The sequence below is a fragment of the Bacteroidota bacterium genome, from assembly GCA_016722565.1.
In the GTDB taxonomy this organism is placed as follows: domain Bacteria; phylum Bacteroidota; class Bacteroidia; order 2-12-FULL-35-15; family 2-12-FULL-35-15; genus 2-12-FULL-35-15.
Window position 1 is genome coordinate 461372 of record JADKIU010000007.1, and the last position, 217914, is coordinate 679285.

General features: G+C 36.3%; 198 protein-coding genes, 1 tRNA gene and 3 pseudogenes (1 of these 202 running past the window's edge). 95 read left to right on the top strand and 107 right to left on the bottom strand.

Annotated features, from left to right (window positions below; translation table 11 throughout):
* The 3 genes from IPP64_16860 to IPP64_16870 form a co-directional block, all read right to left on the bottom strand.
* On the bottom strand, positions 1-522 hold the 5' portion of the coding sequence (locus tag IPP64_16860; GenBank protein MBL0331033.1) for a TonB-dependent receptor. It extends 1710 nt beyond the left edge of the window; only the first 522 of its 2232 coding nucleotides appear in the window; it begins with the start codon at positions 520-522; the stop codon falls past the left edge of the window.
* An 86-nt stretch (positions 523-608) separates the two neighbouring features.
* Positions 609-1070 carry a hypothetical protein gene (locus IPP64_16865; GenBank protein MBL0331034.1) on the bottom strand — a complete coding sequence of 154 codons (462 nt, stop codon included), beginning with the start codon at positions 1068-1070 and terminating at the stop codon, positions 609-611.
* A gap of 51 nt (positions 1071-1121) precedes the next feature.
* Complete coding sequence (locus tag IPP64_16870) at positions 1122-1409, bottom strand: hypothetical protein (GenBank protein MBL0331035.1); 288 nt, start codon at positions 1407-1409, stop codon at positions 1122-1124.
* A 70-nt stretch (positions 1410-1479) separates the two neighbouring features.
* On the opposite strand from IPP64_16870, the gene IPP64_16875 reads away from it, so the two are divergent.
* The 4 genes from IPP64_16875 to IPP64_16890 all read left to right on the top strand — a co-directional run bounded on the left by IPP64_16875 (position 1480) and on the right by IPP64_16890 (position 6837).
* Positions 1480-2637: a cystathionine gamma-synthase gene (locus IPP64_16875; GenBank protein MBL0331036.1), complete on the top strand. Its 1158-nt coding sequence runs from the start codon at positions 1480-1482 to the stop codon at positions 2635-2637.
* 100 nt (positions 2638-2737) lie between these two features.
* Positions 2738-3481, top strand: coding sequence for an SDR family NAD(P)-dependent oxidoreductase (locus tag IPP64_16880; protein MBL0331037.1), 744 nt, complete (start codon positions 2738-2740; stop codon positions 3479-3481).
* 44 nt (positions 3482-3525) lie between these two features.
* The gene (locus IPP64_16885) at positions 3526-5619 is read left to right on the top strand and encodes a T9SS type A sorting domain-containing protein (GenBank protein MBL0331038.1); all 2094 of its coding nucleotides are present in this window, start codon (positions 3526-3528) and stop codon (positions 5617-5619) included.
* Between the two features lie 312 nt (positions 5620-5931).
* Complete coding sequence (locus IPP64_16890) at positions 5932-6837, top strand: pentapeptide repeat-containing protein (protein ID MBL0331039.1); 906 nt, start codon at positions 5932-5934, stop codon at positions 6835-6837.
* Between the two features lie 56 nt (positions 6838-6893).
* On the opposite strand, the gene IPP64_16895 is transcribed toward IPP64_16890, so the two are convergent.
* The 3 genes from IPP64_16895 to IPP64_16905 form a co-directional block, all read right to left on the bottom strand.
* Positions 6894-7340, bottom strand: a complete 447-nt coding sequence (locus IPP64_16895; GenBank protein MBL0331040.1) for a hypothetical protein — start codon at positions 7338-7340, stop codon at positions 6894-6896.
* 16 nt (positions 7341-7356) lie between these two features.
* A complete protein-coding gene (locus IPP64_16900; GenBank protein MBL0331041.1) occupies positions 7357-8253 on the bottom strand; it encodes a hypothetical protein in 897 nt (298 codons plus the stop codon).
* A 138-nt stretch (positions 8254-8391) separates the two neighbouring features.
* A complete protein-coding gene (locus IPP64_16905) occupies positions 8392-10323 on the bottom strand; it encodes a 1-deoxy-D-xylulose-5-phosphate synthase (GenBank protein MBL0331042.1) in 1932 nt (643 codons plus the stop codon).
* A gap of 123 nt (positions 10324-10446) precedes the next feature.
* On the opposite strand from IPP64_16905, the gene IPP64_16910 reads away from it, so the two are divergent.
* The gene (locus IPP64_16910) at positions 10447-11610 is read left to right on the top strand and encodes a DUF4421 family protein (GenBank protein ID MBL0331043.1); all 1164 of its coding nucleotides are present in this window, start codon (positions 10447-10449) and stop codon (positions 11608-11610) included.
* A gap of 191 nt (positions 11611-11801) precedes the next feature.
* Here the strand turns inward: IPP64_16910 and IPP64_16915 are convergent, their stop codons facing one another.
* The 8 genes from IPP64_16915 to IPP64_16950 all read right to left on the bottom strand — a co-directional run bounded on the left by IPP64_16915 (position 11802) and on the right by IPP64_16950 (position 21963).
* Positions 11802-12479 (bottom strand): ABC transporter ATP-binding protein, encoded by a 678-nt coding sequence (locus tag IPP64_16915; GenBank protein MBL0331044.1) that lies wholly within the window; start codon positions 12477-12479, stop codon positions 11802-11804.
* Positions 12480-13739: an ABC transporter permease gene (locus IPP64_16920; protein MBL0331045.1), complete on the bottom strand. Its 1260-nt coding sequence runs from the start codon at positions 13737-13739 to the stop codon at positions 12480-12482.
* A gap of 1 nt (position 13740) precedes the next feature.
* The gene (locus IPP64_16925) at positions 13741-14829 is read right to left on the bottom strand and encodes an efflux RND transporter periplasmic adaptor subunit (GenBank protein ID MBL0331046.1); all 1089 of its coding nucleotides are present in this window, start codon (positions 14827-14829) and stop codon (positions 13741-13743) included.
* Positions 14830-14832: 3 nt separating this feature from the next.
* Positions 14833-15237, bottom strand: coding sequence for a hypothetical protein (locus IPP64_16930; GenBank protein ID MBL0331047.1), 405 nt, complete (start codon positions 15235-15237; stop codon positions 14833-14835).
* Between the two features lie 48 nt (positions 15238-15285).
* Entirely contained in the window at positions 15286-18756 is a 3471-nt protein-coding gene (locus tag IPP64_16935; protein ID MBL0331048.1) for an efflux RND transporter permease subunit, read from the bottom strand.
* Positions 18757-18850: 94 nt separating this feature from the next.
* Positions 18851-19954, bottom strand: coding sequence for an efflux RND transporter periplasmic adaptor subunit (locus IPP64_16940; protein ID MBL0331049.1), 1104 nt, complete (start codon positions 19952-19954; stop codon positions 18851-18853).
* A gap of 36 nt (positions 19955-19990) precedes the next feature.
* Positions 19991-21337 carry a TolC family protein gene (locus IPP64_16945; GenBank protein MBL0331050.1) on the bottom strand — a complete coding sequence of 449 codons (1347 nt, stop codon included), beginning with the start codon at positions 21335-21337 and terminating at the stop codon, positions 19991-19993.
* An 11-nt stretch (positions 21338-21348) separates the two neighbouring features.
* On the bottom strand, positions 21349-21963 hold the full coding sequence (locus tag IPP64_16950; GenBank protein MBL0331051.1) for a TetR/AcrR family transcriptional regulator: 615 nt from the start codon (positions 21961-21963) through the stop codon (positions 21349-21351).
* A 259-nt stretch (positions 21964-22222) separates the two neighbouring features.
* On the opposite strand from IPP64_16950, the gene IPP64_16955 reads away from it, so the two are divergent.
* The 7 genes from IPP64_16955 to IPP64_16985 all read left to right on the top strand — a co-directional run bounded on the left by IPP64_16955 (position 22223) and on the right by IPP64_16985 (position 36452).
* Complete coding sequence (locus IPP64_16955) at positions 22223-24835, top strand: T9SS type A sorting domain-containing protein (protein MBL0331052.1); 2613 nt, start codon at positions 22223-22225, stop codon at positions 24833-24835.
* A gap of 10 nt (positions 24836-24845) precedes the next feature.
* On the top strand, positions 24846-27674 hold the full coding sequence (locus tag IPP64_16960; GenBank protein MBL0331053.1) for a T9SS type A sorting domain-containing protein: 2829 nt from the start codon (positions 24846-24848) through the stop codon (positions 27672-27674).
* Between the two features lie 96 nt (positions 27675-27770).
* Positions 27771-29204: an asparagine--tRNA ligase gene (gene asnS / locus IPP64_16965; GenBank protein MBL0331054.1), complete on the top strand. Its 1434-nt coding sequence runs from the start codon at positions 27771-27773 to the stop codon at positions 29202-29204.
* 109 nt (positions 29205-29313) lie between these two features.
* Positions 29314-32565 carry a SpoIIE family protein phosphatase gene (locus IPP64_16970; protein ID MBL0331055.1) on the top strand — a complete coding sequence of 1084 codons (3252 nt, stop codon included), beginning with the start codon at positions 29314-29316 and terminating at the stop codon, positions 32563-32565.
* A gap of 103 nt (positions 32566-32668) precedes the next feature.
* Positions 32669-34237: a T9SS type A sorting domain-containing protein gene (locus tag IPP64_16975; protein ID MBL0331056.1), complete on the top strand. Its 1569-nt coding sequence runs from the start codon at positions 32669-32671 to the stop codon at positions 34235-34237.
* Positions 34238-34372: 135 nt separating this feature from the next.
* Positions 34373-35833, top strand: coding sequence for an RNA polymerase factor sigma-54 (gene rpoN / locus IPP64_16980; GenBank protein MBL0331057.1), 1461 nt, complete (start codon positions 34373-34375; stop codon positions 35831-35833).
* A 205-nt stretch (positions 35834-36038) separates the two neighbouring features.
* On the top strand, positions 36039-36452 hold the full coding sequence (locus IPP64_16985; protein ID MBL0331058.1) for a hypothetical protein: 414 nt from the start codon (positions 36039-36041) through the stop codon (positions 36450-36452).
* On the opposite strand, the gene IPP64_16990 is transcribed toward IPP64_16985, so the two are convergent.
* Together IPP64_16990 and IPP64_16995 are read right to left on the bottom strand one after the other, a co-directional pair.
* Positions 36449-37147: a PorT family protein gene (locus tag IPP64_16990; GenBank protein ID MBL0331059.1), complete on the bottom strand. Its 699-nt coding sequence runs from the start codon at positions 37145-37147 to the stop codon at positions 36449-36451. The two genes, IPP64_16985 and IPP64_16990, sit on opposite strands and share 4 nt — an antisense overlap.
* Before the next feature lie 57 nt (positions 37148-37204).
* Complete coding sequence (locus IPP64_16995; protein MBL0331060.1) at positions 37205-37825, bottom strand: HAD family phosphatase; 621 nt, start codon at positions 37823-37825, stop codon at positions 37205-37207.
* Positions 37826-37947: 122 nt separating this feature from the next.
* Between IPP64_16995 and IPP64_17000 the strand changes: the two genes are divergently transcribed.
* Positions 37948-38024: transfer RNA gene (locus tag IPP64_17000), tRNA-Ile, on the top strand.
* Between the two features lie 27 nt (positions 38025-38051).
* Here IPP64_17000 and mce read toward each other — a convergent pair.
* Both mce and IPP64_17010 read right to left on the bottom strand, forming a co-directional pair.
* On the bottom strand, positions 38052-38453 hold the full coding sequence (gene mce / locus IPP64_17005) for a methylmalonyl-CoA epimerase (protein MBL0331061.1): 402 nt from the start codon (positions 38451-38453) through the stop codon (positions 38052-38054).
* 103 nt (positions 38454-38556) lie between these two features.
* A complete protein-coding gene (locus IPP64_17010; GenBank protein MBL0331062.1) occupies positions 38557-39360 on the bottom strand; it encodes a hypothetical protein in 804 nt (267 codons plus the stop codon).
* A 306-nt stretch (positions 39361-39666) separates the two neighbouring features.
* On the opposite strand from IPP64_17010, the gene IPP64_17015 reads away from it, so the two are divergent.
* The 3 genes from IPP64_17015 (at position 39667) to IPP64_17025 (ending at position 44195) form a co-directional block, all read left to right on the top strand.
* Positions 39667-41418: an ABC transporter substrate-binding protein gene (locus IPP64_17015; protein MBL0331063.1), complete on the top strand. Its 1752-nt coding sequence runs from the start codon at positions 39667-39669 to the stop codon at positions 41416-41418.
* A 76-nt stretch (positions 41419-41494) separates the two neighbouring features.
* On the top strand, positions 41495-43177 hold the full coding sequence (locus tag IPP64_17020; protein ID MBL0331064.1) for a mucoidy inhibitor MuiA family protein: 1683 nt from the start codon (positions 41495-41497) through the stop codon (positions 43175-43177).
* Positions 43178-43205: 28 nt separating this feature from the next.
* Positions 43206-44195, top strand: a complete 990-nt coding sequence (locus tag IPP64_17025) for a DnaJ domain-containing protein (protein ID MBL0331065.1) — start codon at positions 43206-43208, stop codon at positions 44193-44195.
* On the opposite strand, the gene IPP64_17030 is transcribed toward IPP64_17025, so the two are convergent.
* Positions 44196-44648, bottom strand: a complete 453-nt coding sequence (locus IPP64_17030; protein MBL0331066.1) for a hotdog fold thioesterase — start codon at positions 44646-44648, stop codon at positions 44196-44198.
* A gap of 313 nt (positions 44649-44961) precedes the next feature.
* Between IPP64_17030 and typA the strand changes: the two genes are divergently transcribed.
* The 4 genes from typA (at position 44962) to tnpA (ending at position 48907) form a co-directional block, all read left to right on the top strand.
* Positions 44962-46776, top strand: coding sequence for a translational GTPase TypA (typA, locus tag IPP64_17035; protein ID MBL0331067.1), 1815 nt, complete (start codon positions 44962-44964; stop codon positions 46774-46776).
* Between the two features lie 156 nt (positions 46777-46932).
* A complete protein-coding gene (locus IPP64_17040; GenBank protein ID MBL0331068.1) occupies positions 46933-47358 on the top strand; it encodes a hypothetical protein in 426 nt (141 codons plus the stop codon).
* A 21-nt stretch (positions 47359-47379) separates the two neighbouring features.
* On the top strand, positions 47380-48177 hold the full coding sequence (locus IPP64_17045) for a TSUP family transporter (protein ID MBL0331069.1): 798 nt from the start codon (positions 47380-47382) through the stop codon (positions 48175-48177).
* Positions 48178-48445: 268 nt separating this feature from the next.
* Positions 48446-48907 (top strand): IS200/IS605 family transposase, encoded by a 462-nt coding sequence (tnpA, locus tag IPP64_17050; GenBank protein ID MBL0331070.1) that lies wholly within the window; start codon positions 48446-48448, stop codon positions 48905-48907.
* Positions 48908-48938: 31 nt separating this feature from the next.
* Here the strand turns inward: tnpA and IPP64_17055 are convergent, their stop codons facing one another.
* On the bottom strand, positions 48939-49427 hold the full coding sequence (locus tag IPP64_17055) for an MFS transporter (GenBank protein ID MBL0331071.1): 489 nt from the start codon (positions 49425-49427) through the stop codon (positions 48939-48941).
* Positions 49361-49954, bottom strand: a complete 594-nt coding sequence (locus IPP64_17060; GenBank protein ID MBL0331072.1) for an MFS transporter — start codon at positions 49952-49954, stop codon at positions 49361-49363. Before IPP64_17060 ends, IPP64_17055 begins: the two co-directional genes overlap by 67 nt.
* A gap of 389 nt (positions 49955-50343) precedes the next feature.
* Between IPP64_17060 and IPP64_17065 the strand changes: the two genes are divergently transcribed.
* Positions 50344-52299 (top strand): gliding motility-associated C-terminal domain-containing protein, encoded by a 1956-nt coding sequence (locus IPP64_17065; protein ID MBL0331073.1) that lies wholly within the window; start codon positions 50344-50346, stop codon positions 52297-52299.
* A 131-nt stretch (positions 52300-52430) separates the two neighbouring features.
* Here IPP64_17065 and IPP64_17070 read toward each other — a convergent pair whose 3' ends face one another.
* Positions 52431-52949 (bottom strand): hypothetical protein, encoded by a 519-nt coding sequence (locus IPP64_17070; GenBank protein MBL0331074.1) that lies wholly within the window; start codon positions 52947-52949, stop codon positions 52431-52433.
* Between the two features lie 181 nt (positions 52950-53130).
* Between IPP64_17070 and IPP64_17075 the strand changes: the two genes are divergently transcribed.
* Complete coding sequence (locus IPP64_17075; GenBank protein ID MBL0331075.1) at positions 53131-54159, top strand: dipeptide epimerase; 1029 nt, start codon at positions 53131-53133, stop codon at positions 54157-54159.
* Between the two features lie 750 nt (positions 54160-54909).
* Here the strand turns inward: IPP64_17075 and IPP64_17080 are convergent.
* The 4 genes from IPP64_17080 to IPP64_17095 all read right to left on the bottom strand — a co-directional run bounded on the left by IPP64_17080 (position 54910) and on the right by IPP64_17095 (position 58155).
* Entirely contained in the window at positions 54910-56145 is a 1236-nt protein-coding gene (locus IPP64_17080) for an RsmB/NOP family class I SAM-dependent RNA methyltransferase (protein MBL0331076.1), read from the bottom strand.
* 199 nt (positions 56146-56344) lie between these two features.
* A complete protein-coding gene (locus IPP64_17085) occupies positions 56345-57352 on the bottom strand; it encodes a hypothetical protein (protein MBL0331077.1) in 1008 nt (335 codons plus the stop codon).
* A gap of 94 nt (positions 57353-57446) precedes the next feature.
* Positions 57447-57764: an antibiotic biosynthesis monooxygenase gene (locus IPP64_17090; protein MBL0331078.1), complete on the bottom strand. Its 318-nt coding sequence runs from the start codon at positions 57762-57764 to the stop codon at positions 57447-57449.
* A 1-nt stretch (position 57765) separates the two neighbouring features.
* Complete coding sequence (locus tag IPP64_17095; GenBank protein MBL0331079.1) at positions 57766-58155, bottom strand: cupin domain-containing protein; 390 nt, start codon at positions 58153-58155, stop codon at positions 57766-57768.
* Between the two features lie 87 nt (positions 58156-58242).
* On the opposite strand from IPP64_17095, the gene IPP64_17100 reads away from it, so the two are divergent.
* Positions 58243-59187, top strand: a complete 945-nt coding sequence (locus IPP64_17100) for a PorP/SprF family type IX secretion system membrane protein (protein MBL0331080.1) — start codon at positions 58243-58245, stop codon at positions 59185-59187.
* A 2-nt stretch (positions 59188-59189) separates the two neighbouring features.
* On the opposite strand, the gene IPP64_17105 is transcribed toward IPP64_17100, so the two are convergent.
* The 3 genes from IPP64_17105 to IPP64_17115 all read right to left on the bottom strand — a co-directional run bounded on the left by IPP64_17105 (position 59190) and on the right by IPP64_17115 (position 67602).
* Positions 59190-59597 carry a gliding motility-associated C-terminal domain-containing protein gene (locus tag IPP64_17105; protein MBL0331081.1) on the bottom strand — a complete coding sequence of 136 codons (408 nt, stop codon included), beginning with the start codon at positions 59595-59597 and terminating at the stop codon, positions 59190-59192.
* A gap of 112 nt (positions 59598-59709) precedes the next feature.
* Entirely contained in the window at positions 59710-66072 is a 6363-nt protein-coding gene (locus tag IPP64_17110) for a hypothetical protein (GenBank protein MBL0331082.1), read from the bottom strand.
* A 471-nt stretch (positions 66073-66543) separates the two neighbouring features.
* A complete protein-coding gene (locus IPP64_17115) occupies positions 66544-67602 on the bottom strand; it encodes an FAD-dependent oxidoreductase (protein MBL0331083.1) in 1059 nt (352 codons plus the stop codon).
* A 320-nt stretch (positions 67603-67922) separates the two neighbouring features.
* Between IPP64_17115 and IPP64_17120 the strand changes: the two genes are divergently transcribed.
* From IPP64_17120 to IPP64_17130, 3 genes and pseudogenes are all read left to right on the top strand, one after another.
* A complete protein-coding gene (locus IPP64_17120) occupies positions 67923-68354 on the top strand; it encodes an ATP-dependent zinc protease (protein MBL0331084.1) in 432 nt (143 codons plus the stop codon).
* A 103-nt stretch (positions 68355-68457) separates the two neighbouring features.
* Positions 68458-69344, top strand: a pseudogene (gene rimK / locus IPP64_17125) (30S ribosomal protein S6--L-glutamate ligase).
* Positions 69345-69566: 222 nt separating this feature from the next.
* Positions 69567-70523, top strand: coding sequence for a succinylglutamate desuccinylase/aspartoacylase family protein (locus IPP64_17130; GenBank protein MBL0331085.1), 957 nt, complete (start codon positions 69567-69569; stop codon positions 70521-70523).
* A gap of 7 nt (positions 70524-70530) precedes the next feature.
* Here IPP64_17130 and IPP64_17135 read toward each other — a convergent pair whose 3' ends face one another.
* From IPP64_17135 to IPP64_17150, 4 genes are read right to left on the bottom strand one after another with little or no spacing between them, the layout of a single operon-like run.
* Complete coding sequence (locus IPP64_17135; GenBank protein ID MBL0331086.1) at positions 70531-71181, bottom strand: response regulator transcription factor; 651 nt, start codon at positions 71179-71181, stop codon at positions 70531-70533.
* On the bottom strand, positions 71165-71965 hold the full coding sequence (locus tag IPP64_17140; protein ID MBL0331087.1) for a hypothetical protein: 801 nt from the start codon (positions 71963-71965) through the stop codon (positions 71165-71167). The genes IPP64_17135 and IPP64_17140 overlap by 17 nt, the downstream gene beginning before the upstream one ends.
* A complete protein-coding gene (locus IPP64_17145; GenBank protein MBL0331088.1) occupies positions 71962-72600 on the bottom strand; it encodes a hypothetical protein in 639 nt (212 codons plus the stop codon). Before IPP64_17145 ends, IPP64_17140 begins: the two co-directional genes overlap by 4 nt.
* Before the next feature lie 58 nt (positions 72601-72658).
* Positions 72659-72970 (bottom strand): hypothetical protein, encoded by a 312-nt coding sequence (locus IPP64_17150; GenBank protein MBL0331089.1) that lies wholly within the window; start codon positions 72968-72970, stop codon positions 72659-72661.
* Positions 72971-73229: 259 nt separating this feature from the next.
* Between IPP64_17150 and IPP64_17155 the strand changes: the two genes are divergently transcribed.
* From IPP64_17155 to IPP64_17270, 24 genes and pseudogenes are all read left to right on the top strand, one after another.
* Positions 73230-73427 (top strand): DUF3606 domain-containing protein, encoded by a 198-nt coding sequence (locus tag IPP64_17155; protein ID MBL0331090.1) that lies wholly within the window; start codon positions 73230-73232, stop codon positions 73425-73427.
* On the top strand, positions 73424-73762 hold the full coding sequence (locus IPP64_17160; GenBank protein MBL0331091.1) for an HNH endonuclease: 339 nt from the start codon (positions 73424-73426) through the stop codon (positions 73760-73762). The genes IPP64_17155 and IPP64_17160 overlap by 4 nt, the downstream gene beginning before the upstream one ends.
* Before the next feature lie 205 nt (positions 73763-73967).
* Positions 73968-75065, top strand: a complete 1098-nt coding sequence (locus tag IPP64_17165) for a hypothetical protein (GenBank protein ID MBL0331092.1) — start codon at positions 73968-73970, stop codon at positions 75063-75065.
* On the top strand, positions 75062-75286 hold the full coding sequence (locus IPP64_17170) for a hypothetical protein (protein ID MBL0331093.1): 225 nt from the start codon (positions 75062-75064) through the stop codon (positions 75284-75286). The genes IPP64_17165 and IPP64_17170 overlap by 4 nt, the downstream gene beginning before the upstream one ends.
* Before the next feature lie 787 nt (positions 75287-76073).
* Positions 76074-76643 carry a hypothetical protein gene (locus tag IPP64_17175; protein MBL0331094.1) on the top strand — a complete coding sequence of 190 codons (570 nt, stop codon included), beginning with the start codon at positions 76074-76076 and terminating at the stop codon, positions 76641-76643.
* 215 nt (positions 76644-76858) lie between these two features.
* The gene (locus IPP64_17180; protein ID MBL0331095.1) at positions 76859-77467 is read left to right on the top strand and encodes a hypothetical protein; all 609 of its coding nucleotides are present in this window, start codon (positions 76859-76861) and stop codon (positions 77465-77467) included.
* A 291-nt stretch (positions 77468-77758) separates the two neighbouring features.
* The gene (locus IPP64_17185; GenBank protein ID MBL0331096.1) at positions 77759-78988 is read left to right on the top strand and encodes a choice-of-anchor L domain-containing protein; all 1230 of its coding nucleotides are present in this window, start codon (positions 77759-77761) and stop codon (positions 78986-78988) included.
* 372 nt (positions 78989-79360) lie between these two features.
* Entirely contained in the window at positions 79361-80050 is a 690-nt protein-coding gene (locus IPP64_17190) for a hypothetical protein (protein MBL0331097.1), read from the top strand.
* A 147-nt stretch (positions 80051-80197) separates the two neighbouring features.
* Complete coding sequence (locus tag IPP64_17195; protein ID MBL0331098.1) at positions 80198-81034, top strand: alpha/beta hydrolase; 837 nt, start codon at positions 80198-80200, stop codon at positions 81032-81034.
* A gap of 94 nt (positions 81035-81128) precedes the next feature.
* Positions 81129-81467 carry a n-acetylglutamate synthase gene (locus IPP64_17200; GenBank protein ID MBL0331099.1) on the top strand — a complete coding sequence of 113 codons (339 nt, stop codon included), beginning with the start codon at positions 81129-81131 and terminating at the stop codon, positions 81465-81467.
* A gap of 219 nt (positions 81468-81686) precedes the next feature.
* Entirely contained in the window at positions 81687-82223 is a 537-nt protein-coding gene (locus tag IPP64_17205; protein ID MBL0331100.1) for a DUF2975 domain-containing protein, read from the top strand.
* A gap of 3 nt (positions 82224-82226) precedes the next feature.
* The gene (locus IPP64_17210) at positions 82227-82448 is read left to right on the top strand and encodes a helix-turn-helix transcriptional regulator (protein MBL0331101.1); all 222 of its coding nucleotides are present in this window, start codon (positions 82227-82229) and stop codon (positions 82446-82448) included.
* 35 nt (positions 82449-82483) lie between these two features.
* Positions 82484-82705, top strand: a pseudogene (locus tag IPP64_17215) (DUF1272 domain-containing protein).
* 408 nt (positions 82706-83113) lie between these two features.
* Positions 83114-83923 (top strand): helix-turn-helix domain-containing protein, encoded by an 810-nt coding sequence (locus IPP64_17220; GenBank protein ID MBL0331102.1) that lies wholly within the window; start codon positions 83114-83116, stop codon positions 83921-83923.
* Between the two features lie 226 nt (positions 83924-84149).
* The gene (locus IPP64_17225; GenBank protein MBL0331103.1) at positions 84150-88910 is read left to right on the top strand and encodes a T9SS type A sorting domain-containing protein; all 4761 of its coding nucleotides are present in this window, start codon (positions 84150-84152) and stop codon (positions 88908-88910) included.
* A gap of 26 nt (positions 88911-88936) precedes the next feature.
* The gene (locus tag IPP64_17230; protein ID MBL0331104.1) at positions 88937-89539 is read left to right on the top strand and encodes a hypothetical protein; all 603 of its coding nucleotides are present in this window, start codon (positions 88937-88939) and stop codon (positions 89537-89539) included.
* Positions 89540-89751: 212 nt separating this feature from the next.
* Positions 89752-90951 (top strand): hypothetical protein, encoded by a 1200-nt coding sequence (locus IPP64_17235; GenBank protein ID MBL0331105.1) that lies wholly within the window; start codon positions 89752-89754, stop codon positions 90949-90951.
* 146 nt (positions 90952-91097) lie between these two features.
* Positions 91098-92261 carry a hypothetical protein gene (locus IPP64_17240; protein MBL0331106.1) on the top strand — a complete coding sequence of 388 codons (1164 nt, stop codon included), beginning with the start codon at positions 91098-91100 and terminating at the stop codon, positions 92259-92261.
* A gap of 263 nt (positions 92262-92524) precedes the next feature.
* On the top strand, positions 92525-92815 hold the full coding sequence (locus IPP64_17245) for a DUF1272 domain-containing protein (protein MBL0331107.1): 291 nt from the start codon (positions 92525-92527) through the stop codon (positions 92813-92815).
* A 135-nt stretch (positions 92816-92950) separates the two neighbouring features.
* On the top strand, positions 92951-93736 hold the full coding sequence (locus IPP64_17250; GenBank protein MBL0331108.1) for a hypothetical protein: 786 nt from the start codon (positions 92951-92953) through the stop codon (positions 93734-93736).
* Positions 93737-93788: 52 nt separating this feature from the next.
* Complete coding sequence (locus IPP64_17255) at positions 93789-94988, top strand: M48 family metalloprotease (protein ID MBL0331109.1); 1200 nt, start codon at positions 93789-93791, stop codon at positions 94986-94988.
* A gap of 176 nt (positions 94989-95164) precedes the next feature.
* A complete protein-coding gene (locus IPP64_17260; protein MBL0331110.1) occupies positions 95165-95836 on the top strand; it encodes a hypothetical protein in 672 nt (223 codons plus the stop codon).
* Positions 95837-95915: 79 nt separating this feature from the next.
* On the top strand, positions 95916-96617 hold the full coding sequence (locus IPP64_17265) for an SGNH/GDSL hydrolase family protein (GenBank protein ID MBL0331111.1): 702 nt from the start codon (positions 95916-95918) through the stop codon (positions 96615-96617).
* A 142-nt stretch (positions 96618-96759) separates the two neighbouring features.
* Complete coding sequence (locus IPP64_17270) at positions 96760-97716, top strand: Fic family protein (protein MBL0331112.1); 957 nt, start codon at positions 96760-96762, stop codon at positions 97714-97716.
* 98 nt (positions 97717-97814) lie between these two features.
* On the opposite strand, the gene IPP64_17275 is transcribed toward IPP64_17270, so the two are convergent.
* From IPP64_17275 to IPP64_17300, 6 genes are all read right to left on the bottom strand, one after another.
* The gene (locus tag IPP64_17275) at positions 97815-98321 is read right to left on the bottom strand and encodes an acyl-CoA thioesterase (protein MBL0331113.1); all 507 of its coding nucleotides are present in this window, start codon (positions 98319-98321) and stop codon (positions 97815-97817) included.
* An 86-nt stretch (positions 98322-98407) separates the two neighbouring features.
* On the bottom strand, positions 98408-98998 hold the full coding sequence (locus tag IPP64_17280; protein ID MBL0331114.1) for a TetR/AcrR family transcriptional regulator: 591 nt from the start codon (positions 98996-98998) through the stop codon (positions 98408-98410).
* A gap of 138 nt (positions 98999-99136) precedes the next feature.
* Positions 99137-100069 carry a cation diffusion facilitator family transporter gene (locus tag IPP64_17285; GenBank protein MBL0331115.1) on the bottom strand — a complete coding sequence of 311 codons (933 nt, stop codon included), beginning with the start codon at positions 100067-100069 and terminating at the stop codon, positions 99137-99139.
* Between the two features lie 188 nt (positions 100070-100257).
* Positions 100258-100503 carry a hypothetical protein gene (locus tag IPP64_17290; GenBank protein ID MBL0331116.1) on the bottom strand — a complete coding sequence of 82 codons (246 nt, stop codon included), beginning with the start codon at positions 100501-100503 and terminating at the stop codon, positions 100258-100260.
* Positions 100504-100714: 211 nt separating this feature from the next.
* Entirely contained in the window at positions 100715-101902 is a 1188-nt protein-coding gene (kbl, locus tag IPP64_17295) for a glycine C-acetyltransferase (protein MBL0331117.1), read from the bottom strand.
* A 45-nt stretch (positions 101903-101947) separates the two neighbouring features.
* Complete coding sequence (locus IPP64_17300) at positions 101948-102463, bottom strand: SRPBCC family protein (GenBank protein MBL0331118.1); 516 nt, start codon at positions 102461-102463, stop codon at positions 101948-101950.
* Between the two features lie 182 nt (positions 102464-102645).
* Here IPP64_17300 and IPP64_17305 point away from each other — a divergent pair, with 182 nt between their 5' ends.
* The 5 genes from IPP64_17305 to selD all read left to right on the top strand — a co-directional run bounded on the left by IPP64_17305 (position 102646) and on the right by selD (position 109632).
* Complete coding sequence (locus IPP64_17305) at positions 102646-104529, top strand: T9SS type A sorting domain-containing protein (GenBank protein MBL0331119.1); 1884 nt, start codon at positions 102646-102648, stop codon at positions 104527-104529.
* A 150-nt stretch (positions 104530-104679) separates the two neighbouring features.
* Positions 104680-105852: a formate-dependent phosphoribosylglycinamide formyltransferase gene (gene purT / locus IPP64_17310; protein MBL0331120.1), complete on the top strand. Its 1173-nt coding sequence runs from the start codon at positions 104680-104682 to the stop codon at positions 105850-105852.
* Positions 105853-105944: 92 nt separating this feature from the next.
* Complete coding sequence (locus IPP64_17315; protein MBL0331121.1) at positions 105945-107444, top strand: peptide MFS transporter; 1500 nt, start codon at positions 105945-105947, stop codon at positions 107442-107444.
* 2 nt (positions 107445-107446) lie between these two features.
* On the top strand, positions 107447-108460 hold the full coding sequence (mnmH, locus tag IPP64_17320; protein ID MBL0331122.1) for a tRNA 2-selenouridine(34) synthase MnmH: 1014 nt from the start codon (positions 107447-107449) through the stop codon (positions 108458-108460).
* Positions 108461-108594: 134 nt separating this feature from the next.
* Positions 108595-109632 (top strand): selenide, water dikinase SelD, encoded by a 1038-nt coding sequence (gene selD / locus IPP64_17325; protein MBL0331123.1) that lies wholly within the window; start codon positions 108595-108597, stop codon positions 109630-109632.
* On the opposite strand, the gene IPP64_17330 is transcribed toward selD, so the two are convergent.
* The 5 genes from IPP64_17330 to IPP64_17350 all read right to left on the bottom strand — a co-directional run bounded on the left by IPP64_17330 (position 109624) and on the right by IPP64_17350 (position 113904).
* A complete protein-coding gene (locus tag IPP64_17330) occupies positions 109624-110802 on the bottom strand; it encodes a hypothetical protein (protein MBL0331124.1) in 1179 nt (392 codons plus the stop codon). The two genes, selD and IPP64_17330, sit on opposite strands and share 9 nt — an antisense overlap.
* A gap of 7 nt (positions 110803-110809) precedes the next feature.
* A complete protein-coding gene (locus tag IPP64_17335) occupies positions 110810-111244 on the bottom strand; it encodes a hypothetical protein (protein ID MBL0331125.1) in 435 nt (144 codons plus the stop codon).
* Positions 111244-112026, bottom strand: coding sequence for a hypothetical protein (locus tag IPP64_17340; protein MBL0331126.1), 783 nt, complete (start codon positions 112024-112026; stop codon positions 111244-111246). The genes IPP64_17335 and IPP64_17340 overlap by 1 nt, the downstream gene beginning before the upstream one ends.
* Before the next feature lie 103 nt (positions 112027-112129).
* Positions 112130-112675: an RNA polymerase sigma factor gene (locus IPP64_17345; protein MBL0331127.1), complete on the bottom strand. Its 546-nt coding sequence runs from the start codon at positions 112673-112675 to the stop codon at positions 112130-112132.
* A gap of 95 nt (positions 112676-112770) precedes the next feature.
* A complete protein-coding gene (locus IPP64_17350) occupies positions 112771-113904 on the bottom strand; it encodes an IscS subfamily cysteine desulfurase (protein ID MBL0331128.1) in 1134 nt (377 codons plus the stop codon).
* A 263-nt stretch (positions 113905-114167) separates the two neighbouring features.
* Here IPP64_17350 and IPP64_17355 point away from each other — a divergent pair, with 263 nt between their 5' ends.
* The 5 genes from IPP64_17355 (at position 114168) to IPP64_17375 (ending at position 117299) form a co-directional block, all read left to right on the top strand.
* Positions 114168-115382: a cysteine desulfurase gene (locus IPP64_17355; protein ID MBL0331129.1), complete on the top strand. Its 1215-nt coding sequence runs from the start codon at positions 114168-114170 to the stop codon at positions 115380-115382.
* A gap of 88 nt (positions 115383-115470) precedes the next feature.
* Positions 115471-115860: a four helix bundle protein gene (locus tag IPP64_17360; GenBank protein ID MBL0331130.1), complete on the top strand. Its 390-nt coding sequence runs from the start codon at positions 115471-115473 to the stop codon at positions 115858-115860.
* A gap of 35 nt (positions 115861-115895) precedes the next feature.
* Entirely contained in the window at positions 115896-116318 is a 423-nt protein-coding gene (locus tag IPP64_17365) for a SufE family protein (protein ID MBL0331131.1), read from the top strand.
* A 96-nt stretch (positions 116319-116414) separates the two neighbouring features.
* A complete protein-coding gene (locus IPP64_17370) occupies positions 116415-116744 on the top strand; it encodes a DUF59 domain-containing protein (protein MBL0331132.1) in 330 nt (109 codons plus the stop codon).
* 42 nt (positions 116745-116786) lie between these two features.
* Positions 116787-117299 carry a DUF2480 family protein gene (locus tag IPP64_17375; protein ID MBL0331133.1) on the top strand — a complete coding sequence of 171 codons (513 nt, stop codon included), beginning with the start codon at positions 116787-116789 and terminating at the stop codon, positions 117297-117299.
* A gap of 53 nt (positions 117300-117352) precedes the next feature.
* On the opposite strand, the gene IPP64_17380 is transcribed toward IPP64_17375, so the two are convergent.
* Both IPP64_17380 and cphA read right to left on the bottom strand, forming a co-directional pair.
* On the bottom strand, positions 117353-117907 hold the full coding sequence (locus IPP64_17380) for a hypothetical protein (protein MBL0331134.1): 555 nt from the start codon (positions 117905-117907) through the stop codon (positions 117353-117355).
* 36 nt (positions 117908-117943) lie between these two features.
* The gene (gene cphA, locus IPP64_17385) at positions 117944-120565 is read right to left on the bottom strand and encodes a cyanophycin synthetase (protein MBL0331135.1); all 2622 of its coding nucleotides are present in this window, start codon (positions 120563-120565) and stop codon (positions 117944-117946) included.
* 262 nt (positions 120566-120827) lie between these two features.
* Between cphA and IPP64_17390 the strand changes: the two genes are divergently transcribed.
* The 6 genes from IPP64_17390 to IPP64_17415 all read left to right on the top strand — a co-directional run bounded on the left by IPP64_17390 (position 120828) and on the right by IPP64_17415 (position 128492).
* A complete protein-coding gene (locus IPP64_17390) occupies positions 120828-121700 on the top strand; it encodes a cyanophycinase (GenBank protein ID MBL0331136.1) in 873 nt (290 codons plus the stop codon).
* 52 nt (positions 121701-121752) lie between these two features.
* Positions 121753-122595, top strand: a complete 843-nt coding sequence (locus IPP64_17395; protein ID MBL0331137.1) for an isoaspartyl peptidase/L-asparaginase — start codon at positions 121753-121755, stop codon at positions 122593-122595.
* Positions 122596-122681: 86 nt separating this feature from the next.
* Entirely contained in the window at positions 122682-124814 is a 2133-nt protein-coding gene (locus tag IPP64_17400) for a T9SS type A sorting domain-containing protein (protein MBL0331138.1), read from the top strand.
* Positions 124815-125059: 245 nt separating this feature from the next.
* On the top strand, positions 125060-125545 hold the full coding sequence (locus tag IPP64_17405; GenBank protein ID MBL0331139.1) for a T9SS type A sorting domain-containing protein: 486 nt from the start codon (positions 125060-125062) through the stop codon (positions 125543-125545).
* A 12-nt stretch (positions 125546-125557) separates the two neighbouring features.
* The gene (locus IPP64_17410; protein MBL0331140.1) at positions 125558-127477 is read left to right on the top strand and encodes a collagen-like protein; all 1920 of its coding nucleotides are present in this window, start codon (positions 125558-125560) and stop codon (positions 127475-127477) included.
* Between the two features lie 73 nt (positions 127478-127550).
* Positions 127551-128492 (top strand): M20/M25/M40 family metallo-hydrolase, encoded by a 942-nt coding sequence (locus tag IPP64_17415; GenBank protein ID MBL0331141.1) that lies wholly within the window; start codon positions 127551-127553, stop codon positions 128490-128492.
* Between the two features lie 53 nt (positions 128493-128545).
* On the opposite strand, the gene IPP64_17420 is transcribed toward IPP64_17415, so the two are convergent.
* The 4 genes from IPP64_17420 to IPP64_17435 all read right to left on the bottom strand — a co-directional run bounded on the left by IPP64_17420 (position 128546) and on the right by IPP64_17435 (position 138527).
* On the bottom strand, positions 128546-129010 hold the full coding sequence (locus tag IPP64_17420) for an SET domain-containing protein (GenBank protein ID MBL0331142.1): 465 nt from the start codon (positions 129008-129010) through the stop codon (positions 128546-128548).
* Positions 129011-129078: 68 nt separating this feature from the next.
* Entirely contained in the window at positions 129079-132414 is a 3336-nt protein-coding gene (locus tag IPP64_17425) for a T9SS type A sorting domain-containing protein (protein MBL0331143.1), read from the bottom strand.
* 436 nt (positions 132415-132850) lie between these two features.
* Entirely contained in the window at positions 132851-136267 is a 3417-nt protein-coding gene (locus IPP64_17430) for a proprotein convertase P-domain-containing protein (GenBank protein MBL0331144.1), read from the bottom strand.
* Positions 136268-136625: 358 nt separating this feature from the next.
* Positions 136626-138527: an amidophosphoribosyltransferase gene (locus tag IPP64_17435; protein ID MBL0331145.1), complete on the bottom strand. Its 1902-nt coding sequence runs from the start codon at positions 138525-138527 to the stop codon at positions 136626-136628.
* A 739-nt stretch (positions 138528-139266) separates the two neighbouring features.
* Here IPP64_17435 and IPP64_17440 point away from each other — a divergent pair.
* Positions 139267-140829, top strand: a complete 1563-nt coding sequence (locus tag IPP64_17440; GenBank protein MBL0331146.1) for a hypothetical protein — start codon at positions 139267-139269, stop codon at positions 140827-140829.
* Positions 140830-140873: 44 nt separating this feature from the next.
* On the opposite strand, the gene IPP64_17445 is transcribed toward IPP64_17440, so the two are convergent.
* The 12 genes from IPP64_17445 to IPP64_17500 form a co-directional block, all read right to left on the bottom strand.
* A complete protein-coding gene (locus IPP64_17445; protein ID MBL0331147.1) occupies positions 140874-141893 on the bottom strand; it encodes an amidohydrolase in 1020 nt (339 codons plus the stop codon).
* A 52-nt stretch (positions 141894-141945) separates the two neighbouring features.
* Positions 141946-142515 (bottom strand): guanylate kinase, encoded by a 570-nt coding sequence (gene gmk / locus IPP64_17450; GenBank protein ID MBL0331148.1) that lies wholly within the window; start codon positions 142513-142515, stop codon positions 141946-141948.
* Between the two features lie 5 nt (positions 142516-142520).
* The gene (locus IPP64_17455; protein MBL0331149.1) at positions 142521-143384 is read right to left on the bottom strand and encodes a YicC family protein; all 864 of its coding nucleotides are present in this window, start codon (positions 143382-143384) and stop codon (positions 142521-142523) included.
* A 313-nt stretch (positions 143385-143697) separates the two neighbouring features.
* On the bottom strand, positions 143698-144591 hold the full coding sequence (locus IPP64_17460; GenBank protein MBL0331150.1) for an EamA family transporter: 894 nt from the start codon (positions 144589-144591) through the stop codon (positions 143698-143700).
* Between the two features lie 83 nt (positions 144592-144674).
* Positions 144675-145025 (bottom strand): hypothetical protein, encoded by a 351-nt coding sequence (locus IPP64_17465; protein ID MBL0331151.1) that lies wholly within the window; start codon positions 145023-145025, stop codon positions 144675-144677.
* The gene (locus tag IPP64_17470; GenBank protein MBL0331152.1) at positions 145025-145486 is read right to left on the bottom strand and encodes a hypothetical protein; all 462 of its coding nucleotides are present in this window, start codon (positions 145484-145486) and stop codon (positions 145025-145027) included. Before IPP64_17470 ends, IPP64_17465 begins: the two co-directional genes overlap by 1 nt.
* A gap of 54 nt (positions 145487-145540) precedes the next feature.
* On the bottom strand, positions 145541-146974 hold the full coding sequence (gene pyk / locus IPP64_17475; GenBank protein ID MBL0331153.1) for a pyruvate kinase: 1434 nt from the start codon (positions 146972-146974) through the stop codon (positions 145541-145543).
* A 15-nt stretch (positions 146975-146989) separates the two neighbouring features.
* A complete protein-coding gene (locus IPP64_17480; GenBank protein ID MBL0331154.1) occupies positions 146990-147409 on the bottom strand; it encodes an IPExxxVDY family protein in 420 nt (139 codons plus the stop codon).
* Positions 147410-147485: 76 nt separating this feature from the next.
* On the bottom strand, positions 147486-148190 hold the full coding sequence (gene rnc / locus IPP64_17485; GenBank protein ID MBL0331155.1) for a ribonuclease III: 705 nt from the start codon (positions 148188-148190) through the stop codon (positions 147486-147488).
* A gap of 28 nt (positions 148191-148218) precedes the next feature.
* Positions 148219-149475 (bottom strand): beta-ketoacyl-ACP synthase II, encoded by a 1257-nt coding sequence (fabF, locus tag IPP64_17490; protein ID MBL0331156.1) that lies wholly within the window; start codon positions 149473-149475, stop codon positions 148219-148221.
* A gap of 21 nt (positions 149476-149496) precedes the next feature.
* Entirely contained in the window at positions 149497-149733 is a 237-nt protein-coding gene (locus tag IPP64_17495) for an acyl carrier protein (protein MBL0331157.1), read from the bottom strand.
* A gap of 74 nt (positions 149734-149807) precedes the next feature.
* On the bottom strand, positions 149808-150476 hold the full coding sequence (locus tag IPP64_17500) for a nitroreductase family protein (protein ID MBL0331158.1): 669 nt from the start codon (positions 150474-150476) through the stop codon (positions 149808-149810).
* A gap of 38 nt (positions 150477-150514) precedes the next feature.
* On the opposite strand from IPP64_17500, the gene purN reads away from it, so the two are divergent.
* From purN to rnhA, 3 genes are all read left to right on the top strand, one after another.
* The gene (purN, locus tag IPP64_17505) at positions 150515-151087 is read left to right on the top strand and encodes a phosphoribosylglycinamide formyltransferase (GenBank protein MBL0331159.1); all 573 of its coding nucleotides are present in this window, start codon (positions 150515-150517) and stop codon (positions 151085-151087) included.
* Positions 151088-151155: 68 nt separating this feature from the next.
* Positions 151156-151734, top strand: a complete 579-nt coding sequence (locus IPP64_17510; protein ID MBL0331160.1) for a MarC family protein — start codon at positions 151156-151158, stop codon at positions 151732-151734.
* Between the two features lies 1 nt (position 151735).
* A complete protein-coding gene (rnhA, locus tag IPP64_17515; GenBank protein ID MBL0331161.1) occupies positions 151736-152188 on the top strand; it encodes a ribonuclease HI in 453 nt (150 codons plus the stop codon).
* Between the two features lie 5 nt (positions 152189-152193).
* Here rnhA and IPP64_17520 read toward each other — a convergent pair whose 3' ends face one another.
* The 7 genes from IPP64_17520 to radA form a co-directional block, all read right to left on the bottom strand.
* The gene (locus tag IPP64_17520; protein MBL0331162.1) at positions 152194-153774 is read right to left on the bottom strand and encodes a tetratricopeptide repeat protein; all 1581 of its coding nucleotides are present in this window, start codon (positions 153772-153774) and stop codon (positions 152194-152196) included.
* A 10-nt stretch (positions 153775-153784) separates the two neighbouring features.
* The gene (locus IPP64_17525) at positions 153785-154573 is read right to left on the bottom strand and encodes an SDR family oxidoreductase (GenBank protein ID MBL0331163.1); all 789 of its coding nucleotides are present in this window, start codon (positions 154571-154573) and stop codon (positions 153785-153787) included.
* A gap of 67 nt (positions 154574-154640) precedes the next feature.
* A complete protein-coding gene (locus IPP64_17530) occupies positions 154641-155777 on the bottom strand; it encodes an NAD(P)/FAD-dependent oxidoreductase (protein ID MBL0331164.1) in 1137 nt (378 codons plus the stop codon).
* A 35-nt stretch (positions 155778-155812) separates the two neighbouring features.
* Entirely contained in the window at positions 155813-156517 is a 705-nt protein-coding gene (locus tag IPP64_17535) for a methyltransferase domain-containing protein (GenBank protein ID MBL0331165.1), read from the bottom strand.
* Entirely contained in the window at positions 156510-157592 is a 1083-nt protein-coding gene (locus IPP64_17540; GenBank protein MBL0331166.1) for a type III polyketide synthase, read from the bottom strand. The genes IPP64_17535 and IPP64_17540 overlap by 8 nt, the downstream gene beginning before the upstream one ends.
* Positions 157593-157670: 78 nt before the next feature.
* Positions 157671-158576 (bottom strand): UbiA prenyltransferase family protein, encoded by a 906-nt coding sequence (locus tag IPP64_17545; GenBank protein ID MBL0331167.1) that lies wholly within the window; start codon positions 158574-158576, stop codon positions 157671-157673.
* Between the two features lie 49 nt (positions 158577-158625).
* On the bottom strand, positions 158626-159999 hold the full coding sequence (gene radA / locus IPP64_17550; GenBank protein MBL0331168.1) for a DNA repair protein RadA: 1374 nt from the start codon (positions 159997-159999) through the stop codon (positions 158626-158628).
* Between the two features lie 166 nt (positions 160000-160165).
* Between radA and IPP64_17555 the strand changes: the two genes are divergently transcribed.
* Positions 160166-160813 carry a hypothetical protein gene (locus IPP64_17555; GenBank protein ID MBL0331169.1) on the top strand — a complete coding sequence of 216 codons (648 nt, stop codon included), beginning with the start codon at positions 160166-160168 and terminating at the stop codon, positions 160811-160813.
* Between the two features lie 23 nt (positions 160814-160836).
* Here the strand turns inward: IPP64_17555 and IPP64_17560 are convergent, their stop codons facing one another.
* The 4 genes from IPP64_17560 to IPP64_17575 all read right to left on the bottom strand — a co-directional run bounded on the left by IPP64_17560 (position 160837) and on the right by IPP64_17575 (position 163760).
* A complete protein-coding gene (locus IPP64_17560; protein ID MBL0331170.1) occupies positions 160837-161376 on the bottom strand; it encodes an adenylyltransferase/cytidyltransferase family protein in 540 nt (179 codons plus the stop codon).
* A 58-nt stretch (positions 161377-161434) separates the two neighbouring features.
* Complete coding sequence (locus tag IPP64_17565; protein ID MBL0331171.1) at positions 161435-162439, bottom strand: flippase-like domain-containing protein; 1005 nt, start codon at positions 162437-162439, stop codon at positions 161435-161437.
* A 16-nt stretch (positions 162440-162455) separates the two neighbouring features.
* Positions 162456-162806: an aspartate 1-decarboxylase gene (locus IPP64_17570; protein ID MBL0331172.1), complete on the bottom strand. Its 351-nt coding sequence runs from the start codon at positions 162804-162806 to the stop codon at positions 162456-162458.
* 66 nt (positions 162807-162872) lie between these two features.
* Positions 162873-163760: a pantoate--beta-alanine ligase gene (locus IPP64_17575; protein MBL0331173.1), complete on the bottom strand. Its 888-nt coding sequence runs from the start codon at positions 163758-163760 to the stop codon at positions 162873-162875.
* Positions 163761-163913: 153 nt separating this feature from the next.
* On the opposite strand from IPP64_17575, the gene IPP64_17580 reads away from it, so the two are divergent.
* The 5 genes from IPP64_17580 to IPP64_17600 all read left to right on the top strand — a co-directional run bounded on the left by IPP64_17580 (position 163914) and on the right by IPP64_17600 (position 169456).
* Positions 163914-164750 (top strand): glycogen/starch synthase, encoded by an 837-nt coding sequence (locus IPP64_17580; protein ID MBL0331174.1) that lies wholly within the window; start codon positions 163914-163916, stop codon positions 164748-164750.
* Between the two features lie 9 nt (positions 164751-164759).
* A complete protein-coding gene (locus tag IPP64_17585) occupies positions 164760-166163 on the top strand; it encodes a DUF4270 domain-containing protein (protein MBL0331175.1) in 1404 nt (467 codons plus the stop codon).
* A gap of 4 nt (positions 166164-166167) precedes the next feature.
* A complete protein-coding gene (glmS, locus tag IPP64_17590; protein ID MBL0331176.1) occupies positions 166168-168009 on the top strand; it encodes a glutamine--fructose-6-phosphate transaminase (isomerizing) in 1842 nt (613 codons plus the stop codon).
* Positions 168010-168076: 67 nt separating this feature from the next.
* A complete protein-coding gene (locus tag IPP64_17595) occupies positions 168077-168802 on the top strand; it encodes a sulfite exporter TauE/SafE family protein (protein MBL0331177.1) in 726 nt (241 codons plus the stop codon).
* Positions 168803-168811: 9 nt separating this feature from the next.
* Positions 168812-169456 carry a DUF1801 domain-containing protein gene (locus tag IPP64_17600; GenBank protein ID MBL0331178.1) on the top strand — a complete coding sequence of 215 codons (645 nt, stop codon included), beginning with the start codon at positions 168812-168814 and terminating at the stop codon, positions 169454-169456.
* A 69-nt stretch (positions 169457-169525) separates the two neighbouring features.
* Here IPP64_17600 and IPP64_17605 read toward each other — a convergent pair whose 3' ends face one another.
* The 3 genes from IPP64_17605 to IPP64_17615 all read right to left on the bottom strand — a co-directional run bounded on the left by IPP64_17605 (position 169526) and on the right by IPP64_17615 (position 173875).
* Positions 169526-170065, bottom strand: coding sequence for a 3-hydroxyanthranilate 3,4-dioxygenase (locus tag IPP64_17605; GenBank protein ID MBL0331179.1), 540 nt, complete (start codon positions 170063-170065; stop codon positions 169526-169528).
* A gap of 5 nt (positions 170066-170070) precedes the next feature.
* Complete coding sequence (locus tag IPP64_17610) at positions 170071-171483, bottom strand: T9SS type A sorting domain-containing protein (GenBank protein ID MBL0331180.1); 1413 nt, start codon at positions 171481-171483, stop codon at positions 170071-170073.
* 88 nt (positions 171484-171571) lie between these two features.
* Positions 171572-173875: a TonB-dependent receptor gene (locus IPP64_17615; GenBank protein MBL0331181.1), complete on the bottom strand. Its 2304-nt coding sequence runs from the start codon at positions 173873-173875 to the stop codon at positions 171572-171574.
* A 153-nt stretch (positions 173876-174028) separates the two neighbouring features.
* On the opposite strand from IPP64_17615, the gene dprA reads away from it, so the two are divergent.
* Positions 174029-175126 (top strand): DNA-protecting protein DprA, encoded by a 1098-nt coding sequence (gene dprA, locus IPP64_17620; protein ID MBL0331182.1) that lies wholly within the window; start codon positions 174029-174031, stop codon positions 175124-175126.
* 128 nt (positions 175127-175254) lie between these two features.
* On the opposite strand, the gene IPP64_17625 is transcribed toward dprA, so the two are convergent.
* The 4 genes from IPP64_17625 to IPP64_17640 all read right to left on the bottom strand — a co-directional run bounded on the left by IPP64_17625 (position 175255) and on the right by IPP64_17640 (position 177510).
* Entirely contained in the window at positions 175255-175923 is a 669-nt protein-coding gene (locus IPP64_17625; GenBank protein ID MBL0331183.1) for a hypothetical protein, read from the bottom strand.
* 71 nt (positions 175924-175994) lie between these two features.
* Positions 175995-176579 carry a DUF502 domain-containing protein gene (locus IPP64_17630; GenBank protein MBL0331184.1) on the bottom strand — a complete coding sequence of 195 codons (585 nt, stop codon included), beginning with the start codon at positions 176577-176579 and terminating at the stop codon, positions 175995-175997.
* 50 nt (positions 176580-176629) lie between these two features.
* Complete coding sequence (locus tag IPP64_17635; protein ID MBL0331185.1) at positions 176630-176989, bottom strand: MmcQ/YjbR family DNA-binding protein; 360 nt, start codon at positions 176987-176989, stop codon at positions 176630-176632.
* A 50-nt stretch (positions 176990-177039) separates the two neighbouring features.
* On the bottom strand, positions 177040-177510 hold the full coding sequence (locus IPP64_17640) for an Lrp/AsnC family transcriptional regulator (GenBank protein MBL0331186.1): 471 nt from the start codon (positions 177508-177510) through the stop codon (positions 177040-177042).
* Between the two features lie 83 nt (positions 177511-177593).
* On the opposite strand from IPP64_17640, the gene IPP64_17645 reads away from it, so the two are divergent.
* Positions 177594-179138: an acyl-CoA carboxylase subunit beta gene (locus IPP64_17645; GenBank protein ID MBL0331187.1), complete on the top strand. Its 1545-nt coding sequence runs from the start codon at positions 177594-177596 to the stop codon at positions 179136-179138.
* 131 nt (positions 179139-179269) lie between these two features.
* Positions 179270-179590 carry an endonuclease domain-containing protein gene (locus IPP64_17650; GenBank protein ID MBL0331188.1) on the top strand — a complete coding sequence of 107 codons (321 nt, stop codon included), beginning with the start codon at positions 179270-179272 and terminating at the stop codon, positions 179588-179590.
* Between the two features lie 39 nt (positions 179591-179629).
* Here IPP64_17650 and pgeF read toward each other — a convergent pair whose 3' ends face one another.
* Entirely contained in the window at positions 179630-180373 is a 744-nt protein-coding gene (pgeF, locus tag IPP64_17655; GenBank protein ID MBL0331189.1) for a peptidoglycan editing factor PgeF, read from the bottom strand.
* Positions 180374-180545: 172 nt separating this feature from the next.
* Here pgeF and purD point away from each other — a divergent pair, with 172 nt between their 5' ends.
* On the top strand, positions 180546-181832 hold the full coding sequence (gene purD / locus IPP64_17660; GenBank protein MBL0331190.1) for a phosphoribosylamine--glycine ligase: 1287 nt from the start codon (positions 180546-180548) through the stop codon (positions 181830-181832).
* A 71-nt stretch (positions 181833-181903) separates the two neighbouring features.
* Here the strand turns inward: purD and IPP64_17665 are convergent, their stop codons facing one another.
* The gene (locus tag IPP64_17665; protein ID MBL0331191.1) at positions 181904-182089 is read right to left on the bottom strand and encodes a hypothetical protein; all 186 of its coding nucleotides are present in this window, start codon (positions 182087-182089) and stop codon (positions 181904-181906) included.
* Between the two features lie 85 nt (positions 182090-182174).
* On the opposite strand from IPP64_17665, the gene IPP64_17670 reads away from it, so the two are divergent.
* The 3 genes from IPP64_17670 (at position 182175) to IPP64_17680 (ending at position 184559) form a co-directional block, all read left to right on the top strand.
* Positions 182175-183152: a hypothetical protein gene (locus tag IPP64_17670; GenBank protein MBL0331192.1), complete on the top strand. Its 978-nt coding sequence runs from the start codon at positions 182175-182177 to the stop codon at positions 183150-183152.
* 104 nt (positions 183153-183256) lie between these two features.
* Positions 183257-183952: a phosphoribosylformylglycinamidine synthase subunit PurQ gene (gene purQ, locus IPP64_17675; protein MBL0331193.1), complete on the top strand. Its 696-nt coding sequence runs from the start codon at positions 183257-183259 to the stop codon at positions 183950-183952.
* Positions 183953-184193: 241 nt separating this feature from the next.
* On the top strand, positions 184194-184559 hold the full coding sequence (locus tag IPP64_17680) for a hypothetical protein (GenBank protein ID MBL0331194.1): 366 nt from the start codon (positions 184194-184196) through the stop codon (positions 184557-184559).
* A gap of 69 nt (positions 184560-184628) precedes the next feature.
* On the opposite strand, the gene IPP64_17685 is transcribed toward IPP64_17680, so the two are convergent.
* The 3 genes from IPP64_17685 to IPP64_17695 all read right to left on the bottom strand — a co-directional run bounded on the left by IPP64_17685 (position 184629) and on the right by IPP64_17695 (position 186345).
* On the bottom strand, positions 184629-185204 hold the full coding sequence (locus IPP64_17685) for a nicotinate-nucleotide adenylyltransferase (protein ID MBL0331195.1): 576 nt from the start codon (positions 185202-185204) through the stop codon (positions 184629-184631).
* A 54-nt stretch (positions 185205-185258) separates the two neighbouring features.
* Positions 185259-185612 (bottom strand): TM2 domain-containing protein, encoded by a 354-nt coding sequence (locus IPP64_17690; GenBank protein ID MBL0331196.1) that lies wholly within the window; start codon positions 185610-185612, stop codon positions 185259-185261.
* Positions 185613-185739: 127 nt separating this feature from the next.
* Complete coding sequence (locus IPP64_17695; GenBank protein ID MBL0331197.1) at positions 185740-186345, bottom strand: superoxide dismutase; 606 nt, start codon at positions 186343-186345, stop codon at positions 185740-185742.
* A gap of 228 nt (positions 186346-186573) precedes the next feature.
* Here IPP64_17695 and IPP64_17700 point away from each other — a divergent pair, with 228 nt between their 5' ends.
* Entirely contained in the window at positions 186574-186789 is a 216-nt protein-coding gene (locus tag IPP64_17700; GenBank protein MBL0331198.1) for a hypothetical protein, read from the top strand.
* A 77-nt stretch (positions 186790-186866) separates the two neighbouring features.
* Here IPP64_17700 and IPP64_17705 read toward each other — a convergent pair whose 3' ends face one another.
* Positions 186867-188468, bottom strand: a complete 1602-nt coding sequence (locus tag IPP64_17705; protein ID MBL0331199.1) for a PDZ domain-containing protein — start codon at positions 188466-188468, stop codon at positions 186867-186869.
* Positions 188469-188481: 13 nt separating this feature from the next.
* A complete protein-coding gene (locus tag IPP64_17710; protein MBL0331200.1) occupies positions 188482-188952 on the bottom strand; it encodes a dCMP deaminase family protein in 471 nt (156 codons plus the stop codon).
* Positions 188953-189105: 153 nt separating this feature from the next.
* On the opposite strand from IPP64_17710, the gene ygiD reads away from it, so the two are divergent.
* Positions 189106-189993, top strand: a complete 888-nt coding sequence (gene ygiD / locus IPP64_17715) for a 4,5-DOPA dioxygenase extradiol (GenBank protein MBL0331201.1) — start codon at positions 189106-189108, stop codon at positions 189991-189993.
* Between the two features lie 4 nt (positions 189994-189997).
* On the opposite strand, the gene IPP64_17720 is transcribed toward ygiD, so the two are convergent.
* Together IPP64_17720 and IPP64_17725 are read right to left on the bottom strand one after the other, a co-directional pair.
* Positions 189998-190699, bottom strand: coding sequence for a response regulator transcription factor (locus IPP64_17720; protein ID MBL0331202.1), 702 nt, complete (start codon positions 190697-190699; stop codon positions 189998-190000).
* Positions 190692-191963, bottom strand: coding sequence for a HAMP domain-containing histidine kinase (locus tag IPP64_17725; GenBank protein MBL0331203.1), 1272 nt, complete (start codon positions 191961-191963; stop codon positions 190692-190694). The genes IPP64_17720 and IPP64_17725 overlap by 8 nt, the downstream gene beginning before the upstream one ends.
* Positions 191964-192099: 136 nt before the next feature.
* Between IPP64_17725 and IPP64_17730 the strand changes: the two genes are divergently transcribed.
* Together IPP64_17730 and IPP64_17735 are read left to right on the top strand one after the other, a co-directional pair.
* Positions 192100-192516: a hypothetical protein gene (locus tag IPP64_17730; protein ID MBL0331204.1), complete on the top strand. Its 417-nt coding sequence runs from the start codon at positions 192100-192102 to the stop codon at positions 192514-192516.
* Positions 192517-192542: 26 nt separating this feature from the next.
* A complete protein-coding gene (locus IPP64_17735) occupies positions 192543-193343 on the top strand; it encodes an energy transducer TonB (protein ID MBL0331205.1) in 801 nt (266 codons plus the stop codon).
* A gap of 49 nt (positions 193344-193392) precedes the next feature.
* Here IPP64_17735 and IPP64_17740 read toward each other — a convergent pair whose 3' ends face one another.
* Positions 193393-194091: a hypothetical protein gene (locus IPP64_17740; protein ID MBL0331206.1), complete on the bottom strand. Its 699-nt coding sequence runs from the start codon at positions 194089-194091 to the stop codon at positions 193393-193395.
* A 338-nt stretch (positions 194092-194429) separates the two neighbouring features.
* Between IPP64_17740 and IPP64_17745 the strand changes: the two genes are divergently transcribed.
* Both IPP64_17745 and IPP64_17750 read left to right on the top strand, forming a co-directional pair.
* A complete protein-coding gene (locus IPP64_17745) occupies positions 194430-195023 on the top strand; it encodes a Crp/Fnr family transcriptional regulator (protein MBL0331207.1) in 594 nt (197 codons plus the stop codon).
* Positions 195024-195025: 2 nt separating this feature from the next.
* Entirely contained in the window at positions 195026-196249 is a 1224-nt protein-coding gene (locus IPP64_17750) for a hypothetical protein (GenBank protein ID MBL0331208.1), read from the top strand.
* A 160-nt stretch (positions 196250-196409) separates the two neighbouring features.
* On the opposite strand, the gene IPP64_17755 is transcribed toward IPP64_17750, so the two are convergent.
* From IPP64_17755 to IPP64_17770, 4 genes and pseudogenes are all read right to left on the bottom strand, one after another.
* Positions 196410-197099, bottom strand: coding sequence for an anaerobic ribonucleoside-triphosphate reductase activating protein (locus IPP64_17755; GenBank protein ID MBL0331209.1), 690 nt, complete (start codon positions 197097-197099; stop codon positions 196410-196412).
* Positions 197080-197250, bottom strand: coding sequence for a hypothetical protein (locus tag IPP64_17760; GenBank protein MBL0331210.1), 171 nt, complete (start codon positions 197248-197250; stop codon positions 197080-197082). Before IPP64_17760 ends, IPP64_17755 begins: the two co-directional genes overlap by 20 nt.
* On the bottom strand, positions 197210-199354 hold the full coding sequence (locus tag IPP64_17765; protein ID MBL0331211.1) for a ribonucleoside triphosphate reductase: 2145 nt from the start codon (positions 199352-199354) through the stop codon (positions 197210-197212). The genes IPP64_17760 and IPP64_17765 overlap by 41 nt, the downstream gene beginning before the upstream one ends.
* Before the next feature lie 143 nt (positions 199355-199497).
* Positions 199498-199933, bottom strand: a pseudogene (locus IPP64_17770) (Rrf2 family transcriptional regulator).
* A gap of 164 nt (positions 199934-200097) precedes the next feature.
* Here IPP64_17770 and IPP64_17775 point away from each other — a divergent pair.
* Genes IPP64_17775 through IPP64_17785 form a run of 3 tightly spaced genes read left to right on the top strand, consistent with a single transcriptional unit; the run spans position 200098 to position 201786 of the window.
* Positions 200098-200871, top strand: coding sequence for a radical SAM protein (locus IPP64_17775; GenBank protein ID MBL0331212.1), 774 nt, complete (start codon positions 200098-200100; stop codon positions 200869-200871).
* Between the two features lie 14 nt (positions 200872-200885).
* On the top strand, positions 200886-201350 hold the full coding sequence (locus IPP64_17780; protein ID MBL0331213.1) for an acyl-CoA thioesterase: 465 nt from the start codon (positions 200886-200888) through the stop codon (positions 201348-201350).
* A 4-nt stretch (positions 201351-201354) separates the two neighbouring features.
* Positions 201355-201786 carry a hypothetical protein gene (locus tag IPP64_17785; GenBank protein MBL0331214.1) on the top strand — a complete coding sequence of 144 codons (432 nt, stop codon included), beginning with the start codon at positions 201355-201357 and terminating at the stop codon, positions 201784-201786.
* Between the two features lie 17 nt (positions 201787-201803).
* On the opposite strand, the gene IPP64_17790 is transcribed toward IPP64_17785, so the two are convergent.
* The 6 genes from IPP64_17790 to IPP64_17815 all read right to left on the bottom strand — a co-directional run bounded on the left by IPP64_17790 (position 201804) and on the right by IPP64_17815 (position 208115).
* Positions 201804-202982: a proline dehydrogenase family protein gene (locus IPP64_17790; GenBank protein MBL0331215.1), complete on the bottom strand. Its 1179-nt coding sequence runs from the start codon at positions 202980-202982 to the stop codon at positions 201804-201806.
* Between the two features lie 34 nt (positions 202983-203016).
* Positions 203017-203697, bottom strand: a complete 681-nt coding sequence (locus IPP64_17795; GenBank protein MBL0331216.1) for a cbb3-type cytochrome c oxidase subunit I — start codon at positions 203695-203697, stop codon at positions 203017-203019.
* Positions 203690-204319 (bottom strand): cbb3-type cytochrome c oxidase subunit I, encoded by a 630-nt coding sequence (locus IPP64_17800; GenBank protein ID MBL0331217.1) that lies wholly within the window; start codon positions 204317-204319, stop codon positions 203690-203692. Before IPP64_17800 ends, IPP64_17795 begins: the two co-directional genes overlap by 8 nt.
* A complete protein-coding gene (locus IPP64_17805) occupies positions 204306-204728 on the bottom strand; it encodes a cytochrome c (protein ID MBL0331218.1) in 423 nt (140 codons plus the stop codon). The genes IPP64_17800 and IPP64_17805 overlap by 14 nt, the downstream gene beginning before the upstream one ends.
* Before the next feature lie 105 nt (positions 204729-204833).
* On the bottom strand, positions 204834-206216 hold the full coding sequence (locus IPP64_17810; GenBank protein ID MBL0331219.1) for a tyrosine phenol-lyase: 1383 nt from the start codon (positions 206214-206216) through the stop codon (positions 204834-204836).
* Between the two features lie 93 nt (positions 206217-206309).
* Positions 206310-208115 (bottom strand): hypothetical protein, encoded by a 1806-nt coding sequence (locus IPP64_17815; GenBank protein ID MBL0331220.1) that lies wholly within the window; start codon positions 208113-208115, stop codon positions 206310-206312.
* Positions 208116-208263: 148 nt separating this feature from the next.
* Here IPP64_17815 and IPP64_17820 point away from each other — a divergent pair, with 148 nt between their 5' ends.
* From IPP64_17820 to ric, 3 genes are all read left to right on the top strand, one after another.
* Positions 208264-208836, top strand: coding sequence for a fasciclin domain-containing protein (locus IPP64_17820; protein ID MBL0331221.1), 573 nt, complete (start codon positions 208264-208266; stop codon positions 208834-208836).
* 157 nt (positions 208837-208993) lie between these two features.
* The gene (locus IPP64_17825) at positions 208994-209611 is read left to right on the top strand and encodes a thioredoxin family protein (protein ID MBL0331222.1); all 618 of its coding nucleotides are present in this window, start codon (positions 208994-208996) and stop codon (positions 209609-209611) included.
* A gap of 84 nt (positions 209612-209695) precedes the next feature.
* On the top strand, positions 209696-210640 hold the full coding sequence (gene ric / locus IPP64_17830) for an iron-sulfur cluster repair di-iron protein (GenBank protein MBL0331223.1): 945 nt from the start codon (positions 209696-209698) through the stop codon (positions 210638-210640).
* A 239-nt stretch (positions 210641-210879) separates the two neighbouring features.
* Here ric and IPP64_17835 read toward each other — a convergent pair whose 3' ends face one another.
* The 7 genes from IPP64_17835 to IPP64_17865 all read right to left on the bottom strand — a co-directional run bounded on the left by IPP64_17835 (position 210880) and on the right by IPP64_17865 (position 217543).
* Positions 210880-211245: a group III truncated hemoglobin gene (locus tag IPP64_17835; GenBank protein MBL0331224.1), complete on the bottom strand. Its 366-nt coding sequence runs from the start codon at positions 211243-211245 to the stop codon at positions 210880-210882.
* Between the two features lies 1 nt (position 211246).
* On the bottom strand, positions 211247-212014 hold the full coding sequence (locus IPP64_17840) for an ABC transporter permease subunit (protein MBL0331225.1): 768 nt from the start codon (positions 212012-212014) through the stop codon (positions 211247-211249).
* Complete coding sequence (locus IPP64_17845; GenBank protein MBL0331226.1) at positions 212007-212720, bottom strand: ABC transporter ATP-binding protein; 714 nt, start codon at positions 212718-212720, stop codon at positions 212007-212009. The genes IPP64_17840 and IPP64_17845 overlap by 8 nt, the downstream gene beginning before the upstream one ends.
* Positions 212717-213952: a nitrous oxide reductase family maturation protein NosD gene (locus IPP64_17850; protein MBL0331227.1), complete on the bottom strand. Its 1236-nt coding sequence runs from the start codon at positions 213950-213952 to the stop codon at positions 212717-212719. The genes IPP64_17845 and IPP64_17850 overlap by 4 nt, the downstream gene beginning before the upstream one ends.
* Positions 213952-214974, bottom strand: coding sequence for a nitrous oxide reductase accessory protein NosL (locus IPP64_17855; protein MBL0331228.1), 1023 nt, complete (start codon positions 214972-214974; stop codon positions 213952-213954). Before IPP64_17855 ends, IPP64_17850 begins: the two co-directional genes overlap by 1 nt.
* A 76-nt stretch (positions 214975-215050) precedes the next feature.
* Complete coding sequence (gene nosZ, locus IPP64_17860; GenBank protein MBL0331229.1) at positions 215051-217039, bottom strand: Sec-dependent nitrous-oxide reductase; 1989 nt, start codon at positions 217037-217039, stop codon at positions 215051-215053.
* 18 nt (positions 217040-217057) lie between these two features.
* A complete protein-coding gene (locus IPP64_17865; GenBank protein ID MBL0331230.1) occupies positions 217058-217543 on the bottom strand; it encodes a cytochrome c in 486 nt (161 codons plus the stop codon).
* Positions 217544-217914 lie beyond the last annotated feature (371 nt).

Genomic DNA, 217914 nt, shown 5'->3' on the forward strand with positions numbered 1-217914 from the left:
ATACACACCATCTAATCCGAGCATCTGGATCTTTTTTGCACCAGAAACAGCATCTGTAAAGGCTACATCTACCGATGCATTGGTGCTGAAACTTTCAGATAGATTACAGCAAGCCGCTTTCAGTAATTCTTTACCGGATATCACTTCAGTATTAATCGGGGTAAACAGTTTGTTTAAGGTGGTGCTTTGTTTTTCTGTGACTTCAACCGCTGTTAAATTCAGCGAATTTACCAATACAATATCTAGTGTTTGATTGGACACATCAAAAGTAATTGTATCGCTTTGATAACCCATCACACTTACAATTAACTTGGCAGGAATTGTATCCGGATATGCTAATTGAAACTTCCCATCCAAGTCGGTGGTGGTTCCGATTGTCGTCTTCAACCAGTAGACATTCGCTCCGGGTAGTGCTTCATTTTTTCCTTTATCATCTGTGCCCCTGACTTTGCCCGAAATTGTTTGGGCAGCAATGGTTTTCGCAAATAATAAAAGGATTATTAAATAGAATAATCGATTCATTTGATTTGTATTGTTTAAGTAAGATTTCTCCGCGTTGGTCGAAATGAGAATCATGCTCACAAGCACAATTACCTACTAAAACAAAATCAAATGGTAAGGGTAGAAATAAAATTCAAGAGTGTTCGCCCGTATAATGGCGGAGGTAAATCTGAAAATTGAAATGCTAATTTGCTTTCTGAAACTGTTGAAGAATCGGTTTCTGAAAAATAAAATAGGGATTGATAAATGAGAGGTTGTTCTACCGATTGTTTTTGTGAGTTTTGAAAATCTTTTAAATTGAATGTGTAATTATTAATATCACAACATTCTCCTTTTTTAATCACATCCAGTCCAGATAAAACAGGAAGTTCTTTTTCTTCATCACAACAATTGGTTGTTGCAGATGGAGCCATTGCCATCTTTGGAGAACAACAATCTTCAATCATCGCCAAGGAAACTTTTCCTTTTCCACTCTTTAAGCAGACCATTGAACTAATGGTAAAGCCTAAGCTGGAGAAAAGAAAAATTGCTGCTAAAAAAACAGCTGTTATTTTTTGGAATGTTTTCATTAGAATAGAACGAAGGTACAAAAATTGGATTGCATTAAAAATTAAAAAATGTTAAATCCTTTTCAAGCCCATTGTCTTATTAAAGATGTATTGAAAAAAGAGCGTTATAAAAACCATAATTAGTATACCACCGGTCATCTCCGCAAAATGAAACGCAAACGCGGCTGTGTCTGGCGCTCCCATCGTCAGAAAAGTGTTTATCATTCTAATGACTGTAATAAACAAAGGGATAAAAACCACCATCATACCGGAAATGATATACGTTAGGTAAATTCGTTTTGAATTTATTCGTTTGAATATCCAACTCACCAATAATGGCAAAAAAATCGCGTAAAGCATTGGGTAAAGTTCAACCAAAAAACTATAAAATCAAATATTTGTTACCTTTACACTTCAAATAAACAATCTTATGTCAGATACTACAAAATTAGGCTTTGGAACAAAAGCGATACATGCAGGACAAGAGCCTGATCCAACAACAGGAGCCATCATGACTCCCATATACCAAACATCCACGTATTGGCAGGAAAGTCCAGGTAACCACAAAGGATACGCTTATGCCCGTGGTAAAAACCCAACACGGACTGCTTTAGAAAAATGCTTGGCGGAATTAGAAGGAGCAAAACATGCATTGTGCTTTTCAAGCGGAATGGGTGCGATTGATGCGGTAATGAAATTGTTGCGTCCGGGGGATGAAGTGATTACAGGTGATGACTTATATGGTGGTAGCTATAGAATGTTTACGAAGGTGTTTGCACCATTTGGAATCAAGTTTCATTTCATCGATATGAAAGATGTGAATGTGATTAAAAAACACATCAATGCCAACACAAAAATGATTTGGTTGGAAACACCTACCAATCCAACGATGCAGATTATCGACATTGAAGCATGTGCGAAAATTGCAAAGGAAAATAAATTGATTTGTGCTGTTGACAATACGTTTGCCTCTCCTTATTTACAAAACCCATTGGCATTGGGAGCTGATATTGTGATGCATTCTGCAACAAAATATTTGGGTGGACATAGTGATGTGATTATGGGGGCATTGTGTGTTAGTGATGATAACTTATATACACAATTAGCATTTATACATAATAGTTGTGGGGCAACACCCGGACCAATGGATAGCTTTTTGGTTTTACGCGGGTTAAAAACATTGCACATCCGAATGGAGCGTCATTGTTTTAATGGAAGAAAAATTGCAGAATTTTTAAAAACACATCCTAAGATTGATAAGTTGTATTGGCCCGGATTTCCGGATAGCCAGAATCACGACATTGCCAAAAAGCAAATGAAAGATTTTGGTGGAATGATTTCATTCTCCTTAAAAGGAAATAAACAAGAAGATGCTTTTAAAATTGCATCCAGCATGAAGGTGTTTTCATTGGCAGAATCTTTAGGAGGCGTTGAGTCGTTGATTAATCATCCGGCAACAATGACCCATGCTTCTATTCCAAAAGAGGAGCGTGACAAAGCAGGAGTAGTAGAATCACTTTTAAGACTAAGTGTGGGAATTGAAAATGTAGAAGATTTGATTGCTGATTTAAAGCAGGCATTGGGATAACAGAATCATTTTCCGACTGATATTATAAAAAGCAAGAGCATAAAAACCTCTTGCTTTTTTTGTTTTATTTGGCTATCTTTATGATATACAAAATGTGAGAATGAACTATTATTACATAACCGGAACGAGCAGAGGAATTGGAAAAGCGTTTGCTGAACATTTATTGGAAAACCCATCAAACAGAGTGATTGGAATTTCTCGTCACAGAAGCATTGAGCACCAAAATTATAAGCACTCTTACTTAGATTTAACGGATGTAGGGGCGATATCGAAATTCAAATTTGATTTGCACGCAAATGCAAAAAAAGTATATCTGATAAACAACGCAGGGGTTTTGGGATTTATTAAGCCGGTAGGTAAATTGGATGCAGATACCATTATTAAAAATTATACGGTGAATTTAATTGCACCAACCGTTCTTACAAATGCTTTTATTGAATGTTATGATTCTACCGATGCTGAAAAAGTGATTCTGAACATCAGCTCCGGAGCCGGCAAAAATCCGATAGACGGATGGGCTGTTTATTGTTCCTCAAAAGCAGGAATTGACATGTTTAGCCGGGTGGTGGATGCAGAACAAAAAATCAGGGCAACAAAGCCCCAGGAGAGCATTCACAAAGGGTTTCACATCTTTTCGATTGCTCCGGGCGTAGTAAATACGACCATGCAAGATGAAATACGGGCAGCGCAGAAGGAAGACTTTAGCCGATTAGAAGACTTTATCGGTTATAAAGTCAATAATGAACTTTCGGAGCCTGAATTTGTTTCTAAAAAATATATTAATATATTAGCTAACATAAACAGTATTAAGGGTGTACTTTCATCCATCAAAGACTACGAATAAAAAATCATCCCCTCTCTAAACTATAATTTAAAATGCTATTAAAAATGAACACATTTACCAAACTTTTCGGAATCGCCCTTCTTTCGGTAATTTCAGCGAGCATCACGCGAGCACAAGATTTAAAACCTTGCAGCACATCCGAAATGATGGCGAAGTATTTTGAGGAACACCCTTCCTTAAAAGCGCAATATCTTGCTGACGAAAAAGCAGCCGAAGAAGCTGATTTTATTGCTTTTAAAAACGGCTACAAAGATGCTGACGGGCGTGCAATGCTTCCGATTTATACCATTCCCGTTGTTTTTCATATTCTTCATGAAGGTGGACCGGAAAACATTTCCGATGCACAAATTCATGACCAAATGCGTATTTTGAATGAAGATTATCGCAAATTAAATGCAGATATTTCTGCTGTAGTACCATCTTTTACAGCAATTGCAGCAGATTGCGAAATACAGTTTCGTTTAGCTCAAAAAGATCCATCTGGAAATTGCACCAATGGTATTGATCGCATTTTTTCATCTGAAACCAATGTAGGGGATGATGATTCAAAATTAAATCAATGGCCACGCAACAAATATTTAAACATTTGGGTTGTTAAAACCATTTCTAGCGGAGCAGCAGGATATGCGTATAAACCTGGTGCAACGGTGTTTGCTCCCGCAAATGATGGAATCGTAATCTTGTCAACTTATGTTGGAAGTATCGGATCCGGTTCACCCTTCCGCTCACGTGCATTAACACATGAAATCGGGCATTATTTAAACCTTGATCATACGTGGGGCGGAACCAATGACCCTGGTGTTGATTGCTCGGCAAGTGATGGAGTATCTGATACACCAACAACTATGGGTCATACAGCATGTCTATTGTCCGATGCGGTTTGTAATCCTCCGATTATTGAAAACGTACAAAATTATATGGAGTATGCTTATTGCAGCAATATGTTTACAGCCGGACAAAAAACAAAAATGCGTACCGCACTTACCAGCACAACTGCGTCCAGAAATAATTTATGGTCGCCAGGCAATTTAACTGCAACCGGCTTGAGTACACCTTCTGTCTTGTGTTTGGCTGACTTTCAATCAAATGATGTTTTAAATACTGTTTGTCAAGGGGATAGTTTAACATTCACCGACTTATCTTGGAATGGTGATCCAACAAGCTGGACATGGACTTTCCCAGGGGGAACACCATCCACTTCAACCGATTCGATGCCAACAATTACCTACAATACGCCAGGAGTGTATGATGTAACGCTAGTAGTAGCCAATGGATCAGGCTCCGTAAATGCTACTAAAACATCTTATGTAACAGTGTATCCAAATACAGCTACTTATTCGTCTACTTTTTATTCTGAAGGATTTGAAGGAGCTGCAGTACCGAATGTTGACTGGAATGTACGTAATGCAAATGCAGGATCTAATACTTGGACGCAAACCACTGCTGCGGCAGCCACCGGAACTAAATCAGTGCGCATTGTGAATTCAAGTACTTACGACACGCATATTGACGAATTGATTTCTCCGCCAATTGACATGACGGCCATTTCAGGAACGCCAACTTTAACCTATAAATTTGCACATGCGCAAAAAACGGCAACATCTGCTGATAAATTACAAATTTATGTGTCTGCTACTTGCGGACAAACATGGTCGTTGCGTCAAACAATGACTGGTGCTACACTTTCAACAGCTGGAGTTGTTGCAGGTTCATTTGTTCCTACAGCATCTCAATGGACAACAAAATCGTTAAGCTTAGCTTCTGTTGCTTCAGAACCAAGTTTATTTCTAATGTTTAAATTCACCAGCGATGCCGGAAATAATATTTATTTAGATGATATTAATATTATGGGTGCGGTTGGTGTTGACGAGTTAGCAAACAACTTGAACTTTAATGTATATCCAAATCCTGCTGAAGATAATACCATTATTACCTTCAACTTATTGGAAAGCAAACAAACCAACATCACGATTTATGATGTTGTAGGAAAAGAGGTAGCAACAGTTGTAAATGGAAACGTGAGTGCCGGTGAGCATCAATATTCGATTTCTGAAAACACAAAGTTGTCTGCCGGAGTATATTTCATCAAACTAACAGCAGATGGTGAAAGCTTCACAAAAAAATTAATTGTAAAATAGAGCTTCCAAAAATTCAGATTGTTTCTAAGTTTAGCAGAAACCTTCTGAGTAAGGTGAGTTCAAAACACCATTCTCTTTAAGTTTTAAAAATCCCTCTTCAGAATCTGTTGAGGGATTTTTTATAGAATGGCAGAAAAAAACAAGGTTTAATAAACCTTTCTTATAACTAACCAATAAAATAATATAAAAACAACTACTGGTTGTCAAAAAACAACTGAATGTAGGGCATTTACAACCACAAGTAGTTGTTTTTATTTGCAATACGCCTATGAGACAAAATAACTTTGCAGCATCTAAAAACAAAAAAATATGATGCTAAACTCAAAATCAATTGGCAATAAAATTGCCGAAGCAAGAAAGAAAATAAATCTTTCTCAAAGTGAACTTGCACAGCAAGTGTCAATCAGTCCTCAAGCAGTGGGCAAATGGGAACGTGGGGAGTCGATGCCCGACATTACGACCCTAAGCCGGCTTGCAGAAATTTTCGGAGTGGACCTAAACTATTTCTCGGATAGTTTTCAAACCAGCGCATCGCTTTTGTCGACAAGCGAAAAACAAAAGACGGATGTCGTTGAAACTTCTGATGCTCAGCCAAGAAAAAAATTTGATTGGAATTGGGATATGTCAAAAGGAAACTGGGCTGATGCTGACTTTTCGGGGCTAAAAAATTTAAAAGAAAAATTTAGCTCTTCCAATATGAAGAACTGCAACTTTTCGAATGCAGATTTATCGGGGCTTATTTTGGGAAACAACAACATTGAACTATGTAATTTTTCATCTTCAGACCTCCGCGACAGCAAAATTCAATCCTCCAATTTATTAAATAATCAGTTCACTAATTGTTCGTTTATTGACGCGGAATTTTTAAAAAATAATATTGAGAAATGTAATTTCTCTGAAGCAAACTTTTCCGGAGCAGAATTTTCCGGAGTAAATTTTGAAAGCAATATCATCAAAGACGTAGTATGGAAGTTTACTTCCTTTAAAAAAACAAACCTAAGCAATGTTGTTTTCGAAGGAAAATTTGAAGATTGTCATTTTGAACAGTGTGGATTTTACAAAGTAACTTTTCAAGATGCTACAATTCTGAATACTTTTTTTAAGTACAACGAAAAATTTAAACGCGTAGAGTTTATCAACTGTCTTGTAGATAAAATCACGTATGCATTTTTAAAAAACAACCAAGCGAATTTGTCAGGGGTGACAATTATAGAATGATGGGAATAAAAAAGTCCCGCTATTTCTGGCGGGACTTTCCATTTATCATCAATTTTCTATGCTTTTTTGAATCCTACCATTATAGAAACGCAACCGGAAGGAAGAACTGAACTGGTGGATTCGGATTCAGGAACCAAAACTTCCACAATGAATTGTTGCGTGTTTTTTACTTTAAAATCCCAAAAATCAGGATAATCATTTTTTCGACTATCGAAAACCACCTTTCGGTTGGTATCCATCACTCTGAAAGCAAGATCACCCAATTGAGGTTGTCCACAAACCAATATCCGGTAGTCTTGACCCGAATAAAAGGTGATGTTTAAGGAAGTTTTTTGCCCTGCACTCATGGTAGATGTATTTATCTGTCCACTTTGCTGAAAAGGCTGAATTTTAGGCATGCACTTTTTTTTTGTAAAAGCGCTACACTGGGCGTTGATAGCCGTAGATGTGAAGGTTAAGATGCCGATAGCAATCAAAACAATCAAGGAGTATCTCTGTTTCATCAAGGCATTTTACGCCTTATTGGATGATTTTGTTTCTAATTTCAGCACATTTATCTGAAATTAGCTTCAATTGAGCTGCATTTAGTTTAAAATCGCTACCATTCGAAATGGTAGAAACGTGATTTACGGAGTCTGTAGTCGCAATTGTTTCGTTCGCATTAGCAGGAATCACATCAAAAGCCTTTTTAAGATCGGTAAACTGAGCCAACAAGGCCGGAATTGCATCATTTTCAGACTTATAGCTCTCTAACAACGCAATAAGATTCTCCAAAGAAAGCTTTTGCTCCCCTATTCTGGTAACAACTCCATCATTTTTGGTAGTTGCAGCAATTTGAGTAGCAATGTACAATCCTTCAATCCAACCACCTGCTACAATTAATGCAGAAACGCCCGGCTGACCATTATCTTTCAAGTATGCATCCGCATTCCAATAGGAGTCGGAAATGATTGCTAATAAAGAGTCTCTATTTTGCATGTTTGCTTCAATCCGAGAGGTTGTTGTTTCGTCAAAAGCACCGCTAATGCCTAAACCACTTGCTAGTTTGTTTGTGCAACGCAAGTACAACATGGATTCTTGTGTTTGATCAAAGATGCTGGTAAAGCTTAAATCTGACCCATAAACTCCTAAATTCAATGCTTTGGCAGCTACCGTTTCATATTTCCCTGCATTTTCGATAGGGTTTAAAATTTTTGCATTGTATTTGGCACCGGCAGCCTTCAATAAGGTGGTGGTTTCAATTGGAGATGGTATAGAATAGAACACATTTTGCGCTTTCACATCCTTCACTTTGGTGGTAGCATTTGCTGTATCAACCGCTTCAGTTGAAGAGTCATCTGTTGAAGAACCACAAGCAATAAGAAGCATTGAGGCAGCAATAAATGTAGCGAATTGTGTTGTTTTTTGAATAGTCATCTCTTTAACGTTTTTTTAAATTTCCTCCAAATATAATACAATATCATCAGCAACAACAAGAGTTTTTATAACTTGTGGAAAAAATAAAAAAACCGCCAAAGCCTCAGCTAAAGCGGTTCAAATACCTTTTTAAAAAAATTATCCTACCATCGTGTTTTTCTTGAACCCGACCATTTCAACTGCTGTTTTTATGATGCTTTCAACATCATAACCGCACTCGGTATATAGTTCTTTTTGTTCGCCATGCTCAATGTATTTATCTGGAATGCCCAATCGTTTTACGCTTGCACTATAGTTATTATCAGCCATAAACTCCAAAACGGCACTTCCCATTCCGCCCATAATACAACCATCTTCAATCGTGATGACTTTTGTGTATTTTGAAAACACTTCGTGTAGGAGTTGCTCATCAATTGGTTTCACAAAGCGCATATCATAATGAGCTGCTTTAATGCCTTGTAATTCCAATGCTTTGCAAGCAGCAATCGCATTATTACCAATGTGTCCAATGGTTAAAAATGCTATGTCTTCACCTGTTTGAACTCTTCTTCCTTCACCTATCCTAACCTTTTGAAAAGGTGTTTTCCAATCAATCATGACACCGTTTCCACGTGGATAACGAATGGAGAAAGGAGCATTTGTTTCAGGAAGTTGAGCGGTATACATTAAATTACGCAATTCTTCTTCATTCATAGGTGCCGAAACAATCATATTCGGAATACAACGGAAAAATGCTAAATCATAAGCGCCATGGTGTGTCGGACCATCAGCACCGGCCAATCCTCCTCTATCCAAACAGAAAACTACATGCAATTTTTGCAAGGCAACATCGTGTATCACTTGATCGTAGGCACGTTGCATAAAAGAAGAGTAAATATTGCAAAAAGGAACCAATCCTTGTGTCGCCAACCCGGCTGAAAAAGTAACGGCATGTTGCTCTGCAATTCCTACATCAAAAGCTCTGTCGGGCATTGCTTTCATCATAATATTAAGTGAACAACCGCTCGGCATGGCCGGAGTAATTCCCATAATTTTCGAATTTTTCTCCGCCAGCTCAACAATGGTATACCCGAATACATCTTGGTATTTGGGTGGTTGTGGTTCCTTAGGTACGATTTTGATAATTTCTCCTGTATCCTTATTAAAGAGGCCCGGGGAGTGCCAAACTGTTTGATTTCCTTCTTCCGAAAACTTATATCCTTTCCCTTTTTGAGTGAGAATGTGTAAAATTTTAGGTCCGGGAATATCTTTTAAATCTTGCAATACTTTTGTCAAACGTTCCACATCATGCCCATCTACCGGTCCGAAATAACGGAACTTCAATGATTCAAACATATTACTTTGTTTCAGCAAGGAGGATTTGATTCCATTCTCAATTTTAGACGCAATTTCTTGAGCATTCGGTCCGAACTTACTGATTTTACCTAGCAAATTCCAGACTTCATCTTTCACTCGGTTATAGGTATGTGATGTAGTGATGTCCGTTAAATATTCTTTCAATGCCCCCACATTCGGGTCAATGCTCATGCAATTGTCATTTAAAACAACTAATAAATTGGAGTTGGTAATTCCGGCATGATTGAGTGCTTCAAAAGCTTGACCGGCTGTCATAGCGCCATCACCGATAACAGCAATGTGCTGACGTTGTTTCTCGCCTTTATAGGCAGAAGCCACCGCCATTCCCAACGCGCCTCCGATAGAAGTGGAAGAATGCCCGACACCAAATGTATCGTATTCACTTTCCGATCGTTTTGGAAAGCCACTAATTCCCTTATAAACCCGGTTGGTATGAAAAACCTTTCTGCGACCAGTCAAAATCTTATGTCCGTAGGCCTGATGCCCCACATCCCATACTAATTGATCATACGGAGTATTAAAAACGTAATGCAAAGCAACAGTAAGTTCCACAACACCTAAGCTGGCACCAAAGTGTCCGCCTTTTTGAGAAACAACATCAATGATGAACTGACGCAGCTCTTTGCTGAGCTCGGGAAGTTGTTCTTCTTTTAACTTTCTTAAATCTGCCGGATACTCAATTTGTTCCAGCAATTTACCTGCTTTAAATTCCATTCCTAATTGGGAGTACAATATATTCATACAAAGATAAAATAAATTACAATAGCATCGATTAACAATATATAGTGAGTAAAATCAGGGCAAAAACGCAATCCGGTAGAATTTGTTTGACGGAGCATGAATTTTTTAGAATATTTAACACATTGTTTTACTTTTGCAGTAAGAGCAACCGGATTCATGTTAAAAAAAAACGTCCTTTTCCTTTCATTCATTGCGATAACGTTCTTCAGTCATGCTGGCGAAGTAGACACGAATTATGTGCAACGGTTCAAAAATATTTTTGCTGTTAAAACATTCTTAGTCAACAATGGCTTTATCTACAATTTAACACCACGCAACAACAATTTGTTTACGGAGCAACAACTGAATGATGCCAAATTGTATTATTCGCCTCATATTCCAACTACGGCAGGCGTTTCTTTGAATATAAAAGGAATAGGATTTACCTATATTTTTAAATTCACCAACGATTATTTGGATACAACAGGGCGAGTAAAATCAGGGCATAAACAATTTCAGATGAATATCTACGGAACACGCTTTGGTTTTGAGGGATATTACATGGATTATCAACGATTCTATTTTCACTATAAGGGAGATGAAATATTAAATAAAAATTACAACAATGATATCCGTTCTTATAAAGTTGGAGCAAACGCGATATTTATTTTCAATGGAAAGAAATTCTCATACAATGCGGCTTTTAATCAAACGCAATTGCAGAAAAAAAGTGCAGGATCCGGAATTATGGTTCTCTCGTTGCGATTTGATGAATTAAAAAGTGGCGATTTAATTCCAGATAGTGTCAAAGCATTTTATGGCAATATTTCCAACTTACAAAGGAATCGAAACATTGCATTTTTTCTCCAGGGTGGTTATGCATTCAATTTAACAAAAAACAATTTTTATTTTTCGAATGCCTATATTGTTGGTGCCGGAATTCAGTCACAGATTTACAAATACCCAATAGGAAACCATTATAGAATTGCATTACCCTTGATTGGAAGAGCGAAAGCCAGCATGGGTTATAATGGGAAAGTGTTCTTCGGAGGTGTTTTTGCGAATGCAGATGTTACACAATCACAAATCAAAACATTACGAACGCAGCAGTTTCAATATTCTTATGGGGTATTTATTGGTTTAAGAGCAATTGAATTCACCAAAAACAAATCACAATTGCGTAAAGAAGCGAAAGAAAAGAAAATGGCAGAGGATGCAGCAAAAAAGAAATTAAAAGAAGAACAGAAAAAAGCGGCACGAGAAAAGAAGAAAAAGAAATAAAACCGCTATTTTTTTTCGGAGCGATCAGGAAGAAACAAGATTATAAATGTTGAAATAACTGGTAAAAGTATTCCAAGCAAGAACCAGACTTTCGGATTCCGTCCCATTCGTTTTGCAAAGCGAGAGGTAATGAGCGGGAGGCTCATCATAAAAAGTATTCCTAAACCTATAAAACCTGCAGCTCCCATTTGTTAAACAACCTCGCCATCACTTAAGGTAATGATCCGATCCGTTTTATTTGCAAAGTTCATATCGTGTGTTACCACAACGATGGATTGATTAAACTGTTCTTTCAGTTCTTTAAAAATTTCAAAAACATTCTGTGAGTTCTTCGAATCCAAATTTCCTGTTGGTTCATCCCCAAAAATAATTTTTGGATCATTAATTAAAGCTCTGGCAATAGCGACTCTTTGTTGTTGTCCTCCTGAAAGTTTATTCGCTTTTTTTAGTGCTTGGTCGCGCAAACCTAATAAATCCAATTTTTTATATGCCCGTTCTTTAATTTCTTCTTCACTGAATTTAGCAAGTTTATTGGCTGGCAGGCAAACATTTTCAAGAACGGTAAACTCCGGCAACAGATAATGAAATTGAAACACAAAACCGATTTTTTCATTCCGGATTTCTGCCAATTCATTTTTAGTTTTCAAACTTAGATCATCGCCATCAAAATAGATGTGTCCTGTATAATCAGTATCTAATGTGCTTAAAACATAAAGCAGAGTAGATTTTCCGCTGCCGGACGAACCAACGATGGAAACAAATTCCCCTTGATTAATCTGAACATTGATGTTTTTCAATGCTTGAAATTCAACCGGATCATGAAAGCTTTTGTTCAGATCTTTTGTTTTTATGATGGAAGTAGCGTTCATTTATTTCGATCGAATTATATCAATTGCATCCACTTTTGCGGCCTTACGTGCCGGAAGATATCCCGCCACAGCTGTTGTGATAAGTCCGAATACAAAAGCAAACAAATAAAAAGCCGGTGTTGAGTTAAAATGCAAATACTCCATCGACACAAATCCTTTGATGTCCATTCGAATGCCTCCAACTATTTTCTGCATTAAGAAACCTACCAGCAAACCCAACAAACCACCGCAAATTCCAATAACTAATGATTCCGTAAGAAAAATAATTTTTATATCTCTATCCTTGTAGCCAATCGCTTTCAGAATAGCGATATCAGGCATTTTCTCATAAATAATCATCATTAAAATATTAAATATTCCAAAACCGGATACCACTAAAATGGAGACTATAATTAAGTAAGTAACCATGTTTTGAATTTTAAAAACGCTAAATACGCTTGCATTTGCTTCTTTCCAATCAATGGTTCGAAATCCAAATTTCGTATGATACAATTTTGCCAACTCTTCGGAACGTTCAAAATCTTTCAATTTAATATTGATATCAGTAATGTACTCCCCATCCACCTGCAATAATTTTTGCGCATTGCGAATGTTAATGTAGGCTCTGCTTTTATCCACATCTGTTAATCCACTATGATTAATTCCCACAATCTTCATATCTAAATTTACACCCAAAGGGGAAACGACAGAAATGTTATCATTCAATTTGGCACCTAGTAAATCGGCAAGTCCGTCACCTAAAATAATTCCATTGGGGATTGTTTCTAATTTGGTAATATCCCCTTGCCTCATGTTTTTAGCAACATCAAACAAAATATTTTCTTTGATGATATCCACTCCTGAAACGCGTCCGGCTATTTGAGAAATCCCAACTTTAAAAATAGCCTGAGAGCCTAAAAACGGTGAAACCCCTGCAACACGAGGATCTTTTTCCAAAACAGAAATGATTTGATAACCATTTTTAATTTTTGTTTTTTCATCTTTTGGTTTTTGATTTTGAACGGCATTCCAATGGTGAGGATCCGGATTCATTTTATCTAAAATGCTCGCTCGATTCTTTTCTGCTTCATTATAGATTCGAATGTTCGCAGTAGTGTTTACGGTTTCCTGAATAAAAAAATCTTGAAAGCCGGACATTAATCCTGCTTGAAAAATAAAAATAGCGATTCCGAATGTTACACCTAACATCGCAACAATTGTTTGTCGCTTTTTAGAGAACAAATGAGTTAATGCAATTTTAAAAAGTGGATTCTTATTCATTTTAAGGCATTTCAATTTCCATTGTTTCATCAACCCCTTCAAGAATTTCCACAAACTCCAAGTCGGATACACCCTTCTTTATTGTTGTCAATTCTTTACTTCCTTTCTTTTTCACTTTAGTCCCTTCAACTAAAAATTCACGGGGGATGACCAATACATTTTTCTTTTCGGAGATGATGATGTTTGCCTCCACGGACATCCCGGAATATATTTGTGTGGTAGCATCCAATTGAATCGATGCCAATACTTTTGATGTTTTATTACTTTGATTGATACGCGGGTAGACCTCCACCACTTTGCCTTTAAACACAGCATCCTTATAAGCATCAATTGCAAAAACAATCTCCTGATTGATCTTAATTAATGAGATATCTGTTTCATCAACGCTTAGTTCAATCTCAAATCGCTCACCATCACCAATCTCCATGAGCATAATTTGAGTGTTGATTAGCTCTCCCTCTTTTGGAGCAATATCATACACCTTTCCATTGACTGCAGAAGTAATTGTATAATCATTTTTGTTGGATACTTGTGCTTCGTATTGCAACTGTGCATTTTCGAGCTCCACACGAATTTTATCTTTTGTATTAATGAACGAACTCAATGCTTTTAAATAGTTTTGTTTTGAAATATCAAACTGCGTTTTTGACTGATCGAGCTGTAATTTTGATGTGGCATTTTCCTTCATCAAAACCAAGAATCGGTTATAATTTACAGAATCCAATTCGTATTTTGATTTTGCAGAAGCGACATCTTGTTTCAATGCGGTGAGGTAAGCAGAATTTTGATTCGCATTATTCTGTGCCAATTGCAATAAGTTTTTAGCGGTATTTACATTCAATTCACTCACCTCACTTCGGATGGTCATTAATGCTTGTCCGATTTTTACTGAATCTCCCACTTCTACATGAATTTTTTCAATATATCCTGGTAACTTGCTGAATACTTTATAATCATTAATTGGAAATATTTTACCGGAAGCATACACGGCTTGCGTGAGGTCTTTCCGCGAAGGAATAGCTGTATCATCTTTGCTATTGCACGCTGCAATGACAATTGTTACAAATGCGATTAGGGTAAATTTTTTCATTTTTTATTTGTTTTCAATATTTAAAAATAATTTTTTGTGCACGCGTGTTAGTACGTTTTCGAATATCAGCCGAATGAATACATTCGCCTGAATTGACACCTTCTCTGTTATTTCCGTAGTACTTCCGTGTGGCACCAGCACAAATTCTAACTTTAACAAAACACCTTTTCTGACAACGGAGCTCATTGTTATTGTTTTGCTTTTTTCAAGAGCATCCAACCTCACTTTATAATTAAAACGAAAAGGAATAAACAGAACATTTATTTTTTCATAAAAGATATATTCATTTTCTCCAGCACTATCAATCTTATAAACTACAGGATGAACGCTAACAAAGTTAAGCATATCCGACAATTCATCATAAATGATGTTTGCAGGTTTAGATATATTATACCGAAGTGTCACCATTTTCTTTCGAAAAAAAAAGGCTCCACAAGATGTGAAGCCTTTCGATTATTAATAGTCTAAATTACCATATTCTAATTTTGTGCCTCTCACATAAAGAATAAATCGCATCAACAAAACAAAGAAGGGAACGTACATCAATGCAGCAGATAATCCCATGTATTTTAAAACGATTTCTGATTTACGTTTTAATCGCTCCGACATCAGGTACATAGCAGGAACCAAAAGTAATGTAAGGAAAGTTGCAAATGCTAAACCGAAAATCATCGTCCAAGCAAGCGGTCCCCAAAACACAACATTATCTCCACCAAAATATAACTGAGGGTTATTTGATGCAAATAAGGTTTCAAAATCCATATTTAAACCAACTGCTAAAGGAATCAAGCCTAATATTGCAGCTGTTGCAGTAAGAATTACGGGTGTCATACGTGTTCGTCCAGCTTCCACTGTAGCGTCCCACAAACTCATTCCTTGTCCTCGCGCCATTTCGGCAAATTCAATTAGCAAAATCCCATTACGAACAACAACACCACCCAATGCAATAATTCCGACACCAGTCATGACAATACTCATATCCATCTTAAATAAGGCCGTTCCAATTAACACACCTATGATACTAAACAAAATTTCAGATAAGATAATTAACGGTTTACCAACGGCATTAAATTGGAGTACCAAAATCAAGAGCATTAGCGCAATGGAATAAAGTAAAGCTGTTCCAAGAAATGCACCCGTTTCAGCTTGCTCTTCTTGTTGTCCGGTGAGCGCAACAGTAACTTTACCAACGGGAACATATTCGGCAAGCGCCTTTTTCACAACACCCACCACTTCGTTTTCATTAAATCCGGTAACAACATTAGATGACAATGAAATGACCCGCTTTTGCATTTTACGTTTAATTCCACCGTAGGTATTACTGTATTCTACAGTAGCAAATGAAGACAATGGAACACTTCTTAAAATACCACCCATGTTCATATCACGGAAAGTAATTTTTAAATTCCTCAATGCTTCAATATTGTTTCGTTGATCATACTTATATCGTAATTGAATTGGATACTGATCATTTTCATCTCTGAACTTACTTATTTCAGAACCAAAAACAGCATTTCTTATTTCCATCCCGATAGTTGCAGTACTAATTCCCTCACGATTTGCTCGTTCACGATCAATGTTAAATACAATTTCCGGTTTAATTGTTTCAAAATCGGATTTAATATTTACAACCCCTTCAATTTTTCGTTTATCCAAAAATCTTTTTAATTGAATTGAGTTTGAAACCAATTCATCAAAATTATCTCCGGTTATTTCGATATTTATTGGTTTAGAAACTGGAGGTCCCGCTTGTTCTTTTGAAACAGAGATTTCAGCTCCAGGAATATTCCAATTCATTTTTTGAAGTTCTTCCAAATATTTTGATGTCGATTGCCCATCTCGATCTTTGAAGTCAACAAATGAAATAGCAATTTTACCTCTGTTTGGATAATCACTTTGATCTTGATCCTGCGGATCTGTAGTTTGTTTTGTAACGTTAGTAATGATTGATTTTACAATTTTGTTAGAATCTCCTAATACTTGATTCACTTTACTTTCAGCAATTAGCATTGCTTTATTCGTCTGAATCGGATCTGTTCCAACAGGTAATTTCAAATAAACATAAACAAAGTTGGGATCTCCTTGCGGGAAGAAAACCACCTTTGGGCCACGTACAGTAAAAAAGATAAGTGAAAGCACAAATAATCCAAACACACCAATCAACGCTAATCCTGGGCGTTTCAAGAATCTTGTTAAAAATTTAACATAACGTGTTTGAAATGCTGGCCATGTTTTCGTCTGAAATTTTTCAAAAATTCCATACAACACAAATTTATTTAATAAATAAAAGCCGAGAATAAAGAAGGTTAAATTTCCGGTGGCATGATGTCCTTGCATATGAATAAATAGGGCAAGAACAACAAATCCAATAACAGTAAACGTAGTGTTTTTTGTCCATTTCTCTTTGTGATTTGCAATATGTGGCTTCATAAAGTCTACTGCAAAAACAGGATTAACGATGTAAGCAACTAGCAAGGAAGCGAGCAATGTAACAATCAGTGTAATGGGCAGGAAAAACATAAATTTACCGATGATTCCATTCCAGAATAAAAGCGGAACGAACGGAGCAAGAGTTGTTAATGTTCCGCTCAATACAGGCATGAACACTTCTCCGGCTGCCATCTTTGCTGCCGTTTTAATATCCACTTTCCCATTATCAAAAATCCGATGTGTATTTTCAATTACTACCACAGCATCATCTACAACAATTCCGAGTGCGAGTAAAAATGCGAACAATACAATCATGTTCATTGTATAACTGAAGTCGAATGCTCCTCCAATTGCCGGCATAGCCCAAAAAGCAATGAACATGGAGAGGGGAACTGATGCTGCAACAAACAATGCATTGGTAACGCCCATAAAGAACATTAAAATAAACGTTACCAAAATAAATCCAATAATAATGGTATTAATAAGGTCATGAAGCGTGCTTCTGGTTTTTTCCGATTGATCACCTGTAACGGTAACTTTCAGATCTGTAGGAAAGTCCTCTTTCTTCATTGTTTCCAACAGCGCAGTAATTTTATCAGAAGCATCAATTAAATTTTCTCCGGATCTTTTTACAATATTCAGAGTAATAACATTTTTACCTTCCAAACGGGCATAACTTTCTTGCTCTTTATTTCCATCAATAACATCCGCAATATCCTTTAAATAAAGTTTTGCTCCTGTTCCTGAGGTAACGATAATATTTTCAATTTCTGAAACAGATTTGAATTCTCCTTTGATAGAAATATTTCTTTTCATTCCATCCATCGGCACCAACCCACCAGAAAAATTCATGTTTTCATATTGAACTGCACGCTGAATGTCACCTAAAGACAAATTAGCAGATTGCATTTTATACATGTCAACATTCACTTGAATTTCTCGTTCCAAATCTCCAACCATAATTACTTTAGAAATCTCCTTCATCCCTTCAATCTTATCTTTAACACTCTCTGCATATAGCTTAAGTTTGTTCAGATCCATTTTTCCTGCCAGATTCACATACATAATTGGCAACTCTGAAAAGTTAACTTCCATCACATTTGGCTGACGTGTAAGATCTTTTGGAAGATCCATTGCTGCTTTATCAACAGCATCCTTTACCTTTTCCTTTACATCCGACACTTTCATGTTGGTATTAAACTCTACCATAATTACAGACACATCCTGTAATGAAGTGGAGTTCAACTTTTTCATCCCAGACAAGCCTTTCAATTGTTTTTCAATTGGTTTGGTAACAAGGTTCTCAATGTTCGTAGGAGAGTTTCCTAAGTAAACAGTATTAATATATATTGTTGGGACAACAATTTCTGGAAAGCTCTCTTTCGGAAGACTGTTGTAAGAAAAAAGTCCTGCAATCGTGATAAAAAATGTAAGTATGTAAATACTGATTTTATTATCAATCGCCCAACTGGATGGTTTAAATTCTTTAAATTTCATATTTCTATTTCTTTTGTCGTTTACCCATTTTGTGCAGAGAATTCAGCACCAACAAAGAGGAAAACAGGCTGTTAAATTTTATTTTAGGCAAGTTTTATTTTTTATAAATAATCGCATCGTCTTCATTAACGATATCATAACCTAGCGTAAGCAAAACATCTCCTTCTTTCAAACCAGAAACTACTTCAGCTTTTCCATTATATGTTTTTCCGATTTTCACCAATTGTTTCTTAGCTGTGTTTCCTTTTGCTAAATAAACAAACTCCTGATTGCTTTCATCTTTTTGTATGGTTCGAACAGGGATTAAAATTTCAGGTTCAGATGATTGATAGTCGTTAATGCTCAATTTAGCCACCATGTTTGGATGATACTCTTTTTTATTATCCAGCAATACTTCTACAGAAAAAGTTCTGCTTGCATTATTAATCGCACGCGATACAAAATCAACCTTTGTAACAATAGAATCGTTTGTGTCCGGAAAATGAATTACCACTTCATTTCCTTTTTTAATTTTAGACGCATACGTTTCTGCAACATCTGCTTTTACTTTTAGGTTCGAATAGTTAATCACACGGATAGCAGGATTCTTAGCAACGGCTTGTCCGAATTTAATGTCCACTGCATCTACCGTTCCATTGATTGGGGAAATAATTTTGGTCATGCGCAATTGTTCTTGCATTGCAGCCATCTTTTTTTCCATGCTTTCTTTATTTGTTTTTGCTTGAAGGTATTGTACTTCGGTTCCTATTTTCTGTTCCCAAAGATTTTTTTGTTTTTCAAAAATCTGATTTACTAAATCTGAATTTGTTTGCAAATCTGATATTTGTTGGTTAATCGCACGAGCATCCGTTTCAGCAAGCACCTGTCCAACACTCACCTCATCACCAGTTTTTACATTGATTTTAGTAATCGTACCTGGCATTTCAGTACTCAATGCAACATTTTGATCTGCATCCACACGCCCTTGAACATCAATATAGTTTTTAAACACTTCTGCTTTTAGTGTCATTACGGCAACAGCAATTCCATTTTTTGCTGAGTCTGCCCCAGTATTCAACTCCGCTTCCAGTGCAGCAATTTTTGCTTTAATGTCTACTTCCTGTTTTTTCAAATCTTCCAGTTGTGCTTTTTTATCTTCACCTGAACCACAAGCAATTAATAACAAAGTAAGGGTTGGTATCAATAATAATTTTTTCATCTTTTTAAAGTATTATATCGTGTTTAATGTTTTTAGTTATTTAAGATTTCCGTTTGCTTTATCAAAATCAATTTTTGCGACAAGTGCATCAAACAGTGCATTAAAGTAATTTGTTTGTGCTTCTTTCAAACTGGTTTCAGCAGTAATCATTTCCAAATTCGAACCAACGCCTTGCTCATATTTCAGTTTCGAAACGCGCACTACTTCTTCTGCGATGGCAATGTTCTTTTTCTGATTTTCTAAAGACATGGCTGCATTTTTCAAAATGGAAGTTGCAGATGCTAATTCGAGGTCAATTGATTTTTTAATAAAATCAACATTGTTTTCTGCTTTCAAAACAGAAAGTTTTGCTTGTTGATTTTTATAATGTCTCTGAAACCCAGTAAAAATTGGCAACGTTACTTTTGCCCCAATAACACCCGTTGGATACCATTGTTTGTCGGTATCAAAAATATCAAACTCATTTCGCTGAGCAGCGCCACTCACACTTCCATAAGCAAATGCAGTTGGCAAGTAAGAAAATCGTTGACGTTTCAAATCCAATTTTGCTAACTTATATTGTGAATCAAATAAACTGTACTCAACACGTTTCTCGTAATCAAATTTTTGGGTAACCGCATCAGATAGCACTTCTAATTTTACATCTGTTAGTTTATCTGTTAAAATAAGATTAGCGTAAATATCCATCCCCATTTGATATTTTAACAAATAGACACCCAATTGTAACAAGCGATCTACTTTTTCGCGCTCTGTCATTAAATTATTATAAGTAACAATCAGTCGGTCGTAATCCAACTTTTCAACAAAGCCATTATCAAGCAATGCTTTTGTGTCCTCCATTGTTTTTTTAATTCTAACAATCGTTGCGTCCATTAATTGCATGCGCTCCTGATTTACCAACACGGTATAATATGCTTTTGAAATGGTGGAAGCTGCTTCTATTTTTGTACGTTCCGTAGACTTTTTAGAAATTTCAACAAATGTTTTAGATGCTTTTACTCCTAAAAAATAATCTCCACTAAAGATTAACTGCGAGGCATCAATACCGGCTGTAGCATTGTATTTTGTTCCAAATTTCACAGCAGCAAATGTTCCCGGAGGGCCTCCAAAAAAATCAGCTGGGATAAGCGATGTGGGTAATTCAACGAAATTTCTTAAATCGAAACTCGAGGAAATTTGCGGCAAGCCCATTCCCATGATTTCGTTCACTTTTTGTTGAGCAATTTGTTCATCAATAATGGCATTTTTAACATCCTTTTGGTTTTCCAATGCATATTTAATGGATTGCTGTAATGAAAAAGAAAACGATGCACTGTCCTTCGTTTGAGCAAACGAATTCATTGTAAACAATGCCATTCCTAATATTATTACTATTTTTTTCATACGATATTGTTTTATTCTTCTTCGGTAAGTTGTTTATATTTATTAATCATTTTATGTCCTTTGAGTGTACAAATACCATGAAGAAAATGATCAATCATGGTTATTTGAACTTCCAGCATTTTAAATTTATCAGGTGGGAAAACATCTAGGTTTAGTCCCATCTCTACTTGTTCGATACGCATTCGAGCCAAAATTTTTGCATTTAAATCTGCCCGAACCAACCCTTCTTTGATGCCACGTTCTATTGAACTTTCCACCATTTTTGCCATACAATCATTTTTGAAATTTTTGAATTGTTTCCAGGCGTTGGGGTGGTACTTTTGTAAATCGTAAAAAATATTCGGATTTACTTTTGAAAACATTGCACCCATGTGTTTCATCATGTTAAACACCTCAACAATTACATTCTCTGATTCTTCCTGAATTTGTTTTAATTCACACTCATCTTCTTTAATTTTAACGCTCATTAATGTTTCTACTAATTCATTTTTGTCGCTAAAAAAAGTATAAATTGTTTTTTTGGATATCGCCAAATGTTTTGCAATATCATCCATTGTAACACTCTTAATACCATACTTAAAGAACAGCTCTTGTGCACCTAACAATATTCTGTCTTTTGTTTCCATTTTTCATTTTCTATTAAATCCGCGGCAAAACTATGGAAACATTTTTATTCCCAACGTTTCCATTGCATTATATTTTGTGAAAAATCGTAACAAATTGATTATCAGAATCAAAATCGGAAACTATTTTTAACAAAAATGTTTCCTGGAGCGCAGAGTTTCCCATTTTGTGTTCACCGTGCAGATGAGAATGTACACCTTTTTTATTTTTTACATTCGTTTAAAAGGCTTATTTTTAGCACGCAAAAAAAATGAAGTACACATGAAACAAACTACATTTCCCGGAAGAAAAATATTCATCCTTATTTTTCTTTTTATAAACTCCCTTTCATTTGCCCAAACATGGGAAATGGTTGACAATACAGGTTTCGGTTATAGTTCACTGCAAATAAGTGGATTAAAACCCTTTAAAGATCGTTTCTTTGCAGCCTGTGGTCATATAGGCACTCCCGGAGCTTTTATTTTCAGCTCTACCAGCGGTAACAGCGGAACATGGGGACAAGAGATGAACTATGCAACATTGATGAATGCAAATCAAATGAATACCTCTGTCCTCAACTCAACTACAGCAGCAGGAGGATGGTTACATGCCGGCACCAAGAACTATACTGATGGTCCTATCGTTTTAAAATCCTATGATGGTAGTGCATGGGATTCTTTGCCACACATACCATTTGTAAACCCGATTGGTAATTATTATGAAATATCAGCAATCACATATTTTACTTCCACAGGTGGTGACGACAGTATTCTCGTTGCTGTTAGAAATGGTACGGATGGTCCGGAAATCTGGAAAAATGATTATGCCGGAAGTGGGCCTTGGACAAACGTTTTAGATTTCGCTCCGGGAATGAGTACTGCCTTCACGGATATGGTTGTATTTAACAATAAAGTTTATGCTTGCACCGATGGAGCACTTATTTATGAATCTTCCGATGGAAACAACTGGGCGATGAATTTCCCCGCTGACACGGGCTTCAACGATATCGATAATAGTTCATTCACCGCAATGGAAGTTTTTCAAAATAAACTTTATGTATCTACATACAATACCACCGATGGTGCACAAATATGGAATACAGCCGATGGTATTACTTGGAATCCAATCATAACGGATGGATTTACAAATGGAGGCAATCTCTATGGTATCAATGACCTACTTGTTGCAAATGGAAAACTTTGGGTAAGTGCTTACAGCTGGATGTCAGGATTAGCTGCATTTGCTCCTCCTTCAGGCGAAACCAGAGGAGGCTCTGAATACACCTATGTTTATGCAACTTCGGATGGAACAACATTTATTAATTATAATAATGATGCCTTTGGAGGGACTAACAGAAGAGGTTATTTGGGATATTTTCAAAACTTTGTTTACCAAGGATCCAATAATTTCACTTGGAGTTGGGCTGAAGTATGGCGATTATGCCAAGCGCCAACACCAACCATCTCTCCTGCTTCAGGAGTGGCCTGCTTGGGCACACCAATTTGGGTAAATGATACTTTATACACCGCAGTTACAAATGATTGGTATGTGAATGATACCTTGCAATATTCCGGAACAGGTGGTTTTTATTTTACCCCAACTTTTTTAGGAACACAAACCATCAAATTAATTGAACGCAACGGAACTTGTGTAGATAGCACAACAACTACAATTACCGTTTATCCTATCCCGAACTCAAATCCGACTTCGAATCAACCGTATTGTTATGGAACAGAAGTCACACTTTTTGATACCATTTCAGGAGGAACAGGTCCTTATAGTGTACATTGGCACGATGAATTAGGCTTTAGTGCAACCGGTGTCTCAATTGTTGTGACAGCACTTACAAACTTTGATGTATATGCAACTGTTACCGATGCAAATGGTTGTGAGTCCAATGGTGTATTGTCAGGTTTTACAGTAACACCTAGCACTGATTTGTTCGGACATGTTAGTTATTCCGGAGGAAATGTAACCAGCGGAAACGCAGTTGCCTTTCGATTTAAATCCGGCTATTCGTATTTCGACACAATACAAGTTGCACCATTGAATGCCAGTGGCGATTATTTATTTACAGCATTAAACAGCGATAGTCTTTTAATCAAAGTATTTGCAGATACATTGGCGTATCCATTGCTTAATCCGACCTATTACGGAAACGAATGGGCTTGGGACTCTGCAACCGTTTTTATTCACGGTTGTAGTGTAAATGATACGGCAAACATTACGATGATTGAAGAGCTGGGCGTTGGATCCGGAATTGGTATGATTACGGGCACAATCATCGAAGGAGTTGGTTTCGGATCTTTAATGATGGCGAGTGGAGATGTGAGATTACCCGGAGAGCCTATTCCGGGGATTGATGTAAAACTTGGAAAAAATCCCGGTGGTGCGATGGTAACGAGTGGCTCGACAAATGGTTCCGGTGTGTACACATTTACCGGTGTTGATTTTAATACTGCTGGAGAATACTACACGGTGTATGTTGATATTCCTGGATTAGGAAGAGACTCCTCCTACTCTGTTACGGTGGATGCAACCAACAACCAATTTTACAATTTAGATTATTATGTGGATTCAACCACCATCTACATCGTTGGTTCAACAGTAGGAATAACAAATCCGGAAATGGCAGCTGAAAATAAATTTTCTGTTTTCCCAAACCCATCCAAAGGAACAGCCACCATTGAATATACTATAGAAAACGATTCGGATGTTCAACTTGAAATTTACAATGTGCTTGGTGTGAAAATTTCTTCTCTTGTAAATTCAACAAAAAAATCGGGAACCTATAAATACACCACATCGAATTTAAATTTAAGCAGTGGCATTTATTTTATATCCTTGCGTGCAAACAATAAAATCGGCACACAGCGATTAATCATTACTGAATAAATAGAACAACATGAATTACTCCAAAAGAAAAATTAGTTTTAAAATTGGATTCAGTGTAGCACTGATTCTTCTTTTTACATCGATAAAAATAATTGCACAACCACTCGCAGCGGATGCAGGTATTAATCAAACAATTTGTTCTGGCTCCAGCGCAACAATTGGTGGCTCGCCAACTGCAACTTTTGGGGCTGGTGGTTATACCTACTTCTGGTCACCTTCAACTGGCTTAAGCTCAACTACTGTTGCAAATCCAATCGCGTCACCTACAACAACAACAACCTACACCTTGCAAGTTACGGATGCATTATTGGCTGTAGCTACTGATGTAGTAACAATTACAGTTAACCCCCTTCCTGCTGTCGATGCCATACTAAGCACTTCTATTTGTAATGGGAATGCAACGTCAATTACTAGTTTCACAAGTACACCAGCTGGTGCAACATTTAATTGGACAAACTCTGATCCTTCAATTGGATTAGCAGCTAGCGGAACAGGTACAATACCCGCTTTTACTGCAACAAATACTGGATCAACCCCAGTAGTCGCTACTATTTCTGTAACAGCTACCTTAGCAGGTTGTAGCGGGCCTCCTTCGATTTATACAATTACTGTTAGACCAAGCCCTGTAGTTACTCCTTTGGTAAGTAGCGTGGTTTGTAACGGAGTAGTAAGACCTGCCACAAACTATACCAGCACTCCATCTGGAGCTACATTTATTTGGTCAAATACAAATACAGCAATTGGATTAGGCTCAGGGGGTAGTGGAAACACACCTTCCTATACTTCAACCAACACTGGTTCAACTTCAATAGGAGGTACAATATCTGTTACTGCAACATTAGCTGGTTGTACAGGTCCCACAATTAATTATTCTGCAACTGTAAAACCAACGCCAGTTGCAACTTCTACTCCTACAACTCAAACACGCTGTTCTGGTGTTGCTTCCAATTTTGTATTGAACAGCACAGTCGCAGGTACAAGTTATACCTGGACCGCTTTTGGATCTGGTGTATCCGGACATAGCGGAGGCAGTGGAACTGTTATTGCTCAAAGTGTAACAGCAACTACTGCAGGACCGGGAGGAGTAACCTATACAGTAACGCCAACAGCTGCAGGTTGTGTAGGAAGTAATATTACAACGAATCTAACTGTAAATCCGATACCGGTTGCAACAGCCACCACCTCTCCTTTAACAAGATGTTCCGGAGATACCGTTTCTTTTTCTGTGAGTGCAAATGTTCCCGGAACAACATTTACGTGGACTACCTTTGCAACCAATGTAACTGGAGCGGACGCTTCTGGAACAGGAACGTATGTGTTTGACACTTTAACAGCAACTACAGCAGCAGCAGGAACAATGGTTTATATTTTCACACCAGTTGCGGCAGGTTGTACAGGGAGTCAAGCTTTTCCTTTTGTTACTGTTAATCCCTATCCAAGTGCGACCTTTTCTTATGCGAGTCCGGCTTGCCAAAACACGCCAAATATTTTTCCATTATTCGGACCAGGAGCAAGCGCAGGAACATTTACAGTTTCACCAGCCGGTATTGTGATTAACCCTTCTACCGGAGAAATTGATTTAACACTCAGCACACCGGGCGGATACAGCATCACCAATACAATTGCTGCAGCAGGAGGTTGTCCTTCCACCAATTCAAATACCGGATTCACACTTAATCCTTATGTGGATCCTACCATTACGAATGTAAGCAATGTTTGCTCGAATGCTGCTCCGTTTAATCTTGTTGCGGCATCTACCGGTGGAACTTGGAGCGGAACAGGAATCACGAATAGTTTTACTGGAACGTTCGACCCTTCAATTGCGGGAATCGGAACACATACCATCACCTACCAATCTTCAGGTCCTTGCTTTTTCTTGTATACCGACACCACTGTAATTACAATTGCAGATGCTGATATCTATGGAAAAGTAACGTACAGTGGTGGTGATTTAAATAGTGGCACAAACACCGCAGTGCTTTTTAATTATTTAAGCGCTTATACCAGTTTTGATAGTATTCAAGTGAGCAGTATTGATGCAGCTGGCTATTGCCATTTCACCGCGATTCCACCGGGTGACTATTTAATTGAAGTGTTTGCAGATACCTTAGTTTATCCTTTAGCTGTTCCTACTTATTACGACAGTGAATATTTGTGGGATACCGCATTGGTTAAAACACATGGTTGTACAACGGATACTGCTGATGTATATGTAATTGAAGGAATTGTAACTGCCGGTCCTGGTATGCTGAGCGGACAAATCACCGAAGGCTTTGGTTTTGTTCGCTTACCAGGTGAACCCATCCCGGGGATTGATGTAAAACTTGGAAAAAATCCGGGTGGAGCATTGGTAACAAATACACAAACCGACCCTACCGGAAATTATGCTTTTAGTAATATTCCAATAAATCTACCGGGTGAATTTTACACGGTATATGTTGATATCCCTGGTTTACAAAGAGATTCGGCATACAATATAATTGTTACGGCAACCAATTTTGTATTCACACAATTGGATTATGAAGCAGATAGTGTATCTGTTTATCCATTATTTCCTTTAACAACAAGTATTGTAAGTGCAACCAACGAAAACCAATTTACTGTTTTTCCAAACCCGACAAAAAACAATACAACGATAGAATATACTTTAACAAAATCCGGCTTTGTTCAGTTAGAGGTGTTTGATGTTTTAGGGAAAAAACTGGAATCCCCAGTCAATACAGCGCAACAAGCCGGGAAACAACAAATCAATTTAAACAACCTTAATCCGGGTGTGTATTTTATTAAACTGAATATAAATAATCAATCACAAACAACACGTTTAGTGGTGGTAGATTAAAAGAACGACAAACAATCTAAAAGCCATCTTGAACATCGGGGTGGCTTTTTTTATTTTAGTACATTTGCACACCTATTTTAGGAAAAACAAAACATTATGGAAAGAACAAAAGTGAAAGCGCTGTTAGATTCAACAGCATACGGAACAGAAGTAAATTTAAAAGGTTGGGTGCGAACATTTCGTAACAATCAATTTATTGCCATCAATGACGGGTCTACAATTAATAATATTCAGGCCGTTGTTGACTTTACTTCAATGGATGAAGCATTACTAAAACGATTGACCACAGGAGCTGCTGTAAGTGTAACCGGTGAACTGATTGAATCGTTGGGAAAAGGTCAAAAAGTTGAGATTAAAGTCAAACAACTTGAAATTTTAGGAGACAGTGATGCAGAAAAATTTCCGTTGCAACCCAAAAAACATAGTCTGGAATTTTTAAGAGAAATTGCACATCTGCGATTCCGCACAAATACTTTTAATGCAGTTTTTAAAGTGCGTCACGCATTGGCGTTTGCCATTCATCAGTTTTTTAATGAGCGTGGATTTGTGTATATGCATACGCCCATCATCACCGCTTCCGATGCAGAAGGCGCGGGAGAAATGTTTCGCGTAACGACTTTGGATTTTGATAATACGCCCCGAACAGAAGACGGGAAAGTAGATTTTAAACAAGACTTTTTTGGAAAATCAACAAACCTAACGGTAAGCGGTCAATTAGAAGGAGAGCTTGCGGCAATGGCATTTGGTGACATTTATACATTCGGTCCTACGTTCCGTGCTGAAAATTCAAACACGACTCGACACCTTGCTGAGTTTTGGATGATTGAACCGGAAATGGCTTTTTACGAATTGAAAGACAATATGCAGTTGGCAGAAGATTTATTAAAATATGTTATCAAACATGCATTAGCAACTTGCTCTGAAGAAATTGATTTTTTAAAAAATCGATTGTTAGAGGAAGAAAAACAAAAACCGCAAGATGAGCGTTCTGAACTGGATTTAATCTCGAAATTAAATTTCTGTTTGGATAATAATTTTGAACGATTAACCTATACAGAAGCCATCGAAATTCTGAAAAATTCAACACCAAATAAAAAGAAAAAATTCAAATACCTTATTGAAAATTGGGGTGCTGATTTGCAAAGCGAGCATGAACGTTATCTGGTAGAAAAACATTTTAAGAAGCCGGTGATTTTAACTGATTACCCAAAAGACATCAAATCGTTTTATATGCGTCAAAATGATGATGGAAAAACGGTTGCTGCCATGGACATTTTGTTCCCAGGAATTGGTGAGATTATTGGAGGCTCACAACGTGAAGAACGATTGGATTTATTAGAAAAACGAATGGCAGAAATGCATGTTCCGGCTGATGAACTCTATTGGTATTTAGATACCCGCAGATTCGGAACAGCTCCACATGCCGGCTTCGGATTGGGCTTTGAACGATTAGTATTGTTCGTTACAGGAATGACAAATATCCGTGATGTAATTGCATTCCCACGTGCTCCAAAAACAGCAGAATTTTAATCAAAACGGGATCAAAATCTCTTAAGAAAAAACGTTCCAATAAAAAAGCCCCTGCAATCACGCAGGGGCTTTTTATTTTTTCCTATCTTTAATTCGAATAATAAACGGCTTGAAAAAACACTTCAAAATATTCTTCCCACTTTTCTTTTTGCTCATTGCAAACAACGTTGCTATTTCTCAAACATACGACTTTCACAATTTTAATGTCGAGCACGGTTTGGCGCAATCACAAGTTTTGTCGATGTGTCAAGATAAAAATGGAAACATTTGGTTTGGTACAAACAATGGTGGAGTAAGCAAATACGATGGTAACAAATTTGTGAATTATACCGAAAACGACAGCCTTGTTAACAATGTCGTTTTTTCGATTGCCGAAACAAAAAATGGAAACATGCTTTTCGGGACCAATGGAGGATTGAGCGTTTTGAATGGAAAAAAATGGCTCAACTTCACCGAAAAAAATGGATTAATACACAATCGTGTATATAAAGTTTTAGAAGACCGGGATGGCATAGTTTGGATTGGAACAGGTAAAGGTGTTTGTCAACTCATCAACAATAAAATTGTTCCATTTAATTCAGATACTCTCCTAAACAAAGCGCGCATTTTTGTTATTTATGCCGACAAAGCAAATAACATTTGGTTTGGTACCATTACAGATGGCGTTATCAAATACAATACTACTACTAAAAAATTTACTTATTACGGTAGTTCCAAAGGATTGCAAGATAATTTTGTGCGCTCTATCAATGAAGACTTACAAGGCAATGTATACATTGGAACCAACTCCGGAATCAATCGCATTACTACCGGAGGAGCACTTGAAAAAGTAAATATCCCAGGACAAGAAAATGTTGCGTTCACGTCCATCATTCCCGATTCAAAAAATAATTTATGGTTTGGAACAAGCGAAGGTATTTATAAATACAATGGATTTACGCATCGAAAATACACGAGTAAAAACGGACTGGCAAGCAATATATTGATGTGTGGATTACAGGACCGTGAAGAGAATTTTTGGTTTGGAACAGATGGATTTGGTGTTTCAAAATTTACCGGTGAAGCATTTGTTTCATATAGTTCAAAAGATAGTTTGCCAGGCGATTATATCAAATGTATTTTTCAAGATTCGCGAAAAAACATCTGGATGGGTGTAAAAGATTTTGGTGTAGTATGCTTGATAAATGGTAAAATAATCAATTACAAAGTAAACATTAAAGATATTCAACACTCATTAGCCGATAATGATGTTCAAGCGATCACAGAAGACAAACAAGGAAACATTTATTTCGGAACCAAATCCGGCTTAAGCGTTTTTGATGGAAAATCTTTTCACAACTATTCTAAAAATGATGGACTCCCAGAAAACAATATTCTATCCATTTACATCGATGCAAAAAACACCATTTGGATTGGAACAGCTTCCGGATTGTCCTATTTTAAAAACAATACGTTTACCACACTCGATTCAAAAAACACCAAAAATTTCGAGGTGAACCTTCCGGTATACAACATTTTTGTAGATCACAAGGATGCTTTTTGGCTGGCATCAGAAAATGGTGTGATTAAATACGATGGCAACTCATTTCAACGATTTAATAAATCAAACGGTTTTACAAACAAACGTGTCATCTCTATTTTACAAGACAAATCCGGATTGCTTTGGTTTGGAACAGACGAAGGAATTTTTAGTTACGATTATACCACCTTCAAAAACATCAGTATAAAAGATGGACTGGCTGCTAACAAGGTATACTTGATGTTACTTAATAAAGATTTCTTGTGGATAGGAACCAACAACGGAATCGACAAAATAAACCTCGAACTACTTCGAACAAACAATACACTCGACATCAAACACTACGGAAAAGAGGAAGGCTTGCAAGGTGTGGAATGTAATTTTAATTCACAAATGAAAGACGACCAAGGTAATCTTTGGTTCGGAACAATTAAAGGAGCCACTGTTTACAATCCTAATTTTGATAAAATCAATCATCAGGAAGCGTTAACACGCATTACCGGAATACGTTTGTTTTTTCAAAATGCTGATGACGACTTAACAAAATATTCAGAAGGCATCGACAATATTACAAACCTACCAAACACATTGGTTTTGCCTTATGATAAAAACCACATCACCTTCGATTTTATCGGTGTTTGTATCACCAACCCGAATAAAGTAAAATATCAATTCAAATTAGAAGGTGCAGATGAAGATTGGTTTCCTCCTACTTCCAAAACGGAAGCCACCTATTCTTCTTTGCCTGCTGGAGACTACACTTTTCATCTGAAAGCAATGAACAATGATGGATTGTGGAATGAAAAAGATGTGACCTTCAAATTCACGATTCTTCCTCCATGGTATCAAACCTGGTGGTTCTATACTATTGCGGTTATTATCATTTTCGCACTCATCTATTTATTCATCGTAGTGAGAACACGCAACCTTCAAAAAGCAAAAATTGAATTGGAGCAAGAAGTCCAATTACGAACATTCCAATTGCGACAAGAAAAAGAAAAAGTAGAAATCGTTAACAAAGAAGTAACAGAACAAAAAGCCATTATTGAAGCGAAGAATCATGATATTACGGATAGTATCAAATACGCAAAAAATATTCAGGAAGCATTGTTGCCACCATTGCAAAACTTACACAAAGAATTAAAAGATGCTTTTGTACTGTATTTACCAAAAGACATTGTGAGTGGTGATTTTTACTGGTTTGCAAAACGAAACAACAAACGATTTATCGCATCGGTAGATTGTACCGGCCACGGTGTTCCTGGAGCATTCATGAGTATTATCGGGAATACATTATTGAACGAGATTGTAACGGAAAAAAATATTACTTCTCCTGCAGAAATTTTGAATGAATTGCACATTGGAGTGAAAACATCCTTGAAACAAAGTGGCAATTCAGAAAATGAAAGACGAGATGGAATGGACATTGCACTCTGTTCCTTAAATGAAGAAGGAACAATTTTAGAGTATGCAGGAGCCAATCGACCGTTATGGATTTTTAGAAAAGGAAAATCTGGTGACGAATCCTTTGAAATGATTAAAGCGAATAAATTTCCGATTGGGGGCTTGGAAATGGACAACGAAATCAAACGCACATTTACTAATCATAGTATTCCTGTTGAAAAAGGAGATATCGTTTATATTTTTTCCGATGGATATGCTGATCAGTTTGGTGGTGCAAAAGGAAAAAAATTCATGGTAGGAAATATGCAAAAACTCATTTCCGACATTTATCAAAAGCCAATCAAAGAGCAAGAAGAACTACTTCATAAAAATTTCCTTGCCTGGAAAGGCGAAATCGAACAGGTGGATGACGTACTGGTTATCGGTTTCAGAATTTAATCCAATTTTATTTGCTTTTTTCCGTAATCTGTTATAAATTAGTCACTTAATCCTTTGTTTCATGAAACAACAATGGGTTGAATACTCACTTAAAACGAACTCCATGAAAAAATTTCTACTTGTATTTTCAGCAATACTAACTGCATCGATTGCGCAAGCACAAACCGATGCAAGCGTTATGTTATCAATTGATAATGCTGTGGTTCTACCCATTTCTTCTTCCTCTGCAGCCGACTACAGTTATATAGCTACGTTACCGTCCGGAGAAAATATCATTACGCATCAGATATCTGCCATTGGTGGTGAACGCCTTATTAATGTTAAAAAAATTAGTGCAACAGGAGGGGTATCTACCCTCTCGAATTTAATCATCCCTTCATCTTTCACTCTTGCAACGAATATGAAAGGTTTGTCATGTTCAGCCAGCGGGGCTTACACCTGCTTATTTGGGGATGTAAACGATTTGTTTATCGTAAAATTTAATTCAGCCGGAGCTGTTCTTTGGCAAAAACAATTAAATGTTCCATCAGTAGTGTCCATCTATTATAATCACTCTTTAAACGAAACCCCTTCAGGTGATTATTATGTTTCTGTTTCTGCATATGGCTTTATGGGAATTATTAAATTGGATGCCAATGGAAATGTGTTGTGGACTAAAAGATTAGCAGGCCCAAGAGACGATGGAAAATGTCCGGGCTTTTGTTCTGAAGTAACATTAAGTGGTGGATGTATTTCCACCTTGAAAGATGAGAACTTCGAAACAATTATCAATTTAGCACCGGATGGTTCATTGATTTGGTCTCGTTCCTATACGGATATGTCCTATCGCTGGACAAAATCCATCAAAAAGGATAATCTTGGTAATTTTTATATCCTAGGAACTTATGGAACTGGAGGAGCTACATTTGTTCAGAAGATAGACGCGAATGGAAATTTTATCTATGCAAAAAACCTTTCCGGAACGACTTCTTATCACGATGCGATTGTAACCAACTCAAATGAATTTATTCTATTATCAACAACACCATCTTACAAGTTAACAAAATTAGGCGCAACAGGTAATGTTACTTGGAGCAAAGGAATTGGTGCTGTTGTCAACGGAAATCCATTCTCTTATTCAACACTATTTTCCAAATCTCCAAGCGCAAACATCAGCTTTCATGCTTGGTTGAACGATACTTCTTCTATTGTATTCAAATTCTCAGGTGATCCAAATGAAATTTGCAACAACTATAATTTTCCAGTTGAAAACACAACAGATGATGCTCAAATTTTAGCTGCAGAATTAGATACGACTTGTAATGTTTCACCACTTGGTGTAAATGTTACCAACACTACTTTCAGTTCCAATACAACGGAATATTATCAATCAACAGATTTCTGCTTCTATATTGCGTCTGTGAACGAAACAACAACGCTTAATTTAAACATCTACCCAAATCCTGCAACTGATTTTGTAAACATAGAATTGGGTAATTTAAATACGGTTGATGTACAAAATGCGTTGTTGGTTGTTTACGACATGACCGGCAAGAAAGTATTTGAAAAACAATTGACCACTTCATCGATGGATCAAATTTCAACAGTTAATTATCCTGCAGGATTGTATACGATTATTATTTCGAATCCAACCAGCATTCTTGCAAAACAACGTGTGATTGTGCAGAAATAAAAAAACACCTTTCCTTTGTAATAAGCTCGAAATGAACACCCTTTCGAGCTTATTTTTTTATCCGTTCATTCCTCCCCCTTTCCTGGTTTTTTTGGCTGAATTTTTGTTAATTTTGTGGAAACGAGCAGAACGATTATGTTAAGGCAGATTCAGTCGCAAAAATTATTACAGAAATTATCCCCGCAACAAATTCAATTGATGAAATTGTTGCAGTTGCCTACTATCGCCCTCGAACAACGTATCAAAGAAGAAATGGAAATCAATCCTGCACTGGAAGAAGGTGTAGATACAGATGATGAGCCGAAAGATGAATTTGATAATGATGAGGAGTTTGATGATACCGCCAAAGATGACGACAATCAACGTGAAGATTTTAGTTTGAGCGACTACATGGATGACGATGAAGGTGCATCCTACAAAACCAAAGTAAACAATACCAGTCCGGATGAAGAACGCAAGGAAATTCCTTTTTCTGTAGGCGTTACTTTTCAAGATATGTTGGAAAGTCAGTTAGGGATGAAAGACCTGGATGACCGGGAATATCAGATTGCATTGCACCTCATCGGGAATTTAGACGATGATGGATATTTACGAAGAGAATTATCTTCGATTGTAGATGATATCGCCTTTTCACAAAACATTACCACAACCGAAGACGAATTAAATGAATTATTAAAAGTGATTCAGGATTTTGAACCTGCTGGAATAGGCGCCCGTGACTTACAAGAATGTTTATTGATTCAATTAAGAAAAATTGAAGTGCAAAGCATGATTGTCGAGCTCGCTACCGAAGTGGTAGAAAAACAAATGGATGAGTTTTCGAAAAAACATTACGATAAAATTTCGAAAAAGCTGGAGATTGATGATGACACTTTAAAAGAAGTTATTCAAGAAATTTTAAAGTTAAATCCTCGACCAGGAAACTCCATGGCAGATGGTCAAAAAAGCCATCAGCAGGTGATTGCCGATTTTATGATGGTGAATGAAGAGGGACAGTTGATTTTAACCTTGAACTCCCGTAACTCACCCGATTTAAAAGTAAGCAAGGAATATTCTCAAATGTTGGAAGAATATTCAAAATCAAAAGATAAGAGCAGCAAGGAAGCTTCCATGTTTGTAAAACAAAAGCTGGAAGGAGCAAAATGGTTTATCGATGCGATACAACAACGCAGTTATACCTTGTTGTATACCATGAATGCCATTATGGAATATCAAAAAGAATATTTTTTAACGGGTGATGAAACGCTTTTAAAACCAATGATTTTAAAGGACATTGCAGAAAAAGTAAACTTGGACATTTCTACGATTTCGCGTGTAGCAAACAGTAAATATGTTCAAACCCCTTTCGGAACATTTTTATTAAAATCGTTTTTTAGTGAGTCGCTTTCAACCGATAGCGGAGAAGAAGTTTCAACCCGTGAAGTAAAAAAGATTTTGGAAGATTGTATCGCGGCAGAAAATAAAAAGAAACCCTTAACCGATGATAAGCTCACCAAAATATTAAAGGAAAAGGGCTATAATATTGCCAGAAGAACCATCGCAAAATATCGTGAACAGCTGGATATTCCTGTTGCTCGACTAAGAAAGGAATTGTAATGGTGGATACAGAGGCGCGCTTCGCTAAAATTATTTCATATGTATTTCATCCTTTATTAATGCCAACTTACGGGTTTGCATTTATCTTTTTACAGAAAATTACATTTCCACATTTGTTCCTGCATTACTAAAATATATTATTCTGGGCGTTACCTTTTTATTTACGTTTTTACTCCCAACCGTCAACGCGTTGATATTATTGAAGATGAAGCGGATTCAAAGTTTGGAAATGGAAACCAATGAAGAACGAATTATTCCCTATAGCAGCACCGCCCTTTATTTTTTTGCATTGTTCTATCTATTTTACGATGCTGAATTTCCGAGTATTTTCAAAATTGTCATCTTAGGAGCGGGCATTTCTATTTTGCTCACGTTCCTTATTAATTTCAAGTGGAAGATCAGTGCGCATACCATTGGCATTGGAGGAATTGCAGGAGCCGCACTGGGCATCATTTATCGGGTTCAAATGGATATGAGCATTGCGTTCATTGCCATCGTTTTATTATCTGGAATTGTTGGGTATGCACGACTGAAACTCAATGCACACAGTCCTGCGCAAGTATATACAGGATTTGTTTTGGGATTTTTTATTGAATTGGGGTTGATGTTGTTTTATTAATACAACAACATCCCGACACCTATTGAGTAAGGAGTCATTCCTGGTTCGCCTCTTCCTTTTTTGAAAATTTCAGACAACGCATAAAACCCTTGCAAATTAAATTTGTTGTACCCGATTCTGAGCGTAATACCATAACGTAACGGATCGATGTTTTTGATTCGATACACTTTTATTTTCCCATCGGCATCCGCATATTTTGTATGCACATTGTAGGCATAACCGATTTTCCCGCCAATGGTCAATTTAAAACTTTTCTCTCCTCGTGTTCTTAACCTCAATTCAACAGGTATTTCGATGTAATTCATGGAAAACTTGTTGGTATTGTACTTTACAGTTAAAGGCACAAAGGAGGTATATTTTCCATCAATTGAATAGGTTAGTTGTCCGTTTGTATGCACATCATGTGTGCTGAATCCTGCTCCGACAGCAACACTAAACGGACCGTATCCAAAGGGGTAATCCCACATCAAATAGGCATTTCCACCTAACGAATATGGTTTTTGACTGATACCGGTTGGCCAGTTACGGTAGGAATCAAAACTAAAATCAACTACGATATGATCTTTCGGATCGGCAATTTTTTTGGGTGGTTTTTCGGTATCATCAGTTGTTTGAGCAATCACTGAACTACCAAAAAACAAGAAGAAGAAAAAGAAAGGAAAAAAGGAATTTACTTTTAGGGATATCAATTTCATCAGCTTATTGTTTCTACAAAAATAATCATTTTAAAATTGATTCGAAAACCATCTGTTTTAAAATAGATCCAGCACTGTTTGTTTTTTTACATCTAAGAAGTAAGTCTGAATACCCAAGGAATTGGCGCTTTCAATGTGTTGCGATGAATCATCGATAAAAAGGGTTTCATTCGCCTTGAGTCCATTTTGATTCAAAACAAATTGAAATATCTCCGCATCGGGTTTTCGCATGTTTATTTCATAGGAGAGATAGGTCTTTTCAAAATGCTGATTAAAATTAGGGACCTGAAATTTTTTCGTTAAATAATCATTAATAAAAAGCATATGAATTTCGTTGGTATTGCTTAGTAAAAAAGTCCGGTAGTTCTTTTTCACCTTCATCAACAAATCCAATCGCTGTAAGGGCAAATCCAGCAACATTGCATTCCAAGCAGTATCAATCTCTTCGTTGGTTGTTCCGGGTTTGCATTGTTTCTTCAGTTCGTCTCTAAATGATTGTGAAGAAATCAATCCTTTCTCATAAATATCAAATAATTTCTTTTGTTCTTTTTGAGAAAAATACGCTTCAAAATGAGGCAGTCCAATTTTTGAAAAGGCGTCTATCAATAGTGAATAATCGATATTGATGATAACACCACCCAAATCGAAGATGATGTTTTTTATGTTCTTTGATTGAATGTCCACAATTTAAAGGGAGTAGAGTTTTGTTAATTCGTTCTATTTATATAATTTCGCAATCCAATTTTTGCAGTAATGCAAAAGGGTTAATACAACCTAACTCTCCGCAGAGTATAAATGCCGGGCCTATAGCTCATTCGGTTAGAGCAACAGACTCATAATCTGTGGGTGCTTGGTTCGATTCCAAGTGGGCCCACCACTAAAAGTCCCGTATTTGCGGGACTTTTTACTTAATCTCCTGACACAATTCAATCAGTACACCATTAGTTCCTTTGGGGTGTAAAAAGCAAATCAGCTTGTTGTCTGCCCCTTTTTTGGGTTGTTCTGATAGTAATGTAAAGCCTTCCGACTGTAACCGTTTCATTTCTGCATGAATATCGGCCACTTCAAAGGCAATATGATGAATTCCTTCGCCTTTTTTCTCAATAAACTTGGCAATGGGGCTATTCTCATCGGTGGCTTCTAATAATTCGATTTTACTGTCTCCCAGTTGAAAAAAGGAGGTAGAAACCCCTTCACTTGCCACTTTTTCGAGCTTATAAGGCGTTTTTCCGAATAATTTAGTGAATAGGTCGTTGGATTGCTCAATGTTCTTTACGGCTATCCCAATATGCTCTATCTTTAACATTATCAATTATTTAGGTTAGTACAAAAAAATAATCCCGATCGTGGGACCGGGATTATTTTTTAAAATTTATCATTTCGAGTTGTTATCCAAGTGGACGAGCAACTTATTTTTTGATGAACTCGCCCATTTTGTTGTCGTAGTTCAAATAATATGCACCTTTGGGCAAATTAGAAGCGTCTACGGTAGAGGCAAATCCGCGTTTTACGATGTTCCCGAATTGGTCATAAATCTCAAACATGGTTTCAGTAGGTGTACTACCTGCGAAGAATCCGATTTCTTTGGACACTTTAGCCGGGCTGAATGTAATTTCAGGTGAAGTAGAGTTATAATCAACTGTTTTAGATAATTTCGGTTGTCCAGTATAGTCTACTTGTTTCACACGGTACTGGTTTTTACCGGAGTGAGGGGCAACTAAGAAAGAATAGTTATTTTGGTCAGGAGTACCATTTCCTTCAACTTCACCAACTTTCACCCATTTGTTCCAACGGAATTGCTCAATAATATAAGCTAATTTACCAGTTTCGCCTTTTGTTGACCATTTGAAAGTTAAATCAGAACCTACAGCCATTGAAACAATCTCAAATGTACTTTTCGGCTTTAACACCTCTGGATTTAACACTTTTGGTTTGCAATCGTCTTTATGCGTAATTTTCACCTCTACCTTATCTCCAATCTTCAATTGTAAGTTTCTAAAGTCAATTTCGAATGCACTTGATGCAATCTCATCTGTTGTAACGTTTCCGTTAACTCTAACTTCTTGTACACAAAAACCAACACCAGATCCAGCAAATGGATTTTGAATATAGAGATTCTTTCCTTGATAGTTTCCTTCCAGCACTATTACTCCTACAGCAAAAACCGAAGATGAAACAATTAAACTAAAAGCAGTAAACAGTATTTTTTTCATTGTACTTTTTTATGTAAAAAACAAGAACTCATAATAGGGGTTCCTTATTTTCGAACGCAATATTATAATCTTATTTAATAATTTCAAAATAAAAAATCATTAATTTTTCGAATTCATCGCAAATTTAAACAATTTTGTCATACACAATACATCTCTCGTAAACAAAATCAAATATTTTCCAAGATTGGGCAAAAATCGAGTTTTTTTGTATATTTACTTGCTTGTTTGTGAAAGATGCAGTAATCTTGCATTTAATTTTAACACCAAATACACGCGTTTTATCAATATATATAGTAATACAATCTTATGAAAAAATCCTTTTTAGTTATCCTCTCTGTAGCAGTTCTATTTAGTTCTTGCTCTAATTCTACCAGCGAAGGCGGGTCCGACAGAGTTGCAAAAGGCGACAAAGTTTATGGCGGAACGTTGCGAATCAATGAAACTGAACAATTTCAAACACTTTACCCTGCAGGGATCACGGATATCGGGTCAGCTCATATCGCTAACCAAATATACGAAGGATTAGTAAAATTTAATGCTAAAGACCTTTCCATTATCCCTAGTTTAGCGGAAAAATGGGATGTGGATGCAGCAGGAACAACTTACACCTTCCATTTAAAGAAAGGCGTGATGTTCCAAGATAACGAATGTTTCCCTGACGGAAAAGGCAGAGAAGTAAAGTCTTCTGACTTTAAATATGCTTTTGAATTATTATGTACAGACAACAAAGACAACTCCAACTTCGCAGCAACCTTCAAAGATCGCGTAGTAGGTGCAAACAAATTTTTTGAAGCAAGTAAAGGTAAGCCAAATGGTACTATTGACGGAATTAAAACTCCGGATGATTACACCATCTCTATTACTTTAACTTCTCCAAGCTCTTCTTTCTTATTTGCTTTGGCATCTCCTGTTACCAGCGTAATCGCAAAAGAAGCTTATGAAAAATATGGTGCTGATATGAAAGTTGGTACCGGTCCGTTTATGTTTGTTGAAAACGGAGCTACTGATAAAGCATTATTAAAACGTAACAACAACTACCACGGAACAGATTCATTGGGCAACCAATTACCTTTCTTGGATTCTGTTGTCATCAGCTTCTTACCAACCAAAAAACAAGAATTGGATAATTTCCAAAATGGTAACTTGGATATGGTTATCGGTCTTCCTTCTGAATCTATTAAAGACATGGTGGAAAGCCAAATTGCAGACTTTCAAAACAAGCCACCAAAATACGTTTTAGAGCGTTCTCCAGAAATGGCAAGTCAGTATTACGAGTTCAACATGACGAAAGAACCATTTAACAACATTAAAGTTCGTCAAGCATTCTCTTATGCAATCGACAGAAATAAAATTGTTGAAGATGTATTAAAAGGTGAAGCTTACGGTCCTGCTATTAATGGTATCTCTCCTCCTTCTTTTAAAGGATACGACATTACCAAAATCACTGGTTATGACTTTGATGCTGAAAAAGCAAAAAAATTATTAGCAGAAGCTGGATATCCTAATGGTAAAGGATTCCCGAAAGTGAAAATTGAATTGAACAGCGGTGGAGCAAAAAACACAAATGTTGTTTTGGAAATCCAAAAACAATTGATGGAAGTTTTAAATGTAAATGTTGACTTTGAAGTTGTTCCACAAAAACAAAAAATGGAAGATGCAAAATTTGCACGTGCTGAAATTTTCCGCGCAGCTTGGATTGCCGATTTCCCTAGCCCAGAAAACTTTTTGTGGATTCTTTATGGTGCTACTGTTCCTGCTGACATTGCTCAACCTTCTTATCCAAACACTCCTCGTTACAAAAACGAAGAATTTGATAAATTGTTTGACTCCGGAAAAGCTGCAAAAACACAAGAAGAAGGATATGCTGACTTATTGAAAGCTGAACAAATCATGATGAATGATGCTCCAATTATGATGTTGTGGTATGATGAAAATTACCGTCTGGTGAAATCTAACGTTCGTAATTTATTCTCTAACCCGATGCGTTACAGAGATTATTCTCAAGTATATTTAAAAGATGTTACTCCTGCTGCTCCTAAAGGCGAAGAGAAAAAATAAAATTTTAATTTCATTTAATAAAACCCTGACGAGTTGTTTATCAATGTCAGGGTTTTGTTTTTTAAAACAAATCGACATGAAAAAAATAAAATCACTTTTTGCACTGGTTATTGCGTTTTGTTTTACAACTGTATCACTTGCCCAAACGACTGAAACCACTCAAGACATTAGTGTTCCGGTGCAGTCGGTTATCATCTACCTCTATGGAGCAGAAGTTAGCCAAAGCAAAACAATCACACTGGCACCGGGTAGAAATAAAATTACATTTACCGGACTCTCACCAAAATTGGATTCAAAAAGTATCCAAGTAAGCGCCAGCGGAAATGTTGCGATCCTTGCTATTTCGGATGCAGTCAATTATATGTCCAACCAAAAAGAAAGCAACAGAATTAAACTACTAAAAGATTCTGTAACCATTTTATCAGATGGTATTAGTGCTGCCAACAATGATAAAGATGCATACATGACTGAAAAAAATATGCTTCTTAAAAATGAATCCATTGGTGGCCAGGATAAAGGTGTTGCCATTACAGAACTAAAACTTGCCGCTGATTTTTACCGTGCTCGAATCAAAGAAATCAATACAGAGATTTCAAAGCTGGATAAAAAGCGCAATACCCTTCAAGAATCATTAACAAAAATCAATCAGCAACTGAATGAGTTGAATGCAAAAAACAATCAACCCACTTCCGAAATTTCAGTATTGATTTCTTCATCCGCTAAAATTTCTTCTACCGTTGATTTAAAATATTTGGTAAGTGATGCAGGGTGGGCACCCAGCTACGACTTGCATGCAGAAGATATTAATTTGCCAATCGAATTAAAGTACCGTGCGAAAGTTTACAACAATACCGGTATTGATTGGAATGATGTAAAACTAAAATTGTCTACAGCCGACCCATCAAAAAGTGCTTCCAAACCCGAATTGCTTCCGTGGGATTTAACCTATGTTTCCGTTCAAAAAAACAGAAATGTTTACGCGAAACAAAAATCGGCAGCACCTGCTTATCAATCAGGAGAAGGCTATATGCAGAATTCTATTTCCAACAGCAACGAAATTTCGATTCAAAAAAGTATTCCAGCAAAACCCAATGTTCAATTTGTAGAAATTGAAATTGCCGAATTGAGTGCAGAGTTTGAAATCAAAACACCATATACGTTTCCATCCGATTCAAAACCGTATATCGTAGATGTAACTGAATATAAATTACCGGCTACATTCCAACATTTCAGTGCGCCCAAACTTGATCGTGATGCCTTTTTATTGGCGCGCATCACCGGCTGGGAAGATTTGGATTTAGTGGAAGGACCGGCTAACGTTTATTACGGTGGAACATTTGTCGGGCAATCCTATATCTATACCCGAAGTGCGGATGATACCTTAGATTTATCTTTAGGGCGCGACAATAAAGTATTGGTAACACGTAGCAAGGTAAAAGAATTCAATACAAAAAAATACATTGGCAATACCACCAAGGAAACATTTGCCTACGAGATGATGGTGAAAAATAATCGTAAAACACCCATACAAATTGAAGTAGAAGACCAATTACCAATTTCTACACAAAGTGATGTAACGGTGGATGCCATTGAAACAACAAAAGCAGAGTTCGATGCAAAAACAGGGAAGCTGGTATGGAAATATACACTACAACCTGGTGAAGTAAAAAAAATTGAGCTTTCTTTTTCTGTTAAGTATCCGAAAAATTCAAAAATAAATACACAGAAATTCAGAACGGTAAGCAGTCCGTCTTTTTAATTTTGTGCTGATTAGTTGCTAGAAAAAAATGGCAGAAAAGAATTATTATATTATTTTAGAAGTAAAGAGCACTGCTACTTTTGAAGAAATCAAAAGTGCGTATCGCTTGTTGGCGAAAAAATACCATCCGGATAAAAATATCGGCAATAAAGCTGCGGAAGAATATTTTAAAGAAATTCAACAAGCGTATGCGATTCTTTCCAATCCTGAAAAGCGAAAAAAATACGATTTAAAAGCTTCTTACACGAACCGCACACAGCCGCAACAACGACCAAGCTCGGGCGGACCGCAATACACCGGCAACGCTTATCAGTATGCCCAACAGCAAGCGCAGTATCAACAGCAACAAGCCTATGCACAAGCGCAGCGAAAAGCGGCAGCGAACAAACCGGAGAAAAAGGAAGAAAAGGAAACCTGGCAAATCTTGGTAAGTATTGGAATTGCACTCATCCTATTGTACTTTATCATTTCATATTCTACTGAAAAAACAACGGCTTCGTCCACTACTGTTCTTCAAAAAACAGAGCAACCAGCAGAGTCAGAAGCTCCTGCTGCTCCCTTTCCAATTAGTAACTATGATTCTCCGTTCACTACTTTTTTTGGTGAAGAGCGCTACGATGAAGGCAGTAAAAACAGTATCGCCTTTTTTAATGGAAGCAAGCTTGAAGCGATTGTTTGTTTGGTAGAAAAAAATGCTCCGAATAAAACCATCCGCAACTTATACATGAACAGTGAATCGGAAATAAAAATGGGAGAAGTACCTGATGGAGAATATTTTTTAAAAATCTATTTTGGCAACGATTGGAATGCAGAGCAAACATTCAGCAATATTAACGTAAAAGGGGGATTTAAAAACAACAATACCTTCATTCAGCTGAATGACGGGAAAGATGCGCTGGTGATGAAAAAGGAAAAAAGAGGTTCACTTGATTCGTATTCAACCTATGAGATAAAAATTCGGCCAGATGAAACAGAGCAAGCGAAAAAAATTACAGCCGAAGCCTTTTTTGCGAACTAACTATCCTTTCCCTAATACTTTCGCTTTTGAAACAACACTGCAGGTAAACCTACTGATACAGGTTAAGTCACCTGCATCGTTGTAAATTTTAATTTCCCAAATGTGATTCATCCCTTTGGCATGAATGGGTTTGCATATTCCGGTTACCATTCCACCGGTTACCGCTTTGATATGATTGGCATTGATTTCGATGCCGACTCCAATAAATAAATCGGGGTTCACCATTAAAAAAGAAGCAATACTTCCCAACGTTTCTGCCAAAGCAACCGATGCACCACCGTGTAGGAGTCCGAATGGCTGTTTTGTTCGCCCATCCACTGGCATGGTTCCTTTGATATAATCATCCCCGATTTCAGTAACCCGAATGTGCAAGGATTCAGCAACAGTATTGGCATTCATCCATTCGATGCTTTCCACTGTAGGGTTGGCATACCAAATTTTAGTGTTTTTCATTGTTTTATAGAACTAGATTTTCCCGAATTTCGCCACAGATTCACAAATTTTTTTGTGTAAAATTAGGTAAAAGGATTTATAAATAGTCGTTAATTTCTGTCCTCTGTTAACCTATTTGAAAGATAAGAAATCCCCTATAAATCAGTGAATCTGTGGCTATTTAGTACATATTTTCGACAAACATCAATTATATACGGTCGGCTTATGCTCAAATACGAATAAAATTGACTACTTTTGCACCCTTAAAATGAACTATTTACGAATAGTGAGAATCTGATTTGATTTGAAACATTCGTGCTTTAACACAAACAAAATGAAAAACATTAGAAACATTGCCATCATTGCCCATGTCGATCACGGAAAAACAACCCTGGTAGATAAAATTTTACACACAGGAAAATTGTTCCGCGAAAATCAGGAATCAGGAGAACTAATTCTTGATAACAACGATTTGGAACGCGAACGTGGTATTACCATTTTGGCAAAAAACGTTTCAGTACGATATAAAGGAACAAAAATCAACATCATTGATACTCCGGGCCATGCTGACTTTGGAGGAGAAGTAGAACGTGTATTGAACATGGCGGATGGTGTTGTTTTGTTAGTGGATGCATTTGAAGGTGCAATGCCTCAAACACGTTTCGTAACACAAAAAGCATTAGCACAAGGCAAGCGCGTAGTATTGGTAATCAACAAAGTGGATAAACCAAACTGTCGCCCAGACGAAGTACATGATCAAGTTTTTGATTTGTTCTTCAACTTAGATGCTACCGAAGAACAATTGGATTTCAAAACCGTTTACGGTTCGTCCAAACAAGGTTGGATGGGTCCGGATTGGAAAAATCCAACTTCCGACATTACTTATTTATTGGATACCATCATTGATTTCTTCCCGGAAGCTCCTCGTCAAGAAGGAACCTTGCAAATGCAAATCACTTCCTTGGATTATTCTTCTTTTGTTGGACGTATTGCAGTTGGAAGAGTATATTGTGGTTCAGTAAAAGAAAACATGCCAGTATCGTTAGTGAAAAGAGATGGCTCTATCATTAAATCTCGTATAAAAGAATTATTCATTTTCGAAGGTTTAGGAAAAGCAAAAACAACGGAATCAATTGAATCTGGAGAAATTGTTGCGATAACCGGAATTGATGGATTTGAAATTGGTGATACGATTGCTGATTTTGAAAATCCGGAAGGATTAACACCTATCGCGATTGATGAACCAACCATGAACATGTTGTTTTGTATTAACAACTCACCATTCTTTGGTAAGGAAGGAAAATTTGTAACATCACGTCACTTACGTGATCGTTTATTTAAAGAATTAGAAAAAAATCTTGCTTTACGTGTAGAAGAAACAAACTCTGCTGACTCTTATTTAGTATTTGGTCGTGGTATTCTTCACTTATCTGTTTTAATTGAAACAATGAGACGTGAAGGATATGAATTACAAGTTGGACAGCCACAGGTAATCATCAAAGAAATTGATGGTGTGAAATGTGAACCAATTGAATATTTAACGGTTGACGTTCCTGAAGAATCTGCAGGAAAAGTAATCGAGTATGTAAGTCAACGTAAAGGCGACATGTTATTAATGGAACCAAAAGGTGATTTACAACATTTGGAATTTGAAATTCCTTCACGTGGTATCATCGGATTGCGTAACAACATCTTAACTGCAACAGCAGGTGAGGCAATCATGGCACATCGTTTTAAAGCATTTGAACCATGGAAAGGTCCAATCCCTAGCCGTAACAACGGTGTTTTAATTTCAGGTGAATTGGGGACTGCAATTCCTTATTCTATCGATAAATTACAAGACAGAGGTAAATTCTTTGTTGATCCAGGTGAACCAATTTACACCGGACAAGTAATCGGAGAAAACAACCGTCAGGATGATATCGTTGTAAATATCACGAAGGAGAAAAAATTAAGTAATATGCGTGCATCTGGTACAGATGATAAAATGCGCATTGCTCCAAAAATTAATTTCTCTTTAGAGGAAGCAATGGAATACATTCAAATGGATGAGTATGTGGAAGTAACTCCGGGTTCTATCCGTATGCGTAAAGTTATTTTGGATGAAACCGAACGAAAGAGTCAAGAGAAAAAAATGGTTTCTCAATAAGCTCAACTAATTTAGAGAACGCCCTTACAGAAATGTTGGGGCGTTTTTGTTTTAAATGGTTTTGAGTATATTTGGTAAATGAGATTACTATTTTTACTGCCTCTGTTATTTATCTTTTCTAACTTGTCTTCACAGTCTCTGACGCAAACAGATCTGATGGATACGACAATCATCCAAGCACACAGTAATTCACAATCCATCCTGGTAATTCGAACCTCTGATTTTACACTTTACCTCAATAAAAAATATCTCATCCGATTAGTCAAACGCTCAAATGAAGCAGAAAAAAGAATTTTGATACGCACTTTGAGATCTTCTGATACTGTCACATTTGATTGCTTTGGCAGCTTTTCAGAAGATGTAATTTTCAAATGCTTAAACAAAGGGAAGTTCACCTGCGTTAGTAATAAGTCGGATATAGTATACAAGACAATTTTGAAAGTTGATAATTTCAGCTTAGTAAGCAAAGAGCTGAAAGCAAAAGACGGCAGTTGCAAGCGTCAATATCTTGAATATCTTCTTCCTGATAAAAAAACACATATTATCGGAAGAACTGCACATATCACTCCAAGGATATTATAAAGAAAAAGCAAAGTCTACTAAATGCATCTCTCCAACATCTTTCTCGACCACACTTCCATTGTAATTCTTTCGTTGATTGCACTCGCATTCATTGCAGGGTTTATCGATGCCATTGTAGGAGGTGGTGGATTGATTCAATTACCGGGTTTACTCATCAACATGCCCAACCAACCTTTGCTGACACTTTTCGGAACCAATAAAATTGCAGCACTTGCCGGGACATCCGTTGCAGCATATCAATATTCCAAACGAATCAAATTTGATTATAAACTGCTACTCATCATCTCCTTCTTTTCTTTCGTTGCTTCTTTCCTGGGAGCAAAAGCAGTTAGCTTCATAAAAGTAGAAACATTAAAACCCATCATTTTAGTCATTCTCATTTTAATTGCCATTTACACCTTCATTAAAAAAGATTTAGGATCGATTCAAACCAAACAGCTGACAAGAAACAAACAAATCATATTTGGCTCATTGATTGGAATAGTAGTAGGATTCTATGATGGTTTTTTCGGTCCGGGTACCGGAAGCTTTTTCGTTTTAGGATTTGTGGTGATTCTGGGATTTGAGTTTGTGAATGCATCTGCTTATTCTAAAATCATTAATTGCATCACTAATATTTCCGCGTTGATCGTATTTATTAAAAATGGAGACTATATTTTAGAGTTGGCGATTTTAATGTCGGCATTCAACATTATCGGGAGTGTGATTGGAAGTAAGATTGCACTCAAAAAAGGAAATGGGTTTGTGCGGATTGTCTTTCTGGTGATTGTATCCATTATGATTTTGAGATACGGGTATGATGTTTTTTTGAAAGAATAAAAGGCCGCATAGTACCGACATATCTTCCCTACGGGACTCAAAAAACACTTACTCCTTTCTTCTGCCGATAGGATGTCCCTACGGGACAATAATTACAATTGAAAATCTCTTTTCTGTCTGAATATTAAAGTCCATTTATCATATTGCTACAAATCATAGCAGTTCTTTTTAGTTTTATAAATTACTTTTGAAAAATCCCGTTAGGGATTAAATGTCGATAATAAGAATAAAATATAAACAAAATAAAGTCCCGTAGGGACGACATCGTATGCCAAACACCTATACCCAGATACACATTCAAGTTGTTTTCGCAGTTAAACACAGAGACTCTTGCATTAAAGATTCTTGGAAAAACGAATTATATAAATACATTACGGGTATTGTTCAAGGAAACAACCATAAAATGATTGCTATAAATGGTGTATCTGACCACATTCATGTTTTTATTGGCTTACGTCCAACGCAATCTATTTCAGAATTGATGCAAGACATAAAAGGAAGTTCTTCAAAGTGGATTAATGAAAAGAGGTTTGTTCATGGAAGATTTGAATGGCAGGAAGGTTATGGTGCCTTTTCTTATGGGAAATCACAAATTAAGGATGTTATTAAATACATAGAAAATCAGGAGCTACATCACCGCAAGAATACCTTTAGAGAAGAGTATCTTGATTTTCTTAAAAAATTCGAAGTAGACTATGATGAAAAATATATTTTCAGAGAATTGGTCTGATGTTTTTTCCCATAAGCAAACAAATAAACAATCACCTTCTCCCATCTCTTCGCTTCAACAACCAAAACCCAAAGGCGGTTAACAAACTCAATCCGATAAAAAAGTAGAACATTTTATCAAAACCGTATTTATCAGCAATGCCCAAACCTAATAGCGGGGCAAAGATATTTGCGAGTCCGTATGAAATGGAATACAAAGCAGAATATTGCCCTTGTCGTTCTTTTGCCGGTCGGGATAAAGAATAGTTCATCATAAATGGCATGGCCAGAATTTCGGACATGGTGATGAATAAGGTATAGATGACTGCCCAAATCAATATTCCATTTCCAAAATGTAAAATGGCAAATGAAACCGGCAAACACAATACTCCGGCAATGATAAATGCAAATATGTTTTTATTTTTTTCCAATGCGGCTACCAAGGGCATTTCAATCACCACCACCAGAAAACCATTTAATGCCATGAGCAGTCCGATTGTATCTTCATTGTATTTGCATACCTCAGCAAAATATTGTGGCATGCTGGCAAAGAGTTGAAAAAACAGATCCCAAAAAAAGCAACGAGCACAATAAAAATCAAATACTGCCAATCGCGGTAGGCAGATGTGGAGCGATCGTCTAACACCGCTGATTCACTTTTTTTACTTTCATCGGTGACTCTCGGGAGATAAATCCACAACATTGCTGCTGCTAAAAATCCGGAGCAGGCATCAATTACAAACAACCATTTGTATCCAAGATACAAGGCAACAAATCCTCCTGCAGCCGGTCCGATTGAAAATCCTAAGTTGATGGCCAAACGTACCAATGAAACGGAGCGGGTTCTGTTTTCGGGAGTACTATAGGCTGCAATTGCTTTTGAATTAGCCGGGCGAAAAATATCAGCAGCAAAAGCATAACAAAAAATAATCAACGAAATAGTAAAAGGTGTTGTAGCGACCAACAGCAATAAAAGGATCAATCCACTGATGATGAGTGAAAAAAACATGATGTCGAAAAAATTCTTTCGATCGGTTAACCATCCACCGGCATACGAAGCCCAACACACTTCCTATTCCATAAAAGCTCAACGCAATTCCAGCTTCAGAAATAGTAAAGTGTAAATCTTTGGTAAGGTATAGTGAGGTAAACAGCAAGACCATCGAACCACTTCTATTGACAAACATGGCAAGAGATAGAATCCAAATATTGCGCTGAATGTTAGCAAAAGAGCCAAGATATAAAGAGAGTAAACGGTTCATTTCGGGAGTAAAGGTATTTATTTTATTTCATTTTCGGAGTGTCATTGCGAGTGAAGTAATCAATCTACGAGCAAATGAAAGATTGTTTCGTGCCTTGCAATGACGCTCCGTAATTTGCATTTCATTCCTGTGCATGCAACCTTTTCAATCCTTTTTCAATCTATTAAGAGCATCGCTCTTAAAAACACAACGCTACATGAAAAAACTACTACTACTCTTTTCTTTTTCCTTGTTCATGACATCCACCTTTGCACAAGAAGATTGTGGAAATGGTGTTGACGATGATGGAGATGGATTAATTGACTGTGCGGATACCGTTACATGTTCCAGCAGCACCGTTCCAACAGGAACACTTTTTAATACAGCAACCAATGGTGTGGGTGGAACACTTCCGGGAGGAAGTAATGATGCGAATTGGCAAATTGCAACCGGCTCTATTGCCGGCCCCTATTTTCCTGCAATTGTGATGAGCAGTGTTCCCGGTAGTTATTATACAAGTCCGTGGCCGGATTGTGATTGGATTTCACATTCAGCAACAGGTACCCATTCGGTGAATACCGATTACTATTATAAAATTGAATTTTATCTTCCTTGTGTGAATGCATGTGGAAGTTCATTTTCAGATTCAGCAACCTTTTGTTTGAATATGGATTTTTTCACCGACAATTCGGTGGATGAAGTATACATTAATGGCGTTCCACAAACAGGATTACTTGCAGGTGTGCCTGCTGCTTCTCCTTATTTTAATGTTGGCTTCAGTGCTGCAGGAGGATTATCTTTTTCGTTGTGCAGTGGATGGCAACCGGGATTAAATATTTTGATTTTAAAAGTAAGTTCCGGTCCGGGCTTCGCAGGATTTCTTGCACAAAATAGCACCACTGCTCCACCAGTTGCGAACGATCCAACCATTCTTTCACCGTTTTCAAGTTTTACGGTTTGCGATTCAAGTGCATTAGTAAATTTTAATGCAGCATCCTCCGGAGGCGTTTGGAGTGCATCGTGCGGAACGTGTATCAATGCAACTACCGGAGTATTTAATCCTTCACTTGCCGGTCCGGGGACCTATACTATATTTTATAATCTAACTGTTCCTTGTCCGGCTATGGACACCTCCATCATACAAGTTTTAAGTTTGCCACCCGATGCAACCATCAATGCTGAGCCAGCACATTGTATCGATGATGCCGCCTTTAATTTAACTCCGGTAACCGCAGGAGGAGTTTGGAGTGGAACAGGAATTACGAATACAAGTGTGGGAACATTTGATCCGGCCGTTTCCGGAGCAGGAACATTTACAGTGACCCATATTTTTTCAGGAACCTGTGGTGATACGGCAGCACAAACGGTAACGATTAATGCATTACCGACACCCAACTTCACTGCCGATCAATTTACAGATTGCAAACCATTGTGTGTTCAGTTTAACGAATTAGCCGGAACAAGTTGTGCAAGTGTGATGTATGATTTCGGAGACGGGGATTCAGCGACTACGGCATCACCTAATCATTGTTTTTTAAACGCGGGTGTTTATTCAGTGAGTATTGAATGTACCGATGCAAATGGATGTGTAGGAACAACAACAGTTCCGAATATGATCACTGTTTTTGATTATCCGGTAGCCAATTTTACAATTGCGCCATCCAATGTTGTAGATCCAAACACAACGGTTGATTTTATAAATACCTCAACAGGAGGTACAAGTTATATTTGGGCGTTTGGAGATCCGGGGTCAGGAACAGCGAATGGATCTATTTTATTTTCTCCGAACCATTTGTATGAAAATGAGGGCAACTATTGTGTGGATTTGATTGTTCAAAATACAGGAGGCTGCAGCGACACGGCCAGATATTGTATCATTGTGGAAGGCGAAGGAACGATTTTTATACCGAATGTATTTACACCCAATGGCGATCTAACCAACGATTTATTTTTGGTGACCAGCTCACACATGAAAGAGATTGAGTACAGCATATATGATCGTTGGGGATTAAAAATGGCCGATTACAATGGATTAACTGGTGGCTGGAATGGAAAAGCAAAAAATGGAAAACCAGCACCCGATGGAACCTATTTTTATATTTTAAAAGCCACAACGAACAGAGGAAAAGAGATCAATGCAAAAGGATATTTGCAATTGTTATCAGAGAGATAACACTTGTCATCCCGACCAATCCCGATCCCGATAGCTATCGGGACTATCGGGACTATCGGGAGGAGGAATCTAAAACAAAAAAGCCTTACTTGAAATGCAAGTAAGGCTTTTTTAATAAGGTAATGTATAAATTATGCTTCCGGTTTAGGAGCATCTTTTGCTTTTAATGTTTTAGCAGATTCCACCATTGTTTCAGTTGCTTTTTCTCCAAACATATCTCCAGCTATATCTTTAACAATATAAGATACCGTTCCAGGTTTTACAATTGAATAGAAGTGAAATTCAGGAGCTGTTATTTCAGATTCCCAAAACAATAATGTAGGTTCATCTTTTAAATAACGCTTGAATTTGTTTACATCATTTCCAGAAATATCACTTTTCATCAAAGCAACATCCCCTTCACCTTCTTCAATCGAGATTTGAAAATCTTTCCCCACTTTAATTTCGGTAGCACCCCATGATTGTTCTACCATTTCCATTTTTCCTTTTGTAGAATCAGGAACCATGATTGAAAGTGCATTTCCATTAATTTTAAGCTCTACTTCCATCATTCCCGGGATAGCAACTGCAGTTTCTTCTGTTTTTGAACCACCGCAACTTGCTAAAAATAAAATAGCCGGACTCGCTAATAATAAGATTATCTTTTTCATTTTTAAAAGTTTGTTTGTTTAGTATACAAATATAGGATATATATATACGTGAGCAAATGGTTCTATTAACAAACAATTAACAGGTGAATTGTTCCCTCCTATAAAATTTAACCATCTAGAAACTTAAGGATGCAAATGGATGAATACAATATTCTAATTACATTCGTAGAAAATAATTCCATTGAAACTCTCCTACACACCCCATACCTTATATTTTAAGCGTCCGTTTAAAATTGCACACGGCACACGCACCTCCACTCCAATTGTTCTTGTGGAATTGGAACATGAAGGCGTGATTGGTTATGGGGAAGCAAGTATGCCTCCTTATTTGGGAGAATCACATGAAACGGTGCTTGCATTTTTAAAACGCTGCACTCCACTTATTGAAAACTGGAAGAACCCATTTGAAATAGAATCCTTACTTCAGGAAATTGATTTGGTGGCCCCTCATCAATGTGCAGCAAAAGCAAGTATTGATATTGCCTTACACGATTTAGTTGGGAAGCTGAAAAATAAACCTTGCTGGCAATTGTTGGGAGCCAATAAAGAGGATACACCCTTTACAACCTATACACTGGGAATTGACGAACCTGAAATTTTGAAACAGAAGATAGAAGATGGGACGTCCTATAAAATTTTAAAAGTAAAGCTGAACGGTGAAAAGGATAGAGCAAGTATTGAAACCATACGAAGCATTACCGATAAACCGATTGCGATAGATGTAAATCAAGGATGGAAAAAGAAAGAAGATGCGTTGGAGATGATCGAATGGTTAGCAGACAAGAATGTTTTGTTTGTTGAGCAAGCATTACCTAAAACCAACTGGGATGATGCACGATGGTTGTTTGAGAGAAGTCCGCTCCCCCTTTTTGCCGATGAGAGTATTCAGCGTTATGTAGATCTTGAGAAAGTAAAAGATTGCTATCACGGTGTCAATATTAAATTAATGAAATGTACAGGCATGCACGAGGCCAATCGAATCATTCAGCAAGCACGTGCGCTCCATTTAAAAGTATTGATTGGATGTATGAGTGAAACCTCTTGTGCAATTTCTGCTGCTGCACAATTAAGTCCGTTTGCCGACTATGCCGATTTAGATGGTGCATTGCTCATCAAAAACAATTTGTTTGATGGAATCACATTTACGGATGGGAAGATTACCTTGAATGATTCACCCGGTATTGGAATAACTCCAAAAGAGAATAAGTAGAATTTACGATAATCTGCACTTCGCAATCACTGTGACCAATTGAATAGTCCTGCTGAGTGGAGTTGATGTATTATAGTGTGTGTTGAGAGATGATGGAGAGGAGGGAAAGTAAAGAGCAAAAAAAAAGCCCCGAAGGGCTCTTTCTTACTTTTTCTTTTTAGCTGCTTTTTTTGCTGTTTTTTTAGCTGCTTTTTTTGGAGCTGCTTTTTTCTTAGCTGCTTTTTTCGCTGCTTTTTTTGGAGCAGCTTTTTTTGCTTTTTTTGCCATGGTTTTTTTGGTTATTAAATTATTTGATACGAAGTAAGAAAAATATTTAACACAAACGAAAAAATTATGGTTTATTTTATTAACATTAAATTGTTCATATTGTTAATATCCTCCTTCATCCTCTTTTCGATTTTGAAATTTTTAAATTGAAAAACTCAAATCAATTTTCAAAAAATTGTTTTTTATTTTTTTTGTTCACCTCTGCACTAATTGATTTTACAATATATTCAGAAGATTAAAAAAACACTGTTTGATTTTTTATTTTTTTATTTGCATTACAATTCATTCAAAAACATCAATCATTTTGAATCCATTTTGTCTCTAATTCACATCAAAAATAAATGAAATTATTTTTCATGATTTTTGAATTATTTTCTGAAAACGCTGTTTTTTTCTGTTTTTTCAAAAAATCGAATAAACTGTCAAAGAGCAAAATTAGTTGCAAAAACTAAAAATGAATTGTGTTTTTACACGCTTAAAAAATTATTTTACACGTTCTAACAACGCCATATAAAAACCATCGGCATGATATACTTCCGGAGAATAACGTTTTTCTCCAAGTAAGTTCCATTTATCACCCACTGTACTTAAAAACCATTTCACTTGATCTTCTCCTTCTGAAGGCAATATGCTACAAGTCGCATATACCATCTTCCCTCCCACTTTGGTGATGTCTGAAAAATTAGTAAGGATTTCACGTTGTAATGTTTTTACGCGCTCGATTTCATCCAACGTCAATTTCCATTTACTATCCGGATTTCGTCTTAATACACCTAATCCGGAACAAGGAACATCCAACAACAATCGATCTGCTGTATCTTTTAATCGTTTTACAACTTTCGAAGAATCGATTTCGCGTGTTTCAACAATACGAACATCTGCTCTTGCAGCCCGCTTTTTTAATTCCTCCAGTTTTCTTCCTTTTACATCCAAGGCAATAATGCGACCTTTGTTTTTCATCAACGATGCCAAATGCAATGTTTTTCCTCCTGCTCCGGCACAAGCATCCACCACCCGCATTCCCGGTTGTACATTTAAGAATTCGGAAACCATTTGAGAAGAGGCATCCTGCACTTCAAACAATCCTTTATGAAATGCTTCCGTTCGGAAAACATTTCGTTGAAACTTTAACTCAACAGCATCGGGCGACCAAGAAATCAATGTGCTGTCGGTAATATTTTCTGCTTCTAAAGTTGTTTGCAGTTCCTTCGGATTTGTTTTTAAAGAATTTGCTCTTAATACGGTTGTTGGTTTCTGGTTCAACGCACGAATCACTTTGTCCCAATCTTTACCAATCTCCTTTTCACCAATTTCATCCAACCAATCCGGAATGGATTCTCTAATTTTTCTGATTTTATGAAATTTCTCCAATTGGGAAACCACTTTCTTTTCACTTAATCCTTTAAAGTAATTGCTTTCGGGTAAATCATATCCGTCAAAAACCAAATAGGTTCCAAAGATCATCCACAAGTTTCGATCGGATAGTTTAGCAGCCGGTTCTAATCCAGCCGACACATATAATAATCGCCAGTTACGAACCATGTCGTAGGTTACATCGGAAACAAATCCGCGTTCGCGAACATCCCAATACTTATTCGCTTTCATTACTTTTTCGATCGCCTTATCCGCATATTCGTTTTTTTCGAAGATGTCTTTCAATGCAGAAAAAATTGCCTTAATATGAAAGGAGTGGTGTTTTAAATAAAATTCTTTAGCCATGGTGCAAATATACCATTAATCAGTAAGCACAAAACCCGAAAAATTAAACCACATAGATACATAGGTAAAAAAAGAGGTCATAAAAACACATAGCCCAAAATCGATTAATCGATTTTGGGCTATGTGTCACTGTAACATTCTTGCTTTTTTTCTTTTCTATGTATCTATGTGGTTAAAAAGTAATGAAGGTGAATCATTGTCACTTTTTTATTCTTGACCTAAACTCTTTACCGATTCCGATAAAGGTTTGGTGATTGAGTGGGAACTCAAAAAACACATGGAGCATACTTAATAAGAAGAGTGCATAAAACCCGATTTTATAGCTGAACGCATACAAGACAACCGACAAAACCCACAAGGCTATAATAATTGCCATGCGCTGTTTCGAAATTTCATTCCACTTAATCACGGTTGTTTTGGAAAACCAGTTTAAATAATGATAGGTATAGGCAAATGCAATAAATCGCATGATGGCTAACGCATTCGGAGCAGAATATAATGCATCATCGGAAGTGGACATTCTACCAAATCCAAATGCATCATATAATGTTGTGTTTAGGAGTTTAAAAAAAGAATACGCCTTCTTCCCGTATTCAGAAACCGGAATTCCAAAATTTTCGGGGATATATAAAAAGAACAGGAGTCCGCAGAACAGAAATATAAAAAAGGAAAGAATGCCGGAAGCGCTCCTCGACTTCAATGCTCCAAACAAAATAAATCCACCTGTAAAAAAGTAGACATGGATAATGGTCGGCAGCCAAATGGCAAACAATAAAAATGGGGTAGATGGGAATTGATTAAAACTAAAAATCAATGAAACCATAAATGCCAAAACCACAAATAAGAGTTTCAAAGCTGTTTTTTGAGTGTACAAGATTACCAAAGCATATACAAAACCGGAAAACAAGAAACTGGCAATAAATGAATTTACCTTCGAATGAGCATTAAACATCCCAATTGTTATGGCAATCACAATTAGTACAAACAGCCAAATATCACTTTTTGCTTTAATAAAGTAATTCTTTTTCTCCAACCAGGAAATTTCAGTGAGGTAATGCAAAGGACCTAACACAGCATACGAAAACAAAAACACTTCAAACGGTAAAATATAGGAAGCAACCAAACTAATGATCATCAACCCAATATTGATATAATTGATCCCATTGCTGGTGGTGAATCGAGAAAGAATGCCTGTTGAACTACTCATTCGTTATTTATATTATTAATCGTATCGATAATAAAGCCTTCGACTCCGCTCAGCCTGACGGTCGAATCGTCACACTGAGCGGAGTCGAAGTGCATTACTTATTAAACTCATAATCCCGTTCTACCAAACAAATTCTTGTTTTATAGTTTTGGTACCATTCTTTTCTTCCTTTTTCTTGCGCCATCAAATGTTCGGCATTCCTTTTCCAATTTCGAATGGCTTCCAAACTGCTCCAATAGGAAACGGTGATCCCTATTTCCTCCCTTGCCGATTCAATTCCCAAATATCCTTCTTGTTCTTTTGCCAATTCTAACATTCTATCAGCAGTATTTGAATAACCTTCTCTAACTTCTGTTACAATAGAAGTAAAAATAACGGCATAATAAGGAGGCTTCGGTGTGTTTGCTATCATGTTAATCGACAAAAATTCTATCCTTTCCATCAAAGTGTGGTGATTGCACCGACAATACTTTTACAGGAATGCTGGATGTTACTTTTAAAGCATGAGGTGTATTCATTGGAATAAAAATAATATCCCCTTTTTTAATGTGTAAGGTTTTATCACCCAATATCATTTCACCTTCACCGTCCAAGATATATACATTTTCGGTATGAGAAGCATGTTTATGCTTTTTTACTTCCTTTTTAATAAAAATAACAAAACTGCTGCTTAAGGAATCAGAGGCAATAGTTCTACTATATATATTGTCAAAATTCGAAGGTGCTTTTATCGTATCCAAGGATTGATTTTGCCCAAGAGCAAAAAGAGGAAAGATGAAGAATAGAAAGAATACGTTTTTCATTTGAAAATGTGAATAGACAAATATAATGAAAAAGTGACCGGTTGGAAGAATAGGATTTTCACAATAATAGAATTAACTTTGGTTCTGATGAAGAAGCTAGTCGTTTTTAGTTTTAGTCTTTTTAGTATTACAATGACATCTGCACAAGATGCCCACTTCTCCCAATACCTCAATTCAAAAACATATACCAATCCTGCTTTTGTTGGAACAGATAGCACGATGAACGTTGCACTCAATTATCGAGTTCAATGGCCGAAGACATCTTCTTATAAAAGCTCGATTTTTTCAGTAGATAAATATATTCGTGCGCTAAGAGGTGGAATCGGATTAAACTATGTTAATGATCGTCAATTAAATGATGCTTACATTAAAGCAAGGATTGAATTCAATTATGCACCGCATTTCGAACTGTTTAACCATAAACTGGTTCTTCAGCCTGGTATTCAAATTTCCTATTTTCAAAATACAATCGACTTCAGCAAACTAACATTTAGTGATATGATTGATGCCAGAAGAGGATTTGTTTATAATACAAATGAAGTTTACGGAGCATCGACCAAATCTGGAATAGACGTTTCAGCAGGATTACTAGTATATACGGATAGATATTTTGGAGGAGTTGCATTTCATCATATTACAGAACCGAATGAAGGAGTTGTTGGACCGAGTAAATTACCAATGAAAATTTCTGCTCACGTTGGTGCGAATTTATTATGTGGGAATGCCAACTCAAAAAACACTACCATTTCTCCTACTTTATTATATATGCGCCAACAAGATTTTCAGATGTTCCTTCCAGGATTAACTGCAAAATATAAATTTATTTCCTTAGGAGTAAGTTATAGAAACGAAGATGCTTTTATCGGAACCCTTGCATTTCAGAATCGTTTTTTAAGAGTAGGTTATTCGTACGACTATACAACTTCTAAATTAGGAAATGATAATACCGGAGGTTCGCATGAAATAGGATTAACCTGGTTTGTGAACTTCAAGAAAAAACGTGGGGCAATTAAAACCTTGCGATTGATTTGATATTACTTATACAATATCACAGATCCGGTATATTCATAATTTTCACCATTCAAATCACTCACAAATAATTGAAAGGTATACGTTCCCATTTGAACAATATGTCCTGCACCATTTACTTTTCCATTCCACATTTTATTCGGATCTGTTGTTTTATAAATTTCTTCTCCATATTTATTGTAAACAACAAAACGACCAAGAGTGTAATTTCCTATTGGTTTAAATGCATCATTTATTCCATCACCATTAGGAGTAAAGGCATTAGCAAGATAAACAGAGTATAACGTATCGCTAGATCGGTTCAATTTATACCAATGCTCATAAGTAATGTGTTCATCTGGATTGAATGGTTCTTCTTTTTTACAAGAAGCCAAAAGGAGAAGAATCGATATGAAAAAGAATACGTTTTTCATTTGAAAATGTGAATAGACAAATATAATGAAAAAGCGACTTGTCTTAAATCAATAAAACAAATCGCTTTTAAAACTAATTCTTTCCAACAACCTTCAACTCACAACCAACAACCTACTTCCCAACCTTCACTCGAATTCCTTCCGAGTTGCTCGAAAATTCCGGAGCATACATACATTGAATGGATGTGATTCCGTTTGAGAAATTACCATTGTGTGTGACTACCAATGGATATTCAAACACATAGGTTCCTTTCGGTAATCTGTCAAAGAAGAAATTGGTGGCTGCATCTCTCGTACTTTCATAATACCCCAATCCATCTTGCCATTTATAGGTAGAGATTACGTTGGTTGGTTCAAAACCGGAAGCACGCATATCTTTCATTTGAACATATTCCATATCTCGGTCCACACGCAACTCAATTCTTACTTTAATCTTATCTCCTACTTTCAACAATGTTTTTTCAGAAATCGGTTCGATGACCGGACCCGCATCTGTGTTTTTTTGTAAGAACAATTGTTTTTTCAAAACCAATGGTGTTTTGGATGGCGTGATTTTATCCAGTTGTTCAAAATATTGCCAGTACACTGCTCCCCAGCTTACACCTGCATCTTTTTTCACAACTGTTACTTCGCCCATGTTTGGTTTGATGTCGCCACCACTCCACGATGTTTTGAAATATCCGGTACCGGCTTCTTGTTTTACACCATCCATTTTTTTCGGGTCAATTTGCATATCCCCCATTGTGATTTCCACATTGCTTTCCGTTGCCAACCAATCTGTGCCTCTTAACAACAATGCATAAACTGCTTCGGTGGTTGCTTTGGTGGTTTTCCAATCTTGTGTTTGTTTTGATTTCAGCAACCATACTTTCATATCATCCACTGCTTTTTTATCGTTGTTGATTTCATCAAATGCTTCAATCAATAACGCTTGTGCTTCGATTGGTGCTTGGTACCAATAATAACCTCCGTAATTTTCTTTCCAATACATACCCATCTCTTCGCTGTTCAACGAATTTTCTTTGATGGATTTCAAAATCTCTTTCGGAGTTACTTTATCATCGTAACGGTTCAAGGCCAAAGCAATCATTCCTTGCATGTATCTTCCATTGTCCAACCAATATTTTTTAGCCTGACCTTTATAATAATCGAATGCCTTTTGGTTACGATTATCGATGGATACATCTTTGAAATAACTTCTAGCATATAAGTATTGTATCTGAGAATAGCTCAAATGGTTTTTATCGATATTGGCTTTATCGTATTTTAAAATCCATTCATAATCTTCACGGATGCGGTTATCCAAATAGCGGGCTCCATCTTTCACCATCTTCCAAACTTTCGCATCCTCACGAACATTTTTCACACCCAATTTATCCAAATGTCCCATGCCGGTAACAATGTGTTGGGTGATGTAACGATCATCGCGCATTCCTTCGAACCAAGGGAATCCACCGTTTGGCGTTTGCATCTTTTCTAATTTTTTCAATGCACGCGCCAACTCGTTGCCCATTTTGTTGAGGTCGAACAAGAGCGCCACACGTTTTTTACGTTCGCTTTCATCTTTTGCATCCAACACCCAAGGTGTTTCTTCCAACATCAACGATTTTAATTCTTGATTTTTTTCAAGATTAGATAAAAGTGCTTTTGAGTCCGGGGTATTTTTCCATGAATCAAATACTGCTTTTATTTTCGGTGATGAATTCGCAATATGCGATGCGATGCTGTTTGCATAAAAGCGAGAGAAGGTTTGTTCTGCACATTCGTATGGATATTCCATTAAGTATGGAAGTGCTTGCACAGCATACCAAGCTGGATTAGCCGTGAACTCCAACGTTACTTTATGATTGCGCAACGTAGTTGAACCATTGCTTTGGTTAATCAACTTTTCGAAGCGATACGTTTTTGTTTGGTTACCACGAATTGGCAACGGCATCGATTCGGTCACCAACATTCTGTTTGTTAAAACAGGCAATGCCATTTCTTCCCCATCCGTAAAGTTTCCTGCTTTTGCAACTACTTTATAAGTAATCGCACCCACACCTTCCGGAATGGAAATATTCCAAGTAACTACGGTACTTTTCCCTTTTGTTACTGTAAAATCTCTTTCACCGATGGTTGCAAATTGACCGTGCACAGCTTCAACCATTTTGGTAGAAATTTCTTTCATGGTTGTTGCATCGTATAAAAAGATATCTGCTTTTCCAGTTAAGTCGCCATCCGATAAATTTTGAATTTTGGCGCTGAATTCCATCTTATCATTTTCACGGAAAAAGCGAGGCGCGTTAGGAACCACCATTAATTCTTTTTGTGTGACCAATTCATTTTGAATGGTACCGAATTTTAAATCTTTGGTATGCGCAAAGCCCATCATTTTCCATTTGGTGAGTGCTTCGGGAATGGTGAATTTCACAATTACATTTCCATCTTTGTCGGTTTCCAAACTTGGATAGAAAAATGCGGTTTCAGCAAAATTGCTGCGCGCTGCAACCTTCGACATGTCTTCTCCGCCTTTGCCATCTCTGCGATTCATCGCCTCAGCAGTGCTTCCGGTAGAAGTGGTTGTTACATCACCAACCTGAGCAGCAAACCCACCTACGACAGACGGAGCCATTTTTCCACCACTTTCTTTTTTCGCGTCTTTATTTTTTCCGGACTCTTCCCGCTCCAACGATTTTTCTTCATTAGCGACTGCTACTTCACTCACTCCATTCGCTTCAACAACCACCGATTTAGTTGCATAACGTGCTCGGCTGCCTCTGTAATTTCCATCATCACTATCATAGTCGCTATAATAACCGTAATAGCCATTGCTGTATCCAAACCAATTGAGTTGATCGTAATATTTATACGCGCCATACGGATAGTTATTCCAATCAACACTGTATAATTGTGCATTCACCACTCCGAATCCATTGTTCAAATCCCAATACAAATTCGAATAGTAATTGTTGTAAATGTTGAAATACCAATTGTTCGGTTTAAAGGCATCCAAGGAAGCATCATATAGTGTTGCCATCATTTCGGCAGCTACCTTATCACCTTTTTTATCTTTGATTTTTATTTTCCACTCTTCATTTTGTCCCGGCAACAATTTATTTCTAAACGTTTCAAATTCGATGTCGAGTTCTTTATTGGTATATGGAACGGTAACAACACCATTTTGAGAATAGGTACGGTTGTTTTTAATAAACACATAATGGAAAGCAAAATTTCCACGGTGTTTTTCTTCCACCGGAATTTCAATTAATTTTTGTTCTTTATTGAGTGTGATGATTTCCTTTTTAACTATTTCACCTTTGTGTTCAATTTCATACAGCACTTTTACACCTTCTTCTTTTGAACCGATAATAAATTTTGCTTTTTCGCCCGGCTCCAGTGCATTGTTGCTAATCATGTTGAACCAATTAATTTCATTGCTTGGAACGGTTGATCCAGAAGTGGAATGAACGGTAAAATATTTTACATCTTTCACATCTTCACCGTAGGCATCTTTGCTATGCGCTTCCATCACATAAACACCTTGTTTCCAAGAAGAGAGGTTGGTGAGTTTTACCGAGTCGTTGGTCGTAACGGTTACCTTCACCGTTGAATTGGTGCTACGGTTCGAAATTTTCACTCCGTCTACAAACGTATCAACGGAGGTGTTGTTAAAGTTTTTCTCATATACTTTTTCTCCACGTTTCCATTTATACATATTGTTTTCATCTTTGTAAAAATCATTCGGAAAATCTTTTTCAAATTCTTCTTGGGTTAAAATGTATTTATCGGGTTGCGACCAAGCACGCGAGCGATAGGTTTTTTCGGGCTCAATTAATTTATAGATTTCCACTTTCCCTTGTGCCTTTTCAAACTGTCCGCTCATATTGGTAGAATATATGGCGAATGCTTTTTTATTTTCTTTTTCCAATAAATTCGGGATGCTTACATTTAAGTTCAATGCCGTATACGCAGCACTCACGTAGGTTTGTGAACTATGTGTTTCCCCGTTGATATCGGTTACATCTGCATAAATGGTATATGAATACGTTGGCTCATACGACTTCGGAATGCTTAAATCGGGGATGGCTTTGAAGTCGACAAAAAATGCACCGGTATCGTTGGAAGTGGTGACACCATTTGTAATTTCCATTTGTGCCGATTGTGGATAATAACCTCTCCACCAATACCACCAATATGGGAAGGATGCATTACGCACCACACGGTATTTCACTTCAGCACCATCGATGTTTGCACCGGAATATGCTTTTGCAATTCCATTCACCGATATTTTTTCATTCAAGCGATAGCTGCCTTTGATCGGGTTGAATTTTACTTCGAACTTCGGGCGTTTGTATTCTTCTACCGAAAAATAAACGGTGCCATATCCGTTCGCCAAACTCATTTGTCCGTTTAACACTCCATTCGGAGTGGTGAAGGTTCCGCTAAATGTTCCGTATTCGTTGGTCGTTAAATTTACATCCGCTACTTTCTGATAGTTCACATCATAAAACGTAACGGTTGTAGCGGTGTTCGGCATCAACTCGTTGGTTTCTCCATCGGTATTGATCATAATTCCTTTGAAGTAAACCGTTTGTCCCGGACGATAAATTCCTCGATCTAAAAAGAAAAAGGTTTTCGGATATTTTTGTTTCTCTCTATCGTAGCTTCGGTATTGATAAATGCCATTGTCGGTTTGCAAACGATCGGTTTCATTTACACCGGTTAATGGTGTTGGAGATTTATACGTAAAGTCGATGGTGAAATTTCTGTATTCGGTGGTTGCCGGAACATTAAAATAACCTAAGTCGTCAGACGTATATTTTTCAGACTTCACATATTCATATTTGCGGGTGGTATAATTGTATTTTTCATAATACAATTGTGCGGACACTCCTTTTAATGGAACACCGGTTTGGCGATTCATCATGTAAAAGTCATAACTGCCATTCGTCATTCTGCGGTTGATGTAACTGATGTTCGACATCCACGTTGCAGCATATGCAACCCCATTGTTTTTATAAGAAAAGGTTTTATCGGAACCGATTAAAATCACGTAGTGACCGAATGGCAATTCCGGAATTTTAATTTCTGTGGAATGCGATTGGTAATCGCCATCATCGGGTAATTGAACAGAAAATTCTTTTACAGAAGTCAGTTTTAAATATTGTTTGATGAGTTGTTCACCATAATAGCGTTCGATGGATTTATTGTATTTATCAATATCCATTTGTGCGATACGCACATATACTGTTTTTAAATTTTTATAGGTGATGAGCGCGCGGGAAGGAGCATTAGGAAGGTTTACTTTTTCGCTCATAAAGTCGACCGTATGTTCCACAATTCGTCCTTTTAAGGCTTGGCAATTTTGTGCACCATCGCTGGACGGGAATTTTTTAATGATTGCCTCACACAATTCCAAGGCTTGTTTTTTCATCCATTTATTTTCGTCCGATTGCAACGGGCTGTATTTATTTCCTTTTTCGAAATACACATTCGCAATTTCATAACTCACATCTGCGGAAGCAGGATCGGAGGTGAATTTATTTTCTAAACTTTGTAAGGCTTTAAAATACAGACTATCTTTTATTTCGGAAGTGGAATTTGTTTTTACAAATTTCAATCGTTTGATATCGATGTCGATGATGGCTCTTGGATCAGCATCCGTTGAATGAAAAGCAAGTAAGTCTTGCAAAATTTTAATCGCATAAAATTTAGAAGAAAGTGTGTCCTTGGTGGTGATGCCAACTTTTGCAAATTCATTAAAGTTCCAGAAATAACTTTCGGAGTTGATTTCAAATTTATAAGCCGGTCGGGTGATGTCTGGTTCTTCGTTCATATAAAAGTCAACCGCACGGTGTGCTAAGAAATCATAGAGTGTGGGACGAAATTTACGGGAGTTGGATTGTTTTACTAAAATTTCATCGTAGATATTTAATGGAGTACGTTTTAAACTATCGGTCGCTTCTAAGGAGGCTTGATAATTTTCAACCACTTTTGTAAAAATGGTTTTTAAGTCCCAGGTGGTGATGTCGTCATTATCAAAGTTGACGGTGGTGGTTCGGTTATAAAAGCGGTAGCGATTTTGTTGGTAGTATTGCCAATAGCTTTCGGCAATCATGGATTGCAATACCGGCTTTACGGGATACTTGGCTTCTTTGGCTTCTTCGTTTAATTTGTTGAGTGCTTTAATTAAGGAGTATTCCTCCATGTATTGTTCAAATTTCATTCGATGAATGATGGCTTTGACATATTGAGGAGCATTGTTTTCGGTTTTTGCTTTATCGTAAATGCCGTTCACTACTTCCAAGGCAGATTTGTTTAAGCCTTTGTTGGCGAGGGAATCTACTTTTTTCCATTCTTTGGCGTAGGTGCTTCCTTTGGGAAAAATCAACACCGATTTTTTGTTGTTTGTTTGGTAAGCCGTTACGGTTAAAGCTCCGGCAACACTTGCGATGGCAGCGATAGCGATTAGAATAATCTTCCTCAAGTTCATATCTGTAGTTTTTAAAATTTTAATGGTTTTATAACCTCACTCTTTATCCCTTTCCTAGGATTAGGAGAGGAAATTTAATGGTTCCACCATTAGATGCAAGTTAAAGCAAAATTCCATAAGGGAAAATGATTTTTGTGAGACTTTTGTGTTAAAACGTGAATTACGATGTCATCTCGACCGCTCCCGATCCCGATAGCTATCGGGAGGAGAGATCTTTAGTTTCCTCCGCTGCGGTCGGAAGGACAGAAACCTATAATTGTCATTCGGAAGGACAGAAACTGTAAAGTGTCATTCGCAAGGACAGACTCACGAAATGTCATTCGGAAGGACAGACACCGCTAGGTGTCATTCGGAAGGACAGACACCGCTAGGTGTCATCTCGACCAGCGTGGAGAGATCTTTAGTTTCCTCCGCTACGGCCGGAAGGACAACTGCTGCGAGAATAATTGCAGTTTTTATAGAAACAGGTTCCTACTTTTTAAACCTGGCAATATCCACTTCTTTGTCCAAGGGGAAGCCGGTTTCTAAAAAGTTCGAAAATTGGTTGGCAAAAAACGGGGCCAGCATTACTCCCTTGGTTCCCAGTCCGTTAAAGATCCCCAACTGCGGATGTTCAGGATGTAAACCAATCAAGGGTCTGCGGTCGCTCACCGTTGGACGAACTCCCGCCTGGTGATTCACCACCTCAAACGGTACTTTCAGTACTTTTTTCAATTTCTCTACCAAGTCGGACTTGCCTTTTTCCGTGGTGAGTTCCGATAAGTCGTTCCACTCGTAGGTAGCACCTACTTTATATAAGTCGTTCCCGATGGGTAAAATAAAAACAGCTTTGTTGAGCACAATCTTAAATGGAATAGCATGATCGTGTGTTAATTTAATGGTCAACGTTTCGCCTTTGGTGAGTTTGAATGGCAACCAACTAAAAAAGGGATTGTTCACTGCTTTATAGCCTTCACAAAAAATAAGTTTGTCGGCCGTGATTCCTTTATATGTTACCGAATTTTCCTGCAAAACAAGCTGAGTCGCATCAAATGCTTCTTCCATAAAAGCATCTTTTTTTAAGAGATGGGCTTTGCAGGCATTTAAAAATTGTACGGTATCTAAATTCCCTGCATGCATCACTTCGGAAATGCCCAACGGATTGTAAACAATGCCATTCAGGTCTTCGGTATAAATCGCTTCGTTCAGGTATTTCCCGATGGGTTCCGTTGTTTTTTTCAGCCACAATGCTTTTTCCTGCTCTTCAGCAAACGGTTTTAAGATGCGTTTTGAAAAATAAAATTCAGCGCCCAACTGCTTTTCCATCTCTGGATAAAATTCATCCATATAAGGAAGTAAGTCATCGGCCAACCAACTTTTTACCAATCGCTTAAATACAACGGGATTGTATAATCCTGCTGCAACACGGCTGGCGGTAGTGGCTGGAGCATCGTCTATCACGACTACCGAATGCCCTTTTTTTAGCAAGGTCATTGCTAAAACGCTGCCGGCTAAGCCTTGACCGATAAGTATGTAGTTTAGTTTTTTCATGTTGACCTCACCCCTTGCCCCTCTCCGAAGGAGAGGGGAACTGATTGGAGTGACGATTATAGTTTGTATTCTGTTTTATAATTGCATTGACCTAATCCCAACTACCACACCCCTTTCCCCTCTCCGAAGGAGAGGGGAACTGATTAGAGTGACGATTATAGTTTGTGTTCTGTTTTATAATTGCAATTGGAGCCACAACAAAATTAGTATTTAATCTTTGATTAAATCTTTTTATCTTGCATCCTTAACGACCTCACCTAACCCCTCTCCGAAGGAGAGGGGAATAGATTTGAGTTGCGAGAATAATGAGTATACACAAAATGGATAAAGTTAAATTAACAATCGGGAGAAGAGAATACATTGATTTTCCGGAACTGGGACTTTTTGGGATTACCGCAAAAGTAGATACCGGTGCGTATACCACTGCGTTGCATTGCCATGATATTCGTGAAGAAAATGGGGTTTTGTATTTTAAAGTATTGGATCCTTCGCACCCCGACTATAACGAAAAGGAACAAAAATTTACTTCCTATTCTCAAAAAGAAATTAAAAATTCGTTCGGGGAAATTGAGAAACGGTACATCATAAAAACAATCATCCGAATGGGTAAGAAACGCATAAAATCTGTAATTTCGTTAACCGACAGAGGGAACATGCGCTACCCCGTTTTGATTGGTAGAAAATTGTTGAAGAATAAATTTATTGTGGATGTGGGGTTGGTGTTTACGTTGAGTGGGATAGAACGCGGATAACGCTGAAAAAAAAGATGAAAGCGGATTTTTTATGTTCTTTAGGGTAGATATGATTTTATTGCCTTCGGCAATTTGGATTTTTAAAAAGCAAAATAGTTTATAAATGAAAATAGCAATTTTATCGCGCGGACCGAAACTTTACTCTACTCGTAGATTGGTGGAAGCTGCTGAACAACGCGGACACGAAGTGGTTGTACTCGACCATTTAAAATGTGTATTGGTGATCGAAAAAGGAAACCCGCATATTTTTTATAATGGCAAAGAAGTCACCGGCATCGATGCCATCATTCCGCGTATCGGAACTTCGGTTACCTTTTATGGTGCTGCCGTTGTCCGTCAGTTTGAACAGATGAAAGTTTTTTCTTCCGTAGAATCTCAAGCACTCGTGCGCTCCCGTGATAAATTACGCAGTTTACAACTTCTTGCGAAAGCAGGAATCGGAATGCCGAAAACAGCTTTCGCCTCTGCTCCGCGTAACATCGATAATGTATTGGAACAAGTAGGCGGTGCTCCCGTTGTTATTAAACTCTTAGAAGGGACACAAGGTATCGGTGTGATTTTGGCGGAAACTCATAAGTCTGCTAAATCGGTAATCGAATCTTTTCTAGCATTGAAAGCAAACATCCTCGTTCAAGAATTTATTAAGGAAGCAGGTGGTGCCGACATTCGTGCATTCATTGTGGATGGAAAAATTGTAGGCGCCATGAAACGTCAAGGTTTACCGGGCGAATTCAGAAGCAACTTACACCGTGGTGGTAGCGCCAACGTCATCGAACTTACAAAAGAAGAACGTGAAACGGCTATCAAAGCTGCAAAAAATTAGGACTCGCCATTGCGGGTGTCGACATGCTACAATCTTCCCGCGGACCCTTGGTGATGGAAGTAAATTCTTCTCCGGGACTGGAAGGCATTGAAGGTGCAACAGGTGTAGATATTGCCGGAAAAATTATTGAGTATGTAGAGCGAAATGAATTTAATCATGAACCATAGTGCGGATAACGAATAAAACGAAAATACGAATCTGTGTTGGATAAAATAGGAACGCAGATTTTTTATGATTTTCATGATTAAAAAAGATTTTTATTTTTTGTTCTTTAGTTTACCTGATAGACAAAATTATGATTGCACTAAAATCAAATCATAATTTATCATAATCCCGATAGCTATCGGGACTGCGTTCCATAACACAAAGCATAGCACTAGAAACATAAAATGACCTACTCCAACAAAGACATTCACATCAACGGCATGGACATCAAGCCCGGGCAAAATGCTCAGGTGAGTTTGAATTGGTATCAACTACCCACCAAAACTGTTATTGAAATTCCTGTTTATGTTTTTCGTTCGAAGAATCCCGGACCAACACTCTTGATTCTTGCCGGCATGCACGGTGATGAAATCAATGGGATTGAAATTGTCCGCAGACTCATCACACGTGACGATGTAAAAAAACCTTTGTGTGGAAGCATCATTGCCATTCCGGTGATCAATACCATTTCATTTTTATCCGGCTCCCGCGATTTGCCCGATGGCAGAGATTTAAACCGCTGCTTCCCCGGAACAAAAAATGGTTCGTTGGGCGGACGCATCGCCTACGATTTAATGAATGAAATTATTCCGCAAATAGATTTTGGTGTCGACTTTCATACCGGTGGTGCAAAAATTCACAACTACCCTCAGTTGCGTTGTGTGTTTAATAATAAAGTGAATCTGGATCTTGGAAAAAAATTCGCTCCGGCTCTCATCATCAACTCTCCTTTCCGCGACAATACACTTCGTAAAGAAGCTTCACGAAAAGGAAAATCCATTTTGGTTTTTGAAGGTGGTGAATCTTCCCGCTTCGATTATCTTTCTATCAACGAAGGCATGAACGGTTGCATCCGACTCATGCATCATTTAAAAATGGTGAAAACGGAAATCCCGAACAACCCAACTGTCTTGTTACACAAATCTACTTGGGTGCGTGCAAAATCATCGGGCTTGTTTCATACATCCAAAACCAATGGCGCACATATCCGCAAAGGAGAAATTGTCGGTTCTATCTCCGACCCGTATGGTGAACACGATGAGAAATTGGTTTCTCCTACTGACGGATACATTGTGGGAATCAACAACCAACCGGTGGTGAACCAGGGCGATGCCTTGATGCACATTGGCATTGAAGAATAATCCAATCTTACTTTAATAAATTATGTTTCATCGCATACATGATGATGCCGATGGAATTTTTTGCTTTTGTCTTTTGCAGAATCCGTTCTTTATGTCCTTCTACCGTGCGCACACTCACATCCAACTTATCTGCAATTTCTTTACTTGTTAATTCTTTACTGATCAAACGAATGATTTCTACTTCACGGTCTGTCAATACCACTTCCGCGAAAGTGGGACGAATCTTTTTACTTTCTACCAAGCCTTTTACCATTGCACGTGAAATCTGGTCGTTGAAATAATAATCGTTTTCCATCACGCCATAAATCGCATCCACTACAATTTCAATGTCTTGATTTTTTAATAAAAATCCATTCGCCCCTTTGCTAATCAAATGGTGAATGAATCCTTCTTCGTTGTGCATCGTCACAATAATAATTTTTGTGCCTTCGTATTTGTTTTGTAAACGCTCGGTGGTTTCAATGCCATCCATCACGGGCATTTGCAGGTCGAGGAGAATCACATCGACACGTTTCTTTTTTAATTGTTCGAGCAATTCTTCTCCGTTTGAAGCTTCGATGACCACTTCAAATTCAGGAAAATCTTTGATTAAAGCAATCATCCCTTTTCTAAAAAGTGCATGATCGTCTACTACGGCTATTCTAATCGATGGCGTCATTCAATGGAATTTCGATGGTTACTTTCGATTCGTTTTTACTTACGGTAATATATTGTACGGTGGCATTAATCATTTGCGCGCGACTTTGGATGCTGCGTAAGCCGATGCCTCCCACTCCTTCGGACAGTTGATTTACTTTTTCGGTACTGATGCCAATGCCGTTGTGTGCAATTTCGGTGGTATACACTTGTGCATTGCAACGCAAGGTAATTGAAATTTCAGATGCTTGTGCATGTTTGATAATGTTGTTCAACGATTCTTGCACAATGCGATACAATTGCAATTCTACTTTTTTCGAGAGCTGTGGAATTCCTTCTTGCGGATGAAAGTTAATGTCGATTAAGTTGGATGTTTTTATCTGACGGCATAATTCCAACAATCCTTTTTCGTAACCGAGTCGGATTAAAATGGGCGGCATCAAATCGCGGGCGATGCTGCGAATGTTTTCAATAGAAGATTCCAACAAGCCTTTGCTCTCTCCTACCAATTGTTTGGTGAGTTCTACATTGTCGGAGTTGCGTTCAATTCTATTTAAATACAAGTTGATCACATTCAATACCGAACCCACATCATCGTGAATGTCTTTTGCAATTTTTTCACGTTCCAGTTCGGCCACTTGGATACTCGCATCGGTTAATTTTTTTTGGTGAAGACTTTCTTTGTCTTTTAAAACGGCTCTGTTTTCAAACATTCGTTTTTGGTGAAGGAGCACAAAAAAAATAACGAAGAACACCAATATTAATATGGAGATGGTACCGATAACTAATAAGATGGCCGGGCTCATGCGTTTTTTGCTTTTATAAAACCAATACAAATTAACACATTGTAAATGACATTTAAAGGAGAATGTATTAACAGAAATAATAAATACGAATCGGCAGGCGGCAAGGATTTATCGGAAATGAATAATAAAATGTTGCCCGAAAAGTAAATTAAGATGCCCGAGTTAATCCAGAAAAACGGAAGTGACAAGACGTTTTCATAAATCAAATTGCGCAATAAATAGGCAAACGAGAGCAAGGACAATAAAATAAAAATGGAGGATTCGACCGTTACCGAAAAATTATCCAAACTGTGAAATCCGTTGATTTTATAATCGATGTATTCGACAATGTAAAACACCGGAAACAAGAGCAGCAAATAACCCACTTTAAAATACTGTTTGTAAAACAACATGTAGAACAAGGTGATGAGCGAAAACTCCGACAAGGTATACACATGAAACGTAATTAAGTTGGAGGTATCATCACTGGCGATGGCGAGGCCCAGAATTTCAACGGTGGTACCAATAAAGGTGAGCGCAAAAACAGGAAGCAAATAGGTTTTAATTTTTCGAATACAAAACAATCCAACCAGAAAAGGTACGATCGTAAATGCAATGGAGATATAAGAAAACCAATAAAGTTGTTCGTTGCTCATAAATAAAAAAAGACGACATAAATGTCGTCTTTAAAGATACTTCTTTTTTAAAACTTGCTTAGGAGTTCAAAGCATTGTTTGTGCCGCAATAAGGCGGACAAGGTTTGCTACGTTCAGCAAGTAAGCCGTTTACCAAATCATTTTCGTTGGCATCGGTACCTACAACAACCAAATGTTTGTTGCCTTTGGTGTCGAGGGCATAATACAAGCGAATACCAACGCATCCTGTTTGGTTTAAAATCGCCTCAATGGCTGCTTTACCAAAAAAGTGACCTTTGATAGATTGAGGGTTTGCAGCACGGTATGCTGCTGTCCACGCAGCCGCTTCTTGCAGACTGATCGTGTGATCTTCGTTTCCTGTGAAACTCATGATGTTAGGGGTTTAGGAGTAAATACTGTACTTATGTTTAGTAATTACAAGATAAGAAATTCATTAAAAACAAATGCCATTTAGTACCGACCTAAATTGATAACATCGTAATTGTCAAAGTGCTAACTCAAAAAGCAGATTTTTTATAGGGTATTTTTACCCTGTAAATGGGGTAAAAATACCCTAAGGCAAAATGGGGTATTTCTACGCTAAAACAGATGAAACGGACTTGTTAGCTTTACACCATTAACGACAGTGTATGAATAAGAATCTAAATAGCATTACCAAATTTTACAACGAGCGCATCGACATTTCCAAAAAGGAAGAGTTGCAACGCTGGAGCAAAGTGCTTTCCTGCAGGGAAGACGACTTGGTTCAAGCGGTGTTGTCGATTGGCAATTCCGTAAAAATGGTAGATACCTTCCTTTGTTTGAACCGCAAAAAACTAGATGCATGAGCAAAAAACGCATGGACGGAAAATTATTTACCCAAGACCTGATTGACAAGGTATGGGAAAAAGCTGACATTGTTTTTGGAGTAGATCCCAAGATTTTCCGGAAAGACAAATGCGGAGCATGGATCAAAAAAGACCAATATGGCAAGTCGCATGCAAACTCCACCATGGCTTGGGAGATTGACCATATCAAACCATTCAGCTGGGGCGGCACCGATGAACTTTCGAATTTACAAGCCTTGCAATACAACAACAACGAACAAAAAAACGATCAATATCCCTTTTGGTCCTGCACCGTAAAAAGTGTGGAACATACCAATCAATTTATCAATTCCTAAAAATTGAACTACTCTAAATTCAATTTTATTTTTTGATTGTATTTTTTTGAAGTAGATTTTATTGGGATGGATTGGTGTGGGGAAATGGGTATACTTGAGTCGGTGATTTAAATAAAAATATTGTTATAAATAAATTATAAATAACTTGTTGGACTTAGCCACAAGTTATGCCTCATGCCTAAAGACTATTTAATAGACAGAATATATGACAGCAGTAGCAGGGATTTTAAACAAACAAGGTGTAGCTATCGCAGCAGACAGTGCTGTAACAGTGAATGGAGTAAATCACAGGAAGGTATATAATTCTGCGAATAAGATATTTACTCTCTCCAAATATCATCCAGTAGGAATTGCGATATACAATAGCGCACAAATTATGGGCATTCCATGGGAAATATTGATAAAGGAATATAGAAAACAAATAGGTGACAAAAGTTTTCCAAAACTTTCAGATTATAAAGACAACTTCCTTAGTTGGTTAGAGGCAAATAATTATTTTATCGAAAAACAAAACAACACCTACATCTTTGTTGACTTTCTTTCTTTTGTTCAAGCAATTATAAACGAGCCACAATTTCAATCGGAATTGAGAAAAGGTGCTGATATTGAAACATTACTTAGTGACAAATTAAATAATTTTAGTCTTGAAATAATCAAATCGCCTTCAATCGATTCATTAAAAGGAATTAATGAACCTGATACAAAAAAACTCATTGCTTCACTAGTGCCTGAAATATTAGGAGCCCTTTCTAATAATTTTAATAGAAATTTCGATCAATCAAAACTTGAAAAGCCATTATTAGAATCGTATTTTAATTTTCTTAATCACGATTGGTTTATCCAATACACTGGCCTTATTTTCACAGGCTATGGAGAAACAGAAATTTTTCCCAGACTGATAACCATAAATGTTTCGCTTGTTATAGATGGAAAGCTCAGATTTATTGAAGACAAGAAAAAAGAAGTCGTAATATCTGATGCAAATAATGCTAGTATTAGACCTTTTGCACAAACAGACGTTATTGATACTGTTTTGCAGGGCATAAGCCCAGAACTTAAAGGACTTTCAACTAATGTTTTTGGCGATTTTATAAATCAGTTTATTCATGAAATAACTCAAATTCCTAGTATTCCTGCTGAATTGTTAGTATCCCTACAAGCAATAAATACACAACAATATGTTCAAAACTATCATCAGCAACTCGGCAATATCGTTAGCAAACGTTACGTTAAGCCATTGATGGGTGCTGTAGCTCAATTATCTAAAGAAGATCTTAAAAATATATTTAAATTTGTATCATGATAAATTCATTCAAGTTTACATTCCCAACATTTGACATTGACGAACCAAATGAAATTATTCTTGACGTTCCTTCAATAAATAATGTTGGCATTCAGACTTCAAAAAGTTCTGACGAAAAATTCGTAACCGCCTCGGTTAATGAAATTAGAGAAATGATTGTGACAGAAATGATTTCAAATGTAAAACAAGACCTCTCTAAACTCACTGGCACGAAAGCTTAACTGCAAGCAAGCGTAAGCGGGCTGACTCAATCGTCCTTCACGCAAGTTAAAGCGCGCATAAGGGCAAAATAAATTTCTTTTGCCCTCATTAATTTAGTTTTATTTCTTTAAATTACCTTTTATGAATATGAATACGTTGTGCTTACAAACATTTATAATAATTGCACATCACAAGTCATACAAAAATGTCAATAACAACTAACATACAAGAATACTCCCTGACACATATAAGACTGACAGGAAAAACACTTAAGTTGTTTTTCAAAAAAGCGAATAGCACCCAAACGGACAAAGTTTTAGAATTAAAAAATGTAGTTGCTTATACTGACAATCGAAAAGACGAAAAATCATTATACTTGACATTAGAGATTCTGCCGGTTCTTATGGAACTGACATGGCTATGCAACTCAAAAGGCCGGAAGTCCAAAGTTTCAAAGAAGTTTTCCTTTTCACAGATGCCCAATTAATTAACCATACATTTCATGCTTTAGCAGAAGAAATTGTTTGGCGGGACTTTGAAAATAATTTGCAAGACAATAATTATTAACGAAAGATACACAGCAGAACAAATTTGTGTGACGCACTCTTTTTAAATAAAAGCAAGGCTTAACAAATAAAGTTTTACTGTTGCAAAAACGCTACCCGTGTTAAACGATTATTAAACGTTTCTACCCGTTTCTACCCATTTATAAACGTTTCCACATGGATAAATGAAAGGATTGGTTTTACTAAATTATGTATACCTTGCAGGGCATAACGAGAAGTTAAATGCTACTTTTAGAGGACAATGACAGAAGAATATAAACGAAAACTTTTTCTAAATCGACAATTTGAAGCAAACACATTTCAAGTTGGTAAAGTTCGCCTCAACTCATCTATTCGTGACTTAGACCGCAATGAAATCATTGATGTATTTGTTGATCAGAAAGGATATGAAAATTTAAATTTTTCTGACCGAATTGAATCGTTGAAAACTACATCTGGGTGGGTACATTATGCATCAGGTGCATCCTTCAAAATTGACCAGGGTGTTGTTAGACAAATTAAACTGTCAACAAAATACCTTCAAGACAACAAAATCAACAAGGCAGATTTGTTAGGTATTTTTGGACAACCAGACACGGAACTCATAGACGACATTTGTTACTCAGCACTCGACTATAACATTGATGCACATATTCTCGTTTACCGAAAAAGGCAGATTTACGCATTCGTTGACCCACAGACTGAAATTTTAAAAGAACTGCATTTTGGAACGCTTGATGAAAAAATATATGGGAATAAAAATAAACCTAATTCTAACCTCACCCTAGCAAAAGCTAAGCGATCGTGGTGGCAGAAACTTTTCGGCAATTAATAAACACTTCTACCCGTTTCTACCCATTTATAAACGTTTCTACCCGTTTAAAAACGGCTAATATATTGAAGAACTTAATTTAAAATAAATTGCATAACTTGTCTGCTAGTAAGAGGTTCACTTATAATTTACAGGCAATGCAAGAAAGACCAATATTAATTATTATCGTTTTGACATTTTTGAGTTGTGGCACAGACACTCAAAACAAAACGACAATGAATGGCCCTGTAAATAACACTCCAATTGACAGTATACTCGCAGTCACAACCCCTACAAAACCAAGCGTTGACACAATTGTCTTAAAAGAAGCACATAACCAAGATGATCTTGTCGTGAATGAATATCTCCTTGACAAACTCAAACCAATTCGCGAAAACTTTAAACGAATAAACTCTACTGAAAAATGGACTTCCTCAGACACAATAGAATTGTGGGAATCATTGGAAGGCGGTGAAGCTGCATTCTATTACCTCAACAACAAATTAGAAAGAATAATAACTCGACATTTTGGCGAGACCTACCAACTCTTAACTGAGTATTACTTACTAAACGGGCAAGTTTCATTTGTTTTAGAAAAATCTTATAAATACAACAGACCATTGTTTTATGATTCGATTGCAATGAAGGAAAACAATGACAATCAGGTATGGGATTTTGACAAGTCTGAAATCATCGAAGACAGAAGCTATTTTTCAAATGGAAGGTTAATCCATCAAATCAGCAATCAAGATTGTGGATCACCTTTCACAGAAGACTATTTAGCAGAAGAACAAAAAAGAATAAAAGATTCTTTCGATAAATTAATGAAATTGAAGAAGAAATAAACAAATGAAAGAAAGCCATTTTTTCAATTGGTATTTGAACTCATAAATCACTTTGAGAACTTTTAGGCTCTTTTCTACCCATTTATAAACGTTTCTACTTAATTATAAACGAGTATACACAATTATAAACGGGTAATAAACGTTTCTACACGGATGCGCATTTAGGAGGAATAGAGAGAACGTATAGAAAGGGTGTTGAACGACAGATGCAGTGCGATTACAAGAAGATTGATTAAAAACGTATCCTTTTCAGAATTACTCATTATAGAAGAATCATCATCATTGCATACTATGAAAAAGATAGCAGTCCTTTTACTCTTAACCCTCTTTTGTAAAACAGGCATTAGTCAGATCAAATTTGACATTTCCAAAATAAGAAAAACAGATACCGAAAAGTTTGAAAAAGAGAATTTGTCGAATGTCATTTATTTAGACATGACATTTGGTGGTTCAGACTTTGTGAACACCAACACGTTTAAAAAGCTCGAAAATAAAATTATTAAAAAAGTACAATATGTTTATTCCGACTATCCCAAGGACTTCGACTATTCTGAATTAGTTTTTCAACGCTTTGCCTCTTTATATGTTGAGCTGCCGCAGGTTTTTAACAAGTCGTGGATTGAATGGGAGATTATAAAACAAACAAAATGTTCCAGCGCGTATGAAGCAAGTAGTCTGTTTCATGGGTTTGTCATCACATTTAAGGACGGAGCCGAACCGAACAAGCTGGTTGCAATTCCACCAGATATTCAAAAGAAATTAGACAAGATAACCTCCTCCGTTGAGTTTTTTGAAATTAAATCTACCGAAGATTTATCAAAATTTTTAGCGCCCAAAGAAATTAAAATCAGTGATATTAAATATCCGAATAAAACGGCCTCCATAAAATTGTTTAAACAAAAAGATGCGGGGGCATTGACCATTGTTGAAGGACTTTTTTTAACAACGGGAATTCCGCAAGGAGCTATTGGACCAAACAATTCCCCTTCCGTTAGCTCCGTCAATTATAACATCATTACCCCAGACAAAAATTTGTCGAGTTTAGTTGGCAATTCCTTATCGCTATTTGATGCAGCGATTATTGAATTCGATATACAGATTGATGCAGATTCATTAGTCTTTAAATATGCATTTGCATCGGAAGAGTATCCGGAGTATTTGCAATACAATGATGTTTTTGGGTTATTTATTTCGGGTCAAGGACTCAATAACAATCCCAAAGACACAACGTATAATTTGGCATCCCTTCCTGACGGGAAAACGCCAATTTCTGTTTCATCAATCAATCACTTGAAAAATAGCAACTATTATATTTCCAATGATTATAATTCCGACTTAAAAATATTTAAGACATGGCAATATGATGGTTTTACAAAGGTATTAACCGCCAAAATAAAAGTGAAGCCAAAGCATAAATATCATATCAAATTTGCCATAGCCGATTACGGTGACCCCTATTACGATTCCGCAATTTTCATTGATGCATTTGGAATCAAGACTCCCAAAACACCGTTGCATTAACATGTTGTTTTTGAATATCTAGGCTTGCTATCCGTTGCAACCGCTAATCGTGTATAAACGTTTCTACTTAATTATAAACGAGTAATAAACGCTTACACACAAGTAATAAACGTTTATACTTAATTATACACGAATAGAAACAGTTATACACGCTTATAAACGGGTAATAAACGTTTCTACACGGATAAGATTTTACGATTTTAAAAGAGAATTTTAGAAAATTGTGTTTAACTTGTAGTGAGGAGCGGCTGGAGATTTTGGTTATTAGCATGAAAAGTTGAAGACATAAAATCAAACTGGAGGTATAAAGTCATTTAGCAACTTTTAACACCAAAAGTTTTTAATTACATTTGTTTTATCGACAACTTTGATTTGAAAAACGCCAAACAACGCCAGAGTACAAACCTTACGTACAAATACAAAATGACATTGTATACGAGTTATAATATGGTTAAAAACTTTACAACAATAATTTTCATGGGGCTACTTACATTTTTTTTCAGTTGTACCAACAAAAACACTAAGGCTCAGGATACAGTTAATCTAGCTGAAATCACTTCACGCATAGATCCAGAAGAAGGTTGGAGCGACATTTTTTTAAAAATAACTTCTGACATCAAAACGGATACATCACATATTTATATTGCCAAAGGTCTTTATAAAGGAAAAACTGTGGGATTACAAATTGAAGTAAATTCAAAAATCCAAGCCGGAATCGTTGACGGAAGGCCAGACCCCAAATTTGGATTTATTGCAAATGCTGTTCGTCTTACAACAATTGGACAAGAGAGCGATGAACTGGTACAAGCTTTAGGAGAGCTTTATCAACAACCCGTAAAAAAAGGGTTTGCTAAACAAGCGATATCAGCAACAGCATTTTCACTCAATGAAATTGCTGTCGATCTTGATAAAAATGCATATTACAAACTGAAGCTATTCTTTGAAGAAGAAGGCTTGTATTCTGAAGTATTTCTGAACATTAATACCAACAAAAAGGAAATTGAAATACATGAAAAAGACGAAGGTTATAGAGAACCCCTAATAAAGGTATGGACAAAGTAAGTCAACAGACTGAAAAACTTCTTGAAACAAATTGATTTCCTAATATACCCACGTAGAAACGTTTCTACTTAATTATAAACGAGTAAAAACGATTATACACGATTAAGCGTTGAATATTTAAATGTAGAATAAATAGACTCCATTAAAATGACTAGATTTTTATTACTCGTATTTGGATTCATCGGTTTTTCCTTTCTGAGTTTACAAATAGACAAGAACAAGGAAACCTTTGTTGAAATAAAGGGTAAAAAGCAGTTTTACACAGCGAAAGGTGCTGGAGATCCAGTTGTGGTATTTATTACCGGACTTGGACCAACAATGGACGACTTTCAGAAGATACAAGCTCGTGTTTCCAAACATACAAAAACCATTTGCTACGACCGGGCAGGGATTGGAAAATCAGAATCCTTTGGGAACGAACGAAACCTTGAAAATATATGCAACGAATTAAACGAATTGATTGATAAAATTGGATTGAACAAACAATTCATATTAGTGGGACATTCCAGAGGCGGTTTGATAGCGCGGTATTTTGTAAGTAAATATCCGGAACGAGTTTGCGGATTGCTATTGATCGACCCCGCCATTCCTGAACTCAAATGGAAGAAAAGAGAATTGAGAACAGAAAAAGAAAAAATTGAATTTGATACGTTTTACAATTCATTTTGTTATGATAGCACAAACTACTCCGCTACGATAAGAAACGAATTCATACACTCTTTTACCACCGACTCTTCTTTTGTTTATGGAAAGGGATTTCCAACGAATATTCCAATCACGATTATTGGTTCCAATAAACTAACGGAAGCAAAATACAGTAAAGAGGAAACGACAATAAAAGTTGACTTTCTGAATAGCTATTTAAAAATAAATTCAGCAATAAAATTAATTCTTACCAGCAAGTCTGGACATTACATTTATGATACGGAACCCAAACTGGTAATCAATGAAATTTTAGCAATTGTCGATAATGTAAAAAACTAAGAGAAAGGGATATTCGGATTCTAGAAAATTGTGTTAAACTTGTAAGCAGCAAACAGTCCGTTCCCAACCAACAAACAACCCTAGCGTAAAAACAATGATCAATTACAATAACAAACAATTCAGACCAATTAGTAATACTGAAAATGGAGAAACCTCCAATGAAACTATTTTTTTGTATCAGCAAGTTGGTCGTATTTTATCGTCTGAATATTCGGGAGGTAAAATCATTCAAGGACATTTAATTGGAATTGTAGATGAAGCGGGAAACATTGATATGCGTTACCATCAAGTAAATGAAAAAGGAGAGCTAATGACGGGGATTTGCAAATCACGACCGGAAATATTGCCCAATGGGAAAATTAGATTGCATGAAACTTGGGAATGGACATCCGGTGATAAGTCCAAGGGAGAATCAATAATTGAAGAACAATAAAAGAAATTAGAAATGACGATTGAACTAAGGAAAATAGACGCGGCAGATTATAAAATTGTTCGTCATGAGCAACCTTTTGGAAAAACAGCGTTCCTGTTCAACTGAAATGGATCCTTCAAAATCGATACCCAATCAATAATTTATGATAAATAATACATTTTTATTGTTTATCAATAAATTATTAGTATGTTTGCAGCATCATTTAAAATTTTATTCACCATGTCTAAAACAAACAACTTCGTATTTATCGTCTTAAAGATTGTTACTTGGATGATCTTCGTTGGTTTATGTATTGAAGCCGGAGGACTAATCGTCAATTTCTTTTTTAGTTTGTACAAACCTGAATTTGTCCAAAACTTATATCAAAAACTGGATTTAAGCAGTATGTATGAACGCAGTCAATTCGCTTTTTACAGCATGTATAGTTTTATCCTGGTCATTGCACTTTTAAAAGCAGTCCTGTTTTATATCGTTGTTCGATTAATCAGTAACATTAATTTGGCAAAACCCTTCAATAGCTATTCTGCAAAACAGGTTTCGTTAATGAGTTATTATACTTTCTCTATCGGAATTTTGAGTTACATCGCCCGAGAAACGACACAGTACCTGCTAAACAGAGGTTATGCTATTGACAACTTAAATCAGTTTTGGGCAGACAGTCAAGCCTTTATTTTGATGGCAGCAGTCATTTATGTAATTGCAACAATTTTTTCTAAAGGTGTTGAAATTCAAAACGAAAACGACTTAACCGTATAAACGATGCCAATTATTGTAAATTTAGATGTGATGATGGCGAAACGGAAAATATCGCTGAATGAACTTTCGGAAAGAGTCGATTTAACCTTGTCCAATCTTTCCATCTTAAAGACAGGAAAAGCAAAAGCAATTCGTTTTAGCACTTTAGAAGCCATTTGTAAAGCATTGGACTGTCAACCAGCCGATATTTTAGAATTTGTGAACGACAAGAAAAAAAATCGTTAATGATAAGTAGCTGCTAAATTTCAATTCATACAACATTGCTTTAAATAATACCGATCTGCGAAAATTGTGCAAAGTTATTACCTAACGACAGTATCGAAGCAATGATTTGCACGTATGAATGTACGTTCTGCATCACCTGTGTGAACGATATTCTTAAACATGTTTGTCCGAATTGTGGTGGTGGTTTTGAAAAACGCCCTGCCCGTTTGAGTACTCTGTTGCAAAAAATTCCTGCATGTACAAAACCACATCACTAACCCATCGACAAAGAAGCCCTTCAAAATAAAATTTGAAAAAAAAAGCCATTGCATCCGAAAAAGGTAAAAATTTACTTCCGTTATTATTCGTGTATAAACGAGTAGAGACAGTGATACATGGATATTTTTGAGTGTCTATTATTTTTTTGTACGTTTGCAACGAAACCTATCTAACATACAGTCAATAGGTTTTAATTATTTCAAGATTATCTTGTATCCTATTTTGATAATCTCGTTATAGGAAAAACTTTATTTATAGTCTCTACTTCGAATAAGATAAAAAGGCGAATTGTATTTTAATTGTGCTGTTACTTTCGATTCCTATTTTTGGAAAAGTAAACAGAGGTATTCTTATTGGAGAAAATTCTAAAAGAATACGTAACAAAATCAACATAAAACAAAAAACTGATGTCAGAAAAAATCAACATTCCGCAAATCTCACAACAACGATTTATTGAATTATGGGAAGAAACAAGGACAGAAACGAATGAAGACGAACACAAAATTTATAAATTTTTCAAACCTTATATTGAAAGCATTCCGCGATTAACTTTAGGGGAATATTATTGGCAAATTTTTAGCAATTCACAGCCCTACCCTAAAATTCTAATGGCTGATGGTGCTGTAAATAAATTAACCCCCGTTGATGCAAAAGAGCTTGTGAATTCAAGCGTTGAAACATTTTTTTCATTTTATCATCCGGAAGATCTAACACATGTTCTTACATTTCTCTCAACAATCTTCCGAATAGTCATTGATGAAGAAAAAAGCAAAAGAAAAAATTACAATATCACAATCTATGCACGGATTCAAAATGGGAATGGGCAATATGTCTGGAATAGTATTCAATACCCTGCACTTTACTTTGATGCAAATGACAATTTTTTATATGGAATGGCGCTGTATACGAATATAAACCATTTGGTGAAAGACAATATTGAACCAATGATGACGGTACTTAACTCAACGGAAACAAACAATCAAAAACTGGTTCATTACTCGTTACACAATCTGGAAGGGAAACAAAATGAGTATCCAAACGTAAGCCCACGTGAAAGGGAAATTATTGCTTTGTTAAGCAGAGGCAAATCAAGTAAACAAATTGCCGATATTTTAAATCTATCAAAGAACACTGTTGATAATCACAGGCAACGTTTACTTAAAAAGTTTAATGTTCAGTCTTCCTCTGAATTAGTAACGAAAGCATTACTTTATTAAAATATAATTCGTTCCATTCGTTCATGCATCCTTAGCAGGTAATTTATTCCCTTTTACAGCCAACTGTTGGGTTGTTTCTTTTTTTATTTACCGAAGAAATATACATCCCACCTGAATTGATTGAACCACTCAATTAGTGATAAATCACTAATTTACAACGCACTATCATCACCTATCTTTGTTTGCAACTCAATTAAAACATAAATTGATTTTGCCAAAGATAGCTATGAAAAAAACACTACTTTTTATGCTGGTATCCTTACTGGCCTTCTCTGCTAAGAGTCAAATTGTTGCCGGAGATATTGCATTTATCGGATATAATGAAGATGCCCCGATTGATGGATTTTCAATCATTACCCTTACAACAATTCCGGGTAGTGCTGACATTTATTTTACAGATCAAGGAATAAATTCAGCTACTGCATGGAACGCAAACGGAGAAGATCATTGGCGCTTTACTGCTCCTGCCGCAGGAATTCCATGCGGTACAATCATTTCGTTTACAGAAAATGTAGCAGACGTTCTTACCATCACCGGAATATCGGGAGGTTCAATTGTGCATTTGCAAGGCACCGGTTTGTTTAATCTTTCCGCTGGGGATCAACTGATCGCCTACACCGTTACTACTCCCGGTGTACCTGTATCGCTTTCTGGTGCAACTTTTATTGCAGCAATCACAACTGATGATGGTAACGGAACTCCTACTTGCTTGGATGGCGTTACCGGATGGAGTTCATCGAGCGGCTGTATTGGTACAAGCGTAAGCCGAAGTCTTGTACCTCCCGGGCTTACAAACGGAGTGAACTGCGTCTCTATTTATCCAACAATTGGTACTGAATTAGATAATTCAAAATACAATGGAACGCTTACTGGAACATCCACTGCAATAAGAGCAGCAATAAATAATCGTGCTAATTGGATCGGAGACGATGTAACAAATTATAATATCAGTCCGGCCGGCTACCCAAGTCCAAGTATAATTTGTGGTTCACCTTGCCCAACCGTTTCTCCTACACTTGTTTCACAAACAAATATTTCTTGCAATGGAGGGAGCAATGGAGCAGCAACTGTATCTGCAGTTGGAGGAGCATCGTTCACCTATAATTGGGCACCCATTGGTGGTACAGCTGCTACTGCCACTGGATTATTTGCAGCAACCTATACATGCACCGTTACGAATGAATGTGGCAATACTGCAACACAATCCGTTACACTATCACAACCTGCTGCTTTAATTGCATCAGCTGCTTCACAAACAAATGTTTCTTGTTTTGGAGGAAGTAACGGTGCAGCTTCCGTTTCTGTGAGTGGTGGAACAACGGCATACACGTACAACTGGACACCGGGCAATCCAACCGGTGATGGAACCGTTTCTGTTACCGGATTAACTGCTGGTACATGGACGTGTACTGTTACCGATGCAAATTCGTGTACAGCAACGCGAACATTTAATATTACAGCACCTGCTGTTTTAGTTGCAACTGCTGCTTCACAAACAAATGTTTCTTGTTTTGGTGGAAGTAACGGTGCAGCTTCCGTTTCTGTGAGTGGTGGAACAACGGCATACTCTTACAACTGGACACCCGGCAACCCAACAGGTGATGGAACTGTTTCTGTTACCGGATTAACTGCTGGCACATGGACATGCACTGTTACCGATGCAAATTCGTGTACAGCAACACAAACTTTTAATATTACTGCACCTGCTGTTTTAGTTTCAACTGCTGCTTCACAAACAAATGTTTCTTGTTTTGGAGGAAGTAACGGTGCAGCTTCCGTTTCTGTGAGTGGCGGAACAACTGCATACTCTTACAACTGGACACCTGGCAACCCAACAGGTGATGGAACTGTTTCTGTTACCGGATTAACTGCTGGAACATGGACATGCACTGTTACCGATGCAAATTCGTGTACAGCAACACAAACTTTTAATATTACTGCACCTGCTGTTTTAGTTGCAACTGCTGCTTCACAAACAAATGTTTCTTGTTTTGGTGGAAGTAACGGTGCAGCTTCCGTTTCTGTGAGTGGCGGAACAACTGCATACTCTTACAACTGGACACCTGGCAACCCAACAGGTGATGGAACTGTTTCTGTTACCGGATTAACTGCTGGAACATGGACATGCACTGTTACCGATGCAAATTCGTGTACAGCAACACAAACTTTTAATATTACTGCACCTGCTGTTTTAGTTGCATCGGCTGCTTCACAAACAAACATTTCTTGTTTTGGAGGAAGTAACGGTGCAGCTTCCGTTTCTGTGAGTGGTGGAACAACCGCATACTCTTACAACTGGACACCCGGAAATCCTACTGGTGATGGAACCGTTTCTGTTACCGGATTAACTGCTGGTACATGGACATGTACTGTTACCGATGCAAATTCTTGTACTGCTGCGCAAACATTTAATATTACATCCCCATCGAGTATTTCGGTAACCACTTCTTCTCAAACAAATGTTTCTTGTTTTGGAGGAAGTAATGGTGCCGCTGCTATTAACACACCAACCGGAGGTGCAGGTGGTTACTCTTACAACTGGACACCCGGAAATCCTACAGGTGATGGAACTGTTTCGGTTACTGGATTAACTGCTGGAACATGGACGTGTACTGTTACCGATGCAAATTCGTGTACAGCAACACAAACTTTTAATATTACATCCCCATCGAGTATTTCGGTAACCACTTCTTCTCAAACAAATGTTTCTTGTTTTGGAGGAAGTAATGGTGCCGCTGCTATCAACACACCAACTGGAGGTGCAGGTGGTTACTCTTACAACTGGACACCCGGAAATCCTACTGGTGATGGAACTGTTTCGGTTACTGGATTAACTGCTGGTACATGGACATGCACTGTTACCGATGCAAATTCGTGTACAGCTACACAAACTTTTAATATTACGGCACCTGCTGTTTTAGTTGCATCAGCTTCTTCTCAAACAAATGTTTCTTGTTTTGGAGGAAGTAATGGTGCCGCTGCTATTAACACACCAACCGGAGGTGCAGGTGGTTACTCTTACAACTGGACACCCGGAAATCCAACAGGCGATGGAACTGTTTCTGTTACCGGATTAACTGCTGGAACATGGACATGTACAGTTACCGATGCAAATTCGTGTACTGCAACACAAACTTTTAATATTACTGCACCTGCTGCTTTAATTGCATCGGCTGCTTCACAAACAAACATTTCTTGTTTTGGAGGAAGTAATGGTGCAGCTTCCGTTTCGGTGAGTGGGGGAACAACTGCATACTCGTACAATTGGACACCCGGAAATCCTACAGGTGATGGAACTGTTTCTGTTACCGGATTAACTGCTGGAACATGGACGTGTACTGTTACCGATGCAAATTCTTGTACAGCAACGCAGACTTTTAATATTACTGCACCTGCCGTTTTAGTTGCAACTGCTGCTTCACAAACAAACATTTCTTGTTTCGGTGGAAGTAATGGTGCAGCTTCCGTTTCTGTGAGTGGTGGAACAACAACATACTCGTACAACTGGACACCCGGAAATCCTACAGGTGATGGAACTGTTTCGGTTACCGGATTAACTGCTGGAACATGGACATGTACTGTTACCGATGCAAATTCTTGTACTGCAACACAAACTTTTAATATTACTGCACCTGCTGTTTTAGTTGCATCGGCTGCTTCTCAAACAAATGTTTCTTGTTTTGGTGGAAGTAATGGTGCCGCTACTATCAACACACCAACCGGAGGTGCAGGTGGTTATACTTACAACTGGACACCCGGAAATCCTACAGGCGATGGAACTGTTTCTGTTACCGGATTAACTGCTGGTACATGGACATGTACTGTTACCGATGCAAATTCGTGTACAGCAACGCAAACTTTTAATATTACAGAACCTGCAGCTTTAATTGCATCGGCTGCTTCACAAACAAACATTTCTTGTTTTGGAGGAAGTAACGGTGCAGCTTCCGTTTCTGTGAGTGGTGGAACAACCGCATACTCTTACAACTGGACACCGGGCAACCCAACTGGTGATGGAACTGTTTCTGTTACCGGATTAACTGCTGGTACATGGACATGTACTATTACCGATGCAAATTCGTGTACAGCAACACAAACTTTTAATATTACAGAACCTGCAGCTTTAATTGCATCGGCTGCTTCACAAACAAACATTTCTTGTTTTGGAGGAAGTAACGGTGCAGCTTCCGTTTCTGTGAGTGGTGGAACAACCGCATACTCTTACAACTGGACACCCGGAAATCCAACAGGTGATGGAACTGTTTCTGTTACCGGATTAACTGCTGGCACATGGACATGTACTGTTACCGATGCAAATTCGTGTACAGCAACGCAAACTTTTAATATTACATCCCCATCAAGTATTACAGGGACACAAACGATAACAGTGTGTTCTGGTCAATCGATAACAATCGGTTCGAATACATATTCGGTAGCAGGTGTTTATACAGATGTATTAACTGCTATAAATGGTTGCGACAGTACAGTAACAACAAACCTGATTGTTAATAGTGTAACCGACATTACAACAACTACAACAGGAGCTACGATTATGGCGAACAATGCATCTGCCACTTACCAATGGCTAGATTGTAATAACAGTTTTGCTATACTACCGGGTGAAACATCACAGTCATTTTCTTCCCTTTCAAATGGTAGTTTTGCTGTTCAATTAACTCAAAGTGGATGTATCGATACGTCAACATGCGTTTTAATTACATCTGTTGGTTTAGCTAAAAACTCCTTTGCGAATAGTTTCACAGTTTTTCCGAATCCAACTACAGGGAAATTACGAATTGAATTCGAAAACAATCAGAAAGAATTGACACTTACTTTGTACTCAATCACTGGCAAATTGATAAAAGAGGAAATCGTTTCGAATCAAGCATTCACCAATTTTGAAATTGATGGATCTGCCGGCATTTACTTGCTTAAAATTACAAATTCGAATTTCGAAGAAGCACATCTTCGTATTATAAAAGAATAACGATAACAATTAACAACTTTTGAAAAATGAACTATTTATTCTTATTCCTATCATTCATTATCACAACCAGCTATACGTATGCACAAACTACTGGTGAGTATAAAACTGAATACAAAGAGTATATTGGACCAAGCGCTGACATCCTTCGCTACTGTTATGTTTGGGATACTAAGTCTGGCAATGCTGTTCGATATTACTTTACCGCAGAAAGAACATGGGTGAAAGGGAAATCCTTGTTACCAACTAATCCATTGAATGTGAAAGGCACTGATATTGGAGAAGTAATGTTGTGTACATCAGAATATCCCGACTCGAAAGGAATCATTAACAAAGTAGTTTATTATTATAGTACAAAAACAGGGAAAGTAGTACGGTATTATTTATCAGAAGCCGGGAAATGGGAGAAATCCACTGCTGAGCTCGATAATCCAATTGAATCCTCCCAAACTAAAGTTGGAGAACTGACCATGAATGCGATTGAATATTACAATGCGCAAGATGTTCAATTCAGAACATTGTTCTTTTGCAATACGATTACCGGAAAAACAGTACGCTATTATTTTAGCCATGAGCAAAAAAAGTGGTTAAAATCAGATGTTGCACTTCCCGACAATCCAACCAAACAATAACTTTCAGTCAAAAATTAAACGCGGATTAAATTGACATCAGTCTAACCAGTTATTTCCCACGGTTGAAAGTGTGATAATCAAACAAAAAAGGGAAAATAAGTCCAAGTAACAGCCGTTTGGCAATATGAATTTATTCAAAATACAATATACTGTTTTTAGGAATGCAGAAAGATAGAAATGAAGTACGATTCAAAATTTTTCAATTTAAAAAGGTGAAATTATTTTTTATTTTAATTGTGACGACATTCGGATTAACAATTAAATCTACCGCACAGAAATACGGACTATACTCAAACGACAGCCTGCTTCTTCAGTCGAACTACCTTCAGGAAACCATTAAATTAAATTTACATTTTCCAGAAACATATAATTTTTCAGCCGATTCCACCCATTATCCAATTACAATTATTTTTGATAGTCAGAATGAACAAACCTATTCACACATCCTTAATTCCTTTGACTTACTCACTAACGAAACACAAATTCCGGAAACAATTATAATTGGCATTCCCTTTAATTTTGAAAACAGATTATATCTAACATCTAATCATAAAAAAGAAAACGACTCATTAAGTGGAATCGAAAGAATGGAATTGTTCTTGTTCTCTGAACTCATTCCTAAACTTCAAAAGGAACACAAAGCAAATCGTTTCATAAGCATTATCGGTCATTCCAGAACCGGATATCTTGTAAATTATCTGTCGTTTAAAAGAGCAAAAGAAATTAATATTGCAATATCGTTAAGTGGTTTCTATTCAGAGCCTCCCCTATCGATAACTAAATTTTCGAATTTTTTATTGGACTCCACTAATTTCCCAAACAGGTTTTCCTATTATTGTTCAGTTGGAAATACGTTAGAAGAATCAACCTACTTAGAGGAATATCAAAAGTTACTGGTCAAAACGTCACCATCCAAATTACCAAAGAATTTGAAAATGCAAGGACGAGAAAATCAATACTCCAATCACATCACGAATTATTGGCTTTCGGTCCCCCCCATTTTAATCGATGCTTTTTCTGAGTATAATTCGATTCTGGACAATTGGTTTTATAACAGATTAAAGAAAGAAAAAATGAAAAATCCGGTCGAACTATTTAAAAGAGATTTGGAAATAGCGAGTGAGAAAATTGGTATGGAATTAAAACCAAGTTTGACACATATCTTTTCATTAGCAAGTCATTTTGGTTATCAAAACAAAGAATACAAAACAGCATTTGAATTTTTGGACTTAGGCCTTCGCTATTATCCATCTTACCTGGAATTCTATCAGGAAATCATTGAATACCATCGAAAACTAAACCAGCAAGAGAAAGTGAACTACTATAAACAAATTCTTTGCGACAAAACATTGTCAAATCCATTTATTAGTGAGTTTAAACGAAATGAATTGTTGGAGTACCTGGATGAATAATTGAGATTGTATTGGCAAGATTATTGCTAGTAGACAACGGTTTTGCAACAAATTTTCTAGAACCGGAAACAACACAGAACAACTGCATTTATTCTTGGTGGATTCTTGTATTGAATAAAAATTACTATAAAATAACATCTAAAATTATGAAACTAATTTACACACTCTCATTGCTATTCATGACCGTTCTATTGAATAGCCAAACTAACTCCTTGATAATAAATCCCGGCATTTCTTTGCCGAAAGACAGCGTTGAGCGTGAAAAGTTAATTCGTTCATTGAACGAATTTTTGAAAGCAGGACAAAAACCAAATGAGGAAAATAAATTTGTGTTCGAAGAAGAAAAAATTGAAACATTTATTTTGCTTGACGAAATTAATGGGATAGAAAAAAGCGAAACATTTAATATTAGTGATTTTTACAAACCTTATTTGACCAATATCATTTCTTTAAAAGAAAATCAATTTTTAATCTCCATTTCATACATTGGCGTGAATGAAAACAAAGCAATGTTAAGAGCCAGTTTTACGCTAATTGGTCATAAAACCGGAGATTCATACACATTTTCATCTTCCCTATTACGGAATACAGAAAACTGGAAAGTTGAAAAAGTAGGGAGTCATACTTTTCATTATCAAAACACAATTAATAAAAAGAATGTTTCTGAATATGGCAGATTGATCACCTTATACGATACAAAATTGAATGTTCCGAATCACCCAACTGATTATTATCTTACAAGCAACATTATTGAACTTCAAAAATTAATTGGGGTAGATTATAAATCCGACTACAATGGAATAGTCAATAGTATTTGGACCTCTTCCCTGGGAAATAGAAAATTAATTGTGTATGGAAATAACAATTCAAAATTTGATAGTTTTGATCCACATGATTTGTTTCATGACCGACTGAGTTTAATGATTCCAAGAAACAAAGTCAACAAACCTGTTGATGAAGGGTGCGCCTATCTATATGGTGGAAGCTGGGGACTAAGCTGGGAAGAAATTTTCCGAGCATTTAAGGAGCAAGTCGCTAGCAATAAAAAGATGGACTGGAAAGATGTAAAAGAGAATCCGATTTACTTTAAAACAAAAGAATTTAATAATTCGGCAGACTATATTGTGAATGCGCTATTGGTAAAAAAAATAGAACAAGAGAAAGGCTTTGCTGGTGTTTGGGAACTCCTGAATGTGGGACCCGTTGAAAAGGGGAATGAAAAATATTACCAAACGCTTGAAAAGCTAACAGGAATTACAAAAGCGAATTATAATGAAAAAGTTTGGGAACTAATTAATAAAGAAAAATAATAAATTAATACGCTTGGTGTTACGAATGACAAATCAAAGTTAGAACCAACTAACATGGAGGCATTTAAAATAAAATTTGAACAACAAATAGATCTAGAAATCAACAACAATTAAAAGCAAAAAATCAAAACCTATCATTTTGGGTGTATAAACCTGCAAATCCGGTTTCCACACCGCAAGATTTTTGAAAACAATCGAAAAGGGTTATAAAAAAGTTTTAACTTTCGTGAGAATGAATCGCTGAACTTAAAACAAAAGATTTAATGCTCCAACTAAAACCCATTTGCGAAAATTGTGCAAAGTTGTTACCGAACGACAGCACCGAAGCAATGATTTGTACCTATGAATGTACGTTCTGCACCACCTGTGTGAACGATATTCTTAAAAATGTTTGTCCGAATTGTGGTGGTGGTTTTGAAAAACGTCCTACCCGTCCGACTGCCCTTTTACATAAAAACCCTGCAAGCACAAAACCGCATCACCAGCCTATCAACAAAGAAGCGTTCCAACTAAAGCTTGATAAATACAAAGACATTGCACCTGAAAAAAGGTAAAATTTACCTGCGTTATTATTCGTGTATAAATGAGTAGAAACGTTTATACACGGATATGGATTTTTAATGTAACTTGTATACCGTTTAAAAAACACAACAATTAGAAACAACTACTAGATCCTATTCACATTCACCATGAAACAATTCCAACTCCTCTTCGCATCTTCCCTTTTCTGTATACTCACCAGTTGCTCCCATGAAAGATTGGAAGAAAAAGGATTTCCGGTGCGACCGGTTACTGACGAAACAGCTACCGAAACGCAAAACGGTTTAAACAAAGATTCTTTAAAATTTGAAACCCGCCCCAGTGGTGTTTTACTCACCGGCATTCCGAATGTTCGGTTAACCACCCTTTACAAAGTGAATATCAATAAAAGAGACAATTCCACCTTTATCGGCTCCAACAGTTTTCATTACCGTTACGAAGACGATGAAACCAACATCGGAAACAATTGGCACAACAATTTAATGCCGGGTATTGAAGCTGTTTATGGCTACAACCTGGTGAATGTTTCTCATTACGACATTCTTGAAAAAAAGCAAAAAACATTTTTTGAAAAACCCGTTTTAATCCGCACCCTCTATTTCCCTTCCTTCTCTTCGGATACATTAAATACCGTTCCGGTGAAAAGAGACTATTTCATTCTTTCGGTTTACAATGACGATACCAACAAAGATGGATACATCAACCTCAAAGATTTACGAAGAATGTATTTGTTCAACATTCATGGTGAAAAACAAAAAGCCTTGATTCCGGAAAACTATTCGGTGTTTCAATCGCAATACGATTCTGCCAACGACTTTATGTATGTCTACGCACAACTCGACAGCAACTATAACGGAAAACAAGAAGTTGGAGAACCCATTCATATTTTTTGGATTGACTTAAAAGATCCGACTAAAACCGGAAGACAGTATTAAGAAGATCTAGTATCAGAAAGTTTGCAGCTAATCAAATAAAAAAGAAGTACGAATGAAAAGTAAAGAAATCAAACTTTCTGCGGAGTTTAAATCTCAGGCTACAAAAGCAATTGTTGCTATCTGCATTTTTGTGTTCACCTATTTAACCATTTTACTGTTGGCAGTTGGATTTACCATCCTGTGCATCATGGGAGGAATTTACATCATTGCAGCCAAACCAATGATTCTGACCATTGCCCTGGGGATTGGACTTGCGAGTTTGGGTGTGTTGGTATTAATATTTTTACTGAAATTTATTTTCAAATCGCATACCGTTGACCGCTCCCATTTAATTGAAATCAATGAGCAACAAGAACCTAAATTATTTAGCATGATTCAGGAAATTGTAAAAGAAGTCGGCACCAGCTTCCCAAAAAAAGTATATTTATCAGCAGATGTCAATGCATCTGTATTTTATGATTCCAGTTTCTGGAGTATGTTTCTGCCGGTGAAAAAGAATTTACAAATCGGATTGGGATTGGTGAATACCATCACCAAAGAAGAGCTAAAAGCAATCCTCTCACATGAATTTGGTCATTTTTCTCAAAGAACCATGAAGGTGGGAAGCTTTGTCTACAATTTAAATCAAATCATTTTCAACATGCTATTTGATAACCAATCGTATACAAATCTCATTCAAACCTGGTCGGATGTAAGCGGTTACTTTTCAATATTTGTTGTAATTGCAGTGAAAATTAATGAAGGAATACAATGGATCTTAAAGAAACTCTATGAAGTGGTTAACAAAAGCTACATGGGACTTTCCAGAGAAATGGAATTTCATGCCGATGAGATTGCTGCGAGTGTGACCGGATATGAGCCACTTAAAAAATCGTTGTTGAGAATGACCTTGGCGGACAATTCGTTTAACAATGTATTAAACTATTACAATGAAAAGATTTCTAAAAATATAAAAAGTGAAAGCATTTATCAGGACCAAACCGCTGTGATGTATTTTCTTGCAGAAACGAATAGCTTTCCCATTGCAAATAGTCTTCCGGATATTTCTATTGAGGAACAAAGTAAATTTGATAAATCAAAATTGGTGATTAAAGACCAATGGGCATCCCATCCAACAGTAGAGGAACGAATAAAACGACTTGAACAAACAGGTAATATAAGCACCGTTCATTCCGACACACTTGCCAATGATGTATTTGTGGACATCGTTAAATTGCAGAAACAATTGACGAAAAAGTTTTTGAATCGGTAAAATACAAAGGTGTTGCAAACGCTATTTCCTCGGATAAGTTTATTGAAGATTATAAACAAGAGGCTTTATCCAATTCGTTTTCAAAAAAATACAATGGCTATTACGACATTAAGAATCCGGTTTCTTTAGATTTAGACAAAGAAGAATCGCTGGAGGCTACCATCAATTTTAACGACTTGTTTTCTGACGAAAAGGTGGATGTGGTGTATACGGCCTTTGCACTAAACAATGACATTGAAATGCTAAAAAGCATTTCTAACAATCAATATGTGGTGAAAACATTCGACTACGATGGAAAGCGTTACAAGAAAAAAAATGCTGCCGAACTTGCTGAAAAACTGAAAGAAGAACTAAACAGCACCAATGAAAAAATTAAAAATAACGACATCGATATTTTCCGTTATTTTAATGGAATAGAAAACATACAAAACAAACCGAAAGAACTAAAACGTTTTTATCAGGAATTGTTTGAATTTGATAAACAGTTTGACAAAAAACAGGAGATTTATACCACACTCACAGGCGCATTGCAATTTGTAAGTGTGGTCACTCCTTTTGAAGAAATAAGAAAGAACTTTTCTCATTTAAAGCCGATTGAAGAAAATTTAAAACAGGAGATCAAGCAATTGTTAGCCGACCCAATTTTTACAACCGAAATCAATGAAGATATAAAAGAACAGCTTGAAAAGTATATCGGAAAAACACGAACCTATTTTAATGGAACCCATTATTTAGATGAGAACCTGAATATCCTCTATTCCGGATTGCACAGCTATGCGTACTTGTTATCTAGAAAATACTTTTTATTAAAAAAGGCATTGTTGAACTATCAAGCAGAACTGGTATAAGATTTCGCAGATTTACCACCAACTTCTTAACCTTGGTTATACAATTCATAAAATAAAAAATCAAGCAACACACGTTTCAATGAAAATCGTATTCGTAGGAGACAGCATCACAAATGGAAAATTAGGTGCAAGCTTTGTTGACCTGATTTCGAAAGACAATCGTTACCATATCACCAATCTTGGGCATGACGGTGATACCTGGAATTTAATTTTCAATCGATTGCATTCGCATTTAAAAGTAGATCAATCGATGGACTGCATTGTTCTCCAAGGAGGATATAACGATTTGCTCTTGCCTTTCTTTCAGGAAAGAGGCGGGCTCTTTCAGCGGGCATACGATCAACAACTAAAAAAAGGATGTGCTCCTGTTTCAACAGAAGAATTTACAAAAATGTTGGAATCACATATTCGCAAAATCAAGGAAGTGTATCACGGTCGACTTATCCTCCTAACAATTGGTTGTGTTGGAGAAAAATTAGATTCAGAATTAAATGCAAAAAGAAATCACTTTAACGAATTGTTGATTCAAGTTGCAGAAAAGGAAAAGCTAACCTTGGTAAATACCCAAATTCCGTTTGATGCATTTTTAAGTACGTCACAACAATCTTCCTATTGCTTGGATAATATCTGGGCGATAACCATCTGGGATCGTCTGTTTAAAAAGTGGGATGCCCTCAGCAAAAAAAGAGGATTGCATCTGACAATCGATGGTGTGCATCTGAATACCAAAGGCGCAGCAATTTTTGCAGAAAGCATTGCTCGTGAATTGCATTTAAAATAAACTGCTATCCAGCTAAACTTCCATTGCGAAAGTAGAAGGGACAGAGAACCGATGTCAGGGTTTGACCATCACAAAATGCCAACATATGCTTTGATTCTTATTAAAAATGTATTACTTTTGATAGTATCAAATGATAGTATCAATGAAACCGCCTTATGATATTACCCCAAACATTCTATCCACCATCAGTTCCATTTCTCAAAAGTTGGGAGAAGTGAATGCTAATTATTTGAGTAAACAATCGCCTCAACTCCGAAAGCAAAACAGAATAAAAACAATTCATTCGAGTCTACAAATTGAAGGGAATATCTTAACGGAAGAACAAATAACCACCTTAATCGAAAACAAAAGAGTAGTTGGTCCCAAAAAAGATGTGAAAGAAGTTCTAAATGCAATAAGGGTATATGAGAAATTGCCTACCTATAATTGTTTATCAGAAAAACATTTCTTAAAAGCCCATCAACAATTAATGAACGGATTGATTGATGATTGTGGCAAATACAGAAAAAAAGGAGTTGGAATTGTTAAGGGCACAAAAGTGGAACACATCGCACCTTCTCATAAAAACGTGCCTTACCTGATGAAAAATTTATTTGATTATTTAAACAAATCTTCCGATTTGATATTAATTAAAAGTTGCGTATTTCATTATGAAATGGAATTTATTCATCCTTTTCTGGATGGAAATGGTCGTATGGGTCGATTATGGCAAACATTAATTTTAATGTCAGAATATCCCATTTTTGAGCTCTTGCCTTTTGAAACCTTGATTAGCCAAACGCAAGCTGCATATTATAAATCACTTGCAATGAGTGATAAATCAGGAAAGTCAACCTTCTTTATTGAATACATGCTGAACGTAATTAATGCATCGCTTGATTCATTGCTGACCTATAATAATCGCATTTTAAAGGACATTGATCGACTCGAATATTTTATCAGTTTGGGAAAGAAAAACTTTACCAGAAAAGATTACATGAATGTATTTAAAGATCTTTCTTCTGCCACCGCCAGTAGAGACTTAAAAAAAGGAGTTGAATTGCGACTTTTTAAGAGTGTTGGTGATAAGAACAAAACAACTTACTCGATAAAGCAATGATTGTCAAATAGGTTTGCTGTTTTACATTTTACAAAACGAAATGAGCGTATCCGTTGATACGCTCATAAAAATTCAGTAAACAAAACAGTCCTCCTGTTTTACTTTTTCAGCTCCTTAAATTGCGATACCAAGGTTTTTACACGTTCCGAAAAAAGTTCTTGATGACTGATGTCCGCATTCACAAGATCGGTTGCCCAATCCAATAGGTCGTCCGGATGTTGTTCTCTTCTACCCGTTTTTAAATGAATCGGAACAAAGGTGGTGCGCAGAACTGCCTTTAATTGATTTTGATGTTCATTCATCATCAAAATTTCTACATGCAATACATCTTTGTCGGCATGCATCAATGTAGATTGCACAGTTACTTGTTCGTTGTAAATAGCAGGACGCAGGTACGCGATTTCGTGACTGCCAATCACCCAGCCGAAATCATTTTTATAGTACTTATTAAAATCAAACTGATGTTGCAGAATCAAATGATCTTCTCGTGCATTGATTAAATAATCGAGGTACCTCGAATTGTTGAGATGCCCGAACATGTCGCAATCCGAAAAACGGATTTTATAGACAGAGGTAGGCGTTTTGGTAGGTGCTAGCGTTGTCATTGTTTTCTTTTTTTTAAAGGTTCATATAAAAGCAAGATGATTTATAACTAATTATACCGTTCGGTATATTTATACTCAAAAAATTTTTAGCGTTTCAAATCCTCAATTAATTTTTCCAAAAAGTCCATGGTCGTATTTAGGTCTGTATGTTTTCCGGTCACTTTTGCTTGCATCACGGCCCCTTCGATGAGCGACATCAAGATGGCTGCAAATTCGGAAGCATTGGTAGTCGCTTTGATTTCTTTATTTTGTATTCCAACCGTAATGTGTTTTTCGACTGATGTTTTCCACAACTTTAATGCGTTCACCGCTTTCTCTTTCAACAACGGATGGGTATCGTCCGCTTCTGTAGAGGTATTAAGAACGGGACATCCTGCTTTCAGGAATGGTAGTTTTAAAAAGTTGCGATACGTTTCGGGGTACACCAACAATTTATCAATGGAGCTGGTACGTGCTTCAATGGCGTGTCGGAGATAGCTTACCACTTTGCCGAAATTATAATCAAATGCAGCTAATGCTACTTCATCTTTGTTCTCAAAATTCCCATAGATGCTGCCTTTCGTTAAGCCCGTTGCCACCATTAAATCGTTCATCGATGTGCCGGCATAGCCTTTTGCATTAAAAACAGGTGCTGTTTTTTCGATGATAAATTGTTTGGTACGTTCGGCTTTCGACATCGTTTAATTGAAATGAATGCACAAATATAAATAAAATACCAATCGGTATATTAATTTAATGTATTTATTTTTAATCGTGCACAAGGGCTAACTACTCCGGTGATTAAAAAAGAAAGGGTAAAAATGGTTTAAATTCGATTACGCAGAAACTTGTTTCCACTCTTGCATATCGGGTTCCACAAAAATCCATTTTACTTCGGGAGTGGCGGTACGTATTTCTTCTTCCAGCTTATTGATAAGTTTACTTACTTCCAAAGCTGAAATGGTGGAATCGCATTTAATCTTCATACACATCATCACTTCACCCGGTCCTTGCTGAATGGTAACACAACGCAAGAGTTCAACCACTTCTTTGTGACGGTCAATAATTTTGTTTAACTCTTCCATGATGGTTTCGTTGGCACTTTCACCAATCAACAACGATTTTACTTCCACCGATAAAAAGATCGCCACCAAAATTAAAATAACACCAATGGCGATGGAACCGTATGCATCGTAACGACCATCACCTGTGACATAGGAAAGCAACATAGCTACAATTGCAAACACCAAACCGAATACTGCTGCAGAGTTTTCGCCAAACACGACCACCAAATCACTGTCTTTTGTATCGCGTAAATATTTGAAGAAGCTGTGCTTTCCTTTTCGTGCATTAATTTCTTTTATATTAGAAAACATGGCATACGATTCCAAAATAATTGAAAACACTAATACGCCAATCCCCCAAGAGATGTGTTCAATTGGTTCAGGATGTTGCAGTTTATGAACTCCTTCATATATGGAAAACATTCCACCAATGGAGAACAACAACATGGCTACCATGAACGACCAGAAATACACGGCTCGTCCGTAACCCAGCGGATGTTTCTCATTCGCCTCTTTTTGTCCTTGACGCACACCAATTAATAACAAAATCTGATTCGCACAATCGGAAAAAGAGTGGATAGCTTCCGCTAACATGGCTCCGGAGCGCGTCATAAAAGCAGCAAATGCCTTCGACAAAGCAATAAGTAGATTAATGACTAAACTCTGAATAATGTGAGAGGAGCTGTTTTCTGAATTGTGCGACATAGTCTGTTCTGATTTTCACAAAAGTAGAACTATTTTTCGATTCCGAGATTTCGTAGGAAAACAATAAAGAAGAAGTTGAAAGGGAGTTGAGAGCGGAACATAAAAAAAACAGGATGAGCGCTCTCCTGCTCATCCCGTTGATTCTGTCTTTAGATTACTAGTGGTACTAATTTTAAGACAACTCTAAACTATTCTATATCACAATTGATGCTGTAATCTCCCCAAAAATCTGTTCCTGAAGAAACGTTTTCATTACATCTGTCTTCTGCACGCTTACGACTGTCGTTATACGTGTATACCGAATAATTCTGTGTAGAAGTTCCTGTTCCTGTTGTATAGGTTTTTGAACATCTGCAGGTATAATCCTTTTTACACGACACCATACTGGTTCCAACAAATAAGAATGCTCCTGCTATTAAAATTGATTTTTTCATTGCTTTGTTTTTAATTGTGTTAATTTATTACGACACAAAGGTGCGTTCAAACAAAGGGAAATGTATTACATCACTTTTAGAATAAGTTACATAATTCACGGATTGGGAATAGCGTGTGGTTTCATCGGTAGCTTGGTGCAGAATGTCAATCAATAAAAAAGCCCTCCGCACACAGCGAAAGGCTTTTACAATAATTTCGGAAGTGAAAATATTATTTGATGACTCCCAATTCTTTTCCAACTTTTTCAAACGCAGCCAATGCTTTGTCCAAATGTTCTTTTTCATGTGCAGCAGATAGTTGCACGCGGATACGTGCTTTGTCTTTCGGAACAACCGGATAAAAGAATCCAATCACATAAATACCTTCATCCAATAATTTTGCAGCAAACTGTTGTGCCAATTTTGCATCGTACAACATAACAGGAACAATTGCAGAATCACCTTCTTTAATTTCCAATCCAACTTTTTTAATTCCTTGTTTAAAGTAGTTAACGTTTGCTTCTAATTTATCACGAAGTGTGGTTGTTTCATTCAACATGTCCAATACCGCAATGGAAGCGCCAACAATGTGAGGCGCTAACGAGTTACTAAACAAATATGGACGAGAACGCTGGCGCAACATTTCAATTACTTCTTTTTTCCCGGACGTAAATCCGCCCATGGCTCCACCCAATGCTTTTCCCAATGTTCCGGTAACAATGTCGACACGGTCCATAACATTTTTTAATTCGATGGTTCCTCTTCCTGTTTTACCGATAAAGCCGCTTGCATGACTTTCATCCACCATCACCATCGCATTGTATTTATCTGCCAAGTCACAAATTTTATCCAAGGGAGCAACAAAGCCATCCATGGAGAAAACGCCATCGGTAACAATTAATCGGAAGCGATTTTTTTGAGCAGCTTTCAATTGTTCTTCCAAATCTGCCATGTCGCAATTTTTATAACGATAACGTTGTGCTTTACACAAACGCACACCATCAATAATAGAAGCGTGGTTCAATTCATCGGAGATAATTGCATCTTCTTCACCCATCAACGGTTCGAATACACCACCATTTGCATCAAAACAAGCAGCATATAAAATAGTATCCTCTTGTCCGACAAATTTTGAAAGCTTTTGTTCCAGTTCTTTGTGAATGTCTTGTGTTCCGCAAATGAAACGCACACTACTCATTCCATATCCATGACGGTCCAAGGTTTTATGTGCGGCTTCAATTACTTTCGGATGTGACGACAATCCGAGATAATTATTGGCACAAAAGATAATCACATCTTTCCCATTTACTTTTACAACCGCTCCTTGCTCCGAAGTGATAACGCGTTCGCGCTTAAATAAACCTGAATCTTCAATGTTTTTCAACTCGGTTTGAAGGTACTCTTGAAATTTTCCGTACATAGTATAAGATGTTTGATGGATGATGTGAAATGTAAGATGTAATATTTATTTTTCTAAATTCTTTTTAACGTTTGTTAGTCCTTGATTAAAATCCTTCATCAATGTTCCTTTCATGAATGCAGAAATCACATTGAATGGACGAGGAGAATCACCCGACATGCCCCAAACAATTTTTGTTTGATTCGCATCTACAGCTGTTGTAATAAAATAGCCGGTATTGGTTGCTTTAAACGGTTTTTCAAAACGCAGTTCTGTATCAATGCGTTCACCTTCCACAATTTTTTTTAATTCTTGTGCCCCTTTACCTGCTTTTTTTCCTTCCCAAGCGGAAATAAAACCAACAGTGCCATCCGTCCCTGTATATTCTTGTTTCATATCAGGAGAATTAAGATTCCAAACACTCCAATGATTTTGATTTTTTAAATGTTTTAAATAATCAAACACTTCCGCTTTGCTTTTATTGACTACAATTTCTGCTTCATAAGTAAACGCGGTGGGCATCACTAAAGCAATGATTAAAAAAGCAATAATGATACTTAAAAGAATATAGACTGCTATCATAATAACTGTTTTTTAAATGGTTTCAAAACAAAAATATATAAAATTTTGTTTCTTTAGATATAAGAAGTCGAAATACCTATAAACATACAATTTCGGCTATCTATATACTGTTTTGGTCGAATTTAATATTGGCAGTATAACCTTCATTGACTATCTTTAGTACCATATAACTACTCCGCTTTATGAATTCACGATTTTGTGTCCTGTTTTTTTGTGCTGTATTTTGTTCTTTAACGTTAACCTCACAAACCGGTCCTGCAGGTGTAGGTACAAGCACCAACAATGTATTGTGGTTAAAAGCCAATGCCGGAACATCTACCACTACGGATGGTGCAGCAATTAGTTCTTGGAATGATCAATCCGGAAACGGAATCAATGTCTCCCAATCAACAGCCGTTCAGCGTCCTTTATACGAAGCAACCTTGATGAATGGAATGCCTGCCATTGAATTTGACAACAGCAGTGTAGCCGGGCAAAATGATTATTTAACTGCTCCTGACAATGCCATCCTAGACAATACAGCCGGTTATACGTTTTTTACCGTAAGCCGGATAAAAGCATTTGATGGGAACGCCAAAAGCATCATTTCAAAAAGAACCACCATCGATGTGGATGAAGCATTTATGCTGTTCTATTATACCACCAATTATTTTTATGCTGATATCGATGGATTGGGCAATCGGTTCAGCACCACTCCAACTACATTTTCAGCAAACACCAACTACATCATTGATGTGGTTTATGATGGATCATTAGCCGCTGCCAACCGCTCAAAAATATACGAAGGAGAAAATTTACGCAAAACGGCAACCGAATCCAGCGCAACTATTGGAGATAAACCATCAGCACTAGTGATTGGCGCAACACATTCGGCCGACAACAGACCTTTTAATGGTTACATGTCGGAAATTATCATGTACCGCAACACCTTAAATGATGCACAGCGCATCATCGTCAACAATTATTTATCTGCCAAATACGATATTGCATTAAGTACAAATAATAAGTATGTAGGTGACGATGCAGCAAATGGAGATTTTGATCGAGAGGTAGCAGGTGTGGGACAAGAAAGTTCAGGAAACAACTCTTCCTTTGCGGCCTCTGCTGCTGCCGGATTCAGCATCACAGTCAATTCGGGTTTAGACAATGGAGACTATATTCTTGCCGGACATGCCTCCGTTGCGAATGCACAAATTACTTCCGATGTTGGCGGGATGACAGGAACATTGAATGCCCGCTGGCAACGCATTTGGTATGTTGATGTAACCAATACGTCCACAGCCATCAATACAAACATCGAGTTTGACATGAGTGATGGAGGTGTTGGAACCGTTGTACTTGGTGCCACTTCGGATTATGTTTTACTTTACAGAGCAGGATTAACGGGCAGCTGGACAGAATTGGCAACAGCGAACGCGACACCCGGTGATCGTGTAAAATTTAATGGAATCAATTTAACCACCGATGGCTATTATACTGTTGGAACACATGATTATCCGGTGAGTCCATTACCGATGCAACTGTTAAACTTCAATGCCATTATGAATTCCGGCAAGGTGGATATAACTTGGTCTACAGCCAGCGAAACCAACAATGATTTTTTTACCGTTGAAAAATCAAAAGATGGAATCACCTTTGAACCGGTGATAACTGTTGATGGAGCCGGTAACAGCACCTCCATCATCGATTATGCCGATGTGGATTATTCTCCGTATACAGGCATTTCTTATTATCGTTTAAAACAAACGGATTTTAATGGTTCGTTTACCTACTCCGCAATTGTTCCGGTGAACTATAGTGTTGGTGATGGTGGCATGACGCTCTTCCCAAATCCTGCAACTGCCAACGAAGGATTTAATCTCAACATCAGTGGATTGGAAAATCAGGAAGTGCTGGTGGTGGTAAGAGACATTGCAGGAAGAGAATCGTTTTCAAAAGTGATATTAGTTACCGAAAACAATCAGCTGGTCGCAATCGACTCAGAGCAAACACTTGCAGCAGGAACCTATATAGTTGTAGCATCTTCCAACAACAAAATATACAGTCAGAAATTAATCGTCAAATAAGTTTAATATCCTTTGTTTTAAAAGAGAGAAATTGTTCATTCTATTTCTCTCTTTTTTTGTTTTTATAATCCAGCTATTCAATTAACTTTGAACAGCAAAACAGATGTAGAACACCTGTAAACGGATTAATAATAAAATAGATTTATCAAAATGAGTAAGAAAATAATGCTCTTAGGTTCAGGCGAACTCGGAAAAGAAGTTGTCATCGCACTTAAACGATTGGGACAATATGTGATTGCTGTTGACTCTTATAATGATGCACCAGCACAGCAAGTAGCCGATGAACGCGAAGTGATTAACATGTTGGATGGTGCAGAACTCGACAGAATTGTTGCTAAACACCAACCGGATTTAATCGTTCCGGAAATTGAAGCCATCCGTACCGAACGTTTTTACGATTATGAAAAACAAGGCATCACTGTTGTTCCCAGCGCGAAAGCGGCCAACTTCACCATGAACAGAAAAGCCATTCGTGATTTGGCAGCAAAAGAATTAAAATTAAAAACGGCCAAATATGAATATGCAAACAGTTTCGAAGAATTGGTTGCGGCAGTGAAAACTGTTGGTATACCTTGCGTTGTTAAACCATTGATGAGTTCATCGGGAAAAGGACAAAGCGTTATTAAAACCGAAGCCGATATTCAAAAAGCTTGGGACTATGCACAAGCAGGCAAGCGTGGCGATTACAGCGAAGTGATTGCTGAAGCATTTGTAAAATTTAATTCTGAAATTACGTTGTTAACCGTCACACAAAAAAACGGAAAGACATTGTTCTGCCCACCTATCGGTCATCGCCAAGAACGAGGCGACTATCAAGAAAGTTGGCAGCCGGCTGAAATAAAAGCAGAGCATTTAAAAGAAGCACAGCATATGGCGGAACAAGTCACAAAAGCATTAACAGGTTCGGGATTGTGGGGCGTAGAATTTTTTCTGGCAGATGATGGTGTTTATTTCTCCGAATTATCTCCTCGTCCGCACGATACCGGAATGGTAACTTTAGCAGGAACTCAAAATTTTTCAGAATTTGAATTGCATGCTCGTGCGATTTTAGGATTACCCATTTCTGAAATTACATTAGAACGAGTTGGTGCAAGTGCAGTAATTTTGGCTGACAAAGAAGGAACCAATCCAACATTCACAGGATTAGATAAAGCCATGAATCATCCACAAAGTGATATTCGTATTTTTGGAAAACCAATTACTCGTCCGTACAGAAGAATGGCTGTTGCATTAACGTATGATAAAGTTGGAAGTGATGTAAACAAAGTAAAAGAGCGTGCAATGGAAATTGCGAAACAGGTTACGGTTTCACCTCGTGACTAGCGACCTCACCCCTAACCCCTCTCTAGATGGAGAGGGGAACAGATTCGTCTTTGTAAATTAAAAATACTATCTTTCATAAAAAATAATACACCATGGAAAAAGAATTGACATTAGAACAAATTCAGGATTTCAAAGGAAAATATCCGAAACAATTATGGTTTTTGTTTTTGGTAGAAATGTGGGAACGTTTTTGTTTCTATGGAATGCGTGGTGTTTTAACCATCTTTATGGCTGATCAGATTTTAGGATTATCCTTGTCGGATAAAGATGCCAACCTGAAATACGGAGCCATTCAAGCCTTTGTGTATGCTTTTACATTTGTGGGAGGTATTTTTGCAGATAAATTTTTAGGATTTAAAAAATCACTTTTATTTGGAGGATTGGTGATGATTGTCGGAAACATCATCATTGCCATTTCACCACAAGAATTTTTCTACCTCGGCATTACCCTTTCCATTATCGGAACCGGATTTTTTAAACCGAATATCTCTTCCATGGTAGGCGAATTGTATAAAGAAGGAGATCCAAGACGCGATGCCGGATTCGGATTGTTTTACTCGGGTATCAACATCGGAGCTTTATTAGGCGGTGCTGTTTGTGTGTATTTAGGAACCAGTAAAGATTATGGCTGGAGTTATGCTTTTCTTTCTGCTGCAGTAGTAATGGTACTCGGATTAGTAACATTTTTATTTACCAGAAAATGGCTGGGACCTATTGGAAATTCTCCGTTGTTAAGCTTACCTGCTAACAAACGTATTACAAAAGAGGTGATTGTATATGTTGGTGCTTTGTTAAGCATTCCATTAATCTTCATCATGATTAAGAACACCGATTATACGGATTATTTTATGTACTCCATCGGACCACTTGCTTTTTTATATTTCATTTATGAAACCATCAAAGAAGGAGATTTAAAAGCACAAAAGAAATTAATTGCAGCGTTCATCTTTATTCTCTTTTCCATCATCTTCTGGGCGTTCTTCGAGCAAAGCGGTGGTTCATTGGCGCTTTTCGCACAAGATAATTTACACCACAATTTATTATTTTTTGAAATCAATCCGAACATCGTCAACAACACTTCCAACTCATTATTTGTAATCATCTTCAGTCCGATACTCGGATTAATCTGGTTGGCCTTGGCGAAAAAGAAAATCGAACCGAATACAGTGATTAAATTCGGAATCGGATTTTTATTTTTAGCAGCCGCATTTTATATTTTCTATTACACGCGATTCTTTGCAGATGAAACCGGAAAAACATCCTTGAATGCATTTACCATTGCCTACCTGGTGATTACGTTTGGTGAGCTTGCGCTGTCACCGATCGGTTTATCCATCATGACAAAACTTTCACCAAAAAGATTATCAGGAATGATGATGGGCTTTTGGTTTTTAGCAAGTGCATACGGACAATATGCTGCAGGTTTATTGGGAGCAGGAATGTCGAGTCCGGATGAAAATGCAAGCTTAAACACGAAACTGGAATTGTATACCGATGGCTACCAACTATTAGCAATTTATGCGTTGATAGCCGGAATTATATTAATCGCGATTTCACCATTGATTCGTAAATTGATGCAAGAGGTAAAATAATTTTGCCTACACCAATCCACATAGAAGAATTCACAAAACTTTCGGATACACATCCGATATTGGATGTACGCACGCCTGCCGAATTTGCTCAAGGGCATATTCCGGGAGCCATCAACCTTCCGATCTTCACAAATGAAGAACGGATTGTGATTGGAACATTGTATAAAAAAGAAGGCAAACAACCCGCCATCTTAAAAGGGTTAGAGCTTGTCGGTCCGAAATTACACTCCTTCGTTCAAGAAGCCATTAAGCTCAATAAAAACGGAACATTTCTCGTGCATTGCTGGCGTGGCGGAATGCGCAGCTCCAGCATGGCATGGTTCATAGAAACTTACGGATTTAAATGTTTGACATTAAAAGGTGGATATAAAAACTATCGCAAACAGATACTGGGAAGTTTTAATGAACAAAAAAACATTGTCGTACTCGGTGGAAAAACAGGAAGTGGAAAAACAATGATTCTTCATGCGTTGCAAAAACAAAATGAACAAATTATTGATCTCGAAAAAATTGCTCATCACAAAGGTTCATCATTTGGTTCATTAGGAGAAGAACCACAACCGTCACAAGAACAATTTGAAAATGAACTCGCTTTACATTTTTCAAAAACTGATGCTCAGAAAAAAGTGTGGGTAGAAAATGAAAGCAGAAGAATCGGCACCACCGTTATTCCACTAGGATTTTGGGAACAAATGAAAAATGCATTGGTTGTTTCTATTGACTTGCCCACAGAAGAACGTGTCAACTATCTGGTAAGTGAATACGGAAAGTTTAGTAAGGAAGAACTCATCACAGCAACCACACGTATTGGAAAAAAACTGGGTGGGCAACATGTAAAACGGGCTGTTCAGGCAATTGAAGAGGGTGATTTAAAAACTGCCTTTGAAATTTGTTTGGTGTATTATGATAAAACATATAGTTACGGAGAAGAGAATAGAGAAAAAGAAAAAATGATTCATTGTGAATTTGAGAAAATGGATGTAGAGTCTATCGCTAAAGCGATTATGAACATTTAACCGCAGAGAGCACAGAGGATACGCAGAGAAAAAAGGAGAAATTTATAGATTAAAACACACTATTAAAGTAATATTAACAAATAAAAAAACTCCGCGTGTCTCCCGTTTTCTCAGCGAACTCAGCGGTAAAACATATGGAAGAAATCAAATTAACACAGTATTCTCATGGTGCCGGATGCGGTTGCAAAATTGCACCTCATGTTTTAGAAGAAATTCTTAAATCAAATTTTGTTGCTCCATCCGACAAAAATTTAATTGTTGGAAACAGCTCCAAAGATGATGCAGCAGTGTATGCTATTGGAAACGGACAAGCCATCATCAGCACCACCGATTTTTTTATGCCGATTGTGGATGATGCAAGCGACTTTGGAAAAATTGCTTCTGCCAATGCCATAAGTGATGTATATGCTATGGGCGGCAAACCGCTTTTAGCAATCGCCATTTTAGGTTGGCCCATTAATAAACTATCGCCCGAACTGGCTCAAAAAGTAATTGACGGAGCGAGAATCGTTTGTGCGGAAGCCGGAATTACGCTTGCCGGTGGCCACAGCATTGACAGTCCGGAACCCATTTTCGGATTAGCCGTTACCGGTATCATCGATTTAAAAAATTTAAAGCAAAACAATACGGCTAAAGAAGGGGACTTGATTTACCTCACCAAAAAAATTGGCGTAGGCATTTTAACCACCGCTGAAAAAAAAGGTGTGTTAAAAGAAGAACACAAAGGCGTTGCAGCAAAACAAATGATGCAACTCAATAAACTAGGAGCACAACTGGGACCATTGGATTTTGTAACAGCCATGACGGATGTCACCGGCTTTGGGTTACTTGGCCATTTGATTGAAATGGCTGAGGGCGCAGGATTGAGTGCAGAAATAAATTATGCAGCAGTTCCTTTGATTGAAGACTTAAATTTTTATACCGCTCAAATGTGTGTTCCTGATAATAGTTTTAGAAACTGGAGTGGCTACGACCCGAAGGTTTCAGGCATCACCGGAGATTCGTTGCTGACACTCTGCGACCCACAAACGAACGGAGGTTTGTTAATTACCATCGATCCGAAACACAAAGATGAATTTGAAAAACGATTGGTTGAAGAAGGATTAGCAGCATTTGCACAACCGATTGGCAGGATGAAAGTAAAAGGAGAAAAAGTAATTTCCTTAATATAAATCCTGTGTTTCAATTAAATCCAATATTTCATCCGGATTTATTTTTTTGATTTTTTTAGGTACAGTTGGGATGTCTCCATTTCCTTTGTTTATACCATTATCTCCCGAATCAATTGTATTATTCAGGTCTTTGGCATCATACATCAAGCTATTGTTGTAAGTTGATTTTGTTTTACCAAAACGAAGTACCAAACCGAAATTGACAAAAATGCTTCCTTTAATTCTTTCAGAATAATAGTTTTTATAAGTAGCTGAATTATTTCTAACAAGAGTTGTCGAATAAAACTGAATTTGATTTCTGGTTGTGAAACCACCACTTACATAAAGGTTGAAAAAATTAGAGGGTTGAACATCCAAACGTAATCCTGATAAAAATTCATATCGCCCAAAATACAATTTATCGTTGTCTTCAATGCTGCCGATTTTCAGTGAATCGGTGTTTGCAAATGTATAGAGCCCACCTTGTGGTTTGGTGTATAAACTGGTACGCACATATTTACCAATCGGCACATTGAGTGTCATTCCGCGTGGAAACTGAATACTGAAATTTGTTTTATCCAATCGCCCGACACGGATTCCAACGTAAGGAAGTTGATAACGATTACCCCAAAGGAAGGAGCGTGTATATCCCACTCTAAAACTAAAATATTCGTTTGCAGTAAAATTATAAAGAAGGGTGGATGCCAAGCGGTAGGTTTTGGTGTATGCATATCCTCTGTCGCGCGTAACAAATGGTGATAACTCAACAAAGAAAATACTCTTCTTTCCATTACTGTAAAAACCTCTGCAACCAACTGAAAGCTTATTCAGGTTGTGTTTATCAATCCCTTCGAAATTGAGTTTCAAACTTGTAAAATTTCCTGTAAGCAATAAATTTAAGGTAGAAATTTTCGTACTGTCTTTGTTATAAATATCTCGTGTAACAATCGGGAAATTATACCCGATTGAAAACTGACTCACTTGGTAAGAACCAAGCAATTTGGAAACCTGATTAATGGTATCCAAATCTCTTTTTCCGGTTGAATAATAATCGAGGTAAAATGTTTTGTTGAAGTAATGCTTGGGAGGTTTTACCTTTTTTGTAGAATCGGTAGCAATAAATGCTGAAAGCTTTGTAGCAAAAAGTACAAAGCTTATCAGTAAAATTAGATATCGTTTATTCGGCTTCACAATTCTATCAGTTTTCTTTCACTATTTTGATTAATTCCTTTTTAAAATCTTCTTCTGCTCGTCTTACAGCGGAAACTTTTTTGACCGGTAGAATTTTTTTGAATTTATCGTAATATTCTTTGTAGAGTTCATACTCTTTCTGTTTTACGTTTAATTCAGCCGCCAAATACGCTTCTGCTTCTTTGTCGGTTGCAAAATCGTAATTTGTTTTGGCATTGTATTGCAAGCGGAATGTTTTGCGAACAGCATCCAGCTTATCGTTCATTTCATTGTATAAAGGCCAGAAAGCTTGGGATTCAGCAGCAGTAAAGCTTACCTTTTTAGAAATGAATGCAGCCCTCAATGCATCAATCTTATCCTTCTTATCACCTTGTGCAAAGGCGGTGTTGATGGCAAACACCAACAGGAGCGTAAAAAGGATATGTTTAAAAATCAATTTCATTATTTTTTATTCGAATTAAGAGAATCGTCAGCCGAAACTTCATCGGTAGTTAATTGTTGATCCAATAACGCTTCGTCCACCATTTCATATAAACTTTCATCATCAAAATCCTGAATGTTCTTATCATTTAAGATTTCATTCTTTTCTAAACACGCCAATGTCATGCAATCACCCTTTAAAACGGTAGTATCTTTTTGATTAAAATACCAGATTGCAGAAAGACCGACAATTAGAACCAAACTCGCAGCAATCGCCATTTGAGGTTTGAACAAGACAGAAATCAATTGTCGAACGACACCGGATTGCTGTTTAGTACTATGCATTTTTTCCTTTACATCTTCGGACTTCTCTTCAAAATAAGCAGGAGCCACTTTAAAAACATTTTTCTTTGGAATTGAAGAGAGTACTGAAAATTCTTTTAATTCCGATTCTAATTCCAATTTATCAACAACTTTCTTTTCTAAATTTTGAAAATAATTTTCAGGCAGGGACTTTAGAACTGGCTTTTTAGTAGTTGCCAATTCTGGAAAAGCTGATAGTTCGTATTTATATTCTATAGCATTGGCAAGCGTTTCGAAATAATTTTGCGGCACCGTAAACGTTGATTTTCGATTTTCAGAAAGTGTTTTATAGGCGGCTAATTCTTGTTCGTGTTCAATCTTGTTCATTACACGCGCAGAAAAAGAATCAAAATAACCTTTCGGAAGAGCAAACGAATTTTTCTTCTCCCATTGGGATAAGAAATTTTCTTCGTTTAGGTTATTGTAATTATTTTTACTCATCTTAAATTCTATTTATTAAGCAACACTTCTTCTATCTTCTTTGCCCCATAGGGACAAAGTATTCTATTTTATTTAGTCATCTGAATTCTTTCAACTTCACGTCCTAACGATTAAGCAACACTTCTTCAATCTTCTTTGCCGCAATGTGATACGATGATTTTAATGCTCCAACAGATGTTTCCAGAATTTCCGACATTTCCTCGTATGGTGTTTCATCGTAGTAACGCATATTAAAAACGATGCGTTGCTTTTCTGGTAATGTCAAAATTGCTTTTTGTAATTTCAACTGTATCTCATCTCCCTCAAAATACGTATCCGATGAAAGCGAATTACTTAAATGATACTCAATCGGATGAATGGACGTTACATTGCTGCGCTTTTGTCTTAAAAAAGAAATCGATTCGTTGGTTCCTATTCTAAATAACCAGGTATAAATTTTCGAATCGCCTTTAAATGTTTCCATTCCCTTCCATGCTTTTATAAATGTGTTTTGTAAAACATCATCTGCATCATCATGATCAATTACAATTTTTCGAATGTGCCAGTATAATCGTTCTTGATATTGTTTCATCATGAAATGAATGGACATATTTCGCGATTGCTCGTTCTGAAACATGGCTATTATTTCCTGATCTGTATACTGCTGCATCACCTGTATTTGTGGTTAGACGTAGTGAAAATGGTAAAGTTTAATCGGATTTGAATTTACTTCAAATAACTTGCAAAACACTGATAGACAAGACATTAAAAACAAACGGATTTAAATGTTTCGATTACTTCTTTGATTTCTGCCTCTGTGGTGTATTTCCCTAAACTAAAGCGAATAGAGGAATAGGAATCTTCATCACTCAAGCCCATCGCTTTTAAAACATGAGATGGTTCAGCAACTGCAGAATTACAGGCTGAGCCCATCGCAACCGCAATGGATGGAATTTGCTTTAGGATGGTTTCGGAGCGGATGCCACCAAAACAAATATTCGTAGTCGTGTACAACCGATTTTTTGTACTCCCATTGATAAAGGTATTCGGTCGTTCACATAACAATTGCTCCAGGCGTGTGCGCAATTTGGAGATCCGCACAGCATCATCCCACATTTCTTGTGCAGCAAGTTCGCAAGCTTTTCCTAAGCCAACAATTCCAGGTACATTTAATGTCCCTGAACGCAATCCACGTTCATGTCCTCCTCCATCAATTTGTGGAAACAAAGTAACTCGCGGATCCTTTCTACGAACATACAAGGCTCCAACACCTTTCGGTCCGTAAAATTTATGTGCACTCACACACATTATATCTACATGCTCTTCCTGCACATCAATTGTAATTTTACCAACTGCTTGTGTGGCGTCACAAAATAAGAAACTTTGATTAGCATGCACGAGATCTGCAATTTCTTTGATTGGCTGAATCACTCCTGTTTCGTTATTTGCATACATAACAGCAACAAGAATGGTTTCCGGAGTTAAGGCCTCTTTTAATTCTTGCAAATCAATCATTCCCTCTCTGTCCACATTCAAATAGGTAACTAATGCTCCCCTTTTTTCAAGCGCTTTGCAGGTATCCAACACCGCTTTGTGTTCTGTTTTTACGGTAATGATGTGTTTGCCCTTCGATTGATAATTTTCCCAAACACCTTTAATGGCCAAATTAATTCCTTCGGTTGAACCGGATGTAAAAACAATTTCCTGATCCAAACAATTTAGGAGATTGGCCACCTGCTGACGAGCAACTTTAACAGCTTCCTCCGCAATCCAACCAAACGCATGGGTGCGACTGGCTGCATTGCCGAAATTTTGGTTAAAATAGGGCAACATCACATCCAACACCCGTTGGTCGACAGGTGTTGTGGCATTGTAATCTAAATAAATGGGGGTTTTCACATGACAAAAATACACAATTGAACAACCTCATCCTAAATCCTTCTCCTTGAAAAAGGAGAAGGACTTTAACCGCTGCTAAAAAGGGACTTAGGTTTAATTTTAAAGGCAACTCACCTCAAAAAAGATTCCCATTCTAACTAGAATCACACGATAATAACTCCTTTAAAATACATTATTTTAGGGCAAAAGGCTCGCTATTTAGAATTATTCTTAACTTTGCAATCGTAAAAATGACTGTGCTAAAAGTCCAATCCAAATTGAATATTGACATCCATAAAATACGGGCAGATTTTCCGATACTTTCTCGCAAAGTAAATGGAAAACCGCTTATTTATTTCGACAATGGCGCTACGGCTCAAAAACCAAAATCGGTGATTGATGCAATTGATACGTATTATAAAAATCAAAATGCAAATATTCACCGTGGTGTTCATACGTTAAGTCAGGAAATTACTGTTGCTTATGAAAATGCTCGTTCTACCGTTCAAAAACATTTGAATGCAAAACATGCACATGAAATCATTTTCACCAGAGGCACAACCGATTCTATCAATTTAGTAGCAAGCTCATTCGGAAAAAAATTCATTTCCAAAGGAGATGAAATTTTAATATCTGCAATGGAGCATCACTCCAACATCCTTCCATGGCAGCAAGTATGCGAAGAAAAAGGTGCCATCCTTAAAGTGATTCCGATTAATGAAAATGGAGAATTAATCATTTCCGAATACAAGCGTTTATTAACAGACAAAACAAAGATTGTTGCTGTAACACATATCTCCAATACACTTGGAACCATTAATCCAATTGAAGAAATCATTGCATTGGCACATGTAAAAAACATTCCCGTATTGGTGGATGGTGCGCAAGCGGTTCCGCATACGGGTGTAGATGTTCAATTGTTGAGTGCAGATTTTTATGTGTTTAGCGGACATAAACTTTTCGGTCCGACCGGAGTTGGAATTCTTTACGGAAAAGAAAAATGGTTAAATGAATTACCACCATATCAAGTTGGAGGTGGCACCATTAAAACCGTTACGTTTGAAAAAACAGAGTATGCCGGTTTGCCTTTAAAGTTTGAAGCAGGAACGCCTCATATCGAAGGTGGAATTGGACTTGCTGCGGCAATTGATTATGTAAATGAAATTGGATTAGAAAATATTGCTGCTTACGAGCACGAATTATTAGTGTACGCCACCGAAGCACTTTTAAAAATTGAAGGCGTAAAAATTATTGGTACAGCAAAAGAAAAAGCAAGTGTGATTTCATTTGTTGTGGATGGTTTGCATCCATTTGATGTGGGAACCATTCTGGATCAATTAGGCATTGCTGTTCGCACCGGACATCATTGTACACAACCGTTAATGCAATTTTACAAGGTACCCGGAACATTAAGAGCATCGTTTGCTTTCTATAATACCAAAGAAGAGATTGATGTGTTTATTGAAGGATTAAAGAAAGCGATTAATATGCTGAAGTAATGGGAAAGTCCAACGTTTAAATGTCCAAAGTTGGAATGTTATAAACGAAAGAAGAATAGTAAAAGAAGTTGAACAGTTAAAAAGTATTATGGCAAAAATCAATAGCTTCGAAGATATTCAAGCTTGGCAAAAAGCACGTGAATTAAATAAGGAGATATACAAAGTTTCAAATGGTGGAGCATTTAGTAAAGATTATGGATTGAGAGACCAAATCAGAAGAGCTAGTGTTTCTATTGTTTCTAATATTGCAGAAGGGTTTGAAAGAAATGGCAGTAAAGAATTTAGACAGTTTTTATCAATTTCAAAAGGTTCGGCTGGAGAGGTAAGAGCACAATTGTATGTTGCTTATGATTTAGATTATATCACTAAAGAAGAATTTGAAAAATTAAATTCACTCGTGTTTGATACTAGTAGAATGATTAGTGGGTTTATAAATTATTTAAGAGACTCAGAATTAAAAGGTGCTAAGTTTAACTAAACTTTGGACATTTTAACTTTTAACTTTGGACTGTTATGACGATAGAAGAAATAGAAAACGAAATTATTGAAGAGTTTGAGATGTTCGAAGATTGGATGCAACGTTACGAGCATTTAATTGACTTAGGAAAATCGATGCCGATGATTGAGGAGAAGTATAAAACGGAGGACAAGCTCATCAAAGGTTGTCAAAGTCAAGTGTGGATGCATTCTGAACTAAAAGACGGCAAAGTTGTTTATACTGCAGACAGCGATGCGATCATCACCAAAGGAATGGTTGCTTTGATGATACGGGTGTTATCCAATCATACACCTCAAGAAATTATCGATGCCAAATTGGATTTTATAGAAAAAATAGGATTAACAAAACATCTTTCGCCCACCAGAAGCAATGGTTTGTTAAGCATGATTAAACAAATGAAGCTGGATGCTTTGGCTTATAAGAATAAGCTAGTTTAAAGTTAGAACGTTCAAAGTTCAAAGTTTGCTAATCGCAGAAAATGAATTTTGATCCTACAACTTTGGACTTTTAAACTTTAAACCTTGAACTGAAAAATGCCTGCAATTATAAATACATACAACACCGAACTAACGCAACGCGTAATCGACACGATTAAAACGTGCTACGATCCGGAAATCCCTGTTGATGTTTGGGAACTAGGTTTGATTTATGAAATCAACATCGATCAGGAAAATAATTTAGTTGTGAAAATGACATTGACCTCACCGAGTTGTCCGGTTGCTGAAACCTTACCTCCTGAAATAGAAGATAAACTAAGAGATGTAGAAGGAATCCGTTCTGCTAAAATTGAATTAACATTTGAACCGCCCTGGGAAAAAGAAATGATGAGTGAAGTTGCACAATTGGAGTTGGGTTTTATGTAATATACTTTGACTTAGGGAAAGTCGACTACTTGAAAAGAAATAATGAGTGAAGAAATTATAAATAAAGTTTCGCAAAGCGAACTCGTAACCATCGACCTGGAGGCGTTTTATCCTGAGGGCGAGCGGGTTTTGTTTGACATCAAAGATCATTTGTTTCAAGGATTGATTTTGCGTGAAAAAGACTTTCGGGAATTTATTAAAAACGAAGACTGGACTAAATACAAAGACAAATATGTTGCATTGATTTGTTCGGCAGATGCAATTGTTCCTACCTGGGCATATATGTTGTTGGCAACACAATTAGAACCGGTTGCGAAAAAAGTTGTCTTTGGTGATTTAGAAACCTTGGAAACAATTCTATACTCTGAAATTTTAAGCCAATTAAACATTGATCAATACAAAGATGCGCGTATTGTTATAAAAGGCTGTGGAGATTTACCTGTCCCGAAAGCAGCTTATGTTCAAATCACCAGCATGCTTCGTCCCGTTGCAAAAAGTATTATGTATGGCGAACCTTGCTCTACGGTGCCGTTGTATAAGAAAGCGAAGGAGTAAGCCACAGATTCACTGATTAAATTTTAAAAATAAAATTATCTCAGATTTTAATATTACTTAAGGTCTAAATTAAAGTCATTCCGTGAGGGAATTTCATCCAACACTTTCTGTAGTGTTTCTCTTGATGTCAAAAGAATTATTGCTGTTTCGATTGCAATAAGAGTTTTGTTATATTCTTCCATTCCACTCTTCGTGTCGAGATGCTCTTTATAGTCTGGATCCAAATGAGCATAAAACTTGTCTCGCACAGTTGTCATTTTTTTTATTTCAGCAGAGAGGTCTTCAAACATTTTTAAGCACTCTTGAATTTCTTTTTGTAAATCTGGTCTTTGGATTTTTAAAAGATTCAACAGAATGAAAATATTATCTTTATTATTGGTGGTGTTCTTTACTATTTTATATAATTCGATATGACAATCCTTAAAAGCAAGATATCGCAAATGGTAAAGCAGTTTATTGTTGTCTGCTATCTTTCTAACAGAAGTTTCGTAATCAAATCTGCCAGTATAAAAGTCGAAATCACCAGATGAAACCAAATAACACCAAGACTCCCAACTTCTTCTTGTATTTGAATAGTTTTTTAAAAGTCGCTCAATCTTTTCTTTCATTAACTAACCAAAATAAAAATCTGTGAATCTGTGGCATTACGCCTCCTCCTCTACTTCTTTATCCAAATGTTGTTGCACCACTTCAATCGCATTGGTAATTACATCACTTAAAGCAGTAATGAATGTTCCTTCTTTTGCAATGTTAATAGCGTGTTTGATGGCATCGGTTTCTTTCGGAATAATTTCGTAAGTCACCGCTTTATCAACCGATTTGATTCCATCAATAATTAAATTAATGATTTCCTCTTCTGTTCTTCCACGCAAATGTTTTTCTTGTCGGATGATGATGTGATCAAACATTCGTGCAGCAATTATTGCGCAATCCTTAATATCGGCATCTCTTCTATCGCCCACTCCTGCTATAATTCCAACTTTATGTGCCGATTTGATACTTTGTAAAAAATCTTCCACCCCTAAATATCCGGATGGATTGTGCGCAAAATCAATCATCACTTTAAATTTCTTAAAGTCGAAGATGTTCATTCGTCCCGGAGTTTGTGCGGCACTCGGAATAAATGTCGCCAACGATGTTTTAATGTCTTCCGTTTTGAATCCCCACAAATAATTCGCTAAAGTAGCAGCAAGCACATTCGCTATCATGAATTTTGCTTTTCCGTTTAAGGTCAATGGAACATGTGTTGCTTTTTCCACACGCATTTTCCAATCGCCTTTCTTGATGGTGATGTATCCGTTTTCGTAGATGGCTGCAATACCGCCTGTGCGACAATGATTCACAATCACATCGCAATGTTCGTTCATACTGAAGTACGCCACTTTGCAATCTAAATTTTTTGCAATCTCTACACAATTTACGTCTTCCGCATTTAACACCGCCCAACCATCTTTCTTCACACTGTTAACAACAACCGCTTTCACACGCGATAAATCTTTCAAATCGTGAATATCACTTATTCCTAAATGATCTTCTTGAATGTTCGTAATGATTCCAATGTCGCATCTGCTAAAGCCCAAACCGGAGCGGAGAATTCCACCACGTGCTGTTTCCAGAACTGCAAATTCAACGGTGGGATCTTTCAAGATAAATTCGGTACTCAACGGACCAGTGGTATCTCCTTTTTCCAACATGTGATTTTGCACATAAATTCCATCGGAAGTGGTGAAGCCTACCTTGTAGCCATTATTTTTTACGATGTGTGCGATCAAACGAGTAGTCGTTGTTTTTCCATTGGTACCAGTCACTGCAATAATTGGAATGCGTGAAGGTTTTCCTAACGGATACAACATATCGATTACCGGAGCAGCTACATTACGTGGCAATCCTTCGGATGGTGCCAAGTGCATTCTAAATCCAGGAGCAGCATTCACTTCTAAAATAACACCACCATTTTCTTTGAGTGATTGTGTTAGATTTTTTGCCATGATATCAATTCCGCAAACATCTAATCCGATGACACGTGAAATACGTTCTGCTAAAAATATATTCTCAGGATGCACCATGTCGGTTACATCAATGGATGTTCCACCCGTACTTAAATTCGCGGTTGATTTTAAATACACCACTTCTTTTGCAGGAGGAATACTTTCTAGTGTATAATTTTTCTTTTCCAACAAATCCATGGTATCTCTGTCGACTGCAATCTCCGTCAACACATTTTCATGTCCATATCCTCTGCGCGGATCTTTGTTTGTTTCATCAATCAACTGCTGAATGGTTTGTTTTCCATCACCAATCACATTGGCCGGAACGCGTTGCGCGGCAGCCACCAATTTATTGTCGATGACCAACATTCGAAAATCGAAGCCGGTTACAAAGCGTTCAACAATTACTTTTCTGGAATATTTTTGTGCGAACAACATTCCGGCAACAGCGTCTTCCCATTTATTTACATTGATAGAAACCCCTTTACCATGATTACCATCCAACGGTTTTAATACAATCGGATAACCGATGCGCTTGATAGTTGCTTCCAAATCTTCCTCATCCACACAAATATCTCCTTTGGCAACCGGAATGGAAGCCGCATCCAACATTTGTTTGGTTTGCTCTTTATTACAAGCAATGTCAACAGCAATGCTGCTGGTTTTACAGGTGATTGTTGCTTGAAAACGCATTTGGTTAACGCCATATCCCAGCTGAACAAGAGAATTTGTTCCCAAGCGAATCCAAGGAATATCGCGTGCAACAGCCTCATCCACAATACTTCCGGTGCTTGGCCCAAGACGAACATCTTCACGGATTTCACGCATCTTTTTTAAGTCGGCTTGTAAATCGTAAGGTTTATTATCTACCAAAGCCTGGGCGATGTTTACTGCAGATTCAGCAGCAAAAATTCCTACTTTTTCTTCAACATAACTAAAAACAACATTGTAAACTCCGGGAGTTTTGGTCTCGCGCGTTCTTCCATAACCTGTTTCCATTCCAGCCAACGATTGAGTCTCCAATGCAATGTGTTCAATTACATGTCCCATCCAAGTTCCACGTTCGATGCGTTGAAAGAATCCTCCTCTAACTTCTTCGGAACAGCGGTGTTCGATCATCGTTGGAAACATGGCTTCTAATCGTTCACGAAATCCAGGAATTTTGTTTGTTGGAAGCTGTTCTAAATCTTCCAAATCCAATCGCATTTGTATCAATTTCTTTCTGCTGACACTCCAAATATTCGGTCCGCGCAATGCTTGTACATTAAGTATTTTCATAAGTAACTATTTGTTTTTCTGTTTTGAGTAGCTTGAATGGCCTTATAGGGCACAAATCGATGTAAGATAAAAGGAAATTTTATGAAATCAAAGAAAATTCGTTTTTTAACCTCACCCCAACCCTCTTCTTGTTCAAGCAGAGGGGGTCAACAGAATAATACACAATAACCTTTTAATAACTAAAGGAATATTTCGAAAAATATATTGGTTTTAAAGTTATTTTTATACTGATAAAATAAGCATGTAATTTAAAAACAGATCGATGAATCCTAAAGGCAAACTAATCGTAATTGGGGGGGCTGTAGACAAAGGAAGTTTTACAGAAAAGAATTTCGACAAACAAGTTGAAAAAAATCTGAATTTTTTCGAAACCGGTATTTTAAAGCGTTTGCTTGTTGAATCCAGATTAAAAGAAAATTCTCAAATTGAGATCATTACAACGGCATCAAAAATTCCAAAAGAAGTTGGTCCGGAATACGCAAAAGCACTAGAATATTTAGGTGCAAAAAATGTAAATGTGCTGCACATTGAAACCCGCGATGAAGCGTTAAAAGAGGAGAACGCGAGTAGAATAGAAAAAGCAGATGTTGTTTTGTTTACCGGTGGTGATCAATTACGCTTAACGTCTATTTTAGGTGGAACGCCCATTCATGATTTGATTTTACATAAATATGTTAACGAAGATTTTATTTATGCAGGCACCTCCGCTGGCGCTGCTGCCGCTTCAAACAGCATGATTTATCAAGGCTCGAGCAGTGAAGCATTGTTAAAAGGTGAAGTAAAAATTACAAGCGGATTGGGATTAATTGATCATGTAATTATTGATACACACTTTGTACATAGAGGCAGAATCGGTCGTTTGTTTCAAGCTGTAGTTGGGAATCCACGTACCTTGGGAATTGGATTAGGTGAAGATACCGGACTATTAATTACAAATGGACATTCGTTAGAAGCCATTGGCTCCGGACTAATTATCCTGGTAGATGGACGTCATATTAAAGATACCAATCTGACACAAGTAGAAATGGGAACCCCAATTTCTATCAAGAATATGGTGGTACATGTAATGAGTAAATACGATCATTACGATTTGGCAAAACATGAAATGACGATACATATTGGGCAACACGCTTAAGGCACGTCCAAAGTTTAAAGTTTGAACGTTTAAAGTTGTAAAAGATAAAACAATGAAATTAATTATACACGGAGGATTTTTTAGTGAATCATCGCAAAGTTTAGAAACAAAAACTGCGAAACAAAATGCACTGAAACGTGTATTGACGAATTCGTATGACTATTTAAAAAAACATACCGCTCTTGAAACCATTGTTTATGCAGTAGAGCAATTAGAAGATGATGAATTGTTCAATGCCGGCATTGGCTCACAGATTCAGAGTGACGGAAAAATCCGCATGAGTGCATCCATGATGGATGGAAAAAGTGCAAAGTTCAGTGGTGTGATTAATATCGAAAATGTAAAAAACCCGATTCGTGTTGCTGAAAAATTATTCGGAACCGTTGATCGAGTTTTAGGAGGAGAAGGCGCAACAAATTTTGCCCGCTCCAATAAATTTGATTTTTTTAATCCTGAAATTCCACAACGCAGAAAAGAATACGAAGCGAAAGCCGGAATTAAATCGATGGGAACAGTGGGTTGTGTGGCATTAGATGCAAATGGAAACATTGCAGCTGCAACCTCTACCGGAGGAAAAGGATTTGAAGTTCCGGGACGAATTTCGGACTCAGCAACCACCGCAGGGAATTATGCAAATGAATTTTGTGGTGTGAGTTGCACCGGAATTGGAGAAGATATTGTAAGTGCATCGGTTGCAACAAAAATTGTTACACGTGTGAGTGATGGCTTTACAATTGAAAAAGCATTTGAAAAAACCTTTGCTGAATTAAAAGTATACGATGGGTTTGCCGGAGCGATTGCAATTGACAACAAAGGAACGATCTACCACTTAGATTCACATCCCAGTATGGTTTACGGTAGCTTTGACGGAAAAACGATGGACGTATTTCACTAAAAATCAAAGCATTAAACCGGACTTTTAGTGTTTTTTCAATATTTGTATTACCTTCGCAAAAAATTTAATCTGTAAAATCATTAAACATGAAAAAAATTACTCTGTCTTTTTTATGTGTTGTTGTTTTATTAATAAGCAACAACTCCATAAAAGCGCAAGCGCCAACACCTCCTCGTTTAATTTATGGTTCAAGCCCTTTTCAGGATTCTCTTTGGGGAATTGATTCCACTTTTTGGAATGTGGTTTTCAGAAACGGTCCATCCTTATCCGGATTTACGATTACTGGAATGAATGGTTTGGCATTTGACCCTACGACTTATGAAACCTACATCATCATGAAGGTTTCTGGAGTTAGTGGACGTGTTTTAGGAAAAATAGATCTAACAACGGGTGTTTGCACACAAGTAGGAAATTTAGGAGATAACTTTTCTTCCATCATCTTTGATAAGTTTGGTCAACTTTATGGTGCTACAGGTAATGGCGCAACCGTTCCCGAAACACTTTATAAAATTGACAAAACCACAGGCACGATAACGCTGATGTATGCCATGGGTAACGGTGCTGATGGAGAGGTTTTATGTTATAACCGTGCTGATGATTTTATTTATCACTGGTCAGGAAACAGTACAATGGTAATGGAGAAAATGGCAAGAACAGATGTCGCTTACACTCCTATTAACATTCCTGTTACAGGAACTACCGGAGGAGAAACTTTTGGTGCTATGTATTTAAATCCAAATTATTTCCTCATCTCCACTATCGCAAGCAGCTTTAATAGAGTGAACACCACAGGAACTTATGGTGGAACATTTGCCTCATTGCCTGATGATTTAAGAGGAACGATTATGCCTCCACAATTTACAACTACCACTACTACTTTTTGCGAAGGCACAACATTTTATGCAGATGCTGGAAGTTTACAATTATTTGATAGCGTAATTTATCACTGGGGCGATGGAACAAGCAACGCAGTTGGTGTTACAAATAGTGGATTAGATGGTGCTTCACATAATTATGCCGCAGGAACTTACACCTTAAATATTTTATTAGACAATGGAGTTGTTCGTGATACAATTAAATCTTATTCTATAACAGTAAACCCTAGTCCTGTTGTAACATTGTCTGGAACAACTTCTATTTGTTCCGGAGTTGCCAATACGCTTACTACCTCAGGAACAGGAACACTACAATGGTATCTGAATGGGGCAATATTGCCGGGAGAAACCACAAACACCTATACAACAAATATTGCCGGGGTATATAACCTTGTTGAAACAAATACTTTTGGCTGTGCCGATTCTGCAACAGTTGGATTAACATTAATCAACTTTACAAATCCAGTTGTAACTGCAAATGTAACAGCCGATACGATCTGTACAGGAGATACGATTACACTAAATGGTGGTGGTGCATTAACGTATGTTTGGAATAATTCAGCATTAGATAATGTTAGTTTTGCTTTAACGAGTTCTACCTTTTATACTGTTGTTGGAACGGATGTAAATGGTTGTATCAACTCCGATTCTATTTTAGTTACTGTAAACCCTTTGCCTACTGTTAGTATCTTGGGTACAACATCCATCTGCCTTGGAACCAGCACCACACTTTCCGGGAATGGTGCGAGTACATACATATGGACAGGTGGGCCTGCTACTGTTGGGTATACCGTTTCTCCAACAACTACTTCAACGTATACGGTAACTGGAACAGATGTAAATGGATGTGTAAATTCTTCTACTGCAACAGTTACCGTTAACACCGTTGACATTACGACAAGTACTGCCGGTGTTACAATTACTGCGAATGCAACAGCTTCATCTTACTTGTGGATTAACTGCCCTTCCGGAACTTCTACCGGAATAACTACACAAAGTTTCACACCAACTGCTAACGGTAGTTATGCTGTAGTAGTAACTACCGGCTCGTGTTCCGACACCTCCGCTTGCGTTGCAATCACAACTATTGGAATAAATGAATACAGTCTGTTTGATGCAATCCAAGTATACCCAAATCCAAATAATGGCAGCTTTTTCATTCAATCTTCCATTGAGGGTACTTATACAATTGTAAATGAATTAGGACAAATTTTGAAAACCGTTGTATTGAATTCAGACAACAACTATTCAATGAATATTAATGACTTAGCACCCGGAGTTTACATCGTTACGGGCATTAACAACAACTCTGTTGTTAACAAACGTGTGATTGTAACGAACTAAGGTCTATAAAATAAGCTCAAAAGAAAAGGGAATCATTACGATTCCCTTTTTTTATGGAAAGAACTCAAAAACAGAGAAAAAAAGATTGTAACACTGTCAATTAAGCCATAAAAATTAAATCCCCTTATAAATTATATGATTTACCTCAGTTTCTGTAAAATGTTCATTTTTTTACAGGTTGATTTGTCGAAGAAATTGAGTTTATCACTACTTTTCGTTAAGTAAAATAACTAAAACATAAACAAATGAATCAGAAAAAAACAAAACTATTGTTATTGTTTCTTGCTGGAATGGGTATCTCGGGCTTACAAGCTCAAGATGCTGCAACTGCATCCGGGGGGGATGCCAGTGGTGCAGGCGGAAGTGCCGCCTACTCTGTTGGTCAGGTTGCATACACCAGTATTGAAACTGCTTCTGGATCGGTTAACCAAGGTGTTCAGCAGCCTTACAAGGTTTCCGCGATCGGAATTAACACGAATCCTGACATTGATTTATTGATGTCGGTTTATCCAAATCCAACGGTGACACTTATTAATTTGAGTGTTCAAAACATGGATTTGAGCAATCTTTCATATCAATTGTATGATGTGCAAGGAAAGCTGTTGGTGAATCAAAAAATTACGACTGCAGTTACTTCTGTTTTAATGGAGGAGTATGCTACAGGTAATTATTTTTTGAAGGTTACCGATAAAAATGCTGAATTAAAGTCTTTCAAAATTATTAAAAACTAAAAACACTAAACGATGAAAAGAATTTTTACTCTAGCAGCTGCAATGCTGTTAACTGTGGGAATGTTTGCCCAAGCTCCTCAAAAGATGAGCTATCAAACAGTAATCAGAGATGCCTCCAATGCCTTAGTGGCAAGTGCTCCAGTAGGTATCCAAATTAGTATTTTACAAGGTTCTGCTACAGGAACTGCTGTGTTTGTAGAAACACATACCCCAACAACTAATGCTAACGGTTTAGCTAGCTTACAAATTGGTGGTGGTACTGCAGTAACAGGAACTATGGCTGGTATCGACTGGTCAGCTGGTCCTTACTTTATTAAAACAGAAACAGATCCATTAGGTGGAACTGCTTACACTATTTCTGGAACTACAGAATTAGTAAGTGTACCTTATGCATTATTTTCTGCAAACGGAACTCCGGGACCAATAGGTGCTACAGGAGCTACTGGTGCTGATGGTATTGCTGGTCCGGTTGGTCCTACAGGTGCTGATGGAGCTGTTGGTGCTACTGGTGCTGATGGTTTAGTTGGTCCTACAGGTGCTGATGGAATCGCTGGTCCAGTTGGTCCTACAGGAGCTGCTGGTGCTACTGGTGCTGATGGAATTGCTGGCCCGGTTGGTCCTACAGGATTAACTGGTGCTACAGGATTAACAGGAGCTGCTGGTGCAAATGGTGCTACTGGTGCTACTGGATTAACTGGTGCTGCTGGAGCAAATGGTGCTACTGGTGCTACTGGATTAACTGGTGCTGCTGGAGCTACAGGTTTAACTGGTGCTACAGGTTTAACTGGAGCTACTGGATTAACTGGAGCTACTGGATTAACTGGAGCTACTGGTCCTGGTACTTTAACTGGAACAACAAATTATGTTGTTAAGTTTACTGGTGCTACTGCTGGCGGTAACTCAACTATTCAAGATAACGGGACTTCTATTTCTATGGGGTTAACTACTCCTTCAATTATTTACCAAAATTATGTTTATCGTCAGCAATTAACTATTAATGGTGATGGACAATCTACAGTGTTCGGCTACCGTACACGTGACTCACAAAATGATGGTACTGGTTATTCACAAATACAAACAAATCGTGCAAGCTCTGGTTATAATTTCTGGGGTGATGTTTATACATTTGGTGATGCATCTTACAACTACAATGACTATTCACGTTGTGGAGGTAGTTTTGGTGCGGATGTAAATGGCGCATATTGGGGATCTTTGGGTTATAGATCATCTGGTTTATTAAACTATGGTGTTTATGGATCTGCTGCTTACGCTTCAGGTGCTGGTCGTTTAGCAACTGGAACTGCAACCGGAATCGGTTCTGGTTTCTATGGTGATTTAATGGGCGGCTGGGTTCGCGGTGATGTAATGGGTTTTGCTTCTCAAGGTTCATTATTTGCTTCTTACAATGTAGGTAATACTTACACAACTGGTTTCCACGCTGATTTAGTGAAAACAAATGGTTCTGTAACTCCTGCTTTCGCAGTTACTTCTACTTCTGTAAAAGTTTATGACGATGGAGCTGCAACATTATCTAGCGGAACAACTCGTGTTAACTTTACACCTGAGTTTGCTGCTTTAGTAAATGGTAAAGCAACTGTTACTGTTTCTCCAATGGGAAATTGCAACGGTTTATATATCGTTTCTATTGACGAAAAAGGATTTACTGTTGCTGAAATGAACAGCGGAACAAGCAATGTTGAGTTCTCTTACATTGCTATCGGAAAACGTGTTGATGCTTCTGAATCAACTGTTCCTGCAGTACTTACTACTTCAACATTCACAGAAAAAATGTCTGGAATGATGTTTAATGAAGGTAATACAAAACAATCTGGTTCTGCAATGTGGTGGAACGGTTCAAACTTGGAATTTTCAACTCCTCCATCTTTGACTCGTGAACAAAAAACTGCTTTGTTAGGTACTTCTAACAGATAATTAATAAATAATTTAGTACATTTATATCAGTCCTGTAAGGTTTCCTTACAGGACTGATTTTTTATATAAACCCATGCGAATCGTTTTCATCTTTTTTGTTTTTCTTTCTAATTCTATTCTCGCACAAAACAAAGCGATTGCTCCCTCCTGCTCGCAATCCTATTTTCAATATGTGATTGCAACCTTGGCGCATGATTCCATGGAAGGTCGTTTGCCTGGAACAGTTGGTGAAAAAAAATCTGCCGAATTTATCAACCAACAATTTTGTAAAGCAGGTGTAAAACCAATTCATAAAAAACAAAGCACTTTTCCTTTTACTTTTAAAAATGAAGATTCGACAGTTGTAGCCTCCGTTGGAAACATTGTAGCTAAAATAGATACCAAATCAGAATACTGCATTGTAATTTCTGCACACTACGACCATATTGGACATGGAGAACATCATTCCTTAGCTCCATTCTCAAACAATGCAATTCATAATGGTGCCGATGATAATGCGAGTGGTGTTGCAATGATGCTTGGATTGGCAAGTTGGTGTAAAGAAAATCAGAAAAAGTTGAATTACGATATTGTATTTGTTGCCTTTAGTGGTGAAGAGGATGGACTCTTCGGTGGCAGTTATTTTCTATCGCAAAATTTAATTGATACCTCAAAAATAATTTGCAATATCAATTATGATATGGTTGGACACCTCGACAAAAGCCGACCAATGATTGAAGTAGATGGGGCATTAGAGACCGAAGCGTGGAACATGCTGTTACCAAATGATACAACCAGTCAATTTATTGCCGAACGCTCTCGAATTCGTATCAAAGGCGGTGCCGATCACTGTGTGTTTATAGAGGCAAACATCCCTGCCATTTTGATTTCAACAGGAATTACAAGCTTTTATCATCGCCCTACTGATGATTTAGAAACCATCAACTTCCTTGGCATGGAAGCAATCGGCAACTACTCGATTGAATTGTTACTTCGCTTGAACAACAAAAAAGAGTTGCATCTTTTTTTAAAGTAAAAAAGAATTTCATGCACTGGTTATACAGTGTATTCAATTCAGAATTCAAACTTTTACTTGCTCAATTTATTTTTAAAGTTTTTCCAATACGATTTTCCATAGCTACAAAATATTTCTTCCCCCATTTTAATGGCTCTATCTGAAACGATACAAACAACATCGTTTTCATCCAAAGAAATGGTTGCGTTTTTTTTAAACTTTGTTTTTGTAAATCCTGTAGCATCGTTGGCATACTTTGCAAAACAATTCACATGCATGGCGTCCAGGATGCTTCCATCCAACATATTCATAAAATAAGCATCTTCCCCTCTGGTTGCTCTGCCCTTCGCTTCAAATGCACTAAGTATTTCTCCCTTAAACAACGAGATCACCTCATCTTTAAAAATTGGGATTGCAGTAAACAAGCCATTTCCGGCATTTTTTATTTGCGACTCCTGAATGTATAAGTAATCGGATTCATTCGCATCAATTTTATAATTGATGGTGTTGGAATACCTATTTTTAATTTCTCGTTTCATTTTCGCAGAAATAAAAAACCCTTCTCCGAAAGGGAGAAGGGTTCCTTTGATTTTAAAATTACCCTAAATTATTGGATAATCAATTTTTGAGTTTTTGAATCGGATCCTGTATTCAATTTGATGAAATACAAGCCTTTTGATAAACCTTCAACATTAATTTGTTTGTTGTATCCGGCATTCACATTTCTATCAAAAGAAGTAAACACTTCTTTTCCTTGAATATCGACAATACTAATTCTTAATTCAGAAAAATTAGCGTTGTTGATTGTAACATTAAATGCACCATTCGTTGGATTTGGATAGATAGAAACACTTCCTTCAGCAATTTCATCAATTCCAATACCAGTAATTACAATCGTATTTGTAACTGTATCTACTCCACATGCATTTGAAACAATCAATTGAACGAGATAGGCTCCATTCGCAGTGTATGTATGGATAGGATTTGCAACTGTGGAAGTCGGACTTCCATCACCAAAATCCCAAACACTTGTAGTTGTTCCAGAAGTAGTATTTGTAAACGTAATCACATTGGCAACATTAAAATAGGTATACGATGCCACTGGAACGCTATCGACTACTATTGTTTGAACGGTTGAATCACATGCGCTTAGCATATATGTAATTGTATGTGTTCCAACTCCTGCAGCAGATGGGCTGAAAGTTGAACCGGTAACACCAGCACCACTAAACACGCCACCTGCTTGAACAGGGACTAATGTAATGCTTGAATCTACAGTACAATATGTAGGAGCTAATGTTGTAAAAGAAGCATTTGCAGCACCAAGATCGGTTAAGATAATGGTTGTGCTTCCACCCGGAGTCGAATACGCATCCAATTGAACATAATAGGTTGCTCCCGGAGTTAAACAATTAACCGGATCAATCAAAGAAGAATAGTTAACACCACCATGAAGTGCATAATCCGCATCATCATCATTTGCTGCAACAAGTGTTGCTCCGCCATTTAAAATGGTGTCGCATGTAAGTGCACTCCATATTGCTAATTGCGTATCAAAACCCGGAGATTGAATTTTTACTCTTCCAGATGCTGGAGCAACAAATGTAAACCACAAGGTGTTCGTGATATTGCTATTACACCATCCTGTTTGCTCTTGACAACCAATTGCAGGAGGAGCTGGCTCACCAATTTCAACTGTTCCTACTGATGTTTGAAAAGGACCATTTGTTCCAAAAGTTAAAGGAAGTGCTCCACAAACATTATCATAGGTAACTGTTGTTGTAAAACTATAAGGACCAGCCAATGTACTTTCGCCATCTCCTGTTCCAGAACAGTCTTGCGATACATACACTTCATAAACTGTTCCTTGATTTAAGCCTGTGATTGGATAAGGAGAGGTTAAAACCGTATCCGCTGTTCCTGTACCGGCAGCAAATCCTGTTGTATCATATTCAATAATGTAAGGACCTGTACAAGTTGGACATGACCATGTAATGATTGCAGAATCAGGGCCAACGTTTGTAACGGTTACACCAAATGGTTGCGGACAAGCAGGAGGTGTACAATTTGTTGCGAAGGTTGTAAATACTGAATCTTCAGCAAGAAGCGATCCATCTGAAAATTGAGCGACAGATACATTAAATGGATTGAACAATTCAAATGAACATTCACTCGGATAGGATCCTCTGTTCCAAGAAAGAGTTGTGGTTGCACCATCACACAATGGAACGAGTATAGAATCTGTTAATGGCCCACCAGGTAAAGTTACATTTTGAACCAATACTCCGTTTTGTCGGATGTCAATACTTGCTCCGTTCCAACTATCATATAAATCTGATAATACAAAAACATAATTACACGTTGCGCCACCACAGATGGTATTAAAATCGTATGGTCCGGTCCATGCACTATTCACACCTCCACCGCAATCAGCACGCACATAATATTGGTAGGCAGTTAAGGAAGTTAATCCTGTAACGTTGTATGAATTTACAACTGTTGAATCCGAAGGAATTGTTGAACCCGTAGGAGCAGTTAATGGAGCTAAACCATAATATACATCCCAATTTGTTTCCGTTCCTCCAGCTGTCCAAGCCAAATTAGCAGAATTGGTTGTAGAACCGGAAGCGGTTAATGTATTCGGTTGAATACATGCAGGAGCAGGTGTAATGTTAATGCTGTAATCTTCTGTTTCACCGTATCCATAAGTTCCACAAGGAGTTGGACTTCCTTCAACACCTACAATTCTCATCCCTGTAACACCTAAAGTTGCTGTTAAAGGAACAGTAAATGTACCTGTTTCAATGTGTGGTCCGTTTGTAAGCGTTGCAGCGGCATAAACTTCTTCACCCGGATCTGCAAATGAACCATTTTGATTAAAATCGATATAGATACCAAAGCTATTATCATAAGGCCCACCGCAAGTAATCATTTCTAATGAAAATGGGACAATCGTTGATTGCGCGAAATTAACTGGGGGAAGTGCAGTATAATTCGAATACAAGTTTAAAACTGAACCAGCACCACCAGTAGTAGAACACGTAGAAGAGTTATTTAAAGCACCAACTGTTACATTTCCAACTTCAGTATCGCCAGTTTGCGTTGCACCAGAAGCACAGTAGCAAGAAAAGAACGGACTCATTGCTACGGAAATAGCATTTGATGTATCACTCAAACCACTTGCAGTACAAGTTACAATACATTGATAAAAAGTAGCTGCAGTTTGTGAAACAGAAGCAGTTGCAGTTGTTGCACCAGCAATGTTTACATAAGGAACAATTCCATCTGGTGATGATTGCCATTGAAAGGTAAGACCTCCAGCGATGCTATAACCTGCTAATGCAAGATTAAAATTTGCACCACTACATGCAGTTGTTGGAGCAGAAGCTGTTCCTGCAACAGGAGTTCCTGTGCAAGGCAACGCATAATCAACAATTAGTTGTGGTTGGTTTGCAGTGATGGAATTATTATACCCAGCAAATGTATAAACGTTGGTACTTCCTCTGATAACACCATAGGTAATTTGTCCGGTTCCAAGAGCCGTATTTAAATTTGTAATTCCGGCAGGAATAAGTGGCATCAAAAAGGTGTTGGGTAATGAAGAAAATGCCCAGCTTCCTCCTGCTGCACCGGGAGAAGAATTAAGTGCTGTATAAAAGCCTGCACCGGGTGTTGCTGCATCCAATGTTGTAGATGTAATTTTGTTGACTGTACTTCCGCTGCTTGCAGAAGGTGCAATCGCAACGAATTTAATGGTTGCCCCCGTAACAGTTGCACCAACAGGAATAGATGTTAAATCAAATTTGATATATCCTCTATCACAAGAGGAACAAATGTTTGTTAAATCTCCTGGTGTAGAGACATCCGCTGCAGTTGTCGTTCCTGACAAAACAGCATTAAGTGTAATTGTTTGAGCAGATACTTTAAATATGCTCACAAGCATAAAACATGACAATAGTAAAACTGTCCGCATTTTAAATTTGTACTTTTCTTTCATTTTGTTGAGATTAAGTAAGTAATATTTTTTTACAACATGGCAAGCCCTTCGATTTAAAACACAGGGTTTTAAACTACATTTTCATTTTATGATAGCCTAATGAAAACCAGCAAATTAAGTAAACACATCCGGGAGTAGATATGAATGTAATAACTTAGCCAAGAAGTAATCGAGTACAAAGGTAAATCTAAAGAATCAAACCATCGCAAATAAATACAATAATTCGATAGAATGACATTATTGGTCGACTATTTGCCACTATTCGGGGGTTTTTTATTACAATTATAAAGTTTCATTCGGAAGTGAGTGATGATTGTAAAAAACAGAACAAAAAAAAGCCTTACACGTTCGTGCAAGGCTTTTAAATTTATTCTATTTCAACTTATTGAACAATCAATTTTTGAACTTTCACATCAGAACCAGTACTTAATCGAATGAAGTAAACTCCTTTTGCTACTTTGTCTAAATTAATTTGTTTATTGAAAGTACCATTTACATTTTTATCTACAGAAGTAAATACTTCTTTCCCCTGAACATCAAAAATAGTAATCAATAAGGCGTCAACGTTTACATTGTTGATCGCGATGTTAAATGAACCTATTGTAGGGTTTGGATAAACAGCTACTTCAGAAGAAGATAAGTTTTCTTCGATTCCTGTACAATCTTGAACAGTGATGCTGTTAGATGCTGCATTTGAACAAGCGTTCGCATCTGTTACTGTATACGTGATTGGGAATGTACCAACACCAGCAGTAGTCGGGTTAAATGTGGTACCAGTTACAGCAGTACCAGAATAAACACCACCAGCAGGAGAACCACCGGTTAATGTTACAGAAGTAAGTTGTAAACAAACAGGAGCAGTGAATGGTGACATCGATACAGAAGGCAATGCATTTACCATTACATAAACAGAATCAGAATTTTTACATCCGTTAACATCTGTTCCAATAACTGTGTATCCAGTTGATACAGTAGCTGCGAATGCAACTGCATTTGTAGCTCCGTTATCCCAAGTGTAGGATGTTGCACCACCACCGGTTAATGTAATCATAGAACCAGAACAAACGGTATCGTTATTAACCGAAGCTGTTACAGTAGGTAAAGGATTAACTACAATTGTTGTAGAAGCTGTGTTCATACAACCATTTGCATCTGTTCCAATTACAGTGTACGTAGTTGTATCTGTTGGAGCAAACATTACTCCATCAACAACTGAATTATCCCAAGCGTAAGAAACTGCACCACCACCAGTTACGTTCACTGAATCACCAATACAAATTGAAGAAACAGAAGCTGTAGCTGTAACGGTAGGTAAAGCATTTACTGTTAAAGTAACAGAAGCAGTATTTGTACAACCGTTACCATCTGTTCCAACAACGTTATAAGTTGTAGTTGCAGTTGTGGAAGCGAATGCTACACCATCTACTGCTGAGTTATCCCATGCATAAGATGTTGCACCACCACCTGTTAAAGTTACCATATCACCAGCACAAAGTGTAGATGAAGAAGCAGCACCTGTTACGGTTGGTAAAGTATTTACTGTTACTGTAGTTGAAGCTGTGTTCACACAACCATTTGCATCAGTTCCAGTTACGTTATACGTTAAAGTTGAAGCAGGAGTAAAAGCCACACCATCTACTACTGAGTTATCCCAAACATAAGATGTTGCACCACCACCTGTTAAAGTTACAGAGCCACCAGCACAAACTGCAGCAGCAGTTGAAGAAGCAGTTACAGTTGGTAAAGCATTAACCGTTAAGATAACTGAAGCAACGTTTGTACAGCCGTTACCATCTGTTCCAACAACGTTGTATGCAGTAGTTGACGTTGAAGAAGCAAAAGCGACACCATCTACTACTGAATTATCCCAAACATAAGATGTTGCACCACCTCCTGTTAAAGTTACCATATCTCCATCACAAAGTGGAGATGCAGAAGCAGAACCTGTTACAGTTGGCAAAGCATTTACTGTTAACATAAGTGAAGTTGCATTTGTACAACCATTTAAGTCGGTACCAACAACGCTATATATTGTAGTTGCAGTAGAAGAAGCGAATGCTACTCCATCAACAACACCGTTGTCCCAAGCGTATGAAGCAGCGCCACCACCAGTTAATGTAACCATATCACCAGCACAAAGTGTAGATGCTGTAGCAGAAGCTGTTACTGTTGGTAAAGCATTCACGATTAGTGTTCTTCCTACCGCAGCAGAGTCAACACAGCCGCTTAAATTTGTTTTCGTCATATTGTAAACTCCTGCTATGGTTGCTACATAGGTATTTGTAGTTGCACTTGGAATAATTGCACCATTATAATACCATTGACTTGTACCACCGGAAGTACCTGTTAATGTAACAGAAGACCCTGAACAAACTGAAGTAGGACCAGAAATAGCAACAACAGGCAAAGGATTAATTGTAATTGCAATTGTCATGATACTATCGCAACCTGAAAAATTTGGAATTGTATCCATACGAGTTCCGCTAGTTGTATAGGTTTCATCGCCACTGGGAACAGTATAAGTAGCACAAGAAGCTACAGAAAAAGAGCTTGTTGTGTTAGAACAACAAATAGCTGTTTTAATCGCTAGGGCCCATGAAACCAAAGTTCCTGAATCTCCTCCAATATCATCAGAAACAGTAAGCGTCCATGTTCCATTTGGATTTTCGCCAATAAAAGCGGCCAATGCTTCTTCAGGAACTAAAGGATTCGCTGTTGTTAAGTTTACATACGCTTGATCAGTAACCAAGCCGTTATTTGTGGTATATGCCAAAACACCAAGCGGGTTGGCATCATCATCCCAATTTGTTCCATTAAAAACATTGTCGTTTCCTGCAGCATTGTCTGTAGTAATTGTAACAACAGTTCCTGAAGGGGAAGTAATCGTGATATCTAAATCTGAACTAAACGTATGCGTAATAAATGTCCCTAAATCAAGATCCATTAAGTACGTTGGAAGCCCAGATACTGAAATGGTTGAGGTAGTAACAGCATTGTCTGCTAAAACCGTTGGAGTTGTATTTGTAAAAACAACAGGTGCAGTAATGGTTGGTGTATTGGATAAGGTTGTCAAGTTCAATGACCATGAATTACAAGTACCAGCATCACCTGATAAATCATCACTAATCGTTAACGTCCAAATTCCATTTGGATTTTCACCAATGAATGCACCAAAATGTTCTTCTGGCACTAAAGGAGTTGCTACAACAAGGTTGGTGTAGGCATGATCTGTAACCAAACCATTGTTAGTCGTGTATGGAACAGCACCTAAAGGATTGGCATCATCATCCCAAACAGTTCCATTAAAAATGTTGTCGTTTCCAGCGGCATTATCCGTTGAAATTGTTACAACTGTTCCTGCTGGTGAAGTAAGGGTAATATCCATATCTGCACCAAAGGAGTGCGTAATAAAAGTAGTAAGATCCAAATCAAACAAATAGGAACCAAGACCAGTAACATTTAACGTGGTGGTAACCACAGCAACGTCAGCAATACTTGTTGGTGTAGATTGTGTAAACACAGTTGAGGTTCCTGTACAACCAACCGGAGCGGATGGTGCAGAAGAAACCGTGCTTGCGCCAGCAGCTCTAAGAGGTGTTGAATTGTCAGTTTTCGACTGACTCATCTCCTCTAAAAAAGCATCCAAATTAAAATTGGGGTTGTTCTTGTTTGCCGCAATTTTTTGCTGAACTTCTTTGTCAGCCAACAACACTTTTCTAGAATTATTCGCTGTTTTCACTTGTGCGTTCAGCGTCATCATTAAAGAAAGTGATAAAATTAGAGTAAAGGTTTTTTTCATCTTTGTTTTTTTTCGTTTTATACTTATAAATACTCGAAAATCAGATTGCAAAAATAGTGCTTTTTGAACCAAGAAAGACGCTATTTAACGACCAATTAATTAACATATCGATGAAAAGGAGTAATTTATAGGTAAGCACCACCAAATAGTCGCAATTAAATGATAATCAACAATTTAGATGGTCAAAATAGACCATCTCATCAAAAAAGATTGGGCCTTAATCGGTTAATTTGTTCGGTTATTGTGGACAACCTCTGAGATACCCTTCTAAAATGAATAGAATGGTTGAATTGAAAAGATAATAGATGTGTGGAAATAGTGGAATAAAAACAAGTGGCATTATAAAAAAGTACAGCTTTTAATAGGCTCTCACATTTTTGCCTTCCATATAATTAATAAATGATTTGTTCACCACTTTGTTACCTCCGGCCGTAGGATAATTTCCTGTAAAATACCAATCACCTGTATGATCGGGAATAGCATTGTGCAACCCTTCTATGGATTGATAAATGATGTCCACTTCGGCATTGATCGTATCCGGGCGCAGTAACTGAGCAATTTTCGTAGAGATTTGTTCTGCAGTAAACGGGGCATAAATTTCTTTCACCACATTCACAATTTGTTCTTTGGGAAGGTCTTCTTGTGCTTTTGCCTTTTCATACAATTCATCCAACAAATTGTCCTTGAAATTGTCTTTCAATAATTGCACAGCAGCTTGAAACGCAATAAAATCGCCTAGCTTCGCCATATCAATCCCGTAACAATCTGGATAACGAATTTGAGGTGCAGAAGAAACAACCACAATTTTTTTTGGTCCTAAGCGATCTAATATCTTTAAAATGCTTTGTTTTAAGGTTGTACCACGGACAATGGAATCGTCCACAATTACCAAGTTATCCACTCCTTCTTTAATTACACCGTAGGTTGTATCGTAAACATGCGCAACCATGTCGTCACGCTGTGAATCGTTGGTAATGAAGGTACGTAACTTCGCGTCTTTAATGGCGATTTTATGCACGCGCGGGCGAATCGAAAGTATTTCACTCAATTCGGGATCACGCACAGCGCTTCCCATTTGTAAAATTTTATGGCGTTTAATCGTATTTGCATAATGATGTAATCCTTCGATTAATCCACCAAAAGCAACTTCTGCGGTGTTTGGAATGTAAGAGAATACCGTATTTTTTAAATCATAATCAACGGACTTTAAAACAGAAGGTGTTAATTGGCTTCCTAATTTTTGTCTTTCTTGATAAATATCGGCATCACTTCCACGAGAAAAATAAATGCGTTCGAACGAACACGATGTTTTTTCTAATGGCTCAATAATTTCTTTTGATTTGAATGTCCCATCTTTTTTGATGATCAACGCATTTCCGGGAGCCAATTCTTTTACTTGTTCAATCGGAACATTAAAGGCTGTTTGAATCACCGGACGTTCGGAGGTAACCACCACAATTTCATCATCAGAATAATAAAATACCGGACGAATTCCACTTGGGTCACGCAACACAAATGCATCTCCATGTCCGAATAAACCGGCCATTGCATAACCGCCATCCCACTTTTTACTTGCATCTTTTAAGATGGTTTGCACATCTAAATTTTCTGCAATCAAGGCAGAAATTTCAGCATTTGAATGTCCTTCCTTTTTATATTTTTGAAACAATCGTTCATTTTCTTCATCCAAAAAGTGTCCAATTTTCTCCATCACAGTAACGGTGTCGGCCTTTTCTTTTGGGTGTTGCCCTAATTCTACCAATTGATCAAACAATTCATCCACATTGGTTAAATTAAAATTCCCTGCAACAACTAAATTTCGGGTCATCCAATTATTCTGACGTAAAAAAGGGTGACAATTTTCGATGCTGTTTCCACCGAATGTTCCGTAGCGGAGATGTCCTAAAAACAATTCACCGGTATACGGCAAATTTTTCTTCAGCCATTTTGCATCTAATAATTTATCTGGATTTTTTTTGTTAATGTCTTCGAAGCGGGAATTGATTTTTCCAAAAATTTCTTTTATGGCTCCGCTGCCAACTGCACGGGTTCTGCTAATGTACTTTGTACCGGGAACGACATCAAATTTTATGTTTGCAACTCCAGCTCCGTCTTGCCCGCGATTGTGTTGCTTTTCCATTAGTAAGTATAGTTTATTCACACCGTATAATGGTGTACCATACTTTTTGATGTAATAATCCAGTGGTTTGAGCAATCGAATCATTGCTATTCCACATTCATGTTTTATTGCATCACTCATAAATTTGGGGTTTTAAAAAGATGTCCTACAAATTTACGATTTTATTTCATTGGTTTTCTGAGATTAGACGGAAAAGGCATTTTAATGGACTAATAGAAAAATTAAGCCCACAATGGTAACGCAAAAGGGTTGTCACAGATTTATTGATTAAAAAAAAGAAAATTTAAGCTGATTATTGCCAAGGCAATTCAGATTCTAGCCTTTTTAATCTGCCAAAATTAATACACAACAAATAATCTGTGAATCTGTGGCTAAAACCTCTCATGTCCCAGACAAAAGACAAAAAAAATAAATCCCGAAGAGCTTGTCTGAACTTCGGGATTTGGATAAAACTAAACATGAAACACTGTTGTGCTACTCCTTCACAACGACAAGCTTTTTGTAATATAATGTAGTCGGGAGACTATCAATTAATATTACAAAGCAAATATAGATTGGTTTCAGTCCTAAAGCAAACAAAAAGTCCGGCAAAATAAGATTTCGAAGCGATATTTTAACACATTTTCATGCCACAAATAAGTACTTAATTTTTTTCAAACATCTGTTTTTATTGGGCTTTACGACAAATCGAGTAAAAGTATTATGCATACATATCATTAAGTTTTCGAAGGCTATTTTGGGAGGCGAAATTGATTGTTTTAAAAGGGGTTGAATTTGAGTGGAAAATGAAAAAAATTTAGATTTTCTCCTTTCAAATGATATATTTGTATATCCCCATTCAATTAATGTTAGAATAAGTATGTCATCAGCAAACCATTTGCATCAACTCATCAAATCTTTATCAGCCCCTGAAAAAGGCTACATAAAGAAACATGCGATGTTGCACGTAATCGGGGGACAAAACAAATACATCAAAATTTTTGATGCGATTGACAAGCAGAAGGTATACGATGAAAAGGAGATTATCCGCAAATTTAAAGGCGAACCGACACTCAACAATTTTGCTGTTGCAAAAAACTACCTGTTTAAATTCATTTTAAAATCACTGGAATCATACAACAACAATGTAAAAAGTGAATTGCGTAGCTCCTTAAATCAAATTGAAATTTTATACAATAAAAATCTTCCTGCTGTTGCTAAAAAAATAATTCTAAAAGCAAAAGCAACAGCGCTTGAACATGAGCTTTATGAGTTTATGGAATCGTTGATTGATTGGGAAATTATTTTGTTGGTGGAAGAAGCCACTCCTGAAAATTATTTGGAGCTGGTTAATAAATATTTTGACGAATTATACGAGTCCATCGAAAAAAAGAAAATCATTATCGGCTACAAACATCTGTACCAGAAATTGCGCGCAAAAGCTTTGTATACCGGCCTTGCCAGAAACGATGAAGATGTATTAGAATTTCAGAAAATTGCTAGCGAAGACAGCACCAATGGCAATCATTTGCTTAACACATTCAATGCTCAGTATTTCCGAAATTTAATGCAAGCGAATTTTTTATTTACCATCAATGAGCAAGAAAAAGCAAATGAAATTTTAAGAAAAACCGTGGACTTGCTCGACAAGAACAAACACATGGTTGATCTCAAACCATTTACCTATATCGGTTTATTAAGAAACAAGGCTGTTAATGAACTTTCGTTAATGCTCTACTCCGATTTATTCAACACCTTAGAGCGCATGGATCGTTTTGTAGAACAATATGGTCAGCTCAACAGAAATTATGAACTGTTAACAGAGAACTTAAAACTGTTTGTATATATTCCAACCGGTCAATTCGACAAAGCATTAGAAATTGCGAAAAAGGTAGAAATAATATATACACAACTCCCTCAAACAAAAACATTGCAAAAAGAAAAGCAACTGCATCATTATGCATTGGCTTATATCTATATTGGTTTAGGTGAATACAAACTTGCTAACCAAAACATCAACTTGTTATTACACAATACAGATTTAGATTTCAGAAGTGATTTGTTTTGCTTCGCTCACATTTTAAGTTTGATTATCTACTTTGAAATGGATGATGCAGAAATGATGGAAAAACGAATTCGTGCAACGTATCGTTTGTTGATGAAACGAAATAAATTGTACAATTTCGAAAAACAAATCATTGCATTCTTTAAAAATTCGCAAAACAAAGTGCGCAATTCGGTAGAACTAACCGCTGATTTTGTTGATTTAAAAAACAATATTGAAACATTAACCACAAACAAAGTAGAAAAAAATGCCTTAAACTTGTTTGATTTGATTTCCTGGTTGGAGAGCAAAATTGAAAAGAAAAGTTTTATGGAAATAAAACAGAAAAAGTTCGATCAGTTAATGTCAAATGAAGCGAGCAGTGCGCATATGCATTGATTGATGTGTTGATTACTGATTTTTTGATGTGACGATTGAACTACCTAAAGAAACTTCTCCTTCTTCAAATTTAGCCATTGCAAAGCTGCTCCGTTTAGAAGTAATTCTTTTACATCGCGTTCGTAAGGCATTTCTTTGATGAGTTTCCCTGGTTCTAATTCTCCTAGAGGAAAAGGGTAATCGGTTCCTAGTGCTACTTTATCCGCACCAAACATCCCAACCACATAATCCAACATTTGATCATCGTGCACCAAACTATCTATCCAAAATTTTCCTAAATATTCACGCGGATTCACATTGTTGTCGACTGCCACTAAATCGGGGCGACAATTAAAACCATGTTCGATTCTTCCGATGGTGGCAGGGAATGAACCGCCACCGTGAGCAAAGGCTACTCTTAAGTTTGGTAGGCGCTCGAAAATTCCTCCAAAGATCATGGAACATATTGCTAACGATGTTTCTGCGGGCATTCCAACCAACCAAGGTAGCCAATACTTTTGCATCTTGTCTTGTCCCATCATGTCCCAAGGATGCACAAACAACGCCATATCCAATTTTTCACAGGCTTCAAAAACAGGAAACAAATTGGCATCATTCAAATTCCAATCGTTCACATGTGAACCAATTTGAACTCCTGCTAATCCAATTTCTTTACAACGCTTTAATTCTTGTATCGCTAGCTCAGGTGATTGTAATGGAATGGTGCCTAATCCTACAAAGCGTTTTGGGAAACGTTTGACAATATCTGCAATATGGTCGTTAAGAAATACAGAAAGCTCTAAGCAATCTTGTGGTTTGGCCCAATAGCTAAACATCACAGGAACGGTAGAAAGCACCTGTACATCCACATGATGATGATCGCACTCGGTCATGCGTTTTTCAGCGCTCCAGCAATTATCTTCTATCTCCCTGAAAAATTTCCCATCATCCAAAATCATATTTGCGCAACAAGGTTTGTGGTGTTGCAATTGAACAAATCCTCCGTAACCGAATTTTTCTTTCCAGTTTGGAATGTTTTCCGGAAGGATGTGTGTGTGAATATCTATTGTAAGGATTTTTGCCATATGTTTAACCGCAGAGGGCGCTAAGCAGACGCTGAGATCGCGGAGATCTTTTTTATTCTTTTCCTAAAAACGTTGCAACTACTTTTTCTGCTTCCTCAAATGCGTGTTCCAACGTATCGTTTAAAATTATTTTATCAAATTGATTGGCTGTTTGTAATTCCACTTCTGCTTTACCAATTCTTCTGGCAATACTTTCGGGAGTTTCTGTTTCACGCATTTTCAAGCGTGTTTCCAGATGCTGAATACTTGGTGGCATCACAAAAATAGCGAGCGCTTGATCACCAAATTGTTTTTTAAGATTCAGTCCACCCACCACATCCATATCAAAAATAATGTGATGCCCTTTGTTCCAGATGCGTTCAATCTCTGCGTTTAATGTCCCGTAGAAATTATCTTTGTATACTTCTTCCCATTCTACAAACTCTTCATTCTCTATTTTCTTTTTAAACTCATCAACCGAAATAAAATAATAATCCACTCCATGTGTCTCATCTTTTCGCATTGGTCGGCTGCATGCCGAAACCGAAAACTCCAACTTGGGAATTTTCTTGAGCAAGTGTTGTACAATGGTTGTTTTGCCTGCTCCGGAAGGGGCTGAAAATATGATGAGTTTACCTTTCATTCAAACTATAAAACATTTAAAAGTTGTTCTTTTATTTTTTCCAATTCATCTTTCATCTGTACTACTAGCTTCTGCACCGAAGCATCGTTTGCTTTTGAACCAATGGTATTGATTTCTCTTCCGATTTCTTGAGAGATAAATCCAAGCTTTCTGCCACTGCCAGGTTCTTTCATCGTATTTAAAAAATAATCGATATGGGTTTTTAAACGCAATTTTTCTTCAGTAATGTCTAACTTTTCAATGTAATAAACCAATTCCTGTTCAAAACGATTTTGATCAATTTTTTCTTTTTCAATGACTTCGGAAAGGCTGTTTTTAATTCGTGTTCGAATATTCTCTACACGGAAAGCATCCATCTTTACAACTTCCGCCAACAAGGTGTCAATTAATCCGATGCGTGTGTTAAATTCATTTGCCAATGTTTTTCCTTCATCACCTCTGAATTTTTGGAATGCATCTATTGCTTTATCAACCGTTGCTTTTATCTGTTTCCATTCTGCTTCATCCAATTCCACCACTTCACGTTCTGCTTTCATCACATCCGGCATTTTCACAACCAGTGCCAACAAATTCGGTGTTACTTCATCCAATTCATCGGATAAAGCTTTTAATTCTTTGTAATACGTTTTTGCTAATGTTTTATTAATCGCTACAGGTAATGAATCTTGAGTGGCTTCGGTAAAAATGGTAATGTCTACTTTTCCGCGCTCAATTTGCTTGGAAATCTCCGCACGAAGCTCCAACTCCTTTTCTTTATACAAATAAGGGAGACGTAAATTTAAGTCCAGTTGTTTGCTATTCAGAGAGCGCACTTCAACTGTTACTTTTTTACCCGGTATTTCGGCAGTTGCTTTCCCGAATCCGGTCATTGATTTCATTTGCATAGCATTGTATTATATGAATAACAAATGTAGTGTTTTTTTGAGTTTTTACTATGGTGATTCGCGTTTTTTAAACACATAGGCACATAGTTTTATATGTTGCTCAAAACATCAACCAACGATACTAAATAATGATTGCTCAATTATTAATAAATATCAACGTTTTGTTTGCTATTCATAGATGAAGCAAGCTTCATTCACAATAGAGATCCTCTATGTTAAAAATTTATTTTTCTATGAAAATAACAGAGAACGGGAATAACAAAAAGCTATGTTTCTATGTGGTTATATTTTGAGGATGCTAATTGGATTTTTTAAACGGCATGCTAACAAGGTAAACACCAAAGACAATCAACACGGCTGCAGTAATTTTTCTTAAATCAAGCGTGTCATTTCGATAGATAAAAATAGCGAACAACGTTGCAAGGAAAGGTTGGAGATAAATGTAAATACTAACAATAGAAGGACTCAATGCTCTTAGTGCATAGGTATTTAATACGTATGCAAAAAACGTGGTAGCCAGCACAACAAATAGAATGTCGTACCAAATTACAGGAGGTAATGACTCCCATTTCACTGCTGTAAATTCTTTAAATCCAAAAGGAAGTACGTATAAAAAACCAAACAAAAACACCCACTTTACAATTGTAAAGGTATTATACTTGCTCATTAATGGTTTTACTAAAACCAAATACAAGGCCCAAGAAATAGAATTAACAAGTATCATTAAATCCCCTGAAATGGTTTCTGAACCGAAGGAAAATGCTTTGTTGAATAACAACAGCAGCAAAGCCCCTGCAATACCCAAACCGATTCCGAATAACTTATTGACTGAAACTCGTTCTTTTAAAACAGCTGCTGCAATTAACAAAACCACAATTGGATTTGAAATCATGATAATGGATGCATTGATTGGCGTGGTGATACTCAAACCTTTCAAAAACAAAAGTTGATTACAGGCAACACCAAAAACCGCTAACAGTGCGAAGCGAGGAAGATCTTTTTTATCAATTTTTTCTTTGATAAATAATGCACTTACCAGCCAAAATAAAATCAATGCTCCACCCACTCGCATTAATACAAAGGCGAATGGCTGAACATGCACTGGCATTACTTCTTTAGCAATGGAATAATTGGCTCCGTAAATTAAATTTACAGTAATTAATGCGAGGTGTGCTTGAAGGATCTTACTCATAACCTCTCCCCCTGCCCCTCTCCTTGCAATAGGAGAGGGGAGTTGATTGCGCTAAAAATATGTCTGTTGTTTTTCATCAGGCACTATAATTCAGCTTTTGCTGCAGCAACGTTATTTTTTGAATTCCCGACAAATATTTTGTCTTTTATAATAATTACGGGGCGTTTTAAAAACGTGTATTCTTCCAGAATGTATTTTTTGTAATCATCTTCTGTAAGTTTCTTTTTATCCAATCCCAAGGCACGATATTTTAATGCTACTCTGCTGAACAAGGCTTCGTAACTCCCTGCCATCTTTTTCATTTCTGTCAATTGAGCTGCAGTGATTTTCTCCGTTTTAATATCTTGAAATTTGAATTTTTTATTGTGCAGACCGAGCTCCGTAATGATTCGAGAACAAGTTGAGCAAGTGCTTAGGTAATAAATCTTCTTCATTATTTTTTAATTAATGCTTTGTATTCCTCTTTCGTCCAGTTTGTTTTTGTAAAAATGATCACAGTTGCGAATGGATTGGAATTAAAAACTTCCATTTGAGTTTTGCGTTTTCTTTTTGAATAATAGATGGATGGGCCATCTTTTACCCAACCATAATAACGTTCATTAACAAATTCCTGAATATGTTTCTCTGCACATGAATCACAGCAATATACATACTGAGAGATGATACATGTCCCCAAAGAATCAAATTGAAATTCACAATCAATTTTTTCATATCCGGAGACTGCTATTTTAAGCACACCTGCTGAATCCTTTGTTTCATAAGAATACTTTGGGTTGTTCTTAGCGAGATATTTAAAATGATCTCCGATCAGCTCTTTATTCAAATCCAGAAGACTATCATAAGTTGCGCACGAACTCAGAAAGCACAGTGTTATAAAGAACAGAATTGGTTTCATGTGAGCTTTTTTAAAGAACAGATTCGTAGTTTCGCTTCCGTTCGCTATCCTTACCTATTCTACCGCACTCAACTTAATCATATTTGATTTCCCTTTTTCGCTCAATGGAATACTTGCGATATTGATTACCAAATCATTTGTTTTCACCATTCCGCTTTTCTTCAAAATAAATTTGATATCGGCAATGGTATGATCGGTACTGATGTTTTTATCGTAGTAGAAACCTTGTACTCCCCACACCAAACTTAATGTTGTAAGAATATCGTAGTTATCGGTAAAGACAAATATTTTTGCTTTCGGTCGGTTACTGGATAATTTAAATGCAGTATATCCAGAATGTGTCATCGTAACAATGGCGGCAGCACCCGTGCGTTGTGCCATTTTAGCGGCAGTAAAACAGATGGAGTTTGTTAAGAAACGATCGTCACGCAAATCTACTTCGGGTGCTTCAAAATCTCTATCATAAATGTGTGACTCTTTTTCAACATGTTCAATAATTTTCGCCATGGCCTCTACTACTTTCGCAGGATGATTTCCAACAGAGGTTTCGCCACTTAACATAACTGCATCAGCACCATCCATAACACTATTCGCCACATCGTTTACCTCAGCACGCGAAGGGCTGATGTTGGTAATCATGCTCTCCATCATTTGAGTAGCAATAATAACCGGTTTGGAAGCTTCCAAACATTTACGAACCAACATTTTTTGAATTACGGGAACCTCTTGCATCGGAACTTCAACACCCAAATCACCGCGAGCTACCATCAATGCATCCGTTTCTTTAATGATATTATCAATATCAAAAATAGCTTCCGGTTTTTCAATTTTTGCGACAACACGTGTTCTTACGTTGTGATCAAAATTTTGAATCAAATGTTTTAATTCAATGATATCGGCTGCCGAACGGACAAAGGATAATCCAACCCAATCCACTTTATGTGTCAATGCAAAATCTAAATCTTTTAAATCTTTTTCGGTTAAGCAAGGCAATGAAATTTTTGTGTTTGGAAGATTCACTCCTTTTTTAGATGATAGTGTTCCACCATGTCCAACTACCGCTTTCACTTCATCTTTTCCATTCGTTGAAACAACAGTCAACAAGAGTTTCCCATCATCGATCAAAATGTTTTCTCCCACTTTCACGTCCTTTGGAAACTGAGGATACGTGATGTATAATTTTTCAGCAGTACCAATGCATTCAATGGTTGTAATAATTACCTCTTTCCCGGCAACCAATTCAACGCCATTGTTTTCAACCACACCGATACGCAATTTCGGGCCTTGCAAATCGGCAAGAATTGCTGTGTGCTTTCCTAATTTTTTGTTGATTGCTCGAATGGTTTCAATCTGTTCCAATACTTTATCGTATGCGCCATGCGAAAAATTAATTCGACAAACATCAGCTCCTGCATTAATCATTCCCTCAATCACTTCAGCAGATGAAGATGCAGGCCCAAGTGTTGCAACAATTTTTGTTCTTTTCATAAGTTATGCTATTGATTATAATATTAAATTCTGTTTTGATTTGAGTGCATTTACATCCACTCTGAAAGCGGTTTGCACCAAATTGCTTTCTTTAATTTGTTTGACCATGTCCATTACTTTTTCATCGTCTATTTCACCACGGATGATAAAAAAATAATCCACTTGTTTTTGTTCTGGAATAAGTAATCCTTTTTCGCTTCTGTTGGCAATGATAAAATATTCAACAAATTCATCCGGTTGCTCAAAACTGAACAGCGAAAAGTGGGATGGCTCATCTTGTTTTTTATCTTTTATCTCCAACGCATCTGTTTTAGTTAAATTTAAACCCAACTGATTGTTGAGTGCCCAACAAATGCGATAATCTTTCTCATGTGATGAAATACCAATCAACACAAAATCGTAATCATATTCTATTTCAAGAGTATATTTTCCCAAAACGTTTTTTTAAAACTATTGTAAATTTATGAATCTAATTGAAGAATTCCTGTAAATCAGAATTATTTTTACGTCATCAAATTCCTAAAACAGTACATGCATGTTCTGAAACCAGTTGTTCTGCTCGCTTTTTAGAAAAATGTTGTGCTTTTCCAATTGCCTCCGAATCAATCACCAATTGAATGCAATATTGTTTATCATCAGAAGATGCCCCATCAACAACTGTTTCAAAGCGAAATTCTTTTTTCTCTTTTTGCGCCCATTCAATCAATTTACTCTTAAAGTCAACTTCCTTCGTTTCCACTTCATCCATATCGATGTGCACGTTTACGATTCGGGTAAGAATAAACTTTTGTGCAAACGTATATCCTTTATCCAGATATATCGCTCCAATTAAGGCTTCATAGGCATCGCCATTGATGGAACTCGACTTATTATTCTGACGATCGTTATTTACTTCCAAAAATTTATTCAACCCCAACTTCATGGCGAGTTGATTGTGTTGTTGTCGGCTCACCATTTTTGACCTCATCTTTGTTAAAAATCCTTCGTCTTTAAACGGAAATTTTTTAAACAAATAATCTGCTACGACTGTCCCAATAACCGAATCACCAAGGAATTCAAGTCGTTCGTTACTATCTCTAACTCCCTTTTTAATTACTTGCGCTGCGGAGCTATGTCTGAATGCTAATTTATATAACGTAATATTGGTTGGATAAAAACCCAAAATATTATGAAGGGATTCATGTAATTTTTTGTCGGGAGAAAAATAAACCCTAATTGATTTTGTAAATTTTGGCAAGAGAGAATTAAGCTGTGTATTTCTTAACAATTACGGAAGCATTGTGTCCACCGAATCCGAAGGTGTTACTAAGAGCAGCACGCACAACACGCTTTTGAGCGGTGTTAAACGTCAGATTCAATTTATTATCCAACGCAGGATCATCATTAAAGTGATTAATGGTTGGAGGAACAATATCGTTTTGACAAGCCAATACACAAGCAATAGCCTCAATGGATCCGGCAGCACCTAATAAATGTCCGGTCATTGATTTTGTAGAGCTGATGTTTAATTTATATGCATGTTCACCAAATACACCAAGTATTGCTTTTGTTTCAGCAACATCACCTAATGGTGTAGATGTTCCGTGAACATTTACATAGTCAATGTCTTCGGGTTTCATTTCTGCATCTTGAAGTGCATTGCGCATTACATTCAATGCTCCCAATCCTTCCGGATGAGGCGCAGTAATGTGGTTTGCATCGGCAGTCATTCCACCACCTACAACTTCGGCATAAATTTTAGCCCCACGTTTTAAAGCATGTTCTAATTCTTCCAGAATTAAACACCCTGCACCTTCGCCTAATACAAAACCATCACGGTCTACATCAAACGGACGAGAAGCTGTTTCCGGAGAATCGTTTCTGGTAGAAAGTGCGTGCATGGCATTAAATCCGCCAATACCTGCTTCACATACTGCTGCTTCGGAACCACCGGTGACAATAATATCTGCTTTCCCTAACTTAATATAGGTTGCAGCATCAATAAGTGCATTGGTAGAAGAAGCGCAAGCAGAAACGGTAGTAAAGTTCGGACCACGCATTCCAAAGCGGATAGAGATGTGTCCGGAACAAATATCTGCGATCATTTTAGGAATGAAGAAAGGATTGAAACGCGGTGTTCCATCTCCTTTTGCATACCCAAAACATTCGTCTTGAAAAGTTTGTAACCCTCCGATACCAGAACCCCAAATCACACCAGCTCTATCTTTATCAAATGCATTTTCTCCATCTAATCCGGCATCTTTAACAGCCTGAATAGCGGAACACAATCCATATTGAGAAAACGGGTCGATTTTGCGAGCTTCCTTACGGTCGAGGTAATCTTCAGGATTAAATCCTTTTACTTCGCAAGCAAATTGAGTTTTGAATTTTGAAGCATCAAAACGAGTAATAGGAGCAGCACCGCTCACACCCTTCAGCAAATTGTTCCAGAAATCTGAAACATTATTACCGATTGGAGTGATTGCGCCAAGTCCTGTTACTACTACTCGTCTAATCTTCATTAAATAAATCTTTTGGGAGAATTATTTTGCGTTTGCTTCAATGTAAGCAATTGCATCACCCACAGTACCAATCTTTTCAGCTTGATCATCAGGGATAGCGATGTTGAATTCTTTTTCAAATTCCATGATTAATTCCACAGTATCCAATGAATCTGCTCCTAAATCATTTGTAAAGCTTGCTGTTGGTGTTACTTCTTTTTCGTCTACACCTAATTTATCAACGATGATAGCTTTTACTTTTGTTGCAATGTCTGACATTTTTTTAAATGTTTTTGGGTTAATTTTGGGTGCAAAGATATAGTTATATGCATAATTACAAAAAAATATACGAATTATTCATAAAAAACATGCATTTGTTCTAATGTTTTTCGCTTTAAATCAGGCACTTGCGTGTTATTTGCGAGGTATCCGACCGGAATGAGCAAAAAAGGGCGCTCATTTTCAGGTCTGTCGAGTAATTTACATAAAAAATTCATCGGACTTGGCGTGTGGGTAAGGGCTACAAGCCCGGCATGATGAATGGCGGTTAACAAAAAACCAGCTGCAAGTCCAACAGATTCGGTTACATAATAATTATTTTTTTTCTGCTCATTCTCTATTTCATACACTCTTTTGAACACAATTATGAGTGCAGGAGCTGTTTCCAAAAATGGTTTTTCCCAATTTGTTCCCAAAGGTGCCAAATCATCCAACCATTCATCCGTCATTCGACCATGATAACTTTCGTATTCTTCCTTTTCTGCCGCCAAACGAATTTGTTTTTTTAAATCCGGGTTCGTAACCACACAAAATGTCCAAGGTTGTTTGTGTGCCCCTGAAGGCGCAGTAGATGCGGTTAAAATAAGGTTTTCAAGAACTTCTTTCGGAATCGGTTGACTAGAAAAATCACGCACGGTTCTACGCTGATCCATCCATTGATAAAAAGCTTTGCTCTTTGCTATCATTTCCGGTTCAGGGTAGGATTCCCTTGTATAACGTATATAAGGATATGTTTTTTCCATTTTAAATCTGCTTTTTGTAAAAATAGTACTTTTGTAGCATGATTAAAAATGTAGCCATTTTTGCTTCGGGCGAAGGAACCAATGCACAAACAATTATTGATTATTTCAAATCTTCCAAAGATGTAAAAATTGCATTGGTGGTTTCCAACAAATCCACTGCTAATGTTTTGAATCGTGCAACGAATAATAACATCCCTACTTTATTGATTGATAAACATTCGTTTTTTGAAACAAACGAAGTGGTTGATTTTTTAAAAAAGACAAACATTGATTTAATTGTATTGGCTGGATTTTTATGGATGATTCCAAAAAATTTGATTGTCGCCTTTCCAAATAAAATTGTAAATATTCATCCTTCGCTTTTACCAAAATTCGGTGGAAAAGGAATGTACGGAATGCATGTGCATGAAGCAGTGATTGCTGCGAAAGAAAAAGAAAGCGGCATCTCCATTCACTTTGTAAACGAACAGTACGATGAAGGAAAAATAATTTCACAACACAAATGTGATATACAAGAATATGATTGTGCTGAAGATTTAGCAAAAAAAATTCATGAACTTGAATACGAGCATTTCCCGAAAACAATTGAAAATTTATTACTAGTAAAATAGGTTAAATAAGTTACTTTAGGCACAACCTAATTTAACCCAATTAACTGTTAATCTTAACTAACTTAACTATGCACTTCGACTTTAAACAAATAGCAACACTCAGCATGATTTTATTTGCTGTAATTGACGTAATTGGTTCACTTCCTGTTTTACTCGACTTACAAGGCAAAGTAGGGAAAATACAATCCGAAAAGGTAACGGTCGTTTCAGGCATCATCATGATTGTGTTTATGTTTGTTGGTGAACAAATATTAAATCTGATTGGAATTGATGTAAGTTCGTTCGCCATTGCAGGCTCGTTTATCATTTTCTTTTTAGCCTTGGAAATGATTCTCGGTGTAAAATTTTACAAAGATGATACTGCTGCAACGGCATCTATCGTTCCCATTGCATTTCCATTAATTGCCGGCACAGGAACATTAACCACCTTGCTTTCACTTCGTGCGGAATATTACATTGAAAATATTTTAGTAGCAATCATTATAAATTTAATCTTTGTTTACATCGTACTGCGAAACACATACAGACTGGAAAGGTTATTGGGCCCGGGCGGTATTAATATTTTGAGAAAAGTATTTGGAATTATTCTATTGGCCATTGCTGTGAAGTTGTTTACAACACATGCAGGATTAATCATGCACAAGTAATATGATAAAAATATATACAGATGGTGCTTCTCGCGGGAATCCTGGTCCGGGTGGATACGGAGTTGTGATGATTGCCGGCACTCATCGTAAAGAAATTTCGGAAGGATTTAAATTAACGACTAACAACCGCATGGAATTGCTAAGTGTAATTGTTGCTTTAGAATCCTTAAAAAAGGATGGGACTTCCGTTACAGTATATTCCGATTCAAAATATGTGGTGGACTCTGTTGAATTAAAATGGGTATTTGGTTGGGAGAAAAAAAATTTCAAAGACAAAAAGAATCCTGATTTATGGAAACGCTTTTTAAAAATCTACAGGAAACACATTGTGAAATTTGTGTGGGTAAAAGGACATGCATCTAACGTTGAAAATAACCGTTGTGATGAATTAGCTGTGGAAGCTGCTTTGGGCGGACACTTGAAAGTGGATCATGGATATGAAAGTGAAAAATAATACCGCTATTTTTTCAGCTCTTTCATTTTTTTATCGATATACTTTTCTGTAGGCAATAAACTTTGCTGTATACGCTTAGCATAACGAATACTATCCAGGATTTCTTTTTGTTTTTCCTCAATCATCTGCTTTTGCAATTGCGTTTCTTGCTCTTTGAGTTCAATGACCTTTTTTTGTTTTTGTGTTACCTTAAATCTATTAAAAATAAATACGGCAAAAACAATCACCAAAATTAAACCGCTGTATAATGCAAAACGTTGAGTTCGTTCTTGTTTAAATTTAACCTGGTTTAATTTTCGTTCATCTGCAACAATCAAACTATCCGCAGTTTGTTTTTTATCAAAATCATACTGCATTTGCTGCTGAACAGATTTTCTTGTATTTTCCTCGTTATACAAACTGTCTCTAAATTCCACAAACAGTTTATAATTTTGATATGCTGCTTGCCAATTTCCCTGCGCACTGTCTACTCTTGACAAACCATTGTAACTGAGTTTAAGGCTTGCCATGTCTCCTATTTTTTTTGACGTTGTTAACCCTTGTTCAAAATACTTTTTTGATTCTCCAAATTTTTTCGTGTCGAAATTAATTTCGCCAAGGTTATTATATGAAACAGCCATTCCTTGAATATCACCAATTTCTTTTCGGATACTTAAACCTTTTAAATTATTCTCATTCGCTTCAGCATATTTCTTCTGATACAAATAAATATTCCCGATATTACTATATGCAGTAGCGATTCCCTTCTTATCGCCCATTTCATAAACTAATTTTAATGCAAGTGTGTAGTTTTTTAATGCCGCAACATAATTCAATTGATCAGAATAAACATTCCCGATATTATTATATGAATTTGCGATTCCATGTTTATCGTCCAGTTCTAAAGTCAATTTCAATGATAAAAAATTATTTTTCAGGGATTCCGTATAATTTTTCTGTTCAGAATAAACTGCAGCAATATTATTGTATGCATCTGCCATCCCACGTTTATTTCCAAGTTCTTCATGGATTTTGAGGGCACTAAAAAAATTCTTTAACGCTTCAGGAAAATTTCCCTGGTAATAAAAAACAAGTCCAATATTATTATATCCTGCCGAAACACCTTTTTTATCGCCCAACTCCTTTCTCAACTTTAATCCACTCAAATAATTTTTTAGTGCGGCAGGAAAATCACCTTGTTGGTGATACAGGATTCCAATATTATGGTAAGAAGAAGCAACACCTTTTTTATCATTTAGGTCTTGATTCATTTTAAGGGCATTTAATGCCATTTTTAAGGCTGATTCATAGTTCCCTTGATCGCCAAATGCATTTGAAAGACTGTTTAAGGATTTTGCAATCCCTTTTTGCCAACCAAGCTTTTTTGCAAGTGTATGTGCTTCTTGGGCGTACACCATTTCTTTATCATAGTCGCCAGAATAATAACACTCAAAACTTAATTCATTTAAAACATTTACTTTGTTGGTATCTTCCTTTACAGATTTTAATACCTTCAACAGAGAATCGGTTTTGTTTCCTTCAGCATGAAGAGATGTCTCCACCAGAAACAAAATGAGTAGAATAGTATTTTTAAAGGCTCTTTTCAAGATTCAATCATTACAAACTCCCCGTTCTTCCGCCATCCACCGGAACATTTATCCCAGTGATATAAGAAGCAGCTGGTGAAGCTAAAAATGCAACAGCGTTTGCCACTTCAGAAGGTTCGGCAAAACGCCCCAATGGAATTTCACTTTCCATTTCGTTTTTGATTTCGTTTAACGACTCTCCTGTATTTTTTGATTTGTTTTCAATAATTGCACTTAGTCGTCCGGTAAGTGTTGCGCCTGGAAGTACATTATTTACAGTGATTCCGTAAGATGCTACTTCATTGGCTAAGGTCTTGCTCCAATTCGCAACAGCGGCACGGATGGTATTTGAAACACCTAAATTTTTCAATGGAATTTTTACCGAGGTACTGATGATGTTGATGACACGACCATATTTTGCTTCTTTCATTCCACCCAATAATGCCTGTACTAAAATATGATTACACACCAAATGATTGTTGAACGCTTGTAAAAACTCGTCCACCTTTGCATTTTGGATAAGTCCGCTTGGAGGACCACCTGTATTGTTTACCAAAATATGAATCGCTCCATTGGTAGCAACATAACTTTCCAATTTCTCTTTTAACTGATTCGATTGTTGAAAGTCCGCCACTAAGAAATTATGTTTTTGCCCTTTCGAAACATCTAAATCTTTCATTGCTGTTTTTAAGGATTCCTCATTACGAGCAACCAACACAATATTTGCACCTAACAATGCCAATTCCATTGCAGACGCTTTTCCTATACCTTGTGTACTTCCGCACACCATCGCTGTTTTTCCTGATAAGTCTAAATTCATAGTGTAAAAATAACATTTTTTTTCTTAGCGCTCTCTGAGCCTTTTAAGCATGTCCAGCGGTTAGATTTTAGAATGGTTTTCCGTGAGTCGATTTCACAACCATGTTTCTTAGAAACGGAAATGTTTTTAAAACAGATATCGCGAAATTTGTCATGGTGGTGTTTTTCAAAAGCTTTTGTAAAAATTCAGAAAAGACAACTCTGTTTTTAAACTGTTTTTTCCAGAAGTGCTGATAGTTTTTTTCCAATTCAGCACGTGTACTTTTTTTATTAAAATAGTCCACTAACAATTGATTCATATAAAACGAGCTCCGCATGGCCATACTCATACCATTTCCACTTAAGGGAGCAATGTTTCCGGCAGTATCGCCTAGCATTAAAATGTGATTTTCAACTGCATTTTTATACCCAATTTTAATTTGCGAAATAGCCAAAGGTTCTTCAAATAAAAATTTTGATTTAGAAAAGTATCCCTTTAAGAATGGATTTTTAAACAGCACAGCTTCCTCCATGCTTTTGATATCCCCATTGTGCTTTTTCAAATTTTCAGAATCGGTTAAATAACACAAGCAATAACGACTTCCTTCGATCTTAGAAAGACCACAATAGCCGTTTTCAAAATTGTGTAGTTCAATTAAATCGTTTGGGAAGTCAATGTTGATATGGTATTTAATGCCTACGTAATTCTTTCCCGACTTTTCTTCTTTTGTAAATTCCCGACTGAGTTTGGTGTCGAGGTTGCTTTTTTTGCCCCAAGCACCAACACAGATATCTGAAATAAAACTTCCTTTTGTGGAGTCGATTGTAAATTTTTCGTTTTCAAATTTTACATCATTTACTCTACAATCATCTAACAGAAGAACGCCTTTGGCTTTTGCAATTTCAGCCAATTTAGAATCCAACAAATATCTACTGATTCCAAAGCCTCCTAAATCTAATTGATGTTTTAATAATTTTCCGGAAGGAGAGGAAACGTGTAATTGCGTTATTTTTGGTAGATTCAATTCCGTTAAATTCAATCCCAATCGTTCCAAAAAACCCCACGATTCCATGGAAATGTATTCACCGCAAACTTTATGAAAAGGATATTTGTTTTTTTCGAATAATACACAAGAATAACCGGCATCGGCCAGTTGAATAGCAAGTGTTAAGCCTGCCAGACCGCCACCGATAATAGATACTTTATTTGAGTTGGTGATTTGCATTTTTACCACTAAGACACTAAGAACATTAAGTTACACTAAGATTTTCTATTTAGAACTAAATACCGGAACGCCCATTTCCATTTTATACTACAACCAACAACCTCCGCCTTAATCAACAATTGATTCAACTCTTCTTTTCTAAAGCCTCTCAATACGGATAATGGCGCATCGTTTTTTACCAAGGTGGAACCATTCAACAAGCGTGTTAAAAATTTGATACTGTAATAAGCAAACCAATGACGTTGTAAATCGTTGATGATAAATCCAGCTTTGGCGTATTGATTCATGTATTGAAATAGTTCTACCAATTCCTCATCTTTTAAGTGATGACAAAACAAGGAGCAATGAACAATATCAATGGTTGTATTTGATTTTAGATATTCGCGGTAATCGCTCACAACTCCGGTAATCTCAGGAAAGGCGTTGCATTCCGTTTCCATAAATCGAATGGCATCTGCATTCATATCTACACCAATCAATTCAACTTTATGCTGATTTTTTTTTGCCCATTCTGCAATTTTCTTCATTGCATCTCCACCTCCACAACCAATATCAACAATACGATATGTTTTGTTTTTATCCTTTACCAATTTTTTGATTCCGGAAAGTGTAATTGCATGTCCGCCCAACAAACGATTCACAACATCTAATTCGCGAAGATTTTTAAATAGCAATTCTTTCGGGATGTTGGGAGCATCCAATAATTCAAGTTCGTAAGAGCGATGAGAAAATTTACTCATAAGCGAAGAAAGCGGTTTCGATACTTAATCCGGGGCCAAAGCCAATTGAGAAAATCGTTTCACCGGTTTTCATTTCTTTTAAAAGTTCGTTTAAGACAAAGAGAATGGTGGGAGACGACATGTTACCGAATTCGTCCAAAATTTTATACGATGCATTTGTGTCCGAATCTGATAATTGCAATTTATCTTTAATGACATCTACAATTCTCTTTCCTCCGGGATGAATTGCCCATTTGGAAATTGAATCCGGTTGTATGTTTAATTTTTTTGTTGCATTCAGCACAATTGCATTCACCTCATCACCAATTATCTCCGGAATTTTAGCATCCAAAATCATTTCAAAATTTACGGGAGTGATGTTCCAACCCATCAAGTCTTTTCCTTTATTTAAAAGCAATGAATAAAAACCGGTTATGTTTAATCCTCGGTTCACATCATCTGCAGAAGTGAGCACAACTGCTGCTGCACCATCACCAAAAATGGTGTTCGATAATAAATTATCGTGATTGTTTTTCGGTTGAAAATGCAACGTACACAATTCTACACTCACAATAAGTACTTTTGCTTGGGCATCCGATTTCAAAATTAAATCAGCAATTTTCAGGGCATGAAAAGCGGCATTACAGCCTAAGAAATTTACACCGGTATGAAAAATATCGTTGGGTAAATTTAATTCTTCCATCAGCACAGCATCCAATCCGGGTGCATAGAGGCCGGTACAAGAAACAGTAATAAGGTGGGTGACTCCAAACGTTTCAACAGTTGTATCTAATTTTGTAAATGCATCCTTCACGGCTGCAAGTGCCAGCGGAATGGCTCTTTCTTTAAAAACACTCAGCCTATTTTCAACATTTGCTGTTGATGGTGTTCCATTAAAAAAGATATGTTGCTGATTTGTTTTATCAAAATCAGGGAGTACTGAATAACGAGCACTAATGCCACTGTTATTAAACAATACATTGAGTTTTCGTGACGTCACTTCATTCCCGTATGCTGCTTGCATAAATTCCAATATCGCTGGTTGTGCTGTGCGATGCTGCGGTACTGCTGTTCCTATGGATATAATTTTACTCATCTTTTCCTTTCTGTCGATTTGTGCGGAGCCGACTACTTCCTTATTCTTTCGTTGTTAAGCCTACTTGTTCCCATCTGACTAAAACCAATGAAAATTCTGATTCAATAGTAATGCTATGAAATAAATATTCATGCAGGTAGAAGCCATCAGATTCATACTCATCGTGTTTTCAAAATTGGCATGCGTAGCATCTTTTCTCACCTTGTTAAACCAAAAAAGCAAACGCAACACCACCGGCAACATCAATGTCAAAAACAAAAATAAAGCGGTGAGTTGTTCTTTTTTATCGAAATAATAAAAGAGCAAACCCGTTGCAAGTCCGAACATCAGGGATGAAAACACAAAGGTTCCCAAATATCCCAACTTATAACTGATGGTTGTTACGCCATCTTTTTTATCTGCATCGTGCTGGTAAATTTGTGTGAGCGGATAAACACTTCCAATAAACAAACTGGCAACAGCCATACAAATTACGTTATTGAGTGTAAAATAGTTTTCGAATGAGAATTCGGTGACAGCTGACGACACCATTAAATACGTAAAGGCTCCTTGAAAAAGAAAAACCGTTAAAAAACCAATTACCGCATATTTTTTCAATCGCAACTTCCGATAGCTGTAGGCACGTGATATCAATACATATAATAGAACCAAGACAGAAAAGTTTATCGAGACGGATAATGCAAACAAAACGCCTAGGCCATCCAATAACAAAGTTGCATAAAATAAATTTTCGGTTACTTTGGGCGGATGTTTTAATCCTCCGATACTCGTTTCATCTTTATCCTGATAACTGTTATAACCATTACTGGAAGGATAAATAAAAACGTGTAGAATAATAAATGCAATGATTGTGTTTTTTAAACTATAGGTATCGCTTTGACTTAATGCAAAAAGAAAAACAGGCATCAAATGATAAGAAAAAGGCAACCGCAAATGTTTAACGGTGTTTTTATCAAACCAGGATATGATGTTTATGTTTGGCATACATACAAAGGTAGGGAATTAATGTATGTACATATAATTTGATTGGATTTTAACCAAACAACAAACTAAACACCTCTTCTATCTTACCCACCATGGTAATTTTGATGTGGTAGTTTTTTAAATCGAGTCCTTTTTTGTTGTATTTGGAAATAAAGATGTGTTCGAAACCCAGTTTTTCTGCTTCTGAAATTCGTTGATCGATTCGATTAACAGGGCGAATTTCTCCACTCAAACCTACTTCACCAGCGAAACACACTTTCGGAGAAATAGGCATATCTTCATTGCTCGAAAGCACAGCACAAACCAATGCCAAATCAATTCCCGGATCTTCCACTTTTATTCCTCCAGCAATATTCAAGAAAACATCTTTCACACCCAATCGAAAGCCGCAACGTTTTTCTAAAACAGCCAGTAACATCGACAATCTTCTCAAATCAAAACCGGTAGACGAACGCTGAGGAGTTCCGTATGCAGCGCTACTTACCAATGCTTGCGTTTCAATCAACATCGGGCGCATGCCTTCCATGGTTGCAGCAATGGCAACTCCACTTACTAATTCTTCTCTTGCGGTAATTAATATTTCGGAGGGATTGCTTACTTCACGCAATCCACTTCCTTGCATTTCATAAATTCCTAATTCGTTGGTAGAACCAAAACGATTTTTTGCTGTTCGCAATAATCTGTAAACATGGTTTCTATCTCCTTCAAATTGCAAAACCGTATCCACCATGTGTTCCAACACTTTCGGTCCTGCTAAGCTTCCATCTTTTGTAATGTGCCCGATTAAAAAAACAGGAGTGCCGCTTTCTTTGGCATAACGCAAAAGCTCCGCAGTACATTCACGTATTTGCGAAACACTTCCCGGTGAAGATTCAATATGTGCTGAGTGTAATGTTTGAATGGAATCAATAATCACAAAATTCGGCTCCAGTTGTTCTATTTGCTTAAAAATATTTTGTGTGGAGGTTTCTGTTAAGATGTAGCAATTGGGGTTTTGCATCCCGATGCGCTCGGCACGCATACGAATTTGTTGTTCGCTTTCTTCGCCAGAAACATAAAGCACTTTTAAGTTCTTCATATTAATCGCTACTTGCAACATCAACGTAGACTTTCCAATTCCCGGTTCACCACCAAACAAGGTTAACGAACCCGGAACCAATCCACCACCAAGAACACGAGAGAGTTCTTTATCATACAATTCGATGCGGTGATGTTGTTCTAAATTTATTTCGGTTACAAGTTGTGGTTTAGAAGCTCTTTGCGAACTGGTGCTTGCGATACCCGGAGTTTTAGCCTCATCGCCTTTTGAAACAACTTCTTCTACATAGGTATTCCATTCATTACATGAAGGACACTTGCCAATCCACTTTGCGGATTGAGTACCACAATTTTGACAAAAGAAGGATGTTTTTGTTTTCGCCATTTTATTCAAAGCGAAAGTAGAAATTCTTCTGCTAAAAAAAGCGTTTGTTGATAAACAAAATCAATAAGGGCATCCGTACTGGTACGGATAAAAAAATACCTACAGGTACGCATTTCGTCATCTCATTTATTCGCTGACTTTTGTAGCAAATTCAAGAAGAACAATTATGAAAAAACGATGTCTCTTTTTTGCTGTGATGATTTTCTTAGCAGGGAATACATTTGCACAATCTTTTAAATTCGGAACCATTGCAGCGGATGCCGGCTTGGGATTTGGAATCTATGGAATACGTGCGTATTCCCCAGTTAACTTGCAAGAACATTCCGGAATTGGTTTTGTTGGAACATTTCCTTGCGTTAATGCCGAATTTGGTGTTGCCCGCTTTTTAGGAGCCGGTGTTCGTTACAGGAGAGGTACTTATGGAAGATCTGGAGATAATAAATTACGAGGCTCCGACTTTTTAGTCCGGGTGAACTTTCATGTTGCCAATAAAAACGACAAGTTTGATTTACCAATTGGAGTTGGTTTCGGAACCAGTAGTTTCGGAGGCGACATTGATGACACTCAATTTATAAGAGCAAAAGGAACGATGTTAAACATTCATGTTTCTCCACACTTCTACTTTGGTAAATATATTGGAATGCATTTGAGTGTGGGATACAACAAACACATGCTGAATAACAACATTCAACTAAAAGACAGTTCAGGAAAATTATGGACGGATGCAGATGGCGCAACCTGGAATATGGATGGTGTATATTTCGAATTCGGAATTTCAGGCAGATTTCATCTCTTTAATAAGGACAAAGAATAGACATTCAAAATAAAAGCTTCGGGTTACGAAGCTTTTATTTTTTGTTCTATTGCGGTGGTTGAAAATCCTTCTAAAAATTCAATCGTCTTTACAACTCCATTGTTTGCTTTCACACGTTCGGAACCCACAATGTATTTTTTACTGTCTTTGTTTGTTTCGTTTGCATCATAATCTGCTCCTTTCACTAACACTTCGGGTTTTACAAAATCTATTAAATCGGACGGAGTATCTTCATCAAAAATAATTACTCCGCTTACAAAATGTAATGATGCTAAAATTAAGGCACGCGTTTGTTCATCCTGTAACGGACGGGAGTTGCTTTTCCCTAAACGTTTAACGGATGCATCACTATTTATTCCCACAATTAATCGCCCACCCAAGTCACTTGCCTTCGCCAAATAATCAACATGGCCGCGATGAAGGATGTCAAAACAACCATTCGTAAATACGATTTTATCTCCTTTAAATCGCCAAACGATTAATGGTTTTAAAAGTGTTTCGCGGGTAAATATTTTTGATTGAATAATTTCCAGTGCCGGAAGTTTATGATTGTATGGAACCATTTTTAAGTAATTAGGTGATTAAGTAACTAGGTAACTAAGTGGGGTAAAAATAAGAATTTTATTCCTCTTGCTTTGTTGTTTTATTGAGCACTGCCAACAAAATTAATGACAGGAATCCAACAGACATGATGAGCACAAATTGGGATGTCCAAACGGCCCATGCAAAAGCAAAAGCGGAAGCATAGGAAATGACGTAAATGGAAGTAAGAATTTGAATCACGATGAGTTGATACGCTCCCGTTCCGCCCGGAACAGCGATAACACCTAAGCTGCCAAACACAACAATTACAACCGCCACCATTACAGGCAAGTGTGCTGTTTCAGGAAAAGCAAAGAAACAAACATATACTTGCATCACATACATAACCCAAATGAGGATGGTGTGGACGATGAACCAAATTGGTTTTTCAACATTCTTAATGCTAATCAATCCATCCCATAATCCTTTCACAAAACCTTTGGCTTTTCCGGAAATAAGGGATTGAATTTTTTTGCGGAAATAAAACAATCCGATTGCACCCACAACAAGAACAATTCCGGCAATGATTACAAAGGTTTGTTTTTGCATCAAGGCATTAAATTTTTCTGCCACGGTGTTAAAGATAAGGTCATTTGCAATTCCGGAAATACGCTCAAATTCCATTCCCAGTGCTGCAAAAAAGATCAGTATCAAACAAACCACATCCAATGCGCGTTCGGAAATAACCGTTCCGAATCCTGCAGTAAAAGGAACCTTTTCATATTTGGTCATCAAGCCACAACGCGACACTTCACCCAAACGAGGCAAAGCAAAGTTGGCAAGATATCCAACCATTACCGAAAAAAATGTATTGGAAGTTTTGGGAGAATAACCCAGCGGCTTTAGAAGTAGTTTCCAGCGCAGTGCTCTGAAATAATGACTCAGTCCACTAATGATGACCGAAAGAAAAATCCAGAAATAATTGGCGTTGTTTAATGAGGTTTTGATATTCGCAAATTCTTCATCGGTTGTTTTGCGCAATGCCAGCCATATTAATCCAACTCCCAATCCTAAAAAGAACAGGAATTTTAATATGTTGAGCATTTGTTTTTTCAAAATACTATCTTAAAGAATTTGTTTTTGAATCCGGGAAAACAACGGTAGGCTTATGCGTTTTAGCAACTTCAAAGTCCATAGAAGCATACGAAACAATAATGATTTCGTGACCAACCTTTACTTTTAAAGAGGCAGGGCCATTCAAACAAATTACTCCTGAACCACGATCTCCTTTGATAACGTAGGTAGTAAATCGTTCTCCGTTGTTGTAATTAAAGATATCCACCTTTTCATTTTCGATCAGGTTGGCTGCATCCATCAGGTTTTCGTCAATCGTCACCGAACCGATGTAATCTAAGTCGGCTTGTGTAACGCTAACGCGATGTATTTTTGATTTTAAAACTTCTATTTGCATATCGGAAGCAAAACTAAATAAATAAATTTGATTGTCAGGTAGGTTTTTAGACGGAAGGGGGAATTATTAGTATAAAACGACATTATCGATCAAACGCACCGCCCCAAGTTTAACTGCGATACAAACAACTGCACTTTTGCTGTGGTTAAAATCTGCGATGGGTTGTAAAGTATCGGCATCGGAAATTTCGATGTACTCCAAGAAGACAGAAGGAACCGTCTTAATATGATCTTCTGCCCACGTTTTTAACTCCGTTGTTGATTTTGACAAGTAGTCGTTTTGTATTTGGAAAAGCGTTTGAGAAATCACAGCGGCCAATTCCCTTTCCTGTTTTGTCAATCGTTCATTTCGGGAGCTCATGGCCAAACCATTGGGTTCGCGCAAAATGGGGCATGCGATAATTTGAATAGGCATTCCCAGCTGTTGAACCATGCTTCTGATAATCGCCAGCTGCTGGAAATCTTTTTGTCCGAAATAGGCCTTATTCGGTTCAACAATCCGAAAGAGTTTGCTCACTACCTGAGCCACGCCATTAAAATGTCCGGGACGCTGCGCCCCTTCCATTACTTTTTCCAAATCGCCAAAATCAACCATTTTGCCTTGTGTCCAACTTTTATCCTCTATTTTCTGACGTTTGAGCTCCAATTCTGCATGCGTATACATTTCTTTTACTTCTGGAGCGAAGACAATATCGCACCCTGCTTTTTCAAGTAACTGGCAATCAGCATCTAAGGTTCTGGGGTATTTATCTAAATCAGATAAGTCATTGAATTGGGTGGGATTCACAAAAATACTACACACCACCACATCACAATCAACTTTGGCACTGTTTACGAGGGAAATATGACCGGCATGGAGGGCACCCATAGTCGGAACAAAACCAATTGTTTTTTTTTGGTTTCGTATACTATTTAAGTGATTTTGAAGTTGTTCTATTGAATTAAAAATAATCATTCGGCTAAAAAGTGTTAATAAGCAGCAAAATCAACATTAATCGCCCTGTTTTTCCGACAAAACAGGCCAAATCTAATATTAATACTTTGAAATATCGGAAATTTTTACTTACTTTTGTATACTTTTTTGAAAACCTAACCTTAATTCGATCTTATGAAGAAGAAAGCTAGAGTTCTTTTTGTATCGCAAGAAGTTACCCCGTATTTAGATGAAACACCTATGAGTGTTATCGGACGAAAATTACCACAAGGAATACAAGAACGAGGCAAAGAAATCAGATTATTCATGCCAAAATTCGGAATCATTAATGAAAGAAGAAATCAGCTACACGAAGTAATTCGTTTATCAGGAATGAATCTGATTATTGATAACAACGATCACCCGCTTATTATTAAAGTTGCTTCCATTCAAGCAGCACGCATGCAAGTTTATTTTATTGATAATCAAGAGTATTTTGAGCGTAAACACATTTTAACAGATAAAAAAGGCGAGCATTTTGCCGACAATGACGAACGTGCCATTTTCTTTTGCCGCGGTGTTATTGAAACTGTTCAAAAATTAGGCTGGTCGCCTGATGTGGTTCACCTTCACGGATGGATGACAAGTTTAACAGCCCTTTATTTGAAAAAATCATTTAAAGACAACCCTTTGTTTGCAGAAACAAAAATTGTGTATTCGGTTTATGATGATGAGTTTACAACTCCACTTCATAAAGATTTCGCAAAAAAAGTATTGCACGAAGGAATTGAAAAAGGAGATGTGGAACATTATAAAAACCCTACCTTTGTAAACGTAAGTAAAGCTGCTATCGATTTAGCTGATGGTATCATTAAAGGAAGTGCAAAAATTAATTCGGATGTAGAAAAATACATCAAAAAATCGGGCAAACCTTATTTGGATTTTGTTACCGGTGATAACAACGAATACATTGATGCTTACTCTGATTTTTATGATGCAGTGTTAGAGGAAGTGGCAGAAATGGTTGACTAATTATTTTTTATGAAAATACAGAACAGCATACCTCAAATTTTGTCTCGAGCAATCGGGACAAAATTTTTTTTTATACTACCGCTTTGCTTAAGCATTAGCCTTACTTCCTGTGATGAAACCAGTGTTGTTGGATTAGATGTGCAACCGGAAAATGATTTATTGAATGTGGGGTATCAAGATACCACCACCGTTTTTACACGGACATTTGATGGCGATTCATTAAATACGGATGAATCACTTATTTCGTCAGGAGTAGGACTCATCGGAAAATACATTGATCCCGTTTATGGAACTGCTACCGCTTCCATGTATACACAAGTGCGCTTACCAAGCAACATTCTATCAACCACTTTTGGAACAGCTCCTGTTTGTGATTCAATTGTTTTGTCGTTGGTTTACGATGGACCTGTTTATGGTAAAAAAGATAGAAAACCACAAACATTAAATGTTTATCAACTTTCGGAAAGTGTGGTTTCTTCTACAATTTATTATTCTAACGCAACACTTTCTAAATTCCCAACAGATTTAACAGCAACAGATGGTTATGTTTTTGAACCTCGCCCACTCGACAGTGTTACGTTTCTTGGTGATACCTATAAACCGCAACTGCGTGTTCCATTGGACAATGCATTCGGACAATTGCTCTTAAACAATCAATCTACCGGAAACCTGGCAAACAATACTGCTTTCCAAAGTTTTTTTAAAGGATTGTATTTAACAACGGAAAACACAACTACCTTATCATCACCTGACGAAGGAAATATCATGCACTTTAGAATGGGTGAATCAAAAATTACGATGTATTACCACAATAGTAATGCAACCAACAATGATTCATTGGCCTTTGATTTCAGCTTAGGAAGTGTTGCTCGTTTCAATCATTTTGAACACAACTATTCTGCAGGCGGAGTGAATGCTGATTTAGTCAATCAAATTGGAACATCCGGAGCAGCACAAAACGCTACTGTGTTTGTACAAGGAATGTCGGGTGCAAAAACAAAAATTACGTTCCCGTATTTAATGAACTGGGTGAACAATGGAATGATTGGTATCAACAAGGCAGAATTGGTTATCAGTGTCGACACCAGCTTATCTACTTACATGCTAGATACCTTTGCCGCTCCTGCTGCCTTGGTATTATTCGGAATAAATGATGACGGAACAACGTATGCGATTCCGGATGCGTTTGAAGGCTCTTCTTATTTTGGAGGAACACTCAACTCCGGAACCGTTCAATATCGATTTAACATTGCGCGTTACATCCAACAAATTTTGGATGGCGACAGAAACAATAATGGATTATACATCCTCACGTCAAATGGTGCAAACCTTGCCAACAGAGCTGTATTGTGCGGAGGAAGTTCGACTTCGCGTCCAATGAAATTAAATATTACTTACACAAAACTACATTAACAAGATGTGTGGAATCGTTGCATATATCGGAGAAAAACAAGCGTATCCTTTTTTAATTAAAGGATTACAACGTCTTGAATATAGAGGATACGACAGTGCCGGAGTGGCGATGTTGGAAAATGGAAACCTCAACGTTTATAAATGTAAAGGAAAAGTGGTGGACCTCCACAACTTTATCGGAGAACAAAATAAAGGTGGCAACATTGGCATTGGCCACACCCGTTGGGCAACCCATGGTGTGCCGAACGATGTGAACGCGCATCCGCATTATTCCGCTTCCAAAAATATGGTGATGATTCACAACGGAATCATTGAAAATTATGGTCCGTTAAAAGCCGAACTCATCAAACGTGGACATGTATTTTTAAGTGATACCGATACCGAAGTATTGATTCATTTAATTGAAGACATTCAAGAAAAAGAAAATGTTCGTTTGGGTGAAGCAGTTCGTATTGCATTAAACCAAGTGGTTGGAGCGTATGCGATTGTGATCCTTTCAAAAAATAATCCCGATGAATTGTTTGCTGCAAAAAAAGGCAGCCCGATGGTTATCGGTATCGGTGAAAACGAATTTTACATTGCATCCGATGCAACACCTATTGTGGAGTATACCAAAAATGTGGTGTATCTGGAAGATGAAGAAATCGCTTTTATCGAACGAGGCAAAGAATTAAAAATCAAAACGATTAAGAACAAAGCAAAAACGCCATACGTCCAAGAATTAGAATTGCAATTGGAAGCTTTGGAAAAAGGTGGTTACGACCATTTTATGTTGAAAGAGATTTACGAACAACCACGTTCAATTAAAGACAGTATGCGTGGTCGATTGAGCTCGGAAAAAGGTGTGGTAAATTTGGGTGGAATTACCGAGTATGAACAAAAATTTTTAAATGCAAAACGCATCATCATCATTGCCTGCGGTACATCGTGGCATGCAGGATTGGTTGCAGAATATTTATTTGAAGATTTAGCACGCATCCCAGTTGAAGTAGAATATGCTTCGGAATTCCGTTACCGCAATCCGATTGTTTATGAAGACGATGTGGTGATTGCCATTTCACAATCCGGAGAAACAGCGGATACATTAGCAGCGATAGAATTAGCAAAATCAAAAGGAGCAACTATCATTGGAGTATGTAATGTTGTTGGATCATCCATTGCACGCGCAACACATGCTGGCTCTTACACACATGCCGGACCGGAAATTGGTGTGGCATCCACAAAAGCATTTACTGCTCAAGTAACCGTATTAACATTAATGGCGTTGCGTATTGCGTATCGCAAAGGAAATATTTCCAACTCTCGTTTTCATACGTTGATTAGTGAATTGGAAGCTGTTCCTGCAAAAATAGAACGTGTATTACAAACCAACGATAAGATAAAATACATTGCCGACATTTATAAAAATGTTAGCAACGCATTATACCTTGGTCGTGGATACACCTTCCCTGTTGCTTTAGAAGGAGCATTGAAACTAAAAGAAATTTCGTACATCCATGCAGAAGGCTATCCTGCTGCAGAAATGAAGCACGGACCAATTGCTTTGATTGATGAAGAGATGCCAGTTTTTGTGATTGCAACCAAAGGAACATCTTACGAAAAAGTAGTAAGCAACATTCAGGAAGTAAAAGCACGTAAAGGAAAAATTATTGCAATTGTTACCGAAGGAGATACACAAGTAAAAGAGATGGCTGATTACACTATTGAAATTCCGGAGACGGATGAAATTTTGGTGCCATTGGTTTCTGTTGTGCCATTGCAATTACTTTCCTATCATATTGCTGTAATGCGCGGTTGCAACGTGGATCAACCACGAAACTTAGCTAAATCGGTAACTGTTGAATAAGCTCTAAAACAAAACAATAAAATGCTTCACCTTGTGTGAAGCATTTTTTTTACACGCATACAATTCAATGATTGAAAATCTCCCGCTCTTTATCTTCCTCGTTCTCCTTGCAGAAATTGTTGGTACAATTGGAGGATTCGGCTCTTCCTTATTCTTTGTTCCGATTGCTACTTATTTTTTAGATTTTCATTCGGTGCTTGGTATCACCGCATTGTTTCATGTTTCCAGCAATCTCTCCAAAATTATTTTTTTCAGAAAAGGATTTGATAAAAAGCTAATTTTCTCAATTGGAATTCCGGCTGTCGTTTTTGTAATCGTTGGCGCCTACCTCAGCAAATTAATTGATACTACTATTTTAGAATTTTCGCTGGCCATCTTTTTAATTGTAGTAAGTTTAGTTTTTCTCATTTTCAAAAATCTTGAATTAAAACCAACACTTCCCAATGCTATTGGTGGAGGAGTGATTTCAGGGTTTGTTGCCGGACTATTGGGAACCGGTGGCGCCATCAGAGGTTTAACCTTAGCTGCTTATAATTTAAAGATGGAAGTATTTATTGCTACATCCGCTATCATTGATTTGGCAATCGATTCCAGCAGAAGTGTCGTTTACTTTTTTAACGGATATATGCGAAAAGATTTACTTTATCTGATTCCGATTTTACTGGTGGCAAGTATTATCGGAACCTATATTGGTAAAAAAATTCTGACTAAAATTTCAGAAATTCAGTTTAAATACATTGTGCTTTTATTAATTTTGGCTACAGGAATTATTACTCTTGTGAAGGCATTTTAAATTTACACAATGAAAAAAATAAACAGTATTGATCAGCACATTGCTCAGTTTCCAAAGGAAACACAACAGTTGTTAGAACTCTTGCGCATGACCATTCGTCAAGCGGCACCAACAGCTGAAGAAGTCATCAGCTACAGCATGCCTGCATTCAAACAAAACGGAGTATTGGTATGGTTTACCGGTTATAAAAATCACATTGGTTTTTATCCTTCTTCTTCACCCATTGAAATTTTTAAAGAGCAACTCACAAAATATAAAACGTCAAAGGGTGCTATTCAATTTTCATTGGATAAGCCATTGCCTTTGCCACTTATAACTAAAATTGTAAAATTCAGAATAAAACAAGATTCAGAAAAAGCGGTCGCAAAAAAGAATGTAAAAAAATGTTCGAAAGGACATACGTTTACAAAAACGAGTGCTTGTCCTACTTGTCCCATTTGTGAACAAAAACGAAAACCAAAGGAAGGGTTTCTTTCTTACTTCGCGGCTCCTGCAAGAAGAGCTTTAGAAAACAAAGGAATAAAAACGGTGAAGCAGCTTTCTAAGTTTACACAAGCTGAAATGATGGCATTGCATGGAATTGGTCCTTCCAGTTTGCCAATCTTTCAAAAGGCATTAAAAAGTGAAGGACTCACATTTAAAAAGAAAGCCTAACCACTTCCAATAAAAAAACCAGCGATTGATTTTGTCAATCGCTGGTTTTTTGTTTTAAAACTTTTTTTGTTAATGCGCGTTTTCCTGTTTTGCTGCAACAGGTGGTTCCATCACAGCACCACATTTTTTGCATGTACGCAAATCGATGCTTCCATAAAAGTGAGCAAACGTTTCTTGAAACTGCGTCATAATATTTGTCAGCTTAAATTTTTTCACAAACAACGGTTCGTTGCACTTTTCACAAAACCACATCAACCCATCTTCTTCACCTTCTCTGCGTTTGCGTTCAATCACCAATCCAACAGTATTTGCAGGACGGCCGGGGTTGTGCGGAACGCGAGGCGGCAACAAAAATATTTCACCTTCTTTAATCGGGACATCTACCGCTTTTCCATTTTCCTGAACTTTCACAGTTACATCACCTTCCAACTGGTAGAAGAATTCTTCGCTCTCATTGTAATGATAATCTTTACGGGCGTTGGGGCCACCAACCACCATGATAATAAATTCGGTATCCTCATATACAACTTTGTTGTTTACAGGAGGTTTTAAAAGATGACGATTGTCGTCAATCCATTTTTTGAAATTAAAAGGGCGTGTGATCATAATTAACTTTATTTTTCTATAATAATTTTTTGAACGGTTCGATTTTGATTCTTTTTGCTTTTTGCCGAAATAAAATAAACACCAGCTGCGAAATTTGAAATGGATATTTTAGTGTTTTCAATACTTGTTTTTAGAGTTTCGCCCAAGATATTAAAAACTGTTATCTCATAGTCATCCATATCCTCCCCTTCAATTAAAATTGTTATTTCATCCCTTGCAGGAACTGGAAAAATATTCAATTTGGGTTTTTGAATTTCGCTTTCATTAACTCCGACATTGCAATTCGCTATTTCACAACCTGCGCTATCTACCTTAATAAGCCACGAATCTTGAGTTGATAAATAAGTGGTACCAGTCATAACAAATCCATTATCTGTAGTCAATTTTAAATCAAAAAGATCATTGTAAATACTCCCTTTATAGTAGGTTCGCATCCATTTTTCATTTCCCGAACTATCTACTTTTATTAATATGCCTTGAGGGCTACCACTTGATACTACACCAGAGCAGACCACACTACCATCACTCAATATTATAGGGACAGCAAAAAGCTGTTGATCACCTATTCCGCCATAGGTTTGCTCCCAGATTGTAGCTCCTGTTTTTGTTAACTTAGTAATATAGGCCTGGTACGATAATCCTGTAACAAATTTTGATCCTACTAAAACATAAGTACTATCAGCAAATTGTTGAATAAATCCCTGGCCTGCTGAACCAGCAATAGTTCTCTCCCATTGAAAATTACCGTCTTCATCTGTCTTAACAATGTACATTTGACCTGATTGATGCCCTGTCAATAAATATCCATTATCTAATGTTTTAATTCCGCTGTATGCTTCTTCTTGTGCACTCGTTCCAAAAGTTTTTTGCCATTGAAACCCACCCAAACTATCAGTTTTAACCATGTAAAAGTCAGACTGGCCACTACCATAACTGGTAGTAGCCCCTATAAGCACGAAACCACTATCAGCTGATTGTATTGTTATGTTAGCTACATCCAAACCACTCCCACCATACATTTTCATCCAAAGAGTGTCAGCACTGTTATTTAATTTAACTAGCAGAGCATTACCGCTGTCTGTTGAATCAAGAAGATTAATTATTGTTCCACCAAAGGCAATTTTATTATCATTTGTTCTAATCAATGAATTTGAATAGCCTGTATAATATGCAAACTGATTTTGAGGAAAACTTTTGGTCCATATCGTATCTCCAGAATAATCTGTTTTAACAAAACTCATAGCCCTATAACTTGTTGTTATTTCTTGACCAAGAACCAAATAACCAACCGAGTCATCTAATACAGACGTTGAACCATGAGCTATTCCACCTATTTCATACGAATTATTGAAATAAGTTTGAGCAATGGATTTACAAGCAAATAAATATAAGGCTAACGCTAATTTAAACCAGAATTTCATTATTTCGATATGATTATCTTTTGCTTTTCAACAATTCCCTGTTCTGTTTTTAAAACATATAAATATATCCCGCTATTAATTTTTTTATTTAAAATTTAACAGTTAGTTGCAATACAAATACTCTTGGAGGTTGTATATCCATTGGTCGTCCCATCACTTCACGGTTGAACATGTTGTTGACGATGAAGGAAATTTTTGTTGTTTTCATCAGTTGATACGACAAACGATAATCAAAAATATAATCGCCTTGGTCGTGTGCTGCACGGTATTCTTTCATCCCTGGAAAGAATACCACAAAATACGAATCGATATTTTCCATAAAACTATTCGCACGCACACTTAAGCCAGTACTTACTTTTTTATACCCCAACTCTACATCTCCTTTTCCGGAATGTTTAAAACGGTATTTCAACAAATTATTTTTTGTGGTGTTAAATGCTGAATCGCGCGCCAAATCAAAATTGGTTTGTATGGCATCAATGTAGGTATACCCCAACAAAACTGCGACATCTATCGGTCCGATTTTCCCTGCACCCATCATTGAAACGTCAATTCCTTTGATGCGTGTGTTTCCAATATTTTTAGATTGAAAACCTAATCCGTACGTTGGAGGAACCGATGGACCATATTGACCAAATGTAAATTCCATCATGTTATTGTATTCAGTCCAAAAGGCAGCCACATCCAAATATCCTTGCCATTCACCCAAACGCAAACCTTGTTTTATACCAATCTCGCTGCTCCATCCACTTTCCGGCTTTAAGCTATCATTCGGATAAATATCCAATCCGCTGGCACTTGTTTTAATGTATCGCTCTGCAACAGACGGGAATCTGAAACCTTGACCGAAAGAGGCTCTCACGTAGGTCGCTTTAAACAAATGGTAATTGGCTCCTGCACGAAAAACCGGCTTTACTTTCGATTGTTTTGCAATCGGTTTCGATCTATCCATCAGCAAATACACATCTTCTTTTGTTTCTACCGAATCGGTTTTAAAATATTCACCTCGGGCACCAACAGAAACGGTCAGCTTTTTCCACTTCTTATCCAACTGCGTGAACAAAGAGGTATTTGTGCTAAAGTGTGTGCCATAAAGCGGACCGGAATGTACTTCATTGTAATTGTACACAGCGCCCATGGTCCAGGTTAATCCCTTTTCAAATCGTTTTTGAAATTGATATTCTGTATAATAAACATCTGCGGTTGATTCCTGATCGGTATTATTTTTATTCACAGTACGGAAAAATCGTCCACGCAATGTATGGCGTGCATTGTTTTTAGTAAAGTAGGTCATGTAGGGATCAATGTTGGTGCGATAGGTGGTGTAATGACTTAAATCACCACCTGCAGGGCGATATGCTCCGGAATCAGCATTTTCCCAAACTAAAAACAAACCGCCTTTTGTACGAATAGTATTGGCATTTACACCGACCTGTAATCCTTGCAATTTCCCTTTAAAGCGGTAGCGCAAATTGGTGTTGGCACGATAACGCTGTTCGGTTTCCAAATAACGGTATCCATCATCATCGTATAAATTTCCACCCAATACAATATCGAATTGTTTTATTTTTTGTGCATGGTAAAAATTGATTCCACTATAAGTCGGTTGTGTATCGCCCCACCACCAAGCTAAAGAATCTCGTCTAGGACGATCGTAAACACCACCATAGAAATGTATTTTTGTTTCCGGTTCATTTTTAGCGTATGCGGTTCTGAAATTAATAACACCATTCATTGCAGACGATCCGAATAAAGCAGAAGAAGCACCTTTGATGACTTCAATCTGTTCGCAATTTTCTACGGGTAAAAATGTCCACTTCACATCACCGGCATCTGCAGTAAGCATGGGCATTTCATCTACCATCACCAAAACACGACTTCCCGCTCCGTAACTAAAGCCACTTCCACCTCGGATATTCGCTTGTCCATCAATCACATTTACACCCGGCACCTGATCAACAGCATTTTCGATGGATTGAATGCTTTTGTTTTCAATCAAGGAAGGTTTTAATACTTCCATTGAAACGGTAACTTCGTTTAAATTTTGTTCGAATTTTCCGGCAGAAACGACTACGATTCCCAATTGTTTCGAATCACTTTCCAAAACAATGTTATTGATAACCGTATCGTTGGCTTTCAATTCAATCGTTACAATTTGAATCTTAAATTCCAACGATTTGTATTCTATTTTATGTTTTCCTTCGGTGGTTTTGAAAAAGTAATTTCCGTTGATGTCAGTAACCGTTCCAGTGGTATCATCTACGACAACTGCAGCTCCCACAAGTGTTTCCTTACTTTTGGAATCGGAAATTTTACCTTTTAAATAGGCATCTTGAGCAAACAAAGACGCAGAAATACTAATAAAAAAAAGCGGAGTAAGTATTTTTTTCATTCTCAATGTATTCGTTTCTATAATGCTAAATTTTGTAGCAATTGCCTGTGAATTCAACTATAAAGTAGAACTCACATTTATAATTTAATAAATTTGTTCTGAAGGAGTTCTTATGGAACAAATAAGTATAGTGCAAGATACAAATTATAAATTATGGATGAAAATTTGAAATATAAAATTGCAATCAGTCTGATTCCACATATTGGCGACATGAGAGCAAAACGTCTTATTTCATATTGCGGGAGTGCGGAAGCAGTATTTACAGAGAAAAAATCGGCCTTAGAAAAAATACCAGGAATAGGAGACGCTTTTGCCAAAGCCGTTATTAATCAAAAGGTATTTAAACGTGCGGAAGAAGAAATAAAATTCATTCAAAAAAACAATATTACTCCGTTATTTTATCTCGACAAGGAATATCCGAAACGTTTAACACATTGTGAAGATAGTCCGGTGATGCTCTATTTTAAAGGAAAAGCAAATTTAAACACCGAAAAAGTCATCAGCATCATCGGTACACGCGAAGCAACCGATTATGGAAAACAGTTATGTGAAAAACTGGTTGCAGATTTAGCACCTTTTCATCCAATTATTGTAAGTGGCTTGGCGTATGGGATCGACATTTATGCGCACAAAGCAGCGATGGAGCATAACTTAACAACAGTTTGTGGTTTGGGGCATGGGTTGGATAAAATTTATCCCGCGGTGCACAAATCGTTTGCTGAAGAGATGTTGGAGAATGGTGGTTGGCTAAGCGACTTTACAAGCGGAGTAGTTCCAGACCGAGAAAATTTTCCGAGAAGAAATCGAATTGTGGCAGGCATGGCGGATGCAACAATTGTGGTTGAATCAAAAGCTGTTGGTGGCTCGTTGATAACCGCAGATATTGCCAACAGTTATAACCGCGATGTATTTGCTTTTCCTGGACGTGTGAATGATGATTGCTCGGCAGGTTGCAACAATTTAATCAAACAAAATAAAGCGGCATTGATTCAATCCGCGGCAGATGTTATTTACATTATGGGATGGGAGCAGCAAACAAAAAAAGCGCCTGTTCAAAAACAATTGTTTGTAGAATTAAAACCGGAAGAAGAAATTTTAGTGAATGTAATTAAAGGAAAAGACAGTATCAATGTGGATGACATTTGTTTGTTTGCAAAAATGCCGATGAGTAAAGTGTCATCTTTATTACTTACACTTGAGTTTTCAGGGATTGTGAGGTCGTTGCCGGGAAAAATGTATCGGTTGAATTAGATTTCACTTTATAAGAAACATCGAAATCAATCCCCCTAACCCCCTTTTCAAAGGGGGAATAAAAAACTCCCGTTACTTTCGAAACGGGAGCTTTTTTTTAATTTTTCAATCTTACAATTTTTAATCGTTTATTCAACCGATTTTAATTGTTTATCGATTTCGCCAACCACTTTTTTCTGTGCTTCAATCTCACCTTTTTTCTTGTCTTGATCCGCCTTATTTTTTACGATATCATCCTCTGCTTTTTTGATTTTCTTTTTATAATCTTCGATATCATCTTCTAAGTTTTTCTTTTCTTTTTCTAACGACTTTTGCTCGTCTTCAAAGTTCGATTGAATCTTTTGAGCATCTTTCAATTTGCTTTCAATGGCGTCTTTCGTAGCTTTTACGGCAAACTCTTTCACAATTTCTTCTGCTACTTTGTATTGATCTTTATGATCGCCAGAATTTAAAAATGCACCACCTAAATCAAATGCCACTACAAAAGTAATTTCCGGATCACCTTTTTTTCCAATTGCTTTCCCATAAATATCGATGGTATTGTTTCCCATTTCTTTAATGGTTGCATGGTCAACAAAAATAGCTCCGTCTTTGGATGAACGTTTACCATCGTACTTTTTCATATACGAACGAAATGCATCTTCTGCATCCGATGGATTGATTCCATAAAGGGTAACGGTCAATGCGTTGTGACTTCCACCACCAATATTTTCGCTAGATTGTTTAACTTTTATTTTTTGTGCTGAGGCTGAAAATGCAAGTGCAACTGCAAAAGCCAATGTAAATACCTTCTTCATATCTTATAGTTTTTCGATTTGAATCTACAAGATACAATAATCCTTCCAAAAATAAAAGTTATAGAAGGGAATTATTTTTGATCGTCATCGATATCCGTCACTCCACCCGAAACAATGAATTTCATGACTTCTGCCGAAGAAGCATCTACAGGGGTAATGTGATCCACAGGAACAATCAAGAGGTTTCCTGAAAACGAGTAGGATAAAGGAACATAAACAGCCATCGTTCCTTTTGAAATGTTTAATTCACTCAAATCTTCCTGCGTAATAAATCCCAATTGCTGAATATTATTTTCTTTGTTGATTGTTACCAGTACCGGTTTGTTAAATCGTTTTTTGCTGCCTACAAATGCTGATAAAAAATCTTTGATGGATGAATAGACTGTTTTTACTACAGGTGTATGCTCCAATGCATGATCAAACATTGAAAAAAGCGGTCGTAAAATAATGGAAGAGCCCAATAATCCCATTAAGAAAATCAGCAATAACGTTATTGCAATCACAATAAATGGATCAAAAAACGGACTCACAATTGTTCCGAACAAATGAACAAATGAGCCAATAATGGAAATGATTTTATAAAACACATAGCCTGTAATCGCAACAGGAACAGTGATGATTAATCCTTGAACGAAATAAATTAAAACCTTTTTCATTTGAATGCTTAAATTGTGGAGCAAAAATACTCAATTAAAAGGGGAATCAATTATTTCATCGAAGCTAATTTTTTCTGTTCAATCTTAGGTAATCCGGAAACAACCAGATTATAGGAATCGGTTATCCATTCCTGCAAAAATTTATTGCTTGCTGTTCCATCAACGATAATGGTGTTCCAATGCTTTTTATTCATATGGTAACCGGGAAGCACACAGGAGTAGTGGTCTCTCAGTTCAATTGCTTTTTCGGGATCACATTTTACGTTAAATTGAAGTGGGTTCGAATCAAAGCCGGTGAGTAAAAAGGCTTTCCCCATCACTTTAAAAACAAGGGTGTCGGGACCAAAAGGTAAGGTTTCCTCAACGCCTTTTTTCGACATACAATAATCTCTGAGTTCTTCTAGGTTCATTTATTTCTCCTTTCCTTCGACTCCGCTCAGGATGACGGAGTGGGTGATACTTAGTAGTTAAGCGGCAGTACTTTGGAATCTTTGACTTTTGAAAGAATCATCATGGTTTGCATTTGTCCGATTTCCTCCATTTTGCTAAGACGATTACTAATCAACATTTCAAAATCACGGATATCCTTCAACATCACAATCAAAATATAATCTGCACTACCTGTAACCTGATAACATTCCATAATCTCCGGAATCTTGTTGATTTCCTTTTTAAAATTGGCAATTGCGTTTTCGATTTGGCGGGTGAGTGTAATTTGGATAATCGCCTTTATTCCAACGCCTAAGGCTTCTTCGTTCACTTTGGTATAATAACCTTTGATGAGCTTTGCTTGCTCTAGTTTTTTAACGCGTTCCAAGGTTGGAGCCGGTGAAAGCCCTATCTCTGCCGACAATTGCAAATTGGTAATCTTTGCATTTTCCTGAAGGATTTTGAGGATTTTTAAATCTATTTTATCGAGATGATGGCTCATGGAATCGGTTATTTCTCCAAAGTTAAAAAAATAAAAAAGAACCTATAATTTTTGCTACTTTTGGTACTCTTATTAAAACAAACATGAAGAATAAAATTATCGATTTAGAAAAAAAGATAGCCGAAGCACAATTGGGTGGTGGCGCAAAACGTATCGAATCACAACATAAAAAAGGCAAGTTAACAGCCCGTGAGCGACTTCATTTTTTAATGGACGAAGGCAAGTTTGAAGAAATTGGAATGCTGGTAACACACCGTTCTACGGAGTTTGGCTTGGAACGCGAAAAATATTTGGGCGATGGTGTTATTACAGGTTATGGAAAAATAAACGGTCGATTAACCTACGTTTTTTCTCAAGATTTTACGGTTTTCGGAGGTTCATTATCCGAAACACATGCCGAAAAAATTTGCAAAATCATGGATTTGGCGATGCAAAACGGAGCACCGGTTATCGGCTTAAACGATAGTGGTGGCGCTCGTATTCAAGAAGGCGTTGTTTCGTTGGGTGGTTATGCCGATATCTTTTACAGAAATACTTTAGCATCCGGAGTTGTTCCACAACTTTCCGCCATCATGGGACCTTGTGCCGGTGGAGCGGTTTATTCTCCGGCCATCACCGACTTTATCATGATGGTAGAAAACACTTCCTACATGTTTGTAACCGGTCCGAACGTAGTAAAAACCGTTACCCACGAAGAAGTAACATCCGAAGAATTGGGTGGCGCATCTACACATTCTACAAAATCAGGAGTAACACATTTTTCTTGTGCGAATGAAATTGAATGTATCAATAACATCAAAGCATTGTTGAGTTACATGCCTCAAAACTGTGAAGATGATGCACCAAGTGTTGCTTATGAAAGCAATGGCAATGAAAAGCGTCACGACTTAAATAACATCATTCCTGAAAATCCAAATCAACCTTACGATATGCGTGATGTGATTAATGGCGTGATTGATACCGATTCATTTTTAGAGGTACATAAAAACTATGCAGAAAACATTGTAGTAGGTTTTGCACGATTAGGTGGAAAAAGCATTGGAATTGTAGCCAACCAACCTGCATTTTTAGCAGGAGTTTTGGACATCAACTCTTCCACCAAAGCAGCGCGCTTTGTGCGTTTTTGTGATAGCTTCAATATTCCTTTATTAGTATTTGAAGATGTTCCAGGATTCTTGCCAGGAACGGATCAAGAGTGGCATGGTATCATCACGAACGGAGCAAAATTATTGTATGCATTCTGCGAAGCAACCGTTCCACGCGTAACTGTCATCACCAGAAAAGCATACGGTGGAGCTTACGATGTAATGAATAGCAAGCACATTGGTGCCGACATGAATTATGCTTGGCCATCTGCTGAAATTGCTGTAATGGGCGCAAAAGGTGCCGCAGAAATTATTTTCAAAAACGAAATTGCTGCGGCAAAAAATCCTGCAGAAAAATTAGCAGAGAAAGAAAAAGAATACATCGAACATTTTGCAAATCCTTACCGTGCTGCTGAACGAGGTTATGTAGATGAAGTGATTAAACCGGAGGATACTCGTGAAAAATTAATAAAAGCATTTGATATGCTAAAAAATAAAGTGGCTAAGTTGCCGAAGAAGAAACACGGGAATATTCCTTTGTAGACCTCACCCTAAATCCCTCTCCTTGTTCAAGGAGAGGGACTTTTTAATTCTGCTACTACTTGCAGAATTATCCAATTTAACCTTCATCGAAAAAGAAAACTTCACTGATGGACGTTCACAATAAAAGATCTATGCTTGACATAAGACGAATTCTTCGAGTTAATTCTACTTCCGCAGAAGAAATCTTGTGGGAAGAAATTCGCAACAAAAAATTAAACGGATTAAAATTTAAACGACAACATAGTATCGGCAATTATGTGGTAGATTTCTATTGTGCATCCAAAAGATTGATTATCGAATTAGATGGTGAAGTTCACAATACTGAAGAACAAAAAGAAAAAGATCAACACAGAGATCAAAATTTGAAGGAAATGAATTTTAAAATCCTAAGAATATCCAATTCCCAGGTATTAAATGATATAGAAACAGTTAAACGTTTACTTTTATCATAATTGCGGAGCCACACCCCTCTCCTTGAACAAGGAGAGGGGCTAGGGGTGAGGTCTCACCCCAATCACCGCCATCATTCTACCAGTAACACCTTTTTCTTTCCGATGAGAGAAAAAGGTGTTGTTGTTTTCTACCGTACAATAGTCAGATATTTCAATATTATTTCCCTCTACTCCAAAATCAAGCAATTGTTGTTGATTTGCTTTTTTGAGATCCACAAACCATTTTTGTTTTTGTTCGTCAAAACGTTTCAATGAAGATTCAAAATTTTCTGCCACCTCATCACCTACTTCAAAATTTTCATACGAGATACATGCACCAATAAATGCTTTGCAATCTTTTCCTTCCGTTCCGTAATTCTCTTTCATTAATTGTAAAACGTTGGAAACAATTTTTCCAACAGTTCCTCGCCATCCTGCATGTATCGCAGCAACGGCATCGTTTTTTTCATCGTGAATTAATATGGGTGTACAATCAGCAATAGAAACCGCTAAAAAAATATTGGGTTTGTTGGTGATTTGTGCATCGTACTTTTCGTTGGTTACCGGTTCATTTACAACCAATACTTCGTTGCCATGTACTTGATAACATCTGGAAACTTGCTTTACGTCAATTCCAAGTTTCCCAAAAAATAATTCTCTGTTCTTCCATACCGTCTGTTCATTGTCATTGACCGACAAGCCTAAATTCATTGAATCAAAAGGTGGAACACTCCATCCACCCAGACGGGTACTTTGCGCTGCAATTACTTTGGAAGAATCAAATATTTTTGGAAAAAGAATCATTTTGCAAAGATAATCCAAAAGATCTCACGCCTAGCCACTCTCCTTGTTTTCCGAAGGAGTCGTTCGAACATGGAGAATGGAAGTGCTGCGAAATAATATCTTAGTATGACTTCGTGGCCTTCGTGCCTTAGTGGTGAAAAATTTCGTTTCTTTGCATCAAAATAATTACCCAATGAACATTTTAATTTTAGGATCCGGTGGCCGCGAACATGCATTTGCATGGAAATTAGCACAGAGTAAAAAACTAAGCAAATTATACATTGCTCCAGGAAATGCAGGAACTTCCAGTGTAGGAACAAATGTTGCAATTGCCGTGACAGATTTTGAAGGCATCAAAAAATTTGTTTTGGAGAATGCCATCAACATGGTTGTTGTTGGTCCGGAAGACCCATTGGTAAAAGGTATTTATGATTATTTTCAAGCAGATCCCCAATTAAAAAATGTTGCAGTAATCGGTCCGCAAAAAGCGGGAGCAGAATTGGAAGGCAGTAAGGATTTTTCGAAAAAATTTATGATTCGCCATGGCATCCCAACCGCACGATACGAGACATTTACGAAAGATACATTAGCAGAAGGATTAAAATTTTTAGAGACACTTCAACCTCCATATGTTTTAAAAGCGGATGGATTGGCTGCTGGGAAAGGTGTTGTGATTCCAACAACCTTAGAAGATGCAAAAAAAGAATTGACCGAAATGTTAGCCAATGCGAAGTTTGGTGCGGCATCTGCAAAAGTAGTGATTGAAGAATTTTTAAAAGGTATTGAGCTTTCTGTTTTTGTTTTAACAGATGGAAACTCTTATAAAATATTACCTGCTGCAAAAGATTACAAAAGAATTGGTGAAGGCGACAAAGGATTAAACACGGGCGGAATGGGCGCCATTTCTCCCGTTCCATTTGCAGATGAAGCATTTATTAAAAAGGTAGAAGACCGTGTAATTATTCCAACCATCGATGGATTAAAAAAGGAAGGCATTGTTTACAAAGGATTTATTTTTATTGGATTGATGAATGATAGTGGTGACCCGAAAGTGATTGAGTACAATGTTCGCATGGGCGATCCGGAAACCGAATCTGTGATTCCAAGAATCAAATCTGATTTGTTGGATTTGTTTGAAGGTGTTGCCAACGGAAACTTAAATGAAAAAACGTTCGAAGTGGATAGTCGTTTTGCTACAACAGTAATGATGGTTGCAGGTGGCTATCCGGAGGAATACGCAAAAGGAGATGTAATGACAGGATTTGAATTGGTAGAAGGAAGTATCGCCTTTCATGCAGGAACAAAACAAGATGGGAATAACGTTGTTACAAATGGTGGGCGTGTAATTGCAATTACATCTTATGGGAACACTATGAACGAAGCATTAAAAAAATCGTTTGCGAATGCCGAACGTATTCAATACAAAGGAAAGTATTATAGAAGAGATATTGGAAAAGATTTGGAAGTGTATTATAAATAAAGAACGTTTAAACAAAAAAATCCCCAATCCGAATAATCAGATTGGGGATTTTTAGTTGAATGCATATTCGTTTATTTTAACGTTCCTTTTTCTTTCGCTTCTCTGTTAAAGTTTGCTTGCATACGCATCCAAACCAAAAGCAAGCTTACGATAATTATCCAAAAAAATAAGTTGGGTCCGTTTCCTAATGCTTCCATAAATTGGAATGTCCATTGAAAAAAACTACCTAATCCGTTGAAAATATCTGTCCAAGTCATAATCGTAATGTTTATTTTATGGTCTCAAATGTACAAATTTTATTTAAAATCAATAATTTTTTAAGCTAATTTTAGCAACTGAAATATGTTTATACGGTTTTTTAAATCCAACAATGCTTCTGCATTACTCTTTTTGCCCCTGATTGCTATTATTATCTGGGTGTTTGGGTATATAAACCCTAACGCTCCTCTTCCGGTAAAGCACGCCATGCCCCTGTACGATTTAATTGCAGGGATTTTTACTACAATTCCTTGGTTATCCACAACAATCGGGCTTTTATTAATTATCGGGGAGGCGTTTTTACTCAATTTTATTGTGAACGAAAATGAGGTTTTGGAGAAACAAAACTATTTACCGGCCCTCTTTTACATTGTTTTTATGAGTAATAATGATGCAATGTTGATGTTGCATCCGCTGCTGTTCGGGAATCTATTCATTTTATTTGCTTTGCACCGGTTATTAAGCTCTTACCGCAAAGACAAAGCCTTTTCTGAGTCGTTTGATGCCGGTTTATTGATTTCCATCGCTTCCTTGTTTTACTTTCCTTTTGTCGTTTTTTTACCCTTATTAGGTGTTGCACTCATCCTCTTACGCCCTTTTAACTGGAGAGAATGGATCATTTCCTTTTTTGGGGCGGTAATTCCCTATTTGTTTGTCCTCACGGTTTATTTTTGGAATGATACACTGGAATATTTGTTTTATGACAAGATGTTTTACCAGTTTATTCGAGAAAAACCGGTGTTGGATTTCCCCAAAACCTTTTATTTCATGATTGGCATTGGCTGGGTGATCGTTTTCTTTGCCATTGTTAAAATCATTCTAGGCGTAGGAATTGGTTCCCAACGCACAAAAAAGTCTGTTATCCTGTTTGTTTGGTTTTTGTTCTTTTCCGCTTTCTCCATTTTATTGGCTCCGGAAATCTCCACCAAATACTTTTCAGCACTGGCCATCCCTTCCGCTATATTTTGTGCCAACTACTTTACTCATATTAAAAAGGAATGGTGGGCCGAATTTTTATTCTTATTGCTGCTTTCTTCCTTGTTTGTGAATTTGATCTTATAGATTTTTTTAACAATCTATCAAGAAGGAATATTTGAGCTTATTTTATTTCTAACTTTACGCCTCTCCCGATAACGATCGGGATTAATCGTTTTAAAAAATATAGTATGAGCAAATTTGGAGTTGTTATTTTCCCGGGGTCAAACTGTGATCAAGACATGATTTATGTTTTAAGAGACATCATGGGGCAGGATGTGGTTGAGTTGTGGCACAAAGATACCGATTTGAAGGGCTGTGATTTTATAGTGCTGCCGGGAGGGTTTTCGTATGGCGATTACCTTCGTTCCGGAGCGATTGCGCGTTTTTCACCAATCATGGAAAAAGTGATTGAGTTTGCCAACAAAGGTGGATATGTGCTGGGTGTTTGTAATGGATTCCAAATTTTATGTGAAGCCGGATTGGTTCCGGGAGCCTTATTACACAATAACGAACGAAAGTTTATCTGCAAAAACGTATTTATAAAAGCAGAAAACAATTCTACTTTAATTACATCCGAAGTTCCGCTTGAAAAAGCGCTTAAAATACCTATTGCTCATGGTGAAGGGAAGTATTATGCGGATGCTGACACCATCAAACAGTTAAATGCAAACGGACAAATTATTTTCCGCTATTGCGATGAAAATGGAAATGTAACGGATGCTTCTAATCCAAATGGGGCAACAGAAAACATTGCTGGTGTTTGTAATGCTGGTAAAAATGTGTTTGGAATGATGCCTCACCCTGAAAGAGCAACCGATGGTGAATTAAGCAACATTGATGGACGTTGGATTTTTGACTCTATCCTAAGCTTAGTTAAAAACTAATTTTATTATCTGTCATTTTTAGTCATTTTCTCTCATTTTCATCAATTTTTGGTGATTTTTGGCGAAATATACCCTCATTTTATCATTTTTTGCCTCGTTTTCACCCCTCCACTTTTAAACAATTAATGAACAATCGGGCTTCACGCTGTTCATATTTTGGTCTTTATTTTCGACTAAGAAAGACTTAACTTTATGTTGGTTATTAAAACAATTATTTAAATCAATTTAAAAATTTTTTGCCATGAGTTTTATGAACGAAGCGACTCCTACCGTTACAGTGAAGAAAAAAAACATTTCTACATTGATTGAATATTGCATTGAAAACAAAATCGACTTTACCGTGAAGTCAAAATCAAATGATGATTTCGACATTGAGTTCATTGTAACAAATACACCAAAAGCTATTGCATTGGGTATGTGTTTAAAGGAACTTAAACTGGAGTTAAACGGACTTAGTGTAACATCTGTTGCTAGTATCAAAGCGAACAAAAAAGTGTTGTCACCTAAGGAAACCGGCTTAACAATCGGAAATGGTATTGTTGCTGAAGGCGAAACAGAAATGGCCTTTGAAGATGCATTAAAATTCGATTTGGGAGCTTCGAACTAGGAGCTGTAATTAAAATTTTTAGATGCGAATGCCTCTGCAGAAATGCAGGGGCATTTTTATGGCACTTACTTATTTTTCGTAAAAATGCATCTCTCGCATGTATTCCCACACAGCAGGAGCAACGAAATAGCGAACATCTTTTTTGTCTTTTATCGCCTTTCGGATAGAGGTGGATGAAATCTCCATTAAGGGAGCATCAATCATTTTTACTCGTTTATGATTAAACAACTCTGAGCCTTTAATATTCGGACGCGGATACACATACAATTCGTAGTGTTTTAAAATTTCTTCGTAATTTTTCCATTTGTGAAACCCTTCCAGATTGTCGCTTCCCATGATCAATGCAAAATCATTGTTCGGATACTTCTCTTTTAAATGTGCTAATGTATTGATGGTATAAGAAGGTTGGGGCAATTTAAATTCGATATTACTCGCTTTCATTTTATTATTATCCCCAATGGCAAGGGTCACCATCTGCAAGCGATGCGTTTCCGGGAGGAGTGAATTCTTTTCTTTGAGTGGGTTGTGTGGAGAAACCACAAACCAGATACGATCCAGGTCGGAATTTGCCAACATATAATTCGCAATCACCATGTGTCCAACATGGATGGGATTAAAGGAACCGAAGAATAAACCGACTTTCATGATTACGAATCTAAACTACAAAAACTTTTAACTTTCAAACTTTGGACGTTGAACTTATTTCAACCACATAAAAATGTTGGGATTGTTTTCGTACTGCTCAATGTCTTTGCTAAATGTAATTACAAAAAAATCAATCAGCGGAAGCACTCCAAAACAGCCTCCAAATGTTGCCACATAAACAACGGGCACCCATGGTTTTGTTCCCAACATCACTCTGTGAGCGCCCATAAATCCTAAAGGGAAAGGGAAAGCAAAAAAGGCAGAAATGAGTTTTTTTTTGTTTTGTTCCTTGCTCGAATTCTTTTTTACGATCGAATCTGCAACCGCTTTATCGATTTGTAAAATAAGTGTGTCAGCTGATTCAACGATGTAAATCGTAGACAACTCCCTTTCCGTTTTATGTTCCATGGCTTTTGCTGAAAAGCAAAAGCAAAAAACAAACGAAATAATGAAACTTATTTTTTTAGTATCCAAAACGTTTAAGAAATAAAAAAGGGGATGCTTTAACGCATCCCCTTTAAAATTTAGATTTTAATTATTTTGCTGCTGCAAAGCGCTTAGCAACTTCTGCCCAATTCACAACATTCCAAAAAGCTGCGATATAATCCGGGCGTTTGTTTTGATATTTTAAGTAGTATGCATGTTCCCACACATCCATTCCTAAAATCGGTGTTCCTTTTACTTCCGCAATATCCATCAAAGGATTATCTTGATTTGGAGTTGAACAAACCGCTAATTTTCCATCTTTTACAATCAACCATGCCCAACCTGAACCGAAACGAGTTGCTCCTGCAGTCGCAAATTGCGTTTTAAAGTCAGCAAACGAACCAAAAGCACTGGTAATTGCTGCTGCCAAGTCGCCTGTAGGTTCACCACCGGCATTTGGACCCATTACTGTCCAAAAAAGGGAGTGATTATAGTGTCCACCACCATTGTTACGAACCGGCATCGGGTATTTCGAAATGTTTTTGCAGATTTCTTCGATACTCAATTTTTCTGTTTCAGAACCTGCAATCGCTGCATTTAAGTTCGTTACATAGGCTTGATGATGTTTTGAATGATGAATCTCCATCGTTTGAGCATCAATATGAGGCTCTAATGCTGTGTAGGCATACGGTAATTTAGGTAATTCGAAAGCCATAGTTTATATTTTTAAGGGTTAATTATTGTTTAATTGAGTTGCAAAGATAGGTCTTTTTACACCGTTTTTAGTCAAAAGGTGAGAAAGAATCGTTGTTTTTTAGGGTTCTTAACAATGCTTTGTTTAAATAATTGTGTTTTAGATAGCTATAAGATTTTGTGCGTATGGATTTTTAGCTACCTTTGCGCCCAGATACTAGTATTAATCAAAAAACAAAACAAAAACAAAATGAAAAAATTATTTTCTTTATTGTTCGTAGCAGGTGCATTAAGCATCGTTTCTTGCGGACCGTCTGCAGAAGAAGCTGCTAAAATGGAAGCTGAAGCAAAAGCTAAAATGGATTCTTTGTTCAACGCTGCTAGCGCTGCTGTTGAAACAGCTCCTGACACTACAGCTACTGCTACTCCTGATTCTGCTGCTACAACAACTGAAGCTGCTCACTAATCAGTGATTACAAAATAAAAACGCCTCTCAAACAATGTTTGAGAGGCGTTTTTATTTATCCATCTTTTGGAAACGCGTTACTTCATTAACTCAATTGCTTTTTTCAGCACATTGTCTTGTGTTTGAATCACCTGATAATAACCTTCACCATTAAAAATATTACGAGCAATCAAAGCTTTTAACTGGTTCTTCAAAATGTTTTGAGAAATCGCAATTTCCTTATTATTCCGTTTAATTTTATTCTTTTCAGCATAGGCAATAAACTCCTCCAAAATTGCCGGAGTAACAACAAACGACTTATTAAAATTTTCTACCGTTTTGTAGGATTTTAACTTTGTGCGTTCTCTATCTGCATATTCAAATGCAAAGTCGTTGGCTGTACCGGTAAAAAACACTTCCGTTAAATAAAGTGATCGTCCTGCTGTATCCAGTCCAACAAATACATCCGGAATAATTCCGCCTCCGCCATAAACAATCTTACCTGCAGGGGTTGTAAATTTTATCGAGTCGGTAATTTTAATGCTATCTGCATTTTCCAACTCCCCATTTGCATACCGATTATTCTCTTCTTCGTAATATGCTTCCACACCATCTGCATACGATTTTTGAATACTTCTACCGGTTGGAGTATAATAACGGGCAATGGTTAATCGGATGGCTGAACTATCAGAAAATTCACTTTGTTCCTGCACCAATCCTTTTCCAAACGAACGTCTGCCAATAATGGTTGCGCGGTCATTATCTTGTAAAGCGCCCGCTAAAATTTCACTGGCCGATGCCGAGCCATCATCAATCAACACCATTAATTTTCCGTTTTCAAATTCACCTCTTCGTGTTGCTTTGTAATCCTTTCTTGGGCGCGCTTTACCGATGGTGTAAACAATTTCTTTTCCTTCACTCAATAATTCATCGGCAATGTCAACCGCTGAATTCAAGAATCCACCGCCATTCCCACGCAAATCAATAATCAATTGTTGCATTCCTTGCCCACGCAATTTTTCAAACGCTTGCATGTATTCATCATAAGTGGTAGCTCCAAATCGACTAATCTTTATATATCCTGTTTTCGGATTCACCATGTAGGACACGTCTATGCTATGTATTGGAATTGTTCCACGCGTAATTACAAAATCAAGTAACCCGCGTTTTCCTCTGCGCATCATACTTACTTTTACTTTTGTACCACCTTTGCCTTTTAAGTTTTCCATCACCTGTTTGTTGGTGATTTTAATACCAGCCACTACTTTCCCATCCACCTTAATAATTTTGTCGCCTGCTTGTACGCCAACCAATTCGGACGGGCCACCGGGAATGGCCGCAATAACACGAATGGTATCCTCCACTATATTAAATTCAACACCTATCCCTTCAAAATTTCCTAACAAAGGTTCGTTGCTGGCAATCAGTTCTTCTGCTGTGATGTAACTGGAATGTGGATCTAAATTCGCTAAGAGAGAAACAATTGTTTTATCAACTAAGTCCTTGGTTTTAATGGTATCCACATATTGCTCTTCTACATACTTCAATATCTGGTCAATTTTACTGTACGCTCCATTTCCGTCAACAGAAATGGTTCCGGGAGTTGTTCTAAGATTGAATGTGCTTCCGATAAAAATTCCCAGAATGAGCACTAATGCAAAAACAATGGGAAGATATATGTAAAATTTAGGACGATTCATTTTAAGTGGGCAATTAAACTGTAGGCAATTTTTTTGAGTAACGCACAACTTCTACTCCAAATTTTTGAAGGAAATCAACGCCTTCATCGCTTTTTAATCCTTTAAAATCAGCATAAGAATTTAAGTAATAAACTTTTTTGATCCCCATCGTATAAATCACACGAGCACACGAAATGCAAGGTGAAAGCGTAACATAAAGCGTACATCCCTCAATCGACACTTTATTTTTAGAGGCATATAAGATGGCATTTTGTTCGGCATGTAATGCTAAGGAGCAGCTGCCTTTACTATCGCGCGGACAACCGTCTTTTTCAAAATCAATATCACAATTGTGCGTGCCTGCAGGAGGACCATTGTAGCCTAAAGAAACAATACGTGTGTCTTTTGTGAGCACAGCACCAACTTGCGCCTTTACACAATGGGAACGCTTGGCAAGATTTTCTGCCAACTCCATATAAATTTCATCAAAACTTGGTTTGCTCATAAATGCCTTAAATAGGAATGCGAATTTACGAAATATTAAAGGAATTGCATCGATTAATAAAATTATGATTTTTAGATTTGTCGTTTTTGTGTTGAATATTCCCAAACAATTTGAAGTACATAATTGTTATCTTTACAATACAATCCGAATGCGATGAAACGATCCGACTTTTTAAAGCTCCTTGCCTTATCACCCTTATCTCTTGCTGCTATGAAATTAAAAGAACTGGATACCTTAACGAGTAACTTATCTGTAACAGAAAAAATGCCTGTTTTGTTTTTAGGACATGGCAGTCCGATGAATGCCATTGAAGAAAATGAATTTGTAACCGGCTTTAGAAACATCGGAAAAGATATTCCCAAACCCAAGGCCATTCTCGTTGTTTCGGCTCACTGGGAAACAAAAGGGACGTTTGTTACCGCCATGGAAAAACCACGAACCATTCATGATTTCGGAGGGTTTCCCCAAGCGTTATTTGATGTGCAATATCCCGCGCCAGGAAGTCCGCATTATGCAAATGAAACAAAAGCGACCATAAAAAAGACAGCTGTAGGACTGGATGATAAATGGGGATTGGATCATGGAACCTGGTCGGTTGTGAAACATTTATACCCGAAAGCTGATGTGCCTGTGCTACAACTGAGCATTGATTATACACAAGGAGCACAATACCATTACGACTTAGCAAAAGAACTCGCCTCTCTGCGGAACAAAGGTGTGTTGATTGTTGGCAGTGGCAACATGGTACACAACTTAGGAATGATTGCCTGGGATAAATTAAATGAAACGAATTATGGTTATGATTGGGCAATCGAAGCCAGTGAAAAAATGAAAAAATTTATTTTGTCAGATGACCACAAACCACTGATCAATTTTAAATCGCAAGGAAAAGCATTTGATTTATCGATACCAAGTCCGGAACATTATTTACCACTCATCTATGCTCTGGCATTAAAAGAAAAGAATGAAAAAATTTCATTGTTTAATGATAAAGCAGTTGCTGGTTCTTTAACGATGACCTCCCTTAAGATTGACGCATAAAAAATTAGTTTGAAGGGACATTAAAGATAAATCCTACACCAAAAACATTTTCAATGGTAATGTCCGAATCGTCTTTTAAATATTTACGAATTTTAGTGATGAACACATCTAAACTTCTGCCTAAAAAATAATCGTTTTCACCCCATAATGCTTTCAGGAGTTCTTCACGTTTGATGACAACATTCCGATGATTGGATAAATAGTATAGAATTTCACTTTCTTTTTCAGTAATTCGTTTTGTGCTTTCACCCATCTTTAAGGATTGATTCGGATAATCAAATCTGAATTTTCCGAGTGAAATTATTTCTACGCTTTTGTCACGTTTATTTTCAGGAGTCCTTCGAATAACCGCTTTTATTTTCCACAGAAGTTCTTCCTCATCAAACGGTTTGGTGATATAATCATCGGCACCTAAATCATATCCTTTTAATTTATCTTCTTTTAATGATTTTGCAGTGATAAAAATAATGGGCACGTTTTTATCTATTAATCGGATTGCTTTTGCTAAAGAAAAACCATCCATCTTCGGCATCATCACATCCAACAAACATAAATCAAAAGATTGATTTTGAAATGCCTTTAATGCTAACTCGCCATCTTTACAAAGCTTCAAGTCAAACCCTTCTGTTTCCAGATAATCCACCAAAAGAATTCCCAGATTCAGATCGTCTTCGGCAAGTAATATGTTTAGTTGGGTTTTAGGCATAAGGAATCAAGATGTTAAATGTTGTGCCTTTATCGCTTTGAAGTTCGATGGTTCCACCATGCAATTCAACAATTGTTTTTACGTACGCTAATCCCAATCCAAATCCTTTTACATCATGTACATCTCCGGTAGGCACTCTAAAATATTTCTCGAACACTTTCTTTTGATATTCTTTTTCAATCCCGATGCCTTTATCAGCAACCACAACAACCAAATTATTATTTCTATTAAACGTTTCAATAGTCAACTCCGGTTTTCCCGAAGAATATTTGATGGCATTGTCTATCAAATTAGAAAAGGCATTGGCAAGATGTGATTTATCGCCCATTATCACAAAATTATTAGCATTCAGTTTCAATTGAATTTGCCCATGTTTGTTTTCAATCTGTATCGTCATCGATTTTATACAATCCTGTAGCAGCTGATGCACATCCAATTCTGTTTTTTGCAATGGTATTTCACCCTTTTCAAGTGCCGTCATGCTTAACACTTGCTCCACTTGAAGCCTCAACTTTTCATTTTCCTCCAATATAATTGCTGAGTAGTGTTTTATTTTATCTTCTTCCTTAATGGTTGAATCTTTCACAATCATTTTACCGGCTAACGCAATATTAGTTAATGGTGTTTTAAACTCATGCGTCATATTGTTTAAAAATTCGGTGGTATGTTCTGATATTTTTTTCTCTTTCAAAAGCGATCGAATCGTCCGCCAAAACAAAACCAGCACAACAATTATCAATAAAAGAGAGGTGATGAATAATACACCCATTTCAGCAATAATAAATTGTTTCTTTTCAGGAAAAATAAGTTTCAATTCAAATCCGTTTTTATTTACAGCATCTTGTAGTCCAATCTCACCGCAAGCAGGTTGCTCCAAAGAAGAGGATGTGTATGTGGAAGTATTCCCTGCACCAAGAGGTATCCGCCCCGATTTAATAACTTCAAAAGAATAGTCTACATGAAAACCATAAAATTTCATCGCATGCTGTAGCAAAGAATCTATTTTTCGAATTTCTTTTCCTGGCAGTGTTGCAACATAGCCGGAAGTGTTTATCGTTTCCGAAGAGGCTTCAATCGTTTGACACATTTGCTGATCCGAATAAAGAGCATCTGTTGTTTTTGCAAGCACCAGCTCCGCTTTTTCGTTAAAAAGCTCTTCTTTTATTTTTGCAGTTTGAAAAATCCAATTCACTTGAATCACCAATACGCTTAACAAAGCGATGGAAGCAATGGCAATAAATATATTGGTTCGATTGAACATCATTTGGATATTCAAAATTAACCATTTTATATGGCATTGAACATACATTAACAAGTCATTAACAACCCAATAACGAGTTAGTAACAAGGTCGCTTTTCATTCACCACTACATTTGTTGTATCTCTTTAAAACTCACATTATGAAGCAAACATTCCTCGGTTTAATTTTTATACCCATTTTAGTGTTTACCTCTTGTCACACAACAAAAAAAGCAGCGATAACCACACCTGTCTCATCACCAAATACTACGTCATCCGCTCCCCCTTTTCCGTTATCCCAACCGGTGGATGGAAGTCCGGCTCCCGGGGATGACGCGTTGGCTGCCATTCAAAAACAATATTCAGATGCTACGTTAGAACAACTAAAAGAAGGACATGCAATTTTTACAACAGGTGCTTGTATCAATTGTCATGGTGTTTCTAACATTCATCAATATGAGCAAGCACAATGGAAAAGCATTCTTGAAGATATGACGCAAAGAGCCTATTTATCAAATACACAAAAAGATGCTGTTACTAAATATGTATTGGCAATAAAAGCAATGCCATCGAAATAAAAACTACTTTTATAAAAAACAACGTTATGAAAAATAAAATCGTTTTTTCGCTATTACTTTTAATCGTGATCAATGGGATTTCTCAACCTTCCAAATTTGAGTATTTCGGCAGACTTAATCCATCTGTAAAAAAAGATAAATTGAATGATGCCAAATTTGTTACAGACCTTTCGCCTGTGTTGTGGCACCTACTGATTTTGCCTAACAAGGATCGTGTTGAACTGGACGAACAAAGAAAATTAAATTATCCGCTGGGCTTTTTTGCATATCCTCAAGGTGGTTATAATACAATTGTAGATTATGTTTCGGTTGAAATTTCTACGACACACAATGGTGTTGTTGTAACATCCACAGGGGCAAAAGAAGCGCTAACAACCGAACAAAAAAACAACATCAAGAGTGCTGACCTGGGAAGTGATATCAATGTTGTTATTCGGTTCAAATACAAGAAGCAATTAAGTAATACAATTGTGGCCAACAAGTTAATAGAAGGCAATTTGAATATCACCGTGGTACCAGCATCAGAAGCGGAATTTCCGGGTGGCAATAAGCAGTTGACAAATTATCTGAATGAAAATATTTTTGAAAAAGTTTCTGAGAAAAAAGCGTTCCGAAATCTCCCACAAGCAGTTGTAAAGTTTAGTGTTGATGAACACGGCAAAGTGATGAATGTAAAGATGTCACGTTCGTCAATGGATGCAACAACAGATTTACAAATTATAAATGCGATTAACAAAATGCCGAATTGGAAACCGGCAAAAAATTCAAACGGCAAAAATGTTGCACAGGAATTTCAAATTCCATTTGGGATGTCAGGAGGGTGTTAAAATAATTAATAAATCTAATTCTAAAGTGAAATTCGTCTTACCTTTTTCTTCAACAGATCATCAATAGCCGGCTCTGTCCATTTTTTTCTTTTGGAGCACGATGAATACACGGGAGAACAAGACTTTCAGGATGGTCAACCGCCAACTTCCATAAATGACCAAGTCCTAAGCTGATAGGTTGTGCATTAGAGTTAGGCAGATAATGCAAATCAAAAAATTGTTCATTTAAAAACGATTCAAATCCTTCATTAGCTCCACCATATATTTTTTTGAGTTCATCACGTATTTCGGGAACAAGCACTTTTTGTTTCGCTTGTGCATTTGGCACTATTTCACTTGACTCGCCATCATACGTGCATAAAAAAGTATCGGTTGGTACCGGAGATCGATCTACATGAAAAGAGTAAACATCTCTTGGAAAAAACGGATAGGTATCATCTCTCTCATAACACTTGATCAAATTGAGGATTGGAGAAGCGCCATGAGCTTTCAACATCTTTAAGTCATTTAAAAGAATTTCGCGAGCAAGTTGTCCTTGTTCACTCAATTGAAGTTCAAAAAGTTCATCCTGATCAATTACTGCTATATTTTCTTTTAGTTCGATCTTATTCGCAATCTCCGAAAAATTACCTTGTAGTTTGCGGGTCCAGCAAATAGCATTCACTTCTCCCTGAAACGGTGTGGAAATAAGTTCATGAAAACTACTAACACATTGAATTTGATTCGAAGTTTCAGAAAACGCTATCATACTGTTTACTTGTTTGAATGAAGTTCGATGACTGTAATAAGTGATGCTGACTATTGAATTATCAAAAAAAAGCCGCTGAAAAATTCAGCGGCTTTCTGTACCCAAACAGTTGCACTTATCGAACTTTTTAACTGATTTTGAAAGGATTAAAAGTTACATGGGTTCATATATAATAGAAGCTAAGATTTCAATTCGTTTTTCGAGACACTAAAGTGGTTTTATGCTTAATAAGTAATAAATTTAATGATTATAATCATACTTTTAACTAATAGTAAAACGTAAATTTGTGATGCTGTTCCTTTATTTTTATTACTTTTAAGGAAATAAGAAATCTGTTTATGCAAATTGACGCTGATATATTAATAACATGGGGGGCTATAGCTAAAAAATTCAAAAAGGGTGATTTTATTTTTCATGAAGGAGATCACCCTAGGTATTATTATCAAATAATTGAAGGAACCGTTAAAATGTTTAATGCCAATTTAGACGGAAAAGAATTTACCCAATCAGAATTTAAAACTGGACGCAGTTTTGGTGAGCCACCCATTTTCATTGATGAAAACTACCCTTCTTCAGCTGTTGCTTGTCAGGACTCAATTGTTTTGAAATTATCAAAAGAGAAATTTTTAGAAATTTTAGATGAATATCCTGTGTATCAAAAACAAATGATTATTCTTTTTGCTAAGCGAATATATAGTAAAGCTACAACCGCCAGAGAAATTATAAACAATACGCCTGAGTCAAGAATAATAGGGTTTCTGAATGATTTTAAAAAGAAAAACAATCGAGAAAGTGAGAAGGTTGAAATCCCTTATACTCGCCAAGAGATTGCTAATTATACTGGATTAAGAGTAGAAACGGTTATTAGGACTTTAACAAAAATGAAAACTAAAAAAATAGTTCAGATAGTTGAACGCAAACTCATATATTGATTATGTCTTTTAATATTAAATTCTGGTTAAAAATATCGCTTATTAATTTGTTAATTGTAGCTAGCCTTGGTGTTTTAATGAGGTATAAAATCGGGTTTGATTTTCCATATTTCAGTCAAAAAAACATACAACACGCGCATTCTCATTTCGCTTTTTCTGGCTGGATTACACATTCCTTATATATATTAATGATTCACTTTGTATTGAAAAAATTACCCCTATTAAATACTAAAAATTATAAACGAATTATCATTGCAAATTTAATATGCTCGTACGGTATGTTGTTTTCTTTTTCATATCAAGGCTATAGTACTTTATCAATCATTTTTTCTACAATTACAATAATTATTGCTTGCTTATTTACATTTTTCTATTTTAAAGATTTAGAAAATGTTGATGATTCTAACCCTTCTAAACCTTGGTTTAAAGCAGCTTTATTATTTAATATTATTTCATCAGTTGGAACCTTTTATTTAGCATACATGATGGCTTCCAGAAATTTTAATGAACACTGGTATTTAGCCTCTGTATATTTTTACCTACATTTTCAATACAACGGATTTTTTATTTTTTCTTGTTTGGGTTTGTTTTTTAGTGAGACCACAAAAATACTACCTCAATTTAAATATGATAAAGTATATTTTAAACTATCTTATATGTCATTTATCCCTGCCTATTTTCTATCAACATTGTGGGCAAAATTACCTAATTGGCTATATGTTATTGTTGTAATTGCAGCTTTTATACAAGTATTTTTATGGATAAAGATTATCAAGGCGATAAAAACATCACTCAAGTTGAGTGGTACAACATTAAATAAATTTCAGATTTACTTATTTCTATTTGTAGGCATTGCGTTTACAGTTAAACTAATGTTACAATTAGGCTCAACAATTCCTGCTGTAAGCGATCTTGCATTTGGATTTAGACCAATCGTTATTGCGTATTTGCATTTAGTTTTATTAGCAGTAATTTCTGTATTCATTCTATCATTTCTATATACTTTTAAATTAATATTAGTTAATAAACTAACCACTATAGCATTTAGCGTATTTGTTATAGGGATATTTTTAAATGAATTAGTTTTAGGTGTTCAGGGAGTGGCTGCTTTCAGCTATATAGTTGTGAAATATGTAAATGAAACTCTTTTTGGAGTATCATTATTACTTTTCTCAGGTACGATATTAATGGTGCTTTCTCAAAGAAAACAATCATCAGAAATATAACAAATGACATCGTACTATTTAATGAAAACACTTAAAATATAAAACTTAAGTTCATCAAAAAATTTCGTCCACATTATGCTGACGATTTGCATACTTCATTAGTTAGATAAACGTGATTATAATCATAAGATAATCTTTATTCTGTCATTATCCAGATAAACTAATTTCTTAAGACAACTGATAATTTTGTATTAAGAGAAGTGAAGTTAATAGGATTTAGTTCCGAGTTTTCTATTCCTGATAATGTATCTGTATCATTCATAAATTTTTGAATATAGTAAGTCCCTCTATAATCAAACTTCTCCAAAACTTCTATCATTTTTTGAATATCCTTTTGAGCCAAAAGAGATGAGTGAATTGTAGTTCTTACCTCAAAGGGAACATTACTATTAATTAATAATTTAAGGCTATAGATAAACTTAGAATACAAGTTAGAGTTTGTTATAAATTTAAACATCTCTGTTGGCGCCTTAAAATCAAGTGCGACATAGTCAATTAATTTTTCTCGTATTAAACAATCTAATATGAGGGGGGCTGTTCCATTTGTATCGATTTTAACTAATAACCCCATCTTTTTTATCTCCGTTATGAGGTTAATACAACCTTTATGAAGGGTGCATTCCCCTCCACTCAAAACTACACCATCCAATAAATTAATTCTAGTTTTTAAAAAATTTAAAGCCTCATGAAATGACAACTTTCCTTTACCTAATACTATATCTGGATTATAACAATATAAACATCTCATATTACAGCCTGCAAACCATAAAATGCAGGCTGTTTTATGAGGGTAATCCAACAGAGTAAATGGAGTGATGTTGTAAATTGGCTTAGCGACATCTACTCTCATTAAATTGTAATCGTTGTTTATGTTCACCTTTTTTCCCAATATTAAAACTTTCTACAGGTCTATGATAACCCATTACTCGTGTATAAACGAGGCATTTTGTTCGCTGCAAATTATGACTTTGCAACAATTGATTGTTTTTGTGTGTTTTCATGTTTAATATGATTAAGCTTTAATTTTTCTAATAAAATTTCATCGCATTCTGGACAATATTCATGCTCCCCTGATAAATATCCATGAGTGGGACAAATACTAAATACTGGAGTGATTGTAATATATGGTAATCTAAAATTTGAAAGAACTTTTTTTACTAAGTTTCTACAAGCCTCCGCTGAGCTTAATTTTTCTCTCATATATAAATGTAAAACTGTACCTCCAGTATATTTGCATTGTAATTCATCTTGTAAAAGCAATGCTTCAAAAGGATCGTCTGTGTGATCCACAGGAATTTGGGAGCTATTTGTATAGTAAATGTTTTCTTCGGTACCAGATTGAATAATATTTGGAAATCTTTTCTTATCTTCTTTTGCAAAACGATACGTTGTACCTTCTGCAGGAGTAGCTTCTAAGTTGTATAAGTTTCCAGTTTCTTCCTGATAAAGCTTCATCTTTTCACGAATATATTCTAATATTTGACCGGCAAATTCAATCCCTGTTTCAGTAGTAATATTATCTTTTTCACCCGTAAAGTTCAATATCATTTCATTGATTCCATTTACTCCAATTGTAGAGAAATGATTTCTAAAATGACTTAAATACCTTTTAGTGTATGGATATAGCCCTCTATCATACATATCTTGAATAAAAACACGTTTCTTTTCTAGTGTAGATTTTGAGATTTCAAGCAAAAAATCTAAGCGCTCATATAAAGCTTTTATATTTCCTTTATATAAATAACCTAAACGAGCCATATTAATTGTAACAACACCAATACTTCCTGTCATCTCAGCACTTCCAAACAATCCGTTGCCTCTCTTTAATAGTTCTCTTAAATCAAGTTGTAATCTGCAACACATGCTTCTTACAGCATTTGGTTTATAAGCCTTCTCGTTTTCAATTTTATTCCCATTATCATCTAAGACATATTGGCTACCAATAAAATTTTGGAAATATGAAGAACCAATCTTTGCTGTATTTTCAAATAATAAGTCTGTATTTTCGCCATACCAGTCAAAATCTTCAGTAATATTTACAGTAGGAATTGGAAAAGTGAAAGGTTGTCCCTGAGAATCACCTTCTGTCATTACAGTATAGTAGGCCTTATTTATCATATTCATCTCCGTTTGAAAATGCTCATATCTCATGTCAATTAGATCACCAACTCCTCTTTCTCTTGCAAGTTCAATAAGTGTAATGTCATTTATTGTTTTAAAAAGATGATTATCATTTCTTGTAGGGATCTGTTCTTTTAAATCAGAAGGAACTACCCAATCTAACGTGATGTTAGTAAAAGGCGATTGCCCCCAACGTGCTGGAACATTGAGGTTGTAGATGAAACTACGAATAGCCTTCAATACTTCCTCAAAAGATAATTTATCCTTAAATACATAAGGAGCTAAGTATGTATCAAATGAACTAAAGGCTTGAGCACCTGCCCATTCACTTTGAAGTATTCCTAAGAAATTGGCCATTTGTCCTAGTGCTTCTCTAAAATGAGAAGGAGCCTTGCTCTCAACTCTTCCTCGGACACCATTAAATCCATCATTCAATAATGCTCTTAAACTCCAACCAGCGCAATATCCAGTTAAACAATCTAAATCATGAATGTGAATGTCTCCATTACGATGTGTTACTCCCTCTTCAGGAGAATATACTTTATCAAGCCAATAGTTAGCAATAATTTTTCCCGCAACATTATTTACTAAACCAGCATTTGAATAAGCCGTATTGGCATTAGCATTAATTCTCCAATCTGTCTGTCCTATATACTCTTCAATGGTTTGAGTACTATTAATATATGTAGTAGTAGTATCTATATTATTAGTTAATTCTCTTTGTAATTTTCTAGTATGTCGATATAACATAAACGATCTCATAACATCGAAGTACTTTCTAGCAAATAGCTTTTTTTCAATAATATCCTGAATCTCTTCAACGCTCCATGTGTCTTTAGAAATAAGTTCAAGGATGACTTCTTCAAAAATTCCCTCTTCAAACTTTTCATTTACACTTTGAAATCCTTTTGAAATTGCATCCTTAATTTTAAAACAATCTAATGGTTTGTATTCACCAGTTCTTTTAATTACATATTTTTCCATTATATTTATTTTAGAGTAACTATTCATGTGTTTTTAGACAATATCATTCCACCCTATGTACTTAGGTTTTAAAATTAAATAATTAAATTTGATTGCGTAGTTTAAGAGTTAAACCCTAACAGTAATTACTTCTTAAAGTATATTTAGTTTTTTAAATAGCTTAATCCTTCTAATACGCTATTAGACATTCCAGCTAGTGTTGTTTTTTCTAGCATTTCTAATATATCTTTTTTAATATGTTTATACTTATTATGAACTGGGCAAGGACTTATTTCCGAGCATTTGCTCAATCCCAAAACACATTTCTCTTCGTGCAATGAACCATCAATCGCAATCACAATTTCAATTAATTTAACTTTATTAATCCTTTTTTAAGTCTGCTTCAAATCCACCTGCTGATCCTTTTACTGAATTAATAATGTTCTTTTTGACAAGGGTTTGTAAAATTTTTGCAGTAAACGCTTCAGGGGAACCTATTTCTTTAGAAATCCCTTTTAAACTTGTCCTGTTTCCATTAATAGATTGTTCCGCAACATATATAGCTGCCTTTATACCATATTCACAAGCTTTCGAAAAAATCATAATTCATTTTTATTTAAGCAAAAATATATTTTTAAAAAACATATCGGACAAACATGTCCGAATAGTTATAAACAAATTATTGTCAATAATAATAAAACCTAAAACCTAAAAAATGATTTAGCTCATATTGAAAGGCATAAAAAATAATTAATATTACATATATGTCAGTATTGTACAATAATATCGTATTTGGTCCAATAGTAAGCAGACGTTTTGGAAGTTCACTCGGCATTAACTTATTGCCTTTACAAAATAAAGTTTGTAATTTTAATTGTATATACTGTGAATGCGGTTGGACTGACTTAAAATCAAATAAAATCAAATATTTAGGGTCAAGTGAAATAATTACTGCAATAGAAAATCGTTTTAAGGTACTTAAAAAGGAAAAAATACATATTGACAGTATTACTTTTGCAGGAAACGGTGAGCCTACAATGCATCCTAAATTTTCAGAAATAATAGACGCTGTTATTCAGCTTAGAGATATTTATCTACCAAAAATAAAGATAACCGTTTTATCAAATTCAACACTTTTAGGGAACAAGTCAGTTTTTGAAAGTTTAAAAAAAATAGACTTACGGGTTATGAAATTGGATGCTGGTAACACTGATATGCTAAAAAAAATTGACAAGCCTCTTTCCTCCAAAACGATAGAATGGTATATAGAAAAATTAAAAGAATTAAATGGTGAATTAATTATTCAAACAATCTTTTTAAAAGGTTATTGTGATGGAGTATATGTTGATAATACTACAACTGATGAGCTATCTTCATGGCTTAATGCGATAAAAGAAATTAATCCAAAATCTGTTATGATTTATACTATTGATAGAGAAACCCCTGCTGATAAACTTGAAAAAATTTCAGCTAAAACATTGAATTCGATTTGTGATCAAGTTTTAGCAAATGGAATAAATGCCAATGTTTATACTTAAATAACTAATTAATAATGAAAAAGATTAAAACATCAAAAAATTCAGAAACAATAATGACAGAGATTGTTTGCCCAAATGATACAAATCCGATGGGAATTCTTCAAGGGGGAAGACTAGTTCAATGGATGGATATTGCATCTGCAATTTGTGCTCAAAATCATGCTGAACATATTTGCGTTACAGCATCAATCGACAGTGTTAAATTTAAGAAACCTGCAAAGATTGGCGACATCATTACTATTAAAGCTAAAATGACACGATCATTTAATTCTTCTATGGAAATATTTGTACAAGCTTGGGCAAAGAAAATACTTAGTCAAAAAGCCTATTTAATAAATGAAGCATACTTTACGTTTGTAGCACTTGATGACAATGCAAATCCAGCTATTGTGCCAGGAATAAAACCAAATTCTGAAATTGAGAAAAAAGAGTATTTAAATGCTTTAAAAAGAAAAAACAGCCGCTTACAAAACAACTAGCATTATGAATCCAATTCCTGATAAATTAGCAGCATTTTTACAAGAAAATAAAATTTCTACTGTTTGCTTTATTGACTACGAAAACAATCCGTATTGCATTAATTGTTTTTACTCATTTGACGAAGAGTCTCTTATTCTAGTATTTAAGTCAGCAGTTGGCACTACTCATCAAAAACTAACAAAACCAATGGCATGTATTTCAGGAACTATATTGCCAAATGTGATTGACACATTAAAATTAAAAGGAATCCAATTCACTGGAAAAATAATTGAAAATGAAGAAATTGATAAGTTACAACTAAATTTAAAATATGTAAAAAAGTACCCCATGAGCCTTGCGGTAATGGGTTATGTGTGGGCTGTAAGATTAGATTTTTTAAAATTTACAGATAACACGTTAGGATTCGGAAACAAAACAATCTGGACTAGTAAATAAAACTCACGTTAAATAATTTATAGATTATCTCTTCGTTCTATTTCTTTCTTCAATCGCATAACTTCATCAATTATTTGCCCATCAATAGAAGAATTTTCTTCTGATCTTCTAATTAAATACGGGATAGCTTTTTTCACTTCTCCATAAGGCAAATATTTAGAGGAATTATATCCATTTATACTTAGATTAAACGTTAGGTTATCGCTCATTCCGTATAATTGCGAAAATCTAATTTTTGAATAGTGATTAGTAATATTATACTTATGAATGCAATTAATAGCATGTATTGTGCTATCATTGTTATGTGTAGCAATACATGAATCAACTTTTTTAAACTCACGTAAACATATTTCTACAGCTTGGTTAAAAGAATCATCTGTTTCTTTTTTTGTATCAAATACAGGAGAACCTTTCCCCTCTTTTATAGCCTTCTCTTTTTCTTTTTCAACATAAGCACCTCTTACTAATTTAATTCCAGGAACATAATTCTTTCGCTCAGCATCTTTAATTAAAGCACCTAGGTATTGTATTCTATCCTTAAGGTACATTTGAAGAGTATTAAATACAACAGCAAAATCTTTGTTATATTTTTCCATCATCATTTCTGTAATTTTATCAAAAAGATCCTGCATGCATCTATCTTCAGCATCAATAAAAAGAATTACTTTTGAGTCATGTGCTGTTTTACAGATTAAATCGATTCGATTTATTAATCTATCAAATCTCGGTAATAAGATTAAATCATTAACAAATTCAATCCCATTACAATAAGTTAGAAACTTAGGATTTTCTAATCCTGAAATTTTTACACTTATATAATTACCAGGACATTCCTTGCCCAACCTAATAATATTAGAAACAATTATTTTAGCATTACTATCAAAAGATTCATCATTATTTTCTCCTTCAGAGACATAATCCAATACAGATTTTACCTTAAATTTTTCTAAATAGTGAATTTTTATAAATGTTGTATCTATGTCATCCCCTGCACAAAATACGTTAAAAACTGTTTTTTTTATTAGAAACTTAAATGGCAAATTATATTTTAGAACACCTTTCGTAAAAAAAATTAATAGTTTAACTATTTTTTGTTTTTGAAGTAAACAAAAAACAAAATAGGTGAACTTTATTTCTTTATTTGATTTATAACTGTATGCAGTTTTTAAATCTTCTAAGTCTATACTATTTTTCATAATAAATAGATAAATGGGAATAAATCAATTCACTTTATGTTTTTTTTGCAGTATTAATTAAGATAATAGCGAAAGAACTTAAGGCTATCAATAATCCCAAGCCAGCAAAAGCAAATACAATAAAATCGGGCCTTAAGGATTCCATCATTTTAGAATAACTTTCTTGATGATTGCTTAATTGCCAAATCCCTTTTTGTATTCCAGCGCCATTTAGTGATAACCAAAATACTAACAAACTGATTTGTAATAACCAGAACAGATAATTTAAATATTTAGACTTATCCTTTTTATTAAAAAACTCGAAGCATGCAGCTAATAATATCATAGTATTTATCCCTATGGTAGTACCCATTGCATGTGCGACTGTTACATGTGTACCGTGTGTGTAAATATTTATTGCTGGTATCGACATCAGTATGGCCTGGCCCATATTAAGGAAAACCCATATATCTGCAGCCATAATAAATCGATAAGGGAAGTAATGATAATTTTTCTGAATGGCATTAATACTAGCTCGCCAATCATAAATGATTTTAATAAAAAATACCCATTCCGTCATACTAACTATATATCCGATATATCTAATATAGTTTTCTGTAGGGAGAGTGTAAATATGATGCCCCCAATTAAACATTAGATTAAATAGTCCTAGAAAATACATAGCAAAAGCAAACTTATTGGTCCCAGTGTTTTTACTATTAGATATTTTATCCATTAAAAAAAACGCAGTACCATATAAAATCTGATTCGGAACCAACCAAAGACCCATTTACTTTCCATTGAATTGTCATGTCAGTAATAAAATGTTCTCTGAAATATGGAAATATCCATAAATAATTTTCTGAAAAAGTAAATAGAAAAAACAAAACTCCCGTGAGCCACATCCAAATATACACAGGCCAGTCTTTTACTTTTTTTACTAACGAATAAAAATTTACTAGAAATAAAATCCACGCAATTGCTATTGGTAAAGCCCAAATAGGATTAAATTCCCAATATTCTCTACCACCAAAATCTTTATTAAAATATGAAGTCACAATACCAATAATTGCAAAAATCCACAATATCCATTGAATAAGTGCAATTTTGTATGTTCTAGCTTCTGTTATATATTGCTTTAGTCCATTATAAATACAACCAGTAGCTCCTAAGATAATCCAAAAAATAGCTGATGAAACATGTAATGGTCTTAATGAAACAAAGCCTAATTGGAGTTTCATAAAATCAGGAAAAATATAAATAATAGCGGCAAATATTCCGAAAAATAAGCCTAGCATTAACATACATAATGAAGTTACTAAAAACAGCTTTCCAATATTAAATTTAATTAGTTTCATTTTTCTCTATCATTCCAAATTTATCTATACTAAAACTTCTAAGATCACTTTTTCCGCTTGCATCAGTAGATTTCAAAAATTCAATAAGTAAATTCATTTCATTGTCAGTTAAATTAAATGCTGGCATTTGCTTAGTTCCTGATTTAACCAGCGCTCTAACTGTTTTTTCTCCCTTACTAGGATTAGAAATAATATTAGTTAAATCGGGTCCTAAGTAACCCCCTAAGCTATATAACTGATGACAACTTTGACAATTATAGGCTTGCCATACTAATCTACCTTCAGACGCTTTCTCTTTATTAAATTTTGAATCCTCTTTTATAGAAAGTGGCTTTAAATATATACTAATTGAATAAATAAGAAAGCACAGACTTAGAATAAAAAACATATGTTTAGGTTTGAATTTCATATGTAGATAGTATTGTTTTTCTATGGTCATATGATATATGCAATGAATCCTCATTTGTGTTTGTTCACTTAGACACATGGCTATTTCATATGACATGAAATTCATTTATATTTTTTCGAATTTTGCCTGAAAAAAACGCAAGTACTTTGGCTCATAAATCATTTTCAATCCTTTAATGGAATTTCTTCGTTGATAAACCGCAGCTGCTGACTCAGCAATCACATCCATGTGCGCTTGAGTGTAGACTCTTCGCGGAATAGTAAATCGTACTAATTCTAATTTAGGGTAATAATTTTCACCATTTGATTTTCTTCCTGCTGAAATTATTCCTCTTTCCATTGTTCTAACTCCAGAATCTATATAGATTTCTGCAGCCAAAGTTTGGGCTGGAAATTGATCTTGAGTAAGATGAGGTAAAAAAGCTTTAGCGTCAACAAATATACCATGACCTCCAATTGGCTTAACAATTGGAATTCCGTATTCCATCATTTTATGACCTAAATATTCTACCTGACCTACTCTAGCATGTTGATGATTATCATCCAAACTTTCAGCAATTCCAATGGCAATAGCTTCCATATCTCTGCCAGCTAATCCTCCATAAGTATGAAGTCCTTCGTAAACCACAACTAAATTTCTTGCTTCTTCAAAAACATCCCATTCATTTGTCGCCATAAAACCACCAATGTTAACTAAAGCATCTTTTTTAGCACTCATAGTAGCACCATCCGTTAATGAACAAATTTCAAAAACAATATCTTTAATGCTTTTATTATTATATCCTTTCTCTCGTTGTTGAATAAAATATGCATTTTCTGCAACTCTAGTCATATCATGTATAATACGAATTTTATGTTTTTTAGTATAGGCTCTTAACTCCTTTAAATTAGCCATGCTAACAGGTTGGCCTCCTGCTAAATTTACATTAGTTGCAAGACTTACATAAGGAATTTTTTTTGCACCATGTTTTTTAACAAGCTTATCAAGTTTATTTAAATCCACATTCCCCTTAAATGGATGCTCATTTAATGGGTCATGTGCCTCATCAATAATAATATCTGCGAAAATACCTCCTGCCAGTTCTTGATGTAATCGCGTTGTTGTGAAGTACATATTACCAGGTATAATATCACCTTTTTTTATTAAAATCTTTGACAAAATATTCTCTGCTGCTCTGCCTTGATGTGTTGGCACTATATATTTATAACCATAATATTTTTTTATAGCATCTTCCAATTTATAATAACTTTTACTTCCAGCATAAGCTTCGTCACCAGTCATAAATGCGCCCCATTGTCTATCACTCATTGAGTTTGTTCCGCTATCAGTTAGTAAATCAATATACACGTCTTCTGATTTTAAAAGAAATGTATTATAGCCAGCTTCTTTAATAGCTTTAATACGTTGTTTTTTGGTTGTCATTTTTAATAATTCAACCATTTTCATTTTATAGGGCTCTGCCCAAGATCTTTTAACTATTTGTTTCATAATATTTTTATTAATTTGTTTTAATTAAATTAGTTCATCTTCATTTCATATCTGTTTGTCCTGAATACATAATACGTATTAAATCTATTAATATTATGCAGTATGCAACAAGGGCAAAAGATTTAATGAAGATTTTATTTCTTCGAGTTGTTCTATAATATTGTTTTTAAATTCAGTATTACTTTGTTTAATTTTTGGAATGAGTTCTTCATAATAATCAATACCCTTTAATAAATTAGATTTAAAGGTTTGGAAGTGAGATAATTTTTTATCGGTAATTACATTGAATTGATCTTCAATTTCTTTTTTTAAATAATCAAAATATAATTGCAACTCATTCACAAAAATATTGGGTCTATTTAAATTATTTAAAATATTTAGTCGTCCGTAGATATGGTCAACCATTTGTTTCAGAGAAAACGTGTCAGAAAAATATGCCAAATTTGGACCTGGGCAAATTGTGACTGCGCTTAAATTGTGTGAAAGTTTAGTTTTATTTTTTAATAAAGCTGATGCCCCAAGACCTTCACATAAACAATCTTTTTCTGTTACTTTTTCAATCTCATGCTTTAAGAAATTGTTATCAGTAATTTGACTCTTTAGTTGTTTAATTTTTAAATTTTGGTATTCTCTAGAGGCTGTGCAAATAGGCTTATCTGTAAATTCTATATCCATAGAAAGAAATTTTTTGAAACAAGGGCTTCCTGGTCTGTTTTTATTAATTCTCATTTTACGTTGCTCTTCCGAACTACTACTTCTGAAATTACTAAATGGAACACCTAAAGGTGATGCGTGACTTAAATAATAATCATCTTTCTTGGCTGATTTTAATTTATTTAGTGTTTCACTATCTACATTAGTTGCTTCTGGCACTAGTAGAAAAGGGCTGCCCCAACCTGTTGAATCTAAATTATAATAATCAATCAAAAAACTATTTTCTTCACTTGTTCCGATACCACCTTGTGCGGTAATTTTTAATTCTGGTTTAACTATAAAAGGGTTTCTGCCTAATCTTTTTAATGCATTCTCACATTCTACTAATAACTCATTATACAACTCATTTCTTTTACTTTTAAAATCTTCTAATATTGGGCCTAGAGGAATTCCATTTGATATAAAAGCGTGCCCCCCGCAATTAATGCCTGATTCAATCCTAAATTCCGAAATCCATAATCCTTTTTTAGCAAGATATTTACCTTGAATTAAAGCAGAGCGATAATCGCTCACTTTTAGTATAATTTTCTTACTAATAATTCCCTTTAAATTAGGATAAAAATCTTCAAATGTTTCGCAATAACTAAATAATCTTGGATTTAACCCAGCAGAGAAAACGATAGAAGATTTAACATTACTATTTGCATAACCTCTTAAAGCGGAAAGAGCATCAGAAAATTGTGTAGGCAATTCATTACCATCAGGATCATAATTTGGTTTATCTAACTTTGTCATGATATTGACATCAATTTTGCCTGGTATAATTAAATAGCGAAGTTGTTTTTGTAGTTTTTCTTTTTCATGTGTTTGGCTTGAGAGCATTTTATAATACAAATTTTTTATTTCTGAATCATCAGGTAGCATTTCAAAATACTGAACAATGTCTTTTCCCGTAATAAAATCTTCGCGCTTAATTTCTTCGATTTGTTTATCAATTATGTCTTGAATTAGATTTAAGTAAGCGGTTATTCTTCTCGCTCTATAATCACGCTCAGTCGTGTTAATTTTAACATATCCTATATGTTCATTTTTACAAATTACTTCCCTCATTTGTTCAATAAGATAATCTTCAATTACTGACACAACGGAGGTAATACCGTATTTAGCAACTTTTATGGGAGTATCTATCGTGTAGGCTAATCCCATAACCGGGATGTGAAAAGTGTGCGGTGTTAAATCTTTCATAGTACAATTATTTTTTGTTTTGACAAATATATTCACTTTATTTTCAAATAAGACAAGTTTGTCCGATTTAAAAACATATTCTCAAACTTATGATTTCAATCATAAACTATTGAAAATAAACTCGATATTTTTGATAAAAAAATATATTATGAAAACAACATTAAAATACTTATTAATAGCAGGATCTATTGGACTATTCTCTTGTGGTTCACAAACAGAAGCTACAACAGAAAGTAATAGTGAAAATAACACAGAAGCCACTGCAACTGAAGCTACGGGAGCAGGTCAATCTGGTGTTCAAGATGCAACATCTAATCCCAATATAGTTCAAGTAGCTATTGGAAGTAAAGATCACACTACTTTAGTTGCAGCAGTTAAGGCAGGCGAACTTGTTGACGCATTAAGTAATGCAGGACCTTTTACAGTTTTTGCTCCAACTAACGCAGCTTTCGAAAAATTACCCCCAGGTACAGTAGATGGATTATTAAAACCTGAGAAAAAAGAAGATCTACAAAACATTTTAGGTTATCACACTTACGTGGGAGCATTAAAGATCGAATATATGAATGATAATCAAGAATATGATATGGTATATGGCGGTAAAGTGAAAATAACCAAACAAGGTGATAAAACACTCGTAAATGGTTCTGAAATTGTCGCTTCAATTACAACAGCTAACGGTATTATACACGTAATTGGTGATGTATTATTGCCAAAATAAAAAATATTAATCAAAAAATAAAAAAGAGTTGAATTTTAATACTAAGTATCGATTGTTTGATTAATAAGAAGGCTACCTCAAAAGGGTAGCCTTCGTCAATTATATGATAAGCAATAAATATGATTATAATCAATATATAAATAATATAATAACCTTTGTGAAAAAAATGGAAACCAATGTGTTACAAAAAATTACTAAATCATATAATTATGATGAGTATAAAAAATTGATTATCAAATACGCAGAAGAATATACGACATCTGGAGAAGAATTAAAAGAACGAATTGCTGCCACATTAATTAACGCTCAGCGAATGAAACGCATAGACAAGCAATGTATAATAAATTACAATTTACACACATTGACAAGTCAAATAAATAAAAAACAAAGATGGTTAGTGATTTCAGAAACTTGGTGTGGCGACAGTGCCCAATGTATTCCAGTAATAGCTAAAATTGCAGAACTAAATGAGAATATAAAATTAGAAATAATTTTCAGAGATGAACATTTAGATGTTATAGATTCTTTTTTAACTAATCGGTCTCGATCTATTCCGAAACTAATATGCATAGATGAGGAAACCGAGTCTATAAATTTTATTTGGGGGCCAAGACCAAAAGCAATACAAGATAAAGTATTAGAATTAAAAAAAAACAACCATGAAATTACACATGATGAACTCGTGAAAAATATTCACCTATGGTATGCTCAAGACAAAACTAAATCTATTCAATCTGAATTTATCGATTTGTTAAATAATGTAAAAATAGATTAATAAAGCTATTGTATGATTCAAATCATTAATTGACGATAATAACCTATCTAATTTTGTATCTAAAATATTATAAAAAATAATAAAATGGAAACAATTGAAACATTAGATGTAACAGTCATTGAACCAAAATTTAAACATCCAACTATTTTTCAAAAATTTGATACTCTACAAGAAGGGGAAGCGTTTATTATTCATAACGACCATGACCCAAAACCTTTATTTTATCAATTAATTGGAGAAAAAGGAAATATTTTTTCTTGGGAATATCTTAAATCTGGACCAGAGTATTGGGAGGTTAAAATTAAAAAAAATAATTTTTCTTCCGAGACTACAATTGGTGAACTAGTAGCAAAAGATTTTAGAAAAGCAGAAATATTCAAAAAATATAATTTAGATTTTTGTTGTGGAGGAAAAAAAACTGTAACTCAAGCATGCAATGAACAAAAAGTTGATTATATGGCAGTTGAAAAAGAATTAAGTATTCTCGACATGGTTAAGACAACACCATCGCAAAAGTTTGATGAATGGAACTTAGATTTTTTGGTTGATTATATTTTAAATACTCACCATGAATATGTGAAAAAAGCTATTCCATTATTGATAGAATATACAAGCAAAGTAGCAAAGGTACATGGCGACAATCATCCAGAAGTAATAACCATCGCACAAAAATTTAATGAAGCCGCAGAGGAATTAAATGGCCATATGAGCAAAGAAGAACAAATACTATTTCCATATATAAAAAAACTTGTTTTAGCTAAATCAAATAAGTTACAAACTCCAAATACTGCCTTTGGAACTATAAAAAACCCAATACATATGATGGAAGTTGAACACGATGTAGTGGGCGATATCTTTAAGGAAATTAGAGAACTAACTAATAACTATATGCCTCCTGAAGATAGTTGCGCTACTTACAAAGTTTCGTATTTGAAATTAAAAGAATTTGAGGAAGACTTGCATCAACATATTCATTTAGAGAATAATATTCTTTTCCCAAAAAGCATTTTATTAGAAAATGGATTTTAACAATTAATTAAACAGACCCTAAATGGGTCTGTTTTAATTTAAAGCATTATGTATATAAATGAAAAAACAAAACATCAGCTTTAATAAATTTTAATCCTAAATCATTAGATGCAATTGTTTCAATATCAAATAATTTTGACACACTTAAAATACCAATATTAAGAACGTGTCTAACATAGAGATTTAGGAACAAGTTACCAAAAATAATAAGGTTAAGTGAAAATGAAATTTATAATAACCTACTTGAGTATTTGCATTTGCATAACCTTAGCGATATTTGAGGCCATCAGTTTTATTAAATCCGCTTTTTCGCCAGAAAATAATTCATCTACAGATTCAATAAAAAGTTTGGTCCATTCATCAAAATCCTTCATTGATAGTGGCGTTTTTGCATGAATTTCAAGATGTTTATCCATAGGGTTTCCACTATAACTTCCAGTATAGAATACTACGTTTTCCCAAAATTTATACATTACTCCTAAATGTTTATCCCATTGAAAATCATCATTAAAGAAATGACTAATAGTTGTATCCTTTTTTACTTTTTCGTAAAAAAGATTAACCAATTTTTCAATATCTTTTTTGTTTAGAATGTCCTTTTTCATTTTACAAATCCTTTCTTTTAAATTTTAATAGAGAAATCCAAAACGGAATGATAATCCATAGTAATAAAATAAAAAAAGCTATAACTATACCTAAAGATGTGCCAAAAAAGTCTTTAAAAATTGCTCCAGTATATCCCATCATTGCAGAAACATCCATATGTAATAATATTAATATTCTAGCTAAATCAATCGGGTTAAACGCAGTAATTGCAACCATAATTTTTTCGATAGGATAATCCGAAAACTGAAATAAAACAAATAAAACAAGGCCATCAAAAAGCAATGCGAAAAACAACCAAAGCATTATGGCTATACCTATTCCCTTAGCCTTATCTCTTGTAATAATTGAACTTAAAAATGCAATAGCAACAAATACAGTTGTAATAAAAAAACCAACCAATAACATCATCACTCCAACATCTGATGGAGCATAAAACAGAATGGGGATTCCTGTTCCAATAAAAAAAGACAATAATAAAGATGCGCTTAAACCAAAAAATAGACTCCACCAAATCTTACTTCGTTTTATTGGTTGACTTAACAGCAATTCAATAAACTCAGAACTGTTATAAATATAAATAGTTGAAAACACAACAGAAACCAACGGAACAGTTAAAAGTATGACATTTAAAAGTGTTAATAATCCTTTTGTACTATTGTCTTCTAAACTAAATACACTCCAGGATAATATTGATAAAATTATCGTGTATACTAAAACAATTTTATTTTTAAGTATATCTAAAACAATAAATTTTATAATTCTATTCATTGTTTCTGTCTTTTAAAATTTTGGCAATTGCTTTTGAAATTCGTTCTTCTCCTGTTGATGATTTTAAATCATCAATTGTTTTATGGAATTGTACAACGCCATCTTGCATAAAAATAATTTGAGTAATTAAATCATCCAACTCACTTAACAAGTGTGATGTAATTAATATTAATTTCCCTTTTTGTTTTTCTGTAATAATTTTTTCTTTTAAAATTTCAGAGGCTAAAGGATCTAATCCCGCTGTAGGCTCATCTAATATTAATACATCTGGATTAAATAAAAAAGCTAGTGTCGCACTTACTTTTTGAGTTGTGCCACCAGACAGTGTACTCATTCTTTTATTAAATAAATCTTTTAATTTAAATTTATGTAGTAAATCCTCATCTAATTGTTCGCTAGATTTTCTAATTTCTTTCACCATTTCTAAAATCTGACCAATAGTCATATTATCAGGATATCTGCCAATTTGGGGCATATAGCCAATATTCTTTCGGTATTCGAAATTTTTTGAAATAAACTCTTCTTTAAATTTTATAGTGCCTTCAGAAGGAATAACCATTCCTAAGATACTTTTAATCAAAGTGGTTTTACCACAACCATTGGGGCCAATAAGGGCAATGCATTCGCCTTGCTTAAATGATAAGTCTACACTATTTAAAACTTTGAGTTTGCCAAAATTTTTTGACAACTTATTTATTTCTATCATAATTTTAAAGAGTGCATTAACGGTGTATTGTCAATAAAATTATCAGGAGTTAAACTGGGCATTATTTTTTCGGATTTATCTAATAAAGTAACCATAAAACTTCTAAACAAAAGCATTGCTGGTGGGTTGTTTTCAACGATAACAGAAAAAAGACTTAGTGGATGATAAGGAACATCGCCAATTTTGTTTTTATCCAAATCATACCCTTCATATTTATCCCAATAATTTCCATTGAAAGTATTTAAAACAAGGGATCCATTAGTACTAATATCAAAAGTATTACCTACAAAATTATTTGATGCAATTTCATTATCCATGCAACTAGCTTGGATTTTCATTCCCCATCCATTTGCTTCAAAAATATTTTTTTCAATTTTAATTCTACTAGTGCCTTCCATGTGTATGCCTTCAGTGTTTTTATAAAATTTATTCCCAAAAATATAACTATCCGATATTTCTTTTAAAAATAAGCCATAAGCTGCATCGCCCCAGTTCTCGGTAAATGTATTATTAATCATTTTTACCTTATGAGTAAACATAACTGACACACCAGCACCATTATTTTTAAATACGTTAGAAATATAAGAATCATTATTTGAAAACATAAAATGTAGTCCATAGCGAATATTGGACGTTGAAACATTTCGCCAAATAATAGAGTTGGTAACAAATTCAAAATAAATTCCATCTCTGTGACCAGACACTTTATTTGCAATTACCTGCAAGCTGTCGCTTTTCCAACAATGTATACCATTACCAATTTGTTGTTCCTCGACACCATATGCGGTAATGTGATTGTTTTTAATGATACAGTTTTTACAAAATTGTAAATAGATTCCAAAAAAATTATCATCAATGATATTATTACTAATGATAACATTATGTGTGTCATAAACTTTTATGGCACAAGGATCGTCTAAAGTGGCGAATCCTGAATGTTGAATTTTAAATCCTGAAACTAAAGTATTTGCCGCTTTAATGGAAAGAATTTCATATTTCTTTTGACCATCTAATACCGGGAAATTAACACCAATTAAATTAACTGCTTTACTAATTATTATATTACCTTCTTTATAAATACCTTCATGAACATATATGGTATCTCCGTTTTGAATATTATCAAGAGCACTTTTTATACTCTTATATGGCATGGTTTTCCCAACTTCAAATTTATTTGCATATATACAATAAGAAGTTAAAGAAAGTAATAATAAGACAATTAATTTTTTCATTATTTATTGATAGTATTCCAGTCGGTAAACTCTGCCGCTAATTCAAGAGCATAGGTAGTTGCACTTTCTCTGTCTTTAAAGGCAGCAACATTTCCTCCCATAGGACTTTTTACATTATCTCCTTTAATATAAACAGAAGTCTCAACAGGAAGTAGCTGATTATCACTAGGGAAATTTGCAACGAATAATTCAGCATTTAATGCTTTCTCTTTATTATCGTTCTTATAATCTATTAAGCATGAAATATCATCGAATTTATATGTTCTTCCTTTGGGGGTAAACAATACTGCTGCGAATTGGGGATTTGATATAGTCATTCCACAATTATCGCAGTTGTCAGAATTTATTTTGATAGGATCTGGATTTTTTTGTCCACATGAGAAAAAAGATAATAGCATAATTGGTAATACCATAGTCATCGTGTTTTGCTTCTTCAGTTTCTTTGTTTTCAAATACTCTAAAAAAACAGCAACAACCATTAGTAAACCACTTGTTATAAATAACCAGCCACCAATATCTGGAATTGAATATGCTCCAAAATTCAACAACTGTTTAAATCCTATAAGCGGTGGTTGATAGGCCATCCCTGGAACTATTATTGCAGCACTGGGATCTAAATTGTGCCCATAATTATATTCCCAGCGCCAAAAATCGACCATTGCAATAATTCCAAATAAAACAAATGCCCCCAATAATATATGTAATGCTTTTCTTTTTCTTATCAAAACGACTATTAAGCATGCTAATGCATAGCCACTAATTATATAAGGTAAAACCGTAAATTCAATAAACTCATCAGCGTGAAGTGTTTTCATTCCGATGTAGTGATTTAATCCATTAATAATTTCTACCTCACCGCCAATTTTATTGGCGTGAATAGTTAAAGCTAATCCCTCTGGATATTGCGGGGCATCTAATTCAATTCTCCAAATTGGATTGAATAAAGATACAACTAATAAAACTCCAGCTATCACAAGTAGTCCTTTGGAAATTATTCCAATATTTTTTTCATTTGAGTTCATAAACGGATTGTTAATTAAATAAAAAGGGAGCAGAAAAAATTTGTCTGCTCCCTATTATTATAACAAAAATTATTTATTATTTAGAAGCAGCTGCTACTTCTGGTTTAGTTACACCTGTTCCAAATTTAAGTGGAACATTACTTCCAGCTGGAGACACTCTAACGTATCCTGTCATTTCTTGATGTAAAGCACTACAGAAATCAGTACAGTACATTGGAGAAATACCAACTTTTGTAGGAGTCCATTTTAATGTTTGCGTTTCACCTGGCATGATTAGTAATTCTGCATTATCAGCTCCTTTTATTGCAAATCCATGAGGAACGTCCCAATCTTGCTCTAAATTAGTTACATGAAAATACACTTCGTCACCCATTCTAATTCCCTCAATATTATCAGGAGTTAAATGTGAACGAATTGCTGTCATATACACATGAACTTTGTTCCCTTCTCTAACAACCTTTGATTCCTTTTCTCCTTTAGCTACGTATGGGTGAGCATTTTCTTCAATCTTAAACATTTTAACAGACTTGTCTTTTATAACGCTTGCTAAAACTGCTTGTGCATAATGCGGCTCTCCAATTGTAGGGAAATCTAAGATTAATTTCATTTTTTCGCCACTGATATCAAATAGCTGAGCACTTTGTGATAACTCAGGACCAGTAGGTAAATAGCGATCTTTAGTAATTTTATTATATGCAATTAAATATTTCCCAGTTGGTTTCTTTGTGTCGCCACCAACTACACATAAGTGACCGATAGAATAAAATGTTGGTTGCCTATCTATTACTTTTAAATCTTTAATATTCCATTTAACTACTTCAGAAGATACAAACATTGATGTATATGCATTTCCATTATCATCAAATTCAGTATGCAAAGGCCCTAATCCTGGTTTTTTTACTTCACCGTATAGAGCTGATTCATATTTAATAACTGGAATTCCTTCGAATTCGCCATCAAAACTTTTTGCAGCAATTGCTTTCAACATTTTATCATAACTAAACACTGGAATAACAGCCGCTAATTTACCACTTGCAACAATATATTCTCCAGTAGGAGAAACGTCACAACCATGCGGTGATTTAGGACACGGAATGAAATAACAAATGTCTTTTAATTCTTTAGAATCTAGTACAATAACTTCTGTTTTAATTTCTGAAGTTGCAGTGTGCGTTTTTTCACTATATGTATTATGTGCATATCTAACAGCCTGTTTTCTTCCTTTTCCTGCTTTTAAATACTCTTCAGCTTTTTTCCAGTTTACAGCCATTACAAAATCCTTATCTTTTTGAGAAGCATTAACTTCTAACAACGTATTTGCTTGCTCTGTATTATAGCAAGAAAAGAAAAACCAACCATGTGAAACACCTTTCCCTGCACGACTTAAATCGAAGTTAACGCCTGGACACTGAATTTGAAATGCAATATCCATTTTACCATCTTCTTTTCCTACACTAATAAAACTTAATGTTCCTTTAAAGTTTTCTTTGTATGTATCAATTCCTACATCTCCATTAGCATCATCCATTGGAACGCTAAAACGAGTTCCAGCTACTACATATTCTGTATTTTCAGTAATAAATGGTGACGAGTGATTTCCTCCACTATTTGGTAATTCAATAATTTCCGCTGTACGAAAAGTAGTTAAATCAATACGAGCAACGCGAGGCGTGTTATTTGCATTCCCAAATACCCAACGCCCATCAGCTTCACCATTTGTTTTGGAAAGTTGAACGTGATGTAAATCATCCCAAGGAACCATACCATGAGAGGTATTTAACATTGGTTTTGTTTCTTCACTATATCCCCATCCCTTTTCAGGATCATTTGAAAAAACAGGAATTACTCTTAATAAACGACCAGATGGTAATCCGTAAACACTCATTTGTCCACTAAAACCACCACTTACAAAGTTGTACACTTCATCGTATTTCCCTGGAGCAACATAGGACTTTATTCCTGAATCACCACTTACGGCATTAGCTGTATCTTTTGGTTTACATGATTGCAACCCGACAGCGGCAAATATACCTGTTACTGCTGCTATTTTGAAAAAATTTTTCATATGTTTTTTTTTAGTTACTTATTTTACTCCGTCAATTTTTCTCATATACTCTAAAATAGCTCTTGCATCATCATCTGTTAAACTTTGGTTCGGCATTCTAACCAAACATAACTCTAACATTGCCTGTGCTTCTGGATCTTTATCAATCATTGGATCTGGATTTGTGATAAAGTTCATAATCCATTCTCCTGTTCTGCGTTTCGTAACATCTTTCCATCCTGGTCCAACTAGTTTCTCCTCTGTCATTTTGTGACAAGAAGTACATTTAACATTTGACGCATCTTCTCCAACCTTAGCTTGGGCCTCATCTAACTTATCACTTAATGCAAGTGATTCGGCAGTATATTTACCTTCCCCTCTTTTTGGATCATACGTTTCAGCATCTTTTACCATGCTTTGAGGGGCTTCTTGGGCTCCCGTTTCTGTTTTTGGTTTATCTTCTCCGCCACATGAAGAAAAGATAGCTGCTATCATAAGTGAAGCAAGTACTGTAAGTGTTTTCATAATAGTATTAATTAATGTTAATTTGAGTGTAAAAATCTATGTAAAAAGTGTGCTTTTTTATGATTGCAATCATAAAAAAGCAAAAAAGGCTCAAATGATGAGTATTATCATCTAATTCAAAGATAATGCATGATAATTATCATGTATTAGAGTTTACTAAATTACAACTCTAAAACTTTCGATTATATATGAACAACTCAAGTCTAAGTATAGCTATAAGAATTAGTGATGACAAAATTTTTAATCCCTATTTAAACAATCTCATCTTTTTGTTTTTGTGGTATTTCCTTTCGGTTTGGTAAATGATACGAAAATCGAGCATTATCGAACCCCTGAAGTAAATCGGGTGAATGTCCAATTATCAAAGGGTT

Coding starts and splice junctions, on each gene's coding strand:
- IPP64_17025 (MBL0331065.1), top strand. CDS start 43,206: ATGGCAGAAAAGAATTATTATATTATTTTAGAAGTAAAGAGCACTGCT.
- cphA (MBL0331135.1), bottom strand. CDS start 120,565: ATGAAAATACTTAATGTACAAGCATTGCGCGGACCGAATATTTGGAGT.
- IPP64_16895 (MBL0331040.1), bottom strand. CDS start 7,340: ATGAAACAGAGATACTCCTTGATTGTTTTGATTGCTATCGGCATCTTA.
- IPP64_17155 (MBL0331090.1), top strand. CDS start 73,230: ATGAATAAGAATCTAAATAGCATTACCAAATTTTACAACGAGCGCATC.
- IPP64_17015 (MBL0331063.1), top strand. CDS start 39,667: ATGAAAAAATCCTTTTTAGTTATCCTCTCTGTAGCAGTTCTATTTAGT.
- IPP64_17105 (MBL0331081.1), bottom strand. CDS start 59,597: ATGAAAAACGTATTCTTTTTCATATCGATTCTTCTCCTTTTGGCTTCT.
- IPP64_17240 (MBL0331106.1), top strand. CDS start 91,098: ATGAAACTAATTTACACACTCTCATTGCTATTCATGACCGTTCTATTG.
- IPP64_16905 (MBL0331042.1), bottom strand. CDS start 10,323: ATGGAATTTAAAGCAGGTAAATTGCTGGAACAAATTGAGTATCCGGCA.
- IPP64_17670 (MBL0331192.1), top strand. CDS start 182,175: ATGTTTATACGGTTTTTTAAATCCAACAATGCTTCTGCATTACTCTTT.
- rpoN (MBL0331057.1), top strand. CDS start 34,373: ATGTTAAGGCAGATTCAGTCGCAAAAATTATTACAGAAATTATCCCCG.
- IPP64_16985 (MBL0331058.1), top strand. CDS start 36,039: ATGAAGCGGATTCAAAGTTTGGAAATGGAAACCAATGAAGAACGAATT.
- IPP64_17165 (MBL0331092.1), top strand. CDS start 73,968: ATGACAGCAGTAGCAGGGATTTTAAACAAACAAGGTGTAGCTATCGCA.
- IPP64_17410 (MBL0331140.1), top strand. CDS start 125,558: ATGAAAAGAATTTTTACTCTAGCAGCTGCAATGCTGTTAACTGTGGGA.
- gmk (MBL0331148.1), bottom strand. CDS start 142,515: ATGAAAGGTAAACTCATCATATTTTCAGCCCCTTCCGGAGCAGGCAAA.
- IPP64_17700 (MBL0331198.1), top strand. CDS start 186,574: ATGAAAAAATTATTTTCTTTATTGTTCGTAGCAGGTGCATTAAGCATC.
- IPP64_17690 (MBL0331196.1), bottom strand. CDS start 185,612: ATGGAACATAAAACGGAAAGGGAGTTGTCTACGATTTACATCGTTGAA.
- IPP64_17600 (MBL0331178.1), top strand. CDS start 168,812: ATGAAAAAAATAAACAGTATTGATCAGCACATTGCTCAGTTTCCAAAG.
- IPP64_17730 (MBL0331204.1), top strand. CDS start 192,100: ATGAAGCAAACATTCCTCGGTTTAATTTTTATACCCATTTTAGTGTTT.
- IPP64_17630 (MBL0331184.1), bottom strand. CDS start 176,579: ATGAAAAAGGTTTTAATTTATTTCGTTCAAGGATTAATCATCACTGTT.
- IPP64_17815 (MBL0331220.1), bottom strand. CDS start 208,115: ATGAAAGATTTAACACCGCACACTTTTCACATCCCGGTTATGGGATTA.
- IPP64_16950 (MBL0331051.1), bottom strand. CDS start 21,963: ATGGAAACAAAAGACAGAATATTGTTAGGTGCACAAGAGCTGTTCTTT.
- IPP64_17555 (MBL0331169.1), top strand. CDS start 160,166: ATGAAAAAACGATGTCTCTTTTTTGCTGTGATGATTTTCTTAGCAGGG.
- IPP64_17395 (MBL0331137.1), top strand. CDS start 121,753: ATGAAATTAATTATACACGGAGGATTTTTTAGTGAATCATCGCAAAGT.
- IPP64_16900 (MBL0331041.1), bottom strand. CDS start 8,253: ATGACTATTCAAAAAACAACACAATTCGCTACATTTATTGCTGCCTCA.
- kbl (MBL0331117.1), bottom strand. CDS start 101,902: ATGTACGGAAAATTTCAAGAGTACCTTCAAACCGAGTTGAAAAACATT.
- purD (MBL0331190.1), top strand. CDS start 180,546: ATGAACATTTTAATTTTAGGATCCGGTGGCCGCGAACATGCATTTGCA.
- IPP64_17315 (MBL0331121.1), top strand. CDS start 105,945: ATGGAAAAAGAATTGACATTAGAACAAATTCAGGATTTCAAAGGAAAA.
- typA (MBL0331067.1), top strand. CDS start 44,962: ATGAAAAACATTAGAAACATTGCCATCATTGCCCATGTCGATCACGGA.
- IPP64_17405 (MBL0331139.1), top strand. CDS start 125,060: ATGAATCAGAAAAAAACAAAACTATTGTTATTGTTTCTTGCTGGAATG.
- IPP64_17745 (MBL0331207.1), top strand. CDS start 194,430: ATGCAAATTGACGCTGATATATTAATAACATGGGGGGCTATAGCTAAA.
- nosZ (MBL0331229.1), bottom strand. CDS start 217,039: ATGAAAAATTTTTTCAAAATAGCAGCAGTAACAGGTATATTTGCCGCT.
- IPP64_17685 (MBL0331195.1), bottom strand. CDS start 185,204: ATGAAAGTCGGTTTATTCTTCGGTTCCTTTAATCCCATCCATGTTGGA.
- IPP64_17615 (MBL0331181.1), bottom strand. CDS start 173,875: ATGAAAAAAATACTTACTCCGCTTTTTTTTATTAGTATTTCTGCGTCT.
- IPP64_17270 (MBL0331112.1), top strand. CDS start 96,760: ATGAAACCGCCTTATGATATTACCCCAAACATTCTATCCACCATCAGT.
- IPP64_16870 (MBL0331035.1), bottom strand. CDS start 1,409: ATGCTTTACGCGATTTTTTTGCCATTATTGGTGAGTTGGATATTCAAA.
- pyk (MBL0331153.1), bottom strand. CDS start 146,974: ATGAAAAGAACAAAAATTGTTGCAACACTTGGGCCTGCATCTTCATCT.
- IPP64_17785 (MBL0331214.1), top strand. CDS start 201,355: ATGAATCCAATTCCTGATAAATTAGCAGCATTTTTACAAGAAAATAAA.
- IPP64_17360 (MBL0331130.1), top strand. CDS start 115,471: ATGGCAAAAATCAATAGCTTCGAAGATATTCAAGCTTGGCAAAAAGCA.
- tnpA (MBL0331070.1), top strand. CDS start 48,446: ATGCCAAACACCTATACCCAGATACACATTCAAGTTGTTTTCGCAGTT.
- IPP64_17335 (MBL0331125.1), bottom strand. CDS start 111,244: ATGAAATTGATTTTTAAACATATCCTTTTTACGCTCCTGTTGGTGTTT.
- IPP64_17445 (MBL0331147.1), bottom strand. CDS start 141,893: ATGGCAAAAATCCTTACAATAGATATTCACACACACATCCTTCCGGAA.
- IPP64_17640 (MBL0331186.1), bottom strand. CDS start 177,510: ATGAGCCATCATCTCGATAAAATAGATTTAAAAATCCTCAAAATCCTT.
- IPP64_16925 (MBL0331046.1), bottom strand. CDS start 14,829: ATGAAAAAATTTACCCTAATCGCATTTGTAACAATTGTCATTGCAGCG.
- IPP64_17430 (MBL0331144.1), bottom strand. CDS start 136,267: ATGAAAAAAACCTTTACTCTAATTTTATCACTTTCTTTAATGATGACG.
- IPP64_17135 (MBL0331086.1), bottom strand. CDS start 71,181: ATGACGCCATCGATTAGAATAGCCGTAGTAGACGATCATGCACTTTTT.
- IPP64_17440 (MBL0331146.1), top strand. CDS start 139,267: ATGTCATCAGCAAACCATTTGCATCAACTCATCAAATCTTTATCAGCC.
- IPP64_17775 (MBL0331212.1), top strand. CDS start 200,098: ATGTCAGTATTGTACAATAATATCGTATTTGGTCCAATAGTAAGCAGA.
- IPP64_17175 (MBL0331094.1), top strand. CDS start 76,074: ATGACAGAAGAATATAAACGAAAACTTTTTCTAAATCGACAATTTGAA.
- IPP64_17115 (MBL0331083.1), bottom strand. CDS start 67,602: ATGAAAAAACTAAACTACATACTTATCGGTCAAGGCTTAGCCGGCAGC.
- IPP64_16945 (MBL0331050.1), bottom strand. CDS start 21,337: ATGAAAAAAATAGTAATAATATTAGGAATGGCATTGTTTACAATGAAT.
- IPP64_17650 (MBL0331188.1), top strand. CDS start 179,270: ATGCTTGACATAAGACGAATTCTTCGAGTTAATTCTACTTCCGCAGAA.
- IPP64_17780 (MBL0331213.1), top strand. CDS start 200,886: ATGAAAAAGATTAAAACATCAAAAAATTCAGAAACAATAATGACAGAG.
- IPP64_17400 (MBL0331138.1), top strand. CDS start 122,682: ATGAAAAAAATTACTCTGTCTTTTTTATGTGTTGTTGTTTTATTAATA.
- IPP64_17040 (MBL0331068.1), top strand. CDS start 46,933: ATGGATACGACAATCATCCAAGCACACAGTAATTCACAATCCATCCTG.
- IPP64_17695 (MBL0331197.1), bottom strand. CDS start 186,345: ATGGCTTTCGAATTACCTAAATTACCGTATGCCTACACAGCATTAGAG.
- IPP64_17095 (MBL0331079.1), bottom strand. CDS start 58,155: ATGAAAAACGTATTCTTTCTATTCTTCATCTTTCCTCTTTTTGCTCTT.
- IPP64_17305 (MBL0331119.1), top strand. CDS start 102,646: ATGAATTCACGATTTTGTGTCCTGTTTTTTTGTGCTGTATTTTGTTCT.
- IPP64_17085 (MBL0331077.1), bottom strand. CDS start 57,352: ATGAGTAGTTCAACAGGCATTCTTTCTCGATTCACCACCAGCAATGGG.
- IPP64_17800 (MBL0331217.1), bottom strand. CDS start 204,319: ATGAAACTAATTAAATTTAATATTGGAAAGCTGTTTTTAGTAACTTCA.
- IPP64_17110 (MBL0331082.1), bottom strand. CDS start 66,072: ATGAACTTGAGGAAGATTATTCTAATCGCTATCGCTGCCATCGCAAGT.
- IPP64_17850 (MBL0331227.1), bottom strand. CDS start 213,952: ATGAAAAAATTAATTGTCTTATTATTACTTTCTTTAACTTCTTATTGT.
- IPP64_17635 (MBL0331185.1), bottom strand. CDS start 176,989: ATGAACCTAGAAGAACTCAGAGATTATTGTATGTCGAAAAAAGGCGTT.
- IPP64_16910 (MBL0331043.1), top strand. CDS start 10,447: ATGAATTTTTTAGAATATTTAACACATTGTTTTACTTTTGCAGTAAGA.
- IPP64_17525 (MBL0331163.1), bottom strand. CDS start 154,573: ATGAATTTAGACTTATCAGGAAAAACAGCGATGGTGTGCGGAAGTACA.
- IPP64_17120 (MBL0331084.1), top strand. CDS start 67,923: ATGGATAAAGTTAAATTAACAATCGGGAGAAGAGAATACATTGATTTT.
- IPP64_17300 (MBL0331118.1), bottom strand. CDS start 102,463: ATGATAGCAGTCTATATTCTTTTAAGTATCATTATTGCTTTTTTAATC.
- IPP64_17435 (MBL0331145.1), bottom strand. CDS start 138,527: ATGAGTGATGCAATAAAACATGAATGTGGAATAGCAATGATTCGATTG.
- IPP64_16960 (MBL0331053.1), top strand. CDS start 24,846: ATGAATTACTCCAAAAGAAAAATTAGTTTTAAAATTGGATTCAGTGTA.
- IPP64_16990 (MBL0331059.1), bottom strand. CDS start 37,147: ATGAAATTGATATCCCTAAAAGTAAATTCCTTTTTTCCTTTCTTTTTC.
- IPP64_17805 (MBL0331218.1), bottom strand. CDS start 204,728: ATGAAATTCAAACCTAAACATATGTTTTTTATTCTAAGTCTGTGCTTT.
- IPP64_16955 (MBL0331052.1), top strand. CDS start 22,223: ATGAAACAAACTACATTTCCCGGAAGAAAAATATTCATCCTTATTTTT.
- IPP64_17150 (MBL0331089.1), bottom strand. CDS start 72,970: ATGAGTTTCACAGGAAACGAAGATCACACGATCAGTCTGCAAGAAGCG.
- IPP64_17265 (MBL0331111.1), top strand. CDS start 95,916: ATGAAAATCGTATTCGTAGGAGACAGCATCACAAATGGAAAATTAGGT.
- IPP64_17840 (MBL0331225.1), bottom strand. CDS start 212,014: ATGAATAGAATTATAAAATTTATTGTTTTAGATATACTTAAAAATAAA.
- IPP64_17540 (MBL0331166.1), bottom strand. CDS start 157,592: ATGAGTAAAATTATATCCATAGGAACAGCAGTACCGCAGCATCGCACA.
- IPP64_17735 (MBL0331205.1), top strand. CDS start 192,543: ATGAAAAATAAAATCGTTTTTTCGCTATTACTTTTAATCGTGATCAAT.
- IPP64_17530 (MBL0331164.1), bottom strand. CDS start 155,777: ATGCAAATCACCAACTCAAATAAAGTATCTATTATCGGTGGCGGTCTG.
- IPP64_17500 (MBL0331158.1), bottom strand. CDS start 150,476: ATGGAAAAAACATATCCTTATATACGTTATACAAGGGAATCCTACCCT.
- IPP64_17065 (MBL0331073.1), top strand. CDS start 50,344: ATGAAAAAACTACTACTACTCTTTTCTTTTTCCTTGTTCATGACATCC.
- IPP64_17725 (MBL0331203.1), bottom strand. CDS start 191,963: ATGATGTTCAATCGAACCAATATATTTATTGCCATTGCTTCCATCGCT.
- IPP64_17380 (MBL0331134.1), bottom strand. CDS start 117,907: ATGAAAGAAAAGATTGAGCGACTTTTAAAAAACTATTCAAATACAAGA.
- IPP64_17070 (MBL0331074.1), bottom strand. CDS start 52,949: ATGAAAAAGATAATCTTATTATTAGCGAGTCCGGCTATTTTATTTTTA.
- dprA (MBL0331182.1), top strand. CDS start 174,029: ATGGATGAAAATTTGAAATATAAAATTGCAATCAGTCTGATTCCACAT.
- IPP64_17470 (MBL0331152.1), bottom strand. CDS start 145,486: ATGAAACCAATTCTGTTCTTTATAACACTGTGCTTTCTGAGTTCGTGC.
- IPP64_16880 (MBL0331037.1), top strand. CDS start 2,738: ATGAACTATTATTACATAACCGGAACGAGCAGAGGAATTGGAAAAGCG.
- IPP64_17740 (MBL0331206.1), bottom strand. CDS start 194,091: ATGATAGCGTTTTCTGAAACTTCGAATCAAATTCAATGTGTTAGTAGT.
- rnhA (MBL0331161.1), top strand. CDS start 151,736: ATGATAAAAATATATACAGATGGTGCTTCTCGCGGGAATCCTGGTCCG.
- IPP64_17180 (MBL0331095.1), top strand. CDS start 76,859: ATGAATGGCCCTGTAAATAACACTCCAATTGACAGTATACTCGCAGTC.
- IPP64_16885 (MBL0331038.1), top strand. CDS start 3,526: ATGAACACATTTACCAAACTTTTCGGAATCGCCCTTCTTTCGGTAATT.
- IPP64_17275 (MBL0331113.1), bottom strand. CDS start 98,321: ATGACAACGCTAGCACCTACCAAAACGCCTACCTCTGTCTATAAAATC.
- IPP64_17595 (MBL0331177.1), top strand. CDS start 168,077: ATGATTGAAAATCTCCCGCTCTTTATCTTCCTCGTTCTCCTTGCAGAA.
- IPP64_16915 (MBL0331044.1), bottom strand. CDS start 12,479: ATGAACGCTACTTCCATCATAAAAACAAAAGATCTGAACAAAAGCTTT.
- IPP64_17705 (MBL0331199.1), bottom strand. CDS start 188,468: ATGAATCGTCCTAAATTTTACATATATCTTCCCATTGTTTTTGCATTA.
- IPP64_17610 (MBL0331180.1), bottom strand. CDS start 171,483: ATGAAATTCTGGTTTAAATTAGCGTTAGCCTTATATTTATTTGCTTGT.
- IPP64_16865 (MBL0331034.1), bottom strand. CDS start 1,070: ATGAAAACATTCCAAAAAATAACAGCTGTTTTTTTAGCAGCAATTTTT.
- IPP64_17010 (MBL0331062.1), bottom strand. CDS start 39,360: ATGAAAAAAATACTGTTTACTGCTTTTAGTTTAATTGTTTCATCTTCG.
- IPP64_17145 (MBL0331088.1), bottom strand. CDS start 72,600: ATGAGCAACGAACAACTTTATTGGTTTTCTTATATCTCCATTGCATTT.
- IPP64_17170 (MBL0331093.1), top strand. CDS start 75,062: ATGATAAATTCATTCAAGTTTACATTCCCAACATTTGACATTGACGAA.
- purT (MBL0331120.1), top strand. CDS start 104,680: ATGAGTAAGAAAATAATGCTCTTAGGTTCAGGCGAACTCGGAAAAGAA.
- IPP64_17810 (MBL0331219.1), bottom strand. CDS start 206,216: ATGAAACAAATAGTTAAAAGATCTTGGGCAGAGCCCTATAAAATGAAA.
- purQ (MBL0331193.1), top strand. CDS start 183,257: ATGAGCAAATTTGGAGTTGTTATTTTCCCGGGGTCAAACTGTGATCAA.
- IPP64_17645 (MBL0331187.1), top strand. CDS start 177,594: ATGAAGAATAAAATTATCGATTTAGAAAAAAAGATAGCCGAAGCACAA.
- IPP64_17855 (MBL0331228.1), bottom strand. CDS start 214,974: ATGAACTCAAATGAAAAAAATATTGGAATAATTTCCAAAGGACTACTT.
- IPP64_16930 (MBL0331047.1), bottom strand. CDS start 15,237: ATGGTGACACTTCGGTATAATATATCTAAACCTGCAAACATCATTTAT.
- IPP64_17750 (MBL0331208.1), top strand. CDS start 195,026: ATGTCTTTTAATATTAAATTCTGGTTAAAAATATCGCTTATTAATTTG.
- IPP64_17580 (MBL0331174.1), top strand. CDS start 163,914: ATGAAGAAGAAAGCTAGAGTTCTTTTTGTATCGCAAGAAGTTACCCCG.
- IPP64_17225 (MBL0331103.1), top strand. CDS start 84,150: ATGAAAAAAACACTACTTTTTATGCTGGTATCCTTACTGGCCTTCTCT.
- IPP64_17140 (MBL0331087.1), bottom strand. CDS start 71,965: ATGAGCCCGGCCATCTTATTAGTTATCGGTACCATCTCCATATTAATA.
- IPP64_16920 (MBL0331045.1), bottom strand. CDS start 13,739: ATGAATAAGAATCCACTTTTTAAAATTGCATTAACTCATTTGTTCTCT.
- IPP64_16935 (MBL0331048.1), bottom strand. CDS start 18,756: ATGAAATTTAAAGAATTTAAACCATCCAGTTGGGCGATTGATAATAAA.
- IPP64_17510 (MBL0331160.1), top strand. CDS start 151,156: ATGCACTTCGACTTTAAACAAATAGCAACACTCAGCATGATTTTATTT.
- IPP64_17765 (MBL0331211.1), bottom strand. CDS start 199,354: ATGGAAAAATATGTAATTAAAAGAACTGGTGAATACAAACCATTAGAT.
- IPP64_17205 (MBL0331100.1), top strand. CDS start 81,687: ATGTCTAAAACAAACAACTTCGTATTTATCGTCTTAAAGATTGTTACT.
- IPP64_17495 (MBL0331157.1), bottom strand. CDS start 149,733: ATGTCAGACATTGCAACAAAAGTAAAAGCTATCATCGTTGATAAATTA.
- IPP64_17755 (MBL0331209.1), bottom strand. CDS start 197,099: ATGAGAGTAGATGTCGCTAAGCCAATTTACAACATCACTCCATTTACT.
- IPP64_17030 (MBL0331066.1), bottom strand. CDS start 44,648: ATGAAAAACACTAAAATTTGGTATGCCAACCCTACAGTGGAAAGCATC.
- IPP64_17220 (MBL0331102.1), top strand. CDS start 83,114: ATGTCAGAAAAAATCAACATTCCGCAAATCTCACAACAACGATTTATT.
- IPP64_17845 (MBL0331226.1), bottom strand. CDS start 212,720: ATGATAGAAATAAATAAGTTGTCAAAAAATTTTGGCAAACTCAAAGTT.
- IPP64_17250 (MBL0331108.1), top strand. CDS start 92,951: ATGAAACAATTCCAACTCCTCTTCGCATCTTCCCTTTTCTGTATACTC.
- IPP64_17575 (MBL0331173.1), bottom strand. CDS start 163,760: ATGATTATTTTTAATTCAATAGAACAACTTCAAAATCACTTAAATAGT.
- fabF (MBL0331156.1), bottom strand. CDS start 149,475: ATGAAGATTAGACGAGTAGTAGTAACAGGACTTGGCGCAATCACTCCA.
- IPP64_17795 (MBL0331216.1), bottom strand. CDS start 203,697: ATGGATAAAATATCTAATAGTAAAAACACTGGGACCAATAAGTTTGCT.
- IPP64_17370 (MBL0331132.1), top strand. CDS start 116,415: ATGCCTGCAATTATAAATACATACAACACCGAACTAACGCAACGCGTA.
- IPP64_17390 (MBL0331136.1), top strand. CDS start 120,828: ATGAATCCTAAAGGCAAACTAATCGTAATTGGGGGGGCTGTAGACAAA.
- IPP64_17680 (MBL0331194.1), top strand. CDS start 184,194: ATGAGTTTTATGAACGAAGCGACTCCTACCGTTACAGTGAAGAAAAAA.
- radA (MBL0331168.1), bottom strand. CDS start 159,999: ATGGCGAAAACAAAAACATCCTTCTTTTGTCAAAATTGTGGTACTCAA.
- IPP64_17375 (MBL0331133.1), top strand. CDS start 116,787: ATGAGTGAAGAAATTATAAATAAAGTTTCGCAAAGCGAACTCGTAACC.
- IPP64_17055 (MBL0331071.1), bottom strand. CDS start 49,427: ATGCCACAATATTTTGCTGAGGTATGCAAATACAATGAAGATACAATC.
- IPP64_17625 (MBL0331183.1), bottom strand. CDS start 175,923: ATGAAGAAGGTATTTACATTGGCTTTTGCAGTTGCACTTGCATTTTCA.
- IPP64_17465 (MBL0331151.1), bottom strand. CDS start 145,025: ATGAAGAAGATTTATTACCTAAGCACTTGCTCAACTTGTTCTCGAATC.
- IPP64_17285 (MBL0331115.1), bottom strand. CDS start 100,069: ATGTCGCACAATTCAGAAAACAGCTCCTCTCACATTATTCAGAGTTTA.
- IPP64_17200 (MBL0331099.1), top strand. CDS start 81,129: ATGATCAATTACAATAACAAACAATTCAGACCAATTAGTAATACTGAA.
- IPP64_17255 (MBL0331109.1), top strand. CDS start 93,789: ATGAAAAGTAAAGAAATCAAACTTTCTGCGGAGTTTAAATCTCAGGCT.
- IPP64_17865 (MBL0331230.1), bottom strand. CDS start 217,543: ATGAAAACACTTACAGTACTTGCTTCACTTATGATAGCAGCTATCTTT.
- IPP64_17340 (MBL0331126.1), bottom strand. CDS start 112,026: ATGAGTAAAAATAATTACAATAACCTAAACGAAGAAAATTTCTTATCC.
- IPP64_17210 (MBL0331101.1), top strand. CDS start 82,227: ATGCCAATTATTGTAAATTTAGATGTGATGATGGCGAAACGGAAAATA.
- IPP64_17195 (MBL0331098.1), top strand. CDS start 80,198: ATGACTAGATTTTTATTACTCGTATTTGGATTCATCGGTTTTTCCTTT.
- IPP64_16975 (MBL0331056.1), top strand. CDS start 32,669: ATGAAAAAATTTCTACTTGTATTTTCAGCAATACTAACTGCATCGATT.
- ygiD (MBL0331201.1), top strand. CDS start 189,106: ATGAAACGATCCGACTTTTTAAAGCTCCTTGCCTTATCACCCTTATCT.
- IPP64_17790 (MBL0331215.1), bottom strand. CDS start 202,982: ATGAAAAATAGTATAGACTTAGAAGATTTAAAAACTGCATACAGTTAT.
- IPP64_17545 (MBL0331167.1), bottom strand. CDS start 158,576: ATGCCAAACATAAACATCATATCCTGGTTTGATAAAAACACCGTTAAA.
- IPP64_16875 (MBL0331036.1), top strand. CDS start 1,480: ATGTCAGATACTACAAAATTAGGCTTTGGAACAAAAGCGATACATGCA.
- asnS (MBL0331054.1), top strand. CDS start 27,771: ATGGAAAGAACAAAAGTGAAAGCGCTGTTAGATTCAACAGCATACGGA.
- purN (MBL0331159.1), top strand. CDS start 150,515: ATGATTAAAAATGTAGCCATTTTTGCTTCGGGCGAAGGAACCAATGCA.
- IPP64_16940 (MBL0331049.1), bottom strand. CDS start 19,954: ATGAAAAAATTATTATTGATACCAACCCTTACTTTGTTATTAATTGCT.
- IPP64_17460 (MBL0331150.1), bottom strand. CDS start 144,591: ATGAGTAAGATCCTTCAAGCACACCTCGCATTAATTACTGTAAATTTA.
- IPP64_17090 (MBL0331078.1), bottom strand. CDS start 57,764: ATGATAGCAAACACACCGAAGCCTCCTTATTATGCCGTTATTTTTACT.
- IPP64_17365 (MBL0331131.1), top strand. CDS start 115,896: ATGACGATAGAAGAAATAGAAAACGAAATTATTGAAGAGTTTGAGATG.
- IPP64_17585 (MBL0331175.1), top strand. CDS start 164,760: ATGAAAATACAGAACAGCATACCTCAAATTTTGTCTCGAGCAATCGGG.
- IPP64_17345 (MBL0331127.1), bottom strand. CDS start 112,675: ATGCAGCAGTATACAGATCAGGAAATAATAGCCATGTTTCAGAACGAG.
- IPP64_17820 (MBL0331221.1), top strand. CDS start 208,264: ATGAAAACAACATTAAAATACTTATTAATAGCAGGATCTATTGGACTA.
- IPP64_17560 (MBL0331170.1), bottom strand. CDS start 161,376: ATGGTTCCATACAATCATAAACTTCCGGCACTGGAAATTATTCAATCA.
- IPP64_17570 (MBL0331172.1), bottom strand. CDS start 162,806: ATGCAAATAGAAGTTTTAAAATCAAAAATACATCGCGTTAGCGTTACA.
- pgeF (MBL0331189.1), bottom strand. CDS start 180,373: ATGATTCTTTTTCCAAAAATATTTGATTCTTCCAAAGTAATTGCAGCG.
- IPP64_17185 (MBL0331096.1), top strand. CDS start 77,759: ATGAAAAAGATAGCAGTCCTTTTACTCTTAACCCTCTTTTGTAAAACA.
- IPP64_17425 (MBL0331143.1), bottom strand. CDS start 132,414: ATGCTTGTGAGCATATTTAAAGTATCTGCTCAAACAATTACACTTAAT.
- glmS (MBL0331176.1), top strand. CDS start 166,168: ATGTGTGGAATCGTTGCATATATCGGAGAAAAACAAGCGTATCCTTTT.
- IPP64_17160 (MBL0331091.1), top strand. CDS start 73,424: ATGAGCAAAAAACGCATGGACGGAAAATTATTTACCCAAGACCTGATT.
- IPP64_17230 (MBL0331104.1), top strand. CDS start 88,937: ATGAACTATTTATTCTTATTCCTATCATTCATTATCACAACCAGCTAT.
- IPP64_17415 (MBL0331141.1), top strand. CDS start 127,551: ATGCGAATCGTTTTCATCTTTTTTGTTTTTCTTTCTAATTCTATTCTC.
- IPP64_17245 (MBL0331107.1), top strand. CDS start 92,525: ATGCTCCAACTAAAACCCATTTGCGAAAATTGTGCAAAGTTGTTACCG.
- IPP64_17080 (MBL0331076.1), bottom strand. CDS start 56,145: ATGGCTAAAGAATTTTATTTAAAACACCACTCCTTTCATATTAAGGCA.
- selD (MBL0331123.1), top strand. CDS start 108,595: ATGGAAGAAATCAAATTAACACAGTATTCTCATGGTGCCGGATGCGGT.
- IPP64_17290 (MBL0331116.1), bottom strand. CDS start 100,503: ATGAAAAAATCAATTTTAATAGCAGGAGCATTCTTATTTGTTGGAACC.
- IPP64_17710 (MBL0331200.1), bottom strand. CDS start 188,952: ATGAGCAAACCAAGTTTTGATGAAATTTATATGGAGTTGGCAGAAAAT.
- IPP64_17760 (MBL0331210.1), bottom strand. CDS start 197,250: ATGAAAACACACAAAAACAATCAATTGTTGCAAAGTCATAATTTGCAG.
- IPP64_17020 (MBL0331064.1), top strand. CDS start 41,495: ATGAAAAAAATAAAATCACTTTTTGCACTGGTTATTGCGTTTTGTTTT.
- IPP64_17045 (MBL0331069.1), top strand. CDS start 47,380: ATGCATCTCTCCAACATCTTTCTCGACCACACTTCCATTGTAATTCTT.
- IPP64_17565 (MBL0331171.1), bottom strand. CDS start 162,439: ATGCTCAACATATTAAAATTCCTGTTCTTTTTAGGATTGGGAGTTGGA.
- IPP64_17720 (MBL0331202.1), bottom strand. CDS start 190,699: ATGCCTAAAACCCAACTAAACATATTACTTGCCGAAGACGATCTGAAT.
- IPP64_17835 (MBL0331224.1), bottom strand. CDS start 211,245: ATGAAAAAGGACATTCTAAACAAAAAAGATATTGAAAAATTGGTTAAT.
- IPP64_17100 (MBL0331080.1), top strand. CDS start 58,243: ATGAAGAAGCTAGTCGTTTTTAGTTTTAGTCTTTTTAGTATTACAATG.
- IPP64_16890 (MBL0331039.1), top strand. CDS start 5,932: ATGCTAAACTCAAAATCAATTGGCAATAAAATTGCCGAAGCAAGAAAG.
- IPP64_17535 (MBL0331165.1), bottom strand. CDS start 156,517: ATGAGTAAATTTTCTCATCGCTCTTACGAACTTGAATTATTGGATGCT.
- mce (MBL0331061.1), bottom strand. CDS start 38,453: ATGTTAAAGATAGAGCATATTGGGATAGCCGTAAAGAACATTGAGCAA.
- ric (MBL0331223.1), top strand. CDS start 209,696: ATGGAAACAATTGAAACATTAGATGTAACAGTCATTGAACCAAAATTT.
- IPP64_17130 (MBL0331085.1), top strand. CDS start 69,567: ATGACCTACTCCAACAAAGACATTCACATCAACGGCATGGACATCAAG.
- IPP64_17420 (MBL0331142.1), bottom strand. CDS start 129,010: ATGAAACGAGAAATTAAAAATAGGTATTCCAACACCATCAATTATAAA.
- IPP64_17455 (MBL0331149.1), bottom strand. CDS start 143,384: ATGACCGGATTCGGGAAAGCAACTGCCGAAATACCGGGTAAAAAAGTA.
- IPP64_17280 (MBL0331114.1), bottom strand. CDS start 98,998: ATGTCGAAAGCCGAACGTACCAAACAATTTATCATCGAAAAAACAGCA.
- IPP64_17665 (MBL0331191.1), bottom strand. CDS start 182,089: ATGACTTGGACAGATATTTTCAACGGATTAGGTAGTTTTTTTCAATGG.